Source organism: Endozoicomonas elysicola (genome assembly GCF_000710775.1).
Classification (GTDB): domain Bacteria; phylum Pseudomonadota; class Gammaproteobacteria; order Pseudomonadales; family Endozoicomonadaceae; genus Endozoicomonas; species Endozoicomonas elysicola.
The window spans coordinates 1,482,182-1,712,867 of sequence record NZ_JOJP01000001.1; the positions used below are offsets into that span (position 1 = coordinate 1,482,182).

Genomic DNA, 230,686 nt, shown 5'->3' on the forward strand with positions numbered 1-230,686 from the left:
ACCCTCATCATCTCTGATTTGTGTTGGTTAAAGGCGGCTTCCGTTTCAATAAAAACCGGTGACAGGTACAGCTTGTAGTCGGGGCCGGGAGCCAGCTTGCCAGTGAAACTGATGGAATCCCTGTTAATGCTGAACTCGCCCTCTCCCCAATGGAGCTGATCACTGTCTTTCCGATCCCTGATAAACTCACCCTGGAATCGCTGGCTCTTGCGGCTGTCTTCAATAACAGAAACTGATGGGGCATCGGGAGCAGTCAGAATAGGCAGCAGGTAAATACCGGCGGCAAAGCCTATCAGAAGGCAAAGGCAGTGAGAGACGGCTAATAACAGTAATCGAGAGACTTTCATGGTAAAGACTCGGAAGTATTTCGGGCTTTAGTACGGTTGATTATAGGTCGGCAAAGGCACACAACTATTTATACCATCGCCTTTAACGCTTATGTTGATGAGGCCTGTGGCTATTGCAGAAGGTTGTTCACCGTTAGTTTGGAGAGAAAATAGTGTAAACTGAGTCGATTGTCCTGAATGGTTTATAACGATAATGCAGTGGAAAGCTGCTCGAATTTCCATCTCGGATAACAATAAGAAAGCGCTTTGGAGCCGTCATGAGAACTATGAACTTTCGCCGCTGGTGTATTACGCTCGTTGTTTCGCTTTTGATCTTTGCCGGACTTGCCTCTTTTAAGGTACTGCAGATACGCAGTGCGATTGCCTTTGCCGAATCATTCCCTGAGCACTCTGAAACCGTTGAATATCAGGCAGTTGATCTTGTTGAGTACACGCCTGAAGTGAAGGTGATTGGTGAAGCCGTATCCCCGCAGCGTGTCGAACTGACGAATGAGCTGCCCGGGCGTATTGTTAAGGTAGGCTTTGCCTCTGGTGGAGAGGTTCAGAAAGGACAGCTTCTGCTTCAGCTGGATACCAGTGAAGAAAGGGCTCAGCTTAAGTCAGCCGTTGCCAGGGCTGAACTGGCAAGGCTGGCTTATCAGCGGATTGCCAATTTGCGCAAAACCAATGCCGCCAGTCAGTCCCAGCTGGATGAGGCCAAATCTGAACTCAGTATAGCCAATGCGGATATTGATGCACTGAAAAGCACTATTCAAAAGAAAAAGATCGTAGCGCCATTCAGTGGTCGGGTGGGAATTCACCGATTGGAAGCGGGTAACTTTCTTCAGGGAAGTACAGCCATTACCACGCTTGTTGGCAATCCCGGCTATATCTGGATTGATTTCAACCTGCCTCAGTTTTACAGCGATGTTGTGGTTGGCTCTCCCGTCAGAATCAGACTGCTTCAGAATAATGCAAATGTAGCGGATGCTGGTACTGGAGAGTTTGAGGGTAAGATCGTTGCTCTGGACACGACCATTTCCTCAAGCTCCAGAAGTCGGCGCTATCGAGCTAGAGTGGACGGTGATTTACTGTCGTTTATGCATAATGCGGTGGTTGAGGTTCATGTGCCAGTAGGGGCCAGTGAAATGGTTGAAGCAGTGCCAGCTCTGGCCATTCAGCAGGACACGCTGGGGCAGTATGTATATCGGCTTGATAAAGATCCCGATGCAGATGGGTTTCGTGCTTATCGCCAGGATATTACAACCGGTGATCGGCTGGGTGACAAGGTGGTAGTGAAGTCCGGTCTTGATCAAGGTGCTCGAATTGCCACCGTGGGGGCTTTTAAACTGAAGCCCGGCGTTCTGGTTTACGGCGGTCAGAGTGGTTCTGACCGCTCATCGACTACGTCTGTACAGTAAGTGGGGTGAATGATGGATATATTTGTCAGACGTCCTGTGCTGTCGTTGGTGATTTCTCTGGTTCTTCTGATTGCTGGAGCTGTAGCGGTGCAGAAAGTTCCAGTACTGCAGTTTCCCGAGATTGAGAGCTCCTCTCTGGTGATTACCACAGAGTATCGCGGTGCCTCAGCGGATGTGGTTCAGGGGTTTGTTACTGAGCCTATTGAGCGAATAGCTATGACCATTCCGGGAGTGGACTATGTAGACTCCAATACCACCGCGGGCATCAGCCGGGTTACGGCCTGGTTGAAACTGAATGAAAACAGTACTTCCGCCCTTGCTGAACTGACGGCCCGTTTGAATCAGATCAGTTACGAACTGCCCGATGAAGCGGATGATCCATCCATTGCAGTAGAAAGAACAGACCGTCCGGCAGCTGTCTTTTATTTGAATGTTCGAAATGAGCACTGGAGTCGTGCTCAGCTGACTGACTATCTGGAACGCCATGTAACGCCATTGCTGACGTCTATCAGCGGTGTTCAACGGGTAGGGCTGGAAGGCGGCCGCAACCCTGCCATGCGTATCTGGCTGGACCCGGTCAGGATGTCGGCAATGAACCTGGGGGCTGGTGAGGTTCTGGCAGCGCTGCGTGCCAATAATATTATTGCTTCCCTGGGCAAGACAGAAAATGACCGTCAGCAGGTGAACCTGCAGAGCAATGCAACTCTGCGTGAGGTCAGTGACTTTCAGCAGCTGGTTCTGGCCCGGCGTGATGGCGCTATTATACGTCTTGGCGATATTGCTGAAGTCGTCATGGGCGAAGACCGGGGTACGGTCTCAGCCAGAATTAATAAAACCACGACCGTTTTTATCTCTATATGGCCAATGCCGGGGGCTAACGAGATATCCATTGGTGATGAGGTTTATCGTCGGCTGGACAAAATCAACCCTACCTTACCCCAGGGTATGGAGATTGAGATCAGCTATGATGGCACGGCTTATATGCGCAAGGCTCTGAAGGAGATTGTGGTTACTCTCGCTGAAACGATCATCATTGTCGGGCTGGTTGTTCTGGCGTTGATGGGGGCCTTTCGTACGGCACTGGTGCCACTGGTGACCATTCCTATTTCGATTCTCGGTTGTATTGCCATCATGTGGCTGGTGGGCTTTTCCCTGAATCTTTTGACCATACTGGCCATCGTTTTGTCAGTCGGTCTGGTCGTGGACGACGCCATTGTCGTGGTTGAGAACGTTGCACGACATATGCGGGAGGGGAAATCGCGATTAGAGTCTGCATTACTGAGTTCAAGAGAACTGTTGAAACCGATTATTGGCATGACACTGACGCTGGCGGCTGTTTATGCCCCCATCGGTTTTGTTTCCGGCTTAACCGGCAGCCTGTTCAGAGAGTTTGCTTTTACGCTTTCTGTTGCGGTGCTGATTTCTGGCGTGGTGGCTATCACGTTGTCGCCGGTTATGAGCAGTTGGGTGTGTCCTGAAAAAGGGCGTGAGAACCGCTATACACTGAAAGTAAACCAATTCTTTGATCGTTTGCGACAGGTTTATGGGCGTGGGCTGGACTCGGTCTTTCAATGGCGAAACCAGGTGCTTTTTCTGTCGGTTTTTCTCTCATTATTAATCGCCCCGCTCTATCTGTTTTCCGCCAAAGAGCTGGCACCTGTGGAGGATCAGGGCAGTATTAATATTGTCGTTGAGTCTCCCCCGGATGCTTCCATTGTCTATACCGATCAGCACATGAATGGGGTTATCGACTCATTAGGTTTTTTACCTGGTGTTGAATTGATTTGGCAGGTCATCTCTTCTGAAGGTGGTTTTGGTGGTATTGAGTTTGTTGATTATGCACAACGATCCCAGAGTGTGCATGAGATGCTTCCTGCTGTGTTTGGAACCTTGTCAGGAGAGCCAGGCTTAAAGGTTTTCCCAATACTGTTTTCCTCTTTACCGACCGCCGGTCAGTTCGATGTGGAATTGGTGGTGCAGGCTCCTGATGATTATTCGGAGATGGAAAAATACGCGGGCCAGTTGATACAGGCTGCTTATAAGAGTGGTCAGTTTATGTTTGTGAATACCGATTTACAGATAAATTTGCCCGAGACTCGTCTGGTATTTGACCATAATCGTATTGCTGACCTTGGTATGACGGTCGCTGAGGTGATCGAACAACTGAGTGCGTTACTTTCTGAACAGGATGTGAATCGCTTTAATGCTTCTGGGAAGGCTTATCGGGTGATACCTATGGTCCTGTCAGAAGGGCGGAATAATCCTGAGCAGCTTTTGGACTTTACTCTTCGAACCTCTGCTGGAGAGCTTGTGCCTTTGAGAGCCGTAGCAAGCCTTGAAAATATCACCAGCCCGAGAGTAATGGGTAAGTTCAACCAGCAGCGCTCATTCCGGATTCTTGGTGGTGTCTTGCCTGGTACCACGAATGATCAGGCACTGGCAACACTTGAGACAGCTGCTCTGGATATTTTGCCAGAGACGTACACCGTCGACTATGCCGGTGTTTCCAGACAGCTTCGTCAGGAAGGTAACAGTATGTTTTCTGTACTGGTGATGGCTCTGGCAGTGGTTTATCTATTACTGGCAATACAGTTTAACAGCTTCCGTTCTCCTCTGGTCGTTCTGCTTGGCTCTGTACCATTAGCGCTTTTTGGCGGATTGTTGTTCAGCTTTACTGGTCTGACCACGGTGAATATTTATGCCCAGATTGGCTTTATTACACTGGTTGCACTGGTTGCCAAAAACGGGATTTTGATTACCGAGTTTGCCAATGAACTTCAGTTTAAGGGCTACCAGAAGATGGAGGCTATTCGAGAAGCAGCCAAGATTCGCCTTCGACCTGTGTTGATGACCACTGCTGCTACCGTACTGGGGCACTTTCCACTGGTATTGGTCACTGGTGCAGGGGCTGAAGCGAGAAACAGTATCGGTATTATTCTGGTAGCGGGTATGCTGATTGGTACGTTTTTCACGCTTTTTGTTTTGCCTTGCGTCTATCTCTGGCTGGGTGAAGGCTATAAACAGCATGTCAGTGACCTGGGGGCAGAGCAGCAGTCTCAAAGCCTATGAGGCTTCAGTTGTTGGTTTCTGGCAGAAATGTTTTGTATAAAATTTGATGGCGAGGGGGATGCTCAGTCTAAACGCCTCGTCCTCAAAGCTCCTTTCCATATAGTGCTTTTGGAACTCTGTAATCTTGATCTGTTTGTTTTCGAGTTGTCTTACATGTACTAGTTCGTGAGCCATAGTGATACGGACTTCACTGGGTTCAAGTCCATTGGAAAGGACTATCCGATAATTTCCATTCTTCAGTGGAAGTGTATAACCCAGCATATTGGGTTCGGGCATTCTCAAGTACAGATACTCAATACGAACATCTGGATTAATGCCTAACTCTTTCAAGTAAAAACTCTGCATATCCAGAAATGTGCACCCTGAAGAGTTAAGTTCACCACTATACATTGCTTTGACCGGTAGTGATGCAATAACCCACAAGAGCATAGGAATGTATCGGATCGTGTTCACAGTAACCTGTCTTTTATCGTTTAAAGTGCCATCATAGATAAACCGACATTTATCCTTTAATGGCTGACAGGTTTCTATCGGCATTTTTGAGTGAGGGTTTAATCATGTGGCTACAGAAGCAGGTGCAGCTCCCCACCTATCAGCGTGGTTTTCACCTTATCACTGAAGAAATTACAAGAAATTTGCCTGAGTTGGCGCAATGCAAAACAGGCTTGTGTCACGTATTTATACAGCATACTTCCGCATCACTGACATTGAATGAGAATGCTGATCCCAATGTGCGTCATGATATGGAAACATTCAGTAATCATTATATTCCTGAAAATGAAGAGTATTTTTTGCACATAATAGAAGGCAGTGATGATATGCCAGCGCACATTAAATCCAGCCTGTTTGGTGCCGATGTAATGATTCCGATTACCAACGGTTCACTGGCCCTGGGCACCTGGCAGGGGGTTTGGTTGGGAGAGCACCGTGACCGTGGAGGAAATCGAAACCTAATCATCACTTTACAAGGTGATGCATATGCGTAATTATAAATTTCAGGTATTAACAGATCATTACTTATAAGGAGGCATAAACCGAACTGGCATTTTATGAATGCTGGACTATAACTATAAAATCGGAATATGAAGTTAAATATAACATATTGGAGCAGAAGCTCCGATAACCAGTACATTAGAGGACTTAGCTATGGCACGGAGAAAGCCGAGTAAAGCTGCTGCTGGTTTTGATGGTGTTGATATCGGTTTTTTAGGAAGTCGTGATGAGCCCGCTGAAGAGCGGACGGTTGAATCGCGCAAAAAACTGAGAGCCAGTCTTGATGCCCAGATCGAAGCCTTCCTTAAAAACGGTGGAGAGATCGAAGAGGTTCAATCAAATATTACAGCAGACCCACCGAAAAAACCCTCCGGTGAGTACGGTAATCGACCTATTTAACATAAATTTAAAGCCCGGTTTCCACCGGGCTTTTTTTATACACATGGATGTGCTGTATCCTGAAAATGCAGGCGCAATTTTCAGGGAATACACAGGGACGTACTGTATCCCAGAAACGCAGGAGCGGTTTCTGGGGTGTATACATGGATGCAGGAGCTAGAGTAACGCAAGGGCAGTTACCGGGGAGTGCTTTCCGGGTATATCAAACCACCTCTACCCATTTGCCACCGTCGTATGGTGAGAGTTCTCCAATAGCTTCAAGGGATAGCCCAAACCTCTCAGCCACAGTATGAAAGGCTTCATCCATAGATGGGTCTACTGCAACCAGAAGGCCACCACTGGTTTGAGGGTCGCAAAGAATATGTTTTTGTGATTCTGTAATTTCAGCAGCCTTATGACCATAGCTGGCGAAGTTTCTTTCCGTCCCTCCTGGAACACAGCCTTGCTGACGGTACAGTTCTACATGAGGCAGGAGAGGGAGTTTATCGGTATAGAGAGTGGCCTTAACCTTACTGCCTTCACAGACCTCCAGAAGATGGCCGAGCAGGCCAAAGCCTGTAACGTCGGTGATTGCACTGATACCGTTGAGCAATGATAAATCTGCGCCCATTGTATTCAGAGTACACATTGAATCACGTGCGATATGTTGATGCTCATCTTTCAGTTGCTTCTTCTTCTGTGCGGTAGTGAGGATACCGACACCTAATGGCTTGGTAAGATAAAGCTTATGGCCTGCCTGGGCCTGGTCATTTCTTTTCAAATGTTCAAGAGGTACACGACCCGTCACTGCAAGCCCGAAGATGGGTTCAGGTGCATCAATACTGTGGCCTCCTGCTAGAGGTATGCCCGCATCAGCACAAGCCTGACGACCACCGTCTACTACTTGTGCGGCAACTTCTGCCGGCAATTTATTAACCGGCCAGCCCAGAATGGCGATAGCCATTATGGGAGTGCCACCCATTGCATAAATATCACTGATTGCATTGGTTGCAGCAATCCGGCCAAAGTCGAATGGGTCATCCACGATGGGCATAAAAAAATCAGTGGTACTGATGATCCCCTCGCCATTTCCCAAGTCGACAACGGCAGCATCGTCCTTACTTGAATGGCCGACGATAAGATTTGGGAATTCGGGAAGAGAAAGGTTTGTTTTCAGAATGCCATCAAGTACCTGTGGCGAAATTTTACATCCGCATCCTGCACCATGGCTGTATTCTGTAAGCTTCAGATCCATCATCAGTACTACCCCTGAGCTAACGCATTAAATCAGGCTACTTTAGCACTGGGAGAACTTTCGTTAAATGTTTGCGGGCTGCTACTGACGAACACTTGCAGACATGAATCAAAAAACAGAGGTTTCTAATGTTATATCTCTGTGATAAAAGGTATTGGGAGAGCTTGAAAAGTATCTCGGATCAAGTTAACCCGAAACGAAAAAATAATAGAGAAAATTGATGGATTAGGAGAATCGGATGGGAGCGCTAATTTTGCCTTGTTCTTCTATCGATGAGTTGCTGAACAGCCAGTCAGCAGCATTACAGCAGTGGTTTTCCAGTGGTGGCCATAAAATTGATGGCCTTCTGGTTCGCAAATTTCCTTCCTGGCTCGAACCTGAGCAGTTTATTAAAGCAGGTGCGGGTGTGCGATTTGATACTGCATGCTTTCGCTTGATGATGTGCAGCAAGCGGGACATCTGGCGAGTGAGTGTGGAAATGGTGTTTCATACTGAACCCAGGACAATGGAAGACGGCTCTAAAGCAGGGCCCGGAATACTGTTCTGTGTGGTAGATGACGAAGGAAAGAGTGTTCCTGTGGATTATTACGCCGTTACTGTCCCACCGTCAGTAGAATCTATTACGCCTCAACAGTGGTGCAGCTACTGGTTCCGGAAACTGGCCAAAAGTCATCATCTGAATCGCATTTTTGCGTATAAGGAATTTGAAACGGAGATTGATTAAGTGCTGTCTTCTGCGGCTTTAGAATGAAAACTGCAGAAGAAGCGGTATGGTTCTGGCCGTATGCTTAGCTTTTTGCTTTATTCAGCCAGGCCTGAGAGAAGGACTGGAGCAAAGGGACGATGACTGCCCAGATAATTGCCAGAGTTACCAGAGTTTGCCATAAGGGCTGAGCTAGAGTGACGTCCGTTAGTTTTGCTCCTGCCAGATAACTTAATGGCCCACCAAGCAGTCCAAGTATAGCCCCGTAAAACTTGTGACGCCTTGACCAGTCAAGGCTGTGCCGGAGTGTTGTAGCAAATATCAGCCAGAGGCAGGCTAACCAAAGGGGTAAGATACGTCCGTCATCGTTTAATTGAGAGCTGAATTGCAGGATTTTCAGGTTGCCGAGAAAGCTGTCAACCGCGCAGCCAAGTAAAAACGTGATGGCTAGCAGCTGCTTTTCCTTTTGCCAGCTTCCTATCCATGTGAGATGGATAAAAAGAATAATAGCTGTTGCTGCCAGAGCAATGGTATTTCCCCCAAGGACACAGGCAAACCAACCTGCCTGGAATAATAAATAGTTAATAATCAGCTTTGTTTTGTCATTGGCCATTATCAGAAAACCAGAGGGCGATAGATCGGTTCTAATTCTACGGTTAGCATATCTCGAATAGTTTCTAGTGCAAACTGAACTTCATTGTCACTGCCCGGGCTACTGATGCAGAGGCGTACGGCCTGCGGTGCGGCACTGCTGCCAACAGCAAATAGCTCTGACTGAAGTACTTTAATCTCCTTCTGTTGTAACTGTCGTACAAAGGTTTCTGCTCGCCAGGGTTCTGGAAGTTGTAGCCAGCCATGGAAGCTGTAGGATTGGCCCTGTATCTTCAGAGGTTTCAGTAACTGATGCATTAACGTCTGACGTCTGGCAATGACTTCGGTCTGCCATTGGATGAGTTGCTGGGCAATACCAGATTCAATCCACTCGCTTACAACTTCAGCCATGAGTGGTGGTGGAACCCAGCAATCACTGCGCATAGTCATAATCAGTCGTTCTTTCAGGTGAGAAGGATAACAAAGAAAACCGGTTCTGAGTCCTCCGGAGAGAGTCTTTGAAAAACTACTACTGTAGATTACCAGATCGGGGGCAAGGCTATAGAGCGAGGTAAGTCGTTTATCTGAAGTAACAAACTGCACATCATCTTCGAGAATCAAAAGGTTATATTTACGGGCTACTGCAATGATTTTCTCTCGCCTTTCAAGTGGCATGACAACAGCTGTCGGGTTTTGCAGAGAGGGCATCAGGTAGAGTAGTTTTGGGCGGTGCTGTTGGCAGCATTGCTCAAGCGCTTCCGGAATAAGACCATGCTCATCCATTGGCAGGCCAATATGATGCGTTTGCCACTGTCGAGCAGCGTTGATAAAGCCAGGGTAAGTAAGGGCCTCAGAAACTATGGTATCTCCCGGGCGTGTAGCAGCCTGCAGGGCCATCATATTAGCGTGCTGCCCACCATTGGTGATTAAAATATTGTCTGGGTTTGCCTGAATGGAAAGTGCTGAGAGCCAGTCAGATATAATACTTCGGTGTCTTGGAAGCCCGGTCTCAGGAAGATAATCCAGCAGTGAACACATCCGTGCAGAGTTGGCTGCAATGGTGTTCAACGTTTCAGCAAGGAGAGCTTCTCTTGGTGCCGGAGCCTGAAGTGTCAGACTCATATCGATCAATGATGTCTCTGATTTTTGAGGAACGTTGAATTGCGCCTGTTGCCAGACTTTTCCCGTGACAAATGTACCGCTACCTACTCTGGCGGTAATTAATCGTCGTCTTTCTGCTTCAGCGTACCCCCGGGTAATAGTACCAACAGTAACGCCCAGTGAATCTGCCAGCCAGCGGTGAGTCGGTAGTTTATCTCCGGTATTTAATGATCCCCCTTTAATTGCCTGCTCAATAGCATCAGCCAAAGCCATATATTTGGAGCCAGAGTGAACTGACAGGTTGGGGAGCCATTGTGAAGCATTTTTCTTTTTGTTCATTGTTTTTATTAGGTTTGATAAGCCGGTTAATTTGTCATGGTGACAATTTATCAATTGAACTCTTTTTTGTCATTCTATCATACTGGTATCAAGCCTTGATTGCTCGAATGATACAATTGTATGGGTTCAATTTGTGAGGCTTTAATAGAATGATGCCGAGAAAATAAAAATGAATGAGATAGAGATACTCTGGTTACCCTTGGTAACGTTTGCTTTGAGCTCCAGTATTACCCCCGGGCCGAATAACATTATGCTGGCGGCCAGTGGTGTGAACTACGGTTTTACCCGAAGTATTCCTCATATGCTGGGGGTCTCTATTGGGTTCTTTATTCTGTTTCTGGCTGTTGCTTTTGGGTTGGGTAATGTTTTTGAAATGTATCCACAGCTTCAGACTGCTTTGAAGTATGCAGGGTCTATTTATCTATTGTGGTTGGCATGGAAGATTGCTACGGCTGCCAGCGCTTCAGAGCAGGCTATCAGTAAAAGGCCGATGACTTTTCTTCAGGCCATCAGCTTTCAGTTTGTGAATGTGAAAGCCATGATGATGGCCATCAGTAGTGCTGTTGTTTTTACACTGCCTGGAGATAACTACACGGTTTCTGCTTTACTGGTAGGCGTTATATTTACTCTGATCAATCTGCCTTGCTGCTCAGCCTGGGTGGTTTTTGGCTCAGGACTGAAGCGCTTTCTGAGAAATGAGCAAAGCCTGAAAGCTTTCAATTGGTCTCTGGCTTCATTAACGGCCGCTTCGGTTGTGCTGTTTTATGTTTGAGAAATCTACTCATGAGTTTGTCTATAAACGAGGCTGTTAAACCCGATTTATAGACAAATGTCTGGTGCGATAGGTAGGCTGTGATTTTATCTGCCAATACCCCTTCCTCTTCTTTTCCTGAATGTTTCATGATTATCGTGGCCTGGCAGGGGATACATGCCGAATTCGGAAGGTGTTGTGCCAATACACTGAACATCACACTCCTCAACGGATTCTTTTCTATCGCCAATATTGACCAAGCCGGCATCTCCAATATGATCTGATTTCAAATCTTTTGTGGTGATATAGGCAGCAAGATCAGGCTCTGACAAAAGGAAGGTTTTATGCCTTAGGGTATCATTGGGTTCATAGAAAATGACCTTCATACAACCATCCTGCTTCTTCAGCCTTAAGGCCATCGAGTGTTTTTTTGTATCAAATAAGAAGTTCTTTTCTGCACCGTCAGAAATTCCCCAGTATTTACTTACCAGCCTATTAAGTGCTTCAGAAAACTTTCCTTCACGGAAATAGTATCCATCTGCAAAATGGGATTGAGTTTTATTTAGGGTATTTGATCCATCTGGATGATAGTGAGCCGATACACATGGAGTATTGGATGTATTAGCAAAAGTTGATCGTATTTTTTCGCGTGAATCTATGGTTGCGAAAGTATCTTTTCCACGACCAAAAACCTTTGTGGCATAAGCCCAGGAGAAATGTCGGCAGACTATTTTTTTTCCAGGTGCTTCAGCATCACCACTAGAGCGGCAGGCTGCTCCATTCAGGTTGGATGGGAACCAGGGATTATCGGAGAAATACATGGGTATGGCCGCAACACTACCATCCTGCTTGAAAGCAAGTTTAACCTGAAGCTTGCGACCTTCATGATCCAGTTTAGTCACCTTATCAGAAACATAGCTGCTTGAGCTCTTGCAGGCTGAGGGGATGCTGATGCTATAAGCACTTAATGGTTTATGGAGTACCTTGGAGAACCATGCATTTGGATGTTTTTCCACAAGCTTAGGCGTTGTTTTGTCAACAACGCTGACTGAATAGCCACCGAAAAAGGCCTTGATACCATTAACAAGGGTTTTTATGGCTCTGACAACCAGCCATGAGTCTGAATGTTTATGCCACGAATGTGACAGGGCGGGGAATACGCCAAGCTTGATTTGGTCCATTATGACTATCCTTAGACTGTTTTTTAATTGTGATTATTTAAATTTCATACCCACCAATACAATGAGTACAAAATGGTTAAAAAGTTCAATAGTAGTTTCGCTAGACAGGGAATTTCTTATTGCAGGTAGAATGGTGTTCAAGAAGGTGTATTTAATTGGTTGTACTGATATTTGGCTTTATAGTTGTATGTTTTAAAAGACTTTATTCTATAAGCTGGGAGAGTCGATCTCCTGATTAGAGGGTATCTAATCTGAAGACCGATTTCACCAAAATCAGTCCCCCAAAAACGCTTTATAAGCTTCATTGTCATTTTCAGACCAGTAGCGATAGCCAATGGCATCAAGGTATTCTGGAATATGCTGATGCTCTTCTTCAGGAACATCCAGGCCTACCGCAACCCGTCCATAGGCAGCTCCGTGATTACGATAGTGGAACATCGTGATATTCCAACGTTGACCCAGTTTGCTCAGGAAATTCAACAAGGCTCCAGGACGTTCCGGGAATTCAAAGCGGTAAACCTGCTCATTTTTTACGGCTTCGCTATGCCCGCCCACCATATGCCGAACATGGAGTTTGGCCATTTCATTATCGGTCAGGTCTACAACGGGGTAGCCGTGCTGCTGGAGTTCATTAACCAGCCGGTCGATTGGCATCTGATCCGGGTGAACCTGAACACCAACAAATATTCTGGCTTTTTCCGGGTTGTGGAAGCGATAGTTAAACTCGGTGATATTGCGGCGACCCAGAAGTTCACAGAATTGCTTAAAGCTGCCAGGCTTCTCGGGAATGGTAACCGCTATGATCGCTTCCCTTTTTTCCCCCAGTTCAGTCCGCTCTGAGACATAGCGCAAACGGTCAAAGTTGATGTTTGCACCGCTGTCTACTGCCAGCAGAGTTTGCCCTTGAATCTTTTCACGGGTCACATATTTCTTCATGCCTGCGATACCCAGAGCGCCAGCAGGTTCGCAGACAGAACGAGTATCATCAAAAATATCTTTGATTGCAGCACAGATTTCATCAGCTGTGACGGTGATGACTTCGTCAATGCACTCCTGACAGATCCGGAAAGTCTCTTCACCAATCTGTGCTACAGCTACACCATCTGCAAAAATACCCACATGGGGAAGAATGATTCGCTCGCCTGCCTCCAAGGCTGCTTTCAAGCAGGCGGATTCTTCAAACTCAACACCGATGGTTTTTACTTCAGGTCGCAGGTATTTGATGTAGGCACTTATACCGGCAGCCAGACCACCACCACCGACAGGAATGAAAACTGCGTCCAGAGGTCCGGTATGCTGGCGCAAGATCTCCATGCCAATAGTGCCTTGGCCGGCAATGGTATCGATATCATCATAAGGGTGAATAAAGGTATAACCATGCTCTTTAACCAGCTCAAAAGAGTGAGCCAGTGCCTGATCAAAGGCATCTCCATGGAGTACGACCTCGGCACCATAAGCCCGAACTGACCTGACCTTGATCTCGGGTGTAGTGACTGGCATGACTATAGTGGCCTTGATGCCCATCTCCCGGGAGGCAAGAGCGACTCCCTGAGCGTGATTACCGGCAGAAGCAGCAATGACTCCACGATCTTTTTCTTGTGCAGTGAGCTGGGCCAGTTTGTTGTATGCGCCCCGAATCTTGAAGGAGAACACGGGTTGCAAGTCTTCTCGCTTCAGGAGAACCTGATTATTCAGGCGCTGGCTAAGGAAGCGAGCCTCATCGATGGGGGTTTCTATGGCGACATCATAGACCCGGGCTTCCAGTATTTTTCGAATATAACGGTGTGGCATGCTGTCCTGCTGGTGTTTACGGTTAGCTTTTATTGAGTTCAGGCAGTGCTGCGAATCCCTCATTCTATAGGAATAAGCCTCAGGATGGCACTCATCCAATTTGGCTGAAAATGGTGTAGTATATTGCGCGTTTTCAGCCCGACGGCCCGTCTCTGAATTAAGTGGCTCTCAACTCAATAGCCTCGTAATTAACCGCTCAGTATTAACAGGTATACCCATGAACCAGGATCAGCTTAAGAAGGCCACTGCCGAAGCCGCACTGCAATACATCCTGCCCCATCTTGAAAAAGATATGGTAATTGGCATTGGTACTGGCTCTACTGCGCGCTTTTTTATTGATGCACTGGCTGAATACAAAGACGACTTTGATGGTTGCGTATCAAGCTCAGAGGCTTCTACGGAGCAATTGAAGAGCCACGGGATTCCTGTCTATGACCTGAACACGGTATCTGAGCTTCGCTTTTATATTGATGGTGCTGATGAAACCAATGAGCATCTGCATCTGATTAAAGGTGGTGGTGCAGCATTAACACGGGAAAAGATTATTGCAGCGGTTGCTCAGGAATTTATCTGTATAGCTGATGAAAGCAAGGCTGTTGGTGTACTGGGAGAGTTTCCTCTGCCAGTAGAAGTGATACCCATGGCTCGCAGTTATGTCGGTCGCGAGTTGGTCAAACTGGGTGGTGATCCTGCTTATCGTGAAGGTGTTGTGACTGACAATGGCAACATGATTCTGGATGTCTGGAATATGAAGATAATGAACCCGGTGGAACTGGAGCAGAAGATTAATAGTATTGTTGGTGTGGTGACCAATGGTCTATTTGCAAATCGTCCTGCTGATGTGTTGCTGCTGGGCACAAAAGATGGCGTAAAAACACTGACAGCCAAGTGATAATCGAGCCCGAAAAAAAGCTGGGTTTACCCAGCTTTTTGTCTTCATAAGTCTAATTATAAGGCATGTCCAAGCAGGAAATGCAGAGCTACCAGAACCAGACCTAAAGGCGCTATAAGAAAGATCAGTTCCGATAGTGTGAGCGGGTTTTCTTTATCATGTTCCCTTTTCATAATGGCCTCACACGTATTACCCAGCCTGATTTTTATCCCTCTAACAGACTAACGTTAGCCCTCCAGACAATGCGTAGCCTTTAGACTTTGGTAGGTGTATTGCGCTGTTTTCGTAAAAAAAGCGTAATATTTGGCTGGAATGAATAGAAAAAATCCTTAATATAGCCATTGCTAATAATAAAAATGCTTGGCGACCACCGTTGAGCTGAATCTGTGGCTCAGGCTTGAGTTTCGGGGGAGGACTTCTCCTTCCAGGCGAACGTTCTGTGAACTCAGGATTGAAAAACAACAATAAAGAGTGACTGACATGCTGAAATCATTTAATAAAAAAATGGCTGTCTTAACTGCCGCAGTGGCTCTCGGCAGTGCATCGGTAGCTTCCGCAGCCGATACCATCAAAATTGCGCTGGCTGGCCCGGTAACAGGACCTGTTGCCCAATACGGTGATATGCAGTTTGTTGGCGCCAAAATGGCGATTGAGCAGATTAATAAGGCCGGTGGTGTTAATGGCAAAGAGCTGGAAGCAGTTGTTTATGATGACGCCTGTGACCCGAAGCAAGCTGTAGCGGTTGCTAACAAAATTGTGAACGACGATATTCGTTTTGTTGTTGGTCACCTCTGTTCTTCCTCAACCCAGCCAGCTTCTGATATTTATGAAGACGAAGGTGTGCTGATGATCACTGCCGCCTCAACCAGCCCTGATATTACTACTCGAGGTTACCAGCTGATTTTCAGAACCATCGGTCTTGATAGCATGCAGGGACCTACCGCAGCGAAATACATTATTAATACTGTCAAGCCAAAGAACATGGCTGTGATTCATGATAAACAACAATATGGCGAAGGTTTGGCTTCCAGTGTGCGTGATGAGGTACAGAAAGCCGGCATTAAAGTTGCCCTGTATGAAGGTGTGACGGCTGGTGATAAAGACTTCTCGGCGCTGATTGCCAAGCTTAAGAAAGAAGATGTCGACTTTGTTTACTACGGCGGCTACCACCCTGAGCTGGGTTTGATCCTGCGGCAAAGTGCTGAAAAAGGCCTTGATGTTAAGTTTATGGGACCAGAAGGCGTTGGTAATAAAGACATTTCAGCCATTGCTGGCAAAGCATCAGAAGGCCTGCTGGTAACCCTGCCCAAGAGCTTTGATCAGGATCCAGCAAATGCAAGGTTAGTTGAAGCGTTTCAGGCCAAGAGTGAAGACCCTTCCGGCCCATTCGTATTCCCGGCTTATTCTGCTGTTCAGGTTATGGCAGATGGTATGAAGCTGGCGTCCAGTGAAGACCCTGAAAAAGTAGCCAATACTTTACGTTCCAATAACTTCAAGACTCCAACTGGAGAGCTGGGTTTTGATAACAAAGGTGATCTGAAGGACTTCAGCTTCGTTGTGTACGAATGGCATGCTGATGGTAATAAAACTGCCTTGACCAAGTGATTGGAAGAATGCTCCACCAGGATTGGGTGGAGTACAAATAATGGAAAAACCTGTGTTGTAGAACCACTACCTGACGCAGGTTTAAGAATAATAAAGCAGTAGAAGGCCTGCAGGGAGCGCAGAACGCCAAGAGCGTTATTGCAACGTGCAGGCCTTTTTTATGGATTCGATCATGCCTGAGTCAGCCTATTATTTTATCCAGCAATTGCTGAACGGCCTTACGGTTGGGAGTACTTACGCCCTCATCGCCATTGGCTACACAATGGTGTACGGCATCATTGGAATGATCAATTTTGCGCATGGCGAGATCTACATGATCGGCAGCTATGTTGCTTTTGCCGTGCTGGCTGGTCTTGCCCTGATGGGAATTGACAGTGTTGCCCTGATGTTAACTGCAGCGTTTGTCATCAGTATCATCATTACCAGTACTTATGGGTTTGCCGTTGAACGAGTTGCTTATCGACCGTTAAGAAACAGTAACCGACTGATTGCCCTGATCTCTGCAATTGGTATGTCGATTTTTCTTCAGAATTATGTCCGTATTGCCCAGGGCTCGAGAGATATCGCTATGCCCAGTTTGATTTCCGGAGGATGGACCTTTGGGCCGGTGGATGAATTCAATGTTACTTTGTCGTATATGCAGGTCGTGATATTTATTATCACTTTTGTCACCATGACCCTTCTGACACTGTTTATTTCCAAGTCCAGAATGGGGCGTGCCTGCCGAGCCTGTGCCGAAGATCTGGGCATGACTCGCCTTCTGGGTATTAACACCAATCAGGTCATCTCTTTAACCTTTGTTATCGGTGCTGCACTGGCGGCCGTTGCAGGGGTTTTATTGGGTCTTTATTACGGTGTTATTAATCCATATATTGGCTTTCTTGCTGGCTTGAAAGCCTTTACAGCAGCGGTTCTTGGAGGAATTGGCAGTATTCCCGGAGCCGTATTGGGGGGCTTGATTCTTGGTGTAACTGAAGCGTTTACGGCGGGTTATTTCAGTACTGAATATAAGGATGTTGTCGCTTTTAGCCTACTGGTACTGATTCTACTATTTCGCCCTTCAGGTATTCTGGGTAAGCCGGAGGTAGAAAAAGTATGAATAATAATCGATTCTCTTCTGGTTTTCGGTGGTTTCCAGCCTTTATGGCTGCCGGAGCATTATTACTACTTGCCGTATTAATGATGGGCGTTCAGTTATCGACAGAAAATACTGAACTGGTTGTTCACTTTGCGGCGAGTGAGCGCTGGAACCTGATTCTGGCAGGTGCTGTTCTGGTGTTTCTGGTCCAGCTATTCAGAGATTCTATTACCTCTCTCTGGCATGGGTTGAAAAAACACAACCCTTTGCCAAAAGTGAGCCTGCCATCGCTGGAAGACCATAAGCCTCTGAAGCGAATGTTGGCTTGCTTTATGGTGGCAGGGCTGATGATCTGGCCTTTTTTTGTTTCCCGTGGTGCTGTTGATCTGGCAACGCTGGCACTTATTTATGTCATGCTCGGACTGGGTTTGAATGTGGTTGTCGGTCTCGCCGGTTTATTGGACCTGGGTTACGTAGGTTTTTATGCCGTTGGAGCCTATAGCTATGCGCTGTTGAACCAGTATTTTGGTCTCGATTTTTGGAGCTGTCTTCTTATTGGCGGCATCATGGCTGCTTTTTTTGGCTTTATTCTTGGCTTCCCTGTGTTAAGACTTCGGGGGGATTACTTAGCGATTGTTACCCTGGGGTTTGGGGAAATTATTCGCATTCTGTTGAATAACTGGACTTCAATCACTGGTGGGCCCAATGGTATCAGCCAGATTCCAAAGCCAACGCTGTTTGGTCTGGAATTTACTCGTCGGGCAAAGGAAGAGGGCAATATACCGTTCCACGAATTCTTCGGTATTGATTACAGCAGCGGGTATAAAGTCATTTTCCTTTATATTCTGGCGTTGCTGTTGGTGCTGGTAACGCTCTATATCATTAACCGGCTACTCAGAATGCCGATTGGACGCGCCTGGGAAGCACTTCGGGAAGATGATATTGCCTGCCGATCCCTTGGTTTGAACCCGACCGCCATCAAGTTATCTGCGTTTACTATTGGTGCTGCTTTTGCGGGCTTTGCCGGTACATTTTTTGCGGCCCGCCAGGGATTCATAAGTCCTGAATCGTTTACCTTCATTGAGTCAGCCATCATTCTGGCAATTGTCGTGCTCGGAGGAATGGGGTCTCAGATGGGGGTTATTCTTGCTGCCATTATTATGACTGTACTGCCTGAGTTTGCTCGGGAGTTTCAGGAGTATCGAATGCTCATGTTTGGTCTGATGATGGTGTTAATGATGATATGGCGACCTGAAGGGCTTATGCCGATGAAGCGTCCTCATTTGACACTCAGGGATCGTCAGGCTGATCAAGATGATGTCACCATGAAAACTCAGCCAGCGGCTGAAAGCGTTTAATCTGGATCAGGAGTTACAAGATGAATCAGTGTTTGCTGGAAGCATCGGATCTCAGTATGCGCTTTGGTGGTCTACTGGCTGTTGACCAGATGGCACTTAAGGTGCGTAAAGGGGAAATTGTCTCCATGATTGGCCCGAATGGCGCCGGGAAAACGACGGTGTTTAACTGTTTGACCGGTTTTTATCAGCCAACCGGTGGGAAGATTGTTTTTAAGGGACAGGCGGTAGAAAAGCTACCTGGTTTTAAGATTGCCCGTCTGGGCGTCGTTCGAACCTTTCAGAATGTTCGCCTGTTCAAAGCCATGACGGTTCTTGAAAACCTGCTGGTAGCCCAGCACCGGCATTTGAATACAGGTTTGCTGGCGGGACTTTTTAAAACCCCTGCGTTTCAGAAAAGTGAAGCTCAGGCAATGGACAAAGCGGCCTACTGGCTTGATATGGTTGGTCTGACCGAGTTCGCTAACCGTGAAGCAGGGAATCTCGCTTATGGTCAGCAGCGTCGGCTTGAAATTGCCCGCTGCATGGTGACAGACCCTCAGCTACTGATGCTGGATGAGCCAGCAGCAGGCCTGAACCCTAATGAAACCCGTGAGCTGGATGATTTGATTTCAGACCTGAGAAAAAATCATGGTGTTTCAGTACTGCTGATTGAACATGATATGAAACTGGTGATGGAAATCTCGGATCGGATCTATGTTATTAACCAGGGAAGGCCACTGGCTTCCGGTACTCCGGAAGAAGTGCGTAATCACCCTGAAGTAATCAAGGCTTATTTGGGGGAGTCCTGAATAAGCCGCCAATCCGGGGCTGTTTTTTATGAAGTACAGGGTTCCACTGGAGTTAGAAACAGAAAGGTTATTTCTTCGTCAATTTCAGGAAGAAGACTGGCTTGGTCTTCATAAATATTATTCTGATGCTGAGGCGACTCGTTATACCGTTGGAAAAGCCTTTACCGAGGGGGAAACGTGGCGAATCATGTGCAGTATGATTGGCCATTGGCAGGTTCGAGGTTATGGTCCTTATGCGGTGCTGGAGAAAAGCACAGGTCAGATTCTGGGACCTGTTGGTTTCTGGTATCCCAATGACTGGCCTGCTCCGGAAGTAAAGTGGGCCTTGGCTTCGGAATATTGGGGGCAGGGCTTTGCTTCTGAAGCAGCCAGAAAGGTTCAATCTATTGGGCGAGCGTATCTGCCAGAGATATCTCTGATCAGCTTTATTCACTCTGATAACCAGCCTTCTCTCAAATTAGCAGAACGGTTAGGAGCAGTGCTGGAAAAAGAGGTGCTATTTCGTGGTGGTATCTGGAAAATTTACCGACACCCAAAAGAATAAACAGGAATGCAGTAATATGAATAATGATAAGCCACTGCTAAGTCTTGAGAATGTTTCTACTTATTATGGGCAGGTTCAGGCACTGGATTCAGTAAGTGTAGAGATTCAGCAGGGTGAGATTGTTACGTTGATTGGCGCTAATGGTGCCGGAAAAACTTCATTGTTGATGACGTTATGCGGCGACCCAAGAGCGAGCAGCGGTCAGATTTTCTATGATGGTCAGGATATCACCCATGAAGATACTGCGGATATCATGCGCTCCGGTATCGCTCTGGTACCTGAAGGTCGGCGTGTTTTCTCCCGGCTGACAGTCGAAGAGAACCTGAGTATGGGGGGCTTTTTCACTGATGAACAGGATTATCGGCAGATTTATAACCACGTTCTTGAGCTTTTTCCAAGGCTTGAGGAACGTTTGCATCAGCGAGCAGGAACTATGTCTGGTGGTGAGCAGCAGATGCTGGCTATAGCACGAGCTTTGATGAGTAAACCCAGGTTACTACTGCTAGATGAACCCTCATTGGGGTTGGCTCCTATCGTCATTCAACAGATTTTTGACATTATTGCCAAGCTGAGAGATGAAGGGATGACAATCTTTCTAGTGGAGCAAAATGCCAATCAGGCGCTGAAACTTGCTGATCGAGGCTATGTACTTGAAAATGGAAAGATTGTTCTCCATGACACCGGACAGGCTTTGTTAGTGAATGAATCTGTTCAAGAAGCTTATCTGGGAGGGTGAATACTGTATTTTTCTTTGATTACCATGGCGGGTAATCAAATCATGCCTTACGCGGCTTTCATAGAACATTTTCTGGCCGCGTATTTATCACAAATTAGCTGGGTGAATCTTTAGTCTTATTTGTATTTCGAAATTAAAATACAGATTTAAATCTTTAATAGTAATTAAAAGTGCCGTTGATTTTAATTTATTCATTTAAAATCAATGATTAAATGGCATAGCTGCTCTGATAAATAAGAGATGCTCCCAGTACTATACTTTTTCTATAGCCGAAGTAGCAGTACAGGAAATGCAGTATGAAGCCTGAATACGATAAGCTGACCACAATGGAAGTGTTGATGTTAGCCAGCTCGCTGAGTGTTTTAGCAGGGGCGCTGGTTACTCTTGGAATTCTGGTTCAGTAGTGATCCGGTAAGTTAATAAACACTAGTGTTAGACCAACGGCAACCAGAACTCGGCTGGCACTGGCCAGTGCTCCCCATGGAGTTTGCCATGCCAGAAACCATTCTCCCCCAATAACGAAGAAACCTCCAAACCAAATTCCAAAGGCCAATACCAGGCCCAAATTGGATGTTTGCCTGGCAGATATAACGCTTTCTCTATCGGTGTGACGAATAAATTGTAGAAAGCCTTTCCAGCAAAGTGCAGATGAGAGTAGCTGTAAAATGATAATAAAAAGATAGGCGATGTGGTGGAGCAGTGGAGTCTGGATGGATCGCCAATGATGGGGGGAATCCTGAGGCAATGCATCCATCGTCATTACATGTTGGATATAGCCCAGGTTGGTTGAGTAATCCGTAACGTTGTTGAAAAAAACCATGGTAATGTAGCTGGCTACCAGAGCCACCATGATCATCTTGCACATCTTAAGTATACCCACTTGCTACCTCATCTTGATTGTATCGCTTGTTGCGAACTGCCATCCTCAACACTGGATTTATCTTTGGTTCTAATAAATTGAACCCTAATTTTTTTGTGCATATCAACGATGAATAAGAGATGGCAAAACTCCAATTTCCATCCTTTGGTAAAGCACAGAGGTTAGACCATGAGTTCAGAGTCACCCAGTGAAAACAGTCAGCGAAAGACGGGTGGCCTGGCGCTCACGCTTTTTCTCTGGTTTATCGTTCTATCCATTGGTCCTGTTGTTATTGTTGGATTGAATGAGTACCAGACGGGCAAAGAGGGAATTGTGAAAGATCGCTATGATCAGCTTTCATCCGTCAATTTCCAGTTGACACAACGTGTTAATGAATATTTTGATACAGTGTTAACCAATCTATTCATTATGGCAGCACCTTCTGAAGCTTTCATTTCTGAACTTGTGAAAGCACCTGCATTTAAAAAACAGCCAGTTTCTGAATTTATTAATTCAAGGGAATACGGAGCTATTTACGAACAATACTCCATGGAGTATGTAGATTTTCTTCGATTTTATGATTACTCCGATGTAATTCTGGGCGATGTGGAAGGAAATATCCTATACACCGTAAATGAATACAGTGATTTAGGAAAAAATCTGTTTTCTCCAGAGTTCTCCGGTACTCTTTTTTCTAAGGCGGTCAAAGCCAGCCTTTATGACCAGCAGCCAAAGTATGCAGATCTGGCTGCTTACCCACCGGTAGGCAATGAGAAGGTTGTTTTTTTGATATTGCCGCTTGCTGACTCCCTTCAGAAAACGGTTGGTTTTATTGCGGTTCAGATACACCCTAAGAATATTCAGGTTATGTTTGATAAAGGTGAGTCGAATGTAGCTGGGCTTTCCTCATTTCTGGTGGGTAAGGATCGTAATATTCGCTTTGGTACTCAGATTGAGAATCAGAAACAGTTTAAATTTGAGGATGATAATCCGCTTATTAATTTGTGGCTAAGCCATCTCGAGGACGACGGAAGTTACGAGGAAGATGACACCCATTTCGGAGAATTCTCTTCAGATAATGGCCATGCTCATGAGCCTGCTGGAGCGCATGATCATGACCTGGATTCAATGTCAGAGGATCTTGACTCCCTAAGTCTGGATGATCAGAACGTATTGAACCGGGCTGCCAAAGCAAGTTTAAGCCATATTCGAAGCTACATTCATGGTGAAGAAGTTCTGGGGATTTATCTGCCAATAAATATCGCTGGAACGCCTATGGTCATGCTTTCAGAGGTAACGCATCGGCATGCTTTTGCATCCGTCCAGGATTTTCGAAAACGCCTTTTTGTTCTTATCGCTATCACTTTTGCTTTGGTCGTCGTGATTGCTCTGTTTGTTACTCGACAGCTGGTGAAACCCATACGTCTGATTACCAGGTGGGTCAATCGGGTCGCAGCGGGTGACTATGCCGAAGGAACAGTTCTGAACGGAAATAATGAGATTAGTGAACTCAGTCGCAGTTTTGCCCAGATGACCGATAGGTTGCGTACCGTCAGTACTGAAAATACGCGAAAAAACTGGCTTCAGGAAGGCATGGCGGGATTGCATAACAGTGTACGTGGTGAGCAGGCCATGGCTGAGCTGTGCCATCACATCGTGACTTATATTGCCCGCTATCTGGATATGCATTCCGGCGCGATGTTTGTGAAAGATGATAAAAATCAGCTGCAGCTGATGGGAACCTACGCCTGGCGTAAGCGCAATCAGCATGCAAATTGTTTTGAAATTGGTGAAGGGTTGATTGGTCAGGCAGCACTGGAAAGAGAACCGATAGAGATAACTAATGTACCTGAGGGTTATATTGACATTGAGTCCGGACTTGGCTTGGCCAGGCCGGCCCATCTCATCATTGTTCCTCTTTGCTATGAAAATGAGCTTAAAGGAGTATTTGAGTTTGCACGCCTGGGTCCAATGACGGATGAGCAAAATCTGTTCCTCGAGCATTCTGTTGAAAGTATTGCCATTGCGATTAACTCTGCTCAGTACCGAACTCGGGTAAATCAGCTTCTTGATACCACTACCCAGCAATCAGAGGCATTAAAGGAGCAAAAAGAAGAATTACGTTCGGTGAATGAAGAGCTGGAAAAGCGTGCCGGTATTCTGGAAGAGTCTGAGGAAGAGCTTAAAGCCCAAAGTGAGGAACTTCAGAAATCCAATGCAGAGCTGGAAGAACTCAGCGAGCAGCTGATGCTCCAGAAAGAAGAGATAGAGAGAAAGAATAAAGATATTGAGTTATCCAGTAAAAAGGTAACGGAAAAGGCGGAGGAGCTTGCCAGAGCCAGTAAATATAAGTCCGAGTTTCTGGCCAACATGTCCCATGAGCTGCGCACGCCTTTGAATTCTCTCTTGCTTCTTTCACAGATGCTCGCAGAGAACGACGAAGGTAACCTGACAGAAGATCAGGTGGAGTCTGCCCAGGTTATCTACAACGGTGGTAAAGAGTTACTGGAGCTGATCAACGACATTCTCGACCTGTCCAAGGTTGAAGCAGGCAAGATGTCCGTAAACCTTGATGACACAACTTTGAAAGAGATTAAAGGCAGTATCGAAACCATGTTTAACCCTCTGGCTGAAAGCCGGGGGCTTCAATTCCTGGTCAACATAGAAAGTGGTACGAGCAAGTCTGTTTTCACAGATAGCCAGCGCTTCATGCAGATTATTAAGAACTTCCTGTCTAATGCATTCAAGTTTACTGAGGAGGGGACTGTTCAGGTAAAAATATTTAATCAAACTCGTTCTGGCCGCTTTTCGGAAGATACATGGGTCGGCTTTGCCGTAAAAGACAGTGGCATTGGGATTCCCAAAGAGAAGCAGGCATCTATTTTTGAATCATTCCAGCAGGCAGATGGGTCGACCAGTCGAAAGTACGGAGGAACGGGCCTTGGTCTGGCGATATCCAGGGAGATGGCCGAGCTACTGGGTGGTTTTATTGAACTCGAAAGTAAAGAAGGGGAAGGAACAACGTTCACTCTGTTTTTGCCAAGTAATCCAGTTTGCTCTCTGGGGCCGGAGAAAGTTCTGGCGGATAACTATGTGTCAGATGTGTTCGACCATGCCTTGGGTAGCGCTGGACCTGAAATTACCGTTCAGAAGCCTGAACGCAACAGTGAGCCTGCGGATGAGGTCGCTGAACCTGAGGCGATGGAAGTATTTGATTATCAGTTGCTGGCTATTGAAGATGACCCTCACTTTGTTGCCATTCTCACTCAATTAGCGGGTAAGCATCACTTTGGTTGCCTGCATGCTCCAACGGGGCAGCAGGGCATTGCTCTGGCCAGAAAGCATCAACCCTCTGCCATCATCTTGGATTTAGGCTTACCGGATATGGATGGTCAGGAGGTACTTGCCCAGCTAAAAGACAATGATATGACTAGGCATATACCCGTTCACATTGTTTCGGGACGGGATCCAGGCTCGGTTTCCAGCCTTGGTGCTGTTGGTTACTTGAGAAAGCCCGTGAGTGTTACAGAAATTGATAAAGCGTTTTCTACACTTGAGCAGGCCATTAGTCAGGATATCCATGATGTATTGATTCTCGATCTAGATGAAGAGCAGAGGTCATCAGTAGGAAGTATGTTGGAGCAAAAAGGGCTTCATGTAGGGTATGCCAATTCTGCTGTTGAAGCTGAGAAGGAGCTTGCCGCCCATCATTGGCACTGTTTGATTATGGACCTGGATCTGGGAGATATCGGAGGTCTGGAGTTTTTGGAAAGAATCAAAGGTAGGCTGGGCGCTGACATGCCTTCAGTGGTTATTCACACCGCCCACCCTGTTGATAAGAAAGAGCATTCCCAGTTGCAGGAGTTTACGAATGCCATGGTGATGAAGGGAGACAAGGCTCTTGAAAGAATCACCGATGAAGTCAGTCTATTTCTGCATACCGTGAATAAGGATCAGGTGGATGATACACCCGATGAACCTGTAACCAGTGCAGAGAAAAGCCTTGATGGACATAAGATTCTGCTGGTAGATGATGACTTGAGAAATACATTTGCCCTCTCTAAAGCCCTGCAGGGAATGGGGCTGGAGGTTGTACTCGCTGATAATGGGAAGAATGCCATCAACAAGCTTGAGGAAGAAGACGGCATAGAGCTTGTGTTAATGGATATTATGATGCCCATCATGGATGGCTATGAGGCAACAGCCGCTATCCGGCAAATGAATGAGTATAAAGACCTCCCGATTATTGCCTTGACGGCTAAGGCCATGGCAGGAGATAAGGCAAAATGTCTTGAAGCGGGAACCAATGATTACATGACCAAACCGCTGGATATGGACAAGTTGACAGCAATGCTGAAGGTGTGGCTGCTTCGATGATTGAGAATTGCTCAGTAGCTGATCTGGAACAGCTGGAACTTGACTTACTCCTGGAGGCTGTCAAGACGCGTTACAGCTATGACTTTCATGACTATGCCAAGGCATCGATGATTCGTCGTGTAAGAAAGTACATGGATCAATCAGGTATTCATCATGTCAGTGAGCTAATTCCACTATTTCTACATGATAACCGTGCGTTTTACCGGTTTGTGAAAAGTCTCTCTGTCGTTGTAACTGAAATGTTTAGGGATCCAGACGTGTTTAAAGCTTTGAGAGAGGAGGTCATTCCAGTTCTCAAAACATACCCGTTTATCAAGATATGGCATGCGGGGTGTGCTTCGGGGCAGGAAGTGTATTCCATGGCGATCCTTCTGGAAGAAGAGGGGCTTCTGGATCGCTGCCAGATATACGCTACGGACTTCAATGATGATGCCCTTAAATTAGCAAAAAAGGGTATCTATCCGGCGGAAGATATTGAGCTTTATAAAAAAAACTACAGTCTTTCGGGAGGGAAGTCTGAGCTGAGTAATTATTGGGTCAGCCTTTACGACTCCATCAAGATCAACAGCCGATTGGCTGAACGAGTCACATTTGCCAATCACAATCTTGTTACTGACGGTGTTTTTGGTGAAATGAATCTGGTGATGTGTCGCAATGTGCTTATTTATTTTAACGAGCAATTGCAGGACAGGGCGTTAACTCTGATTAACGACAGTTTATGTCCGAGAGGGTTTCTCTGCATCGGACGAAGAGAGAACCTGAAGTTCAGCCAGATCAGAAACCACCTTGACGATGTCAGTAATACGCTTCGAATCTACAGGAAGGTTGGTTCGTGAGCTGGGTTTCAGTTGAGAATATGCCCAAGGCTGTTGTGCTGGGAGCATCTGCAGGGGGAATAAATGCTCTGGGTTTTCTTTTCAGCGAACTGGGAGAGGACTTCTCATTGCCCATTCTGGTCACCAAGCATGTAGGGTTGAATGATGACCGAAGCATGCTCAGGGTACTTGCCCGGCAGAGTACACTTCCAGTCAAGGTAGCGAAAGACAAACATCGAATACAGCCGGGTACCATTTATCTTGCACCGGCTGGCTACCATATGCTGGTTGAGGAGCAGGGGGTTATCAGCCTGAACCTTGAAGCCCCCGTTGCTCACTCTCGACCCTCTATTGATGTGCTGTTTCAGTCAGCCGCCAGAGTTTATGGGCAGGAGCTTGTTGCAGTTGTTTTGACTGGTGCTAATCGAGATGGTGCCGATGGTATTCGAACAGTAAAGGATTTTGGGGGAACCACGGTTGCCCAATGTCCTAGAAATGCTGAAATGGGGGTTATGCCCAAGGCATCACTGGATACAGGGTGTGTGGATTACCTGATGACGTTAGAGGAAATCCCGGCTTTTCTGGATCAGATTGGTGGTGTCTGATACCTCGAATTTACAAAGGTCAATACTGCCAGATTGTTGGGCGATTGCCTTTCAGGGATGAGACAGGGATTGTCTGGTATGGAGACAAATAGCAAAGTCAAAATTCTGGTTGTGGATGACCGGCCGGAAAACCTGCTGGCTATGGATAAGTTATTAAAGCCGTTGGGTGCAGAAGTCCACAAGGTGGACTCTGGTGAGAAGGCGCTGTCTGAAGTTTTGGCCCATCACTTTGCTGTTATCCTTCTGGATGTTCAAATGCCTGGTATGGATGGTTTCGAAACGGCCACACTACTGCACAGCAACAAGCAAACTGCCAATATCCCCATCATTTTTGTGACTGCAATTAATAAAGATCATAACTACGTTGCCAAAGGCTATCAGTCTGGTGCTGTAGATTATTTGCCTAAGCCAATTGTTCCAGAAATTCTTTTAGGTAAAGTGAAGGTATTTTTACAGCTGGAAGAGCAGCGGCTGGCGCTTGAGGATGTAACCAAGGAACTTCGTTGGATCAGTAGAAAAAATAAACTGCTGCTGGACTGTGCTGGAGAAGGCATCGTTGGATTGGACAAAGAAGGAAAGATAACCTTTATCAATCCCTATGCCTGTGAATTATTAGGAGGAGCGGAAGGCGTTTTTCTTGATACACATATTAGTCAATTCCTTTTTGATAATGCTTCTGGTGAAACAGTCATGGATCAGTGGCGGGCGTCGGGTATTTATCATGAGTGTTTTGAAAAAGGTGGGACTCTTAAGCAGTCCACTGAACTAATCAACGTGAGTCAGGGTAAATTCCCTGCAGAGTTTAATATTGCAGCCATTGTAAATAGTCGAAACTCAGTGCAGGGTGCGGTGTTTGTTTTTCAGGATATAACTGAGCGAAAGCAAATGGAAGACCAGCTATTGAGAATGGCTAAGTACGACAGCCTAACTGGTTTGGCTAACCGAACTCTGTTCAGGGAGTTTCTTCAGTCCTCAATGGATCGCAGTGATCGTTACCATAAAAATACGGCCGTCATGTTTCTGGATCTGGATCATTTTAAGGAGATCAATGACCAGCTGGGGCATGATGCTGGAGATCAACTGCTTTCCAGTGTGGCTAATCGTTTAGAAGGTTGTATTCGTAAGGTGGACCTGATTGCAAGGCTGGGTGGGGATGAGTTTGCTGTTGTCCTGGATGATGTGAAGAGTTCAGAAGATGCACGCACAGTCGCAGACAAGATCCTTCATACGCTTGAAAAGCCTCATGAGCTGGGGGATGCTTCAAAAAAAGTGGGGACCAGTATAGGGATTGCGTTTTATCCAGACAATGGAGTGGATGCTGATGGCCTGATAAAGGCAGCAGATGAGGCAATGTATGCCGCTAAGAAAGAAGGTCGGAATGATTTTCGATTTTATTCCGACCTTTAATTATTTGGGGCTGTTGAGGTTTCGTTGCGTGCTCAGCGTATCAGGGCGCTCCTATGACGAGGCGCGGCATTGCAGGAAGGCTGGTTGCCTTTCAAAATGCCGTAACGAAGACATAGGGGCGCCCTGATACGCCCGAAGGGTGGCTCAGAAAAGCGCCATCTGCTTTGTCAGACATGCTTGACGTAGAATAACTACGCGCGGCGCAAGTCTTTCGCGCATATGACGCTTTTCTGAGTCACTGAGCTCGCAACGAAACGTCAACAGGCCCTATATTTCAAAAGGAGTATTCAATTGTTTTTCAACGAATACTTTTCTCAGGCGAGCGAAACGGGGTAAGCCGTTTAGATATGCCGGATACTCTTCCCCTTCAATCAGTGGCTCCAGGTAACCCCTGCATGTGGGGGTAATGTTGAAGCCATCCTCACTGATAAAATCCAGAGGCATTTTTCGTTCAAAGTTAGCGACTTTTGCTAACGGCACCTCTTTGATCGCCCATCGGTAAGGAAGATCTGATTCCCGGATGATTGCAGGCATCACCGCATTATGACCTGTTACCGCCAGTTCTACAGCCGCCTTACCCACTGCATATGCCTGTTCTACATCAACCCGTGAGGCAATATGGCGCGCTGAGCGTTGCAGGTAGTCTGGAACTGCATAGTGGTATTTATAACCCAGCTCCTGTTTGATCATATTGCACAAGGCTGGTGCTACACCACCCAGTTGCTGATGGCCAAAAGAGTCAATAACAGTAGTGGATGCAGAAATGAAGCTACCATCGTCGTATTTGGCGCCTTCTGAAGCGACGATGACACAATAGCCTTCGTTATTTACTGTCTCGTCAACTTTGTTCAGGAATTTCTGTCGATCCAAAGGCAGTTCTGGAAAAATAATAATATGAGGGGGGTCACCGTCCTGACGGGCCGCAAGTCCTGTTGCTGCTGCAAGCCAGCCTGCGTGCCTTCCCATTACTTCCATCACAAATACCTTGGTAGAGGTGTCACACATGGAAGCAATATCGTGGCTGGCTTCTTTGATTGATACTGCAAGGTATTTGGCAGCAGAACCAAAGCCTGGGCAGTTATCGGTAACTGCCAGATCGTTATCGATGGTTTTGGGAACACCAATACAGGTAATTGGGTACCCCATTTTTTCACTTAACTGGGATACCTTCCAGGCAGTATCCATGGAGTCATTACCGCCATTATAGAAAAAGTAGCCGATGTTATGAGCCTGAAAGACTTCAATCAGCCGGCGATATTCAGCTTCGCTCTCTTCGAAGGATTTCAGTTTATAACGGCAGGAACCAAAGGCGCCTCCTGGGGTCCTTAATAAAGCACCGATGGTTTCATCGGATTCATAGGAGGTATCAATCAGCTCCTCACGTAAAGCGCCGAGGATGCCATTGTGACCCGCATAGACTTTGCCGATTTTATCCGGGTAACGACGAGCTGTTTCAATAACCGCGCACGCGCTGGCATTGATGACAGCGGTAACACCACCAGACTGTGCGTAAAAAGCGTGTTTCTTTGTCATCGGTTAAATTCCGAGTGTCACTCTGTGTTATTTTGTGTTTTAAATTGGTGCAGATGATACCCGATCACGAGCTTATTGGTAGCCTTTGCCGGGTTAGTTTTTTATGAACACAGGGCTTTTATGATCTGATGGCCCTCTGATGTCAACGTCCTTTTGCGCATAGGGCAAAAACAATGTCAAAATTCTGGTATCAGGGGCTTTTGGACATTTTCCTATTAAATTCCGCCTCCCCTTCAATCTGGAATGCCTTTTTTGGAGAAATTTGGGATGCACATACACATTCTGGGAATTTGTGGAACCTTTATGGGGAGCCTGGCCATTCTTGCCAGAGAGCTTGGGTTTCATGTATCCGGTTCTGATGAAAATGTATACCCACCGATGAGCACCCAACTGGAAAAACAGGGTATCTCTCTGTTTCAGGGGTATGACTCCGACGCTCTCTGTCCGGCTCCCGATCTTGTCATTATTGGTAATGCCATGAAACGGGGGAATCCCGCAGTAGAGTATCTGCTTGAGAAGGGGCTACCTTACGTGTCTGGCCCGGAGTTTTTTTCCCGTCATATAGCCCCGGGGCGATGGGTATTGGCAGCTTCCGGTACCCACGGTAAAACCAGTACCAGTAGTATGCTCGCATGGATATTGGAATATGCAGGAATGTCTCCTGGTTTTCTGATCGGTGGTATTCCTAAGGATTTTGGTATTTCAGCAAGGCTTGGCAGTACCTCTTTTTTTGTTATTGAAGCAGATGAGTACGATACTGCGTTTTTTGATAAGCGCTCCAAGTTTGTTCACTACCATCCCCGCACGTTGATTATCAATAATCTAGAGTTTGATCACGCCGATATTTTTGATGATCTGGCTGCTATTCAACGACAGTTTCACCATTTGGTGAGAACCATTCCTGGTAGTGGCCGAATACTCTTTCCGTCTGATACCCCTGTAATAGATGATGTTATTGCCATGGGGTGCTGGTCGGAGCAGGAAGGTCTGGGAGGGAATGAAAGCGTCTGGCAAGTTGAACCTGTCAGTGAGGACGGTAGCCACTTTCAGGTCTTATATAAAGACCGTGTGGCCGGTACAGTAAACTGGCAGCAGGAAGGTGATCACAATGTTGCCAATGCTCTGGCCTCCATTGCTGCGGCTCACCATGTTGGTGTTCTACCCGAAGTAGCCTGTGAAGCGCTTTCAGTCTTTCAGGGAGTAAAGCGACGGATGGAGCTGATTGAGGAGGTAGGAGGTGTTCGGATTTATGATGACTTTGCTCATCACCCAACGGCTATAGCCACCACTCTGGCTGGACAGCGATCCAAGTTGGGAGAAAACGCAAATATTCGGGTGATTATTGAGCCAAGGTCAAACACCATGAAAATGGGAGTCCATCAGGAAACTCTGGTCGCCTCAACCGATCAGGCATCAGAAGTTATCTGGTTTAAACCTCAGGGGCTTGACTGGCCACTCGCGGAGCTGGTGGCGAATAGTCCAGTAAAGGCATCTGTCATTGCTTCGACTGAAGCCATTGTTCGTTACCTGGTTGATACTGCTGCATCGGGTGACCATCTTCTTGTGATGAGTAATGGAGGCTTTGAGGGAATTCATGGCCGTATAGTCAGTGGTTTGAAAGAGAAGTTTAAAAAGACTGGGGCTTGATAGCCTTGGCTTAAAGCAAAATAAGGTTGGAAGTAAAGCATGAACTCATCAAATCCTGAGCGAGTAACGTTGGCCATCACTGGTGCATCTGGTGCTCAGTATGGGCTTAGGCTACTTGAATGTCTGGTGGCAGCAGATCGGCAGATATTTTTTCTGGTTTCCAGGGCAGCAAAAGTTGTTTTGGCAACAGAAATGGATATTGAACTCGGTGATACTGCTGAGGCCATTGAGCAATACCTGACTGATCGTTATAGGGCCGCGCACAAACAAATTCGAGTGTTTGGTGAAGATGACTGGATGTCTCCCGTTGCTTCAGGCAGTGGGGCTCCCAGTTCAATGGTGATCTGTCCCTGTAGCACAGGAACCTTATCAGCCATTGCCTGTGGCCTGAGTAACAATCTGACTCAGCGGGCAGCCACGGTTGTATTAAAGGAACGGCGGAAGCTGATCATTGTACCCAGGGAAGCACCGTATTCTGAAATACATCTGGAAAACATGCTGAAGTTGAGCCGAATGGGCTGTGTGATGCTTCCAGCATCTCCGGGTTTTTATAACAGGCCAGAAACTGTGGATGATATGGTTGATTTTATCGTTGCCCGAATCCTCGACCAACTGGGTATTGCTCAGGAACTAATGCCGTCCTGGGGAAGCCATAGTCTTTAATGGTGTCGTTATTAACTCATTTGGGATAAAAGGCTTAAGGTTGTGAAGCCAAAGGGCAAGCGCATCCAGGTAAATAGGCAGTGTTACTGTTGAGTCTGCCGGACCAGCCGCGAGATCAACCGAAAAGCTTCCTGACAGCTCTTGTCGTACCACTTCTTTCTGATAAATCCCATGGGGCTGATCTGAGATAACAAGAACAGTCCCCGGTGAAGGGTTTTCTTTTGCCCAGTACTTGAGGGTGTCACGGGTATTTGGCCTGTGCCAGAGTCCATTTCTCCAGTTTCTTGGGGTATCAATAAACTCAACCGGCAGGGCTCGCATGGCTTCTGGTATGGGCGCTAGCTGATGCAGCATTTTTGCTGCTTCTGTTTCGGTGAATGGATATGGGTCCAGTTTCTTGTTGCCTGGTTTATCGGTTTTACTAATCAATATTTCAAGATAATCAATCCCGGGGTTGAGAGGGCGCTGGCCAACAAGATAGATCAATCGCTTGAATCGAACCCCCTGATTCCACCAGTAAGCCAGATAATCCAGCCTTCGCTTTATACCCGGGGCCGTAGCACCCAGAAGCAGTGCGTAATCATATTGTTTACTTAAGGGTTCTGCAGGGGATGTTAGCCTGAGCTTTTCCAGCAACTCAAAAACTTTGTGTTCTTTACTTTTCGAGATACCCAGTTCCGGTAATTCCCATCGTTCTTGTCCTGGTTTTCTTCGCCAGACTTGACTGGCACTGATCATTGATTCCAGAGTGGCGTCATGGGGAATATTCAGCTCATTGAGCAGCGAATCCAGCATGATGGGGAGCGCTTCATAGCTTGGATCTTGATCAACTGCATCGGCATGGGAAAACATGGATAAATACATCAGTGTCCCTACCAGAAACCATTTGTAATTGAATCGACTAAGGTTGCCGGGCATTGTTTTTGTCCCTGATTACACAGGGACAAGCATAGCTACTTTTTATAATTGACTACGGACCATTTTTTAAAAGAGCTTAGTGCTGCGTTGATGCAGGTGCCGCAGTCTGAGCCTGTTGCTGGAGAATAAGCTGGCTCAGCTCAGGCTGTTCCCAGTTCTCTGGGTAGTGCTTGGCCATCGCTTCCATCATGACGGTATATTCATCAGCGGGTTTTTGAAGCAGATAGGTTAGAAAGGTAAAGATTCGATCAGACATTTCCTTATTGATCTGGTTCAATTGTTGATCGTTTATCTGTCCCTTTTTCTGACACTCTTCAATGGTTGATTGACGAATGCAGTTGGCAGATATGATAAGTGCCAGTTTTTTGATGTTTTGCTCTTCCATGAGAGGGCTCCATGCCTGTATTGGATAAAAGACGCTTACTTATATAAAACTAGTTGTTGTGGGGGGGGATTCAAGGGGAAGAAAATAAAAACGGGGCTGATGCCCCTGATAAAATTGTAAACAGTATTAATAACTGTAATATTCTAAAGGCTCTTGGCCTTGGAATTTCTCTCGCTTAATATACTTCCAACAATATAACCTGCCCCACCAGCTGCACCCATGGCGAGTGTAATTAATGGGCTTCCTGTGAGTATGCTGGTAAACAAACCTACCACAACACCTATACCAATGGCCTTTACAGCTCTCTCCGCGAGCGGGATGAATTTTGGACTATGCTCATTCCAGATATTTTTAAAAAAACTAAAAATCTTGGATGAAATGCTGACTATTCTCCCCCAAATCGATGAGGAGCCACCACTCTTTGGAGAGGGGCTTTGTGTTTCGAATGTGCTACTTGGGGGGGGATTAACTGCAGCTGGCGTGGTCATGCTTAATTTCCTGATATTGGATTTATTTGTAATTAGTACTTTGAACCAAATTTATAAAAAAAGGTTCAATCCGATAGAGGAAAATAATCTTAAATATCTAATGCATTGATATTTAATGGTATTAGTCTTGGCTTTACTTTACTTGTTGATGAGGCAGTTACAGGCAGCCAGTAATTGAATACCATTCGCTAACACTCGCTACCTCTTCTTCTGTTAATAGTCTGGCAATATTACTCATGGGCTGATGAGTGGTTCTCGATCCATTGCGGTAGTATTGCAGTTGTTTAACCATATATTCTTTTTTCTGGCAGGCAAGGTTAGGGTTGAATGGCGCAGTGCCAATACCTTGTGGGCCGTGACAGCCTGCGCAGAGTTGCATGGCCTTTGCCTTTGCTGCTTCAAGGTGTTTGGGTGGCGCTTGAGTTTGAAGGGCAGACTGTTGATCATTACACCCCGCTAACAAAAAGAGAGTAGCTAGGGCTATTATTCTGATATTAAAAGCTATGTTCATCAGGCTGTCAGCTTCATTTTAATTGAAGGGATCAGTAATGGCTTAAAGCGGCCTGTGGATATGTGATGTTGAAGTCCACAGACCGCTTTAAATGTGCTAGTAAATGTTAGCAGTCATTTCGCTGTTTTAATCCAGCGCTTTGCCTTCATCTGTTAGCCTAAGCCATGCATGGGAATACCAGTAGTAGTGTCTGCCGCTATTGGATGGCGCGGTACAATTGTAGCGAGTTCGGCCTACCGGCAAAGGTTTATTAGCCTGTGTTTTCAGGTGTGTCATCTCTTCGTCGAGCCAGGTTATCTTCAATTCACCCTGGCCAGAAGCGTAGCACTTGAGCTGTTTTTTCTGGTAATCACCTTTTGCCAGTGTCAGCTCCAGCTCTGGTTTAAGGTTGTCCTGAGAGATCAGAGAAGAATCAGGACTTTGGGTTGTCACAGGCAGCGCCCGGCTTTTTACTTTGATGCCAAAATCGTTCACACCATAAATACCAGCCATGGGAAAACGTGGTAGACGGGTGAAGTCAGAATATTCACCAGCGGCACCGGACTGCTGCCCAAAACCGACATAACCCATATCATCCAGTGCTGCTCTGAGTTCCGGAGTGGTTTCTCCGAAAGTCCAGGCAAACATTTTGACACTCTGGCCGGTTTTCTCCTGAATTCTAGTTTCCGTCACCTCTAGATCCTGTCTGAATCGGGAAAGCCATTGTTCTTCGGTTTCCCCAGATAGCCTTTCCACACTATGGTCATGGCTCATTGTGTGGTTGGCAAGGGTAGCCCCACCTTGGGCCATTTCCCGTAATTGCTCCCAACTGAGGAATTTCTGATAGTTTTTATCCACAGGCGTTGGCGTCACAAAAATGGTAAATGGAAAGCCATACTCCTTGAGCACCGGAAATGCATTGGTGTAAATGCTCAAGTACGCATCGTCAAACGTAATGGTAACTGTTTTTTCCGGTAATGCCTGTTTGCTGCGAAGTGCCTCAACCGCATCAACCAGAGGAATCACGTTGAACTTATTCTCAGCGAGATAGTTCATATGCTTCTTGAATGTCTCAGGGGTGACGCTGGTTATTCTCGGGGTTTTATCGCTGACATGGTGGTATTGCAATATGACTGCGGAGCTGGATGCCTGGCTCAATGCAGGAATCATAGAAAGTATCATGAAAATATAGGGCAAAGACTGCCTCAAGTGGCGTACAGCAGGCTTAAACAGGGAGAAGAGTATCACAGTATTTCCTTATGATGGTTTTTGCCACAGCTGAAGTTTTTCCACTTTCCTTGTTGCTCAATCAGATAATTGGGCTTCCTGTGGTCGGAACATTCTGCTTCAGGCTAATACGGTTTTTAGAAGAATTTTAACCTTCAATGGGTAGGATTTACTATCGTACTAATTACGACTTTCGAATATTCAAGTACTTAGACAAAAAATAACCACCAGTCAGCAAGGGCAGGGGCTGATTGGTGGTAAAGTTTCAATAGCGAACATTTAAAAGTGTATGAATGGTTGGCCAATTGTGCCTTTAGACCTTGGTCTGAGGCTTGATTGGTCTCACAAGCCCCTCCTGTATTGTCGATGCCACCAGCTCTCCGGCCTGATTGAATACCTGGCCTCTTACCAGGGCTCTGGCACCGCTGGCTGTGGTACTTTCGACACAGTGGAGTAGCCACTCATCCATTCTGAATGGGCGGTGGAACCACATGGCATGGTCCAGGCTGGCAATCTGTATGGGTTTCTGGAAGCTAGCTGCTCCATGGGGGTACAGGCATGATGATAGAAACTGGAAATCGGAGGCGTAGGCCAGCAGGTATTTATGCAGCCCCGGATTATCGGGCAGTTTTCCGTTGGTTCTTATCCATATCTTATGATTTGGAGCCCTGGTCTTTTCCGCCAGAGGATCAACAGGATCTGCAAAGCGAATTTCAATAGGGGTATCGCTGAGCAGCCGCTTCTGCAACGGTTTGGGGATTAAGTCACTATGCCTTTGAATCAGGGCTTTTTCACTCAGCGCTTCATTCGGAGGTATTACGTTTGGCATAAGGTCCTGATGTTCAAAGCCACTTTCGTTTACCTGAAAGGATGCGGAAAGGTTGAAGATGGGACGACCATTTTGCACAGCCACTACCCGACGGGTATTGAAGCTTCTGCCATCCCGGATGCAGTCAACGGTATAAACAATCGGTTTGCTGCTATCGCCTTCACGAAGGAAATAGCTATGGAAGGAATGAATATGACGCGCAGGCTCTACCGTTTGTCTAGCAGCTGACAGAGCCTGTCCCAATACCTGACCACCGAAGACCCGTCCCCAGCCAAGATCCTGACTCTGTCCCCGGAATATATTATTCTCAATAGGCTCCAGTTTTAGTAAGTTAATCAGTTCTTCCAGTACTTCATTCATCCTGTAACTCCCTGATAGCATGCCGATGTTTTGGCTGCTGATTATGGCTCTTTTGAAAAATGAGTGCCTTGAGCATATCTGCTAACAGCAGTTTATAACCATAACAAAAAATGTATTGCTTAAATTTACGGATTTGGCTGACAAACCTGACTATACCATTGTGAAGGATCAACCAATTGCCCACTGTCGTCAATTTCAGGGTAATCCAGGTTTCGTTCATCACAATATCGGGTTAACTCAGGATAACCCCAGCGGAACAGGGTCTTTCGATAGACATCATCATTGAGCCGACGGTTATCATAAAAACCTGTTACAGCTCTCTGGCGCTGAGCTTCTACCAGAATAATCGCAGCAGCGACAGAAACATTGAATGACGCTACCTGTCCCACCATGGGAATGACCATATGCTCATCCGCCAGTTCTGCAGCTTCCGGGCTGATGCCATCTTTTTCGGCGCCAAGAATGATGGCACAGGGCTGAGTGAAATCGATTTCATAAAAAGGAATGCTTTTGGCAGAGAAGTGCGCGGCAAACAGTTTGAAGCCCCTGTTTTGCAGATGAGATGCACTATCTTCTATGGAGCTATGGTCATGTATTTCGACCCAGCGGTGGCTTCCCATGGATCGCCTTCGGTATTGCCTGTGGCCTCTTTTAGGTTGGGTCATATGAAGTTCGTGAATACCAATGGCATCACAGGTTCTGATGATTGCCGAAAGATTATGGGTTTTATGAACCTGGTCAGTCAGAACAGTAAGATCGGGCTGTCTTCGGTCAAGCACCTTACAAAATTTCTGATAACGTTCCGGTGTCATGGTTATTTCCGGTACTCTATTTAGATTTAGAATGACGTTTCAGTCTAACTACTGATAGTACAACTGTACAAATTGGTTAATGATTCTTTGGCCTCCGGGGCGTAGCAAGTCATGGATAACGCTTACTTTGATGCCATTCATTTATGGTTGCAGCAAAATACCGACTGGGTTGGGCCTGTTATTGCAATGGTCGCCTGCCTGGAATCTCTGGTTGTTGTGGGCATTGTTCTGCCTGGTGTTGCCATGCTGTTTGCATTGGCTGCTATTGCCGGGGCTGCTTCCATCCCTGTTTATCCAATTCTTTTATGGGCTTTCCTGGGTGCCATTGTTGGTGATGGTGTCAGTTATTTACTTGGGTATTATTACCATGAGCGGGTTCGAAGCTGGTGGCCATTTAACAGGCATCCTCAATGGCTGGAAAGTGGTGAGGGGTTCTTCCAGAAATATGGTGCTTTAAGTGTTGTCATCGGGCGTTTTGTTGGACCTGTCCGGCCAGTTATTCCTGCTGTGGCGGGTATGATGGGCATGCTCCCCCAGTACTTTTTTACTGTTAACTTTCTTTCTGCCATTGCGTGGTCTCCTGTTTACCTGTTGCCTGGTTACCTGACAGGAGCGGCACTTCAGTGGCACGACAAAGTACCCGATCAGTTATTGCTTGTGCTGTTAGCCATCATCTGTATTGCCATCATGTTTCCTCCATTGCTGATTAGTATGCATCGCCGCTTCAAACCCTGGTTTATCTGGTACCCTGTGATTTCGTTGGCCCTCTTGGTCTTGTTTATTCTTGCCAATACCGTTGGCTTTCTGGAAAGTGTTAATCAGCGTGTCTATGAGTGGTTGATGCCAGTTCAACTGCCCTGGTTGCAAAATGTGATGCACTGGGTGACCCAAATTGGCAGCATTCCTGTGTTGAGTATTCTTTTCGCTGGCGGCTTATTCTGGCTATACCGTTCTAAAAGATTTGGTAGTCTGCTCTGTCTATTATGTGGCGGGATATCAATGGCCTGCTCTGTCTGGCTTATCAAGTGGCTGGCAGAAAATGACCGACCTGTGATGATGTCCGGGCTTGATCCTTATGCCTTTCCTTCCGGGCATACAACGGCTACCGCATTTGTGCTTTTTTCGTTTGCTGCCATGTTAGGAGAACGCCGCCCATTTCAGGTTCAGTGGTTATGGTCAAGTGTGGCTTTTGGCCTGGTTATGATTGAAGCTTTTTCCCGGTTGGTTATCCAGGTTCACTGGTTTGGCGATGTGTTGATGGGGCTGGGGCTAGGGTTATTCTGGGCTCTGATCGTCATCTGTACTGAGAAGCGGAATCAGTGCCCGGAGTAAACATATTTCTCCCGTTTGATTTGCCGAGGGGGAAATCCCATATCCCTGAGAAGAGCAACGCAATCATCAATCATGCCGGGGTTACCACAGAGGTAAACAATATCTTTCTCAGGGTTCAGATTCAGGGTGTCAAACTGCCCTTGCACATGGCCAGCGTACTCATTCTGCTTTGGGTGCAAACTGGGCTCACGGCTCAAACAGGTGCGGTATTTTATGTTTGAATGCGGGGCAAAGTCCTCTGTGTAAATGCTTTCCTGACGGTGCCTGAAACCCATTAGTACTGTGATAGGGACTCCTTTGTCTGTCAGTGTTTTCAATTGTGGAATCATGCTTCGATAAGGCGCAATACCCGTACCGGTTCCAGCCAGAATCAGCTGTCCGGGAAACGTTTCCGGAAGAGTCAATGCTCCAAAGGGCCCTGCAATATCAATCTTGATTCCGGGTTTGGTTTTTTGGAAAAATTCAGAGGCAACTCCCCCATTGACAAAGCTGAGCGCAACTTCTAATCGGCCGGTTGTTCTGAAGTCTTCAGGAGCGTTAGCAATGCTGTAGCTTCGCTTATAAAGAGTACCGTCTATTTCAATATGTAACTGTACAAATTGCCCGGCAATAAAATTGAAGCTCTCTCTTGATTCCCGATCTAACTCAAAACTCAGCTGCAGCGTGTTGGTACTGAGTTGCTCTGTTTTGCTTAGTGTTGCAGATACGAGAGAGCCAGGCATCAATAATTATCCCCATGAAATGATTTCAGAACCTAATTCTAGCTGGTAGGACTTTTTTCATAATAACTTCTGATCATTCTGGAAAGGCTTCCTCTCCATGGTTTGTTGTGAACGCCAAAAGTACTTAATATTTTTCGACAAGTCAGCGTTGCATTAGCCGGTGCTTGAATGCCATCGCGTTCATTCAATTTGTCCATTCTCAATTTCCGTATTTTCAGAGACTGATATTGCGATGCCTCAGAAATAACCGTCTCGGCAAACCGGTTTTCAGAGATGGGTTCTGCTCCGGCATAGTGATATGTACCCCATGGCTCTGCACCACAACCCAGCTGTTGAATAATCGCGACAATCACTCTGGCTGCATCTTCACTGGGGGTAGGACATCCCTGCTGATCGGACACGACAGCAACCTCTTGTTCTTTGCTGATTTGATCCAGAAGATACTTTAAAAGATTGGTGCGTTTGTAGCTGATGACCCATGAGAGACGAAGGATTATGTGCCTTGGGCAGCGCTCACTGATTTGTTGTTCAGCTTGCCACCGGCTGGTGGCCAGAACGCCAGAAGGGTTGGGGATATCCTTCTCGCTATAGGCCTCTTTTTTGATCCCATCAAAAACGCGATAGGTTGAAATATAAACCAGAGTAGCATTCTGTCGGTTGCAACAGTCAGCCAGTGTAGCCATAGCATCCCGGTTTATCCGAAAGCATTTGGATGGCTCATTTTCTGCCTTAACCGGATCGTTATAACCTGCACAGTTGATCACAATATCTGGCTGGTACTTTTTCAGGCTGGAGTCAATGGATTCAGGGTGCTCCAGATTTAACTCGTCCCTTCCCGGGGCAATACAACTAATCAGCTTCTCTTGTAATAACTGTTGAACTTCCTGACCGATGAGTCCGGTACCACCAACCAATAGTATTTTCATAAGCAATAGATCGTCATGAGTTAATGACCGGGCTAGTAGGTCAATACACGAAATGACTCTATTGAAACATGAATAAGGCAGATCTGGGAAAGAATTCTCTTTTTTGAAACCGTTAACCAGAAAGACAGATGGCAGTAAGGGCTCTGATAAAAGCCGAGGTTATAGTAAGATAAGCCACTTATTTCCGTCTATTTTTACATTGGCTGTATTTTTATCTCCACAGTCGTAAGTAACATTTTTCGATAATTGCCATGAACTGTAAGTGAAAATGCGCCGTTTTCCTGGGGGGATAGGTTAGTGGCTCAATGAAACCTGAATCTGAGCAAGATTGTTTCAGTGAGGCGTTTTCACCCAAAGGCACTTGAATGAACCTTCTGAAATCAGGGTCTGCTGACGATGTATCTGGCTGAAGCTCCTATAGAGCAGCATGAAGAAGAGCGAATTCTTCTTGTGGATGACAACCCGACGAACTTGCAGGTATTGCTTCAAACCCTTAGTGGCAGGGGCTATAAGCTTCTTATTGCCAAAAATGGTGAGAGCGCTCTGAGAATTGCCGCCAAAGCGAAACCAGCTTTGGTCTTGCTCGATATTATGATGCCCGGCATGGATGGCTATGAGGTTTGCCGCCGCTTAAAAGAAAGTTCAGAAACCCGAAATATCACGGTGATTTTTTTATCGGCTCTGGATGATACCAAAGATAAGGTCAGAGGATTGGAAACGGGAGCCGTAGATTTTATTTCCAAGCCTTTTCAGGCCGAGGAGGTGATTGCCCGTGTTCAGACCCAGCTGAAAATTCATAAGCTTGAACAAGCCCTCTCTGCCAGGAATCGCCAGCTGGAAGCAGATAAAGCTCGTATTCTGGAAAGCATGAATGAAGGGATATTTGGTCTCGATCGTCTTGGACAGATTACTTTTGCTAACCCAGCTTCTTCTGCCATGACGGGATGGTCCATTGAGCAATTGACGGGGCAAAACCTGATTCAGGTGATGCAGGGGGGGGAGAGCGAAGTCTCTAATTTAACAGGGCCTCTGGCACCTATTGAGGTTTCTCTGAATAAAGGCGTTAGCAAAACTGTTGAAAATGCCACTTTCCTGCACAGTGATGGCTCACCTTTTCCGGTTGATTATTCCTGCACACCTATCATGGAAAACAGCTCTCCCAGTGGGGCGGTTGTTGTTTTCAGGGATATCTCTGAGAAAAAGAGGCAGCAGGAAGCACTGCAAAAAGCATTGGATGAGCTGGAAAGTCAGAAAGAGCAGCTGACTCATGTTTCCCGTTTGAGCACCATGGGTGAGATGGCAGCTGGCTTTGCACATGAGGTGAATCAGCCGCTTACTGCCATTTCCAATTACGCTCAGGTGGCCAGAAGAATGTTGGCCAGGCTGGAGTTGGAAGATGACCTTGGGCTTTCTGAGGCAATGGAAAAAATTAATACCCAAGCCCGGCGGGCAGGTGAAATCATTGCTCGCATCCGTTCGTTTGTTAAAAAACCGGATCATGTCCTGGGGAGTGTTGATCCGAATCGCCTGATTCAGGACACCTACAAACTGGCCGAAGTGGATGCCCGTAATAATCACATGGAAATTCACCTTGAGCAGGAAGATGGGCTACCCAATGTCAAAGTTGACCCTGTGCAGATCCAGCAGGTAGCACTTAACCTGATCCGTAATGGTATGGAGGCTATGCGGGATATGGATACCCGGAGTATAGGAGTCTATGTCCGTACTGAACGTCAGGATGATAACTTTGTAAAAGTATCTGTCATTGACCGTGGCCATGGCCTGGCAGACGATGCTGAAGAAAAACTCTTTACTCCATTTTATACGACCAAGGCTGACGGTATGGGAATTGGGCTGACAGTATGTCACTCCATTATTCAGTCTCATGGTGGGCGGCTGACATTTCAGCGTCATCCGGAAGGTGGAACCATTTTTGAATTTACCATGCCGATTGCTGATTGATACTATGAGGCATAATTGATGGTCGTGATTGATATTGTCGGGAGAGGAAAAATTGGCTGATCAAGTGACGGAGTACATGCATGGACTGGGGCAAAGAGCCCGGCAGGCCAGTCAGGAGATGGCTGTTGCTGATACTGCGATTAAAAACAGGGCGCTTCTTGCTATCGCGGATGCGCTTGAGACGGATCGTTCACAGCTGAAATTTGTGAATACTCGTGATCTGGATGCAGGGCGCGAGCGTGGGCTTGATGCTGCCATGCTGGACCGCCTGGAACTCACTGATGACAGAATTGATGCCATGATTGAGGGGTTGCGTCAGGTAGCGGCCTTGCCAGACCCTATCGGTACTATTGATGATATGAAGTACGTGCCCAATGGTGTTCAGGTGGGAAAAATGCGTGTTCCGCTGGGCGTTATTGGCATCATCTATGAGTCTCGGCCGAATGTCACCGTCGAAGCAGCCAGTCTTTGCCTTAAGTCTGGTAATGCTGTAATTCTTCGTGGAGGCAGTGAGTCAATTCACTCAAACCAGGCCATTGCCCGTTGTATTCAGCAGGGACTTGCTCAGGCAGAGCTTCCTGAAGATGCGGTTCAGGTTGTCGAAACAGTTGATCGTGCTGCCGTAGGTGTGTTGATCACGATGCCTGAGTATGTGGATGTTATTGTGCCTCGGGGCGGTAAAGGGTTGATTGAACGAATCAGCGCTGAAGCCCGTGTGCCGGTGATCAAGCACCTGGATGGTATCTGTCATGTTTACCTTGATGACCGGGCGGATCATGCCAAGGCGGTTCGGATCGCCATAAATGCCAAAACTCACCGTTATGGTGTGTGTAATGCTATGGAAACATTGCTGGTTCATCAGAATGTTGCTCAACCACTGCTTCGTGAACTGTCAGGGCTTTACTCCCAGAAAGGCGTTGAGCTGCGAGGCTGCCCTGTGACCTGTGAAATTCTGCCAAATGCAGTAGCTGCGACGGAAGATGACTGGTCTGCTGAGTATCTTGGACCCGTACTGGCCATTAAAGTAGTACTTGATATGGATGAAGCGATTGCTCATATCAATCGCTATGGTTCTCATCATACGGATGCGATTGTTACTGAGGACTTTACCAGAGCACGCCGTTTTCTGCGTGAGGTGGATTCCAGCTCGGTTATGGTTAATGCATCAACCCGCTTTGCTGATGGCTTTGAATACGGGCTGGGTGCAGAAATTGGCATTTCTACAGACAAGATTCATGCACGAGGCCCGGTTGGCTTGGAAGGGCTGACCTCCCAGAAGTATGTAGTGCTTGGCGATGGCCATATTCGCCAGTAAGACAGAGTTACTTTTTACCTGCCATCGTTGGAAGGTGACAATGGTATAAACTATATCCTGAGTATATGAGGTGCGGTTGGCATGAAGCGGAGAAGTCCCAATCCGGCAAAGTGAAAACGCAGGTTTGGTGCTTCATGAGCTGGCTGTGCATCTCTGAAAGAGAGGTATAAACGGGTATGATGGGTGGTTAATTACACTCTGGTAGTGGATTTCCGCCTCTGGCACTCACTGGGCGTTGACATCTAGTATCAATGCTGAGAGCCTGCCCGGTTTAAATGGTCTGGATTCTGTCCAGGTCGTCAATAAGAGGTTGATTTTGCAGTCTATGCATTCTGATGAATTAAAGCAGCTTGTTGTAGAAGCTATTGAAGAAGTAAAAGGTAATGATATCACCTGCCTGAACGTTGCAGGTCAGACCAGTGTGACCGATTTCATGGTGATTGCCTGCGGTACTTCCAACCGTCATGTCAAGTCGCTGGCAGATAATATCATTGATCAGTGCAAGAAAAATGGTGTGCGTCCTCTGGGTGTTGAGGGTCAGGACAAATCTGAGTGGGTTCTGGTTGATCTCGGCGATGTTGTTGTACACCTGATGCTCCCTGCTACCCGACAGTTCTACGATCTTGAGAGGCTTTGGGATAACTCAGATCTGGTTGCCGTTGAGCCATCCTGATGCGAGTCCGGCTGATATCCGTTGGCTCAAAAATGCCTGGCTGGGTTGAAGAAGGTTACAGAGAATACAGTCGTCGTCTGGGTGCGGATGTCAAACTGGATCTGGTTGAAATAGCCCTTGGTCGACGGAGTAAAGGTGCTGATATCAACCGTCTTCAGGAGAAAGAAGCTGGCCAGATGTTAGCAGCAGTGGGCTCTGGAGACCTGGTGGTCACCATGGAAATCAAGGGTAAGCCCTGGAGTACTGAAACGCTGGCAGAAAATATGGGAGACTGGCTTCACAGTGGTCGGAATGTCAGCTTGCTGGTTGGCGGTCCGGAAGGTTTGCATGCTTCTTGCCTTGCCAAGGCTGACCTGCGCTGGTCTCTATCCCCGCTAACACTTCCTCATCCTCTAGTAAGAGTGGTTGTTGCTGAGCAGGTTTATAGAGCCTGGAGTATTCTTCACAACCATCCATATCATAAGTAAAACGGATGTAACCGTGATTGACGAAGTACTTTCACTCAAGTAAAAGTGAAGGGCGCGCTAGTGCTTTTATATTAAATGCAGTGGTTTCCTCCAGAGAAGCACTGCATTTTTTTACGTTTAATCATTAGGGCCTGTTGACGTTTCCTTGTGTGCTCAGCGCATCAGGGCGCCCCTCGGGGCGGGACGCGCAGTCTGGCTCGGAAAAGCGCCATCTGCTTTGTCAGACTTGCTTGATGTAGAATATACGCAATGCACAAGCCTTTCGTGCATATGACGTTTTTTTGAGCCACTGAGCTTTTCAACGAAACGTAACAGGTCCGATACATTAAAGGTTAATGTATCGGTTGGTGCATTGAGAACTGTTTTTTGACCATACGACTGATGACTGAGATATAACATGCCGCAGGATACCTTAAAGGACCATGGGGCAGAAAAAAGACTGGTAAATATCCGGATTTGGGTTGCCATTGGCTTTATGACACTCCTTGGCGTGGGACTGATTTCCCGCCTTTTCTATCTTCAGGTTGTTCGTTACAACGAGCTGTCGACCCAATCGGATGACAACAGAGTTCTGGTTCAGCCAATACCTCCTACCCGTGGGCTTATTTACGATACGAATGGAAAGCTTCTTGCCGTTAACAAGCCCAGCCATATTTTATCGATTGTTCGAGAGCAGACAAAAGACCTTGATGGTTTGCTGGAAAGTATTGGAACGCTTCTGCCTTTAACAGAAGGCGAATTGCAGCGTTTTCATCAACGGGTTAAGCGACGCCGACCTTTTGAAGCAGTCCCTCTGAAATTTGACCTTACCTCAGAAGAAATTGCCCAGGTTTCGGTGAATCTTTTTCGGTTTCCGGGTGTAGATATCAATGCTGAACTGATTCGTAAGTATCCCGAAGGTGAAATTTTTGCCCATAGCATCGGTTACGTGGGCAGGATCAATGATCAGGATTTGCGCCGTCTTGATCCTGCGCTTTACTCCGGCACTCATACCACTGGAAAGATTGGTGTAGAGCGCTCTTATGAATCGGTATTGCTGGGAAAACCCGGTCACCAGGAAGTGGAAACTAATGCTCGTGGCCGTGTATTACGGGTGCTGAAGAAGGTCAGTCCTGAAGCAGGGCTGGATGTGAATCTTTATCTGGATACCGAGCTACAGAAGGTTGCTATTGAAGCGATAAATGGGCGCAGGGGTGCCCTGGTTGCGATGGATCCGAAGACCGGTGGTGTATTGGCGATGGCCAGTAACCCTTCATTTGATCCAAACCTCTTTGTAACGGGCATTGATAGTAAAACATTCAATGCGCTGAACACGGATATTGAAAGGCCGCTCTACAATCGTGCATCTTTGGGCGAGTACCCCCCGGCTTCTACAGTGAAGCCCGTTATGGGGCTGGCGTTGTTAGCCAATGATGTGGTGAAACCGGAAGATAAAATTTTTGATAAGGGATGGTTTCAGTTGCAGGGGAGTGACCACCGTTTTCGGAACTGGAAACGTTCTGGTCATGGCTGGGTCGACTTACCTCGGGCGATAACAGTATCGAACGATACTTATTTTTATATTCAGGCTGGCAAGCTGGGGATTGATAATCTCTATGACTTCGCTGGCCAGTTTGGCTTTGGCCATCGAACCGGTATTGATATACGGGAAGAACGTCCCGGACTTTTGCCTTCCAGAGAGTGGAAGCGGGGAGCGTACGGCCAGCCCTGGTATCCAGGTGAGACGGTAATTGCCATCATTGGCCAGGGCTATATGTTGGCTACTCCGTTACAGCTGGTGGAGTCAACTGCACTCATTGCAAACCGTGGCAGGTATGTCCAGCCTCGACTGGTGAAGGAAGATATTCCTGAAGTTCAGGGAGAGTTCTGGGGGAAAGATATAAAAATTGGCCGTACCCCTGAGGCTGATGCTAAAAACTGGGAGCTTATTATCAATGCCATGGAAGATGTTATTCATTCGCCCAGAGGTACAGCCAACTGGCGGATTGGGCGAGGACTTAAGTATCGTATGGCGGGGAAAACAGGGACAGCCCAGGTGGTCAGTATTGCTCAGGGAGAGGAGTACGATGCTGAAAAGTTGAAAGAGTTCGAGCGTGACCACAGTCTGTTTGTTGCGTTCGCTCCAGTAGAGGACCCGCAGATTGCTGTGGCGGTCATTCTTGAAAACAGCAACGGGGCTTCCAACGTGGCCAGGAAAGTCATGGACTCTTACCTGTTGCCACGGTTAACTGCCGAAAGCAGTCGAGCGAAAGGAGAGAAATAATGGCTAACCAGGATTTTGTTCGCCAGATTGACCTCCATGGGTTCGGGCGTGGTCCGGGCCTCTCAATGCGCTGGCATATAGATTTTGTGCTTCTCGGGTTTCTACTTCTACTTTGTGGTGCGGGACTTTTTATCCTTTATAGTGCGACTGGCCGGGATATGTCTGTCGTGATTCGACAGGCGACTTACCTGGGAATCAGTCTTTTTGGAATGCTTATTGTGGCCCAGATTCCACCGAGAATGCTGATGCAGTGGGCAAAGTGGTTTTATGTTGGAGGTGTACTGCTGCTGCTGGCAGTTCTGTTTATGGGGGTCCACTCTAAAGGTGCCCAGCGTTGGATACAGCTACCAGGGTTCCGCTTTCAGCCGTCAGAAGTCATCAAACTGATTATGCCCATTACCATGGCGGCTTTTCTGGCTAAGCGCCCGCTTCCCCCATCATTTAAGGACGTTATCTTTTCGCTGGTTATTATTGCTGTGCCTGTGGTGCTTATTGCTAAACAACCTGATCTTGGAACATCGATTCTGATTGGCTCTTCAGGTATGTTCGTTCTGCTGCTGGCTGGTTTGCGAAAACGCATAATTTTTTCTGCGCTTTGTCTTGCTGTACCTGCTATTTATGTGCTCTGGCAGTTCTTTATGTACGACTACCAGAAACGCAGAGTTCTGACATTTCTGAATCCGGAAAGTGACCCTTGGGGGGCGGGCTGGAATATTATTCAGTCTACCATAGCGATTGGTTCTGGTGGGCTTTATGGTAAAGGCTGGTTACAGGGGACTCAGTCTCACTTGGACTTTCTACCTGAGAGCCACACTGACTTTATAATCGCTGTTCTTGCAGAAGAGTTTGGTTTGATGGGGTGTCTGGTTCTGCTCGCTCTGTATACCCTGATTCTGGGGCGGGGGATTTTTATAACCCTGAATGCCCAGACACTGTTTGGCCGGCTATTAGCGGGTAGTATTACTCTGACATTCTTCGTGTATATCTTCGTTAATATCGGTATGGTCAGTGGGCTTTTACCTGTGGTGGGTGTTCCTCTGCCAATGGTCAGTCGTGGTGGAACATCTTTGCTGACATTGCTGGCTGGTTTTGGACTTTTGATGTCGATACATACGCATCGCTCTTTTTTGGGAGTTTCCCGCTAGCACTCTGCTTTCATGCCTTGTTCATATGTTAAAACGGTTACTTGTATATGTGTCAGGCAGAAAGTAGATCTTTACCTTTTCATCATAGAATTCTAAACCACTGTCGATTAATGTAGAGATAGGGTTAGTCGAGTATTGTTACAGCTATTAAAGCTGTGGGAGAGCCCCGAGCTTGTTATTTTTGCAAAGGTACGGATACATGAAAAATTTTCCAGGGGTATTCCGTAATATCATTCGTAGCAGTCTGATTGCTGCTGTGGTGAGTGCGCCTGCCTCTTTCGCGGTGACTCAGGAGCAAAGTTCCAGTGATTATCTGGGTAGGCAGGACGTTGATATTTTCATAGATGAGCTTGTGGCGGAAAACCACTTTTCCCGCAAAGAGCTTGAACATATTCTGAGTAAGGCGGAACGTTCTGAACGGGCATTGGAGCTGATCAGTAGACCCGCAGAGGGAACTCTGGAGTGGAAAGACTACCGAAAAATCTTTATCACTCAGGAAAGAATTACGAAAGGTGTTGGCTTCTGGGAAGAAAATGCACAAACGCTGGCGAATGTTGAAAAAGAGCTGGGGGTTCCTGCCAATATTATTGTCGCCATTATTGGTGTAGAAACTTATTACGGCCGACAGACCGGTGGTTTTAAAGTGCTGGATGCACTGACCACTCTGGGCTTTGATTTTCCTCGAAGAGGTGCCTTCTTCCGAAAAGAACTTAAGAACTTTCTCATACTTGCCCGAGAGCAGAATCTGAATATTGATGACCTGACCGGGTCTTATGCTGGAGCTATGGGTATTCCACAGTTTATGCCTTCCAGCTACCGTGCCTATGCTGTTGATTATACTGGCGATCAGCAGGCCAATATTTGGCGAAGCGATGAGGATGCTATAGCCAGTGTTGCAAACTATCTGCAGAAACATGGCTGGAAATACGGTAATGGTGTCGCGGTTCAGGCTAAAGTTTCGGGTATTAAGCATGATCAGGTTGTGTCTTCCGGTTTGAAGCCGGATAAAAAGCTGAGCATTGTACAAAAGGCTGGTTGGGCTATCCCTAATAAAATGGTACCGCGATCTTCAAAAGTACTGGCCATGAGGCATGAGGGGAGTACCGGAGCAGAGTACTGGGTGGGACTTCATAATTTTTATGTAATTACCCGCTATAATCGTAGCCAGATGTATGCCCTTGCGGTTCATCAGTTAGCCAGAGAACTTAAGGAAAACTATAACCAGTCTCTGGCGTTACAAAAACAGGTGGCCAAAGACAAGCAGGGGTGATGAAGTCTCTTACTGCGCTTTGGTGATTTTTCAGGAGGCTCTCTGAAAAGAGGGCCTTAAAGTTGTGAATGTTGAAAGTTATGTTTGATCAACCAGGACGATCTGGTGCCTTTTTTCCAGGCTTTTCGTTAATGAATAAAAACATGGATAGTAATACCTCTATATTCAGGCTACTGACTACCGCAGTTGTGCTGTTGGCTCTGGTTGGGTGTAGTAGTTCAGCGGTTAAGGATGGCCCTCCATCCGAGTCAGTGGATGTTAGTGGTATTCCTGATGCAGTTCCTTCGCCAATACAGGTTCCCTTGAAAAATACACCGTATACCCTGGGTGGGGTTAGCTATCAGCCGATGGCATCGGCTAATGGTTATTCTGAAAATGGCCAGGCATCATGGTATGGCACCAAGTTTCATGGGAAGCAGACGGCCAATGGTGAAATCTATGATATGTTCAAGATGACCGCAGCCCATAAAACCTTACCATTACCATCCTATGTTAAAGTAACCAATGTTGAGAATGGACAATCGGTAGTGGTTCGGGTGAATGACCGTGGGCCTTTCCATGGTGATCGACTGATTGATCTCTCTTATGTAGCGGCCAAGAAGCTTGGGTTTGAGGATTCAGGGTTGGCAAATGTTGCTATAGAAGGTATTGACCCAGAGTCATTTTCTCGCTCACCTGCCCACGAGCGTGATGGTGATTTGCTCTATCTGCAGTTGGCCGCTCTTAAAAACTATCATAACGCCCAACTATTACGCCGGGATATTTTTTCCAGAGTAGGTGTTCAGGCGAAAGTTGTTAAGGGCGAAGAGGCTGAGCCTCTTTATCGAGTGAGAATTGGTCCGGTAGAAAGCCCTGATCACCTGGAAGAACTGTTAGAGGGTTTGAACGCTGCTGAGTTTACACCGCCCTACCTTGTTTATGAAAAGCCAGTTAATGAAAAGATCATTTCTGAAAAAAAAGTGATTGAGGTAGAGGCAGAGCAGTCAGAGCAGGTCGTTAAGACCCCATAAGGTGTGAGGCTTTATAGGATGGAGTTAGTTAATCTGTCCTATGCCCGATCAACCAGTATTTTCAGCATGCCTTTAATTTCCGCCAGCTCATCTTCCACGCGAGTCAGCCGGTCATCAACGCCCGTTAGCCGCCCTGACACGCTGATTAGCTTTCCCTCTACACTTGTCAGGCGGCCCTCAAAATCAGTCAAATGCTCATCTGTCTGAGCTTGCCACTGCTCCATACTGTTAATGCGTTGAATCAGTGCTTTCATCAACTCTTCAACATTGATCAGGCGCTCATTCATACCGCTGCTCTGACGGGTGAGCTCGAAAACTGTTTGCCGGATGGTAACGATATCTTCGCCGATTTCTGTCAGTTTGGCATTTTCTTTTGCTGCTGCCCGTGCTTTAGATTCATTAATGCCGAGCTCAATAAGACACTCGTACAAGTCTTCGTTTAACATTGTTTCACTCCCACTTTTCCACGTTTTTTGAATCATGGAATTATTTATTGCTGATATGATTGAACTGGTACTGCGGGTTCATAGTCGTGTATTCATAACGTAAAAATAGAGGGCGTTTTGAAACCTTGCCAAGATAATTTATTGTCCTCTTGAGGTCTTTATTTATAAGGGAGGTGGCGATGTTGAGGGAGTGTTGTTTTTCTTAGGTGTCAGGTTTTTCGGCGCTTTGAGGTACAATCGCTGTCATAGATTTCTTTGCTATTAATCCTCATGAAAATTATAAATTTGAAAGAGCTACCTTCTTGTATCGCAACAGTTGCTCAGTGGCACTATCAGGAATGGGGGGCTTTATATCCTGAGAGTGTCCTTAAAGACTTCCAGAGCGATCTGGAAGCATCGCTATTGACGGTTAGTATTCCCCAAACCTGGGTTCTGGAGGAGGGGCAATGCGCTTGGGGATCCGTCAGTATTCTCGAAAAAGATTTACCAGGTTATCAGGAGTTTTCACCATGGCTGGCTAATGTCTATGTTGAACCCTCGAAGAGAGGGCAAGGCTATGGTCAGCAGCTGGTAAAAGTGGCAATGGCGTTTGCACAGCAGCAGAACTTGTATCCGCTATTCCTGTATACTCCAGATCAGGTCAGTTTTTATGAAAAACTGGGGTGGCATACTTTTAAAGACGATACCCATCAGGGGAAAAAAATTTTTCTTATGAGTATGCAGTCTTGCTTAACACATACTCATATCTGACTTGACAGAATACATACTGTGCTAACATGCCCGCAGAATTGTTATTAGTCGTTGTAAGTCGCAGTTAACCTCTAAAGACTTGAACATTATAATGATGGAAATCCATATACTCAGAGCATTTACCTGCATGAGCAAAAGAATTTTATCTCCCCGCCGCTGGCTGGGGGCGTTGACCATGGCTGGTCTTGTTATCGCAGGCCAGGCCAGTGCTTTTGGACAGATTCCTTCTCCTCCGGAAGTTTCACTGAAGAGCTATATACTGATGGATGCCGCCAGTGGTGAAGTTCTGGCCTCCCAGAGTCCAGATGAACCAATGCATCCGGCCAGCCTTACAAAGATGATGACTGCCTATCTTGCTGAAATGGAGATGGCCGCAGGCAATATCAATCGTGATGACAAGGTACTGGTCAGCGAAAAAGCATGGAGTCTGGGTGGCTCTACCATGTTTATTGAGGTTGGGGAGCGGGTACCGGTCGAAGAGTTGTTGAAAGGGATCATTATTGTTTCCGGTAATGATGCCAGTGTCGCCATCTCTGAGCATATTGCCGGAAGCGAAGGTGCTTTTGCGCAGTTGATGACCAGTACTGCCCAGCGTCTGGGAATGAAAAATACCCTGTTCCAGAATGCTTCTGGCTGGCCTGGGGATAATCATTACTCCACAGCTCGTGATCTGGCCATTCTTGGTAAACATATTGTTCAGGACTATCCGGAATACTACGGCTGGTATGCTGAGAAATACTATCAATACGGTGTGGATAAGAAGACCGGTAAGCCATTACGCCGTCAGGCGAACCGTAACCGCTTGCTCTGGACCAATCCTTATGTGGATGGTTTGAAAACCGGGCATATTGAAGATACCGGATACCATCTGGCAGTGACCTCTGAGCGTGATGATCGTCGTCTGATTGCCGTACTGTTAGGCTCCAAAAGTGAGAAGCAGCGCGCTGACGATGCCCAAAAGCTGCTGACCTATGGTTTCCGTTTCTTTGAAAACGTCGACGTGAAGAAAGGTGGTGAGCCTCTACAAACCGTTAAAGTCTGGAAGGGCGATATCAGCGAGATTACGGCTGGTATCACAGAGGACCTGATTGTGACGGTGCCCAGGGGGACAGGTAAGAACCTGACGGCCACCCTGGCTATCGATCCAAAGCTTGAGGCTCCCATCGAGAAGGGGCAAACCATTGGTACTGTCAAAGTGATGCTGGAAGATGAAGTGGTCCGTGAAGTTCCGTTGGTTGCTCAGCAGGCGGTTGAACCGGGCGGCTTCTTTAAGCGAATCTGGGATAGTATTGTGTTGTTCTTTACCGGGCTGTTTGCATAACTCGACTGTTTTGCAGAGAAAGCGTACGGTTTAAAGGCGCTGCACTCCCAATGAATAGGGAGCAGCGCTTTTTGATATTTAACAGCTCTGAAAATGATTTAGGTAGTGGTTATGAAAGAGCCAAAAGCCCCTAAAATTGAATTCCCCTGTGAATACCCTATTCGCATTGTGGGACATGCAGCTCCGGACTACAAAGACTTTGTTCTCGGTGTTGTGGCAAAGCATGATCCGGAGTTTGACGGAAAAGCAAAGATGAAAACCAGTCGTAATGGCAAATATCTGTCTGCAACCGTCGTCATCATGGCAACCGGTGAACCTCAGCTCAAGGCACTTTTTGATGAGTTGAAGGCCAGCGGCCGTATTCAGATGGTGCTTTGATGGTTGAGGATGTTTACCCGTCTGGCCTCGAAGGTAGCGAACTTGTTGTTCGCTACCTGGGGCGCAGGGATTACGAGCCTGTTTGGCAATCAATGAAGTCGTTCACTGCCGAGCGAGATGATCAGACCCATGATGAGTTCTGGGTGGTTGAGCATAATCCGGTATTTACCCAGGGACAGGCAGGAAAGCCTGAACATATACTTTTTCCAGGGGATATACCGGTTATCCAGGTAGATCGAGGTGGGCAGGTTACCTATCATGGTCCTGGGCAACTGGTATTCTATTTCTTGATGGATGTCCGCCGAAAGCGAAGTGGGCCCAGGGCAGTAGTCTCAGCGTTAGAATATGCTGTGATTGAGATGCTCGCGGGTTTTGGTATTGAAGCCCGTAACAAGCCTGATGCTCCAGGCGTTTATGTCAATGGTGCCAAGATTGCCTCGCTGGGTTTAAGGTTCCGGAAAATGTGCTCCTATCATGGACTTAGTCTTAATGTGGACATGGACCTGGAGCCATTTAGTCGAATTAATCCCTGTGGGTATGCTGGACTGGATGTTGTTGATATGGCCTCTTTACTCGGGAAAGTCGATATTGAGGAAGTTAGCCGCCGTTTACTGGTATGCTTTCAGAAAGCGCTAAACTACATCAATATTGATGAGAAGGCTGCAAATAATGATCAGCCTGCCGGATCAGCCTGTTAATTGGTTCAGCAGCAGTAGTAGTACACAAAGACAATAGGGGGGGGAATGGCTATTCATTCAGAAAATAACCTTGAGACGCTAAAGGGTCACCCCACCGGAGAAAATCAGCGGATGAAGCCGGAACAGATAATTCCTACCGTACAGGTAGAAAGTGGTACAAAATTTGTCAATGACAAAGGTATCACAGCGATTAAAAATGGCATTAAAGCCAGTGCCGGAGGGCAGCACGCGCCGATTCAGCGGAAACCTTCCTGGCTCAGAATTAAAGCAAGCCACGGCACAAAGTACAAGGAAGTCAAAAGTACTGTTCACGAGCATAAACTCAGTACGGTTTGTGAAGAGGCTATGTGTCCGAATATCAACGAGTGCTGGAGCTCAGGGACCGCGACTATCATGCTGATGGGCGAAACCTGTACCCGTGCTTGCCGTTTCTGCGCCGTCAATACAGGTAACCCCAAGGGTTGGCTTGATCATGATGAGCCAGAGCACACCGCTAACTCCGTAAAACTGATGAATCTTAAGTACCTGGTTTTAACCTCGGTGAACCGGGATGACCTTCCTGATGGTGGAGCAGGTCACTATGCTGCGGTTGTGCAACGGGTGAAGGATGAGAATCCGGATACTGATGTAGAGGTACTGACGCCCGATTTTCTTGGTGTCATGTCCGATGTTGAAACGGTTGTCGATAGCCCTATTACTGTCTTTGCCCAGAATGTAGAAACCGTCCGCCGATTGACTCATCCGGTACGCGACCCAAGAGCCAGTTATGAGCAGACACTGGCTGTGCTGGCACATGCCAAAAAATATCGTCCTGAGGTTCTCACCAAAACCAGTTTGATGCTGGGGCTGGGGGAGACAGAAGATGAAATTCTTGAAACACTGGATGATTTAAGGGGTATTGGTGTGGATATTGTGACGTTTGGCCAGTACCTTCAGCCAACTGTTAACCATCTTCCTATTGAGCGCTATGTAACCCCGGAAGAGTTTGAAAAATATCGCCAATGGGGGCTTGATAAAGGCTTTCTGGAAGTGGTTTCCGGTGCTTTGGTACGATCCAGCTATCGTGCGGAACAGGTTTTGCAGAAAAATAATGTTGGTCTTTAGCTGTTCTTTTTAAAATACATGCCAAGCTATGTCTGCCATGTCTTTCGGTAGCATAGCTTAAAGCTACTGTTTTAGGCTTTTTATTTTCTTAAAGCCCCAAAGTCCAAAGGGCTTTGGGGGGCGCTCTTTGGGGGGCTCCGAGAGCATTCATCTGTTCTGTAGGGCTTGCTCAATCTAGAATAGCTGCCATGTTCACAAGCCATTCTCATGTTATGGGCCGCTGAGCCGTGTAACGGGCTTATTTTTCAGAAACTCTTACCGAAAGAAAGGGTCTTAAGGGTTGTAAATAACAACTGGATAAGAGGCTCTGCTCATAGATCCCCTGCTTGGTTCTTCTTTACTGCCTCAGACTGGTCAAGCTCAAGTATCAGGTACAGTTCAATCCAGCCTACGAAAAGGTCTGTTGCTATTTCAGAGCTTGACTCTATTGATCGTAGCAATATCAATCTTGTTATTCATAATCCACGGTGGCAAAAGCATGACCCTGTAAGTAATGTTTCCGGACTATTAAATAGCCTGCCTGAAGCCGTTCGGGAGAAACTGAAGGTTGTTTTGGTCACACATGAAGGTAACAGCACCCATTTCAATTATTCTAATATCTATTTGAATTCCCTCTTAATTCAGCTCTGAGCACCATCATCAATTGAGGTGATCATAAGATAACTGGTTTATCTTAACCTTTGTCTGTATTGTGGAGGGAATTATAAAGCAATCTTTCCTGCAGAATAATTTAGACAAAATCAACAAGTTCAGGTTGTTATAAGAATGTTGGCTAATAATTAAGTAGGATTTATATAACAATCAGTAAACAAAAAACTACGAATTACTGGTAGGTTTACTGTTGTCGGCTAACTTATGATATCTACCCTGAAATCGCGGCCTCCACTATCCTGTGCCCATGATGCAACAAAGTAAGGGAGATTGTACTATAGTCTTCCAGCGCTTTTGCTCTGGGGTAGGTGATTATAGCGCTCCGCTATGAGTGGCGAGAGCAGCGTAGAATATTCGCTGTTTTACCAAGGGCATTTGTCACTAATGACTGAACATCCGGTAGCCAGAACAACAAGTGCAGTCTGGCTCATGGGATGACTGCGGCAGGAATCCAGCCTTAACACTATGCTTATCGACCAATACTGTACCTCTCTGGCAGACAATCGCTTTTCGTTTACTCGCGAGCAGGCCAGCCAATTTGCGAAGCGCATTGCCAATGACTTTAACCCACTCCATGATGTGGATAACTCCCGCTTTTGTGTGCCGGGTGACCTTCTGTTCGCTAAGGTCCTGATGGCCGAAGGCTTGTATAGCGATATGCGAGTCACTTTTAATGGCATGGTTACAGATGGTGTCGAGCTGGAAATCCGCACCAATGAGAAGGGGCATAGAAGTATTTATGATCTCTCAGACAAGATGTACCTGGATATTGAGCGCCATGGTGATTGTAGCCACGACACCCCCATGATTGAGCAACTGGTTCGCAGTTACGTCGCGTTTTCTGGAGAAAACTTCCCTAACGTTTTTGTTCCCCTGATGAAGTCGCACGGTGTGATGATTAACACGATTAAGCCGCTGGTGATTTACGACAGCATGACGTTAAAACTTGAGCGTGTTGATTTGGTTAATCCTACCTTGGAAGCAGCGGGGGTTAAGCTTGAAGTCAACGGTAAGCGAGGGAAAGTTACGCTGAACTTTATCTATCGTGAAGGTGGGGACGTGGTTGGTATGGGCGAGAAAACCATGATTCTTTCTGGTCTTCGCCCCTACGACCAGGAAGCTATAGATATTATGATAGACAAGCATCTTGCTCGGCAGCGCCAGTTTATCCAGTAGTTTTTCAATCGATGGAGTCAGACAGTTTCAATAGTTTTTGATATCCTTACTGGTCGCCATTGGATGGTATGAGGAACTCTGATTAGCAAAGGAATGCTGCGGTTTGTTTTCTTCACCAAACCGCAGATAAAAGCCATTAACCAGAAAAAAGCTTTTCGCGAATTAAGTCAGTAGAGGGAATGTTTCATGCCAGCCTATCGCTCCAGAACGTCGACCCATGGCCGGAATATGGCCGGAGCCCGTGCATTATGGCGGGCAACTGGAATGAACGATGGGGATTTCAACAAGCCCATTATTGCTGTAGCCAACTCATTTACCCAGTTTGTTCCGGGCCATGTACACCTGAAAGACCTTGGACAGCTGGTCTGTCGTGAAATCGAAAAGCACGGTGGTGTAGCAAAAGAGTTCAATACTATTGCTGTGGATGATGGTATTGCCATGGGCCATGATGGCATGCTTTATTCCCTGCCAAGCCGGGATATTATTGCTGACTCTGTCGAGTATATGGTGAATGCTCATACGGCAGATGCACTTGTCTGTATTTCCAATTGTGACAAGATAACACCAGGCATGTTGATGGCTGCCATGCGCCTGAATATTCCGGTAGTTTTTGTATCCGGTGGACCGATGGAAGCAGGCAAAACCAAACTGGCCCAACATGGGCTGGATCTGGTGGATGCCATGGTCATTGCTGCATCGGATGCGGATGATGAAACGGTGGCAGAGTATGAACGTTCAGCCTGCCCAACCTGTGGTTCCTGTTCCGGGATGTTTACCGCTAATTCCATGAATTGCCTGACAGAAGCTCTGGGCCTCTCTTTACCAGGTAATGGTTCCATGCTGGCCACTCATGCTGATCGCAGGGAACTCTTCTTAGAGGCGGGTCGTCGTATTGTTAATATTACGCGGCGCTACTATGAAGAAAATGATAACAGTGTGTTACCTAGGTCCATTGCCAGCTTCAAAGCCTTTGAAAATGCCATGAGTCTGGATATCGTAATGGGAGGGTCGACCAACACCATTCTGCACTTGTTGGCGGCTGCTCAGGAAGGGGGTATCCCTTTCGACATGAAAAATATTGATGAGCTTTCCCGCCGCATTCCCCAGTTGTGTAAAGTGGCTCCCAATACCCAGAAATACCATATGGAAGATGTGCATCGTGCCGGTGGGGTCATAGGGATACTGGGTGAACTGGATCGGGCTGGCCTGTTACATAATGATATTCCCACGATTCACAGTGCTACTTTCAAAGAAGCCCTGACAACGTGGGATATTATGCAGACCACCGATGAGTCGGTGAAAACCTTCTATAAAGCCGGCCCCGCAGGTATCAGAACAACGGAAGCCTTCAGTCAGGAGTGCCGTTGGGATACGTTGGATGATGATCGGGCAGAAGGCTGTATCCGTTCAATTGATCACGCTTTCAGCCTTGAGGGTGGACTGGCAGTTCTCTATGGCAATATCGCTGAAGATGGCTGTGTTGTAAAAACATCTGGCGTTGATGAAGATAACCTTGTTTTTGAAGGGCCTGCCCATATCTGTGAGAGCCAGGAAGGAGCGGTTAGCGATATTCTGGAAGACAGAGTCATGCCAGGTGAAGTGGTTATTATTCGTTACGAAGGGCCAAAAGGTGGCCCGGGCATGCAGGAAATGCTTTATCCAACCAGTTACCTGAAGTCCAAAGGCTTGGGTAAGGCCTGTGCTCTACTGACGGATGGACGTTTCTCGGGTGGTACTTCAGGCCTATCCATCGGACATGCTTCTCCAGAGGCCGCTTCTGGTGGCGCAATTGGCTTGGTGGAAAATGGCGATACCATCCGAATTGATATTCCTAACCGAAGTATTAATGTCCAGTTGACTGAAAAAGAGCTTGCTGAGCGACGGACTGCAATGGAAGCTAAGGGGAAGGATGCCTGGAGGCCGATTAAACCCCGTCCCAGGAAAGTATCTACAGCTCTTAAAGCTTATGCACGTATGGTGACCAGTGCTGACAAGGGAGCCGTTCGGGACTTGAGCCTTTTTGACTGAGACTGTTAACCAGGAAAATAGCTGACTTCAATAACAGAAGTCAGCTGCTTAGGGGGCGTTACCTACTGGCAGGATGGCCAGTAGGTAACGCCCCCTAGCTATTTACATACACAAAATACGAAGAGCTACCAGAATCAGCAGTGTGCCACAGAGCCGGTTGATCAGTGTGGCTCTTTTTCGTAGGGCTGGCAGTACTTTTCCATGGCCAGCAACTGAAGCAATCATGCAATACCAGATACCGTCGCAGAGTGTCGCGATGGCTGCCATCAGAAGTTTTGTCATGATGGTAGACTCAGGAGTGACAAACTGGCTGAACAGCGCCAGCAAGAAGACTGCAATTTTTGGGTTCAGGAAGGAGACCAGAAACCCGTCAATGGCCGCCTGTTTCAAGCTTAACTGTTTATGCTGCTGATGGTTTTCTTGCGCCAGTGATGGTGATGTTGAAGTTATTGCCTTATAGCCCATCCAAGCCAAATAAGCAGAGCCACCATAGGTTATAAACTTGAAGAGCCAAGGGGTTTCGGTAATAACAACGGCAATACCTGCGGCAACCAGAAATGCATAGATACCTATGCCCAGTGCATGTGAGATAGATGTCACTAAGCCATGAGCCCTTGATCCCTGGACAGTACTTTTCATAACTGCGGCCAGGCTTGGGCCAGGAGAAATGGCACCGAGTGCACAGATAGCCAATAGAGATAACCAGGAAGATGCTGTCATTAGAACTCTGGAATAAATGCTTAAATCAGTGATTGAAATGAAAACGCTATCTTATACCATTTCTATCTTCTAACTATGCCTTGCTCGCTCTCTTTGTATAAAAATTAGAAATGGTGTTGTTGAGATAGCGATAAAATGTGACAAAGCAGTGGTAAAAGATAGTTGGTTTTCGTTCACGATCCATGATTCCAGAACTTAAGAATGATGAAATTTAATCACATCGGTATTCCGACAAAAGGATCCTTTCCGGGAGAAATCGATTTACCCCATCTAAAAATGACCGTTTCGGATCATGAAAATAATCCTTATGGCATTCAGTGGCAACGGTACTGGAAGGATGCACCTTACCCGGATTTGGTAAAAACAGTCCCCCATGTGGCATTTGAGGTGAAGGATCTTGCTGAGGCTATTCGGGGGCAGACAGTCATTATCCCTCCAAACTCTCCCAGTGATGGCCTGCTGGTCGCTTTTATCGAGGTGAATGGCGCACCGGTAGAATTGATGGAGTACTGCCAGTAATGCCCGTTAGTGCATTATTTACTGACTGGTCGAATAAACAGCAGGGGTTTGCCTTTCTCTAAAACATAGGGGTATGGAATTGTACGATTATTCTCTCCTGTACCAGCCTCGTTCGGAGCAATGTAAAAATAAGCCCAGCCAGGCAGTCGAGCGCTCAGCCTTTGATAGAATATGCTGGCACTGATGCTTTTGGTTCCATCACCCTCAGCCAGAATCAGGCGAGGGAAAGCAGACTTATCTCTGGCAGGGAAAAACCAGGATGCTTCTCCGGCAATATTATGAAAAGCAAAGCGGGGAGCTCGATAGGGGCCTTTGGGTTCGGTTACATAGAGGCTTAATACGCAATTCATTTTCTGTAATGAACAGGTACCATCAGCTTTACCGAGGTACCACTGTTTAAACGTTCTGCCTTCATGAATGAAGGGCTTTTTAACAGCCTGATAGTTGTAATTCATCTCATGGAGGATGGCGAGAGAAGCCCTGCTTAACATGGTTTCCATCATGTGTTTGGCACTCGCGCTATCCGGTGCCATATGAAGAGGCATCCAGGCAAAGACACGATGCTCACTGTGATGGCTGACCCCAGGAATAGTCCAGCCCCAGTAGAAGTGCTCAAAGGGGCCGTAGGGATTAATATTGACGCCAGCAATGCCGCTTGAGCTACCATAAGCTGGATGAAAAATACCACCCAATTTGTAGTCCAGTAGTTTGCCTTTCTTATCGTAAGCAGTATCCGGCAGCTCCTGATCGTAGAGCTTCTCTTCCATTCCCGCTGCATTGGCCAGATTTTTGGCCTTTGACCATTGGTTTTTATAGGGTTGGTCATACCCGGACATGCAGCCAGCCAGCAGGAGAGTAAGAAACAATGAAAATGCCCGGAAACCCATGAGCCATCCCCGTCTATTAACAAAGTGAATATCCCCTGGCTTCGAGCTCGTAAATCTGATTGATCACAGGGGCCTTGTTGGGAATATATCGGCGAGGGTGAGAAGCCCTTTATTGAGCAAGCTGTTGGTTTGAGTTCGGGGCAGCACGTGCAGATTGACTCGCGCAGCTGCCTTCCAACTTCGTGTCAACAGAGCCAGACAATCAGGCAATAGCGGATATGATTCAGGAAATACTTTTTATGGGAGGTATTCCAGCAAGATGCAGGGTCAGGGTCAGCAGCTCATCCCAGACGTTACCTTTGTCCAGGCCTTTGATACAACGATCAATTCTACCGGTAGACAAAAGCATTTGACGGAGACTTCGTTCACTGCTCCGGCGAATGGCTTTATCCAGCAATGATTTCCTGCGTTTTAACATGAAGGGGGCAAATCCAAGGACTTTCGCTGATTGATCAATGGCGATATCAGTGGATAACCCACGGGAGATTTGTCGGCTGAGGTGGCTTAACAGACGAATCTCTCTGGCGAGAGCCCAGAGGATGATAGGCGGTTCAATCCCTTCTCCTTTCAGGATGCTGAGGATTCGAACACACTGTTTAATATTGCCTTCCAGGGCGGTATCCAGTAACTGGAATACATCATATCGTGCACTATCTGAAACCGCTTCGCGAACGGTAGCTTCATCAATCGCTTTGTCTTTTGAGAGAAGTTTGAGCTTTTCCAGTTCCTGCGACGCTGCCAGAAGGTTACCTTCTACGCGCTCAGCAATAAGGTTAAGAGCCTCAGGCGTTGCCTGGTAGCCATCTGACCTGAGGCGCTGGCCCAGCCATTGTGGTAATTGCACAGATTCAATGGGCCAGATTGGGATAAATACCCCAGATTGTTCCAGAGCCTTAAACCACTTTGATTTTTGCAGTGAGTTATCAAGGCGGTCTGTCACTATCAGCAGAAGGTTGTCTGGAGATGGGTGGCCGATATATTCCAAAAGCGCTTTACTGCCAGTATCTCCCGGCTTTCCATTAGGCATGCGAAGCTCAAGAATCTGCTTCTGGGCAAACAGGGATAAGCTGTTTGCCGTGCTGAGAAAATCGCCCCAGTCAAACCCACTTTCCACATGATAAACATGACGCTCTGAGAATTCGGCTTCTCTGGCATGCTTGCGGATCTGATCACAGCACTGGGCCACTTGCAATGGCTCATCACCGCTGATGATGTAAACCGGTGCAAGCTGCTTTTTCAGCTGAGCTCCCAGCTGGTCAATACGAAGCTTCAAGGTTGTTGGTTTCCTTCCACTGTGCTTTCCATTACCGGCTGTTTCATTTGCTCTGTAGCAATGGCTTTTTCAGCTTCAGTTGCCAGCTCTGCTTCTGAGAGGCTATGGATTCTTCGCAAAGTAGTGGTAATCAGCTCCTGGCGTAATTCAGAAAGAATGATGGCTTGCTCGGATTCTGACGCATTGGGTGTATCCTGATTCTGGGTTAAGTACCGCTCACGGGTCAGTTCAACCGGCTCAAACAGTGGTAAACCAGAGGATGTTTGCAGTTGGTAAACCACGCTCATGGCTATTCTCTGCTCAAAATAACCTGCTGAAGCGACCGTCTTCTGGTCAACATCCCTTTCAACCCGGATCACATTGATTAGCCAGGGAGCCTCGATACTGATATCAATGCCACTGCGTTCCATAGCTCTGGAAAGATAGCGAATATAGACAGGATCATTGCCAGACACTGACAGTTGTTTGAGATCGCTGCCGGTACCCATTTCTCCTCTCAGATGGAAGCCACAGGCAGTTAACAGGCTGGTTAACAGCAGCAGAGTCAGCATGCTCACTGAACGAAAGGTGTAGGTCATGATCTCTCCGTGGTCCACCAATAATGCTTCAGTTCTTAAAGGAGTGGTATCCCCATCACTTTGCAGACGGGATATATGTCTGAACTTTTATGGGGAGGATAATCTATTCGACCTGTAACTCTACCATGACGAAGGTGAGCAGAAAAAAGAAAATTAGCCAAGACAAAAAAACACGCCGCAATTAATGCGGCGTGTGTATTGGATTCCAGCAGTTTACGAGATTAAGCCAGATCAAAGCGATCTGCATTCATTACTTTGGTCCAGGCTGCTACGAAGTCGCGAACGAATTTTTCCTGATTATCGTCCTGGGCGTACACTTCTGCGTAAGCTCTCAGAATCGAGTTGGAACCAAATACCAGGTCAACACGGGTAGCGGTCCACTTCACGGTATCGGTCTGGCGGTCCCTAATCTCATAGAGCCCATCAGCGGCCGGTATCCAAGTGTAATTCATGTCTACCAGGTTAACGAAGAAATCGGTCGTCAACTGACCTTCGCGATCGGTTAAGACGCCGTGTTTGGTGCCACCATAGTTAGTGTCCAGGACACGCATACCGCCAATCAGAGCTGTCATTTCGTGGGCAGAGAGTCCCATTAATTGAGCTCGATCGAGCAGCATCTCTTCAGCAGCGACCACGTAATCTTTCTTGAGCCAATTGCGGAAGCCATCATGCAGAGGTTCAAGCACTTCGAAAGACTTAACGTCCGTCTGCTCCAGCGTCGCATCGCCACGGCCGGGAGCAAATGGCACCTTAACGTCAAAGCCAGTCGCTTTAATAGAGGCTTCCAGACCAACATTACCGGCCAGAACAATCACATCTGCCACGCTGACGCCGGTTTCGGCAGCAATAGGCTCCAGTACAGCGAGTACTTTTTCCAGACGTTTGGGTTCGTTGCCCTCCCAATCCTTCTGGAAGTCGAAGCGGATACGGGAACCATTGGCACCACCACGCTTATCGGAACCTCGGAAGGTACGGGCGCTGTCCCAGGCAGTGGTGATCATTTCACTGTTGCTCAGACCACTGGCCGCAATTCTGGCCTTAACCGCATCCACATCATAATCAGTCTTGCCAGCAGGTACCGGGTCTTGCCAGATAAGCTCTTCCTGAGGTGCATCCGGACCGAGATAACGGGATTTCGGTCCCATATCCCGGTGGGTCAGCTTGAACCAGGCGCGGGCAAATACCTCTGAGAAGTACGCTTGGTCATCACGGAAGCGTTCGGAAATCTTGCGATATTCCGGATCCACCTTCAGAGCCATATCCGCATCGGTCATGATGGGGTTATAGCGAATGGATGGATCTTCCACATCAACCGGCTTATCTTCTTCAGCAATGTCAACAGGTTCGTACTGGTGTGCTCCGGCTGGACTCTTCTTCAGTTCCCAGTCGTATTTGAACAGCAGGTGGAAGTAGCCGTTATCCCACTGGGTCGGGTTGGTGGTCCAGGCGCCTTCAATACCGGAAGTCACGGTATTGCGACCAATGCCCCGGCTGGTTTTGTTAAGCCAGCCCAGGCCCTGATCTTCCAGTTCAGCACCTTCTGGAGCCTCACCCAATAATTCTGCTTTACCGTTACCATGACACTTACCCACGGTATGACCGCCGGCTGCGAGGGCAACCGTTTCTTCATCATTCATCGCCATACGCTCAAAGGTGACGCGCATATCGTGGGCGGTTTTCAGCGGGTCCGGGTTGCCATCCACACCTTCTGGGTTGACGTAAATCAGCCCCATCATAACCGCTGCCAATGGGTTTTCCAGGTCGCGCATGCCGGAGTAGCGTCCACCTTCTTCAGTACTTGGCTTCAGCCACTCTTTTTCAGAGCCCCAATAGGTATCTTTTTCAGGGTGCCAGATATCTTCTCGACCGAAAGCGAAGCCAAAGGTTTTCAGTCCCATGGATTCATAAGCGACAGTGCCTGCATAAGCCAGCAGGTCAGCCCAGCTCAGTTTATTACCGTACTTTTTCTTGATAGGCCATAACAGGCGACGGGCTTTGTCCAGGTTGGCGTTATCGGGCCAGGAGTTCAATGGCGCAAAGCGCAGGTTACCGGTACCGGCACCGCCACGGCCATCGGCAATACGATAGGTACCGGCGGCGTGCCAGGACATACGCACCATTAGTCCGCCGTAGTGTCCCCAGTCGGCAGGCCACCACTCCTGAGAGTTAGTCATCAGATCTTTAAGGTCTTGTTTAAGGCCGGCAAAGTCGAGAGTTTTCACTGCTTCGCGATAGTTAAACTCCGGAGCCATCGGGTCGGTTTTTTGATCATGCTGATGCAGAATGTCTAGATTTAGTGTTTTTGGCCACCAGTCAACATTCGACTTGCCGCTCTCGGTTACCGCGCCGTGCATAACGGGGCATTTTCCAGAGTGGGAATTATTCATCGTCCAGTTCTTCTTGTGGATTAAATCAGAATCATTATCAGTAGTCTCACTCATTTTCGTTTTGACTTATGTCAATATCTTTTCTTGTTTATCAGTAGTTTACGAAGTTTTTAGATGTCTTTCGAAATGCTGGTGATTTTTTTTAGGTAAGTATGCTGGATGTATTGTTGGTTGCTAGCCCATTGGCAGATTGTGGTTTCGATTTCAGGAAAGCGAAGTGAGCTCAGGCAGCAATTGCCATACCTTATTGAAAATGAACAGCAATCAGTATTGAGCCGCAGACGTTTACTTGAGGGAGGCTTCAACTTTGTCGGTGATGATAAAGGCAGTATCTTCAAGATAGTAAGCTGCTTCATTAATAAATACTGGGTAGCCTGGTTCGCTCGAATATCTGATTTCACCACCTTGAAATGTCATAAATATGGGGTGACTGGTTTCCAGCAGGCGATAGTCACGATCCTGAAGATCCTTATGAACCATTGCGGTCAATTCTCCTTCTTGATCCCTGGGATAAGGCACTTTTTCTCGGAACTTGAATACCGTCACTTCATCAGGAAGTTTGGGCTCCTTACGGGTTTTACTGAGCGTCAGGAACTTAACTACCAGATCGACTACTCTCTCGGTGGCTTCAAAAAGGTCATGACGAAGAACCGCATTGGGTAAGGGGCCAACTTCAATGACAATACCAAAACGTGAAATACTGTTTAAAGACTGATGCTGAACATGATCCATATCGCTGAGCAGGATCCGGGTTTCGGGCATGTTTTTCTGAACATAGGCCGCTGTTCGAAGGTTTAGCGGCTCATTGTTTCTCACGATCAGAGTAATGCCCATATTGGCGGTTGTACTGTGGAGATCAATAATGAAGTGTTGGCCCGACTCGTTCTGAGACAGTCCCTGAGAAAAGTGTCTGGAAATTTCCCTTGCCCGCTGGCACTCATGCTGGTCTTGGTTGCCAGTGAGAATATCGGAAGAAAATGATCGGTTCAGATCTTGATCAATAAAACGCCTGGCTTGGGTAAAGGCTTCCGGGTTTGCCAGAAGCGTTGACACTACTATGGGATTATCCTGATAAATGTTGGTTTGCTCTGCCTTGCGGATGAAGAAAGGTCCGATGTATTCATTACCGTGGGTTCCACCCACAATGGTAATTTGTTCAATGATCAGGTTCTTGTCACCGTTCATTATTCACCTCTCTGGCAGCAGAATTGTTTTATAGGGCTCTTTTTATTGCGGTCACATTACATTTGTAATCAGTTGATGGCAGTAAACGAATGGTTTCCCGATACCTGACCACTGGTTCAGTTATTTTAATGAGAGAACAATTCTTGCTGAGAGTAGTTATATTTTGATTATTTCGCCAAATTTCATGCAAGTTTTATAGTTAATAATATCGTTTTTTGTTTTTTTTCGACTGGATAGTCTGATGAAGGCTCTCAACAGAGTCTGGTTAGAACGATAATAATTATTAATTATGGTGATTAATCAAAATCAATACTCACTATCACCGGTACGATTATACACTCGTTGTCATATTCGTAACGCCATTGATGGCATTTGCAGCGCCCATGGAGGCGGAAAATGACAGATAACACGTACCTTACTACTGCTAATGGGGCTCCTGTTCCTGAAGACAATAACAGCATCTCAGCAGGTGAACGCGGCTCACTGACATTCGACAACTATCGTCTTTTTGAGAAGCTGGCTCATTTTAATCGAGAGCGTATTCCTGAGCGAGTGGTTCATGCCAGAGGCTATGGGGCTCACGGCACATTTACTCTGACCAAAGATCTGTCAGATCTGACTATTGCCAAATTTATGCAGGGCATTGATAAAAAAACAGATGTATTCCTGCGTTTTTCAACGGTAGCCGGTGGTCAGGACTCCGGAGACTTTGTTCGCGATGTTCGTGGCTTTGCTCTTCGTTTTTATACCGAGGAAGGTAATTATGACATCGTGGGTAACAATACGCCGGTCTTCTTCCTGAGAGATCCTGCCAAGTTTCCGGATTTTATCCACTCTCAGAAAAAAGACCCAAGAACTAACTTGCCAGATCCTGCGCACCATTTTGAATTTTGGGCCAGTAACCCTCAGTCTATGCATCAAATCACTACTCTGATGTCCGACCGTGGTATCCCAAAGTCATTACGCCATATGAATGGTTATGGCTCGCATACTCTCAGCATGTGGAATGACAAAGGTGAGCGCGTATGGGTTAAGTGGCATTTCAAGACCAATCAGGGTATTAAGACGCTGACTAATGAAGAAGCTGCGAAAATGCCTGCTGATGGAATGCAGTCTGACCTGGTGAAGTCTATTGATCGGGGTGACTTCCCAAGCTGGGCTGTGAAAATTCAGGTGATGACAGAAGAGCAGTCCAGGAATTACCAGGTTAACCCCTTTGACCTGACTAAAGTCTGGCCTCATACCGATTTTCCGCTGATGGAAATTGGCCAGCTGGAACTGAATCGCAACGTTGATAATTATTTTGCGGAAACAGAGCAGGCGGCATTCTCTCCCAGCAATATGGTGCCTGGTGTTGGTGCATCTCCAGATAAGATGCTGCAAGGTCGGCTGTTTGCGTATGCTGATGCCCATCGTTATCGTATTGGTGCCAACCATCAGCAACTGCCAGTGAACCGTCCACAGTGTCCGGTTCATAACTATCAGCGTGATGGCGCCATGACTCATGGCTCTGCCTGCCCATTCTCTGGGCATAACCAGAATGCTAATGTGAACTTCTATCCAAATGACCGGGAACAGGCGCCTAAGCCAAAGCCTGAAGTGGCCGAGCCTCCTATGCCGTTGGAAGAAAATGCATGGATTAAGGCCTATGATACCCGTGATGAAGACAACTACAGTCAGGCAGGTGATTTGTATCGTTTGATGTCAGAAGATCAGAAGCGACAGCTTATTGGTAATATTGCCGGTGGGTTGAAGCAGGCGACAGAATCTGTGCAGCAGCGGATGATTCAGCACTTCACTCTGTGTGATGCTGATTATGGGCAGCGGATTCAGGCAGCATTGGAAAGTTAATCATCTGATTGGGTAAAAGGCCGGGAGATTTTCCGGCCTTCTTGTACCAATCTTTTGCAACAATCAAATTGTCCAACCTCGTTATGAGCACTGTTAGCTGGGAAGAAAGGCCAAAGGAAGTGACGATTTGTATTGATGCTATAGCGAAAGGCTTCAACACAGGGTTTCGGTTCAAATCACCATCTCAATAGTGTATTTGGAAAATGCGATGGCTATTACATCATGATCTCAAGTAGATAAATCCTTGCAAGCTGTACTGGCATAACCACTTCTCCTCCCGCATGTAAGCTTTTTAACTGAAGCTCCTTTTCATTGAGACTATCAATAAAGCCTTCATACTGTCGCCCATTACTCAGTGTAATTTTGACTTGTCGCCGTTCATCTGCAGTCAAACTGGTCAGTTCAACCGACTTATACTCGACATGTTGGCCAACATAAATGGCTCTTTGGTCTATTTCTTCATGGAGAGAAGCTATCGTGATGTTATTGGTATTTTGGTCGACTTTTTCTGGCTGTTCAGGGTGACTCAGTATTGCCTGCAAATCTCCCACTTTTCCACTCAGACCCTCTGGAATAATGTTAAGCTCTGGGGCAATAATCTCTTTATTGTTAACAGATACATAGAGTTGACTGACAGCCGGTATTGCGTTTTTCCAGTACTGTCTGTCTAAGAGAAACGGAGATTGCAACCCCAAATTGATGGAAATGGTTTGTGGTGAATAGAGAAATTGTTGATATGCACTTCGAATGGATGCTCCCGGAATAACTCCCCATAACGCCGCATAGTAACGGTCATCCTGTGATGCTTCTCTGGTTATATACTCTTCTGTGGGAACTCCGGATCGTTGGGCACAATACTGAACTCTTCGATGTATATAGCCATCATCCTGATACAAAAAGGAGAGTTGTTTAAGTCCCAGCCTATCATTATTAATGGTTTCCCAGTCAAGATGGCTTACGTTGTCAATGGACATACCGAGAGTTATGAATCCAAGCCCTTGAATCTCGGAATCAATTGAAAGGTCAAGCGTTTGGTTAAAATCATGGAACCGGTATTGGAGTCCGAGATTCAGGAGCGTGGAGTGGGTATATCCCATTGATTTGAGTTGTGTAGGGCCAAATAAAAGGTTTTTTTCACAGGTTCCTGATAAGTGAGTCCCTAACAACTTATTTCTAGCAGCATAGTGTTCTGCAAGGTGCGGGCTATCCAGAAAAAACAGATTCATTCCCTGCAATTCTATAGCAAGAGAGTCTGGCACCAGTGAGTAATCACCTTTCAAGGCAAGCTGGTAGAAATCGTAAAGTTCCGGGAAGCGAATGGATATACGCTGTACTTTCAAGTTGGGCTGTTGGCCATACTGTGCATCTACAGTTGCATTACGGAGCTTGATGGCTCCAGCCAGATCTATATCAATGTTTTCATAGCTGACACGGGCATAAGGCGAGATATTGGCAATCCACTGATTAACCATCAATGTGATTTTGCTGGATAAAAAGTATCTCATTCCCGGCAAAATAATAGCTACCAGAATTGCGACAATAGTAAATCCTTTTAAGAAACGGAGCACGCCATTACCCTGCTTCACCCATAAAATCTAAATATGACTGAGAATTTTGCCAGCAATTCAAGGGGGGCGCCAGCTTCCTGTCGGCTCTTTGCGAAACTCGTCAGTGTTATTGGATAAATTGTTTAATCCATTGCCTTAGTTGAGACTCAGGCAGGGCTCCCGAAACTCTATCTGCTTCGCGCCCATTCTGAAAACAAATCAGGGTGGGAATGCTTCGAATGTTGAATTGCTGAGCAGGTAATGGATGCTGTTGGGTGTCAAGCTTTGCTAGTCTGACTGCAGGCTCAAGCTCATTTGCCAGCGTGTTGAAGGCAGGAGCCATGGTCTTGCAAGGGCCACACCAGGGCGCCCAGAAGTCAACAATCACAGGAATGTCAGTCTGATTGATAAACCGCTGGAATGTTCCTGCATTGAGTTCTGTTGGCTGACCGGAAAAGAGGGGCTGCCTGCATTTACCACAGATGGGTCCATCATTCAGCTTGTCCTGTGGAACCCGGTTGGTTGTATTACACTTGGGGCAAGCTATTTGCAGTACTTTTGACATGTTCAGTTCCATTCGATGATTGCATACTGCCGGTCATTGCCCGGCTACTTCAAGCTCAGACTGCCCCATCATACTGGAACTAATCAGGATTTCGACTGTCTTAACTGGATAGGGAATAATTCTAATTAGCTCAATATGATAGCAGAGTGCATTCTTTGCTTTAGTCTAGGCAGGTGGCCCCATGCTAGTAGTTGCACAGAATCCTGACTATGCACCCCAAAGTAGAAATCAATTACAAGACATAAGAAGGGAAGAGCATCACTGTTTTTCAGACTCGAATGGCAATTCCAGGCACGTAACAGTGACAAACCGCTGGCTGGTGTTGAACCTTAGAGGGATGCTTTTTACAAAATTGCTGGAGCAGAGCATATTTCAGCGTGATGTAAAGTCACAGCCACGTCCCCCCTTTAATGTGAACAATGCGTCACAGCCAGCAACACCAATGTTAACTTCTTCTCGGGTTAATACGCCATTGGTAACGAAGGCGTTACCAGATATGTCAATTGTTGTTCATTCTGCCAAACCACTGATACCAAGCACTTTTGCCTTTGCAGTCCAAAGACCTGACCTGGCTGACAATCCTATAGTGCAACTGGTAGATATGATGGTCAGAGTTGTTCAACTGGCTACTGCTGGCGTAATTGAGGGGGCTGGCCAGCCAAGTGATACTAGTGAGGTACGTTCCGATAGTCATTCGAGTTCTCAGAATGACAGTGCGAGCTTACCTCATGCACGTTTGATTAGTGAGCTATTACCGTTACCGTTACCGAATGCGATTGACCGTCTTATTCAGGAAGGTCTGGGTGAGGTTCAGAAAGTCTTGGATTTATCCAATCTGGAAAAAATGTTACTGCTTGTTGGGAAAGAAGGTTTCCTGCTGGATGCTGATTCATTGTGCTCTCTGAGTGAACTGAATAATCAGTACACTTTTGCTTCAGAGCAGCAAAGCTCACCGATTCAACAGAAATTTAATTCTGAGTCATTCAAGTCTGAAGCGAATAGCGCTCTCAACTCTCAGGCTGATAGGGACACTCTTGGCGAACACGTGAAACCTTTAGGTAAAACGGATAATCCCCATCATGAACTGAAGAATGGAGAAAGGTTTGCGGGCAGGGAAAATAGTGGCAATGAAGCAGGTCGCCCTGAGGCCGGAAATAAACCCAGTACCAATAATAATGCGATACAAATGATGCCTGGTCAGGGAGTCAGTGTGTTAAATCAGCAGCCGTCCAATATCTTAGCAAGTAACCTTTCAGTAGTTATTCAACCTCCTCCGGTAGTGGAAAGTGGTCAAAAGCAGCTGCCTCCCATTATTTTGCCAAATGCAGGTCTTGGTACAGGTAATCGCTCAGACAGAAGAAAGAGTAAAAAAGAGATTAGAGAAGAGGAAGAAAGAGAGAGAGAAGGAGGCGCTTATCTGTTGGATGATGACCCTCTTGATGAGGATCTTATGGAAGATGAGTAAGCTTATTTATTTTCTCGATTTCATTTATATTAGGTTGTAAAAAAAGGGGCAAAAGCCCCTTTATTTTTATCAGTCGAAAGCTGTTGCCTGACTGAGTTGCTTAATTAGCCACAATGTTCACCAGCTTACCGGGAATCACAATCACCTTGCGGACTGTCAGACCATCAGTGAACTTAGTGACGTTATCGTGTTCCAGAGCCAGCTTTTCAATGGCATCTTTATCCAGACCTGCTGGTACTTCCAGTTTTGCACGAACCTTACCATTGACCTGAACCACCAGAGTGATGGCATCTTTTTTCAGAGCTTCTTCGTCAGCTGCTGGCCATGAAGCATCCAGTACGGACTCAGAATGCCCCAAAGACTGCCAGATGCTGTGCATGGCGTGAGGTGCGATTGGTGCCAGCATTAGCGTGGTGGCTTCAATGGCTTCACGCATCACTGCGCGATCCTGATCAGTATTTACCGAGAATTTGTTGATCGCGTTGTTCAGCTCCATGATCGCAGCAATTGCGGTATTGAAGGTCAGGCGGCGCTCACAGTCATCCGAAACCTTATTGATGGTTTCATGCACTTTGCGTCGCAGGTCCTTTTGTTCTTTTGTCAGAGCATTCAGGTCAATAGCAACCACATCACCACTGGCAATATGCTCTGCAGCCTGTTTCCAGAAGCGGCGCAGGAAGCGATTTGCACCTTCAACAGCACTTTCGGACCATTCCAGTGTTTGCTCGGGTGGTGCAGCGAACATGGTGTACAGACGGATGGTATCTGCGCCGTACTGGTCAATCAGATCCTGAGGGTCAATACCGTTGTTTTTGGATTTGGACATTTTACTCATGCCCGCGTGCTCAACGGCTTCTCCTGTCTCTTTCAGGGTAGCTTTAGTCATGCGACCTTTGTCGTCAAACTCGGAGTCAACATCGGTAGGAGCAATCCACTGTTTAACACCTTTCTCATCTAGCTTGAAATAGGTGTCCGCCAGCACCATACCCTGACAAAGCAGGCGTTTGTAGGGCTCATCGCTCTCAACCAGCCCGGCATCGCGAAGCAGTTTGTGATAAAAGCGGGAATAAAGCAGGTGCATTACTGCATGCTCAATACCGCCGATGTACTGATCCACTGGCAGCCAGTAGTTGGCCTGCTCGGGGTTCAGCATCTGGTCATCAGACTTGGGTGAGCAGTAGCGGGCGTAGTACCAGCTGGATTCCATGAAGGTATCAAAGGTATCGGTTTCACGGGTCGCAGGCTGACCATTATGGGTGGTTTTTGCCCACTCAGGATCCGCTTTGATCGGAGACTGAACGCCGTCCATCTCCACGTCTTCAGGCAACAGTACCGGCAGGTCTTCCAGTGGGACAGTAACCTCGGTTCCATCTTCCAGGTAGCGCATGGGAATTGGAGCTCCCCAGTAACGCTGACGGCTTACACCCCAGTCACGAAGACGATAGTTAACCTGGCGCTCACCTTTGCCTTCTGAAATCAGTCGATCGGCAATGGCATTGAAGGCTTCTTCTGAGGTCAGACCGTCAAACTCACCGGAGTTAACCAGCTTGCCTTTTTCGGTAAAGGCGGCTTCGTTGATATCAATCGATTCGCCATTGGCTGGTTCAATGACCTGTTCAATTGGCAGGCCAAAGCGAGTGGCAAATTCATAGTCACGCTGGTCATGGCCAGGAACGGCCATCACTGCACCCGTACCGTAATCCATCAGTACAAAGTTGGCAGCCCAGACGGGAACTTCACGACCAGTAATTGGATGGATGGCGCGGATGCCGGTATCGACACCGACCTTTTCCATGGTCGCCATTTCTGCTTCAGTAACCGCGTTGGATTTGCAATCCTGAATGAAAGTAGCCAGAGCAGGGTTGTTAGCCGCTGCTGCTTTTGCCAATGGGTGTTCTGAGGCAATACCGACATAGGTGACACCCATCAGTGTATCCGGGCGAGTCGTATAAACCTTGAACTCTTCAGGTGCTCCATCAATAGTGTTGGCAACCTTGAAGGTCATCTGAATGCCTTCAGAGCGTCCAATCCAGTTGCGCTGCATGGCCTTAACCTGGTCAGGCCAGTGCTCCAGCTTATCGAGGTCTGCCAGCAGTTCATCCGCATAGGCCGTAATTTTTACAAACCACTGTGGCAGTTCTTTACGCTCAACCACCGTGTCGCAACGCCAGCAGCGGCCATCTTCAACCTGCTCGTTGGCCAGAACGGTTGCATCATTAGGACACCAGTTAACGGTGGCCATTTTTTTGTAAACCAGGCCTTTTTCGTAGAGCTGGGTGAAGAACCACTGCTCCCACTTGTAATAGTCTGGCTTGCAGGTGGCCAGTTCACGATTCCAGTCATAACCAAAACCGAGGCGCTTAAGCTGACCCTTCATGTAGTCGATGTTTTCGTAGGTCCAAGGTGCTGGCGCGGTTTTGTTTTTGATGGCCGCATTTTCAGCGGGCAGACCAAACGCATCCCAGCCCATAGGCTGCAGGACATTCTTGCCCTGCATACGCTGGTAGCGTGAAATCACATCACCAATCGTGTAGTTACGAACGTGCCCCATATGCAGCCGACCGCTGGGGTACGGGAACATGGAGAGACAGTAATACTTCTCTTTGCTGTTGTCTTCGGTGACAGCAAAGCTGTCATTGTCTTCCCAGAATTTCTGGGCTTCGCTCTCAATCTGATGCGGTTGGTAATGCTCTTCCATCATCGCTCAACGGGCTTAATGTAAAGGATTGCTTTGATACGTTTCTTGAAACAAATCACGAAAAACCAATCAAAGAGTCAGGGGAACTTATAACCCGCTAGGATACAACACTGCCTGCCTGAGCGCACTTTTCATGTTGATTTATACACGCAGGCTCTTCCACATTGATCTGAATCATCCGGTCAGATTGTCAGTATTTGGTAAGGTGGTGGCGCATTTTTGGTCTTTTCATGAATTTTATTTTCGGGAAATATAATGAGCGATATAGCGATATCCATATCGATCTTGTCGCTGGTGGCTGTGCTGGGCCTGTGGATAGGCAACTGGCGCATCCGCGGCATTGGTATGGGCATAGGTGGTGTTCTGTTTGGAGGCATCCTGGTGGGGCATTTTGTCTACCAGATGGATATCCATCTGGACAGCCACACCCTGGAATACATCAAAGAGTTTGGCCTGATTCTGTTTGTTTACACCATTGGGATTCAGGTGGGGCCAGGCTTCTTTTCATCGCTGAAAAGCAGTGGCTTGAAGTTGAATGCCTTTGCTGCGGGGCTGGTACTGCTGGGTGGCGTAGTCGCTACCGTACTTCATCTGATGTTTGATGTTCCTTTGCCCGTTGTGCTGGGTGTTTATTCGGGCGCTGTGACGAATACGCCTTCTCTGGCGGCAGGCACTGGCATTCTGGCAGAGCTGGGGACACCAGAAAGTATGCTGGCACTGCCAGGTTCTGCTTACGCCGTTGCTTACCCATTTGGTATCTGTGGGATTCTGCTGAGCATGTGGTTTATCCGGCGGCTATTCAAGATAGACGTTAACCAGGAAGCGGAAGAATTTGAGAAAGTATCTGGTACTGGAAAGGAAAGTCTGTACACCATTAATGTCGCCATCCGAAACCTGAATATTGATGGTCTGGCAATTCAGGATATTCCGGGTCTGAATGATGGAGAGCTGGTTTGCTCGCGACTGAAGCGGGGAGAGGAGCTGGTTGTCCCCAAAGGCGATACAACAGTGGAGCTGGGGGATATTCTCCATCTGGTTGGCAGTCGACAGAAATTACAGAATGCCCGGCTCATTCTCGGTGAAGAAGTGGATGCTTCTCTTACGACCAAAGGGACAGAGCTGAGAACCTCCCGGGTAGTAGTGACCAATGAAAAGGTTCTGGGTAAAAAACTGATCGACCTCAAATTCAAGCAACGCTACGACGTCGTGGTTTCACGCCTGAACCGTTCCGGTGTCGAACTGGTGCCCAACCGGGATGCCTCGTTGCAGTTTGGTGATATCCTGAATCTGGTTGGCCGCCCTGAGTCTATTGATGCTGTCGCCAACCAGGTGGGTAATGCTCAGCAGAAACTGCAGCAGGTTCAGATGATGCCAGTGTTTATCGGTATTGGTCTGGGTATTTTATTAGGCTCTGTGCCACTTCATATTCCTGGTTTGCCAGCGGCACTTAAACTGGGTTTGGCTGGAGGACCATTGCTCGTCGCACTGATTCTTGGTCGGATAGGCAGTATTGGACGTCTATATTGGTTTATGCCGCCCAGTGCCAACTTGGCTTTGAGGGAGATCGGTATTGTTCTGTTTCTGGCGGTGGTTGGTTTGAAGTCCGGAGAGAACTTTGTCGACATTCTTGTGAATGGGGATGGCCTTCAGTGGATGATGTACGGTGCGGTGATCACTCTGGTACCGCTGCTGATTATAGGCATTACCAGTCGCATGTTTGGTGGACTGAATTACCTGAGTATCTGTGGAATGCTGGCAGGTTCCATGACGGACCCTCCTGCGCTGGCCTTTGCCAACAGCCTGCATGAAAAGTCCGGAGCGGCTGCACTATCGTACGCTACGGTTTATCCTCTGGTTATGTGTTTGAGGATTTTGTCACCGCAGATACTGGCAGTAATGCTGTGGGGAGTTGTATAAGTGTATAAAAGGGGGGGGTACCCCCTCCCTTTTATCGTTGCTGGTAACTTCTTTGAAGGGGCTGTGGAGCAATCATCTGTCTCAGGTTCAAGTAATAGCCCAGGCTATTCAAAATAAAAATAATGAGAGGCAGAGGTAAAAGTTTTAATGGATGGCCATTATTTTTGTTAAATTGCTGTCCGGTTAGCTTGATGCTTGAGGGCTCCGAGAAATTGAGACCAACGATCAGTATCAATAAAACCATAATGCCCCGCCCCTTTCCAGATAGTCGCGGTTGAGTTGGGCAGACGGTCCGCAACCCTTTTAGGCATTTCTGGTGAGATTATATCGTCCGCATCTCCGTAAAACACATCAAAGTGCTGCGTTATATCTTCAAGCTCGAATCCCCAGTGCCATAGGGCTAAAGTCATTTCGTAAACCCCCTCAGATCCTTGCTCCATTCCGGTGGTAAAGCTTGCCTCGAACATCTCTCTCTGGGCGGGGTTAGATAGAAAAGTATCTGCATCAGAAGGGTCCCCTTCAGCGATATTCTCTACATACGAGCCTATGTCCTTTTTGGCTTTTTTTATATCCATCTTATATGCCCACTTCAAAACATTATGAAAATGATGAAGTTTGACAACCAGCTTGAGGTCTTTCATTACAAGCATTTTGGCAAATCCATCTTCGTCAAATGGCCCTGCCGGTGAGGCAAGTACACCATGAGTAACACGCTCAGGCATATGGAGGGCTATTGATAATGCATGTGGGCCTCCGCCAGAATGGCCAGCAACTGCAAATTTACCCAAATCTAAATGGTCGGCGAGCTGTTCCATGTCAGGCCCCCAGTCAACCATTCTGCGGTCTTTTTTTGGGGTAGACCCTCCGACACCGGGTTGATCTGCAGCAATCATCCAAAGGCCTAATGACTTGGCAATATTATCATCAGGGTTTCGAATTAGTCTGGAGTCGGCAAATCCATGACTGAAGATAACCGGGAAGCCATGAGGGTCACCATAAGTGTCATAAGTCAGTGTGCGACCATCAGATAGTTTGACAGTTTCCATTGAACCCTCGCTAAATAAAATAGAAGCATTTCTTCAGGTAGATGCTTATCTCCTAACTGATATAAGGCAGCTGAAGGTTAAATGTTCATAATAGCAGCTCGAATAAAAGAGGCCGTTTGGAACTGCTAGTGGAGAAACGATGCTGATTTGCGGAGCACTCTCTGCTTCCATCTGGCATCGGGTGGTGTGCTTGCCCAGCGACAAGCACAGAGCTCATGAGATGTAGATTTTTGATGGGATAGTTTTATTGCTAATTACTTTTGAGCAATGGCTTCAATTTCTACCAGAGCATCTTTTGGCAGACGTGCCACCTCTACACAGGAGCGGGCAGGGTAGCCGGCTCCCAAGCCATCAAAGAACGCCTGGTAGACTTCATTGACCGTGGCAAAGGTATTCAGGTCTTTAACAAATACCGTCATTTTAAACACGGAGTTCATGGTCAGGCCTGAGGCTTCAATAATTGCCTGAACATTTTTCAGAGACTGCAGTGCCTGGGCAGCAACATCTTCCGGCATTTCTCCGGTTACCGGGTCAATAGGGAGCTGGCCAGAGGTAAAGACCAGGGAGCCGGTATCCACTGCCTGCACATAGGGACCAATAGCCGCAGGTGCTTTTTCTGTATTGATTGCTTCAGCCATTACTTCTTCCTTCTTGTTAATGAATGGTTGTCTGATACTGGTTCAATAAAGGACTCTAGGAACAAGTATTAGACAACACGGTGGTGAATATATTCAGATCGATTTTGACGTCATGATCTTCAATATCATCCGGTCAGTTTCCCGCATACCTTGATTACCTAAAAGACCAAGGTTATCAATGGTTTCCTCAACGCATCCGGCAATAATGCCTTCCTGTCCGGAAACACGGATATTATTGATGGCCATCAGGGATGCCTTCACGGCGGCTCCGGCAGAGGTGGATACCTTCATGGAACAGCAGGCTTTGGCTCCATCACAGAAAATACCAGCAATATCGCCAACCATGTTAAAAATGGCGCATTCGACCTGTTCCCGTTCGCCACCAAGCAGCCAGGTGATTCCACAGCTGGCCCCGGTGCCTGCTGTTGTGGCACCGCACATGGCGGAGAGAGTATCAAGATGAGTCTTGATATAAATGGCAATCAGGTGGCTGAGTATCAGTGCTCTGGCCAGCTTTTCTTCACCACTGCCAAGATGATCTGCAACAGCGACTACAGGCATGGTGGCAGCAATTCCCTGGTTGCCACTGCCGGAATTACTCATTGCGGGCAGCATGGCGCCATCCATTCGAGCATCGGAAGCGGCAGATGAGCGCATCATTGCCAGCGTTATCAGGTCTTCGGATAATAGTCCCTGAGAGATGTTCTGTTTCAGTGTTTTACCGACTTTTAAGCCATAACTGCCATTCAAGCCCTCTGCTGATATGGTTTGGTTCAAACAAGCAGCATCGAGAATAAAGCGGATTCTGTCGTAGGGTGCCTGAGTGGCAAATTTGTAAATACTTGCAACGGACAGTTTACTGGTGGCGCTTTCTTTTTGAGAGTCATCGTTTTTACTCTGGGCAGAAAAGACCGCTTTACCATTTAATTCTTTCAGAACCACCTGGGTGTGATGGTCCTTAATAATAACCCGTGCAATGCTTTCCCCTTTGGAAACCAGTACTTCACTGTACAGTACCTCTGGAACATCCTTGATTTGAACACTAACCTGGCCTGAATCAATCATGGCTTTTGCCTGACAGACGTGCTCAATTGTGATGTCTTTTAATACCTCAAGTCCGGCTTCCGGGTTTCCACCAATGGCACCCACTGCTGCGGCAATCGGCAAACCCACCATGCCAGTACCGGGAACCCCAACACCCATACCGTTTTTCATCAAATTACCACTGACGTATACCTGGATCTGGTCAGGCTGTTCTCTCAGAAGCTCAACGGCTAGCGCCGTTGCATAAGCGGTAGATATAGGCTCGGTACAGCCGAGTGATGGAATGACATTGTCCTGTAAAATCTGGATGTACTTTTCCCATTCGGGGTACCACCCCTCAGAAGGCCTCATGTGAAGGATCCTTACCACGTCTGATTTACAAAAAGGCGCTCATTTTTTGGGTGTTGAAGGTGTTGTTGTTCCGCAGAAATGAGACGAGTGTAGAAATTTTGTTCTGATTGTATAGAAACAGGAGGGGCTGTTTTTTGATGTTCATCATGACAGGCTTATCTTTTAAGTCTTTTCTCTTATGTAAACAGAGCTCAGGCCTTTGCCTGATAGCTATAAGCCCCCTATTATTCGGTAGTTAATCCCCACCTCTGTTTGTGCTGCAAGTTTCTGGTCATGGAGAGTATTGAGCATGAGTTGTTTCTTCGTAAGAGCAAAGTGTGCCGTTGGGCTGGCAATATTGAGCTCAATCGTCTTGACAGGTTGTACATCCTTGGCAGAAAAACAGTCAGAGAGAATAAGTACTGAGGGCTCTGCTGCTTCAAACAGTGAGCGAAAAGCGGTGACTCTGGCCTACGACTGTGAACAAGGCTTTCACTTTATAGCTAGTATTGAGAGTGATTCTAATGGAGCAAGTGCTTGGGTATTTCTGCCTGGAGAGACGGTCAAACTACCGGTTGTAGTTTCAGCATCTGGTGCAAAATTCAGTAATGGCAAGATCACCTACTGGAGCTCAAAAGATGAGGCTCTGCTGGAGTACAATGGTAAAGAGTATAAGCAGTGCAAAGTTAATAGGAAGCAATCCATCTGGGAAGATGCAAAGCTGAGAGGTGTCGATTTCAGGGCTGTAGGTAATGAACCTGGGTGGACTCTTGAGATTAGAAACAGCGAGCAGATATTGTTTGTCACTAACTACGGTCAAGACCGTTACACTTTTACTGCCCCAGAACCTGTCAGTAATGCTGCAACAGGCTCAACTGAATACAAAGCCAGTGCCGACGGTAATACGCTTCTTGTAACACTTGAAGGAAAGCGGTGTGATGACACCATGGCTGATGATGAATCCTACCCAACCACGGTGACGATTCAGTTTGATGGTCGGCATTACATGGGGTGCGGTATGCCGTTGCATTAAAAATGGTACGCACAAAAGCTCGCAGAGTGCTTTCTGCGTGCCTTTGCGACTTTCTTATGAAAAGAAGTAACCTGAAAATTGCTTTAATCACTTCTCAGCTCTTTACTGGGGGAAATAGGTGTTGGCAATCGGAATACCACCACATAGGTGGAAATGATAAAAGTAAGGATTGCCGCACCTTCAATCAGTAATGCCGTATCTTGCTGAATACGCCCGGCAGTCATGGCTCCATAGGCCAGCAGCAGGGAGAATTCACTGCTTTGCCCAAGGCGCAAACCCATTTCTCCAGCATTATCGTTACGTTCTCCTGCCAAACGTTTCAAAAGGTATTTGAACAGGATGGGCTTGGTGATTAAAACGATGGCAGATGTTAAGAGAATAGCTAATAACAGATGACTTTTAAGAAACGGGTCAAACTGGGCGCCTACTGAAAAGAAGAAGAGAATAAGAAAGAACTCCCTTAATGGTTTCAGTCCCTCGGCAATAAATAGTGAGATGGGAGATGTGGCAATGCTGACACCGGCAATAAAGGCACCAATTTCATGGGATAAGCCAAAAGATTCTGCCAGCTGGGCTGCCGTCAGGCACCAGCCGAGGGAGACCAGGAAAATATATTCAGAGATAATGTCAAAACGGCCCATTAGAGGTAGCAGTATATAACGGACAAAACACCAGGCACCCAGTGTAAACGCACAGGTTTTCAGGGGGAGTAAAAGTGCGTCGATATGGGCACCACCATCATTGCTGCTGTAGAGAATCAGAATGGTCAGAATGGCCAGAATATCCTCAAATAGCAGGATGCTGATCATTACCTCACCGGTTCTTTTGTGGTGAAGTGTTGTTGTTGGGATCAGTTTCAGGCTGAGTACGGTGCTGGAAAACGCCAGAGCCAGACCAGCGATCACCGCTTCAATAAAAGGGAAGCCAAAGAGAAGGACAAGCACTGCCCAGATCATGACGCCGACAGTGCTCAAACAAAGAAAGGTAACCAATGCCGTCTGTTTCAACTGTTTGAGGAGATTCCTGGGATGGAGATGCAGACCAAGCAGGAACATCAATAAAATAATGCCCATGGTGGAGACCGCTTCTATATGTCCGTCGTTAATGACCACATTCAGGCCATAAGGGCCAACCAGCATACCCAGGCAGATATAAGCAAGAATAATGGGCTGTTTAAGCCAGACAAACAGGGTACCCAGTAATGAGGCGCCACCAAAGATGACAGCCATTTCCAGAACTAAATGCTCAAACGGTCCTTGCACAGTGCAAACCTTATAATTGAATCTACAGGATTGTTCAGGATAGTTGATCATGTGCATTGTGATTCTGAACATTAATGGCAGCAGGTATTTGCTCGACAAACTGGTTGAGTGTCACAATGATTGCCCAGAGAACAGGCTCTCTGGTAATGAGCTTCCAGATACGAATTTTTATATGGGTGCCCTGTATTTTTCATGTTGCTCTTTTGGCTGATCATAATGGGATTGATTTTTAAAACATGGGTTGCTTGGTTGGCACTGGTCATTCTTTATCTTTTTTCGACTCAGCCTGTTGCATCACTATTGATCAGAAGCCTTGAACGCTACACGGTATTTAATCCGAAGCAAATGTTGCCTGTTGAGCCTGAGGTTATTGTAATTCTTGGTGGTGGCTTACCCCGTAAAAGTCCGGAAATGTCAGGTTTTCGCCCTTCCATGTATACCCTTGAACGGCTTCGTTATGGAGCATGGCTGCATCACCAGACAGACCTGCCTGTCTTGGTCAGTGGTGGTGGTTACCGACCGGAAGCGACCATAATGGCAGACAGTCTTAAAAATGATTTTGGTGTAGAAACCCAGTGGTTGGAGAAGCAAAGTACTACGACTTGGGAAAACGCACGTTATGCCCGTGAAGTTTTGCCGGAAGAGATTCAGTCCATTTTACTCGTGACTCATGGCTGGCATATGGCCAGGGCTGCTCTCAGCTTCGAAAGGGCGGGATTTAATGTGGTTCCGGCACCGGGTATGCTGGCGGACTCTTCGAAAGATTCTTTTCGTATCAGTCGGTGGCTCCCCAGCGCCCGCCACCTCAGTGACAGTGAACGGGCTCTCAGAGAATACGCAGGGTATCTGTGGTACTGGTTGGCCTATCGTAACTGACGAGTTGTTTTTAACCACGAAGATCACAAAGTTCACTAAGAAAAAGACATTCTTTTCTTTCTTTGGACCCTTTGTGATCTTCGTGGTTAAAAAGGGCGCGATCACTCAGCTAAGCCACCCTTTGTTAGCAGAATGGGGTCCAGCAGTTTTTTGAGTTCTGATTCACTCAGGTTGGTCTTCTCTTTTGCTACCTCAAATACCGAGCGCTTTTCTGTATAGGCCTGCTTGGCTATTTCAGCGGCTTTCATGTATCCAATTACCGGGTTCAGTGCGGTAATCAGTATTGGGTTTTTGTAGAGCGCTTCGTCGATGTGCTCTTGTTTAACCTTAAAGTCAGCCAGTGCTTTATCCGCCAGTAATCGACAGCTATTGGACGCCAGAGTGATGCCTTTAATCAGGTTACTGCCTATCATGGGCAGCATGGTATTTAATTGAAAGTTGCTGGATTGGGCCCCGATAGTGATGGCGGTATCAAAGCCGGTAATCTGTGCCGAAGCCATCAGTACACACTCACAAATGACCGGGTTTACTTTCCCCGGCATGATGCTCGATCCGGGCTGTAGAGCCGTCATCTCTATTTCTCCCAGCCCAGCTAAAGGACCGCTGTTCATCCAGCGAAGGTCATTGGCAACCTTGGTTAAGGTGGTCGCCAGACTTTTCAGCGTAGAAGAAAGCTCAAGGGCGGCTGATGGCAGGCTCAGCGATGCAAAGAAGTTATCACTGGGCTTAAAGGTGATCCCGGTGGTTCGATGTAAGTGTTCACACACCTTTATAGCAAAGTCCCGATGAGTATTGGTGCCGGTACCCACAGCCGTGCCACCAATGGCCAGGGAATTCAGCCTTTCCATGCATTGCTGAAAACGCTGCCGATCCTGCAGAACCAGTGCTTTCCAGCCACTGATTTCCTGCTCAAAGGTCACCGGCATGGCATCCATAAGATGAGTCCTGCCGGTTTTGACGATACTGCCAAGCTCTTGCTCCCGCTGGTCAAGAATTTTCAACAAGTGATCTACTGCTGGCATCAGTTGGTGTTTTACCATTTCAGAAGCGGCAACATGTATAGCGGAAGGAATCACATCGTTACTGCTCTGTCCCATATTCACATGATCATTGGCTGAAACCTCCAGGTGATTCTTACGTTTAACCAGCTGAGTAATCACCTCGTTTACATTCATATTACTGCTGGTGCCAGAGCCAGTCTGGTAAATATCCACTGGGAACTGCTGCTCATAGTTGCCAGGAAAATTTCCCTGAATCACCTGATCACAGGCTCTGGCGATGGCGTTGGCTAACTCTTCGGAAAGAAGCCCAAGCTCATGGTTAGCTTTAGCTGCAGCCTGCTTTATCTGGGCGATGGCCCTAATAAAGGTAGGAGGAAGAGGCTGGTTGCTGATATGAAAATTGTTCACGGCACGTTGCGTCTGGGCACCATAGAGCGCCTCAGCTGGCACAGAGACTTCACCAAGGCTGTCTTTTTCGATTCGGCTTCTGTTGGGCATGGTCAGGAACCTTATAAAGGCAAAAGATTTGGGGGGGCGACGATTTATTCAGGCAACTCCTTTATCGGAGAGAAGAGAGGATAGTTAATGGTAGATTAGATATTTATGGTTGACTGGATTGTAGCTGTAAGAAACTTTTCATTAAGTAATGAGTCAAAAAGATGCGATAGCATAAACTAAGAGGTTGTTATGTCTGGAGGACTTTGTCCAGTATCTTCTTACGCCCTGCCTTCATCTTTTGATAAGCAATGTATGTCGGATGCTGTTGAAAAAATAAAACATAAGGCTTCGCAATACGTAAATGGGGCAGAGAGGTTTCTAAAATCAGGGAGTATCGGAGACTTTCTGGGGGCGGCAAAAGCAATAGCTACAGAACTCAAGGGGCCTGAAAGGCATTTAAAATCGTGGTCTCTCCCTTATAATTTGACGCCTCTACATATTGCATGCTTGGCAAGAGACGATGATCTTTTAAAGGCTGCTTTAAACGATTCGCGTTGTTTATCTTGTATTGATCAATGCACAGTCGGGCTAAGTGAGGAGAAGCTTGCTGTCACTGTTGGTGAAAAGAGCATGCCAGCGATGAATCATGATACTGCACTGCACTTTGCATTATTTACCGGATGGAATGAAGGTGCTCTTATTCTTATTGAGCAGCTCAAGGCGGCAGGTAGTTTGGATCATACTGTTAATAATACCGGAAATAGTTTGCTTAATTTGGCGGCAGGAAACTGTAGTCTTGAGGTAGTAAAGGAGCTTTGTAAGAACTTTGCTAACTGCGATGGATATAAAGACTTCTTGCTTCATACGACGCATAATCACAGCAGTATACTGCATCATGCGAGTTCACAGAAAAAACCTGATGTTTTCCATTTTCTCTTCAATGAACAGATGTTGTTTGGTTTGAACACTCTGTTTACGCCGGATAAGGGGGGCAGTACTCCTTATGGATTAATCCAGAATAAGAATTATGAGCCAGCTAGTGAGGAAGTAACATGGGATATTGTGCGAGAGGAATGTCTGCAGGAGTTCAAGAAGGAGCAGATGCAGCAGTCCTTACAATGGAGGTGCAATATAGTTTGAGTTTTTAATCCTTTCCTATTTAATGCTCTTAATTAGTTTACGCTTGCGCACTTGAGGTATGGTTTTCGGTTTTTTAGTTCTCTATGCCTCGTACAGTTCCCAGGAATGATCGGGGGTAATACGCTTTTGAGAAGATTATGGAGTGTTTGTCTAGAATAATAATGAGACTGGAGTAAAAAGTTGCACTGAGAAGCTAATTAGTCTGGCCCATCTATGGAAGACTTCCGGTATATAACCAGCAAAATCATTAGTAGGGCAATTATAAGAACAGGCCAGGATCCTAAAGCCATAAACGGAGTCTGGCCTTCCCGAATCTCAGCTGAAGATGACAGCACTCCACTGGTAAAGCGTGGAATGGTTTCTACCACATCACCCTTTTCATCAATCAGGGCAGTAATTCCATCATTGGTAGCACGGATCATATAACGACCGGTTTCCAATGCTCGCATTCGGGCAATCTGGAAGTGCTGTACTGGGCCAATGGATTTTCCAAACCAGGTATCGTTGCTGATGGTTATCAGCAGCCCGCTTTCCTGAGCCATCTGTGCGGCAAAGTCCGGATAGACCACTTCATAACAGATATAAGAAGCAATTTTTACATCTCCAGCCTGAATCAGGGCTTGTTCGGAATGTCCTTGAGAGAAATCCGACATAGGGAGATTAAAGAAATCAATCAGTCCACGAAGCATTGACTCCATTGGGACATACTCACCAAAAGGCACCAGCTTCTGTTTGTCATAGCGGCCAGAGCCGTCGCCCATGGACAGAATACTGTTGTAGTAGCGAGTTTCACTGCCTGAGTTATCGTCCACAGGCATGCCCAGAATCAGGGTGGTATTATTTTGCCGGGCTTGCCGATCCAAATGAGTCATTAAGCCTTGCGCACGGTTATAAAACAGTGGAATGGCATTTTCTGGCCATATAATCAGCTCCTGCTCCCACTGATCTTCAGTAAGGCCTATGTAGGTGCTGACGGTGGAATGAATAAAGTCAGGATCCCACTTCAGACTTTGAGGGATATTACCCTGAATAGCACTGAACGATAGCTCTCCAGTCTTTTCAGTCCACTGAATATGCGCCAGAGGCCATGCCAGACCCCAGCACCCAAGAGAGATTAATAACGCAATAATATCAGGCGTTCGTTTTTGCTTTGCAGGAATGACCAGGGCGAACAATAGGCAAGCCGTTGTTACCATTAGCAGGCTTAGGCCATAGGTCCCAATAACAGGGGCCAGTGCTGAAAAAGGAGTATCCAGCAGGGCATAGCCAGACAACAGCCATGGGAAACCGGTCAGCAGCCAGCTGCGAACCCACTCAAACAAAACCCAGATGCTGGAAAACAGAAGCGCCTGTTGCCATGGAGGAAGCCTGTTGGATTTACTCTGCTCTGCCTTTCGTTGATTCAACCAACTGTAAAGCAGGAAAGCTGGCATTATCATTAAAGCGGAAATGCCCAGCACGAAAAGTCCGGTCAGCAGTCCTGCCAGCATTGGAGAGGCTGCGCCAAACTCATGGATACTGACGTATATCCACGAAGTGCCTGCACCAAACATACCGACACCAAAAAGAAAGCCACAAAGTGTGGCTTTCTTGACCGGCAAGGTTCGGGTCAGGAGAAATACAGTGCCAACGGCCAGCATGGGAACTGGCCATAAGTCAAAGGGACTGAAGCCCAAAGGCATAGCCGAACCTGCTGCCAGAGACAGCAGATATCGCACTACTTCCACATAAGAACGGGGAGTAACGGAAGGCATTAGCAGGGGGTTACCCGCAGTAGTCGAATTCGACGACCATCGGCGTTCAATACATCAAAACGGAAACCGGAGATTTCCACCGACTCATTGCGGGTCGGCATATGGCCAAACTCCTGCATCACAATGCCTCCAATGGTGTCGAACTCATCGTCCGGGAATTTGGTGGTAAATTGTTCGTTGAAATCTTCGATGGGCGTCAATGCTTTAACAATGAAGGCATGCTCAAGATCATCGGCTGGTTTGATGAAAGTATCTTCATCAACATCGGTTTCATCTTCAATATCACCAACAATCTGTTCCAGCACATCTTCAATGGTAACCAGACCAGCAACACCACCAAACTCATCAATAACGATGGCCATGTGATTGCGGTTGGTACGAAATTCCCTGAGCAAAACGTTCAGGCGTTTGCTTTCGGGGATAAACGTTGCCGGGCGTAAATGGTTCTTGATATTGAATTTGCTGCCAGTGTTGAGGATCAGTGGTAGCAGATCTTTGGCCAGCAGGATGCCAATGACTTCGTCTTTCGTGTCGCCAATGACAGGGAAGCGGGAATGGGCAGACTCAATAACCTGGGGAAGAAATTCTTCGGGGCTCTGGTCTTCATCAACACAGACCATCTGGGAGCGGGGAATCATGATTTCGCGAACCTGCATGTCCGCAACCTGTACAGCGCCTTCAATGATGCTCAGTGCTTCATCATCCAGCATGCCGCGGCTTCCGGCATCTCTCAGTATTCCCAGAAGTGCATTCCGGTCTTTGGGGTCCTGATGAAACATACTGGTCAGTTTGTCCATCCAGGATGGTGACGGATGATCATCCGCCGAATGGTCGTCGCTCATTGCCCTCTGTCTTCATGGCTATGCCCACGCTTTAAAAGCATGGGCGGTTTACTGAATACGAAACATTGCTCTTTCATTCGGAGATTTTCAGGTTCACTCATTACCCTGATAGGGATCAGGATAGCCAAGCTGGCCAAGAATGTCCGTTTCCAGAGACTCCATTTTTTCGGCTTCATGATCTTCAATGTGATCATAGCCAAGCAGGTGAAGTGTGCCATGAACAATCATATGAGCCCAGTGGGAATTGAGACTTTTTTTCTGTTCAATGGCTTCCCGTTCAACGACCGGGACGCATATGACTAGATCGCCCAGTAATGGGAGTTCCAGTTCGGCAGGAAGGTCGGAAGGAAAGGACAGTACATTGGTTGGCCCCTCCTTCCCGCGCCATTGGCGGTTAAGCTCGGTTCCTTCTTCCTCATCCACAATGAGCAGGCTGATTTCAGCTTCTTTATAATGTTCGCCAACGGCAGCGGTAGCCCATTTCTCCAGTTCACTCTGGTCTGGGAGCTGTGAACTGGAGCTGTTGATCATTACATCAATATGAACCGTGGCCATTACTGCATACCCTTGGAAGGTGAGGAGTCAGAAGCTGACAGGGAGCCATCAGTTGAGTCTTCAGCTGCTTGAGAGTCTTTCGCTGTGGACGGTTTTTTTGCCGGTCTGGAACCTTTATTTTCAGGTTGTCGTTGGGTCAGTTTGTCATAGCGGTCATAGGCCTGAACAATGCGTTGTACCAAGGGGTGGCGTACCACATCTTTGGCAGTGAACCAGGTAAAGCCAATGCCTTCCACACCTTTAAGAACTTCAATAGCACTGGCTAAGCCAGAGCGGGTACCTCTTGGCAGGTCAACCTGAGTGATATCCCCGGTAATGACTGCAGTGGAGCCAAAGCCTATTCGGGTCAGAAACATTTTCATTTGTTCCTGAGTCGTGTTTTGTGCTTCATCAAGAATAATAAAGGAGTTATTAAGAGTTCGCCCACGCATATAGGCCAGAGGCGCCACTTCAATAACATTCTTTTCAATCAGCCGGTCAACCCGCTCGAAGCCGAGCATCTCATAAAGTGCATCGTAGAGCGGTCTTAAGTAAGGGTCGATTTTCTGGGACAGATCACCCGGTAGAAAACCCAGTTTCTCACCGGCTTCAACGGCAGGACGAACCAGCAGGATGCGACGGATTTGCTCTTCTTCCAGTGCTTGAACGGCCGCAGCGACTGCCAGATAGGTTTTACCGGTTCCTGCAGGGCCAATGCCAAAATTGATGTCGTACTGAAGAATGGACTTTATATAGTTCTGCTGGTTAGGCCCTCTCGGTGTGATCAGACCTTTGCGTGTACGTAAGGATATCAGTTTGTCAGTTGGTTCCTCATGAATCCACTCAACAGCAGATTCCTGTAGGAAAAGGTGAACGGTGTTCGGACTGAGAGGCTCGTCCTTACCTGTTTCCCTGAACAGGCGCTTTAATATTTCTCCTGCTACGTCTGCTCGATCGTTTTCACCGGTGATGGCAAAAGTGTTGCCTCGATGGCGGATTATGACATCAAGCCGTTCTTCAATCTGCTTCAAGTGCTGATTGAACTGTCCACAAAGCTCAGCGAATCTCAGTGGTTCATCGGGCTCAAGGGAGAAACGGCAGACGTTATGGTCAGTACCGTGGCTATCAGGAGTGGGCTGTCCTTGTATGTTGGTATTCAAAGTCAGTTATTTGCCTTTACTGCTTGTTCATTCAAATAGAATATTACGATGGACAATGGATGAAAACCAAAAAGGATTCTTTGTCCGAAAGCAAAGAGAGGAGCTATCAGGTAGCTCCTCTTTTCTACAGGTTGATCAGGCCACACTATCCAGTTCTGAGCCAGACAGGGTTCCGCGAAGAGAGTGGGGTAGCGCTTCAACAATTTCAACATTGGCAAAGTGCCCAATCAGTCGAGGGTCGGCACATTGGAAGTTAACGACACGGTTGCACTCGGTACGTCCGGATAGTTGCCCTGGATCTTTTTTGGAATAACCGGTGACCAGAATCTTCTGGGTGCTGCCAACCAGGCGGCGGCTGATCTGAATAACCTGTTGATTAATGCGGTCCTGCAGAATTTTCAGGCGCTGCTTTTTCACCTCCTCAGGAACATTGTCTTCCATATCAGAAGCAGGGGTGCCAGGACGTTTACTGAAAATGAAGCTGAAGGAGGCGTCAAAGCCCACTTCGGCAATCAGATTCATGGTGTCTTCAAAGTCTTGATCAGTCTCACCGGGGAAACCAACAATAAAGTCTGAAGAGAGTCTCAGATCAGGACGGATCGCCAGTAGCTGACGGATCTTTTTCAGGTAGTCGTCTGCTGTATGTTCACGTTTCATCAGCTGAAGAACCCGGTTTGAACCACTTTGTACCGGCAGGTGCAAGTGGCTGACAAGCTCCGGTACTTCGGCGTAGACGTTCACCAGGCTGTCAGAAAACTCCAATGGGTGAGAGGTAGTAAAGCGGATACGATCGATACCATCAATGGCAGCAACCAATGTGATCAGCTCAGCCAGATCACAGACCGTGCCATCATACTTTTCACCACGATAGGCGTTAACGTTCTGCCCCAGCAAGTTGATCTCTCGAACCCCTTTCTCTGCCAGTCCATAGCATTCAGCAATAACATCATCCATTGGGCGGCTGATTTCAGCGCCACGGGTATAGGGAACGATGCAGTAGGTGCAGTACTTGTCACAGCCTTCCATAATGGAAACAAAGGCAGTCGGACCGTCAACGCTGGGTTCTGGCAAGCGGTCAAACTTCTCAATTTCCGGGAAGGTCACATCCACGACAGGGATATGATTGGCCTTGCTGGTATCAATCATCTCTGGCAGACGATGCAGGGTCTGGGGGCCAAACACGACATCTACCTGGGGGGCACGCTTTCGGATCTCCTCACCTTCCTGGCTGGCAACACAGCCACCGACCCCGATAATGAGGTCTGGGTTCTTTTCCTTGAGCTTTCTCCAGCGGCCCAGCTGATGGAAGAGCTTTTCCTGGGCTTTTTCACGAACAGAACAGGTATTCACCAACAGGACATCAGCTTCTTCCGGGTTGTCTGTCAGTTCCAGGGTATGGGTTTCACCGAGCAGGTCAGCCATGCGGGCTGAATCGTACTCGTTCATCTGACAACCATGTGTCTTGATATACAGTTTTTTGCTCATTTCACACTTTACTGGCTTGTGCCTTAAAGGGCTCAAACCTGCAGCGAGGTTAAGCCTGTTCATATATAAGCAGCTAACCAGATGAAATCATATTTTCTGAGTAACTGGGCAGTCCCTCTGCTGCGTTACAACGGTAGTTACATAGCTACAGCCATGCTCCTACCGTTTCGCTTTGCATACTAACTATCCACTCACCCAGAAATATTCGATTCCATTTGCTCAACTACTTAAAGAGAATAAACCGGGCATTATAGCTACCCCGCAGCATGGAGGATAGTCAATGATATGTCCGGTTAAACAGTGATTACATCAGGTTGGTCGTGGTCAGTGCACAGTATGGTCAGGTGATCACGAATAAAAATTCCTCTCAGGTTTGTACATTTCCAGTGTATTTAAGCAAGCCAATGGCGTTTTGCTTTGTGTTATCATTCCCGCCCAGAATTCGTATTGTCAGCTCGAACCTCATAGATCGAGCCGTATTTTAGAGCGGTAATAGAACCCAATGGCGAAAACCCCCATTTTCCGTGTGATCTTCCAAAACCAGGGCGAAGTGTTTGAAGTTTACGCCCGTCAGATTTTCCAGAGTGAGCTCTGGGGCTTTATTGAGGTCGAAGAGTTTGTCTTCGGTGAGCGCAGTCAGCTTTTGGTGGATCCCAGTGAAGAAAAGCTAAAGGCTGCTTTTGAAGGGGTTAAGCGCAGTTATATTCCTCTGAATACCATTATTCGTATTGATGAGGTGGAAAAGGAAGGAACTGGGAAGGTTTCCGAAGCGAAAGGGGATAATGTCAGGCCTTTTCCGGTGATGCCACATATTCCCAGCAGGGATTAATGTGAAGGGGCGCGAAAGCCCCTTTTTAGTTTCAGCCACTGTTGAAATACATTTAGCATTAAGCGGATGCCTGGCTATTTGAATACCTGTTTTTAAAGAGCAGATAAAGCCCGCTGCTGAGCAGAAGGTTGCCAAGCCCAACCAGATACCGAAACAGATCAAGCCGAAGATAGCCTGCCAGTGTGCCTTCTGTGCCGATGATCAGTGCACCGGTAAAGTAGCTGGCAATAGAGGCAATAATCAGCCATTTTGGATTGGACTCTACAGGTGAACGCAACAGCAGGTATAAAGCTGAAACCAGCAGTACGGCCATCTGGAGGTCACGGTATATGATATCTACACCATACCAGCGACACACCTCGTAAACGATGCATATCCCCAATATTAGCCGGCCCCAGGCTGCCCGACTCCAGCTATTGACTGTTACGCCAAGACAGGTGGCAATTCCCGTCAAAGGTGGTGCCAGAAACATCGCGGCATTAACCAGCATCTCATGGGGGCCAGACCATGCAGTGGATATTCCATAGCGCAGACTGCCGGTAATGGATGCCAGTGCCATTAGCAGGAAGCCCAGCAACGCTGCTGTAGCTGACAATCGATGTACTTCTGAAAACGCCTTTTGCTGAGCCATTAGAAAAACGGCAAACAGACAGGCAAATGCCAATACGGCATCAGAAATGGCCAGAGAACTCATTGTTTGCAAGACGGCGTAACCATTAGATTATTTTCTATCTGAATATAAGCAACGGGGGTGACATCATCATTTTTAGTCATCCCCCCATTGTGTATCTGCTGTATCAGTTCAGTCGGGCAAATGCTTTTTCTGCTGCCTTCAGTGTGGCATCCAGCTCTGCCTGACCATGGGCAATGGAGATAAATCCTGCCTCGAATGCTGAGGGCGCCAAGTATACGCCATTATCCAACATGCCATGGAAGAATTTGGCATAACGGTCAGTATCACAGGCCATTACTTTGGCAAAACAGTCCACATTCTTCTGGTCAGTGAAGAATAGACCAAACATGCCGCCTACCTGCGAGGTCGTGAAAGGTATGCCCGCGACTTCGGCTTTTTCCTCCAGGCCTTTCAGCAGTTGGGCTGTTTTTTCTGTAAGCGCTTCATGGAAACCATGGGTGGAGAGGTTTTCGAGCGTTGCCAGACCTGCAGCCATGGCCAGAGGGTTACCGGAGAGTGTACCTGCCTGGTAGACAGGCCCCAGTGGTGCGAGGTGTTTCATGATATCTTTACGGCCACCAAAAGCACCTACAGGCAGACCTCCACCAATAATCTTACCCAGTGTTGTCAGGTCTGGTTTCACACCGTAATAGGCCTGGGCTCCACCAAGAGCAACACGGAATCCGGTCATTACTTCATCGAATATAAGTACGGCGTTGTATTTATCGCAGAGTGCACGTAGCCCTTCCAAAAAGCCAGGGGCTGGTGGAATACAGTTCATGTTGCCAGCAACAGGCTCAATGATAATGCAGGCAATCTCATCACCCACCTGGTTAAACGTCTCTTCTGCTTCAGCAAGATTGTTGTATGCAAGAGTAATGGTCTTTTCCGCAAGGGCTGCAGGTACACCTGGAGAATTTGGGACACCCAGGGTCAGCGCTCCGGAACCAGCCTTTACCAGCAGAGAGTCAGAGTGACCATGGTAACAGCCTTCGAATTTCACAATGCGGTCACGGCCGGTAAAACCACGAGCCAGACGAATGGCACTCATGGTCGCTTCGGTGCCAGAGTTGACCATGCGCAGAAGTTCCATGGAGGGAACCATCTCCCTTACCATCTTTGCCAGCCGGGTTTCCAGCTCAGTTGGTGCACCAAAACTCAAACCTGCCAGAGCCTGATCGCGCACAGCGGCGATGACATCTGGATGGTTGTGGCCGAGAATCATCGGGCCCCAGGAACCGATGTAATCAATGTATTCCTTACCATCTACATCATAGAGGTGCGCGCCTCGGGCTTTTTTGAAAAAGATGGGCTTGCCGCCAACACCTTTAAACGCTCGAACCGGTGAGTTTACCCCCCCGGGAATAACCGTTTGGGCATCTTCAAAAAGCTCTTCAGAACGAGACATGGTGGCAATTCCTTAATGTATGCTGTGCAGATTAAACTCGATGTTGTAGCAGCAATAATTTTTTTTTGCGATTACAGATGAGTTTTATACGGCTTTACGGCGCTTGTTAAGCTCAGGGCTGTTGTCGTTAAACAGTGTCATAAAGTTCTGGGAACGCTCCCTGATATTCTGCGCCGCAAACAGGTTGTTGACGACGGCGACCATATCTGCGCCGGCAGTAATCACGTCAGAAGCATTTTCCATTGTGATGCCACCGATGGCGATTATAGGGAGGTCAAACATTTGTCTTGCTTCTGACAGAATCGAGAGCTCAGCATTTTTGGCATCTGGCTTGGTGCGGGAAGGGAAGAATTTACCAAAGGCAATGTAGTTGGCACCTTGCTCTACGGCCGTTTTTGCTTTCTCCAGAGAGTTTTCACAGCTGATACCGATAATGGCGTAATCACCCAGACGCTCTCTGGCATAGGCAAGGCTCTCATCCTGTTGTCCAAGGTGGACACCGTCTGCTTCCACATCCAGAGCCAACTCAATATCATCATTGATGATCAGCATGGCTTGATATTGATGGCAGAGGACCTTAAGTGCTCCAGCCTGCCGTAGCCTTTTGCCGCTATCCAGGCTCTTATCGCGGTACTGAAGTACTTTCATACCGCCCATCAAAGCTTGTTCTACTGTTTCGATCAGAATTCTGTCATCAGGCTGCAGCTGACTATCGGTAACACCGTACAGGCCGTGTAATCTATGCATGCTCCATACCCAATTATTAAATAACCGGCAGAGTATACCAGTTTATTGCCCTTGTCTTTAAGGGACGTTCATTATTAGTCATGAGAGCAGTTTTTACCCCATTCCGGCTGAAAGTGATTTCTAACACAAGTCGGGCTTTCCCTGTAACGTGGCAGAATCGATAGCAACACTCTCGCTTTTTGCTGGAGTGTCTTCACTGACTTCCGGAGCAGTTTCACCAACAGAGCAGAGAATGCCGGCAACGGTATTGCCGACCACATTGGTGACAGTACAGCCTGCGTCCGTGATCCGGTCGGTGGCGAGAATAATGGCCATAGCCTCTATGGGAAGCCCCATGGTGTGCAGCAATACGCCGGTAGATACCGCTGCACCACCAGGTATACCACCGGTTGCAACCGCCAGGAGAAAGGTCGTGAACCCCATAGTGCCAAGCTCCAGCAGGGTCAGATCCACATGCCAGGCGTTGGCAACAAAAAGAGCGGCTACGGTCATGTAAATGGCAGAGCCAGACATATTAATGGTGGCTCCCAGGGGAACCGTGAAACCAGCGATATGATCAGGGACTTTGAATTTTTGAATCAGTGTCTGGTAAGTGATAGGGATAGAAGCATTGGAGCTGGCAGTGGAGAGTGCAAACATCACCTGTTCACGGGTATGGCGAATAAAGACCATCGGGGAACGCTTGATCACCAGCCCAATAAGAATTGGATAAATGACAAATAACCAGAGACACATAATAAGAAGGCAGGTCACCACATAGGACAGCACACTCAAAATGCTACTGCCGTTCAGTGTAGCGGCCAGTTTGGCGGTCAGGAAAAATACACCGTAGGGAGCGAGGCTCATGACCATGCCAATCAGTTTCATCATGACACTGTTAGCCAGTGAGAAGGCATTGCTGACACTGTGGGTTTCGTGATTTTCCAGTTTTTTGATCGCAATTCCGGTAATGATTGCCATAAAGAGAATTTGCAGGATATTGCCTTCGACTACGGCCTGAAAAGGGTTTACCGGAACCACATTAATTATCATGCCTAGCAATGAGGGAAGCTCAGACTGGCCAGACCGGACTAACTGATCAACGTGCCCCAGATTGGCTCCGGTGCCCGGTGCAATCACAAGCGTAATCACAATGGCTGAAATGATGGCAAACAGCGTGTTGCCAAGATAGATGCCAAAGGTTTTGACGCCAAGGCGACCAACCTGGGTAATATCATTAAGGCTGCATACGGCGTGGACAATGGAGACAAAAATCAGGGGGACAACCAGCATTTTTATCATCGCCACAAACATCACGCCGGCGGCGTGAAAGAGGCCACTGACCAGGTATTCCTGAATGATACCTTCGGGGGAGGACGCTAGCTGGATTGTTATACCAGTGACCATTCCCAAAATCAGGGCTATCAGTATCTGGGGGGCAAGACTTTTCTGCATCATACGCTCTGCTCTCCACTCAAGTTAAAGTGAAATGGCTCTGCTGACTAATGCCCCCATTACTTACTTGGAACGTTTTATCAGGAACAAGTTCCCGCTTAGGATTAAAAATTGGTGTTTTTTTATGCTAAAGCATTATTTTAGATGAAATTTGTCGATTTTCCTGAATATGTTCTGGAGTCAATGTGAGGGTAAGTTACAAGGAAGCCTGAAGGGCTTACTGCAGTGGCGCAAAGACGCAAAGAAGGTTCCCTGATGGCTATCGTTTTGTAGCTATTGCCTGTTCAGTGCCAAGAAGATAGAAGCAGTGGCTCAGGCAAATTATCGCAGGATATAAAAGTTCAAAGAGAAGACTTCTGTGATTTCTTGGTTCATCACACAGACTTTCCAGTGGCTGGAAAGGCATTGCAGAAATCATTCACTACGCTTGTTGTCGAATCATACTTTTGGAGACCGCCATGTCGTTACAATGCCTTGATATCAGCCCTGAAGTTTCGAAAGCTCTGGCCAGAGGCCAGCCGGTTGTCGCACTGGAGACAACCATTCTGAGTCATGGCATGCCCTGGCCTGAAAATGTGAAAACGGCTCATGCAGTGGAGAAAATCATCCGGGATGCGGGTGCTGTACCTGCAATGACGGCCATTCTGAATGGTCGTCTGAAAGCAGGCCTCTCAGAAGCAGAAATTGACTATATCGGAAGCCACAGTCAGGCGATGCATAAAGTCAGTCGAAGGGATTTACCCTGGCTGATGGCCAAGGGAGAGAATGGAACAACCACGGTTGCATCCACAATGATCATTGCCGCGAAGGCCGGTATACGCATTTTTGCGACAGGAGGGATTGGTGGTGTTCACCGGGGTGCTAAGGAAACCTTTGATATTTCTGCAGACCTGCAGGAGCTGGCCAGAACACCGGTAGCGGTGGTTTGTTCGGGCCCTAAAATCATTCTGGACCTTGGGCTGACGTTGGAGTACCTGGAAACGATGGGCGTTACTGTTGTTGGTTACGGTACTGACAAACTACCTGGCTTCTACGTCAGAGAAACTCAATGGAATGTGGATTGTCGTGCTGATAGCCCTGTGGATATAGCCAATATTCTTCGTACCCGCTGGTCTCTTGGGCTGGATGGTGGCGTTTTAATTACCAACCCGGTCGATAAGTCATTGTCACTTACTTTAGAAGAAGTGGAGAGCATTCTGGAACACTCTTTTAAGGAAATGACTGTTGAAGGCGTTGCTGGCAAAGCTATTACTCCTTGGCTGATTAAACGATTGCATTACGCTACTAAAGGTCGATCATTGGCAACCAATATTGAGTTACTGAAAAGTAATGTTCGGCTGGCGGCTCAAATTGCCTGTGATTATTGTTAGGAGCTTGTCGGACTTTTTCTCACTACGGTCGGTTAAGTCCGACAGGCTCCTGGAGAAAAAAGGCAGCCTGCTGAGCACCCTTGACCGGTGATTACCAGATTTCGGGCTTATTCATCGCCTGAACGCATCGTGGTTTGCCATCAATTGGCTCAATTTCCTTACTAACCAGTGACTGGCCTAACCAACCTTCCGGGTGGGACAAAGGCAGTGGCGCCTTGATCACGGTTTCACTGACAGGTCCAAATCCTGTGTGGGAGTAATAATTAGGGTCACCGTAAGTGAATACCAACTTTGTGCCATTGTCTTTTAATGTACTCAGACCAAAATTGATCAACGCCTGCCCAGTACCCTTACCCTGGTAATCGGTGCTGACAGCAACTGGAGACAGTAGAAAGGCATCGATACGGCTGTCAAAGGTTAACCGGGAAAAGATAATGCAGCCTGCAATCTGCTCTCCATGGTGCCGACTATGATCCCGGGCAACAAAAACGAAGAGGTCATTGCTGTCCGTTGTATTCATTACCTCATAGGCCAGGTTACCGACCATGGTTCCTTCCGCTTCGTTTTCTGAGTCAGTAAACGTCCTGGTAAATAGGTTTCTGATCTCGTCAATTTCGCCTGGGTTATAAACTGAAAACTCCACGTTTCCATACCTCCAAATCAATTACATCGTTTCTGAGCGCTGTAGCACAAACATTTGATAGCCATACTGCCCAAGGTAGTTGTGGTAAATGTTCAGCTCGGTCTGTATATCTCTCAATGCGGCGGAGTCAGCCATTTCGGCTTTCAAGTCATTGACCCGCATCTCAAGAGGTTCGTAGTAGGCTTGCCAGGCCTGCCTGCTTAAGGCAAAGCTGTCAATTACCCGGTAGCCTGCTTCCATTGCCTGTTGTGAACGTTCTTCTGCCGTTACCAGGTCTGGGTACTCTTTTTCCCAGAAAGCTCTGACATCTTCTTTTGGCGTCGGTGTTTGCCAGACCAGGTCACTGATGACGAGTACCCCTTCTTGTTTTAGCAGTTTGCGCCACTGCTTCAGAGCATTGGTGACTCCGATTACATAGGCGCTGCTCTCGGCCCAGATAAGGTCAAAGCTCTCTGGTTCAAAAGGCAGATCCGTCATACTGGCACAACGGGTAGTGATGCGTTCGGCCACACCAGTCGCTCTGGCTCGATCCATCAGGCGGTTTAATGCCGGTTCATCATTATCAACGGCCGTGATATGCGCATTACAGTTCTGAGCCAGTACTGTTGTGGCGATACCTCTACCACAGCCCAGTTCAAGAATGGCTTTTGGGGATACGGGTACTTGTGCCAGGGCTTTCAGGGTTTCTGCTTCTGAGCCAGGCCCCCATCGGTCCAGCGTGTCAAAAACACGCATGAAATCGGCCATATACGCTTGATGACTGTTCATATCTTTTGATAACCACTTCAATCGCAGGGCATTTTTCTCATCAAAGCCCTGTTTTATTAACCAATCCAGATGGGCGTCAGGTGCAATTTTATCGACCTGCTCATGCCATGCAGTAAGCTCACCTTCACCCAGCAGGGCAGCCAGTAACTGTCGTGACTGCTGCTTTTGTGCAATCTCTTCATCAAGCTGATGGAGTCGGTTGAACAGTACTTGTCGTTCAACTTTTGCATCGAGGCAGGCCTGACACTCTTTCAGCGTCAATCCGCCCGCCTGTAACTGTTGGATCAGGTGGAGCCGCTGGACATCTCGATCACTGTATATGCGATAGCCATTAGCCTGCCGCCTGCCTTTGATCAGTCCAATCTTCTCGTAATAGAGGAGTGTGGCTCGAGACAAACCTATCTGTTCAGCCAGTTCTGATATTCGATACATTCATGTGCGCCTGACTCATTCTGGATGGCAGGCAAGATAAACTATGAAGCTATAGTCAGGTCAAGTGATGTGTTGAAGAAAAACAATTCAGGTGAGTACCAGTGAACTGGCAATGGTTAGCATGGTCAGGCCCACAAAGAATTCCAGAAACTTCCATGACTTCGGGTTTTGAAACAGAGGGCTGAGAAGCCTTGCGCCGTAGCCAAGACTAAAGAAGAACACGAAGGAGGCGGTGATGGCTCCCAGCGTAAACTCCAGTTGCTGACCTTCATACTGGGTTGAGATGGAACCCAGAAGTACTACGGTATCCAGATAAACATGAGGATTCAGCCAGGTAAAAGCGAGACAGACAGCCATGGTCTTCCATATCGACCGGGGAACACTGGCATTCTCATCAAGGGCATGGGTTTCCGTAAAGGCTGAGCGAAAGCTCAACAGGGCATAGACAATAAGAAAAACAGCGCCCCCATAGCGGGCAAAAACCTCAATTTCCGGGAACTGCTCAACGACCACACCAAAGCCAGCAACGCCCAGGGAGATCAGCAGTGCGTCGGAAAATGCACATAGCAGACAGACCAGAAAGACATAGTGTTTTTTTATTCCCTGCTTCAGAACAAAGGCATTTTGAGAGCCAATTGCCAGGATTAGTGACAAGCTGAGAGAGAAACCGGAAAGATATGCAGACAACGTAACAACCTGTTAGTGATTATTATTGAACCAGCGAACGTATTATCGCAGGCAAGCATACCAGACTGTATGCAGATGGCTGAAATGAAATACTGTGACTATTCTTGAGCCTTTCTCAGTGAGAGAGGGGTTGTCATGCGATTTGATAATAAAGTTGCAATTGTTACTGGTGGCTCTTCGGGGATTGGTTTTGAAACAGGGCAAAGGCTGTCCAGTGAGGGAGCCAGAGTTTATAACCTGGATATAGCTGAGTCAGAAGCCGTAGCCTCAAAATTTATTCACTGTGATGTGTCCAGCTTTGAGCAGATTCAGAATGCTGTGCAAAGTGTCATAGCTGCTGAAGGAAAAATTGATGCTCTCTTTGCCAATGCCGGCATTCATAAATTTGGAACGATTGAAGAGACTGCTATTGAAGATATGGAGAAAGTCATCAGTATTAATTGTTTCGGTATCTTTTACCTGTTAAAAGCAGTGCTTCCAGTAATGAGAAAGCAGGAGAGTGGATCCATTCTGCTTATGGGTTCGGACCAGTCTTTTGTTGGTAAGGGTAGCAGTTCTGTCTATGGTATGAGTAAGGGAGCCGTTGCTCAGCTCACTAAAAGTACTGCTATTGATTATGCGCCATTCAATATCAGGGTGAATTGTATTTGCCCAGGAACGTGTGAAACAGGAATTTTGAAAAGGGCGGTTGGGGAGTTCAATCAATTGACTGGTGTAAGCGAGCTTGAAATTCTCCAAATGTTGGAAAATGCTCAGCCAATTAAAAGAATTGCCAAGCCATCGGAAATTGCCAGCCTCGCTTGTTATCTGCTGTCTTCAGAAAACAGCTTTATGACTGGCGCATTGGTTCCTGTCGATGGGGGGTATACTTGTCAGTAGAGTCATTTTGATCAAGTATCATGGCGTCGCGGGAGATCGAAATACCACTCAGTTCCCGCTTCTCTCGGTTGCTCATAGGTATAAGAATTTCTGCCCTGTTGTTGAATAGACAGTCGGAATATATTCCATAGACTTCCCAGGCCATTGGGCTGGAAGGGGCTTAATTGATATTCCATTCACTACAGATCCAAGGCTGGTAAATCAATGATCTTATCGAGTGTACCTGTTTCAGTCACCAGCAAAGTATTACATGGTTTTCTATTGACCCGTCTAAAAGTACAGGGCGCATGATGTTTCTTCATTAGCCTGTCTGGCAGGCTGAAGACTGTGTGATAGGGGGATAAGGGTGAAACATCAAATTTCAGCAGATGATCAGCGATTTAAAAAGTGTGTTGAAGAGTGCAGCATTCCGGTTACAGAGTTTAATCACCTTGCTCATGTGAGACTCGCCTACATTTATCTGGCTGAAAGTGACGTGGATGAGGCAAATCGGCAGCTACGCGAGGTTCTTATCCGGTTATTGAAGCACAATAATATAAATCCGGTCGATAAGTACCATGAGACATTAACCAGAGGCTGGCTACTGGCAGTTTATTATTTTATGAAAAAAACAAAAGATGCTGATTCTGCAGAGGCTTTTATTAATGCAAACGACATTCTGTTGGACAGTCAGATCATGATGACACATTACTCATCAGAGCGGCTGTTTTCTGGTGAAGCTCGCCAGTTATTTGTAGAGCCAGATCTTGAGGCTTTTCCCCTTTAAAAGTGAGTATTGATATAGTTGTCCTGCAAAGGCTCTGAGTATTTTCAGAGCCTTTCTTTTCAAGAACACTCAATTATGGCTTAGCAACGGATAACACAATCTTCCCGGTATGCTTCTTCTGAAGAAACACTTCCTGAGCCTCTACAATTTGCTCCAGCGGAAAAGTATGTGCGACCACCGGTTTGATATCACCTGCTTCAATATGGTGAACCAAGTTGGCAAAAACCTCCGGCTCAAGCACGGTGCAACCAAAGAAGCTTAAGTCTTTTAAATACAGTGTTCGCAGGTCAAGCTCAACAAGAGGGCCTGCAATAGCACCGGCTACTGAATAGCGGCCACCGGGCTTCAATACCTCAAGAAGCTCTCCCCACTGGTTGCCTCCCACCAGGTCGATCACCACGTCCACACTGTTGATACCCAGGGCATCGATCACACTGTCAGAGCGTGAAATGGTTTTTGAGGCGCCAATCTTCAGAAGTTCTTCGGATTTCTCCGGGCTGGTAATGGCGATAACACGAGCCCCTCGGGCTTTGGCAAGCTGAATTGCAGCGGAGCCAACGCCACCGGACGCACCGGTTACCAGAACGGTATCTCCCGTCTTAACGTTGGGTTTGGTCAACAGATTTTCTGCAGTTGAGTAAGAGCAGGGAAAGGAGGCAAGTTCAACAGCCGTTAAGGCGCTGGAAATCTTATAAGCGTGTCTGGATGCTACGGTTGTGTACTCTGCAAACCCACCATCACACTCGGCGCCAAAGTACCAGGGATTGGCCAATGCCTTACCGTCTTTCTCACGCAGGCAGGGTTCAATTAACACTCTTTCGCCGATACGGGCAGCACTGACGCCCGGACCGACAGCTACGATCACGCCACAGACATCGGCACCCTGTATTCTGGGAAAGTAGAATGCTTCACCGGTCCAGCCTGCGTCCTCTTCATGATCCCCGGACTTGGAATACCAGCCGGTTCTGATATTGATATCGGTATTGTTGACACCTGTCGCATAAACCTGGATCAGTACTTCTCTATCACCTGGTACTGGCATTGGAAGGTCGTTCCGATATTCCAGCTGTTCAGGTCCGCCATGCCCAGTGAGAACAACGCCACTCATTTTTTCGGGTAACTGAGACATCTTACTTCCCGTTAATTATTCAGTTTTGACTATAAATTGGGGCAAATATCATTTTATAAAGATGCAATATTGCGTACTGCTTTCACATTGTGTTGTGAAAACATACACTGTTCCCTGATTGGCTTGGCCTCCAAAGCAGCTAAGCAAAATAGAATAATAAGAAAAAAAGGTGATTGGATGAAACCCAGTACGATCCGAATCGGGCGCCGTTATCGCAGTAATCGGCTGGAAGGACCTTATGACACGATTGTGATTGGCTCAGGCCCTGGTGGTATGGCCGCTGCCGTCTGTCTTTCCAAGGCTGGGCAGAAAGTACTGGTGCTTGAGCAGCATTACACCGCTGGTGGCTTCAGTCACAGTTATAGTCGCAATGGCTATGAGTGGGATGTGGGGGTTCACTATGTTGGGGATGTGGGTAACTCGAAGACCATGGCAGGAACGCTGTTTGGTTACCTGACCGATGGAGAGCTCCAGTGGTCACCCATGGCTGATAACTATGATCGGTTTTATCTGGGGGATGATCAGTATGACCTGATCCGAGGTAAAGACGCCTTCCGAAAGCAAATGGTTCAATACTTTCCGGATGAAACTGACGCCATCGATCAGTACCTTAATCTGCTCAAAGAAGTGTCCAATGCCATGCCCGCCTTTTCGGCACAGAAACTGTTGCCGGGCTGGCTCAATAAAGCCATGCGCTTGGTGGGAAAAGGAAAGCTGCCGTCGTTTTTTAATGAACCGACGATTGATGTACTCAGTCGCTTGACCAGCAATAAAAAATTGATTGCGGTACTCACTGGGCAGTGGGGGGATAATGGTCTGCCACCGGAGCAGTCCAGCTTTATGGTGCATGCCCTGATTGCCAGACATTACATGTTTGGTGGTTACTACCCGGTTGGTGGAGCTTCACGCATAGCCGAAACCATGATTCCCCAGATTCAGGCCAGTGGTGGAGAGCTGTTCACCTATGCAGAGGTTACCGAAATTCTGATTGAGAATGGTCGGGCAGTGGGTGTCAAAATGAAAGATGGCACCGATATACGCGCACAGCGGGTCATCAGTAATGCGGGTGTTTTTAATACGTTTGGGCGCCTGCTGCCTGCATCCACGGCAAGAGCGACCGGTTATTTGGATAAGCTGAGCCAGGTAACACCTTCCATGACCCACCTGGGTATGTATATCGGTATTGCCGATACGGCAGAAAACCTCGATTTACCCAAGACCAACTTCTGGATCTATCAGGATGAGCACCATGGCCAGAATGTTGATGTCTTTTTAAAAGACAGTAGTCAACCATTTCCGGTTGTTTATATCTCGTTCCCATCGGCCAAGGATGCCAGCTGGGATGAGCGTTACCCCAATCGCGCCACTATTGAAATTGTGGCCCCAGCAAAATATGAATGGTTTGAACAGTGGAAAGACGAAACCTGGGGGAAACGTGGTGAAGATTATGATGCATTGAAAGAAGGCTTTTCTATACGTCTGCTTGAAGTGCTCTATGAAAAGCTGCCGCAGCTGCGTGGCAAGATTGATTACTATGAACTCTCCACACCACTCTCCACTGACTTCTTCTGTTTCTATAAAAAAGGAGAAATCTATGGGCTGAGTCATGATCCAGACCGATTCACCCAGGACTGGCTGAAACCCAAAACCGATATTCCAGGCCTCTATCTGACTGGACAGGATGTAATGACCGCTGGAGTTGTGGGTGCTGCGATGTCAGGGTTGATGACTGCCGGTTCTGTTTTGGGACTGGTGGGTGGCTGGAAGATGCTTAAGCAGTTACGGAGCTGGAAGCCTGCCCCACGGAAACAGCCTGCACATGTTTCCGGAAATAGGGAGGAAGATGCAGAAGCGGCGGTTTGAATACACACTATTCAGAGAGGCAAAGCTGTTCTTAACCACAAAGGTACAGAGACACAAGAAGGATTTTTTTTGTGTGTCTTTGTGGTGAAAAATATGAATTAGCAGATAACACTCTTTTGCCTAATTCGGTGTCAGTACTTACTTGCCTCAATGAAAAGAGCCTGTCGTGTCAGGCCACTGAGATCATCACCAAAAACGGCTTGTAGCTCCTCAGTCATCTCCTTGATTATCTGACTGTGACTCAGGCCTTTTTCCTGAAACTCGAAAAATACCGGTGTCCCCGTGATGATGCTTGTAGCGGCTTCATTGGCTGAGCAGTTAGCCGTCTTTTTTTGTACGACCGAAATCTGAATGCCCATAAAGCCAGCTGCTTCCAGCTCTGTTTTTAGATAGTCCAGGCTGGCACAATTATGAGGAAGCTTGTGAAATTGAGGTAAATTGCCATCAAAGTAGCGGGCAGCTTTATTATAAAAATGAAAACTGAGTGTGTTCTTTTCAAGTGTGTCCCAGACACTGAACAGCAGTTTGCCATTGGGTTTAAGAACTCTGTGGGCTTCCCTGAGTGCAGTCTGTTTATCGTCGAAATACATCAAGCCGAACAGGCTGACCACAGCATCAAAGGCCTCATTGTCGTAAGGCAGGATGCAGGCATCCGCCAGATCAAAATGAACCCCGGTTATACTACCCAGCTTTTCCCGGGCCATGCTTAGCATATCCTCACTGATATCTGAAACTGTATATAACGAGCCTGACTCCAGATTCTGCTGCAAGATCTGTGAACCGGCACCAGTGCCAGCTGCCGTTTCAAGAATATCTCTGGGAACAGTTCTTTTCAGCCGAATGGCCATCTCTTCTGCGAAGGGCTGAAGAAATCTTGGAAAAATCAGCTTGTCGTAGTTTTCAGGCACACTACCTGAAAAGGATTGGGCAAGTCCTGACATTGGGATATGGCCTTTGTTCTTTCGATTTACAGAGCCTGAACGGTAGAAAGAACAAAGGTAGCAGATTGAATGATTTTTGCCCTTTTGTGGTCTATTGCATCAATTTGGGCGAATGGTGTCAGATGTGATCTGATAGTAGTTTCGCTCAATGATGGTGTTGTAGCTTTTATAACTGAATCCACACTTTTCCAGAACCCGAATGGATGCCTGATTCTCAGGGCGGGCAAAGGCCCCGATAACATCAAGTTTCAACTGTCGAAAGCCATAGTCAATTGATGCTTTAACCAGTTCTGTGCCCAAACCTTTTCCCCAGTAACCTTTGTTGAAAAAATAGGCGACTTCAGGGCCGTAGCCTGGGTCGAAAGGGTCTTCCATCAAGCCACCCCAGCCAATCACGGTTTTGTCCTCTTTAAGGCAAACCGTCCAGGGCGCGAAGCCTACAATATCCCTCTGTTCAGCATGAGTGGTGAGATAATGCTCGGATTCTTCCATATTTTGCACGTTAAATGTGAATTGCATTGCTTCCTGGTCCCGCTGAATCTGGAATAGAGGTTCGACATCAGCCTTTTGGAATGGGCGAAGAAGAAGCTGTTGAGTTATCAATTCCATAGAAACCATTGGTTTGATCGAGCTTGCAAAGAAAGGGTGGCTAAATTGCTCCGATTCCTTGCGGCAGCTGGTGGATATAATAAGATGAAAGAAATGGAGTAAATCATTATCCAATGGATCAACAGGAGCAAGCTTGATCGTCAACTTACTGGATAAACTACTGTTTGGGGGCATACTGCTGATCGTATTGCAGGTGCCCGTGTTGTCTGACCACTATGTGCAGTATCTGAGTGGTTACTACGAAGCGACAAAACATCAGGTTGAGGGTTTCAGAAGCAATGCTGTCAGGCATGGATACCCCGATGAGTACGCCATGATTAATGATCTTTTGCAAAACCCGAATGCAGTGATAAAAGACGATGCCCGGCAGAAGAAGCAGACATTAATGGAGTTTGATAAGCTTAATCAGACCCTGTCTACCTTGATTCATGGTAATTACTTTGAGCGGGCCTGGTTCATCAGCTCTCCGACGCAATGGAAAACGCTGGAAAAAGTACTGGTTAATTTTAAGCCGGGTATTCCACTTTCAATAAATGATCTGGTGTACAGTGTATTGATTGCATTGTTGCTGAGTACCCTGCTGACACTTCCCTTAAGGGTTGCATTTATCAGCAGGGCCAGAGCCTGACTAAGACTATCGGGTTGCAAGCATAAAGTGATTACTTTCGGGCTTATCCTCTATCGCCTGATCCAGAATCATGATCATTGGTTGAACAGTACGCCCAAAGCTGTCTGTCAGATTTAGTCTGTAAGCATTTTCGAGAGAGTGTATGCCCAGTTGAGGTTTTCCTTTTTTATCCACGGCAAGTAGAGTTTTACCGAACCGATTAATGACCATCATAGGCCTTTCGATAATCTGGGCTGCAAAGGAAATATCATCAACATTAGCGAAATAGCCTTCCTTACTAATATCTTGCAGTTCATTACCTTCACCCAGCCTGTAGTAAAGTCCAGCTTCAAATTCAGAACCGATGGAGTAGCGATAGTGTGAATGGAATGCTTTCGCTCTTTGTGCAGTACCAAGTCTCATGTCATACGCAAGCTCTCTTCTCACTGAATCTGGAATTCTTGCAAGTGTTTCGGGAGATATATTGTGAGTACATAGAGCATGGTAAAAGCAGTTTCCATCCCGGGGTACATCCTGGAAGCGATAACCGAATTCGGCAAGCATGTTGGCCACGGCCGATTTCTGACGTGCTATAGCCTGCTGTTCCATAAGGTATTGCTGATTGCTTTGTTGCAGCGCTTTAGCCAGGGAACAGTTACCTGAATTGAGGATTGCTGCTTGAGATGCTGACCTGGCATTTTCAGCCTGCAGTGTTTTTTGGCTTGCCTCAATGGCAATAGCAATATCCCGTTGCAGCTGCGGGTTTAATGCATCTGCTCTGGCCTGAGCGTCGGCGGCCCGCTTTCTCTCTTCCTGCGCATGAGTTCTTATACTTTCCTGGATCACAGAATCTGGAATTGGGGCATCCATCAGATGGTTATTTCGGGCAGATATATTCTGGTTGGCTACGGCCTGCTGTAACGGTCTTGGGGTTGGAGCCGCAGGGCCAGACGTTGGGTTGCCAGAAGCGATCACAGATGAAGTGCCACCGAATAAACCCTGATTTCTATTTCGAATACCAGGCTGGACACTCGCTGATACAGGCATGATGGCCTGAGCAATACCAGTCTGAGAGGTCAAGCGGTTACGCTCAAAACTGGCAGGGGGGGATACCAGTTGAGCGGTATAGCGCTGTCTGGCAGCAAACTGGCTCACTGGTCGCTGATTAAAATATGAGTTTGAAACCCCTTTTTTCGGCAGTTGGCGAGCGAGCCCTGAGACTTTTGGTAAAAAGGTTTTCACACTATTCAACATAGGCTCTCCCTGCAACCAGCTATCCTTGGTAATCAGCAGTGGGATTTGCCTGCTATGCAGGCATTCCACTGATGTTATGACCAACATTATTCACGTAATGGACTCTTTTAAAATTATACGTTAGTACTATTTTTTGAGTGTTTGTGGTTTTTTTCTTTAAAAATCAATTGATTGTATTTATTTTGCTGACTGAGGACAGTGTTCTTTCGGAGAAGCACAGGGTCGTATGACGCAAATAATGGCAGGCCCTTTGGACCCTGCGTCGCTCTATGTTATGTCCTGGAGAAGTGTAATGGGAACTACCTGCTGGCAGGGCGGCCAGCAAGATAGTGGTGTCAGGGCTGATGGTGATACTAACCAGACATAAAGCGGCCCAGGCGCTGCTTAAGGTGGCGGTTCTCTTGCCGAAGTTGATCCAGTTTTTCCAGTAACTCAATAGCCAGTGCTATGCCCGGCCAGTCCACATCAAGGTCATCGTGCAGGCGTACCGCTTTTCTGGTCAGTAGCACCATGGCCGGACTGAATCGCCATTCGCCGCGCGAAGTACCCACAGGCTCGACAATCCCCTGCTCAATAATTTCGATGATCGTCTCTTCTGCTACACCGGTTTGCAGACAGACTTCAGTGAAACTCAGGTAGGTGGTCTGTATATCGTTCATGAGGCTTCACTCCACTCGGCTCGCGGATCGAAGGGAGCCTGTTCTGCGAGCTGTTGCCACTGCTCCTTTAGGGAATCGTTGCTTTTTGGCATAACGACTTTTAACACCGCATAAAGATCGCCCTGTACCTGTTTCCCGGGCAGGCCTTTGCCTTTCACACGCAGGCGCTGACCGCTCTGACTGTTGGCAGGAATGGTTAAGTTGATTTTGCCCGACAGTGTTGGCAGCGTCACCTTAGCACCAAGCGCTGCCTCCCAGGGAGCGAGGGGAAGGGTAATGATCAGGTTATGCCCTTCCACATCAAAGAGTGGGTGAGGTACCAGCCTGATTCGCAAATACAGGTCACCGCTGCCACCATCACCAACACCCGGTGCTCCCTGACCTTTCAATCGGATAAGCTCACCATCGGTTACGCCAGGGGGGATTTTTACCTTGAGGGTTTTACTCACCTCGGTAACGTGTCCATGCTCATCATAATGGGGCAGGCTGTAGGAGATGGTTTTGGACTCTTCCGAGAGGGTGTCTTCAAGAAAAATGGGCATCTCGGTTTCAATATCCTGTCCTCGCTGGCTATAAGCCCTTCGCTGTCCAAAATCACTGGCTCGGGAGTCAGAGCCTGTGCCAAAAATAGACGAAAAGAAGTCTGAAAAGTCCCCCTGGAAATGGCGACCACTGTTGTCCCAGGACCCGGAAGGTTCCCAGCCGGGAGGTGGACGAAAACCTTGCTGAGACCCTCCGTACTGACGAATTTCATCGTACTCTGCACGTTTCGCGTCGTCTTTCAGTACTTCATAGGCTTCAGCAACCTCCTTGAACTGGTTTTCAGCATCATGGTGGTCACTGACATCCGGGTGGTACTTCCTGGCCAGTTTTCGATAGGCGTTCTTTATCGTTTTCTTATCAGCATCAGAATCAACACCCAGAATCTTGTAATAGTCTTTGAATTCCATAATGCATCCGGTATCGCTTCAGGGTAGGGATAAACAGAAGAGTTGGAACGTTTGTGGGTTTAATATAGACCATATGAATCAGGGCTGTGACGATAGGCAGATATTCAGGTTACGCCTTCTAATTGCCTGTTGCTGGATGGTTGGGCTGTAAGCATAAAGCCAGATTTATTATTTAATTATGAGTGGGCATAAAATAAACCTGACTTGAAACTTTTTTAAGATAAATAAGTCTTATTTCCAGTTTTACAAAAAACATGGAAACAAAGCTCTCTTTAAATACGAACATGGATTTTCTCTTATTAAAGGTCTTCTTATGGTTGAAATAAATAAGAGTTTTTCTGTTCCTACGGCTTCTCATAACAACCAGTCTGATCCCAGTAGAGCAGAGCTATCAGATGGTCGCTTGAGGCATCGTAATGTTCATGGGTGTAATGGACGTAAAAGAATGTACTCTTCTTGTGAGAGTCCCAAATGGGCTCAGCAGTTAACTCGATTCGTGATACTCACGGCGCCTGTTGCCTTTGCAAACAATGGGACAAATTTGCGGATTCCAGCCTTAGCACCAAATTTTGAGCAAACGATCTACTGTGAGCAAGATTTGAAACTTATCTCGAACTGCTACAGTGCATTGACTGCCTGTCAAGCTGAGGTAGTAGCTAATTCTGAAAAAGCGGCCTACCTGCAAGGCAGGTTTGATGGAAGGGTGGACGTGTCCTGTAAGAATCACATTGATGAAAAAAGATACTTGAATGTGACTTTGCAGCAATTACAGAATACCTCTTCCCAGCTAAAGGCAGATAATAAAGTACTTCAATCAAAGCTCACGACTCTCAGAACCGAACTGAAAAATACTGCAAATAATGAAGCTTCTCTGCGCACAGAGCTGGAAAATGCCCTTGAACAAATTGCACAGAATGAAGCTGATCAATCACTGGTCGCTACCCTTAGCGCGGAGCTGGAAAATACCATTACCCAGGAGCAAGCTGCAGCGGGCGGGTCTCTTTTGGGATTTTTGAGTATTTTTGGTACTGCTGGATTTTTTAAAAGAGAGCAGATATGTAGAATGATCTCATCATGCTGTTCATGGCTCTGCTCTGGAAGGCAACAGGACTCGACTGAATCAGTAGCGAATCAGCAGGCGATAGAGGAAGGTGTTCCGCTGCAAGCTGTAGGTACTGTGGATGAGTCTGGTAGCCGTAGTTATTCGGAAGTTACAAGACCTCACCGCTCTACAATGAGCAGGGCTTAAAGGTGAAGAAACAATCGCGCTAATAAGCGTAATTAACCATAAATAATCTGACTCAGGCTTTTTTATCCATGAAGCTGCTTCTTTAACGCATTGACTTTTTTCATCAGCCTGAACGACTGAAACGCGCAGAAAATAGCTACGGGAATGGCAACAGCCAGCGAAGAGTCAACAATCAGAGTGTTACCAAGCCATGGGTGCAGCGACTCAGGGGACTCTCCGAATTTGGCAAACATGCCTAATCCGATAACAATCATGGCCGGAGCATCCGCTAGCTGCGTCAACATTAACTTTTTTTCTACGGCTTTCAGCTGTTCTTCGATGTTTGTTTTTTCAGAGTCCATTAAAACATTTCCTGAGTGTTTTTACTTGTCTGGGACAAAAAGATCACATGCCCGGTAGGATTGGGTCAAGGCCTTTCCTTTCTTGGATGTGGATTGACGGCCTGGTCTTGATTCTAATACCCTCGTGGTCTCAGGAAGCTATGAAAGCCATTGGCTTGAAGCATTGATCCATTCGTACTTCAGCAATGTCACTCAGTGCTTTCTGAACTTCGGTAATGGGCACTGAAGTCTTCTGGTCTATCTGATGGCCCTGAATCATTTCTGGCTTATCCAGTACCCATGCTTTTTCCGGCTTAAAACAATACAGACGTTCGGGCGCATCGAACAGGAAATCCCCGCCGCTCAGCTGGCTGTGTTCATTGATGCGTTGAAAGTGTCGGGTGACGACCTCAGAGAGGCATGCATCGATGAACTGACCTGCTTTGCCAAGCAGATATAATCCTGTTGCTGTTCTGGGGGGACAGGTGGAGTCAAAAATTGAGATGAATGTTCTGGGGTTGGCTGCAATAAGGTTTGAGTGAGTTGAGGTAACGCTGGAAGCCCAGAATATGTCAGCACTCTCGTTGAGAGAGTAATAAACCGGGCTTACCCATGGAGAACCGTCCAGCGATGATGTTCCCAGTGCACAATAGATATTCTCCAGTAATAATTCAGCGGCCTGCTTTGAGTGGGCTTTCATTCTGATTGCCGGTGGTTATGAGTCCGACTATCAGGATAGGTTTCCCCCTGCCACTGTAGAGCTACATAAAGTGGTTTTGTTGATTAGCGGGCTGGTTCAGGCAGAAATAACGTTATCCGAACTTTTTCAGCGCTTTCATAAAATCGGCGAAATGAGGAGCCAGCGTTGAAAACAGTTCCGAGTTTCGGTGCTGTAACAGGACGCCACCAAACAGTTTGATACCTAGCCCTAACTGTTCAGCAGTCCCTGGTTCGATATCTGGCCGTTGTTTCAACTTTTTCAGTATGCCGAATATTTCATCGTGGCTGATAAAATTAAACTCAACGGGCTGATCGTATAGTGATGACCTTTTTTCATGTTCAAGCCTAAACTACGTAAGTCTGGTAAGGATAGCTGCTGCCGACTGAGGCTGGTTGATGCAGGTATGCAAAAAGGAGGGCTGAAAGGGGGCACTGTTAAGCCGGTACTCACTCTCCCGAACGCCCCCGGACATACCATAACTAGCCTGCGTTGTGTTTACGGAGTTGAGCTTCTTTTATGGCCTGCTCTTTTGAATAATGGTGAGTATCGCAGGGAATGTTAAAGCGTTCGGCCAGAATCTGACAGGTCTGCTCTGCAATCGCGTAATGAGCCTCAGCACTTGGGTGTACGCTGTCGCTGTAAAATGCGGTTTTACCCGGAGTTACCTGAGAGAAATGGTCGCGGATGGGTTGCCAGCTGTCATCAAATGCCGCATTACTTAGCAGTTCCTGAGTCACAATGTTGTGCTGCTGTTCAGCCTCTTTACGTTTTTCTGCGATGCGGGCCTGGCGCTCTTTTTCAACCTCTTCAGCATCGTCCATACCGGGTATCGGAATATTCAGAATAGGGTGCTCGAAATCCCATTGCGGATCGTTTCGCAGCGTTCCAAACACTTCTTCGCCATCGATTTTCATGACACGATAGCCAGAGTGCTGTGGAAAGGTTTCCCTTAACAGGTTAATTCTCATACTGAGGCTGGCATTATATACCCGCCACTTTTCATGCAACTCCTGTCGTTCCGGGGAGTTAAGAAACCTGGGGGCGGCCGTGATATCGGGCAGTACAAAGACAATAACCCGCTGGGCTCCCGCCTGTAGCACATTGTAAATATCCTGTGCCTGTTCCTGGGCAATATCGTCAGGGTCGTGCCAGTTATTCAGGAAATCATTACCCCCATTAAAAAAGACAACCAGTGTGTCTGGCGAGATCAGCGGGTCAGATGTGTGTTTATTGACCTTGCTCCTGCGCTCACCCAGGTAAGACTGAACAATCAGACCCTCGCAGGGGGGGATAAGGCTGCCCTGAAAGAGTGTGACGGCGGCATCCATGACTCCCTCCACAGAACGGAGGAAGGCACCAGGTCTGCCCAGCTTACCTTCAGCGCAAAGTATCCAGCTTCCAGCCATGGCCCGGTTATCAAGGTTGACTGTGTGCTGTTCCGGGAATGACATCATCTTTACCAGCACCTCTGGCCACATCAAATCCATATCCCGGCCAGTGGTCCATTTCCCTTTTTCGTAGTGCTCGATGTCGGGTAACAGGGGTATCTGGTCTGCAAACCGTGTAGTAGTCGAGAGTAAGGTATCTTCAGCCACGGCTGGCATCATAGAGACCAGATCTGCATTAATGATCTCTCCCAGGGCTTCGGTCTTATTGGCCAGAAGCCTGCTGATTGTTTTGATTGAGGGCATCAGGCTGGCAATATGGGAGTGCTGAACCTTTCGGAGAAAACGGGTAGTGCGTTTCACCGCAACCAGCAGATGGCTGTCCAGCCTCTGCTCTATGAATTTAAGGCTGGTCAGCATGTTCGTCAGCAGTGCTTCCAGCTGATTTACTACACGTTCTTCCAGCCCTGTCACTAGCCGTCCAATAAAGCTTTGTTCGCGTTTTTCTGCCTGAAGCTCTATACGATAAAGTTCGAATGTTTGTTCAATATTCCGGATGCTGCTGGCACGGGAGAAAAACTGGCTTAGATCAATAGGTGGCTCTTCGAGCAGCAGGTTGAAATCGCCTCTCAGGGTTTTCAGCAGATTGAACGTAGAGAGTGCTGAGTCCGGCGAATGAAAGTCATCTCCATGACTGTCTGAGAGGCTATCTCCAAACACAAGTAACGTATTGGGAGTCCATGGCTCAGGCTTCATGAGTGTAGGAGTGCTGATGTCTAGCTCATGACCAGCACTGGTTTGCAGAAAACACAAAACGAAAAAACAGGTGATCAGTGTATACAAGCAGTTTTTCATGGCTGGACTCTGATGGCATTGCTTACACATGTTCTAGCTGGAACTGACCGTGAGGCTAGATTAATTGGAGATCAGAGCCCGCTTTTCTTTTCTATGTCATTCCTTATGGTTTGGCTTTTCGGAGTCTTAAGTACGCTTTTTTGCTTCGTGGTGGGCTTTGTAGATTTCTTTGGCCATTGTTCCGGGAGCTTCCAGCATGGGTAAATGGCCTATCTTCTCAAATTCAACCAGCTTGATGTGTTCGACCTCCCGCTTCAGCACCCGGCCACCATCCACATGCAGAATCTTATCTTCAGTTCCCCAGCACACCACGGTAGGGCCAGGGTAGGTTTTCAGCACCTGTTCCAGCGGGCCTTCAAAAATAAGGTTGTCGCCTGACCGTTCATGGGTTGCAAAAAAAATCTTCTCCTTCAACGACGGGTTGCTGGTGGCTTCTCGGGTTAACTGCTCAATGGCAAAGTCTGGCAGGTAGGGCACTTTATAAAAACACTTCTGCAATAAAAACGCATATTCTTCCTGATTACCCGGCAGCAATACATTATGGCCACCGGCAGCAATGTAGTTAAACACCTCACTGTGTTTTGCACTTGCTACGCCCAGTGGATTTAACAGCAGCAGAGTTCTGATCCGCTCAGGGTGTTGTGCGGCAAAATTAGCCGCCAGATAGCCACCGTAAGAGTTACCCGCCAGCATAACGTTCGTTAACTGTTTGTGCTGAACAAAGGTCAGCAACCGCGTGAGCTGGTCTGCTAATCCGTAACTGGCTTCTGGATCATGATGACTGTGTCCAAACCCCGGCAGATCAATGGCAATCACATGGAAGTCACGGGTCAGGTATTTGGCCAGTTTGTTCCAGTTGTCTTTATTGGCGCCAAATCCATGCAGCAGAAGAATGGTTTGACCTTTACCGCCTTCCAGGTAAGCAAATGTACCGTCGGATGTGACCAACTGTTTGGGGCTAAGGCCGGCCAGTTTTCGCTCGCACCAGAGATACCCATCAAATAAGAATTTATTGATTGTTGTTTTCATTGTTGTTTTCATTGTTATTTCATGTGATTTCTGCTTTTTGAGAAAAGCCTTTTATCTATTATGAGTCTGCTTTATGTTGTGCCAGCGCTTCTTTTACATAGGAACTGACATTCTTGGTTTGTATATCCTGGTAGGACATAATCTTAATATGCCTGCGTAGTTTACCCTTTCCTTCCAACACCGAATCTGGATCCGATAAGCTGGCGCCTTCACTGAATTCAATAGAGGCGTGGGATTGATAGAAGAACAGGCCTCCTATCAACTTCTGGCCTTTGGAAAAGACAAGACCGCCATACTTAATGTCTTCAATGACATCTGGGTCAACATTGAAATACATATCTCTAATCTTCAGCGCCATGTCGTAACGTTCGGCCTCTGTCGATTGAAGATCCATCATAAAAACAGCAATTCTTTGAGTGCTGAAATCCTTCATCGTCGACAATGTCCCCTAACTTGAAAGTCCTTGCTTCTCTTTTGCCTTATCATTTGGTGGATTGCTTATTTAGGCTGTACAGGTTGGCGTTTACTCCCTTGATGGTGATTGCTTTGGAGAAGCGCTGACCAATACGCTCAGAAACGTTAATAGACGCCGTATTTTCGGGAATGATAAGGCTGATCAGTGCGTCCGCACCGGTATTCTCAAACCCCCATTGAACCGAACGGTGTGCCGCTTCCGTCGCATAACCTTTACCCCAGTACTCCCTTGCCAATGCCCAGCCAACCTCAATGCCCGGCCATCCCTCTGGATTATAAAGCCCGACTCTGCCGACAAACTGGCCCGATAATTTCTCCTCAACGGCCCACATACCAAACCTGCGGAGTTCCCAGTGGCCGATCAGCATCGCTAATCCTCTCCAGGACTCTTCGCTGGACAGTGTTTGGCCCGTGCCTATGTATTTCATGACTTCCGGGTCAGCACACATCTGTGCGTAGGGTTCAACGTCCTGTTCATTGAAGCCTCTGAGAATCAAGCGGTCAGTTTCGAGGGTGGGTATTATCATTTTAATATTTCATCCACTATCAATTCACAAAGGCTATGCCGGAAGTTGAAGCAAAGGCTGAGGGTAATTGACCCAAGAATAAATGTGAATAGGTTGGATATATTTCTAGTGGTTAGTTTTTTCATAAGCCGCAATTTTTATCAGCTTTTTATTTTCTCCGAAAAGATAGCTAAGTATGATTTCTTGCGGGGTGTCATAAATGTAGACAAAGCGGCCATCGGGGTTATAGTCCTCATGCTGTGGTTTGCCCATGCATGAAACAACATCTTCTGACGTTGTTTCCCCAACGGGGAATTTGGCAACATTGTCAGGGCATTGAGTATCACTGAGCGCGTTATCCGTTGTAGCTATTTCAAAATCAGCGGCATCTAAACCCGCTTCTTTAAATGTCAGTAAAAACTGGGTTGTGCTGTCCGATGTTTTCATAATCCACATTTCCCGCCATGTACGAGAACCAATGTCTCCAACAGGCTGTTGAATAACGAACTTTAATACATCGGCGCTTTTGACTGGAGCTCCGGTGATTTCTTGTAAGCCTGCCGTAGCGTCCGAGATCAGTTGTTGATTCGCTAGAGAGCCTTCCCTGGAAAACCCGGCCTTTATTTCAGAAACAGGCTTCAGTTCTTGAGTCGTTTTACAGCCTGTTAACAACGCTAAAGCAATGGCCAGCACAGTAATATATTTCATGTACAGCTCCTTCATATAGTACGTATTATTGTTGGAATATAACGTTAAACACGTGGATTTTGCTTTGGTACAGTTTCTATGAAACTGATCCGAAGGGATGAGCTACAGCGGATTATTTATTGGTGGTTAATCTAAACCACGCTCAAATATTTTTGAGAATATTGTGATCATGCCTTTTTCAGGAGTGTCCACTGAAACGGGCGGGAGATAACGGGTGGAGAGGAGAAGCCCCGGAACGAACTGGAACCATTTGTTAGCTGATTCGCCTCATTTGTTGCAGTTTACAGTTTAATAACTCTTTGCTTGGCTCTTTGATAAGCCCCTGAAGAATCAGGTACATTTTGTGCGATTTCTAAAAGTTCCCCAAGTTTTTTTGAGACCGCATTTTTCCCCGAGACTTCACTTCGGTCGCGAAGCTCTCCAGTATTAATCAGGAATGCTCCCAAACGCCCCCGTCTTTCTATAGCATCTCCTGAGGTCATCGGGCCAGATAAGTATACATTATCTACAGTTTCTCCATTCTCGGAAATCATTCTTCCGAAACTATCCACTTTCACCCCCCCCAGAAAGTGACTTGAAGCATATTTATTCTTAAGCAGATTCACCCATAGCTCCTGTACTAGTTCTGGCTTGTAAGTCTGATTATCACCCGTAGCATTAATCAGTACCGCACACTTCTTTGAAGTTCCTCCAAACGACTCAAGTTCATAAGTAACTCCGTCAGAATCACATTCAACCCTAACAAAATTATCTTTAAGAAATTCACACTGACCAGAATCTTGCTGACCCTGTACAAAATCATATACCTTCGGAATAACCCCAACTCGATGAGTTCCAATAGCACTTTTATGGGTTTGAAGTAAGTACTTGGATGTTTCCGGATTCAGCTTGGCAACGAGTTCAGAAACGAACGGTTCAGCTCCTTTCATAAGATTTTCGAGATGTACGCCTTGATTTACATCAGGTGCAAGCAGTGTACGATCCCTCAATTCTCTTTTAATGTATTCAATCACCCACTCTTCAATTTCTGATGCCTTAGTTTCCTTATTGACCAGATCAAGAAAATCGGGACGTTTAGCTTTACCTACCTTATGGGAATGTTCTTTATCATAGCGGTAGTGAATATTACACTCCCTTGAAATACAGTAAATTTTCCCTTTAAAGCCCTGAAAGCGAAGGGCAATTACTGCGTCAAATGCGCTTAAACCTGTACCAATAACGACTGCATCGCCATGAGGCTGCCTGGTTTCTGATAGGCTCTTGATTTGCTCGTAGGATTGAGGGTTGTAAATGGAATGGATGTATCTCTCAGACGTTGACTTAATAAAACCCAAAGGTTTTTTCGTCAGTTGAATGCCTGTGGCAACTATAGCTGAATGGTACCCACTCTCTTTTTCTCTGTTGCTGGTTTTAATAAGAACACGACCTTCGTCTGGCTTAAGATTTACAACTTGCTCCTGTTTCCAATCAATAACCGATCCAGGTGGAGCATGCACCAAAGCTTTATTGAGATAATGACTGATATACTTTTGATATTCATGACGAGAGATGTCATTTTGTTTGTTAACACACTCTACAGAGCAACTTCGGAGTTTGCTAAGATATTCCACACAGTCTTCAGGATGTTGGCGGTCTATCGTTAGGCGATGGGGCTGTATATTGAGATAATGTCCTTTCAGAGCACTGTCTCGCCCATAAGCCAGACCACCACACCTTTGTGCAGCAGCTTCACGCTCATATATTGTGACTTTTGTCGGTACACCGTATTGAGAGGATGCCTTTAAACTATTAGCAGCACTGATTGTACCGGAATAACCTCCACCAATCACAACAATTTGGTGAACTGCCATATATTTAAAATTACTTCCACCTACTTTGATATCATCTTGGGCAACTCTATGACTAACAGCATATTTGAGGGGATTGCCACCTATTTTGATATCATCTTGGGTAGTTCCTCTCTGTAAGAATAAAGATGGTGATTGTAGCAATGTACTATCCGTATTCATGGTTTTACTTCCTCCTTGATGCAAACTGTTTACATTGCGACCATATAAAGCAAAATAGATAAAAACCTAATAAATCAAACAAACGACCAAGTAATATCTCGCTTAAATCGATTATCCTCTTTGACTTAAATTAATTGGAATAGTTCCTAGCGGAGGTAGTGTTGACAACAACATCAACCTAAACTACTGCATATCAAATGCTTCTGCACACTATTCTCTTTATGCTTCCAGCTTAATAGCCATGATGCGAAAAGCATTGGTAAATGTGCGATGTTTTTCTTTAATTCGAATCATTGAATTACTTTGCTTTGGGTTAAGCAAGGTGTCCGTTTTATCGGGGCAAGATCATGCGAAGCAGCGTGAAATTTGTCCTGCCAGCGCGCTGGCGAACTGGCTTGGCTTGTTAGCTATTAATACTTAGCATTTGATATACAAAGTAACTAGGAATACACAAGATTGTAAAAGTAATAACAAATGGCATGCATTTAGCGATTACCCGCCTCTTTCTACATAGAGTCACGATATCGTCATCACCAATTCTTGCGATAGTTTCAAGATCAAATGGTAACTCAGAAATACCGCTCATGCATCCCTCCCGAGCATCATAATAGGAAGATATATTTAAAAGCGTACTTGGTGTCTTAAAAAATTCTTTATCCGTAGGTGGCTGTAAATACTTGTAATGCCTAATTTGCATTAGAAACGTAAGCTTGTGCATATACTGTGCAGACAAAACAATCGTAATTATCAAAGGTGAAATTAGAATTAAGTAGATCATTATTAGTAGCTAACATTGTATTAGAACTCAAACGAGTAATATTGGATATTGGACTCACATGAGATATACCCCCGATTCACCTTTCTTATGGACTCAGGTGAGATATATTACCCTTCATGCAGGCTTAGTAACTGTCTGATAAATAAGCCTTTTTATAATATATCTCCAATATCTCGGAGTAATACTCCAGGTAAGTCTTTTGTCCCTGACTGAAAATCACAAGAGCCACTGTGATAGACACCATGAATCAACAGACAATGATGTTCCTGTGTTGTTCAGGGCATCGGTAAGTAACTCACAAATCTTGACTAACTGCAAAGACGCTACCGCCCGTAGATTTGCCCTGATCATATAATCATCAGGGGGAGCAGGGTTCCTGATAGCTCAGAGTGTCTTGATAAAGCTGAACTATTGTACAGATCAACTCTTTAAAACGACTATAGTCTTATATCAATAAAACCGGATTACCCAATAGAAAACGCCCGCAGAAGCGGGCGTTTGCGGTTTAGCAGAGCGTTAGCCGTTAGCTTTTAGAAATCATAACGGATATTGGCCAGCCAGGTATCGGCACTGAAGTTGGAGTTCCAGTTCCTGTCGTAGTTGGCAGACAGACTGACGTTGTTGTTTAACCAGTACTGCACACCCAGGCCCGCCTGATAGTTGGTCTGTTCCGGCTTGGCACCGGTGGTAACAAAGCTGTTACCGGCACCGGTCAGGAAGCGGGCAGCGGTATCACCCCGGTCGGCAGCAAAGTCGTGCCAGGCCATTAGGTTCACTTCTGGAATCAACAGGCCGCGTTTGGTATCGATTGCAGTCATTGCCCGCAGGCCGGCACCCAGTTCCACCGTTTCAATACGCTGATCCAGCACTTCCATATTCAGTGGCTGTAGGGTGTAGTTGTTGGTATCCACACGGCTGTAGTTAAAGGCCACCTGTGGCTCAACAATGGTGTCATTGTCGTTAAAGGCGAAGGTTCGGCCAGTGACCAGACGCAGGGCTACCTGGGCGGCATCGCTGTCGGCGGTGGACTTCACGTTGGCGGTGTATTGCTCAATATCGGAACGGCTGACACCGAAGGCGATACTGCTGTCCATAAAGTAGTCCTGCTGACGCCAGCTGCCGTACGCGGTGAGCAGGTAACTGTCGGTTTCACTGCGGTTGGCGCTGCCTTCCACATCGGACTTGGTGACACCGTAGGTCACCGCCAGGCCTGCAGTGAGGGTGTCGCTCAGGTCGGCATCAGCACCAATGGTAAAGCCACGGGTGCGGTAGCTGTAACCGTCGAAGTCATTGCCCTGATACTGAACCGCATCCTGGTCACCATCAGACGCAAGGGCCTGCATCCAGAGTGAGCCGGGCTCGATGTTGTCACCAGAGCTGACCCCGCTGACGCTGCTGCGGAAACCGGCAATACGCTTGAACACGGCACCCAGGGTTTCGCTCTGGGCGGCCTGACTGGCACCGACAACGCCGGAGGAGTCTGGCACCATCTCTTCAGCAATGGCGGCCAGTTCTTCCGCGGTTTCTGCCTGTTCAATGGCCTGACAGATGGCATTACATTCACCACCAGAGCTGGCGATGTATTCCTGCATGTAGGCATCGATAACCTCAACTTCGTTACCGGTGGCGCCAACACTTTCAATAACCTGACCAAAGTCGTTGGTAGCGACAGTAACGCTGAGGCTGTCTTCCGTTACTTCTGCCAGCTCGGCTGTAATAATTGCAGAGCCGGACTCTACGGTTACACCGTTGTTATAAAGCGCACTACCAGACAGTGCCAGATAATCAACAGGGTCCAGATTTACCTCAAGGTTTTGCGATGCGGTGATAATCAGGCGGCTGTCGCTGCTCAGGTAGATTTCACCTTCTGTGCTCAACATGGCTTCTTCAGGTTTTGTATCATTGCTGATATTCAGGCTGAGAGCACCTCCATACAGGTTAAGATAGCCTTCAAAACTGCGGGCTTCACCGGAGACTGTCAGGTTGCCACTGGATTCAATATTGATGAAATCGGCACCATAAATATTGCCATCCAGCGTGGTAACACCGTCGACATAAATCCCCTCGATATCGTGCAGATCTCCGGTGATGTTGCCTCCATCGATATACGCGCTGTCGCCACTATCTTCGGAGCTACCCCAAATATTACCGATGATCTGTCCGGCTTTCTGTACCAGAGTCAATGGTGCAAAGGCATTTCTGTAATCGATAGCAGTGACCGTTTCACCGTCATTACCACCCGAAATTGAGCCATAGTTTTCAACAGAACCATCATGATCAACACCAAAGCTGGTGTAGATCGCTGCACCCTGATCCGAGCTGATGGTGCCGGTATTGAGGATGTCCCCACTCAGCTTGCCGTTGATGTGGATGCCCTGGTAGTCGCCATTGATTGAGCCTTCGTTAAGAATATTGCCATTAACCTGGCTGTTCTCAACGGCAATACCCGTGTCGCTTGCACTGATGGTTCCGGTGTTGACGATGTCATCAGTCAGAATACTTTCATAAACATTCAGGCCATAGCTGGCATTGATAATACCGGCATTACCCAGGCCCACCACCTCAACAAACTCAAGGCCGATACCGTAGGAATCTTCAGCGGTTGCGTTAATCACACCGTCCTCGTCATTGACAACAGAGCCAATGGATAAAGGGGCGGTTTCCTCCAGTGGTACTGGACCCGGAGGGGGAGGAGGTGGGGGAAGGTCTTCTGCCGCGCGCACTGGGCCAAAGTCTGGATAGCCGGAAGCTAGAATGCCTTCACTAGCATTGAGGGTACCGTTGTTGTAAACGCCTGTGGTCAACTTGCTACCACGGATGTCAATAGCAGCTCCGTAGTCGGCAGAGACATTTATGGTTCCCTGATTGGCAACTGTACCGGCTTGTGTGGTATCAAGCTGAATACCCACCCAATCAGCATTGATCGTGCCTGTATTGACAACCCCATCGGTCAGAGTACTGAGCATGGCCACGATTCCGGATTCTGCATTGATCGTTCCGGTGTTGGCCAGGCTTTCCCCAATCACTGCAAAGGCACCAATGCCAGGCCCGTAATCTGCCGTAATGACACCATTTTCATCGTTGGCGATGAAGCCGACTTGAACCGTTTCTTCGGGTGAGTAGCTCACGGCAATAATACCGGGGCCATCCGACGTAATCTGACCATCATTGTAGATGCCATCGGTGAGGTTACTGCCTGAGGAATATATACCTAAGCCATTATGAGCAGTAATGGAGCCAAGGTTAACGATACCGGTTGCCTCAACTCCCATTAACGAGATGCCATCTCCATCAGCTTCAATCAGGCCACTGTTAGTTATATTGCCTTCAATGGTGCCGTTTTCGGCATAAATGCCTACCCGGTCAGCAACGATTTTACCCAGGTTCGATATGCTGCCGATGACTGAATGGTCGATATCAATGCCTGCTTCGGTGGCATTAATAACGCCATTTTCACCATTGATGATACTGCCTACATAGGATGGGGTAATGGGGCAGTCATCGTATTCTTCGTCACACTCGCCATAAGCCGAGACAAAAATACCACTGCCATCGAGATACTCTGATGCGGGCTCATAGTCACCCACGGGGTATTCAATGTAGGCCCCATTGGCAGTTATCTGACCATCGTTGCGTATGGTGCCTTCTACCACGGCAGCATCGAGATAAATGCCCGAACCTGCGGTGGTTGTGATAGAACCACTGTTACTGATGCTAGCCGCAGAGGAGGAGTCTACGTAGATACCATCCCAGAATTCAGTGACGGTAATGGTACCCTCGTTGACGATATCGCCAACATCGGAGCCATCCACAACAATGATGCCTTCTCTTGATGTGGTAATGAGGCTGTCGATACCTATATTACCAACCGTCCCATCGACAATGGCGTTTTCAATCAGAATACCGAAAGTTTCTCCTCTATCGGTATTGGTTACAGAAACGTCGATAGTCCCTGTGTTGATGACATTGCCTTTGACGTGAGCGGCAACACTATCATCTTCTTTTCCACGCCACTCGCTACCAATATAGATACCACCGAACCGGTCATCCTGAAGCTGTGGCTCTTCCGGGGCTCCATCTGTGACTGTGATGTTTCCAGTGTTTATAACACTGCCACTGATAATTGAGGTCGCTATCTCCTGATCTTCGCTCCCTCCGGGTGCATCAAGAGGCATGGCGTTGGTGATCTGGATACCGAACATGCCCCGTCCAGCATACTCTTTACCACCGGTGCCCAGGTTAATGTCACCATTGTTGACTACTGCGCCCAGAACTCCTTCAATCTCCTGTGTGCCGGTAATTTCACTTTTGGAAATCAATATTCCGGAGTTCTCCCCTGTAATGGTGCCATTATTAATGACTCCTTCCTTAATGACGGCATCATTTAGCAGAATGGCGTCGTAGACTGAGTTTTCAGCACTGCCAATCGTACCGCTTTCGGTGTTGATGACGCTTCCATAGACAATGGTGTCGTCAACCAGCAGGAAGTCATCAGTGAGTTGACCACTGTTAATGATATCTCCGCCGATATCGGCATGTTCAACCTGCATGTAAGTGGCGCTGCCTGCATTGAGTACATCGCCATCCACGGTCAGCAGCTCTTTAGGACCCGATAAACTAAATGAGGCTTTGTGCACATCATGATGGCTGATATCACCCTGATTGATAACGCTTCCCTGTATCCAGCCTTCTCCGACGTCACCCGCTTCTATTTTCAGAAAACTCAGGTCAGTGGCATTGGTGATATCACCGGTGACAATACCTTCAACTTCGATATGGTTAACGTTATCGGGAGTGGTTATCGAAATGTCACCACAGTCGGTGCCATCATCAACGATAATTGTATTAACACCATCAACATTTTCTGGGATACAGGCTGCTGCTGCGCCCATGGAATAGGTGTGTAAAACGGCCACAACCGCTGTGCTTAGCAGCGATTTCCGGAAGAGATCGTTCCTGTTCATTATTGTACTCTTTGATTAGACGTCCATAGTCTCAGCGCCACACTACGCTTGGATTTACTGCCTATCCTGGGCAAACGACAACGGCGGGGGGTTAAGCGATGCGGAACATTTTACTGAATGCTTACGATAAAGCCATAGAAATATGATGTATTTTGATATTTTTTGGTAAGTATTGTTTGTGTTGGCTATCTGACTTAGTTAAAAGCTGGGAAGAGGGGCTGATTATATAGCGAAAACGGCCGAATTTCTCCGGCCCTTTCTTGTGATCAGATAGCTTCCAGTGCTTCCGATAATTTTTTCACCGCAATCACTGTCAGACCTGGAATCGGCTTTCTTGGCTGATTGGCTGCTGGAACAATGGCCCGGCTGAAGCCATGTTTGGCCGCTTCGATCAGACGCTCCTGACCATTGGCCACTGGACGAATCTCTCCTGCCAGCCCAACCTCACCAAAGGCGATCAGATCCTGTGGTAAAGGGGTATCCCGAAGGCTGGATACCACCGCCAGCAGGCTGGCCAGGTCAGCACTAGTCTCTGTGATCTTTACACCGCCCACCACATTAAGAAACACATCCTGGTCACTGGTAAAAATGCCACCATGGCGGGTCAGGATGGCCAGCAGCATGGCTAAACGGTTTTGATCAACACCCACCGTCACACGACGGGGGTTTCCTAGTTGAGAGTCCACCACCAGACCCTGTATTTCGACCAGTAATGGGCGGGTACCTTCCCACAGTACTGAAATGATACTGCCCGAGGTTGCTTCCTGGGTTCTGGACAGGAAGATGGCTGACGGATTTTTCACTTCTTTCATGCCCGTTTCGGTCATGGCGAAAATACCCAGCTCGTTCACCTGACCAAAACGGTTTTTGGTGGCCCGCATCATTCGGAAGCGGGAATCATCAGTATTGCCCAGCATGATCTGGGTATCGATGATGTGGGACAAGGTCATTGGACCAGCCAGCGAGTTGTCTTTGGTGACATGGCCAACAATCAACAATACGGTGCCGCTCTGTTTAGCATAACGTGTCAGAAATGCCGCAGACTCTTTCACCTGACCAACGCCACCGGGAACGGAGTCCACCCCGTTCATATACATCACCTGAATGGAGTCAATAACGATAATGCCAGGTTTTTCCTGCTCGGCTACCGCTACGATATTTTCTGCCGAGGTTTCCGCCAGCATTTTCAGGTTATCAGTGGGCAATCCCAAACGCTGGGCACGGGCGGCAATCTGCTGCAGTGACTCCTCACCAGAGACATAAAGGGCATTCATGGACTGGGCAACATGACAGAGCACCTGTAGCAGGATGGTACTTTTACCGGCACCCGGGTGACCACCAATCAGCACGGCACTGCCTTTGACAAAACCACCACCGAGCACCCGGTCAAACTCTGTCATGCCACTGGAAAAGCGAGGTGCTTCTTCAACATCCACTTCGCTGAGGGTTTTCAGCTCAGAGAGGGTACCGGCAAAACCGGCCTTGTTGCTGGCGGCAATGGATGGAGAGGCTGCTGGACCGAGGTTAACCTCTTTGTAGGTATTCCATGCCTTGCAGTCTGGGCACTGCCCCTGCCATTTGGCCGCTTCGCTGCCGCATTCGGTACAGACGTATGCTTTTCTGGATTTTGCTTTTGCCATGAAGAGTCTATGCGTAAATAGAGTCAGTCTAACTGCTCAGCCAGCTGCCTGACAAACCTTCTGTTTTGAACCACGGAGATCACAAAGTTCACGAAGAAAAGACTTTCTTTTTTCATGAGGCCTTGAGCCTTAATGATTCAAAGATACTGTCTGTAAGGAGAACCAAAAAGTTATTCTTTTCTTATTGGGCTTTGTGCTCTTTGTGGTTCCAGCCTTCAGCAGGCTAAATTTCAGATTTCTGCGATACTTTACGGTCAGGTAGTAAAAGGGTTTGCGAACATGAGTCATTTCTTCACGCCTGATGATTACGCCATTGCGGTGGCTGAGTCACCCGTTGCCAAATATATTTACACCCCTTATGTAAAAAGTGTGTTCATGAAGCACCCGGTGAATTCCGTATTGGATCTGCGTTGCAGTGAAGGTTTCTTTTCCCGCCTTGCCCTAGTAGCAGGGGCAGAGTATGTGGTGGGCGTCGATCAGTGTCCGGCGATGCTGGATCGGGCGATACAGTTGAATGAGTCTGGTGGCCTTGGTATTGAGTTCAAGCAGGCGGATCCAACGTCATTGCGACTGGATCGATCATTCTCTACCGTTTTTGCCTTCTGGCTGACTTGTCGGCTGGCCAGCCTTAGTCATTTAAGGGAACTGGCAGAAACGCTCTCTTATCATACGTCACCGGGCGGTTACAGTTATCTGCTGGCCATGGATTCTGAGCGTCATGCTCGAGTACAGGAGAATTCATTGTCACCGGATGACTGCTATGGAAAAAAAGTAGACTCTGTGGAAAACCTTCAGGATGGTGATCCCTTCGAATTGACCATTCAGGTGGGTGAGACTGAAGTACATTTTACTGATTATTGCTGGTCTACTGAAACCATTGCACAATGCCTTGAAGAGGCAGGTTTTGCCAAAGTGAATGTGCTTTATCTACCGGTTTCCGAAGAAGGGATTAAGGCAAAAGGTGAAGACTACTGGACTGGTTATCAGGCTGACCCTTTTGTGGTTGCTATCGAGGCGTTCCGGGAGTAATTGTTCATACTCGCTGAACCTTTTCGGTATTACTCCATATACTCAAGAAAACAGCTCACCACTATAGTGGTATCCATACGTTCTATATTCAGGAAGCGCTGAGTTGTCTGCTGTTGCCGTTCTGCCCAGAATGCTGGGAACCCTGTTTTACTATTCGCCAAACTCTGAGGAAGCAAAGGGGGTCATCTCTCAGCTTTCTGATCTGCCAGATCTTCTGGACTGGCAGAATCCATCGTTGATTGAGGATGCTGCAGATCATATGGGCTCTGTTGAATCTGTCAATCTGTTGTATCAATTCTCACTGCTGTTTGAAGGCCAGGGTGCCATGGCTGCACCACCCTGGGGGTCTGTGTACCTGGACAGAGAAAACCTGCTGCTCGGTGAAACCGCTCAAGCTTATCGCAAGTTTCTGATCTCACACCAGGTTGAGTTGGATACGGATTTGAATGAGCCGGAAGATCAGTTTGGCCTTATGATTCTGGCCATGGCTTACTTTATGGAAACGGAAAATGACGATGCGGTGGTAGAACTGCTGGGCACTCATCTGCTGCCATGGTCAGGTCGTTATCTGGAGTTGCTGGCTGAAGCGGATGAAAGTGGTTTTTATCGTGCACTGGCGGTGGTGGCTGATGAGTTCCTGAAGGAAGTCTCTGAAGCATACGAAGTGACAGCAGAGACTCGTCAGTTATACCGATAAGCCTTTTGTTTGAAGCACAAAGACAACTCTTTGTGTTCTTTGATTTAAAACCTCGCTCCCATGCCCAGCGTGGGAGCGTAGCTGGGGGACTTTCCGTACCTTAACGGCATGGATTCCCACGCAGAGCATGGGAACCAGAAAAGCTTTTTTCTTTTCTCCGTGCCTTTTTGGTGAAAGGCTCTTAAACCGCTGATTGCTGTTTCATCACTTGCAGAAGGGCCTGTACCGGGTGTGGAATCTTGCCATCCCCATAACGCTTCACCTGGCTCCGGCAGGAATAACCAGTGGCAACCAGTCTGCCGCTGTTTTCAGGATTCTGGACAACATCTTTCCAGCTCATATCATAAAGCTTTCGAGCCGTTTCCTGATTACGGGTTTCATGGCCATAAATACCTGCCATGCCACAGCAGCCAGTAGCCTTATACGTAAGCTGCAGGCCCAGGTCTTTGTATAACTGCTGCCACTGAGAAGGGGCTGCAGGTACATTAGAGGTTTCTGTACAGTGCCCCAGCAGAATAAACTCTTCTTCGGCTATGCCTGAAAGATCCATTTGCAACTGACGTAATGTTTCTGACTGCTGAGCGAACCATTCGGACAGCAGAAGCACTTCAGGAGACTCTTCTCCCATCACTTCTTTGTACTCATCCCGATACGTCAGCGTGACAGCCGCATCAATACCCATCAGGCTGATACCGCTATCAGCCAGTACCTTCAGCTCCTGCCCATTGGTTTGGGTGATTTTTTCAAATCGGCCAAGGAATCCATAGACATGGAGCACCTTACCATTGGGTTTATAAGGTGCGATCAAGGGGCGATAACCCAGGCGGATCAGCAGCTCCACCAGATCCGTAAGCAGTGGTGTTTCAAAGAAACTGGTGAATGCGTCCTGAATAATGATGACGGTTTTATCCCGCTCACTGTCGGGTATCGCATCCAGCAATGTACGGTTAGCGATGGCAGCACCCGCACGACAACAGTCGCTGGTTGGCGATGAGCTGGTAATCGCGGGAATATCCTGCAGGCCAATGGTTTTACCGGCAATGGTGTTTGCCACTGACCAGCCCATGACCAGATTGTAAGCAGGCTTGAATTTTGCCAGTACGGGCAGCATGGGTTCCAGCAGGCCCGCTATGTGGTGCTTGACTGGCCTTGGGTAGCGACCATGATACAGTTCAAAGTAGCGTGAGCGAAGATCCGGAATATTCACCTGAATCGGGCATTGGCCTGCACAGGATTTACAGCTCATACAGTTATCCAGTGCACCGTAAACCTGATGGCTGAAGTCTTCTTCACCCCGCCATTTGTTCACCAGGTTAATCAGCTTCTGACCGCCGTTATGCAACGGGCCTGCCTGACGAATGGTCTGGCTTTCACTGGCAATATCTGCACCAGCGGCAGTCTGTAACCGCAGCCATTCCCGCACAAGGCCAGATCGGCCTTTCGGGGATTGAATCCGGTCATAGGTGGCCTTCCAGGTGGGACACATAGCGCTGTTGGGATTGTAGTTAAAACAGGCGCCGTTACCGTTACAGTAAAGGCTGCTGGTGAAGGCTTCAAAGGCATTACGGTCGATGTCGCGGTCTTGTTGACCCCGGGTAGCCACTTCATCAATTTTAAGTAGCTGAACAGGTTCAGGCAGGGTAGCGGGTGTCGCAATCTTGCCGGGGTTTAACTGATTGTACGGGTCAAATACCCCTTTGATTTCCTGAAGCACTGGATATAGGTCCGCAAAAAAGTCCGGTGCGTATTCAGAGCGAACGCCTTTGCCGTGTTCCCCCCAGAGCACACCGCCATGGCTTCTGGCCAGTGCTGCAACTTCATCACTGATTATACGAACCAGTTTCTCCTGCTCCGGATCTTTCATGTCAATGGCAGGACGAACGTGTAGAACACCGGCATCCACATGGCCAAACATGCCATAAGTGAGTTGATAGCGATCCAGCAGTGCACGGAATGCGAGGATAAAGTCAGCGAGATTTTCCGGAGGTACGGCAACATCCTCTACAAAAGGTATGGGTCGTGCGTCGCCTTTCATATTGCCCAGCAGCCCAACGGCCTGCTTACGCATATTCCAGATCTTTTTGACGTTGCCAGTCCCCATAACCACACTGTGGCCAGCACGCCAGATACTGACTGGCTTTTCTAACTCTGCTTTCAGGCGATCGATACACTGCTGAATTTCCGCTTCATCGTCGCCGGTAAATTCAACAAAGTTAATGCCGTCGATATCGTCGCTTTGTTCGGGGAAAAAATCTTTGACGCTTTCCCAGACACTGTCAGACTTTGCTAGCCCAAGTACACGGGAATCAATGGTTTCAATGGAGCCGGGCTCTGCTGCCATCAGTGCCTGGGCATCTTGCAGGGAGTCCTGAAAACTTTTGTAGAAAACCAGAACCAGGGCAGACTGCTTGGGAATAGACAGCAGATTAACTTTAATTTCACTGATTATGGCCAGAGTGCCTTCTGAGCCACAGAGGATCGCGTTCAGGTCGTGCTGATTATCTTTATTTACAATATTGGCCAGATCATAGCCCGTCAGATTGCGATTCAGGTGTGGAAATACTTCAGACACTCGTTGTTTATGTTGGCTGTGTGTCTTTTTCAGCGTGTTATAAATCTCACCAATACGGTCTGGTCGCTGACACAATTGTTCAAGTTGATCGTTATCGACAGGTGAGGAGTTCCATACCGTGCCATCAGCAAGTACTGAGGTCAGCTCAAGTACATGGTGACGGGTTTTGCCATACACCACAGAACCCTGGCCACTGGCATCGGTATTGACCATGCCACCAACGGTTGCCCGGTTGCTGGTGGAGAGTTCTGGTGCAAAGAAGAGCCCTTCCTTAGCAGCTAACTCGTTGAGATAGTCTTTTATTGCTCCGGATTGAACCCTGGCCCAGCGCTCTTTGGTATTGATCTCCAGTACCCGATTCATATAGCGGCTGGTATCGACCATAAAACCTGAAGTGAGTGACTGCCCGTTGGTACCGGTGCCACCACCACGGGGAGAGATGACGATCGAGTGAAAGTCAGACTTATTGGCAAGGGTGAGAATCTTGCTGATGTCTTCCGTTGAGCGAGGGAAGAGTACTCCCTCTGGAAGTACTTGATAGATGGAGTTATCCGTTGCCAGAACGGTCCGGTCGGCATAGCCCAGTTCGATATCACCGGTAAAGCCTGCAGAGGCTAATTCCCGGGCAAAGTGACTATATAAGGTATTTGTTGTTTTCTGATCCAGCCTGCTGATCACAGCTTTACTCCCCATCAATCCCGGCAGCTATTGTACGTAAAGCAGGAGAGGTAGGGAATAAAAGGTCATTATCCGTTGCCCGCCACCCGTTGCCAGTAAAGCGTATGTCTTATTTTTCGGGCTGCGGGAAGCGGTCAACGGGTGGCGAAGTGTTAACGCCCCCTAATTACCCGCCAATGCTTCTTGAAGAATTTTCAGGTCAGGCTCTGAAAATGGCAATTCCAATGCTTTCTGCTGAGCCTGTTCAGACATTTTTTTCCAGGTTTTCTGGACAATGGATATCACCTTGTCTTTGGGGTATTTTGTGGCAAAGGCCGAAAAGTCCCGGGTTAAAAAGACCAGGCAGGCGCAATCTTCCAGAGTCTGGGCATCTGCATTACGCTTGATGCCCTGCTTGCGGATGATTGCCGACGTTTGTGCACAGCTTTCTTCTGAATAACCGTTACTGGCCATGATTTTACTGGCTTTTCGAGCATGCAGTTTACCCAGCTCGGTGCGCCATTTCAGGTAGCCGGTGCGTCCTTCAGGATATTCTGAGCGGGGGATCTCCCAGCGGCAGAGGTGTTGACTGCGAACGGCGATCTGCAACTCTTCAGAAGCATCTGGAGCCAGCTGTTGTAACCAGTGCGTCATTTGCAGGGCATAGCTTAACTCTGCCGGGGTACCGTCAATGATCTTTGGGTCCATCCCATGAAGCTGGTCAATGGCGGTTAATGTTTCTGCAAGCCTGGTCATAAACTGCGATCCTGTTCTTATGAAAGTTGTTATGAAAATCGTTATGACGCACTTTTTACTTGATTTGCCTGACGATTTCGACTGGTATTTGTGATTCCATAGGTTGTTCTTCTGGTTGATTTACTGAAGAGTCGGGTGAGAAAAATGAGTAAAGAAAAGCCCCCAAAGATTGCCATGGTGGTTGGTGCAACCGGAGCCACCGGGCAGGTGTTGATGAAATATCTGCTGGAGTGTGATCGCTATTCTAAGGTTATCGTTCTGCATTATCGAACAACACCATGGTTGGACCACCCAAAGGTCAGAGAGATTGTGCTGAGTCTGGGTCAGTTAAAGGAACTGGAAACCAGCTCAACCGTCGATGCCCTGTTTTGCTGCCTTGGAACTACTATCAAAAAGGCTGGTTCCAAATATGAGTTTGCCAGAGTTGATCGTGATTATGTTCTGGCACTTGGGCAGTGGGCCGCAAATCATGGACAGCCATCATTTCATTTGATCAGTGCCTATGGGGCTGATGGAGGGTCAATGGCCTTTTATATGAAAGTCAAAGGTGAGACAGAGCATGGTTTGAAGCAGATGGGGTTACGCTCTCTTTCTATCTACCAACCTTCGCTTTTGCATGGGGAGCGTGATGAGTTCCGGTTAATGGAATCTGTCGGTTATTATGTGATGTCTCTGTTAGGCAGTCTGCCTGTTTCCGGATTGAAAGTACTTCGCCCTACCCGGATAGAAGCTCTGGCGAAGTTGATGTACCAGCAGTCGTTACTGGATGTGTCCGGCTTGCAGGTGCTCCGTCCTTCAGATATTGCTGCCTGTGAATAGAGAGGCTCCGTTGCAGGCACCGGTTGTATTACCTGAAGACTATTACCTGACCAATTTTCAGAAGCTGCTTGGTTTTGTTGAGCAGCGATATGCTGATCTGTTGAATTGCAGCGAAACTGATTTTTTAAACACGTTCCAGCTACTTGAGGAAGATGCCCAGAAGCTCTATGTGCGATTGGCGAGTCGGAAAGGCCCGGTGTTTCGAGCGGATAAACTGAATTATCCGGAAATTACATCGATTGAGCTGGCAGTTAATGAGTTGGTTGGTGCTGGTTTTATACAGGTTAACCCACCGCTGGACATTGTCTTGCTGTCAGATCTTATTACCAAAAGTGAGTTGTTACTCTGTTTTCCTGACCAGCTTGAGCCTTACCGAAGAGAACGTAAGCAGACTCTGGTAAACCGACTTGTTGATAGTGGTGAAGCCTGCCTTGATCTTCCATTTACCACACTTCAACCTCTGTATATGGAAGAACTGAGAACCTTATTGTTCCTGTTCTTTGGTAACCTCAGTCAGGATTTGACGGAGTTCGTACTTCAGGACTTAGGATTGACTCGCTTCGAAAATTACCCGCTAAAATCCCGGCTGTTCAATCGCCGCGAGGAGCTGGAGCAGGGGTTGAGTCTGTCACAGCTCTGGCAGGAAGTTGCCTATGACAATAAGAAACTTGATCTTGATGAGCTGCAAACTCTGGTCACTAAATTACCTTCATCGTCTGATTTCATCCATCCAACACTGAAGCGTCGTTATGCTCGGTTGGTGAATGCCATTGCCCGTGACTTGGAAAGACAGGGTGCATTGCGGGAGGCAATAGCTTGTTTTCAGCAATCCTATTTGCCACCGTCCCGGGAACGGCGGACTCGCATTATGGCCAAGCTTAATGATACTGATGGGGCTCTGTCTCTTTGTGAAGAGATAGAGGCTTCACCGGCCAGTAGTCTGGAGCTGGCTTTTGCCCATCGGTTTTCCAAAACCCTGATGGGGGAAAAACGCAGGCGGCAAAGTGCGCGTTTTAATGAACGGACTCTAGAGCTTAACGACAACGGGCAGCGGGTTGAGTTTCAGGTTCAGGAGTATTTCAGAAACCAGGGGTGGCAGGTGTTTTATGTGGAAAATGCCCTGATAAACGGACTCGCTGGCCTGTGGTTCTGGGACATTATTTTCGCCGATAGGGATGGGGCTTTTTTTCACCCGTTTCAAAGTGGGCCGGCAGACCTGATGACCCCTGATTTTTATCGGAGTGGTAAGGGGGCGATTCATCACAGGCTGTCATCAATGTCGGAAAGCCATCTTCTGGATACCCTGCTGACAACCTATAATGAGAAGCACGGAATCAATAATCGGCTGGTTATCTGGCCTGCACTCAGTCCGGAGCTGATTACCCTTGCCGTATCGTTGATACCGTTAGAGCAACTGCGTGCCATGTTTCAACGGCTGATGTTTGATATTGCCCATAACCGAACCGGGTTTCCGGATCTGATCCTGTTTGATGTGGAAAATAAAAAGTACCAGTGGGTTGAAGTGAAGGGCCCGGGAGATCGGTTGCAGGAAAACCAGAAGCTCTGGCTGGCGTTTTTTTTGGAGAATGGAGTTCCGGCTGAGGTTGTTTATGTGAGCTGGTCATAGCAGTACTGCTTGTTTTTTCTTCGAAATGTTTCTCTTCTTGACTACGCTTTGAATACCGTTAGGGTGAACGGTTAGCTATATCAGATAGCTCTTGGAATACAGAGGTAAATATGGGCACAGCACCCGATAATAAAAATAAGCTCTTGCTGCAAAATGGCCTGCTGATCGATGGCACAGGCACCCCGGCTAGAAAAGCGAATGTATTGATGGAGCAGGGACGGTTGTGGGTGCTTCATCCCGGAGAGAAGGTCGCTGATGCCGCCACAATTGATTGCACAGACAAGGTGATCGCTCCCGGCTTCATTGATGTTCATAGCCATATGGATTACTTCGCCATTGAAAATGCGCCGGAACATTTTGACCCATTTATTGCCCAGGGCATCACAACAATGGTGGTGGGGAACTGTGGCTTCAGCCCATTTGGTTTTAAGTGCAATACCCCTCATCAGCACCTGATAGAAAACTCGTTGTTTAAAGAAGGTCATGGAGAGATAACCTGGCACAGCTTTCAGGGCTATCAACAGCGTATTCAGGGGCATGGCTGTGGTCCTAACCTGGTCAGTCTGGTTGGCCATGGCGTCTGTAGAACTTCACTCAATGGTTTCAGTGCAGATCCACTGTCTTCCTGTCAGTCGCATGAAATGCTGGTGATGCTGGATGAAGCCTTGTCTCAGGGGGCGGCAGGGATATCTCTGGGGCTTCAATACAAGCCGGGTGTCTTTTCCAGTAAGGAAGAGTTACGGGCTGTTGCCCAGTTGGTAAAAAAACACGACAAAGTGCTTACGGTTCACGCCAAGGCTTATTCCAGCCTGTCCGGCACCTACCCAATGAACCCGTTTGGCAAGGCTCATAACCTGCGGGCCATTGATGAAATGCTGGATCTGGCCAGGGAAACCGACGTTCGGCTACAGTTTTCTCATCTGATCTTTGTAGGGGAAACAACCTGGGGTACGCTGGATGAAGCTATCGCGAGGTTCGATAAAGCTATTGCCGATGGGGTTGATGTAAAGTTTGATATGTTTCCCTATCCTTTTGGCGCCACCCTGCTCAACACGCTCTTGCCGGAGTGGGTGATGGCCAACATGCCCGGAATATTAAAAAAGCCCCTGCCCATGTTACGGTTGCGGTTGGAAGCCTGGTTGGCATTCAGAACACTGGGGCTTGGTTATGACTGTATACAGATCAGTGATGCCAGTTGCCTTGCTTATGAAAAGTATAATGGGTTGTTTATTACCGAGATTGCCAGCAGGGTAGGGAAATCACCCTTTGAGGTGATGGTGGATATTCTTGACCAGTCCAATGCGGAAGCCAGGATGATTATGCATAAATATTACGGCCCGCAGATTGTGGAAAAGCTGATGACACATCCAGCCGCCATGTTTATGACGGACTCCTGGCCGGAGCCATCCGGTGTTGAAAACGCCGCTACGTTTGGCGCCTTTCCCCGTTTTCTGCAGATTGCACGGGAGACGGGCAATATATCGCTGGAAACACTGATACATCGCATGACAGCACAGGCAGCTGAACGGTTTGGTATTGCCGAGCGCGGTTGTATTCGAGATGGTTTTGTTGCCGATGTAGTGGTACTGGACTGGCAGCAGGTAAGGGATAATACAACTCGTGACTTATGTGATGCGCCACCCAGTGGTATTGAACATGTCTTTATTAATGGTGTACCCGCCAGACTGGATGGAAAGAAATATACATCAGCTCAGACAGGCGAATGCCTTGCTATGTCATTGTAAGAAAAGGAGTACTGGTGATAGTTGGAGCCAGTCAGCAGACGGCTCCGTATGCCAAGAAACTATTCTTTGTCTTGGGCGATAACTTCGTTATTTTCATCCGTTGTCAGCGTCAGGTCTTTCATAAATAAAACCATGGGTGAACGCTGATCCAGTTCTAGAGTGATCTTGCAGTTATCTGAACAGTTACCGGGTACGATTTCAAAGGTATCCATTGCGGGGCTGTTCCAGGCATGCCCGTGAACTTCATGACCTGAAGCGATGGGCTGATCATTGAAGTAGATATTAACCAGTGTCTCGGCACCCCATCCAGCCCAGGTGAATTTCGCGTAGACTTTTTCATGCCCATCCAGCTTTACCGGAAAGCTGACTTTTCCGCCTGCAGACGTCAGTCTCCAGGAGTTATAAGCAAAGTCATAAGCAAACTCAGAGCTGTATTCCGGCTGACCGGTAAACGCGCCTGATACCTCATAAGCATTCAATTGGTTATTGGAAATACTGGCTGAGATTTTGCCGATTTCTTCAGCGAATGCAGATGACAGGTTGCAGATGAATAGCAAAGATAAAACCCGATACAACTTCATAAAATACTCCCAACATTACGGTTAGTGATGGTGAAGTGGGATTTCCGTATACAACGCACAGCTTTCAGGTGCTAACTAACTGTCCATTCAATAATGGAGTCGGGTTTGAATATAAAGTTCATTGGGAAGGAGAAAAGAAAGGAGTGACTACCCGGGAAGGGTAGTCACTGATTAGCTACATCATGCATCAATACGCTTGTACTTAATACGGTGAGGGCCAGCGGCTTCTTCACCCAGGCGGGCAACGCGGTCTGCTTCGTACTCGGTGTAGTTACCTTCAAAGAAGGTGACTTTGGAGTCGCCTTCGTACGCCAGAATGTGAGTGGCGACACGATCCAGGAACCAACGGTCATGTGATATCACCATGGCACATCCCGGGAAAGCCAGCAGGGCTTCTTCCAGGGCTCGCAGGGTTTCTACGTCCAGATCGTTGGACGGTTCGTCCAGCAACAGTACGTTACCACCGTCTTTTAATGTAGCGGCCAGTTGGAGACGGCCACGCTCACCACCGGAGAGTTCACCGACACGCTTCTGCTGGTCACCACCTTTGAAGTTGAAGCGTCCAATGTATGCACGGGACGGTACTTCATAGTTGTTGATTTTCAACATATCCTGACCATCGGAAATCGCTTCCCAGACGGTTTTCTTGTCGTCCAGCTCATCACGCAGCTGTTGAACGTTGGAGATCTTGACGGTATCACCCAGTTCAACGGTTCCGGAATCCGGTTGCTCCTGACCAGTGATCATCTTGAACAGGGTGGACTTACCTGCACCGTTACCACCGATAATGCCGACGATGGCACCCTTCGGAATGCTGAAACTGAGGTTGTCGATCAGCAGGCGGTCACCAAAGCCTTTGGACAGGTTATTGACTTCAATAACCTTGTCGCCCAGACGTGGACCGGGTGGAATGTAGATCTCATTGGTTTCGTTACGGGTCTGGAAGTCCTGGGACTGCATTTCTTCAAAACGTGCCAGACGAGCCTTGGATTTTGACTGACGGCCTTTGGCATTAGAGCGAACCCATTCCAGTTCATGCTCCATCGCCTTGCGGCGGGCATCTTGTTGCTTCTGTTCCTGCTCAAGTCGCTGTTCTTTCTGTTCCAGCCAGGAACTGTAGTTGCCCTGGTAAGGAATACCTTCACCACGGTCCAGTTCCAGAATCCAGCCGGCGGCATTATCAAGGAAGTAGCGGTCGTGGGTAATCGCTACGACGGTTCCGGGATACTCAACCAGGAAACGTTCCAGCCAGGCAACGGACTCGGCATCCAGGTGGTTGGTGGGTTCGTCCAGTAGCAGCATTTCAGGGCTGGAGAGCAGCAGGCGGCAGAGTGCAACACGACGGCGCTCACCTCCGGAAAGGTTTTCAATTTTTGCATCCCACTCTGGCAGACGCAGGGCGTCCGCTGCGACTTCCAGCTTGCGCTCCATATTATGAGCATCAGCAGCTTGAATGATATTTTCCAGTTTGGCCTGTTCTGCAGCCAGTGCATCAAAATCCGCATCCGGTTCCGCATAAGCGGCATAGACTTCGTCCAGACGTTGCTGGGCAGCCTTCAGCTCACCCAAAGCCTCTTCAACCACTTCGCGAACGGTTTTATCCAGGTCCAGCAGAGGCTCCTGGGGTAAATAACCAACATTCAGATCTGGTTGAGGGCGGGCTTCACCGTCAAACTCTTTATCCACTCCGGCCATGATTCGCAGAAGGGTGGATTTACCCGCGCCATTCAAACCCAGGACACCGATTTTTGCACCTGGGAAAAAGGAGAGGGAGATATCTTTTAAAATCTGACGTTTCGGGGGAACGATTTTGCTCACCCGGTTCATGGTGTATACGTACTGAGCCATGTCTCTGGGTCTCTGATTCTATAAAGGTTAATCGATGGAAGATACTGGATGCCCATAGCCTTGGCAATGGTTTACAAGCTGTGCTGCTACCAAGATAGCTTCTACTGTAGGGTTTGGTGCTGTTGAAATAATTTTTATAGCCTTTTGCTTTTAATAAGCATCTTTGTATGTTTTTTATATCATGAGAGTGTTAGCTGATGGCATTTTGCACAGAGCATGAAATGCTCAAGACAGGCTTGTATCGGAGTATGGCCATTTTAACTCAGGCCGGTATTCTTTGAGTTTCTGTGAACTGACTGTTTAAAAAGCATTGGTATAACCCTCAAGGTTTTTTTGATTAAGTCGCTGGAAAACTGTTGGGGCAGAATAAAATGAGGCAAGGGAATGTCTGGGATTGTTGAGAGATATAAGGGGTTTGTAGAGGCCTATAGGCAGAGGCACGATAATTGTAACCCTGGCTTTTTCAAGTGTGCAAAATATGCGCTGAAGGCATTTTTTGGCTACTCAGTCAAAGTGCATGATGCTGGAAAACATATTATCAAAGGCCCCGGTAATAGTAATACTCCAGCTGCAAAAGGTTTGGATTCAAGGATGGTTGCGGGTATGAATGAACACTCGGTTTGTCGGGACCCCATTGAGGCACCGGAAGGTTATCATCGTGTAGGCGTCCCTGATGATAAAGTGAGCTGGAATAGCCCCTTTGAAGACTATAAACCTTCAGAATATAACGCTGTCTCTGTTCTTAGACAGCCTGTCTGGGCGGACCCTCTAAAGCCCAAAGATGTTAATTGGAAAGACAAGGCTCATCAAAGTCATCTTGGTGAAATAAAATTTGATCAAACCGGGATGCCTTTGAACCCCAAAGGACGAACTGGCACTGAAGGGCGAGGCCAACTTGGAAAGTGGGGGCCAAATCATGCGGCTGATCCGATTATTACCCGTGATGGTCCGGATGGTTCCTACGAACTGCTGCTGATTAAACGAGGGGATAATGGCCAGTGGGCTTTGCCAGGAGGTATGGTTGATCCAACGGATGAGAGCTTTTCAGCCGCAGCTATTCGGGAGCTGGCCGAAGAAGCGTTGAATTCTCCTGAAGTACTGGATGATGATATCAAAAGCCAGCTTGCCTCGCTGGAAGATCAACTAAAACGAAAGGGTAAGACAGATAAAGAGATAGAGACCAGGATTACTGGGCTCAGGAATAAACTGGTCTTTGAGAAATTAAAAGATTCCCCCGGCTTTCAACAACCAGAAGAGGTATATAAAGGTTATGTGGATGACCGGCGCAATACGGATAATGCCTGGATAGAAACGGCGGCCTATCATACACATATCGAAGGGAGTAACCCTTACCTTAATAAGCCGGAAGCCGGTGATGATGCGGAACATGCCCAATGGGTCGAAGTGACCCCGGAGTTGGTCAATAGCTTGTACGCTAGTCATCCTGACATTGTGAAGAATGTTCCACGTATTAAAGAGATCTGTGCCTAGACTGGATGGCATAGGTTGGTTTCGCTGGGATGAGTTGATGGCTTCATCCCGTTTTTTCTAATCTGGATGCAAATACCTTCCGTATATGCTTATAAAGCTATTCAGCCACCGCTCATAATGACTATGAAGGATTTTCACTGCAGATTTACTTAAAGCTGTATTAGAATAGCGCCTCACCACCGACATCCAGGCATTTTACAGGCAACAACCCAGAGGTAATGAATGTTCACAAAGGACATGACCATCGCTGAATTTGATCCGGAGCTGAAGGCGGCTATTGACGCGGAAACCCTGCGTCAGGAAGAGCACATTGAGCTGATCGCTTCCGAGAACTATGCCAGTCCACGAGTTATGGAAGCTCAGGGCAGCGCACTGACTAACAAATATGCAGAAGGCTATCCGGGCAAGCGTTATTACGGTGGCTGTGAACACGTTGATGTAGCCGAACAGCTGGCAATTGATCGTGCCAAGGCTCTGTTTGGTGCAGGCTACGCCAACGTTCAGCCTCATTCCGGGTCTCAGGCCAATGCCGCTGTTTACATGGCTCTGTTGAAGCCGGGCGATGTGGTTCTGGGTATGAGCCTGGCCCATGGCGGACACCTGACCCATGGAGCCAAGGTTAGCTTTTCCGGTCGTATCTACGACGCAGTTCAGTATGGTCTGAATACTGAAACCGGCGAAATTGATTACGACGAAGTTGAGCGTCTGGCGCTCGAGCATAAGCCCAAAATGGTTGTCGCTGGCTTCTCAGCCTATTCCCGTGTGGTTGACTGGCAGCGTTTCCGTGATATCGCCGATAAAGTAGGCGCTTACTTGCTGGTGGATATGGCTCATATTGCCGGTCTTGTGGCTGCTGGCGTTTATCCTTCTCCCGTAGGTATTGCTGATGTCGTGACCACGACCACTCACAAGACGCTGGGAGGACCACGGGGTGGTCTGATCCTTGCCGATGAAAATGAAGAGCTGAACAAAAAGCTTAACTTTGCTGTCTTTCCAGAGTCTCAGGGTGGTCCTCTGTGCCATGTGATTGCTGCCAAGGCTGTCTGCTTTAAAGAGGCGATGTCTGATGAGTTCAAAACTTATCAGGCTCAAGTGGTAAAGAATGCTCAAGCAATGACCCGTGTAATGATGGAGCGTGGCATTAATATCGTTTCCGGTGGCACCGATGATCACCTGTTCCTGATGGATCTGATCGGCAAGGAGTACACCGGTAAAGATGCTGAGGCAGCCCTGGGTCGTGCCAATATCACCGTGAACAAGAACGCGGTTCCTAATGACCCACGTTCACCTTTCGTGACCAGCGGCCTGCGTATCGGTACCCCGGCGATTACCCGCCGAGGCTTTAACGAAGAAGATTCCGCTGCACTGGCTGGCTGGATCTGTGATGTTCTGGATGCACTGGGTGATGGTTCCGGTGACGAACAGGCTGAAGCAGAAGTGAAAGGCAAGGTTCTGGAAATCTGCTCACGTTTGCCAGTTTACAAGTAAGTTCACACTCTAATACGCCCTGATAAAGTACTATCGGGGCGGCCTTAAACTTCCCACCGTCTTTACTTTTTTCTCACCATAAGCTGACTTTTTGACAATATTCAGTTGTCTACACGCTATGATGTTCTACCCTGAAATTCCTGCTGGAAAAACAATAATGCTTCAACTTATCAAACTTACCAAGAGAGGTTGATTCATATGATTGATCCGCAACTGGGAAGGGTAGGGCAGGTGCAGCCTGTTGATATGGCCTTATCTGATGATCGTATTTATGACCGACAGAACCGCAACCAGGCAAGCTCTGGCAGGTTAGGTCGTTATGATGTAAAAAAAGCTATAGTAGCTGCATACATACTCGTAGGCCTTCCTGCTGGTGTGTATGTGCACAGGGCTGTGTTCAATGCTTTAATCAATCACGTTAGCGGACTTATTGCTGGTCCGGTAGGTGGTATTGTGGGTGGGGCTGTTTCTTATTTTGCAGGTGATCTTGCGGCACGAACCCTTACGTGCATTGCTAATAAAGTGTTTCAGAATCGACAGGTTTCAGCTAGAGAGCCTTTAGCCAGCAATCTGGTTTATATGGGTAGAGGTGGCCGAACCAATTGAACAGTTAGTCGTCATAGAATATAAGGCTGCTTGACAGAGGTAATATCTCCGGTAAAAAGTTCATTGCTTTAAGCATTTGCCCTGTTTCTATTTTTGGGAAAAAGATGACGACTTGTTAGGTAATTAACAGTTATTTTTTGCACTAAGGCTGGCTGGGAAACTAATACCAGATCACTTAATGCATTATCTTGTAATAAAATTGCATCTCGTTATCATTGCTTAATCCCCCTCAAAAAACTGAAGGATTAACTTGCTCAATGCATTGTCCATTCTGTGGTGCTGCTGAAACAAAAGTGATCGACTCGCGTCTGGTTGCAGAAGGCAGTCAGGTGCGCAGGCGTCGTGAATGCCTGTCCTGCATTGAACGTTTCACCAGTTATGAAACAGCAGAACTGCTGATGCCAAGACTGGTTAAACGGGATGGTACCCGTGAACCTTTTAATGAAGATAAGCTGCGAGCGGGCATGTCCCGAGCCCTGGAAAAAAGACCCGTAGGCGTTGAGCAGCTGGAAGAAGCGTTAAGCCGTATTATTCATCGCCTTCGGGCTATGGGTGAGCGGGAAGTCAGTTCCCGCATTCTGGGTGAAGAAGTTATGCGGGAGCTAAAGCAGCTGGATGAAGTGGCCTATATCCGTTTTGCTTCCGTTTATCGCCATTTCAAGGATCTGAATGAGTTCCGGGAAGAGATTGACCGACTGGAGACCGAGGATCGGGAATAAATGCCCCTGATTCTTTTATTGCTGGCGATTCTGGTTCTGGTTTTTGGACCTCAGTTCTGGGTCAGGCAAACGCTTCGTAAATATGGCAGAGACCGACCGGATCTTCAGGGAACCGGCGGCGAGCTTGCTCAGCACCTGGTTGAGAGGTTCCAACTGGATGGTGTGTCCGTTCGTGAAGGCCGGGAGGGTGAGGACTATTATGACCCGGAAAACCGGGTGGTTTCACTCTCCTCTTCCCACTATCAGGGGAAGACTGTTGCAGCGGTAGCTGTTGCTACCCATGAAGTCAGCCATGCCCTGCAACATCAGGAAGAGCATCCCGGGTTTATGCGCCGCCAGAAACGGATAAAAATGGCCATGATGATTGAACGATTCAGCGTCATGGCCTTGATGGTTACTCCTTTTATTTTCTTATTAACCCGTTTGCCCCAGAGTACCTTGATTACTTTATTATTGGGTGCGTCGGGCATGATTGCGTCACTCTGGGTGCAATTGATGAACCTGCCAGTTGAGATGGATGCCAGTTTTAATAAGGCGCTGCCGATTCTGGAGGAAGGGTATCTTTCCAGAGATGATATTCCGGGGGCGAGAAAAGTCCTTAAAGCGGCTGCAATGACCTATGTTGCTGCTGCGCTTGCCAGCCTGCTAAATATCGGACGATGGATAGCTATTCTGAGGCGATAGGTATTCAATAGTGGGTGCCAGAGGATGGTCATATATCTAAATATGAATACCCCTGGTCATAATTTTTAAATGTTTTAACCATTTTCTGGAATTGAGTTGATATGGTCAGTTCATCTCTGCTGGCTCTGTTTGTTCCCACATTTTTCTTTGTTTCTGCAACACCTGGCATGTGTATGACACTGGCCATGACGTTAGGTATGACCATAGGAGTTCGTCGAGCATTGTGGATGATGCTGGGTGAGCTTCTAGGTGTTGGGCTGATCTCTGTTCTTGCCGTTGTCGGTGTGGCTGCCGTGATGTTGAACTACCCAACGGTATTCACGGTGTTCAAATGGGTGGGCGGTGTCTATCTGTTTTACCTGGGATTTCAGATGTGGCTTTCCAAAGGGAAAATGGCCATTCCGCAGGAGGGGCTTCAGCCAAAGGAGACAGGGGCCAGAGAATTGATGGTTCAGGGGTTTGTAACTGCTGTTGCTAACCCTAAAGGATGGGCATTCTGTATCTCATTGCTACCGCCCTTTATTTCTGCCGATCTGCCAGTTATTCCACAGCTGATAATTCTGGTTTCCATTATTCTGATTATTGAGTTTATCTGTCTGAATATTTATGCGGCAGGAGGAAGAACGCTGCGACACTTTCTGCAGAAAAGCGGTAATGTTCGGGTGATGAATCGAATTGCCGGCTCTTTGATGATGGGGGTGGGTATCTGGTTGGCGTTTGGATAAGAAGCAATCTCTGGGTCATAGCTGAGGCTATGACTTATCATCTTTTTCATAGAATATGGAACAAAATACTCTTTAAAGAGTCAAAGAAAGCAGGAAGAAAAGATTAACAATAAGTAATTGATCAGGGAATGAAAAGAATGGCTACTCCCGACTTAATTCAGCTCAGCTGGGCCAGGAATATACAATACCACTACAATAAAATTGGTTTTCGTGCTGCAGTGGGGGCAATTTTCAGCTTCTCAGGCAAGATGAGAAGAATTTCTTTAACGGATGCACAGAATTATATCAATAAGCATCCGAACTCCTCATTAGTTCCTGTTTTACAAAAAAAGTTAAGCAAAAGAAAGATAGACTTGATGTCGTCTGAGGTAACCTCAGTTTCCATCTCCAATCCGCAAGGCCAACTAAAGCGGCTAAAGCTTGAACCCTTCTGTATGGACTATAAACAGCTGAGTTCAAGGGATCAGGCGGGAAAAATTCTTTTCAGGGCAGATGAAATACTGAAATCCCACCCTGAACTACCCGGTATAGCCGTTACCTATTCCGCCAACCATGGTCAGACTATGGCCGTCATTAATTGCTATAACAACAAACAATGGAAAACTGGTATCAGTGGTTCTAATCAGGCTGAGGTTATGAAAGAGATGGAGTGGTTGCAACGTGATGGTGGACGATTCCAGCATCTCCAGCACAGAGTGCGAATTGCACCGCTATCCACGATGAAATACACAAGTTTTAATATGAAGAAGGCAGTAACTGATCAGGAGCTGAAAGTCAGTTTGGACTATCTCGACAAGCTGATCGCTGATGGCTGGCAGGTTTTAGGATGGCAGACTCCTGTATCCTTGAAAAACAAAGATGCTCCATTTGCCGTTGGTGGCGGTGTATCAAGTAAAGTAATGCCAGAAGCGCACAAGCAATTAATTCAAGGCAAGTTAATTGGGTATCAGGGAAATAACGTGAGACGGCCTTCAGATCGAGGTTAATCCCTGCTGTGAATGTCATATCAACAGGTATTAGCGAGTGCAGGCCATTATTGTCAGGGGGCGTTACCGTTATCTTTGGGTTCGCTCTTGCTGATGATGAGCCATTCGAATAACCCGCTGGTTGCTGCTGCCCCGCCAGGGCAGTGACAGATCCCTTTTGTCCAGTTCAAAACGCCCATCAACCAGCACATCGATGTATTGCACAACGGCTTGTTGGGCTTTGCTGAGTTCTTCCAGTGTGTAACCGGTCCAGAGCCAGATATTTTTTTCCGGGTACTCGGCTTTTACCCGCTTCACCAGTTTCAGCATGCCGGTCAGGTTGCCTGGAAAAAGTGGGTCTCCACCAGACAGTGACAGTCCATCCCGTTTGATACGGGAATCTCCCAGGTCTTCAATAATCCGGTCTTCCATGGTCTGGTCAAAAGGGGTGCCTTTGGTGGCATCCCAGGTGGTGGCGTTATGGCAGCCTTTGCAGAAGTGCTCACAACCACTGACAAATAAAGTACAGCGGGTGCCTTCACCATTGACCACATCGATTGGGTAGTACTGGAGGTAGTTCATGCTCTTGTCATTTCCATGGTGCCTGTTGGAGCGACGAACAGGTGGTTATGAAGTCTCATGAGATGATTTTTTCGTACCACAATACCCTTAGGGCACAAGAGGCACAGAGTTAAAGATAACGCTTTATTCCTCGTTCCCATGCTCTGCGTGGGAACGAGGTTCGCTTTGTGTCTTTGTGGTGAAGTCTTTTACACTGGTATTAGAGATGTTTAACCCGACGAACTACTTCTTCCTGCTTACCTTTGATAAAAGGTCGGCTGTTAGGTTGACCCAGGTAACCACAGACACGACGGGTTACTGACATCTTATCAGAGTCCCTGTTCTTACACTGCGGACACTCAAAACCACGGCTGGTGGCGTTGAACTCACCTTCGTAACCACAGCTGTAACAGGAGTCGTTCGGTGTATTTGTGCCGTAGTAGGGAACCTTGTCGTAGGTGTAGTCCCAAACGTTTTCCAGTGCCTTCAGGTTGTTGACCATGTTCGGGTATTCGCCGTAGCAGATGAAGCCACCACTGGCATGCTTGGGGTATACCTGCTCAAAGTCGACCTTGTCGTATGGGTTTACCTTCTTTTCCACATCCAGATGGAAAGAGTTGGTGTAGTACCCTTTTTCGGTCACACCTTCAATGACGCCAAACCTCTTTCTGTCTAGTCGGCAGAAACGGTCACACAGACTTTCACTTGGGGTTGAGTAAAGGCTGAAGCCGTAACCAGTTTCTTCTTTCCACTCATTGACTGCTGCGCGCAGGGTTTCAACGATGGCAACCCCTTTCTGACGGAGCTCTTCGTTGTCATAGAGATCACCTGAACCAGTCTTGTTGCCGTATAGCGCATTAATGGTTTCGTGAATCCCAATGTAGCCCAGGGAGATGGAGGCACGACCATTTTTAAAGATCTCGCTGACCTTGTCATCCGGCTTCAGGCGAACACCACAGGCACCTTCTACATAGAGAATAGGGGCTACCCGGGCATGAACATTATCCAGGCGCTGGATGCGGGTCATCAGTGCTTCTCTGGCCAGCTTCAGTCGTTTTTCCAGTAGTTTATAGAAGGTTTCTTCACAACCCTCACTTTCAATGGCAATACGAGGCAGGTTGAGAGAGACGACGCCCAGGTTATTTCGGCCATCATGAATCAGCTTGCCATCTTCTTCATAAGCGCCCAGGAATGAACGACATCCCATGGGGGTTTTAAAGCTGCCAGTCACTTCAACCAGCTTGTCATAATTGAGAATATCCGGATACATGCGCTTACTGGCACACTCAAGCGCCAGTTGCTTGATGTCGTAGTTCGGATCTTCAGCGCTGAAGTTCACCCCTTTTTTTATGGCGAATACCAGCTTTGGAAAGACAGGTGTCTTGCAGTTTCTACCCAGGCCACGAATCCGGTTTTTCAGAATGGACTTCTGCACCAGGCGCTCTTCCCAGCTGGTTCCCAGGCCAAAACCAAAGGTGACAAACGGTGTCTGACCATTGGCAGTATGCAGGGTATTCACCTCATACTCTAAAGCCTGGTAAGCGTCGTAGCAGTCCTTCTCAGTCATCTCCATGGCGTATTCACGGGCTTTGTCTTCATCGCCAATCCAGCGTATGCCCTGCTTTAGATGCTTGTCGAAGGTCTTGCGAACATAAGGTGAGTGAATACGGTCAATCTCGTTGATACTGGTGCCACCATAGATATGGCTGGACACCTGGGCAATGATTTGGGCGGTGATGGCTGCAGCCGTGGTGATCGACTTTGGTTTTTCAATCTCCGCATTACCCATACGAAAACCGTTGTTCATCATCCCTTCAATATCGATCAACATACAGTTGAACATGGGGAAAAATGGTGCATAGTCCAGGTCGTGGTAGTGAATCTCACCCCGCTCATGAGCTGCAGTAATATGGGCTGGCAGAATATGTTGTTTGGCGTAGTGTTTGGCGACAACGCCAGCCAGTAAATCCCGCTGTGTCGGGATAACCTGACTGTCTTTGTTCGCGTTTTCGTTCATGATCTCTTCATTATCCTGATTGATAATGCTGAGAATATCCCTACCCATGGCATTACGGGACTCCCGCTCGATATCACGGGTCTGCCTGAACTCAATGTATTTGCGAGCCGCGTTGTGGTACTCGCTGCTCATCAGCAGGTCTTCCACCTGATTCTGAATGTCGTAGATGTCCACCGTTTCCTGACCAGCCACCGTATTGGCCACTTTTTTAGCGACATACTCAGCAAAGTCATTGTCTTTGATCTGAGCATCATTCAGGGCGCTGGCAACGGCTTTTACGATGCGCGGCGCATCAAAAGGCTGGCGTGAGCCATCGCGTTTGATGATCTCAGTCATGGTGGGTCTCCGGACAAATAGAATAATTAGATATAGAACCTTTATGGGCAAAATATCTACAGGTAGTGGTTTGCTTGTTTGGTGAGCACTATATATAGTGTTTGTTGGCAGCTATGATCCACTAAAGTGAAGTGTTCTGCAATATTGACAAAACGTAAATCTTCACGGGAAATCACGGTTTTCATCTGCAAGTCAGGAGTTACTGACATGGAAAGTCCCACATACTGTATGGTTAAACAGAGCGAACCCGCTGAGAAATTGTTTTATAGGTATATACCGATGGGTTTTGATAGCTGGGCATATTGATGGACACTGATGATGATGAGATGATCTGCGCCTTTTTTAGTATCTGTCCAGAAATGGAGAGAGGAGATTGAGTTGAGCGATAGTTCCACAAAAGCATCCCTGGCCAATTGTGCATTTGATCAGCAGCAGGAAAAAGTGTTATCTGCCTATCTGGCGTCATGCCCTGTCGGGAAAAGTGGTCAGGTTATGACACTAACGGCCATCAAAGGTCTGATGTTTGCCATTGCCAACTCTCCTGTGAATGTACCACCGGATCGTTGGATGACTTTGGCCCTGGCGACCAAGACACCAACTTTCGAGTCAGTTCAGCAGGAAAATGATATCCGTCACATCCTCTTTAACCTGCTGGATAAGACCCGTAAAACCATTAGTGGCGGTTTTGAAGTACTTCCTGAAGAGTGCCGGGCTGAGGATGTGTACTCCTCGGAATTTTCCCGCCTTCAGGAGTGGGCTATGGGCTATGGGCAGGGCAGTGAGCTGCTGATGGACGTTTGGACGCAGGTATTGAAGCATCCGAGAGTTCAGCCAATGGAAGAGTCCTGGTCCAGCTGTATGTTACTACTGAACGTCTGGAGTCGTGCAGATAGTCTGCTGGAAAAGGCTAAGAAAAAAGACGGCCCCGATGTCAATAAGATGCTCCAGGCTATGCCTGCGGTCGCCAGAGAAATGGCGGTGATGTGCCATGATATTCGTGGAATCTGGCAGAAGGCCATTGAAAAGCCTGCGACGGTGAGGGTTACCAAGATTGGTCGTAATGACCTGTGCCCATGCGGTAGCGGTAAAAAACACAAGAAGTGCTGTGAAAATAAGTAAGACTTTTGGAATCACGGAGCTTACAGAGTTTGTGAAAAAGGCTTTCTTGGTACTTCCACTATGGATGGTGGAAGTACCGATTTTGCACGACTGAATGGATTCAGAAGTCGGGATAAAGCAGGGAGTGGTTACTGAGGAACATTAATCGGCTCTTTTGTACTCTTCGTGGTTCTAAGGCATCTTCAGGCGCGCCCGTCTTCTCCTTCGCCCACTGTACGCAGTCCAATATCCGAACGTTGAATCGTTACCCGCTCACCCGGCAGTTCTGCTGGTGCTTTGGTATAAAAGTGAAGTTCCCGTTGTGGAAATGGAATGGTAATACCTTCTCGATCAAACCGGACTTTTACTTCACGGGTGATGTCCCAGTATACATCCCAGTAGTCGTCTGTTTTAACCCAGGGACGAACAACAAAGTCTACGGATGACTCGTTGAGAACATGCAGACGAATAATGTGCTCTGGTGTTTTCAGTATTTTCGGGTGGTTGGAAACAATCTCTTCAAGAATTCTCTCCACCAGTTCAACATTGTCTCCATAAGCAACCCCAAAGACCATATCGACCCGGCGGATACGTTCCGAGGTGATGTTCTTGATAGTTTCTCCCCAGATTTTGGCATTGGGCACCATAAAGACCTGGTTGTCGAAAGTGCGAATTGTGGTGTTTACCAGGCTCATCTTGCCAACTTTACCGGCAACACCGCCGGCCTCCACAAAGTCACCCACATCAAAGGGACGGTAAATCAGGATCATCATTCCTGATGCAAAGTTGGACAGGGTATCCTGCAGGGCAAAACCGATAACGATACCTGCGACACCCAGACCGGTTAGTACTGGCGTTAAGTCCAACCCTACCTGTGCCAGGGCAAACAGAAAGCCGAATATTATGACCAGGTTTCCACCGACATTAATAAAGAACTCCTGAACCAGTGTGCTGAAGCGAGCTTTTTTATGAGTGACTGCCCGGGAGATGCCTCGGCGAACCAGACGAGCTAACAATATAGCTCCAGCCATCAAGGCGGCAAAGAGGAAAAGGCGTGAAAGCATGCCTCCCATATTGGACTTGAACCATCGAATGAGGTCATCCCAGAGTCCGACAATGACTGTACGCAATGTGTCGAAGTTAACGACTGCTTCTGCCAGATTTCCTGTGGTTTTAAAGATTAATTCATTGTACTGCTCTACCGGCAGCCCCTGCTCTTCCATCATGATCACGATCTGTTTCAAGTTGGCGACGGCACTGCGTACCAGGCGATCCTGAGTGGCAATCTTGCTTTCCAGAGAGCTTCGGGCATCCGCAGGAAGGGACTTCAGCTCTGTCTGTAACAACTCTTTCTGGCGGGTATTATTGCGCAGATAAGTCGCCATGAACTCGGCATAGAGAGTTATCTCCTGATCAAGCTCCTGTTGCGCGGCGGCAGTATCAACCTTCCAGCTTTTCAGTAAATTCAGGTTGTCCAGCCGTTCATTCTGCAGCCAGTTTATATAGGCGTAGAAGTCATTGATGTTGAACAACACCAGTAACTGCTCATCGGCACTGGCCTTCTCATATTGTTCAAACAGCTTACGAAGGTCAGATGAGGCGGGAGTAAGCCGGGCTTCAAAAAAGCGGTTTTCCGCATTCACCACCTCCTCACCTAGCTTAATAGCTTCAGGGGTATTAATAACCTTCACCTGATCCAGAAAATGATTAACCAGTCGGGTCGTGGTGCGAATATCAGAAACGACCTGTTGCTGAATTAAGTCACGGGTCATTTCAGAGGTGGTTTTCTCCCAGGTGGCTTCCATCTGAACCACCCGTTTACTGGTAGCTTCAATATCGTTGATTACCGCAGTCTGTGAAGCAACCAGTTCCGTAGGTGACGGTGGTTGAGTAACAGCATTTTCTGCCAGACAGTGAAAGGAAATAAACAACAATACCCAGAAGGCGTTTCTGAACATTGGGTGACTCCGAAAAAAACATCAATCACTGCTTCAGTTTAGGCGCTGAAGTGCAAAAAAGAGCAGTAGATTGATGCTGTTGGATAAAAATGATTAGTGAGCGTTGATTGTCCGAATGACGCGGCAGGGGTTGCCGACGGCAACACTATTGGCAGGAATGTCTTTGTTGACCACACTGCCCGCGCCAATCACACAGTTATCCCCAATGGTGACACCGGGCAGAATGGATGCATTACCGCCAATCCAGACATTGTTACCAATGGTGATGGGGGAGCCGTACTCGGTTATCTGGCGTTCAACAGGGTCTATTGGGTGGGTGCCGGTTGAGATCATGACATGGGGAGCTATCAGAACATTATCCCCGATAGTGACTTTACAGACGTCAACAATCGTCAGGTTGTGGTTGGAGTAAAAGTTGCAGCCTATCTCAATGTTGTAACCGTAATCACAAAAGAAGTTCGGCTCCATATGGGCAGTATCCTTGAAGGATAACAGATCTCTGAGAATGGCCATTCTGCCATCGAGGTCTGTAGGGTCAGCCATATTGAATCGGGCGCACAGACTTTTTGCCCGCATGCGGTCTGCCAGCAGTTCTGACTCCCAGGCATCATAAGGCATACCTGCCAGCATTTTTTCTTTCTCAGACGTATACAGCATCGTTAGCCCGCGTTTAGTTGTAACTCAGTTGATGGTTTTTCTGCAGAGCCTTCCGCCAGGCTTTGAACATTCAGAAGGAATATCCTTTCTGGCTCGAGTCCACCCTCATCAATCAGATAATCCTTGATCTCCCGGGCTCTATCTATAGCCAGTTGTCGCATGGCATGTTCGTTAAATGGCCATTGTGTCAGCAGTTGTCTGGTTACCACATCTGTTGTTGAGTCCTGAACATCAATATCCAGAGTTTCAGTGGAGCTCATGTTCTCTACTATTTGCTGCAGCAAACGTAAGCGGGTCTCGTCATCCATAGTGGATAAGACCAGTTTCTCGGGAACCGGCTTTTTCTGTTCATGGAGCTCTCTTGCCCATTGGCGAGTGAGTTCTTTATCCAACAGTGATTTTGCCACCATAGGCCAGTCTGAATCCTTTGCGGTTTTACCGGATACTTCCAGTTGCAAACCCGGTCTATCCCGCAGAGCTTTCGCCAGCTTATCCAGAGACTCAATTTGTTCTGAGCGGTTGATATTGAAATTTCCCGGTTCAAAGTTCACAAACTTCATCTCTTCAGCATCACCACCAACCAGAGAAGCCAGTAGATCAAATGGTGCAGAAATAATGTTGGTAATCAGGTTAAACAGGGCTGTGCGGATGACTGGGCCTAATTCAAACTCCGGATTGTCAAGATCACCGGAAACCGGCAGGGTGATATCAATTTGTCCATTTCTGTCTTTAAGCAGTGCCAGGGCAAGGCGAATGGGAAGATCTACTGCTTCATTGCTGTTTACCCGGCTACCGAGCAGTAATTTGTCCAGCAGCATCTGGTTAGTGGCAAAAAGCTGGTGATCTTTGATCTGGTAGTTCAGATCCAGATGCAGTCGTCCCTTGCGAATGGTATAGCCAGCAAAACGACCGGAGTACGGTGTTAATGTTGTCAGTTCTACATTGGTAAACGACATTGCCAGATCAGCCATATCCATAGGCGAAGATGGGTTGATGGCACCTCTTATGGTGACTGGTGCGTAACGATCAACACGTCCATCGATTTTGATGGTTGCCGGTTTCTGGCTTTGGGTGTCAAAGCCATCGACTTCACCGTTCAGGTTTACAATCGGTGTGGCAAATCCTGGTTGGAAAGAGCGGTCCGAGAAGTCCATCGCTCCGTTTTCAATCGTCAGCCTGTTGATCGCAAGGCTGAACTCAGGGACTGTATTTTCAGAAAGTGCGTTATTGGTTGTCTCTTTTTTATTGTTCTCCTCGCTCTCGTTTACCGATTTAATCAGGCTGGCCAGATTGACTTGCAGTTTCTCATCCACGGCAACGACTGCTGTCGGGGCAGCTAGCTGTAGCTGATCGATGTTTAGACGGTTACTCTGTTGTTGATAGCTGAGCTGGTTTAGCTGCAGTTGCAGCCAACTCGCAAAGGTGTCTCCAGTACGAACATCGTCGAGTTGCAGCTGGTCGATGGTGATATCACTAATGACCTGTAATCCGGATTCTTGTTGCCAGTTAACGGTCGCCTGAGTATTGAAGGTGCCACTCATCAGATCTATATAGGTAAAGCGGTTAACAATGGGTTGGAAATCGGTCAGATTTATTTGGTTTAGTTGAATGGATGCAGAGGCAGTAGTTTCAGAGAGGTGTTCTGACAAATCTAATGTAATCTGACTGTGTATTTCAGCGCCTTTATTTAACCGGGTGCTGAAATTGATCTCTGAATGAGCTGCAGGCCAGCCGAGTGCTGTCCCATATATATTGAGCTGGTCAATATTTAAAAAGAGTGGAAGGCCGTCATTAGTAAACTGATGATCGGTGAATCGGAACTTGCCATGTTCAATAGCAACCTGATTAACAGTAAATTGCAAAGAGGTTTCTGAAGATGGTTCCAAAGTCTCTTTTGATGTCTCTTCTTCGTCAGAGTCTTTCAGTAGCCTCGCAAAACTATGTTGTCCATCCTCATTAAGCGCGAACTGACTTTCCGGGCTTTCGATCAGAATTTTATCCAGCCTTACTTCACGAATATTTCCTTCAGGAACTATAGCTCGCTTCAAGTCTTTCCAGGAGAGGTCTACCGAAGTGGAAGCCAGTTTTAATGTGTCCTGAATATCAACGGCAATCAGGGTCAGGTTCAGTGTCAGGGGATTGAAATAAACCGCTCCGAGTTTCACCTCTTTAGTGAGCAGCTGATTTCCAAACAGAATAATGCCAGTGTGTAGAAGTGGAGGCACAGCAACAAAGCCGACGATGGTGTATGCGGCCACTGTTTTAAGAATGTATGAAACCAGCTTCCTGATCATGGTGTGTGTCGACTATAAAAATTACAGGTTGGGTAGGTCTGTTGACGTTTCGTTGCGTGCTCAGTGCACCCTCGGCTCTCTTAAGGTGAGGCAGAGGGCTGAAAGTACCTGAAGTGGTTGGACGATGAGTCAAACCTGCCTGATGATATCAGGCAGGAGAAGGGATTGGTATTCAGAAGTCAGGAGTTTTTCTGGCTAAAGGCTACTTCCGGTCAAGCTTGAACACGTGCTCTGTAATGACTTTCAAGCCTTGGGCTTGCTTACGCGGCGAGGGTTTTGTATCCCGTGTTTCAAGCAGGTCAATCTCGAAATATTCACCATAGAGCTCCTTGACACGAGCAGGTGGAATACTGAATGGAGGAGGTGCTGCTGCGGTATCGTCATACTCAACAGTGATCAGCAGGATTTGCTCAATATCCGGTGCAATGTGCAGCAGCTGCTCTATGTAAGGTTTTTGCATGTCTGGTGGGAGTGCAATCAGAGCGGCCCGGTCATAAACAAATCTGGCAGGTACACTGTCTTCTGCAAGAGTGAAATAATCGCCCTGAATGATAGCGAGTCGATCGCCGGACCAGTATTCATGCTCTCCAGCATTATGCCTGGTATGATCAAGATTCTGTTCTGTAAAAAAAGCATCCACAGCAATTTCGCTCAACTCGGAACCGAGAACAAAGTGTCCCTGTTTATGGAGCTCAGCCATATCAAGGCTTTTACCGCACAGTGGAACGAACACCATATCCTTTGGCATTGCCCTTATTTTTGGCCAGTGTTTGATGAGCATGGGGTTGGCCTGATCAAGATGGAAGCCAATGTTATTGCTCTCCCAGTGAGACCGCCAGTTAATATCGTCCATTGCTATTGATATCCCGTTATCATGGTAGGACACTGAGTCAGATGCTTTTGTATTACAAATAACAACAATACCGGCTGTCAGCAGGAAGATAAATAGCTGAGTCTATTTCATGGTCAGCTCTCCACGCTGAAGTCGTGCATACAAGGTAGCAGAATGCAACTGATTCTGATTGAAGGGACTCACGGAACCGGTAAATCAACGTTGGGTAAGGCTCTGGCTAAGAAGCTGGAGTCTATAGGTAAGTTGGTTTCACTGTACGATGAATATGACCGGTCAAATCCCATCGAGACCTGGGCGATCAATATGATGCGCAAGAGCCTTTTCGAGCAAAGGGCTTACCTTTCCGGTGAAAATATATTTCAGCAGCACTTGAGTGACCCAACCGTAGATACTTCCGGGCAGTGGATGACGTTGAGTGAACAGTTGATTGAAGCGCCTGAGCGGATTGTTATTTTTGTGGGGAAATTCTGGCAGAACTGTATGATGCCCTGGTTTTTTCACGATGTTCCGATCGATCAAATCCTGACGCATCATCAGAAACTCTGTGAGTCAGTCATATCAGCTAAACCTCTACTGGTTTTTCTTTCCTGCAGCGATATGACAGAGGGGCATAAACCACTGGTTGATCGTGGTGAACTATTATCGCCCATGCTGTTAAGCCTATATGGCTCATCTTTCTGGTCTCGCGAACACATGTCTGAGGGCTCAATGCAGGGTAAGGGAGAATATTACCTGCAGCAGTGGCAGGGGGTTCTAAAGCAGCTCTATCGGGATGTTCCTTTTTCCCGACTGGAGTATCCTGATGCATGGAAGCAGTGGTCAGATGACAGTAGGTTTCAGGATAAAATATTTGCTGAAATAACCAAGATGATCCGGGAATAAAAACAAACCGGCTTAAGCTGCCGGTTGGTATATGATGGTGTTCTGTAATTGAGCTTCAAACTCATCCCAGTCCATGGGTGCATTGCTGATGATCTCCAGCCGACTGTCCGGGCTTTCTTCAATTTCAATAATACTGACAACCCCATCCTGCATATTAAATCCTCTTACGCCCTGATCGGTTTTTGCTACCGCCTTCAGCCGCTGGGCAGTTTGAGCGTGGATCAATGAGAACAGACGGTCAAATGAGAATGATGCACTTTCAGAAAACAGCCAGCCGCAGCTGAAATGATTCTGGCCTTTGTTCTCCTTGCGGAGAAACAGCTGACCTTCAGGCAGTTTGAGTTCCACGGGTTCAGTGGGGTCTTGATGAGGGCTTTTGTGAGCATGATGAGCTTTAGGATTAACGGCTACACGATCACTGTGGGGAAGATTCAGCCATTCCACTGATAACTCACCCTGCTTGACCCAGGCAGTGACAGGCTTAGGCTGTGGCAATTGGTCTGCAAACAGCTCAAAATGTTTTCGGTCATCTTCGCAGGACAAGTCTGTTTTATTGGCTACTAAAACATCGGCCAGATGAATCTGATCCCGGAAATTGTCATTTTCAAGGTGTCGGGCATCGTCAAGGTTTCGCGGATCCACAAGGCAGATACTGGCTTCCAGGCTTAAAATCTCCTGATAATATTCCCCTTGAAGTGTGTTGATAATTTCCTGTGGATGTCCCAGCCCTGTTGGCTCAATCAACAGGCGGTCCGGCTTGCTGCGGGCAATCAGCATATTGAGACCAATCTGCATGGGTAGCCCTGCCACACAGCACATACAGCCACCGGGCACTTCTCGCACTACAACATCATTGCGCGCAGAGGATCCCTGTAGAAGAGCGCCATCGATACCGATTTCACCAAACTCGTTAACCAGTACAGCCCAAGTCTCATTTTCGGGTTTCTGCTTGAGAAGGTGGAGAATGGCAGTGGTTTTTCCGGAGCCCAGAAACCCCGTGATCAAATTGGTTGGAATTTTTTTCTGCATTGTAATAACAGCCCTGCAATTTTCTGGAATAGTACTGTGAATTATAAAGGTAAGTTAAAGAATATGTTTTTTACATTTACAACGTCGGCCCTTAAATAAGTGCTTTCCTGACCTGAGGCCGTGCTATCTTGATTGCTCAGAAGCGTAGCTATCAGTCTTGTATGCCGGGTCAGGGCTCCTGAGTATCAAATAGGATTTCTAATAATGAGTACTCCCAGTGTAGCGTCTGAAGGCTGTTGTCTCAGAAACCGCTTTTCATTCTCGGGCAGTGGGTGGAAAGATACAGGAGGGTATTTATCGAAAACAGTAACCGTTAAGACCGATACTGAAGGAAAGCTTTCTAAAGAAAAGGAGATTGAGGTTCAAAATAATGTGGAAATAGAGCTTTTCTCCAAGAAACTTATTTTTAGAACTATTAATAAATTGATCAATGCAGACATTACTTCAGAATTAAGAAGTGATCTGAAAGAATTGAAAAAATACATGGGTAAATTTGATGATAATTTGGCTGACTTGGTCGGAATTAAGCTTAGACCATACCAGGTTGCCCTAGCACCAGGTGAGGAAAATGGAAAAGAATACCAAAGATTCATGATACAGGCAGTTGATGAAGTAGCGAATGATATTGAGGGTTTTTATGAGAGGGCGAAGGTTGTTGTAGTTAAAAAGACTTCCTCTCTTCTTGGGGCAATGCCTCCATTTTTCTTTGATCTACTGTCTCAGCATCGTTATGAGGCTCAGCAGAACTTACCCGATGAAGACAGTTTTTTTGTTAACCCTACCCTGATTGAAAAGTATCCAGAAAAGTACCAAATTCAGCGGCTTGGCATGCAAGTTGCACAATGGGGATTTGGTATTGGTTTGGTTGTTGTAGGGTCATACAGCGTGGCTTCTACAGTTGTCATTATGCTGAACAAAGGGGACACGGCAGCGCTTTTTAATTTATTGGTGAGTACCGCAATGAACCAGCATAACATGACGAAAGCGGAAGCTGTTGACAGAATACAGTCAGACCCTGATTTTGTGACCACCCTTGGCAACGGCTCTGAACCTAAAATGGATGGCTCACTTTTAGGTAATTTTGGGGGGGCTGAGAAAGCGATGATTATGTCAGCTCTTGCTCTGGCAAATCAGTTTCACCTTACAGAATATGTTGGCCAGGCAGGGGCAATGACTTTGGTAAAATTGAAAAGGACCGCTGTTACTGTTCTGGGCTCTGCTTTCGATGCATGCTGTCGTCGTGCCTTAAGATGAGTGGGTGGGGATTGCCATTATACTGGCACTGAATATTGCTCTGGGTAAAAAGGAAAAGGCCTAATACAAACTTAACTCAGGCCAAAAAAACTCTATTAGCGCTTTCTTCTTGCATCCCTGATGATGAATCCGGCAACACCACCCGCAACAATGACTGTTGCTACAACTACTAGGACCCCTGCAATGACGACTGTGTCGAGATACATAACCTATTCCTTTTTATTGGTTGTTTTATAAAAGATCTGTATCTCGTTAGGTTAAGGGGTAGTCAGAAAAAATGATTGATGCAGATCAATCAGGTTGGCTTCAGGAAGCCTGCCTGACAATCTCAGCTGCTGCATTGGCGAGCACTTCACACCCGATGATCAAATCCTCTTCGCTGGTGTCTTCATCAAAACTGTGGCTGATCCCCCCAATACTGGGAACCAGCAGCATCCCTGACGGCATGACATGAGAAAAAATTCCGGTGTCGTGTATTGCGCCGCTGGACATGACCTGCCAGTTGTTTGGGCAGTGCTGCTGGGCTATATGACAAAGTACTTCCTGCACTTTTCCATCCAGACGAACAGGCGCGATATCCGTTTCTTTTTCAATCTGTATTTCAACTTTCAAATCTTTCTGCAGGGCTTTTGCCATTTGCCATAATGCCTGTTCCATCCGGTCCAGCTGAGCTGGTGAAGGGTCTCTGAACTGGAGCGTCATAATGGCTTTACCGGGAATAACCGAGACAGCTCCGGGATCAAATTCAGCATGCCCAATGGTCCAGACTGATTGTTTCGTCCCAGTCTGGCGGAATCGGCGATTGAGAATGGTGGCAAACTCCATCATGGCCATACCGGCATCCCTTCGCATGGCCATTGGAGTTGAACCTGCGTGGTTACTTTCGCCGAAGAATGAAATTTCAAACTCACGACAACCGGATATCTGGTTAACGATCCCTACCTGCTTTTGTGAGATATCAAGTCTGGGGCCTTGTTCAATATGAATACTGAGGTAGGCAAGGTAGCGTTCAGGGTCATATTGCTCACTGTTGCCATCCAGACTGACTGCCTTTAAAGCATCTTCCAGACGGAAACCATCAGCTCGAATTGCGGTATTGATCACCTGCGGCTGTAATTGCCCCAGAAACCCTTTGCAGCCAAGAAAATCATGGAAGGTATTCTCTTCATCAGCCCAGGATGCAATATCTATTGACAAGTGTGCGGTATCCGGGTTCTCCGCGAGAGCGCTGTAGACCTCAAGTGCACAGATAACGCCATAGGCACCATCCAGCCAGCCTCCAATGGGCTGAGTGTCGGTGTGGGAACCTATTAATAAGGTTCGGGCAGACTTTTTTGAATAACCAATAACGTTTCCAAGGCCATCAATCTGGGCACTCAGGCCAGCACTGGTCATTTTCTCCCGCAACCAGTATCTGGAGTCCATGTCAGCCTTGGAGTACATCTGTCGAACGACTCCGGTTTTGTATTGTCCGAACTTTCTAAGCTCGTAAAGGTTATTGAGCAGGCGGTCTGGATTTATAGACACTGACTTCATCGTTCTTATACCGCCCTACTGAAAGGGACACAGAGATAATTTATTGTTTTTAACGTAGGCTTTACGTGCCACTGAGTGCGACAAGCTTATGTCAACAGGCCTTATACAACGTCATTTTATGCAGAAGTGATGCAAGAGCGTTGAGTTGGATCAATGGAGATAAACGAGGCCAGAAAAAGTTCTGGCCAGAGGTTAGAGGGTTTAAATAGCAGGTTTTAGAGAGCTGAACCTGCTGGACTGGCAGGAATTATAAGTTGCCGGAAATTGTCTGCTGACTGCACCCAAAGATATTTCGGTAAAGTACTCCGAAGGCAATCGTAGACATAGGGATTGTCCAGATCAGGCCGAGACCCAGTGGAATCATTGCGACTAAATTAATAAGCATAATCACCAGTGTCAGACCGAAAATGGTAAACCAGCGTTTGTTGATGGCTTTTCGAGAGGTCTCAAGCGCTTCCCAAATGCCCAGGTTCCTATCCACCATGAGAGGAATTGCCAACATATAGGCCACTGACAGATAGATCCCAGGGATGATCAGTAATAAAAAGCCAACCAATATCAGAATAAGCATCAGCAGGTAAAGACCGAATAGCGGCAGCGTTTTACTGAAGTAGTCAAGCGTCTGTCCAGCTCTAATGGGAGCACTGACGGCTCGCCGGACCCCAATCATGTAAATACCAGCCCACAGAGGCATAGTGATGGCCAGCATGGTTAACTCAATAATAATTTCCAGTACACCACTTTCTGGCAAGACAAGAGCGGCCATGGCGACGGCAAGTATTAACAGTATATAAATACCAAAGTAGATTCCCATGGCTAAATGGATAGTCCATTTGGCTCCATGGGTTTTTTCCCAGGACTCGCTGAGCAGATTACTGATAGAGAGCTGGTAGTCTCCAGCAAGGCCTTTCTCTAATGATCCATAGCCTTCCATGGCTGGCTCAGAAGGTTGGTTGTCAGGCTTTGATGACATGTGCATTCCTTTTGCAATGGATATCTGGCAGTAATAAACAATAGTGTAGTCTATATAAGACAGTGAAATGCGCTCTTATTCAACATGGTTGCTACTCTTTTTTCTGGCAGCAATGATAACGACCTCTGATTATTTTAATAAAGCCTGCGATGGCCAGAGTGGCATTGATTATGCTTAAACAGCTCTATCCCTTTTGCATTCTCTCAGGCTTGGAGCTCGGTTAGCTTGTGATAGTTTGATGTATTGGTTGTCGGGGGCGTTCTCATAGCTATGCGACCACTTGATAACACAAACACTCATGCAAGGTGAACGGCGCCGGACCCACAGGGCCTAAAGGCATGGTGGTCACATTTCTAATTGGGAGCGACCCTGAATAATGAGTGAACAGCCGTGACATCAAATGGAGGTGATGCACAAAGAGGGAACATTTTTTCTAATCAGCTGTCAGGAAGGAGATAAAAAGGTGCATTCGGTTCAACTTTCACAGTCAACTATTGAGCAACTTCTGGCAGTAAAGCGGCGGATTAAAAAAGAGTTTGGTGAAATCATTAACCTGTCTGATGATTCGCTGGTTTTCCATTTAAAAGCGTATTGGCAGAAAACCGCCGTTCAAGAGACCAAAATGTTGCTCCAGCAATGTGTTAATAATCTGGGAGAGGAAGTGACTGCGCAGGTTGACCCAGTATGGCAGCCTGCAAAAAGGATTTATCGGGGGCAGGTGGTTAGTGGTTGAAAACAAAACAGGCTTCGGGGTAAGAAGCCTGTTCATTAAAGCCGTGAAACCTCTTGGTAAAGAGGCAATGGCTTTATTACTGCTTGAAAAATTCGCCCAGCTTGGAAGCCAGCATCATGTTGCCTTCAGTACGCAGTTTACCAGTCATGAATGCCTGCATACCGTCCAGTTCTCCGCTCATCAGGCCAACAAAGGTTTCGCTGTCCATGATCAGGGTAACATGAGCGTCATCTTTGGTGCCTTCGGCAATTTCCAGAACGCCGTCTTCAATGGCAGCGTAGTAAGCCTTGTCATCAGTTAGGTCGAACTGGAAAGTCAGAGTCTGACCGGCCGCAGCAGACTCGTCAAAACGGCCTTTGATATTTTCGAGAACTTCCTGAACAGTAGCCATGGTTTACTCCTTTCTCTTCTAAGGAAAGCGGACACCTGCTTCTGACAACCAGAGGTGTCTGTTTATTTTATTGTTAGTAGCACGCTATTTAATCACGGCGGATTAGATTGCACGGTGGTATTGTTAACAGCATCACCAAGATGAGCATCGTCCATTCTGCCTATGCTTTGGCTGAGGTTATTAAAAGCTATGAAAAGCTTATATAGGCGGCAGATTATTATCAGGCAGCTTTCTAAATCCGGTCATTTTATTCGAGACGAAGCATTATTTTTTTGTGGGTGTTTGATAAATGCAATACAGGATTATTTTATTAATTACCGTAGACTATGCTCAGAAATGCTTAACCACTGTCTTCTTGGATTAAGGGTATTTCTATGTCTGTTGTTGCGGAACGGTTAGCTGAACAGTCAAGTTTATTGGTCCGTTTGTTATGGTGTGACAATGCGAACTTGATTCGAGCCAAATCATTTCATCGTGACTCACTCGGAACGTTTCAGAATATGGGGATCGGCATTACTGCAGCCTGTCAGGCACTGTCAGTGATCAGTGATGCGCTTTGTGCTGATACAGGGCTTTCAGGGACTGGTGAAAACTGGCTGCAACCGGACTGGAATACCTTGAAAATATCAGATTCTTCACAAGGGCATGCTGCGGTTATTGCTGATATCGTTCAGTCAGATGGTGAACCTTGGTCGTTATGCCCAAGAAATTTTCTGAAGCGAATGATTGGCAAATTAAGTGATGAGTTTGGCTTGTCTATTAAAGTGGGCTTTGAATATGAATTCTACCTGATGGAGGAAAAAGAGGACGAGTGGGTACCTGCGGAGGATTTTACCTATGCATCCGACCACGGGTTTTCAGTTTTACAGCCTCTGGTTGATGACATTATCCAAAGCCTTGATAAGCAGACTATCAAGGTTAGAACCGCCCATGCGGAAAGTGGACCCGGGCAGCTGGAGATGTCCCTGGACTACGGCGATGCTCTGAAGACTGCCGATGATCAGCTTTTCTTTCGTAAAACCGTGCATGCCATGGCTCGTCAGCATGGCTATGCAGCTTCTTTCCTGCCGAAAATTTTTGCGGACCAGTGTGGCTCAGGTATGCATCTGCACCTGAGTTTATGGCAAGAAGGAAGCAATATTCTTGCTGATGGTCACTCCCGAAAACTCTCCCCGGAAGCCGAGCATTTTGTCGCCGGTATTCTTCATCACCTGCCCGCATTGACAGCGGTGACTACACCAACCTGTAACTCATTCCGCCGCATTACTCCGCACTGCTGGAGTGGAGCTTTTACGGCCTGGGGGTGGGATAACCGGGAAGCAGCGATAAGAATTCCGAGTCAGCCAGGGCAGGTAGCTCCGTCAAATATTGAATTGAAAACCATGGATGCCAGTGCAAACCCTTACCTGGCCCTGGGTAGTATCATTGCTTCAGGGATCGATGGGTTGAGAAATAAGATGGGGTTGAATGAGGAGTGCAGTATCGACCCTGGGTGTATGTCGGAGCAAGAACGTGAAAAAGCAGCTATCAGAGCTTTACCGGAAGATCTGTCTACAGCATTAGACTGTTTCCGGGAAAATAATGTGCTGCTCAAGGCCATGGGAGACGGATTGGCAAAATCCTATCTGGGGGTTAAGCAGACAGAGAATAATCATTTCTCGGAACTGTCTCTGGAGGATGAGGTAAATATGCTGCTTCAGCGTTATTAAGACAGTTCAAACTAAACCCCTGGGTGGTTTTACAGTTCTCAATCTGTGCAGAGCCTTGAGACTTGTTTCGACAAATGAATGTTGCTGGCTAAGCTGTTATAAATCGTAGTCAGCATAATCATTGGCAGCATGGATCAAACCGATATTAACTATAAAACCATTCGGGTCACTCCTAATTCTGGTGCACTGGGTGCCTGGGTAGAAGGGATTGATGCAAATAGACCCCTTTTATCTGAAACGTTCAGAGAGTTACAGAGCGCGTTTATCCGATACAAGGTACTCTTTTTTCCTAACCAGAATTTAGCCACAGAGGCGTTTCTTGAGTTTTCCAGTCAATGGGGGAAAGTGCTGCAAAACCCTTACTTTGAACCACTGGGTAATTCGTCTGAGATTACAGAAATCATTAAGCGACCTGATGACTCAAGAAATATTGGGCGTTCATGGCATATGGATTTTGCCTTTGATTCAGAGCCTACCAACGTCAATTTGCTGATGGCGAAAAAGCTCCCAAGGCAGGGAGGTGATACTCTCTTCTGCGATTTGAATAAGGCTTTTAAAGCACTCTCTCCCGGATTACAGCAAACGCTGAAAAGCCTGAAGGTGGTGAACAGTAATCGAAATATTCTTCATGCTGCCCAGCATGAAGAGGAGTTCAAAGGGAGACTCCCTAAAAACAATACAGAAGTGATAAATATTCATCCTGCGGTGATCCATAACCCTGATAATGGTGAAGACTCTTTGTTTATCAGTGCTACTGCTACGGAGTGTTTTAACCAGTGGTCGGTTGAAGAATCAAAGCTATTGCTGGACTACCTTTTTGCCCACGTTGGCAGACCTGATTTTTGCTGCCGGTTTTCCTGGGAAGAGGGTATGGTTGCATTGTGGAATAATCTATACACCCTGCACTATGCAGTTAATGACTATCCTGGTGAAGAACGAATAATGCATAGGATTGCACTGGCAGGAAAGCCACTGATTGCAGCATGCTGAAATTCACCTCAGGTATGGTTCTATTGTATATTTTTGAACCATACCCATGATGGAAATATAAAAAAATCAGAGGCTTGGGGCGATGTAGTGAGGACTGATTCCTGTATCGGCAATGACTTTCATTATGTCTTCATTCTGGTAAACCCCACATTGCAGCAGTAATGTTTTAAACCCCATGGCATTACCTCCAAGAATATCCGTGTAGAGGGTATCACCGACCATCAATACTCTGGATGGATCTGTAATCTGATGCTGCTTAATCACCATTGAAAAAATCGAACTGTCTGGTTTGCCGAACAGTATTGGCTTGGCTTTCTGAGCTGTTTGCTCAACCAGGTCTGCCAGAAAGTAGCCGGGTGTTGCGGTGACATGGTCGCCATGAGGTGCACCGATATCAGGATTGCCCACCACTAAGTTGAACTGACGGCCATTGGCACTGTTTGCCAGATTCTCCTGCATTTTAGCCGTCCAGCCTGCTCCGGTCAGGAACAACAAGGTATCGACTTCGCCCGGAATCTCACCGTTGCAACCATTGAGTCGAATCATGCCTTCCAGCAGATGATTCGACGGATGCTCAAGAGGGGCTATGACACCAATATTGCCCTTATTCGTCAGCGTATTGAGGTACTGCTCGGTAATATCAAGGCTGGTCAGTACTTCATCTCCTGAGAAGTCAAAGCCACGGGCTTGATACTTTTCTGCAGCAACAGAATGGTTGGTCAGCGTATCGTTTGAAACCACACAAAATGGGATGTTGCTTTCTCTGAGTTGCTGTATTGCTTCGGCTGCCCCGTCGATGGGCGTGCTACCACGACACAAGACGCCATAGGAGTCCAGCAGAATCAGGTCAAACTGTTTCATGATGTCTTTCAGACCATCAACAAATTCAGGAGGAGACTGTGGGTTGGCAATGGCTGGATACCAGTCAAGGTGACGGGCATATATCTCGTTCAGAGAGTCAGGGGAAAGAACAATCATGCTTGGCAGCCTGGTACTTTGAATGAAGGTAATTTACCAGGCTGATTATACCAGAAGTCAGTTTGGTAAACGCCCAAAAGCCTGTGATGCCTGTTGCCTCAGCAAAGCAGGATATTTTTTTTGTGCTAGTTTGAAGGGTTCTTTCTCTAGCCGTTGAGGTAGTTGGTTGTGAGACCAAATTGCATTGTCAAAGCAGTCTGTTTTCTTTTTCTGGCAGTCTCGATATGTGGGTATACTGCGGAGCGAGTGACTACCGACTTACAACAAGTGTATTCGGAAGATCAGGGGGTTAGGGATTCGATCATTAAAATCTATGCCTCATTCAATCAATATGACCATCAGAATCCATGGACCAACCTTGGGCCAAGGCAGAAATACGGCTCCGGAGCAATTATTCAGCTGCCAGACAGTGATCAGAGAGTGGTGTTAACCAACAGTCATGTCATCAGTGCTCATACTTATATTGAAGGCAGGAAAAATGGTCAGACGGATCGCTACAAGCTAAAGCCTTTATGGGTATCACACGAATTGGACCTGGCATTGCTCGTTCCCTTCCATGACCATGAGGAGGCTGCCTTTTTCAGTGGCACCACCCCAATTCCTCTTGGCAAGGTACCGCCTCTGCAGACAGATTTGATGCTTCTTGGTTATCCCATCGGCGGTGATACGATCAGTGCAACAAAAGGTGTTTTATCCCGACTGGAGTATCAGCCATACAGTAATTCCGGTTTCGCATTTCTGGCTGGGCAGATTGATGCAGCCAGTAACCCGGGCAATAGTGGTGGGCCTGCAGTAGTGAATGGGGAAATTATTGGTGTGTTGATGCAGGGCTTCAGCCCTTTTGAAGCCAGCAATATCGCTCATATTGTGCCTGTAAACATCATACGCCACTTTCTACAGGACGTTTCTGATGGACAGTACAGTGGTATTCCCAGTCTGGGTATCGAAACGGAAGAGCTTGAGAACGGCTTCTTTAAAAAGCTCTATGGTGTGAAAGAAAACAAAGGGGTTCTGGTTCGCCATGTCATTCCGGGTTCTGCGGCTGACGGTATCTTACAGCCGGATGATGTCATTCTGGAACTGGACGGGCATGCGGTTGGTCATGATAAAACCATTGTTTTTCGTGGCAGTGAACGGGTGTCCATGGACTATGTCGTTCATTCCAGGCAGGTTGGAGAGGCACTCGATATCCGTGTTATTCGCGACAAGCAGGAGCAGGATCTGACCGTTATTCTCTCCCAGCCTGTGAATAATGATTTGTTACTGGGTGTCGATGGTGCGTCTGCACCTTCCTACTTTATTTATCAGGGGCTGGTGTTTACTAAAGTGACCAGAGAGCTGCTGATGGGGGCTGGGCATGACCTGATTTCCTTTGCAGGCCTTACGCCGGTGCTGCTCAATAATTTCCGGTTTGCTGATGAAGATGAAATTGTTGTAATCCTGAAGGTCCTACCCCACGAGGCAAATCGGGGTTACCACAATATGTTTCTGAGAAGAGTCGACAGTGTTGGTTCTGAAAAGGTCAGAAACCTCAAACAGCTGGTAAATTTGATCGAGTCTGAAGAGCAGGATTTTCTGGAACTGAATACTGGCTATAAGGGCTTGGAGAAAATTGTCCTGAATACTCATCTGGCAGAGATCGTAAATGCTGAAGTTATGTGGCTTAACGGTATTCAGCATGATCGCTCTAAAAACTTCCGAGTAAAGGAATGTAAGTTTGTTGATGACAATATTCAAAAACGGGATGAGGTTGATATGAATGAGCCTCTCTTGCAGCAGTATAGAGAGATGATTGCTGCTGGAGGTTAAAGTAATTTTCTGATGTTGAGGGATTTTAAGATTTTTTAGTGTTGTTGAATGGCCAGTTTTATGATTTTGGCAGACTGGCCATTTTGTCTGCTAAAAATAATGTTTCAGTGATCTGGAGCGATAAAAAAGGGTATGTCCTCCCTGACGCTGAGATCATTAATGTCTATTCAGTTTAAATATGCTGTTCCAGCTTGTGCTCTGATCTTCTTTGCAAGCATTTCCGGTTTAAGCTTGGCTGCTTCCAACAATGTAGAAGAATCTATCAGAAAGGAAATGGAAAGTTGGCAGACGGTAAAGGTGCGAGAGAAAGAGAGCCTTGCTCTCAGAACCGTATTTAGTTGCACCTTTTACACCGCTAAACCACACACCAGCTATCCCGATGGCACCACGATGTCAGGCGGTGGAGTACTGTTTTATGAGAATGGCAGGGTAATCAAAAGTCTTTTCAGGCCTTCTGCATTTGCTTCATCAAATGATGAGCCAATGCCTGAGTTGCGGGCTTGCCTGAATGAAAACTTTCTTATTACCAACCCGGAAGAAGCCGGTGTATTGGCTGAAGCGCTGGAAAAGCTGTTTGCACAGAACTCATCTTTTCCGGAAGACGCTGAAATCAAACGGTTTCAAAATGGCTGGGTCATTATCAACGATGAGTTTTTTGGGAAAAGGCAAGGCTATATTATTACCACTAACTCCGAAGGTGCTATTTTGCGTGTTGGATACTCTGTAAACATTGATGGTTACTAGGAGGCGTTCTCATTCAAAACAGGACTCATGAAGAGTCCTGTTTTATTTTGGAACTTAATACTTTACGCGGTAAAACAGTGAATAAAGCACGGGCACCAGACCCAGTGTCAAAATGGTTGAGAACAGCAAGCCGGCAATAATAGCCACGGCCATAGGTTCCCACATCTCACCACCTCCCAGGTAAAGAGGAATCATCCCAAGCACGGTGGTGGCCGTTGTTAGCAGGATCGGGCGCAGACGACGCTGAGCCGCAACAATAATCGCTTCCTGAGCTGAAAGCCCATTGTCATCAATCTCATATTTGATCCGTTCCAGCAGAACAATGGCATTGTTGATCACAATACCGGCCAGAGAGATGACACCCAGTAACGTCATAAACCCAAAGAAGGATTGAGCTGTCAGTAGCCCGATAATAACGCCAATCATACCCAATGGAATCGTGGCTAGAATAATGGCGGGTTTACGCAGAGAGTTAAACTGTGCCACCAACAGGATCAAGATGAGAAATGCAGCCATAGGCAGCTTTTCACCAATGGACTGGTTGGCTTTACCCGAACTCTCAGCTTCTCCACCCAGCTCATATCGGTAGCCTGCTGGCCAACGATGGGAATGCTCATCCAGCCAGGGCTGAAGCTGTGCAAAACCTTCTGCTGCCGTCATACCCGGTGTCAGCTGAGCTCCCACCGATACGGTTTTCAAACCATCACGGCGAAGGATTTGTGCCGGCTCCCACACTACCTCGATATCAGCAACCTGTTTGAGGGTGACCGATTCACCAGTGGACTGGATATAAACAGAAAGTGTTTCCAGTTTGTCGATATCCTGCCTGTCAGCCTCCACAGACCTCAGGAGCACTGGAATAGCATCTTCACCTTCCCGGTACTGAGTTAACTCAAGCCCGCTCAGACCACTTTGCAGAGAAATAGCGATGTCCTGACTGGTGGCTCCCACCCTCAATGCTCGTGACTGATTAATCACCACTTTCAACTTCTTGATTCGTTGCCCCCAGTCATCGCTGATATTTTTCAGTCCGTTGATTTGGGCCATTTCAGCTTTTAACTGTTCGACCAGCGAGAACAACTGATCAGTCTCTTTACCATAGAGTCTGATCTCTACCGGGTTAGTAATGGATACGCCACTCTCTATACGGCGACTGGTGATCTGAAGATCCGGAAAGTTGTCAAAGGCGTAACTGTCCAGCTTATCAATCATGCCACCAATCGCGTCCGAAGAAGTGGTATTAATGACCATCATTGCATAATTAGGGCTGGCCGGCTCCGGGCTATGCTGGAGAACAAATCGTGGCCCTCCGGTTCCAATATGACTGATCCAGCTGATAACGCCTTCAGTGCGGGCGCCATTTATCTTCATCTCCTCTGTTATAAAGGCTTCGAGCTCTTTAATAATCGCTTCAGTCCGCTCTATTGCAGTTCCCAGGGGAAGTTCGAGTTCGGTTTTAAAGTAGAGCCGATCTGAAGGAGGGAAAAAGATTTTGGGCACGTACTTAAAGCCACTCATCACCACTGCGAACAACACAGCCGTAGCGGCAAGTGAAATCACCCTGTGTTTTAAAACCCAGGTCAGCAGTTCCCTATATCTCTGGTAAAAACCACGGTTGTAGTCCGTGCTCTCCTTCTTGGGTTTCAGGAATTGAACACAGAGTAGCGGTATCAGCGTCATGGACAGCAACCATGAGCAGAGAAGAGTGATAGTCACGACCAGAAACAGAGAGGCGGTGAACTCACCAACTGCTGATTCTGCTAAGTAAATGGGTAAAAAAGCGGCGGCGGTCGTTAAGGAAGAAGTAAGCAGTGGAACGCGAAGCTCACTGGCAGAATCAATGGCAGCTTCTACCGGCTTCTTACCATTGTTCATCTGAACCATGATGCTCTCGGCCATAACAATGCCATTATCCACCAACATGCCCAGTGCGATAATTAATGCAGCCAGCGAGATCTGATCCAGGCCAATATCGAAGAACGACATCACCAGCATTGCTGAAATCATGCTCATCGGGATCAGTGATGCAACAATCAGCCCGGTGCGTGGCCCCAAGGCAACCAGCATAACCGCTGCAACCACCAGAACAGCCTGAATCAGGTTGCTGACAAAGTCATTGACCTTATCCTCTACCTCTTTTGGGGAAAAGTTAATAACGTTGAAATCAATCCCGATGGGGTAGGTTTGATTAAGGTAGTTGAGTACCTCCTGAACCTGTTCACCCATCCGGATATTGTTGCCTCCTTCCCGCATGGAAAGGCCAAGCCCAAGAGCCTGTTGGCCAGAGGAGTGAACTTTGGAAGAGGCTGGATCAACGTAGCCACGCTTAACAGTCGCAATGTCTTCCAGGTAAACAACGTTGTTGCTACCGGGAATGGAGACAATGGTGTGACGAATATCATCTACAGATTCAAAGTTACCGCTTGGTTCCAGCTCAATGCGCTCCATATCCAGCGTAATTGCCCCACCGGGAACCACAATATTGCGGTTCTCAAGCATTTGCATCAGCTGGGTGGGAGAGAGCCCAAGTTCTGAAAGGCGTGCATTGTTGTATTCAATAAAAATACGCTCTTCCTGGGCGCCATAGATTTCTACCTTGGCGACTTCCGGAACCCTGAGAAACTCATCCCTGGCCTGATCGGCAATATCTTTCAGTTCGGCATAGGTAAACTCAGGTCCAGTGAGTGTTACGACAATGCCAAACACATCACCAAACTCGTCATTGACCTCTGGTCCAATGACGCCATCGGGCATATCTTTAGCTGCACTCTCTATTTTGCGCCTCAGGTTATCCCAGATCGGGCGCATATTGGTGTAGCTTTCCTGAATACTGACTGTGATGATGGATATACCGGTTCGAGAGGTGCTTTTCACAAAATCCAGTTCGGGAATTTCCTGAATCACCTTTTCCAGCTTGTCGGTAATCAGTTGTTCAACCCGTTCCGGACTGGCTCCAGGAAAGTGAGTGATGACTTTGGCAACTCGAATGACAAATCCGGGGTCGTAGGCTCTTGGCAGATTCTTGTAAGCCTGTAGGCCTGCAATGATCAGCACGATGACTAGCACCAGGGCCGTGCGGTTATTGTTTATCGTCGCTCGGGTAATATTCATCGCGCAGCCCCTTCCTGGAGCCGAACTTTCATACCCTCACTCATCTGACTCATGCCAGCGGTAACGACCCGATCGCCAATTGTCAGCCCGGTTTCAACAATAATCCCCTGTTTCGAAAGGCTTCCAGTGGTGACTGCTTTGCGCAAAATGGTTCCGGTTTCATCTTTTTCATCATTCACCACGTAGACGAAACGGCCATTTTTATCCTCCATGACGGCATAAGCCGGGATTAGAATAATGTCGCTGTTCGGTGTTTTCTGCTCGGCCCTTACGACGACAGACATCCCTGGCAGCACAAGATGGTTTTCAATAGCGGGCATGGCAAATGTCATGGTGTAGGTTTGGGTGCTTTCATCTGCCTGTGTTGAGGTTTCTCTCAGAGTTAACGGAAACAGCCGTTCAGGGATCGAGCTGAAGCGTGCATGGAAGGTATAGTCCCCTTTGTGGTTTCTGGAGCGTACCAGCACACTTTCAGGCAGTTCCATTTCTACCAGAAGGGCAGAGGTATCCTGCAGGGATACAATTTCCTGCTTGGCAGAAACCTCTTCGTAATTATCGATATAGCGTCGTGCAATCCGGCCATTAAAGGGAGCCCTGAGAACGGTGTAATCCAGTTCTTGCTGAGCTGCCTGAAGCTGTGAGCTGGCTGTGCTGACTTTGGCTTTCAGGTTGTCCAGTTCAGCCCGGGCAATGGCTCCTGTCTCAATCAGTTTTTTTGCCCGTTCATAGTCAGCCTTGGCAACATCGTAGGAGGCCTGGCGGTCTTTTAATTTAATTTCAAAGTCCACTTGATCCAGTCGGGCTATTTCATCCCCTTCCTGAACAAATTCACCTTCCTTTACCAGAATGTCCTCAAGCTTGCCGGAAACCCTGAAGCTGAGATTGGCTTTTTGAACCGCATCAACAACGGCGGGAAACTCTTTTATCCAGCCTGATTCAGGAGGGGTGACAATAATGGAGCGAACCGGGCGAAGTACTTCTTCCTGTTCAGGTTGCTCCTGATTGCATCCTGAAATCAAACTGATGGTCAGAGCGGTTAGTATTATTTTTCCCCAAGACTTTTCTTTAAGCTTCATCCCTACTCCGTGCATGGCGTTTCTGGTCATTATTAGGTATATGGTATCAAAAAAATGTCATGGGAATGTTCTCCCATTGGTGCGGGTTTTACGTGGAATGAATTGTGATGACTGATGTCAATGTTTGCCCCAGGTGTGGTCAGCCGAATCAGTGTGCCTCATCCGGGGGGGAATCGCTTGAAAATTGCTGGTGTATGAAAGCCCTGCGACCTGAGAGCGAGGTGGAGGTTCCGGTATTGCTCCCTGTTCCAAAAGAGATAACCAGTTGTTACTGTGAGCGCTGTCTGGAAAAAATAAAAAAGGAATCAAGTCGTGCTCAAAGTTCTGATGGTGAGTCTGTTAACGTTTAATTTAATAGCCTGTGCCAGCTTGCCATCAGACTCTCTGGCAAAGCCATCCAATGCTCTGGAAACTGTCTCGGCCAAAGCGACGCGTATTGGCCTGTGGGTAGAAAATGATAATACCAATCAACCGGGGTTAAGTGGTTTTCATCCACTCTCAGATGGTCTGGATGCCCTTGTTGCTCGACTGGCGTTGATTGAAGCGGCGGATAAAACCATCGATGCCCAATATTACCTTTATCATGATGACCTGGTAGGTCAGCTGTTTCTGCAGTATTTGCTGAGAGCGGCCGACCGTGGTGTTCGGGTTCGTCTGTTGTTGGATGACTTATCCATCGCTAGCCTTGATAAGACGGTAGCTATTGCCAATGAGCACCCCTTCTTTGAAATCAGGCTGTTCAATCCATTGGCTACCCGTGGCTGGGGACGCTCTTTTCAGTTGCTGGCTCAGTTTGACCGAGCCAATCGGCGAATGCACAACAAAAGCTTTATTGTTGATAACCAGCTGGCGATTCTGGGTGGGCGTAATATTGGCAATGAATACTATCGAAACAGTGCCGTTGAGTTTGCAGATCTGGATATGATCCATCGTGGCGTTGTTGTGCCACAAATTTCTAATGAGTTTGATCGCTATTGGAATAGTTCGTCAAGTTACCCAGCTGAGTCATTAATTAACCGGAGCGTAACTACTGATGATAAACAACGGCTTAATGATAAACTTGCCGATGCAGCTAACTCAGCGTCGGGACAAAAATATATTAAACGACTGAAACAGGCCTCACTGGTTGAGCATATTGCCAGTGGAGAGATGCGCTGGTATTGGGGGGATGTTTCTGTTTATGCGGATGCACCTGAAAAAATACTGGCACCAGTTTCAGATCGTTCGACACACTTAACCCCTCAACTATTCCCTTATATTGACAGTGCAGCCAGAGAACTGGTGATGTTTTCCCCCTATCTGGTACCGGGAAAAGAAGGCGTAACATTCTTCTCTGACCTGGTAAAAAGGGGCGTTAAGGTTGTACTGATTACCAACAGTCTGGCTTCAACAGACGTTGCTGTGGTCCATGCGGGATACAGTAAATATAGAAAAGATTTATTAGAAGCGGGTGTCCGGCTGATCGAAGTGAAACCCCATGCAGCAAAGGGCGAAATCCATAAAACCATCACTGGTTCCAGCAGGGCCAGCCTGCATGCCAAAACTTTTATTATTGATCGGCGCTATCTATTTGTGGGCTCTTTGAATCTTGACCCAAGGTCAGCACTGTTGAATACAGAAATTGGGGCCATCTATGACACGCCTGAGATGGCCGAAGACTTTATCTCTGGTCTGAGCCGGCTGGATCGGGGAGGATTTTGGGAGTTGAAACTGACGGAGAATGGCATTCAATGGTTTGACTGTAATCCGGAATGCAGGGTTGTCAGCAATAAAGACCCTGAAAGTTCACTGTTTACCCGGGTGGGGATTTTTATTCTCTCTTTGCTGCCAATTGAGCAGCAGCTGTAATACAGTATGGACGACAGAATAATGACAATAGAGTTTCAGGGAGTTAGACCCATGTCAGATCAGAATCACATTCTGGTTGAGAAGCAGGATGATATCCTGACGATCCGTTTCAACCGTTCAGATAAAAAGAATGCGCTGACCACAGCCATGTACGCTTCGATTCTTGAAGCGCTGGTCGCGGCTGATCAGGATGAGACTGTTAAGGTTATTCTCTTTGCTGCCCAGCCCGATATGTTCACTGCGGGTAATGACCTTAAGGACTTTCTGGCTCAGGATGCCGCTGAAGAACCAGAAGCGATGAAAATGCTACGCCAGCTTGCGGTACAGAAAAAGCCGATTGTGGCAGCAGCCAGCGGTATTGCGGTGGGTATTGGCGTGACCCTGCTGCTTCATTGTGACCTGGTTTATGTGGGCGAAAAAACTCGATTACGCTTACCCTTTGTGAATCTTGCGGTAGTACCAGAAGCTGCTTCAAGTTTGCTGTTGCCAGATATTATGGGACGGCAGCGGGCATCTGAGCTGCTGATGCTGGGTGATTTTTTTGATGCTCAGCGCGCCCGTGAATATGGCATAGCTAATGCCGTAATTGCCAATGAAGAAGTCTTTGAATATGCCCTGGCAAAGGCCAAAGAACTGGCAGCAAAGCCTCGTGAAGCGCTGTTGCTGACCAAGCAGCTTATCACCAAGACCCGCCGTCGCGATGTTCAACAGCGTATTGATGATGAAGGAGTCATCTTTGGTGAGCGAATGGTTTCCGAAGAAGCCCGACAGGTAATGGGCGCCTTTTTTTCAGGTAAGTCTTAACCCGGTTTTCTGAACATGACTGGCCATGGAGAGGTTCTGAAAGGGGTTCTGTTTGCCATCGTATCATCACTGGTAGCCAGCACGGCCGGGGCTGCCAGTAAGATGATTGCTGATGTTGTCCCGGTTACCACTATTGTTTTGTTCCAGTATGGGCTTTGTCTGCTGCTTCTGGTGCCCATGTTGTTGCGTTATCCATTTAGCCACTGGTCTACCCGGCGCCCAGGCGCACATTTGTTAAGAGGGTGTGCTGGCTGGCTCTGCTTTTATGCTTATTATCTGGCTATCAAGCATATTCCGCTGGTGGATGCCGCACTGTTAAGAAATACAGCGCCTCTATTTGTTCCACTGCTGGTTTGGGGGTGGATGAAGGTGGTGGTTTCAAAGAGCCATTGGCAGCCGTTGATACTTGGCTTTGTAGGCGTTGTTCTGATTTTGAAGCCGGAACTGGAAGGTGTTGAGACATGGCATCTGATTGGTCTGATTTCCGGATTATCCCTGGCATTATCGATGGTTGGAACTCGAGTACTGTCAAACACTGAACCAGCCAGTGTGATTCTGTTTTATTATTTTCTGATTGCTTTTCTCTGCAGTTTGCCTTTGGCGATTATGGAATGGCGGTCGATTCCTCTCTGGACATTACCCTTTTTGCTATACATTGGTATCTCTATATCCCTGACCATGTGGTGCTATACACAGGCATACACACTGGCTAAAGCTTCAATTGTTGCACCGATTAACTATTCTGGTGTTGTGTTTGCCGGGATGCTGGGGTGGCTTATCTGGGGGCATGTTCCTGATGTTATTGCACTTGTCGGTATTGTGCTGGTAGTTGGCGCAGGCTTGTTATCTTCATGGATTGGTTTTAGTTCTGGCAAGCCTGACAGGTCTATGAATGCTTTATCCAACGCATCATTAAAATGAATTTACAAGTGACGGATGATTTTATTAAAAGGAACTAAAGTGTAAATGACTTCTCTAAACTCTCGCGTAATTGATAGGGTTTTTCAGGAGTTATAGTATTTTGCCGGTGGAATTATCTATTCAGCCAATGACGGACTTGGAAAGGTCTGTTCTGGCAGATGAAACGTGCTTGTATAAACATATTGGTAAATTTTCTTCCCGCTATGTATCCGATGGTTTGTTATATTCCGAATTAAGGTTGCCTGATAATATACGTGATTCATTATTGCCGCCACTCCCTTTTTTGCAATTGACTCAGCGCTGTTGTGTTGGACGAATTAATTATTTTGATAGAGATGAATCCCATCAATGGACGATTGATCAAGTTATGATTGCTGCCTTGGGTCAGAAAAAAAAACCGGATGAGTTAAGAGTTCACCTGGCACCAGCTTCGGGTATAAATCCTGACTTGAAAGACAAGGATGACTCTCTATTTATAAGAGAAAGTGATGCCAAATCAGGACTTCCAAATGTAAAGGTATTTGAATGCTTAATAAACTCGGCATCAAAGGTGGGTAGCTATCTTGGGGTTTACAATCCGTATAACCAAACCCATAAGAGTGCAAGTATTGAGTACCAAACTGGCCAGTACATGATATTAGCGTGTGGCGATGGAGTCGTATTGAAAAACGTGATATCTGATGAGGGGGAGCAGTATTGGGAGCGTGTAGCCAAGTATTCTCACGTAACCAAAAGCGTACAGATGAATCCCTTGCTACAGGAAAATCTGGATAGTGCCCATAAAACTGTCAGTAATGGTGCGTATTATCTTCCTGTCAGAGCTGTTTTGGATTTATCTGAAGTAAAGAGAAAGTCAAGAAAGTCTCCACCGCTCTTTATTTGTGGGACAGGGAAAGATGAAAACTCTTTGAAGTCTTTTAAAGAAACAGTGTCAAAATCTCTCTCAGATCCTGGTGCAAAGGTAGGCCTTAGCATGCTTTTTATGAACTCCAGGGCTTCGCACATGACTATGGTCAGGCTTATTCAGATGGAAGGTAAAATTGTTGTTTATTTGCATGAAACGATACTTCCTGAATGCCCTGTAGCAACGGAGATAAGACATTTTGTAATTAATGGGGTGTCACAGGCGATAAAGTCTGTGCGTAATCATCATCCTCTTTGTTTTTTAACTACGCCGGCTTCTGAGTATCTTCAGGCAGACTATAAGAGCTGTACGACAATTGCCATTAAAGTATTGGTGGCTTTTGATAAGCCCAGAAATAATCTTGATTCATCTCTTGTTAGCTTAGCAACTAACGACCAGTCCACTCCTGTTGCCGTTAATTATCATGCCTTTGATGCGGTGAATTCAGAGGAAAAACCAAGGAAAGGATGGCTGCTTGATAAAGATGTAAGAGTAGGAGGGGTTTTATTGACATCATTACCTGCTGTTCTTTTGAAAATGTATCAAGGGCGTCAGGATAAACTTTCTAATAGTCAAAAACGAACTGTTGTCAGTTATGCCAAGAATTTAACATTGGAACAATATTATAAAAAACACAGTTTTAAAGGTTCCGACAGCGAGCAATTATTAAATGTCGCTGCCTCTGGGAAGGCGGATAAGTATTTTGTGCTATGGAAAGATATGCTCAGGAATTTCACGCCGTTATTTCGGAAGGCTCTTGATGATAATTTTGACAGGATTTCTAAAGATGTGATTAATCGTTGGTTAGCAAAGTCGATGTGTGGTCATGTTGAAATTAGTGCAAAAGATTTAAAAATGCTGAAGCTATATAGAAACTTTATGACTAAAGAAGCAGATATACACTTATGGCCTGAGGATATGGTGCGGCAGTGGTGGTTTGAAAAAAAAGATCTTAAAGTTTGGTTGGTTAAAATAACATCAGATAAAGAAACTAGTGATTTAAATAAGTTATTAAGGCTCTGGTGTCAGTACATTAACGATAACTTGGACCCTAAGTCTGAAGTCGGAATGCTTTGGGTTGGTAAAGATGTTGAGTTTGTTGTTGATCGTCTTGAAGGCAGGTTGTCACTATTTCCAGGCAGGTGGAAGTCTGATTACAGTTTTCATTATGGCGAAAAAATTTATAGAGAGCCGAGTTGTCCTTTAGAGTACACAGTGGATAAGAACGTTGAAGCTGGGTATACAAACAGTTTTGTTGTGAGAACTGCTATAAAGGAGTCTAAAACTGAATCTCAGCGTTTTAATCGAATTGTCATGTCATTTCCCAGATTCTTAGTAAATGAGAAGCCTTTTTATGATTCTGGCTCTGAGACATCAGAAGCAATATTAGAGTCGGTGCCAGCATTGGCGTATTCAAGTGAGGCAGAGTCCATCAATGGCTCCTGGTCAGATACTTCGGTCGCGAAAGTAAAATCGGAGGGGAGCATAGCAAGCGAGAAGTCACTTTATGATGTTAGTTCTGACACGTGTGAAGCAATATTGGATCCCGTGTCAGTATTGCCGTATTCAAGTGAGGAAGAACCCACCAACGGTCCTTGGTCAGATACTTCGACAGTGATGTCTGCACCGGTTGGTGTCCAGGATCGTTCATTCCCCTTTGACGTAGCTGAAGAACCATCAAGGTTAGAATTGAAATCAAGTGCTTCACAGCAGGGAGTGGGCGACTGGTTATCAATGTCAGAAAGATCAGAATTGATCGATATTGAAGGAAGTTCTGAGGGGAATAATTCAGATATTTCAGGGTTTCTTCAGTACTCTAGTCAGGTCAAACCTTCAACTCCAGATAAACCAGAGCCCATCGACTTGGAAACCATACTTCTGGAGCCAGAAACCAGTGCAAGCTATTCTAGTGCAACAGCTGAGTCAGTGGCCAGTTGTCAGGCTGGCCGAGAGACATTGGGTGATATTGTCAGGGAGAAAACCTTACCTATTATTCTATTCCATAAATCAACTAGAGAAATATTAAGAGCACGGGAGTATATGGAGAAGCGTTCGCAGGCTTATCAGAAACAGTTTCCAGCAGAACATGAGGAGTTTCTGAAGAGTTTGAGAGCTCAAGCCATGCAGCCAGTCAAAAGGGAGCGGTCTGAACCGGAAGGAGATTCATCCTGTTCTGTACAAAAGAAACAATGTCTTACTCCGAATGTACATAATGCGCGCCAGTCTTTTGAGGCAGTTCTAAAAAGAGCAGCTGAAAAGCATCAAGTTATGGGTAACTGTTATCGGCCCTTACCAACTAAGCAGTCAGGAAAAAACGATATTTATCTCCAGGGTTTAACTCAAGTCCATGATGCCCCCCCTCCTATGATGAAAATCTTGGAAACTGGTACCTCCATGGCCGCTGGAGAAGGTGTGCCATCTGATCTTGCAATGCGGGCAAATTCATTAAGGAAAAAAATAGAAAAGAGTGAATGGAAGCTGGAGTTTAAGACTCTTTCCATGACCCTTAACGGTCAATGGAAGCTGGATGGTACATCTACGGCCAAAGCAAGCAATAAGTCAAAGATTCTCAAACAGGCGGTACAGAAAATCTGTGATATTTCTAATAGGACAAATGAGCTCGATAATTTTTTGGGACTTCAGAACGTGTTTGCTTTTCCTGATTTAAATAGAACACAGAAGGCAAACCTTAAAATTTCTTATACACTCGATTATCTTTTTCAAATTTTGAACTCTGTTGGTGCTCCGGTTAATAATGAACCTTTAGACATTATTAAAGCTGCAAAGATCTTTATTGTTCAGAATTATCATAAGATTGGTTATGAGCCTATGCAATAACCTGATTTGGGGTTTGGGCTGGGAGAGGCTTGCGCTATTAGGCGTTTCATAGAATGACCTGATTTCTAATGGGCCTGAGCCAGATTTTTCCATGAAGCAATGATGATATTACAGATAATGCAGCAGGCATGATGACCAGGCTGTTTGTGCGCCCAGCATTCCAGTCATTTTCTGGAAGCTTGTGAGCATACTGAATCGCATATACAGCGGGCTATTTTTCGTTGATTTAAACGGCAGTAACAAAGAGATGGTTATCATCCCAATCTTTCATCATCTGGATGATTTTGTGTTTCAACCGTTACATTAAGTATTACTTTCGCCATGGCCATGTAAAAAGCCATTGTAAAAAATTTATAATGCCAGAAAAAAAACTTTTAATTCCGCTTAGAAACCAGGCCAATAATGAATTTTTTGATCCTGTTGCCTTTGTGGTTAATGTTGAAGTCTGCTCCACATATGGACGCGAAAGCATGTTTGTGAAAACAGCATCAACTGCTCTATTAATACTCTCATTGGTGGACTTATTATCTAAACGGTTGGTAAGTTCGACAAAAGCTGATGCTTCAAAAGTGGTTTTCTGTGTGTTGGGCATTGCTTTGAGCGTTGCATGAAGCTCGCTACTTTGAGACTCAAAGTCATGAACGATAACCCCGACATTTTCTTTTCCTAGAATTCTTGCTGCAACTGGTAAAAATTTATTGTATAGGGCATCCGGAACATCTGTAATAGCAAAACGACGGTTAAAAATGCTATGACACAATATTAATTGCATATCAGGGTTTTCCTTTTTTACATTTCTAATGATTTTTTCACCATTCGCATCAAGATCATTATAAGGTAGTGAAAGAAAAAGAGTGCGGCAGCCTCTATCTCTTAAAGCTTTTATGAATCCTTCCATGTTTTCTTCGTAAGCACTGCTTGCAACGATAATTGTTCTGGTGATGGCTCTGTCTTTTGGTGGGTGGTTTACACGCTGGCCTGTTGATAGTTGTCCATTGTAAGAATCTTCCAAATTTCGAACTGCCCAATTGATTTCACTAACCGGAATGGGCTGAGCCCTACTATTTATTAGTTGAGATGTGTCAGGCATAACTAAAACTCACGATTTTCTGGCGTTGTTTCAAACTGATATCGGTGATTTTCAAAAAACGAGATTGAAGAAGCTGGTGTTAAGAGATTCATGATTTTTCTTATTTTGAACTTTAGTGCTATTTATTGTTAAAAATCAATAACAGTATAGTCAGTGATTCTGACAACTCATTTACTGGCTTCCAGTGCTTTTGTTAAAGTGATGATCTCGGCAGTTTAGATTTGCTGATGATCGATGCATGATTATTAGTCCTTCCCTAAAGGATTTTTTCGGTCTCAGCTTTCCCTTTGCGGTGTTTAGCATACTCCCTTGTATATCCAGTAAGGGTATTAGCCTAAAGTCTAAGATGCTCGTATCCATACTTTTGCTACTGTTTAAGACGCGCACAGCTCTGAACGGCTGATTATAAAAAAACAATAATAATTTCAGGAGCGTCTTTCATGTCTGCTGGTCCTTCTCAGGATAATCAAAGTGCAGCTGCCGCCTACTGGCGGGAGAATATACGGATATTACTTTCCTTACTGGCGATTTGGTTCGCTGTTTCATTTGGCTGCGGCATCCTCTTTGTGGACCAGCTGGACCAATTTAGCTTTTTCGGCTTTCCACTGGGGTTCTGGTTTGCTCAGCAGGGGGCAGTCTATACCTTTCTGATTCTGATTTTTGTCTATATCGGGATGATGAATCGTCTGGATCGAAAATATAACGTTCAGGAGGATGAGTGAGATGGCGACTCAAACACTGATCTTTCTCTTTGTGGGCTTATCGTTTGCGCTGTATATCGGTATTGCCATCTGGTCCAGGGCGGGTTCAACCAAAGACTATTACGTGGCGGGTGGAGGCGTTCATCCTGTTGCCAATGGTATGGCAACAGCAGCGGATTGGATGTCCGCAGCGTCCTTTATCTCTATGGCGGGTATCATTTCCTTCATGGGGCGTGATGGTGCCATGTACCTGATGGGCTGGACCGGTGGTTATGTGCTGTTGGCCATGTGCCTCGCCCCCTATCTGCGCAAGTTTGGCCAGTTCACCGTACCGGATTTTGTGGCAGAACGTTATTACAGCCAGCTGGCACGGGTTGTGGCGGTTATCTGCGTTATCTTCATCTCATTTACCTATGTGGCCGGACAGATGCGTGGCGTGGGAATCGTCTTTTCCCGTTATCTGGAAGTGGATATTAATGTCGGTGTTGTGCTTGGTATGGGGATTGTGTTTGTCTATGCCGTACTGGGCGGGATGAAAGGCATTACCTACACTCAGGTTGCACAATACTGTGTGATGATCTTTGCCTATCTGGTACCTGCCATTTTTATCTCTATGATGATCACTGGTAATCCAATCCCGCAGCTGGGTTTTGGGAGTAATGTTGAGGGCTCTGAACTCTCGGTGCTTGAGAAACTGAATGGGCTATCCCAGGAGTTGGGTTTTGCCCAGTATACGGATGGCTCGAAATCCACGATTGATGTGTTCTTTATCACCATGGCGCTGATGGTGGGTACTGCTGGCCTGCCTCATGTTATTGTTCGTTTCTTTACCACCCCTACGGTGCGTGATGCCCGTAAATCTGCAGGTTATGCCCTGTTGTTTATCGCTGTGCTTTATACCACGGCTCCAGCGGTTGCCAGCTTTGCTCGTATCAATTTGCTGCAGACAGTGTCTGAGGCAGAATATGAGCAATTGCCTGAATGGTTTTCCAGCTGGGAAAACGCTGGCCTGATGGCGTGGGTTGATAAAAACAACGACGGTAATATCCAATACCATCCGGGTGCTCCGATGGAAGGAAAGCCATCTTTTATTGATGGCAGAGGTCATAGTGGCGAGCGACTGGTCAGTAACAATCAGACGGACAATGCCAATGAACTGTACGTTGACCGTGATATTATGGTACTGGCCAATCCCGAGATCGCTAACCTGCCTGGCTGGGTGATTGCCTTGATGGCAGCCGGTGGGCTCGCGGCAGCGCTTTCAACAGCGGCGGGTCTGTTGCTGGTTATTTCCACATCCATTTCCCATGATCTGCTGAAGCGGAACCTGATGCCAGGCATTACCGATAAACAGGAACTGCTGGCTGCACGTATTGCGGCGGCAGCCGCCATCGGTGTTGCAGGTCTGGCAGGTATCTATCCTCCAGGTTTTGTCGCTTCAGTCGTGGCTTTTGCCTTTGGCCTGGCGGCTTCATCATTCTTTCCGGCGATTCTATTGGGTATCTTCTATAAGAGAATGAACCGTGAAGGTGCCATTGCCGGTATGGTGACAGGTCTGCTGTTTACTGCTTCTTATATCATCTACTTCAAATTCCTGGGCGGTACCTCGGATCAGTGGTGGTTTGGTGTTTCACCGGAAGGGATCGGAACACTGGGTATGATCATCAACTTTACTGTATCCATGGTCGTTTGCCATGTGACAGAAGCACCACCGAAGTCTGTTCAGGATATGGTTGAGGATATTCGCATTCCACGCCGGGGAGGCACAGCATCAGAGCCCGCTGAAGAAGGGGAAGTTGCCCAGGCATGATGTAGAGTTTTTATTGTAAATAACCATAAGCCGCTTTCGTATTGAAAGCGGCTTTTTTATCTGTCTATTGACGCCAGAGGGCTCTGTCACGGTGATTGTGATATTAAAATCGTCCAGTTAATTTTTATTGTGGACGTTTTTAAAAAGAGTGCCGTTATGAGTGAAGAAATCAGTTTCCAGGACTTTCAGAAGCTGGATATCTGCGTAGGGCGTATCGTAGAAGTAGAACGCCTGCCTGATGCAGAAAAGTTGTATAAGGTGCAGGTGGATATCGGTCGTGACCGGCTCTATCAGACCGTAACCAGTCTGGTTCCTTTCTATACCGAGCAAGAGCTGCAGGATAAAGAAGTGATTGTTCTAACTAACCTGAAGCCGGCCAAAATGCGTGGGGAAATCTCCGAGGTCATGCTGCTGTGTGCTGAAACCAGCGATAGCAGTGTTTGTAAGCTACTTAAATCAGAGGTTACCTTGGCCCCGGGAACTCCAGTTTGTTGATGGGCTGAGTTGATTTTAAAGTCGTATCTGTAACGTCTACATGATGCGGCTTTATATATATGGTTGATTGACTGTTTAGATATTTATAGTCAGTATAAGCAAGCAATTTTTACTGTATTAATGAATGGCTTTGAATTTCAATTTGTTATTAATTTAATCTCTGCGAATTATTGAGTTTTTAAAAAACAACCATATCATATGTTGAATAATAGTTGGTTGGTTGTTTTTGATAAAAATAATTATTGGGATTGTTATTTCCCGATTTTGATTTTTTGACGGATGTGAAGTGATATCTCTTTAACGTTTCTGGTGATTTTGATGGAAGCTTCATTTTCGGGTAGCTCCCGTACTGCATTCGATTCTTATTTGGATTGCTCTGGTGATATCGATACAGGCCAAAAAAGAAGAAGCCCCAAAAAAGGAAGTCCATATAAAAAAAATGTGAGTCCGAAAAAGAACATTACTAATGATGAGAATAGCCCTGTTAAAAGTAAGTCATTAGACAGTCGTCAAATGCAAACGGTTTCTCCTAAAAAACTGGTCTTTTCGAAAAGCACTGCTCAGCCTGTATCTGAGGGCGTGAACCCAATTGACAGATTCAGCTCTATGTCCAGGTTTGCTATGAGTGCAGAGGTGGCGTCTGATGCAGCCTTGCCAGTTATGGGGCTTAAACCGGGAAATCAACCTATATCCCCTGAGACAAGGGTTGAAGAGTTACCTGGCCCAAGCCAAAGGCCGAGGAAAAAAAGTCATCAGAGCAGACTACTGATGAAAGAGAAAGAGTGTACTGGCCCTTGGGTAAAGAGTGCCATGAGGCGAAGTGCTGACTCTAGTGGGGCGAGCTTTCATGAAATGTTGAGTTTGAGGCCCAAGACTGGAGCTAAGAGACAGTTGGATTTTGGTGGTTCATTAACCAATCAGACAGAACCAATCGTTAAACGCCCTGCAACAGACAGTAGTCCATATAAAGGGACAGAAGCAAAAATTGTCAAATTATTTAATCTTGAAAGTGTTTTCGAGAAGAACTACAGCAAGATAAATGATCTTGATATTGAGTTGCAATCCACAATGTATGATAAGCAAACAACAAGAAAGCTAAAACTATCGGATATTAATGCTTCCTTTGACTCTGACCATGATATCAGCAGAATTAAGTTATTATCGTCGGGTGAAGCCATTGATTTTCCATTTTTTAGTATCGTGGATACACCTGGTAAAACGAGAAGTCATATTATTTCAACATTTCCTCGCGAAATGTATTCGATAGATTATCACGAAATTATCAATACAATTAACTTGGGCGAAAGCCAACCTGTGCCTTGTGAGTGTATTAAGTATACTGATGGCCGGCATCTTATTGGGCAGCCGGCAAAAAGAAGCTGCGTAGCCTCCTGTGAAGCAATGGTCCTGATGGATCTTGGTAAAGGCGGGTTGGTTGATGTAGACAAAATACGTCAAACAAATATTTCAACAATAGATGCACTCAAACAAGACCTGGAGCAGGCTGGTTTACACTGTGTCATGCTCAACTTACCCAAAGATAGGTACGCTGATACTTCGGAAAGGGAAAAGCTGGTACGAAGAGCCCTTGAAATGCTAGCGGGTAGTGGGGATGCCGTCGTATCTGTTTGTGCAGAAATAGGTTCTCATGTGGTCATGCTTGATGGCTTATCTGAGGCTGATGATTCAGGGGTGGGTAGCCGTAAACCCTTTGTTCATATCAGAGACCCTTTTAATAAACTCAGATTAAAAGTGGATGCCGACTATTTTTTCAAAATTTCATCTTCTGCTCTGGTTATTCATCGTCCAGCTTCCTAGAACTTAAGAGCTTCATCTTTGTCTAATCTGCCAGCAGGAATAAACTACTTTTGGAGTAAGTAACGTGGTTTTGAGAAACGTTTGTCTATGTCTTTTTATACTGTCCTCATTTGCTAGTGCGTCTGATGATCGTCATAAGTTATTGTTAAATCTTAAATATTATCGTGGTGATGATGTTGTTAAAGAGGTTAATTTCTATGGAACTGAGATTGATCCTAATGTTACTTCAAATGAATATGGGCAGTTCAAAATGACTGTTGATGGCATTGAAGTCGAAGATTTGAGCGATGCTACTTTCTGGCGTTTGAATAAACTCAGGCGTTCATTCAGCTATGATACTTTTTCTCAGGGTATACAAAAACTTGAGCCAGGCAAGGCTATGTGTAAGCTTGGTGGTCCGGCTATGGGAATCACGCTTGAAACCCGCTATCTGACTTATCAGAATCACCGAATTGTTCATGATGAGATGAGACCTGTTTATGACCGGTCATTGAATTGTCTTTACCAGCGGAGGTACCAGCCTGTTAACGAAAATGCGAGAGAGGCTGCTCGTGGTGTCGTGGAAACCTTGAGAACCATTGGCGAGATGTATTCGCCAATAGAGCAAGATTAAGTGCTGTCTTTAACTTTCTATTTTCAAAGTCGTGGGATGGAAAGTCGCAGGCCATCACCCCTGTAGATTTAAATTGGAGTGGAAGGAGCCACTGATATATAACGTGTAACAGAGGCGACAACATCGCCTCTGTTAATATGCCCCCCCCTTGGTTATTTATGGCCGATAATGACTGCCATTTCATCACCATCAATCCATGCTCTACCGCGTAAATCACTGTAGGTTGCCTGAATTTCCAAATCATGCTGATCAAGTTCGCTGCTTAGCATGTCATGGGTAAAGTGCTGTAGCCAGTTATAGACGGTCCACTCTCTCTGTTCTTCACAGATGACATATTTGTCCAGAGTGACCAGCTCAGTTCTATATAAGAAGGATGACTGAATGCACCAGTAGTCCTGTGCACTCCAGAAACCATTCATAGCGTTTCTGACAAGGGTTATAGACTCTGCCTGTTTCTCAAGCCGGGTAGAGGTATAGACATCCAAGGCAATAACCCCATTTGGTTTCAGCATTGACTTAAACTTACTCAGTAACTTGGAACGCTGTGATGGGTTCAGGGCGCAAAGGTCACACATCACTAATGTTATCAAATCAAACTGCCGTGAATCGTGGTAGTCCAGGTAGTTGCCGAGATGGTATTCGATGTCCAGATTCGATTGTGCTGCTTGCTTAGTGGCGTACTCAAGGGAGTTTTGTGAGAAATCGAGACCGACGACAGTGCCTATGCCCTGTTTTTTCAGACGCTGGGTGTAAAGTCCGGGACCGCAGCCAAAGTCGATGGTTGCTGAAGATTGGTTAAGGCCAAACGCTGAAATGAGCCAGTCGACCGATTCGTCGATAAAATCAAAGGATCTTGAGGCAGCGTTAATATCAGGGTTCAGGTGATATGCCAGCATTTGTCTGGCAATATGACTATCTGTCCACAAGACTTCCGCAGTGTAAGCCGACCACACAACAGGCTGAGCCGTTGCTTCATTAAGTTGTTTAAACATGTTTGTAATTACGACAATAAGTGAATGTGCCGTCCTTACATTTTATAGAGCTGTTAATTAGCCTGAAATGATGTAGGGACGCTGATAAGATTCTGATTGATAACAATGAAGATGATTCATTCTAAGTACCTCCTTATAAACAGAGTTTGAGATGCGCGGAAACTACCAGCGAATGGATAGGCGATCAAGTGTGTGATCTTTTTTTGCCACACTCTCACTTCGTAGCGTGACAAGGAAGGAAATCGTAAATAGGGAAGTCAAAAAGGGAGTCAAATGACTCCCTTTTTGATCAGGCGCTACGGACGGGCCTCAGCCGGAATGAGTAACGATAGGGCTGTGCCGGAAGCTGGTAAGCTTTCGGCGGCAGTGACCCCCAGGAATTCTGACCGCCGGTACCCATCTGGGCCAGGTCGATATTCCAGGTGGTCAGGTTGCCGGGCTGAACATCAATACCGTGTTTACGGGTCATGGGGGTTAAGCCTGAGGCTCCCATGCCGCCGACATCGGCAACAAAATCCAGCTCTTCTGCAGCGAATGGCCAGGCGCTGGTGTTCAGCAGCTGGTCCTCGGCCATGGCTTCCAAACCAAATCCATCACGATCCATCAAGCGAACCCAGCGGACATCGGTTTTATTACCGCTTTCCTGAGGCCTTGGATAAGCATGGAACTGCTCCCAGGTTGTGCCACCGTAAATACCGGCTTTGGCGCCCTTGCGATCCGCGTAAGTTTCAACAAGGCCACGGCCGAACCACTGCATATACTGGAATTCTGCTGGCAGCGTAAGCTGAGTGCCAACCCGCATCATCATCGGCAGTTCACGATTGCCCGGTGTGAATTTGGCTTCAACCTTGATCTCACCATCGGCAAAAATGGTGTAATTCAGGGTGTACTCACAGGCAACCGTAGGTAGGTTGAAGTGGGTAGATACTTTCACTTCGTGAGTAGAAGGTGCGGTGATCTCAATGATAGACAATTGACGTTCGTTTGCCGCATTTCTCCAGATATCGGCCCATTCAAAGGCTTTTGCACCCAGGTCGTTATCGGTCAGTCCACGCCAGAAGTTGGGTTCAAGGCCTGTGCAGATCATATTACGATCGGCTACTGAGAACTCGGTCATCTGGCCATTCTGACGATCAAAATGCACCGTAAAATCGGCACCTTTGACTTCAATGGTTGCGTCAGTCTGATGAAGCTCCAGCGTCTGGTGATCGTCAATAGTGGGCTGCTGATATGCAGGACGATCAGTGATATTGAACTGATCCCAGGCGTATTCATAGCCAGAACCAACAAAGGCCTCTTCATTCCTGCTGACTGCGCTCAGGGTAACCAGATACTCTCTCTTATCATTCAGCGTCAGGTTTTCCAGAGATACCGTCAGTGTTTCGCGCTGATCAGGAGCGACGGACACAGTGCCCAGGCTGCCTTTTGCTACTTCATCACCATCAGCGGTAATCTGGTAACGGATTTCCAGGTGATCAAGGCCAATAAAGTCGTAGCGGTTTTCTACCTCAAACTGACCAGCTGTTGCGTCAACCGCATGAAAGCGTACAGGCTGATACACTTTCTTCACTTCGGCCATATGAGGGTGTGGTGTCCGATCCGGTGCCACCAGACCATCATTCATAAAGTTACCATCGGTTGGCATATCCGGATGGTAATCCTTGCCGTAGCCCCAGTACTTCTGACCTTTTTCGTTGGTCAGCTCCAGGGCATGGTCCATCCACTCCCAGATAAAACCGCCCTGCAGACAGTGGCTGTGATCAATGATCTTCCAGTAGTCGTTGAGGATACCGACTGAATTACCCATGGCATGGGCATACTCAATCATGATCATTGGGCGACCGTCGTTCTGCTGGGCAAACTCTTCCAGACGCTCGAGCGTTGGGTACATCGGGCAGACAATGTCGGTATAAGGTGCTTCACCGGCTGGCTCATATTGCACAGGACGGCTGCTGTCTTTCTCTTTCACCCAGTTGTACAGGGTTTCAAAGACACAGCCTTTGCCTGCCTCATTACCCATGGACCAGATGATCACACAGGCGTGGTTCTTGTCCCGCTCTACCATGGCCTGCATACGATCCAGGTGTGCAGGAATCCAGGACCCGGTATCACCAATCTGGGTTTCCGGTTTCAGGGCCAGCGGATGGGATTCGATATTGGCTTCATCGACAACATAGAGACCATGCTCATCACAGAGCTGATACCAGCGGGAATGACAGGGGAAGTGGCTGGTACGCACCGCGTTGATGTTGTGCTCTTTCATCAACCGGATATCGGTGAGCATATGCTCTTCGGTTGGGACGTGACCCAGTGTCGGATGCAGCTCGTGGCGGTTCACCCCTTTGATCTTGATGGCTTTGCCATTAACGGTCAGCTGACCATCGATGATCTCTACATGACGGAAACCGATCTTGTGGCTGGTGGTTTCGATAATCTCACCCTGCTCATTGGTCAGGGTCATCAGCAGGGTATAAAGGTTGGGTGCCTCTGCACTCCACAGGCGTGGGTTGGCCACTTCTCCGGTAAAGTTAAGGTTCTGTTCAGTGCCTTCCCGGGTGAATGACTCGGTGCATGCAATGATCGGATCAAAGCCTCTGGCATCATCCAGCAGCTGTGCCTTGAGAGTGAGCTGTGCAGCATCGCTTTCGTAGTGTTTGATATCAACGCTAAGGTTGAATGCCCCCTGGGTAAAGGTTGCATCCAGTTCAGGTTTGCAGTGGAAATCATAGATACGGCTCTTGCCTGTGGAATAGATAAAGACTTCCCGCTCAAGCCCGGACATATCCAGCATGTCCTGCTTTTCCAGGTAGCTGGCGTTGGACCAGCGGAAGATCTCCAGGGCAATGGTGTTTTCACCCTCACGGACATAGGCTCTGATGTTGAACTCGGCCGGGTTCTTGGCATTCTGGCTGTAACCGACTCGCTGACCATTAATCCAGATGAAGGTGGCTGTTCGGGCTCCCGCCAGTTGCAGGAAGATTTCGCGGCCAGACCAGCTCTGATCCAGAGTAAACGTACGACGATAAGAACCTACAGGGTTGTAGTCTCTGGGCACTTCCGGCCATTCGGTGGTAAAGGGAAAGCGTTCATCCAGATAGATGGCCTTATCAAAGCCCTGGGCTTCCCAGTTACCGGGAACCTGAATACTGTCCCAGCCGTCAACATCAAAGCTTTCCTGATGGAAACCTCGTGGACGGGACTCTGGATTGATGGCGCAGTTAAACTGCCACAGGCCATTCAGTGAGAGATAGTTGCCGGCTTTTTCGGGTTGATTATTGATCGCCAGGGATTCATGACTGAATGGAAAGGCGTGAGGTCTTGGTGCTTCTTTATTGATGCCATTGATACGGTGATCTTCCATAACCGCCGGCACATGATTGATCTCTTCGTACAGATCGATGATCTTTTGTTTGTCACCTTTGCTGGAAAAAACGACTGCGCTCATACAAAAATTCCGGGTCAGTGAAGCCACCCGCCAGCTCTGCTAGCTGATGGCTTCATACAAATGGTTGAAAAGGTTGTCTGTTATCAGGAGAAAGCGGCGGCAGTAGTGCGAACCCGACTATCAGGCTGCTGACGCTTCAGGTAACGGCTGTACCAGAGGTTGGCGGCACCCAGGAAGATCACTACACCAGAGACGTTGTAAAGCAGCACCTGCATGATGTTGCTGCCGGTTGGGAAGGTGGCGGCCAGGAAGCCAATGGTGAAAATGGTCAGCAGCATGACGGTAATCACCACACCCACTTTGGCAGAGCCCATGCGGAAGTCACGTTCGATATGGTCATGCTTCAGGCGCAGCATGATATAAGACGCCATGATGAAGATCGGTGGCAGCATCGCAGTAGCTGCCGTCATATTGATGGTGGTATTCATCAGTTCCTGGGCGGTTTCACTGCCCAGTGCAGGGATGAACATCAGCGGAATCACAATAAAGAACTGGGCCCAGGCTGCACGTTCAGGCACGCCGTGCTGGTTCAGTTCAGTCGTTTTCTCACCGTAAATACCTTTGGGGATTTCAGAGAAGTGAATTTTTACCGGAGTGGCAGACCACATCAGCAGGCTGCCAAACATGGCGATAAACAGAACCACACCAACAATACGGCCGGTAATAACGGTTGAGAAACCATAGTGATTGGCCAGTCCGGTAAATACTTCCACCATACCACCAGTGAATGAGAGTTCAGCGCGTGGTACGAACACGTTGATCAGCAGGGAACCGGCTGCGTACATCACGCCAATGAACAGGCCTGCAGCAACAATGACCTTAACAAAAGTTTTAGCACCACCTTTCACATCGTTCAGGTAAACCGCAACACTTTCTGCACCACCGGCCGCCTGAAAAATCCAGCACATAATGCCCAGGGTTGCCCAGTTGATGGTCGGGCTCAGAGCTTCCATGGTGATTGGGTCTGCTGGCTCAAGTCCACCAACCAGCGCACCACCGGCCAGGAAGATATAACCCAGCGTCAGAGCCAGTACGACAGAGGCAACCACAGACGTGATCTTGCCCAGCCAGCTGGCACCTCGGGTAGAGACGAAGGTTGCCAGAGCAAACAGTGCAGTAGAGAGAATCGCTGTTGCCATCGGTGAGAAGGTTTGCTCGTAACCCAGCAGTGCATAAGATGCATAGGCAATAACGTTGGGCAGGAGCGAAGTAAACCAGAACAGGTTTACAAAGAAGTAGGTGAATGAGCCCAGGTAAGCCGCACGGTCACCCAGAGGCGTCTTCAGCCAGTCGTACATGCCGGACTCGGAGTTTTTATTGGCGGAAACAAATTCGGCAACGATGAAGACAAACGGAATGAAATAGAAAATTGTCGCAAAAAGAAAGATAGGGGCAGAACTGAGGCCCAGCTCAATATTGTTGTTTACAATATTACGGACGTTGAATACTGCGGTAAACGTCAGGGCCAGCAGGGCAAATTTGCCTATGGTCCCGCGGTTGTTTTCACTCATGGTCGCTCCGCCTGGTATTTTTATCGAACAGTGTGTTTGCTTATATTTTTGCGTTTATTTTTACGCAAATTTTTACTTGGCGTGATCCTAGCGTTGTTGTGTTTGTTTTTGTTTGATCGAGATCAAGTTTTGTTGGAGGGATGGTAGGAAAAGTTGCTCTTCTGCTGGAGGTATTCAGAGGTTAACAAATGATCACTTGAGAGGAAGTGTGAGGCTCAGGTACGAGCCTCTGACAGGAAAGGGGTGAGATGTGTCAGGTTGTTCCACGATGTTTGAGCGTTGCTGGTATGGTCATGCATAAAGGTATACGACGCTCATCGCGAATCTGGTCTGAAAGCAGGTTTACCGCCTGAATACCCATCAACTCAGATTCCAGCCGGAAGGTAGAGAGGGGGGGGAAGGTAAAGCGGGCTGTAGGAATATCATTGATGCTGATCATCGAGAGATCCTCAGGAATGCGGATATTGCTTTCATGAAGTGCTCTTAACACCCCAATGGCAATGGAGTCTGAGGCGACCAGAAACGCTTTAGGGTATTCTTCCTCCAGCATCTGCTTGGCCAGGCGGTACCCTGAAGCGCTGGAAAAGTCACCACGATAAATATCTCCGGCATTAACCACTTTCCGGGAACGGCCATACTCCAGAAATGCGGACTCCCTGACATCTATAGTTTTACCGGCATCCTGCCCGCCAATAAAGCCAATGCGCTGATGGCCCTGTTGCATAAAGTAATCAATGGCGTGTTGACAGATCCGGGCAAGGTCGGTGTAAACGCAGTCAAACTCATCGTGTTGATAATCGACACAGACGATTGGCAAGGTATTTTTTTTGCCGGTAATTTTCAGCGCACTGTCGTTTTCCGGACGAACTCCCACCAGAATGACACCATCAATCCCGTCAGGTACCGGTTGCTCAAATGCATCGTATTGGCGTGTTAACTGAATGTTCACCTTCTTGCACTGCAGCTCAATCCCGTACCGGATGGAGAGATAATAAGGATCATTGATTTCCACCGCTTCGGGGTAGCCAAACCGGGCAAGAAACTGATAGCTGGTCGCTGGTGTTTCTTTGCGGCTGCGAGTAGTGCGGTACTGCAGTTTTTCAGCGATTTCAAAGATGGCGTGGCGGGTTTCTGCTTTTACGCTGATGGAAGGGTCGTCATTCAACACCCTGGATACTGTGGATAAAGAGACCCCGGCCTGTTGGGCGATCTCCTTTAACGTGGCCATGTTTACTCCGGCATAAATAATGTGCTGAATATTCTGGAGAGGAATGTATCACAGAATTTTGAAGTCAGGTAAAAAATAGTAAAATTTTACCTGGCTGATGGAAAAGATATCGATTATTGAAACCGATGTCAGCTGCTCAGGGCTTCTTGAAGAAAGTGGAGTATATGGAACTGATAATGCAGGTTGCCGCTGCCAGCAGGTAGATTGAGAAAATCACCACCATCCACTCGGCCATATTCAGGGTCAGGAAAGTCCAGTCATCGGCACCGCAGATTCCTGTGGGCATAAACATGGAGGGCCACCATTCATAAAGCGGCAGGTCGAAAGGGAAGATCGGGCGGAAGCTGCAGCTGGACGTAAACGGATTAAACTCGGCGTAGTCTGCAGTTTGCGCAATGGCTTCCTTCAATCCATACAGTGCACCAGCGATCCAGAGACCGTAGCCAGTGATTCTCAGCAGCGGGTTGGTTGGTGAAACGGCGATAACCAACGGAGCAAACATCAATATCAGTACTGCAAGCCGTTGATAGACACAGCGCTCACAGGGATCCATATGCAGAATATACTGAAAACCCAGGGCGCACAGTTCCAGAAAGAGCGCTGTGGCAAACATAATGAGCCAGGTGACTCGTAAATTCTGCCAGCCATGAATGGTTTGCAGGGGGCTCTCTTTCAAGTGTTGAAAGAGGCTATTGGAATTCTGTTCAGCAGCCAACGGTCGGATCCCTCTCGTATTGAAGGGCTTTCCGGTAACCCGGAAAGCCGGAAGGCTTGTTATTTTTTCTCTTCCACAGGAAGTTTGGTCAGGTAGGTGATCAGCGCATTCAGATCGTCATGAGACTTTAAGCTGCCCATGTTGATCAGGTAACGGTTGTTCACCATAAAGCTCGGTACTGCATGAACATATTCACCATAACGATTCCAGTCCAGTACAGTTTTCATGACTAACAGGCTGTTCTGATTGGCTTCAAAGTCTGACTGCTTCAATCCAGCCTTTTCCATAGTCTGAAAGAAGTCTTTATCATTCTGCCAGTCACCCTTACGCTCAACATGAATGCGGTTAAACAGCGCCTGTTTCACCGAATTATGGCGAGGTGTGCCCTGAGTCATCGCCAGTGCCATAGTGGCCTGTTTGGCATAGGCTCCCATAAAGGTCATGTGTGCCTGTTTGAACTCAATGTTTTGTTGGCCAAGCCATGTCTTCAGGGGAGTTAACGGTCCTTTTTCCCACTGGTAGCATCCACCGCAGTAGATGGAAAACAACTCTGTGACTGTTGGTTTAGTAAAAGAGGGAAGCCCCTTAACCACTTCGTAGTGAGTTCCTTCCTGAAACCTTCCTGCATCTTGAGTGCTGTCCGTTGCTTTGGCAAAAGCCATCATCGGAAAAACAAACATAAGTACCAATAACAACTTTTTCATCGGTATTATTTTCCTGTAGTCCTGTAAACAGTGTGATTATAGAAAGGTTAACATTGTCTACCAGACACTAACCTCAGTGTCTGGTAAAGATGTTGGTTATTTTTTAGCCTTGCCTGCTTCCCTGGCGGCTTTGCTTTCTTCCATAGCCTTTAACTGAGTCTCAATCATTTCCGGTGTCTCCAGGGTAATACGTCCCAGTTGACCATCGCGAAACTCATTAATCAGAATCTCTGCCACCTTATGGGTATCAGCAATCCCCCCACGACGCATGCAGCCCCGGCGTTGACCAATCATATCAAACAGCTCAATACCGCTTTCGGGTATTTCCTTGAGCTGATATCGCTGACGCAGTGCGTCCGGATAGTGCGCCATCATGAATTCAGCCAGATACATGGCAACATCTTCAAACTCAATGACGGTATTTTTGATGGCACCGCTGATGGCCAGCCGGTAGCCACAGTCTTCCGGCTCCAGCTTGGGCCAGAGGAAGCCGGGTGTATCCAGCAGGACTATGTTGTTTGGCAGTTTAATCCGCTGTTGCTGCTTGGTTACCGCAGGCTCATTACCCGTTTTGGCCACGGTTCGGCTGGCCAGAATATTAATTGTGGTGGATTTTCCCACATTGGGAATGCCAAGAATGATGGCTTTCAATTGGCTGACATCCAGATTTCGCTCAGGCACCATAGCCGGTGCCATATCCAGAATACTGCGAATCTTATCCGGCTGCTTCAGGTTAACCGCAATGGCCTTCATACCGGAAGTGCTGTTGATATGGTCAACCCATCGCTGGGTTACCACCGGGTCTGCCAGATCGCTTTTGTTGAGAATCTTGATGCAGGGGGTGTCCCTGCGAAGAGACGCAACCATCGGATTCTCACTGCTGAAAGGCAGGCGGGCATCCAGCACCTCAATGATAAGATCCATCTTTGGTATCACTTCGCGGATCTCTTTTTTGGCCTTGTGCATATGGCCGGGATACCAGTTTATTGCCATCGTTGGATCTATCTTTGCTTAACGGGGAACCGTGCATTTTACTATGTATCGTGCGCGCCAAAAACCACCAATTTTAAAACAATAAGTTATATGGAATAGTCATTGTCTGCAGAGAAAGGGCTGTTTGGCGTCCATAGCACAGGATGTGTCGGAGAGGATTCTCCGGCGAAAAGATGACTTCACTTATAATTGGCTATGTGTATTTTCCAATGAGGGATAAAAGATCTTCTACGTTGCGGGCAACGTAATCAGGCTTGTGTTGCCAGTTGTCTGGCTCTGCATGGCTATATGCTGCAGCGACTGAAATAACTCTGGCATTATTCCCAAGTGCTGATTGTAGGTTACGTGCAAATAGGGTATCCGCCTCATGGTCACCAATGTACATAAGCAGCTGGCTGTTCGTATGGCCAAAGATAGTTTCAAGACATTTTATGCCGCCGAATGGCGCTGGCTTTTGATTGCCATTTGATACATCATCATAGCCAACAACTGCTTTGAATGGGCGGTCTATACCATTAACTTTGAGTACGTTGCGTATATTCAGCTGGGCATTCTGGGAACATATTCCGTGGGATATATGTGAAAACTGCCTGATAACGCTTGTGATACCATCAAAAAGAGTAACGGGTGTCTGATTTTTCTCCTGATGTTCTGCCCACATACTACCTGCTTGAAGCATCTCTTCCCGTGTCATTCCATAGTAATTAACGTATAAATCCTGCCAGTTCTCTGCAGCATGATTCGCTGCATGATATGAGCTTTCACTTTGTAAGTGCACTGGTAAGTTATCACCAGTCAAGTGAGGAGCGACAATGGATAAAATCGCTTTTGTAATATTAATATTTTTGGGGACCGAATTGACCAGAGTTCCATCGTAATCCCACAGTACTGCATCTAGCTTCATAATCTGCTTCAGATTTCCAAATATTAATGGGCATCTTAAGCGTTGTACTCTGGAGTAAACCAGAATACAACGTGGACTTTATGCTACTGATAATATGCAGACATTACCCTTTGGCAGTATCTCGAAGCATCTGTAAATAATTTAAAGACAGGCGTTGTGCTTTTTTGCGTACTGTAAGTACAGGGCTGCGAATTTCAAGGTAGAGTTTTACCGCATACTCCGTTGCATCCAGCAATGATTCTTTTTCTGGAATGGCGACTGTTTTTTTTAGTTTTTCAGCAAAGTCAGGAAGCAGTCGCTCAATTTTACGGACACCTCTTGCCTCATAACCTGCCTCTTGCAATGCCAGAGATCCCAAAACCTGACTGCGAAGAAAGCTCAAAAAGTCTAGGGCTTCAAAATATTCACCACGGCCTATTTTGGTGCCGGCATAATGGATCCATACCCAGAAACGATCTTCAATCCACTGGGCATTGGCCTCAGGGTACGCCCCCTTACCCTGGCTCAGAGCCTCTTTTAATCTGGAGTCCCTTGCCCACAGGATAACCGGTTCATCAACCCGGGTAGCTGCATCTTCTACTTTGACAAACTTGAAATCCACATGGAGCAGTTCAGGGCCGAAAAGGGTAATCAAAACCCGTGGTTCACCGACGTGTTCGCCGGTAAATCCAGCGACCATATCACCCAGTGCAGAAGTTATGAGAATCCGGTCATTCATGATGGAATCAAATGCCTTAGGCTCCACTGCGATGACGATATCCAGATCGCTGAAGGTATCGAGCGTGTTGTCCGCATAGGATCCGGAGGCTGCGACGCCGACAATCCTGGGATCGCTGATCAGTTTTGGTAATGCCTGCTCAATAAACGCCTGGTGGAGGCTGGGGAGAGAGCTTGGAAATTGCATGTTTTATCACTTAACTCTTACTGCTTTATATTCATCATCCACAAGATGATGTCTGTAAGAATTTCAAACAGCATTACAGGTTAACTTTTTAGTGGGCAGAGGTGTAGCTCGAACTAATACCTACTCAGCTTTTCTAGTGACGGCAAGACTAACCGTTATCATTTGATATTGATCACCTTATGGTGAGATACATTAACCGAAGAATAGTTGATACAAATAACGCCCGGGTGCAAAAGCCCCAATACCGGCACCAACCAGGCCAACATAGGCACCAATTGAATAAGCCTTATGTTGCTTAATTTTATGGCTTCGAGCAGCAGATAAAGAGATCACTACACAGATAATGATCCAGACAGAGAGCAGATGGATGGGGCCAAAACTATTCCAGATAGGAAAGAAACTGCTGATCCAGAACGAGGAAATGGCTGTAATCAGCATGGCCACCATCCAGGTACGCCCAAGATACCGGTGCAGGGGTGTCCCTTTTTTCATCATCAACTGAAGTGTTCCAGTCAGCAGGCTATAGGCTGCTGCTGCCAGATGAATCTCTATAGGTGTCGTCATTACTCTCATCTAAACCATCTTCGGGTATTGTTTTAACGGGGCTCTGTGGCAATGCTTAATAGATAACACCGACACTCTGGATCCCCTTGCTGTCTCTTAAATAATAGGCGATCCATTTCAGACCTCTTTTTTGCAGGGGCTTCACCGGACGGCCTGCAATTTCTTCCGCTTCCTCAATCACCTCAAGATAGCTTTTACCCAGGAACTGCATCTGGTATGTGCCAATGACCATACCTGTCCGGTCGCTGCCAGCCTGACAGTGAACAAAGAGCGCCATGGGTCTGCTTCGTTCCTGATTGAGCCAGCGTCTGAGCTTGTCAACCAGACTGTATACATCGCCAATGAAGGGAAGGTTGAGCATAATGTGGAGTATTGATCTGGGGTAATAGTCAGGGCTGGATACTGCACCATAGACCGGGTAATGGATCAGGTACATCAGATCAGGGTTGGTGTGAGTAAACACTTGCTCGTGTTTTAGCAGGTGACTCTCGTTCAGTTTGCTGATCAATGATATATCAAGAATATAGGTGTCTTCAGGCAGCGGTGTTTCAAGCTTCTCTATACTTCTCTGGTTCATGGTATTTATCAGTTCATCATAAGCGAAGCGGCCATTGGCAATGGGCATGTTGCCCCGGAACAGATAGTTACCGGACAGCGGGTCGTAGTCCACCAGCCGTAATTTTCGGGGGGTGAATACCACTTCTTTTTTAGGCTTGGTAACTGCTGGTGGAGGACCGTTAGGGATTGATGGTTGCTGGGCGGAGTAGCCTGCGGTCACAAAAGAGAGTAGCAACAGCGTCGGTATGAGTCGCCTGAAAATAGTCATGATCGATTACATATTGAATGGGCACAGGTTTCTGACTGTTTTCTACGCTGAGAGTTTCAAACAGTGCTGGAAACAGGGGAGGGAGCCAGAGGGTGGCCTGTTCTTGGACTGGCTCTATATATCACCGATGGTTGGAAGCCTTTCAACTTCCCGCAGATAGTAGGCATACCACTGCAGGCCATGTTTACTGAAGGCACTGATGTTTCGTCCTGCGACTTCTACTGCATTCTGATAGGCCTGATTATAGCTGTTGCCTTGATAGCGCAATTGATAGGCAGCGATCACTTCACCGGTACGGTCAAAACCAGCTTCACAGTGCACATAAACGATCACGGGGGTGTCAGCATCTTTATTCAGCAAGATATTGAGGCTATTGACCAGATTCTCCAGTTTGTCCCTGCCCCATTTTTTGGAAAAATGTTTCCGCCACTTGCGGTGAGTATGTTTGACGCTGATAGGAATGCCGTAGATCGGGCGGTTGATGACTTCCCCTAGTCCTGGGTTCTGGTCAAAGAAGTGTCGCTCTTTTTCCAGGTGTTTTTTCTCCCCTTTTTCAATGGAATTTACCAGGGATATATTGATGATCCTGACGGTTTCCGGTAGTGAGGTACCCAGTTTTTCAAGTGTGTGGCTATTTATAACGCCAAGCAGCTCATCATAGGCAAAGGTTTCACTGTTAAGAGGCATATTTCCCCGAAAGAGGTAGTTTCCTGTTTGTTCATTGTATGCAACCAAATGCACCCGCTCTGGTTTGAAATTACCACCAGTTTCATTCTGGTAAGTGGTTGCCAAGCCTTCTGTGCTGAGGAAGGTTTCTTCATCCGTGGAGAACTCCTGATATGATAAAGCAGCAGGGATAGGGCTGAAGGCCAATAGCAGTGTAATCAGTACAGAGGTGTGCATGGGCAAACCTTTATTTTTGATAGATCATTCCCTGTTATCTGCTGATAGTAGCAAAGGCATTAGTCACCAGCTTCTGGCAGGCCAGTGGGTGGGGCAGGTTTTCCTTGGCAAGTCAGTTGCAGAGACGTTTTCCCAGGCTGATGACATGGTCAGTCTTGTAACCGAGGGATCGATAAAACGCCACAACCTGCTGATTCGTACTGCGAACCTGCAGGTTGATCTTTGGACAGCCCAAACTTGATAGCTTCTCTTCCAGATTCTCCATCAGTATTTTTCCCAGCTCGTTTTTTTGCCATTGGGGACTAACGGCCAGATAGTTCACCCAGCCTCGGTGTCCTTCATAACCACCCATGACCGATGCGATAACTTCATTTTTGACCAGCCCCACCAGAAAGAGACCATCATCCATAGCGACTTTTCGATGAATATCACTCTGTGGGTTGTTTTGTGGTGTAGTCAGGCCACATTGCTGCCAGAGGGAGATAACGGCTTCCATATCCTCAGGCTTGAAAGCACGTACTGTCATCGCAGGTGGTGTTTTCCTGGTTGCGTAGGCTTTTGCTTCTAGCGAAGTGAATGGTATCCGGATTCTGGACATTCGGTAGCTGTTGACTAGCTGCCCGTCGCGAAATGCATCACACTTGCTTTCACCCTCTATTTCAAAATCAAAACGCTGGTAGAGAGCAATGGCTTGAGTGTTGTCGGTATAGACGTCCAGCTCTATCCTAACCAGATTCAGCCAGTTATCCGCCAGATCAATCATGGCTTTCATCAACTGTTTGCCAATACCTTTGCCCTGAGCTTCCGGATGAACAGTAATACCAAAGCTCGCGCAGTGCTTGCGGCGCGGATTTTCCTGTGTGTGTAACCCCAGATGTCCAAGGATTTGTCCCGATACTTCAGCCACCAGTTGTATGTGGTTTTTGTCGTCCATATTGAACAGGTTGTTCCAATACTCCTGAGAGCGATAGGGGATCTGGCTGGTCTGGCGGGTAACTTCAGGATCGCGGAAAAACTCGCCAATGGCTTTCAGGTCCGAAACTTCAGCATGCCTGATCACTGCATCCATGACATATTCTCTATTGTGTTTGTTTTTTAGGATTATATGAGAAAGCCGTTAGTTTTTTACAGTGAAGCTGATGGCTAAATGAGAGACAAAATAAAGAGGTGAGGATAATGTGTGCAGAAAACTAAAATATGCATTCAACTAGGTTGATTCCACTTTTGGTTTCTGGCGTGGTACTTATAAGGATTCAGGTATATGCATGTTTTAGCGTGATAACCCATGATTAAATGAGCTTTCACTCTTCTCTAGAATTCTGCATTCATACTCTATTTCAGGAACCTGTCCATGGGTGCAGTCTGTTTTACACTCTTTGATCCTTTCTTTTTGTTTGTAGCTGTGATTGCCATTTCACTCGGTTACTCCAAAAAATACATCATCCCATTAACGGCACTCTTTGTTGGTTTGCTAGCAGAAACTCTGGCAGCAGAGGCCAATCAGTTCCGGCAGTGGGGAGAAAGTGTCCACGTTTTTCTGGGCGCTGGAATAATTCAGGCCATTCTTGCCTATTTTGCTGTTGGCTACTGGCGTCGGAAAAAACTCTGTTCCAGGGACGCTTCATGTGGCTGAGTTATGGTGCTTTTCTTTCTGCCTGATCAATGCTCTGGTATCCCGACCAAACTCTGAGCGTAGCCGTTAACATACAGATGGCCGCAAAGCCAAGGGCAAGCTCCGGAAAAAAGTCGGGCAACAGGCAGAAAAGGATAAACAAAAGAATGGTTTCCGTACCCTCTGCCAGCCCTCCCAGGTAATAAAGGGATTTATGTTTGAAGTGCGGATCAGATAGTTGATGTTTCTCAGCCATGATGGCATAGGCAAGAAAGCTGGCTCCGGTGCCCATAAACGAGAAAATAAGTACGCATGCCGCAACAGCATTCGCTGCTGGTGAAGCGAGAGCAAACCCCATAACAATGCCTGAATAGAAAATGAAGTCCAGAGTGATATCCAGAAAACCACCGGCATCCGAAGGAGTGCTCAGCCTTGCCAAGGCTCCATCAAGTCCATCAAAAACCCTGTTTCCAATAATAAGTATCAAGGCCAGGATGTAATACTCAAAAGCCAGTAATGGGATAGCGATCATGCCAATCACAAAGCCGGTAACGGTGACCTGATCAGGCGTTATGCCATAGTTCTTCAGCCACGTGGCTGCTTTTCTCAGTGGCGGCTGAATTAGGGGGGCTGTCCATTTATCAAGCATGTAACGTAGGAGGTATAGTTGTTGGCATGTGTGGGACCATAATACCTCTGGTTTTTTTCTGTGCCAAACAGCTTCTGCAACGGAGTTATTGTGAACACTTTCCTGAGGATGTGAAAATTTTACTGGCCTGTTTGTTATGTTTTTTTGGCTTGTGTATAGTCCCGCTGTTAAAGTTTTCAGTATAAGTCTCGCCTTAGAAATTAAGGCAGTGATAGTCTTGGTGAAACAGTGGCTTGCTATTAAGCCATGGTCTGGAAAAGGTGGATATCTTTGCATCCCGACAGTGGCAAACTCAGGGTTATACGTCATGACCCGAAACGCGATCAGTTAATTCGAATTCTTCTATTGATCACTATTGCTTTGCTGGGTGGTTTTGCCTATTGGTATGGTGGTAACCATGCAGGGCATAATCTAGATCAGGCTAAGCAACAGAATATGAGCCTGGAAAGTAAAGCCCGAGTTTTACAGGAAGAAAATAATGAGCTCCGACAGCGGCTGGCCATTCTGGAAAGTGCCAGCAAAATGGATCGTGAAGCGGTAAATAATGTTCGCTTGCTGGTAAAGCAGCTTGAGGAAGAGAAAGAACAGCTGCATAAAGAACTGACCTTTTTCAAGAGCATTCTGGCTCCGGAAGATATGTCTACCGGTGTGCGGGTCGCTGGCTTCAGTTTGCTTAAGGGCGACGAGCCCCGTCAGTATCGCCTGCGGCTAGTGATCTCCCAGGTAGCGAGAAGCAACCCGTTTTTAAAGGGGACATTATCCGTATCGCTACTGGGAGAAACTGATGGAAAAGCACAGGCTATACCGCTGCAGCAGTTGGCAGGGCCTGATCAGGTGTTAACACGTCTGGGCTTTCGTTATTTTCAGGCTTTGCCTGGTGACAGAGAGTATCTTGATTTCAATTTGCCAAAAGGCTTCGAGCCTGCAGGGATCAAGATTGTGGTACAGATCACAAGTGGTATCAGGCAGAGTTTTGAACAAATTTATCAATGGGATAAGGAGCTGGTAGCGGATGTTCGGCAAGAGCAAAGCAGCGGGTAATGCAAGTAATAAGCATGGCAGCACCACCCTCATATCGTCAGAAACCACCATTAACGGCGATATTCACTTTACCGGTGCAGTCCATATAGAGGGGCGCGTTAAAGGTAATATCTCTGCGGACCATGGTTTATTGACCATTGCGCATAGCGGTAGTGTCGAAGGAGATGTTCGTGCCCAGCGTGTGGTGGTAGATGGCCATGTTCGTGGCAATGTTTTTGCTGAGGAACATCTGGAGCTTGCTTCCAGGGCGGTGATTACCGGTAATGTCTTTTACAATGTGATTGAGATGACTAAAGGCTCTCAGGTCAATGGCAGCCTTGAGCACCACCCTAATGGTGTGCCTGCCGGGCAGCAACCTTTGCTGGAGCGCTCTGAGGCCTCTGACGCTGAAATGCCGGTAGGTGAAGTTATTGAAGCAGGGAATAATTGACTATAACAGTCGGTTACTCGGATAATAGCTGACTGATGAGTAAATGACGGGTCGCTGCCTTAACTGGTTATAAGTAGATGACAGCGGCACGGGAGGGTCAATGAGCGTAGTAGAAACAGTGATACCCGAGCCAATCAGTGTTACGGAAACTGCTGCCCGCAGGGTATGTGAATTGCTGGCAGATGAGACCGAAGAAAATCAAAGGCTGCGTGTATATGTAACGGGTGGGGGCTGTTCCGGCTTTCAGTATGGCTTCACCTTTGACAGTAATCTGGCCGACGATGATACGCTGATTATCAAAGAGGGTGCGTCAGTTGTTGTCGACTCCCTGAGCTACCAGTACCTGGTGGGTGCAGAGATTGATTATGAAGAGGGGCTGGAAGGCTCTCGTTTTCTGGTCAAAAATCCTAATGCCAAGTCTACCTGTGGTTGTGGTTCTTCGTTCTCAATATGAACGGATGGTCTGAAGTGTTCTGTGGGACTTTTTTGGAACCACAATGATTACGAAGAGCACAAAGAAGAGATTTTTTCTTTTCCTTTGTGCTCTTCGTGGTTTTCAGGCTTTAAAAAAGCGAACCTAAACCAACTGATCCATGGATGCTTTAAGGGTGCTGGCAGAGTGTTGGATACCCGCTAGCTCCTCTTCATCCAGCCTGGGGGCAATAATACTTTCCACCCCATCACTACCGATAATGGTTGGCAGGCTCAGGCAGATATCACTGATACCGTATTCCCCATTTAATCTGACGGTCACTGGCAGAACACTCCGTTGGTTGTTTCGTACTGTGCGAATGATGTAGGCAATGACCAGACCAATAGCCCAGTTGGTGTAGCCTTTAGTGGCAATAATCTCGTAAGCGGCTTTTCTAACCCGGGTTACAATGCCTGCCAGTGCTTTTTGGTCGTATTCACGACCATTAACGGTATTGCCCTTAATGCCGAGGCCGGCAATGGAAGCAGAGCTCCAGACCGGGACTTCAGAGTCACCATGCTCTCCGAGGATATAAGCATGAATGGACTGAGGAGAGACATCATAGTGGCTGGCCAGAAGGGTTCGAAAACGGGATGTATCCAGCAGGGTACCGGTGCCAATCACCAGATTGTTGGGGCGCTGGCTCAAGCTTTGCATGGCATGAGTAAGAATATCCACCGGGTTGCTGGCAATCAGTAACATGGCTTCCGGAGCATGATGATCCAGCTCTCTGGCAATCGCCTCAAACACTTTGATGTTGCGCTGTAGCAGGTGCAACCGGCTTTCATCCGGGCTGGACTGACTGACACCGGCGCAGATAACAATAATTCCAGCTCCTGTCAGGCTGGAAAAGTCGCCGGCAGACACCTCGCAACGCCCGACCAGTGGCTGGCCGTGCATCAGGTCAAGCGCTTCTCCATGAGCCCTGTCATGATTTTTATCCACAAGAACAATCTGATTAGCCAGCTTTTGCTGAAACAGTGAGTACGCTGCTGCCATCCCGACAAAGCCGGTACCGATGATGCCAATTTTATTCATATTCATGGGAGAGTGCCTGAGCTTTGAGGTATGTGTTGAACAACCATAATCTGAAGGGCTACGTACCTCAAGAATGTGACGGGAGGAGGACAGTAAATAAGACTCTAGGTGAAGAAGGCTTTCTTTGTTCGCAGGGAGCTGCTTGAGGAGAAAAGTCTATAGCAATAATTTAGTCTCATTTTGTCGTATTGGGTAGTAACCATTCGATTGTCAAACCAGTGAATTACCCGAAATATGCAAAATAAAACATATTATCGCTGGGTAGAACGCACAATGAATGTTTGAGTCAATAGTTTTACAGTCTGCTTAAAAACCAATTGAGACGTCAGAAGTGGTGATTAACGATGGATGTAAAGGCTTTAGCTAAACTTCTTTTTGTTAATAATTAAATTACCCTTAATTACTTTTTTCTTTAAGCAGGCCTGTAAGTCAATTATATCTGGAGTATTTGTCCGGTTAGAGTGGAGCTTTGATGGCCGATTTTCAATTTTTCGGTATATGTTATTTCTGCGGCTTAATGTCTGTTTTACCTGAAAAAAAACTAACTGTAATTTCAGTTCTGCGGTTTCGTTGTTGCTGGTAATTACTTGATTCTGAACTAGCATTCAGATAGCTCTTTCTCCCATGTTTCTTGCCTGAAATATTCAGTTTGGCTCTGTTCGTTACGAGAGATCAACCTTCATGACGGTTGATCTCTTATATTAGAGGAAATTTGTATGCAAGACTCTGATCATTTACAAGGCTCTCCCCAGGATGACTCTGAGGTTAAATATAAACACGACAGTGATCATTTGGAATATCGTCAGCATGAAAAAAGCCATCCGCACACCCAGCACGGTGGCAACCCAGAGGGGCATAAACACCCTCATCAGACCCATGAAGAGCGACACGAACACAATGAGCATGGCCACCATAAGGTGAAGAAGCATGATCACAAGGAACATACCCGAGAGCACCATAAAACAGGACATTAAGAACAGGCATTCTTTTCAGGCTGGATAAATTCCACCCAGTATTCGTAAACCGGATGCCCCGGTGACTGCAGGAAGGTTGCCGGGCAGTTTCAAAATGTTTTGTCTTGCCAACCACGCAAAGGCGATAGCTTCAACCCACTGAGGGTTAACACCCAGCTCGGAAGTTGATTCCAAGCGTCTGCCGGCCATCTCTTCTTTTAGCATTGCCATCAGGGACTTGTTATTGGCGCCACCACCACAGGCAAAAACTTCATCAGTTTCTGGTGCATGCTGCTTTATGGCATCTGCAATACAACGAGCCGTTAAACGACAAAGAGTTGCTTGTATGGTTGTTGGGGATAATCCACGAAACCCTTCAAGCATTGAGCTCAGCCAGGCAGGGTTGAACAGTTCCCGGCCGGTACTCTTGGGAGCTGCCAGCCGAAAAAATGGTTCGCTCAACATGGTTTCCAATAGAATTGGGTCATGAGGTTCCTGGGAAGCATGAAAGCCATCTTTATCGAAAGGCTGATGCCACTGCTGCTGACACCAATAGTCCATTAACAGGTTGCCAGGGCCTGTATCAAAGCCAGTTACAAGGGTTTGTCCACTTTTAGCCGCCGGCAAGATAGAAATATTGCTGATTCCACCAATATTGACGACCACCCGGTGGGAAGTTTCACTGGTAAAAACGGCATGGTGAAAGGCGGGTACCAGAGGCGCTCCCTGACCACCGGCTGCCATGTCCCGTCGTCTGAAATCAGCAACAACGGTAATGCCGGTTTGTTCTGCCAGTATATTGGGATCACCAATCTGAAGGGTATAGCCCAGCTCTGGTATATGCCTGATAGTCTGACCGTGGCTGCCAATGGCTCTGATCTGTTTTGCAGTCAGCCCTCCTTTTTCCAGAAGTGACTTGACGGTTTCAGTGGCAATATGAGCAATTGCCGAATCAACCTCAGCCATTAAACGAATTTCATCATTGCCTGGCTGGCAAAGCTGCTGAATTTTTTCCTTCAGTTTTAACGGCCACTCCGTGGTATGGCTGGCAACGAGAACGGGGTGATTGCCATCAAAGCGAACGGCAGCAGCATCCATAGCATCCAGGCTGGTGCCTGACATAAGGCCTATATAGATATCCGACATGGTTCACCCTTGGAAGGAAAGTTTGAGTGGCCCTTTGGGTTGGCCATACAATCACTCATGCCGTATTGAACGTCTTGAACAAACCACCATGTCCTGCGCCGTTCGCCTTGCCTGAGAGCTTGTATGACCAACTGGCTAAATGGCCAGTGGTAACGCCCCCTAGGGTACTGAGACACAAAGAAACATTGATCATTACTTTGTGTCTTAGTGCCTCTTATGCCCTATGGGTATTGTGGCTAACTAATTATTGCGACTGATTACTGTGTGGCCAGCAGTGTATCGCTCTGCTTTTCAAGCCTGGCAATCATCAGTTCTGACTGCTTTTTGAAGTTAGCCATTTCTTTTTTGGCAATGGGCGCTGCATCAGGGAGCTTAACCGTCATCGGGTTTCTATGGACGCCATTGACACGGAACTCATAATGCAGGTGGGGGCCGGTTGCCCAGCCTGTTTTGCCCACGTAAGCAATGATTTGTCCCTGACGAACTCTCTGACCTTTTTTAAGCCCAGTCAGCTTATTAGCATGAGCATAAATGGTGACAATGTTGTTGGGGTGCTCAATGAAAACCACATTACCATAGCCGTTTTGCCAGCCAGAAAACTGGACACGGCCATCACCAGCGGCTTTTATGGGGGTGTTCATGGGGGCCGCATAGTCCACTGCTCGATGGGGACGCTTTGTCTTGAAGATTGGGTGAAGTCGGTCAGGGTTGTAACGGGAGCTGATACGGGTAAAGTCGACCGGAGTACGGAGAAAGGCTTTTTTCATGCTCTTTCCATCCGGCGTATAGTAGTCAGTATCCCCCTGACTATCGGTGTAACGAACCGCTGTAAAGGTTTGTCCCTGGTTGGTAAAACTGGCTACCAGAATGTCTCCATCACCCAGTTTTTCTCCTTCCAGATACTTTTCTTCGTAAAGTACATTGAAGGTATCACCACTGCGAATATCCTGTACGAAATCGATATCCCAGCCAAAAATACCAGCTAGCTCCATGGTGAGGTTTTGAGAGAGGCCTGCTTTCTGGCTGGCCAGAAAGAGCGAGCTTTCAATAGTGCCGCTGGCGTATGTTGGACGAATTTCCGGTGACAGGGTAACCAGCTCTGCCAGATAGCCATCATCTGCTTTGGTAAAGAAGATACTTTCGAGCTTGGACTTCTCGTAGCGTAACTGGGTAAGGGTGCCTTCCTGATTAATCCGGAACTCCAGAGACTCACCCGGGCGTATACGAGCGAGAGTGTCGCCATACTTGGGAGTACTGGCAACCTGGTAAACAACACTGGCACTTAGCCCTTGAGCATTAAATAACGCCGATAAGTTATCGCCGGATTTAATGGTGATGTTATGCCACTTGCCAAGCTGTTGCTCCAGATCGTAAGCGGCTTTTGCCAGTGCTTTTGCATCTGATTCCTGCTCGAGTTCTTTAATGGATGCTTCTGCTTTATCTGTACTCTGGCTGCTGATAAAGGGCTCAGGCTGGGAAGTTGTGATACTGCTGGTCAACTCAGGGGCTGATTCCTGAGGCTGGAGAGCATCGATAGTCATCGGAATTTCGTTGCGTTTGGCTTCTACGTCGCCAGAGGGCAGAAGAGCCATCACTCCCATGATGCTGGCAGCGATGGTAGTTGCCAGCAGCAAGTGTCGCTTGGGAAACTGTTTCAGGCGCTGGTTGATTCGTGTTGCGCCTCTCGGGATGGCTTTATTCATTAAGGTTGTTAACGCTGTCTGCAATGTGCTGATAAGTAAATTATAACGGTAAAAAACACCGTAAGTCATATCTGTCAGAAAAGGTACGTCAATACAGAGTCAATTATGATTTTTTCTGATAAGTGTCTTGATTATCACGAATTGTTTTATTGCCTTGCCGCGCTAGGCAAGTGTGATGCAGAAAGCACTGAGAGAAAGATGGTGAACAATAATGGGCAGTGGTTGTTGTTCATTGCCTGGGTCAAGACACAATATAAGGTACTAAACGAGATACGTTCTGATTTATGCTGTTCCATAGAGGGCTGGAGTTTTCAGGAGTTGACTGGGTTGGTTGGGTACTTATGACAGGTTGTGACGTTGTTGGTGTATATGAGACTTGTTGGCCATCAGCTGGCATAGGGTGTGTATGGAGAGATGATTGGTAGATGGTGGGCTGTTGAGCAGCTGGTTGAACCTGAGGCGCGGTATTTTGTGGATAATTCGGGGTAATTATTGGAATTGTGGTTGTGGCTGATTGGTGGGGCATTTGTGGTAAGGGTTGTGGGGCTATGGTATTGACTTGAGCATAAGGCACAGTTGATTCTTGTGGTTGCTGGAAAGTAATGGGTATTTGTTGTAACGAGGTTTGCTGAGAGATTGGAATTGAATAGTTTTGCACTGCGGTTGACCCCTCTGTCACCGATATAGAAGGCTGGACGTTTAGAACCGTCCCGGGTTGCTGATTGGTTGAGCTATCTTGTTGAGAAGTTACTGGCAGGGTGGGCATTTGTTGTGATTCATCTGATAGTGCCTCGAAAACTGTATATGGCTTTACTCCAAAAATTCGGGGGATGAAGAAAATCAGACCCAGAGGGCCTAAAAAAAAATAGGGCGTGAATAAAGCGCAAGCCAGGCCCCCAATAGTCCCAAGTATCTGAATAGACTTTGGAATAGAGTTGAGGGTATCTGTTGCATCTACTCTTACGTATTCTTCCAAGGGCATTTTTCCTGAAACACCAGTGTCTGGTGTCTGGCCACTCGTAGTGCTCTGAACAGTTTCACTTTGTCCGGTCTGGTTTGGCTCGACCTGGCTTTGTCCGGCTGGATTTGATCCAGAATGGCTCTGCACTGTCATGGGGAGAGCAGGCTGCACAGTTCTATTGTTCAAGCTCTCGCTCTCATGGGTATACCTGAGTACCCCTTTGATCCCCCCAGCAATCAACGCTCCAACCTTTATTGCATATATTGAGATTGTTCTGCCAAAAAAGTCGAGAGTTGCATTAACGGTGGCCAGTCCCCTGCATACAACATTGGCAGCATCAGAAGCAGAAAAATTTGAGGAAGCATCGCGAGTGGGTGGCGTTGAGATTGGACCTTGATAAGAATGTGTAGATGATTGAGGTGATACAGGTAGTTGGGAGTGTACTTGCGGATTTGCGGAAGAATAAACAGTAGGTGGAGGTGAAGGCTGTAGCTGAGCATCCACAGATATCTCCTTTCTATTTGAACTAAGGCAGTAAAACGGTAAGCAGAAGAAATATGAAACAGAACGAACTTTGGCAAACAAATTCGACAGGAAGTATTCAATGTTCAACCTGTCAGAAGTTCGCAACTTCTTTGGACTGATTCGACAGTTAGGGTTTAACGTTAGTTCCAGTCGTTTGAGGTAAAGGCTTGGTAAGGCAAATATACGAAAATTTACTTTATTTAGAGTTCAGGCATTTGTTCCAGCAGCATTTTGTTGTATTTTGAGCGGCTCGATTTTTTATTAGATAGTTAGCCCTCCATCTTCAGGGGTGGTCAATATCTTCTTGATTTGGTGTGCGTGCCTCGAGCATCCACCGCACTATTCCGGTTGTATCATCGAATCGTCGCAGGAAAAGGTAAATGTCCGATAGTCAAAACCCGTTGCTGAAAGATCTTCAGGCCCGCCAGCTCATCGCGCAGACTACTGCTGTTGAGGAACTGGACGCTCATTTGAGCGAACAGCCTCGGGTGCTCTATTGTGGCTTTGACCCCACTGCAGACAGCCTGCACCTTGGCCACCTGGTTCCGTTGCTGGTTCTCAAACGCTTCCAGGAAGCTGGTCACAAACCGATTGCCTTGGTCGGCGGAGCCACTGGCCTGATTGGTGACCCAAGTTTCAAAGCTGCTGAGCGTCAATTGAATACTCCTGACGTAGTAGCTGGCTGGGTTGAAAAGATCAAAGGGCAGGTGAGCCAGTTCATAGACTTCGATTGTGGAGAAAACTCGGCTGTTGTCGCGAATAACCTGGACTGGACCGGTAACCTGAATGTTCTCGATTTCCTGAGAGATATTGGCAAACACTTCTCTGTGAATGCCATGATTAACAAGGAGTCTGTTCAGCAGCGGTTGAATCGTGAAGGTGCGGGTATCTCCTTTACCGAGTTCTCTTATGCCTTGCTGCAAGGCATGGATTTTGCCGAGCTGAACCGTCGTTATGACTGTACTCTGCAGATTGGTGGTAGTGACCAGTGGGGCAATATTGTCGGTGGTATTGATCTGGCCCGTCGTCAGAATAAGTCCCGTGCATTTGGTTTAACGGTACCTCTGATCACCAAGTCTGATGGTACCAAGTTTGGTAAGACCGAGGGTGGCGCAGTATGGCTGGATTCCAGAAAAACCTCCCAGTATGCGTTTTATCAGTTCTGGATGAACACCGCTGATGCAGATGTTTATCGTTTCTTGAGCTTCTTTACCTTCCTGAGCATGGAAGAGATTGGTGCTATTGAGAAAGCAGATGCTGAGCGTCAGGGCAGACCAGAGGCGCAAAAGATTCTTGCTCGTGAAGCGACTCGCCTTGTGCATGGTGAAGAGGGACTGCAGGCCGCCGAGCGCATTACAGAAGCACTGTTTTCTGGCGATATTACTCAGCTTTCTGAGACTGATATGGAACAGCTGAAGCAGGATGGTCTGCCAAGTGCAACCATTGAACGGGCTGTACTGGAAGGTCAGGCCATGACTCAACTTTTTGCTGAAGTCGGAATGGTGAAGTCTGGCAAGCAGGTTAAAGATGCGCTGGGTAATAACGCGGTGTTCTTTAATGGAGAAGCTCGTGGTGCAGCGGATAACATGAATCTGCCTGAATGCTTTGCTGCTGATAAAGCCATGTACGGTCGATTCTTTCTGGTGAAGTTGGGTAAGAAGAATCACTTCCTGTTTGAAGTGGTTTGATCGAACCTTTGATTGATTGCTGAAAGCTCGTAGTCATCGGGCAGTCCTGTCCCGGTGACTTAATTGAATTATTACCCCCTCCTTTCTTCAAACTTAACACACTGATAGCGGAAGCACTCCATATCTTCAGGCCAAGAGCCGGGAGCCATGCCTGCTTTATTCTTCAAGTGAGCCAGAAACTGCCTTGGATTAGGAAGCTGTTTCCATACCTGGGGCAAGAACGTTGCGGAATATTGAGGGTTTCGGATTAATAACCCATCAATACCAGGGCGCAGTTTTTTAAGCAGATCCCTCTCATCAGAAATTTCCATTTGCTGCTGAGGGGTCAGTATGGATATTTCTACCTTTATTTCGGTTAGCTCATTTTCCGTCACGGGTGGAAACCGTGGGTCACGGAATGCACTGGCGAAGGCATTGTGGATTACATCATCCAGCAGTGCTCGGTGAGCCTGGGTTGAGCCAATGCAACCACGAAGAACGCCTCGTTTTTGGAGGGTGACAAAGCTGGCGGCTTTTTGCAGGAAAAAATCGGGTTGGTCTTCCTTTTCTTGTATTTGTTCTGGTGGCAGGCCCCGTGTACACCCCTCACTGATCGTCTTGCGGGCAAGGCGCAGTAATTCTCTTTTCTGGTTTTCTGTGGGTTCGATTTGCACTGTAGAAATTCCCGTTTTCCTTCATTAGAAGCATGGACTGCCCCTTTCTGGTTTTTATCGTCACCCAACAGCGCCTCTGAATAATGGCTTTTCTATCTATAGTGGTTGAGAACCTGCTTCAGGTTGTCTCTGGATACTTGGCGTAATAACCCTTACTGAATAACAAAGGCGCCGTAACCCACTACTCGATTTTTATCGCCAGCTGTATCTCCAGAGTTGCGAACATCCAGGGTAATGACATCCATTCCCCGACGCTGAGCAACCTTCAACATGCCATTAAGAGGATAGCAGCCACAGGCTTGTCCACCGGTTAAATTGCTACTGAGCTGCTCTATCTGTTTTACTGTCTGGTTATCCCGGTAACAGGCCTCTTCGTAATTGTGATAATGACTGAGATCGGAGCTGATAATGATCAGGGTTTCTTCTCCACCCCAGAGATGTTCGATCACTTCAGCAACTGCCAGAGGGCTGGCATCACCAACAACAATGGGGATCAATTTGAAGTCATCCAGGCAGGTTTGAAGAAATGGACATTGAACTTCAAGGCTGTGTTCATAAGCATGGGCTTTGTCGAGTATTTGCATCTGGCTGAAGGCTTTAATTTCCTCCATGACTTCTGTGTCCAGTGGAATGGTGCTCAGCGGGGTTGAGAAAGCTTCGCAGGCCGGAAGGGCCATGCCTTGTAATGGAACCCTGTGAGAAGGTCCCAGCAGCACAACTCGCCGGATGTTCTCTTTCATGGAGTCCAGCAAACGATAGGCGCTGGCGGCTACAGGGCCTGAGTAAATAAAGCCCGCATGGGGGACAATCAGTGCTTTGGGTGAGAAATCTCTGGATTTTGCATCGCTGACCAGTTCTTTGACGATGTGATCCAGTGCGCTGGGTGAGTCAGGATAAAACGTCCCGGCAACGGCGGGTTGGCGAATAATCATTATGGGTTCTCCCCCGAGAGTGGCTGGATCTGCCTGCACATTTTAAGCGAAAAGGGCTCCTTCTTTTTTCTATCGCTCAATAAATGCTGGTACAGCCTATAATTATAGTCCTGCTTCTTAATCTCAGGATGATGATCAGGCAACGAACCTGATCCGGAGAGGGAACATGCTTAGGGAAAAAACACCTGGCGGAAATGTGCCGACAAACTATTGGCACACGCTTGATGATGGACGTATTCAGTGTGATCTATGCCCCAGAGCCTGCAAGCTTCGAGAAGGGCAACAGGGGCTTTGTTTTGTCCGGGCCTGTGAGGGGGGGCAAATTGTCCTGACCAGCTATGGCCGTTCCAGTGGCTTTTGCATCGACCCTATTGAGAAAAAACCACTGAATCACTTTCTTCCGGGAACCCCAATTCTTTCATTTGGCACAGCTGGCTGTAATCTTGCCTGCAAGTTCTGTCAGAACTGGGATATGAGCAAATCCAGAGAGATGGATACCCTGGCAGCACAGGCCATGCCCGAACATCTGGCTGCTGCTGCGGAGCAGACGGGCTGCCGTTCACTGGCGTATACCTATAATGATCCGATCATTTTTATGGAATATGCCATTGATGTTGCCCAGGCTGCAGCGGAGAAGGGAATTAAATCAGTGGCGGTTTCAGCGGGGTATATTTGTGATCAGCCAAGAGAAGAGTTCTTCCGCAATATGGATGCAGCCAATATCGACCTGAAAGCATTCAGTGAGAGCTTCTATCGGAAGATCTGTGGAGGTGCTCTGCAGCCTGTTCTGGAAACACTGAAATATTTGAAGCATGAAACCTCTGTCTGGTTTGAAATTACGACTCTGCTTATTCCTGGTGAAAATGATTCTGACCATGAACTGAACGATATGTGTCAGTGGATAGTTGAGCATTTGGGGACTGATGTTCCCATTCACTTCACAGCATTTCATCCCGACTGGAAAATGAGAGATCATCCCAGTACTCCTGCCGCTACGCTTACCAGAGCCAGACAAATCGCGCTTAATCACGGTATCCGTTACGCCTACACTGGTAATGTCCATGACTCGGATGGTGGCAGCACACGTTGTCATCAATGCAATAGTATGCTGATTGAGCGGGACTGGTATGTTTTGGGTGAATGGGGCGTTAGCGCTTCAGAAGGCAAGGGCAGCTGTCAGAAATGCGGAGCGGCTGTTGCCGGTGTTTTTGAAGGGCAGCCCGGAGTCTGGGGAAGTCGTCGGGTTCCCGTTAAGATTGTGACCTAAAATTGCCAAACGACACCTGTTCTGATTTGTTGTGCTAATTTATCTGATGAATGTCGTTCATAAAGAATGAACAGGCCCTAAGTAAACTTTGTTTTTTACTATTTAAGCTGGGTGAAAGTAACGTAGCCTTGCATTGTTACATCGTTGAGTCTCAGGGAATCTATTGTCTTGCATCTTCAGCACCCAATAGATATTGATTTCCCATTTGATCTATTTCTGAGCATTTTTCCATGATTAAGAAGCTCATCATCAGAGCCCTATTATTAACTGTAATGATTTTTCATTATCCATTAGAGGCGGGAAATGTTGCTGCTAATGCGGAAATAACACACGTAGAAAATCCATATATTAATTTTCTGAATATATGGGGAGGAAATTCGCTAAAAATTACTTTTAATTACACAACGATGAAGATAGAGGCTGATGCTGAATCCGGTAACTTTGGGGATTCTGAAAATAACTTTACCTTTATGACCATCAGCAAGAGCACAGGAGAAGCTCTATTAAATGAAAGTGCCAATAGCAAGTATGTCTCTCAGTTTACTCAAAAGATTAATGATACAGGCTTCAGCTTTGGTGACATTATGGCATTAAACATTAACCCATCATCAGGGCTGAGGAACCCAACCCTCTACAGCAGTGGAAGCACGTCAACAACAAATTGTATTGGTAAAATCCAGTATTTTGCCATCACGCCCAACGGTCTGGAGAGTTATACCCCGCATATCAATGTGGAGCCTCTGCAGATACTTGGAGAAGGCTTGGTGACAGAAGCAACAGTGAAAGGCACAACGTTGGCTGGCAATACAGTTTCTGTTTCTGTCAATGGTCAGACATTCTCTGCAGTCGCTGGTGCTGATGGTCAATACACCATTTCTGTCAGTGATAAAGCCGGCTTTACCGTAGCTACACCACTTATTGTCAGTGTTGGAGAGTTCAAGGTTGAGCAATACCCGGAATTATTACCAAAAATCAACCTGCCCCAGGAAACCATCACTGGGTATCGGTATATGCTGAATGCCGGGCTCAATTATTTAACGTCGCCGTTTCCGGATGAAATTCTCTACGCCACAACCCTATTGAGCCCTGAGGCTGTGAAAGCCTGGGATCTGGTTTACAGGGCATTATTAAACTATGACAACACTGCAAACAGTTACCCCAGAGACTCAGGTGGGAATGTAATTCTTTATGTCGATTATGAATCCCATGGCATCAAAATTACCGACAATGATGCACAAATGATCCAGAAGTATCTGGTGCGAAATTGTCCCAGAATGTTCCTGCTTAAGGATTGGGGCGCATCACCGGTTTATGATGGCCCGGTTGTCATTGGGCAAAACTTTCATATTGGAAACAGTGCACAGGATGGCAATGACTTCCAGCAGCAGTTACTGCAGACCGAAGCATCGGTTACCAGATTATTGAGCCTGGTTCAGCCTGACATGAGTATCTATCAGATTATTCAGGTTATACAGGTTAATTATGAAAGCATGGTGACGTACAGTGATCTGAATGATAGCAGTGATATCAGGGGAGCATTTATCACTCATACAGCAATATGCGGAGGATACGCGAAAGGCTATGAATATTTGCTCCAGAGACTGGGTATAGAAAATATCTGGGTAGAGGGGCATGCTGGAGGTGGGTTACATGCCTGGAATTTTGTCAATCTTTATAGTAACTGGTATTTGAGTGACACCACCTGGGGTGGAAAAAACTGGTTTCTGGATGGTGCAGACAGCCCGTTTACCCAGAACCATGAGGTCATGAATATTTACGAAAAAATGCCAGCCCTGGCGAAAGAGAGTGTACCCTGGGGGATTGGCGACCCTGATCAGGCGATTGCCAATTTAACAGGCATCGTAGACTACGGGGTTAACCCCGAAGGTACATTGACCATAACCTATGAAGACAGACTGAATATCAACAGTTCAGTTCAGGTTAACTTAAGCACTGATGGATACAATCCAATTGACATGAGCAATGATGGGCATGGACTTTGGAGTGTAACGTTGCCTTCTCCCCCAAGCCTGAATTCAATGGCTGAATTTGTGTCCACAGAGCCTGCGAGTTTATGCAAGGCAATATCGGCAGCAGGTTCTACCGGCCGGCCGGCCACCGAAACGCCACCTGCCTATTTCTACTTCACTATTAATAATCAGTACTACACATCCGGTGATATTAAAACCAACCATCTTCAACATGAAATTATGCCAAACGGGATGAATAATGCGGTTCTCAGGTTAACAGCAGGCTGATATTGGTTATCAAATTCTACTTTACAACCTACAGGCTCCTAGAATCGCCAGACAATATCAGCACTGATTTGTTGTGATAATATATGTGATGAGTGTCGTGCATTGTAGCGCAGGTTACTATCGATTAGGCCGCTGGCAATCTGCAGACCAACACCTAATTCCGTGCTGCTTTTGTCCATTTCAGGTGTTGAGAGTGAAACAGACATATCCGGGTTATTTTTCAGTGATACTTCTGTATACAGTTGCCTATCTCCCCATGTGGGGATAAAACGGATATCAAACTGAGGAATTAAACGAATCTTGTCATGTGTACCCAGCATCAGGTTGGGGCCTTGGGCCGTGATGCTCAATGGTAACTGCCTGAAGTATTGGTTTGCTTTGGCGCGAACGTAGGTATTGTTACCATCACCTGTGATTTCATTGCCTGGCTGGTGGGTATGCCAGAACTCGAGATGGGCTGCCGGTGTTATCAACCAGTTCCCATAATAATCAGGCCATGCCATTCTGGCCTGAATACCCGCTACATCAATTTCTGAATCAGACTTTAGATGATGATTATTGTTGTATTGACGAAGGCGGTGTTTTGAATGCAGGTAAGTAACCCCGAGATTCACAATAAATGGGTTTGCTTTGACTGCGCCATGAATAAGGCCTCCAAGGTAGTCCACATCACTACGAATCGGGATATTAAGTTCCGTTGAGTTAATATCACCTTTACCACTGAATAATCCTCCTCCCCAGTTACCCCAATGAGTTTCCCGAGCCAGCTGCAGGCCAAGCCCTCTGATATTGGCTTTAAAGCCAATATTCTCAATGGCTACATTCAGGTCTTTAGCGGCTATATGGTCATACAATGGCAGTGCCCATAACGAGAATGGTTCATCGGTTGGATCGAGGCACTGTCCAATCCAAATAGGGTTGCCTGTTTTTTTGCAGAATGACGTTGAGAGTGTGCTGTGTAAGAGTTTTGAGGCCAGCATCTGATCCACCATATTGACCGGAAGCTGTTGGCTGAATGAGCTGTTCTGAGCAATCGTTGCTGATGAGGGGGTTGAAGAAGAAGGTGCCAGAGGAGTCCAGGGTATTGCTTTATGGCTCGGATCTGGAGGTGCTGGGTCTTCAGGTTTGGCCAATGTGGCGTAGAGATAACCCGCATTCGCTTCATTGTGCTGCTCAAGTGTGAGCGTGTAACCAGGCCTGTCCGTTTGAGTTGATAGGGTAGACAGATCCAGGTTCAAACCACCATTGTCTGCAAAGGTCTTTTTAACCAGAACAAATTTCTGCTCCTCACCTGCCTGTAATTCGGTTTGTACATTACCCAGAACGGTTCCTTGGCCTCTGACCACGAACTCCCCTCCCTGCTCAATAATCAGGGGGGCGACTGCAGCAGAATTAGTCGCTTGGTTCGCTGAGGATAAAGGCACCTGCCATGTTCCTTCGCTGATAAAATTGATGATCAGGTTGCCCTGACTGCCAATGATTGAACCTGGAATTGTAATCCACTTTGCACTGGGGCTGTGAAACTGCCAGCTGACATTTCCCTGGGCAATTTCAAGCTGGCTGTTGATCAGGGAGTCTGCTGCCAGATCGAGCATCATCTGATTGAAACCATTCGACAGGTGTATTTTGCCCTGGAGCAGAATTTTTTGAGGGTTCGGTTCTTGTGGTGCAGAAGGACTGTTCGTGGTCAGCAGGCTACCAAATGTTGGGTTGGTTGCCATCATGTTAATGGTACTGGCACCATTGCTGGTGGATGCATTGAGGGTGTTATTGACATAAACACTTCCTCCTAAAATAGTCAGTGAGCTAGTATCCTGCCCACTGGCATGGATGTTAGTGGCTCCGTTAAGGTGAATGGCTGCTGGTGTATCCATCATGGGAAACAGGTATATTCCAGAGCTATAAGATCCCGAAATATCTATTTTTAGAGAGTCATCAAATGTGATTTCTCCCGGCATTGAAGCAACGCCAAAGGAGCTTATGCCCTGGAGGCTGATGTCTACCGGGCCAGTAAAATGCATTCCCTGGTCCAACCCCGTCCACATCCCGTGATTTTGCTCTAAACCACGGCTGTTGGTTATGGATATAGGGCCATTAAGGTCGATTTTTGCCCCCTGCTGGCTTTCAATTCCGTTCAGACGAGAGCTTAGCAAATTGATCTTCAGGCTATCGACAGTACCTGACATTTGCCCGTTTTGAGCAGCAAATACAGCCCCGGTTCCTGGGGCACTTGTGCTGAGATTGACCGTTATATTTCCGGAAAGTGTTGAGTCCTCTGCATTTGCAGCCAAGCTTTGGGTATATGTCCCTGAGCCATACTCAGTCGAGTATGTGACAGGAGTGATAAATATGAGATAAAGAGTTAGAAAAAGACGGCGAGTTTTCAGAGTGGTAAAGGGGGATAAAGAAGCGCCGTAGAACAAGGTCAACATCGGCACGCACCTATAAACAAAAGTACTAAATATTATAGTTGTCGTTTAATTAGTGTGCGTACCAAATTGGTTGGTCAGTCAAAATAGGAGACGGCACTCCCCATTTGAGACCATTTGGAATCATTTTTCAGCTTTTTGGCGGCTTCTGCTCTTTCCAGTAACTCTGATAGATTTGTGCTTTGAAGGGGGGGCTCTTCAATAGCTTTACTCGGGTGAGGGGTTGCTCCCAGAGATGATAGGCAGGCATCCAGTATGGTCTGGGTTTCGGGAATGCTGCTGAGCTGGCGGTAATGGTGTAACTGCTGCTCAAGGTTTTCATCTGAAAGGTGCAACGTTTCATTAAATTCTGAACGTATCTGACGTCGTGCCGCCAGAAGCTGCTCAAGAGTCGACTTGGAGAGATTGAGTGTGGACACGATAATAAGCCCTCATTTCATTGTTATCGTAAGGGGGTTGAAACGCTTATTTTATTTCAAGCTTCTGACTGTGCATGATCTTCGAAGACATCATGAAGTTTTGAGTAGAGCGTATATTGGGAACTTCAGGCTTTACTGTTTGGTCTAACCGATCAATTCAATGTATTCAGAAAATGAAAGTACCACTAAATTTTGAGAAATTATTTTACAGGCAGAGGTTCGCAGGAAATTTGCCTTGGAGCAATTATACGTTTATTAAAAAGGCTTAAAGGTGACTGCAACATTGGACAATAGAATAATTCTTACAATAACAGGAAATAGTAATCATCGTGTCAGATATGGTTAACCGGATCGAAACCAGAGATATTACTTCTTCCAGCAAATGCGATCAGTGTACTTCGCTTTGCTGCTCTTATATTACTCAAGAGCTGGATACTCCTCGCAGCATGCAGGCATTTGATGTGCTGCTCTGGCAGGTTGCCCATAAGGGTGTTCACATTTTCAAGGATGGCAATGGCTGGTATTTGCTCTGTCAGACCCAGTGCGAATTTCTATTGCCCCATAATCGCTGTGGTATCTATGAACGCCGGCCCATTATCTGCCGGGAACACAGTAACGAAGCCTGTGAGATTGATGCGCCCATCAATGACGGTTGCGAGCTGTATTTTCAGACTTATGAAGAGTTAGATGCTTATTGTCGTCAGCGTTTTAAAACCTGGGACAAACGGCTGGAAAAGTTTGAAGCTGAGCAGGCCAGAAAGCACTGATAGGTCGGTTCCCCGTTCAGAGGAGCCGACATGGTATTGGCTGGGGATACTGTCGGCTTCCCGCGGAAACCGACCTAGGCTGGATTAAAACCAGATTTCCATCTGGGCGCCGTATGTCCAGCCATCAGATTTGCTGCCGAACGCGTTGGTAATCTGTTCTGGGGTAGTGTAAGTATCGAAGTATTCAAGTCCTAATGCACTGCAAACCTCTGGAGCGTCGCATTGACCCGCTGTTGGAGGAGTAGTCGGTTCAGTGGAATTTGCAATATAACCGCTTGCTTCGTTCCAGTTCGCATAAGTAGCAAAAATACGAATTTGTGGTCTTACCCAGTTGCCAAACTGAGGGTGGAATTGTTGGGCGAGAGTAAATTTCCAGAGTTTGCTTTTAAATAAATTGCTTCTAACTAAGGTATCTCCTTCGGCAACAGAAGAATGAGCATTTTTGACTTGGTCGTAACCAATCTCAACAGTGGTACTAGTCAGATCATTCCAATTCCATGAAGGGCGAACACCAGCGGTGTACCAGGTGGTTTTTTTACCGTAATTGGGATAGATATTCTTATCATATTTGACTTCAGTCATCCCCAAAACATACATCATATCCAGTTTAGGCGTTATTGATATGGCACCATGATCAAGTACCCGCCAGAGCTTATTCCCTTTATACCAGTCGGTAGTTTGAAGATAGCTGCCCGCAGTTCCGGTACCTGGGCCTGTCATGGCATCGGTAGCGTATTGAACGATGAATTTATTAAAACCACCCAGTACATCCCATGTCAGTTCACCGGTGAACATCCAGCCATTTTTGTCAAAATAGCCTTTTTCATACTTAGCATTATTTGGTAAAGCAGTGCCATCAGGGTATTCATCAATAAGTAGCTTGTCAGGAGGGCTGCCCACACCATAATCAATACCAAGTTCTAAATTCAGGTTATGCATCAATGGTATTTCGTTCCAACGGAAATCAATAATATTGGTGGTGATCTTTTCTGTCAGATATCCTGGTCCGCCACTAGCTCCAACACTTCCATTATTCCATTCACTATATTTCATTCCATTCTGATTCCTAACCCAGGCAACATCCAGTTTACCCATACCCACATCAATATTCTCAATACCTACACCTGGGCCAGAAACATTCCAGTAGTAGTAATCAATCATATGAACATCATGACGATTATAGAAACGCTTGCCGACCCATAGGGTCGAACCTGGCAGAGCATCCCCAAAGACACCTTTGGCTTTCAGGTTCATCTCCCGAACGGCGGGCTCAGTTGTCTCATAATCATCCTGCTGCGCTACTTTGTAGGCGATGTTGGTGTCCAGATAAAACTGCACTCCATCCTGATCAAACAGATTCGCACCAAACTTCAATTCGGCGTAAGTCTCACACTCATTGCCCAAGCGGTACTTTGAAGGAGCACCGGCAGCTTTGAAGCACAGTTGTTGCCCCCCCTTATCGGTGCTGCCTATGCCTGAACGGGCATAAGCGGTGAAGTCAATATCATCACCGGTTACCGCCATTGCGCAGGTTGAAGCCGAAGCAATAGCAACTGCTCCGCAGTACTGGCATGAGCGGCGGGATACCGATGAAACCATTTCGGATAACGCTTTCAACCCGGTGTCTGGAGTTGAAGGGGATTGATGCCTGGAAAGCATGTTTAGCCTACCTTGTGTGTTTCTCTGGCTCCGGCCTTCTTTATCATCCTGCTGCTTAATGACGGCAGGATGTTGTTGAAATAGCCGCTTCACTCTTGATGAATGGGCGTAAAAGCAGGTAGCCGTCGGTTAATGTGTGTTGAAAAAGCAAGGCCTGCTTTCCGTGCAGGAAAAGGAGTAATAGGCGCGTCGTATAAATCAGGCTGTATTGAATGGCTTAACACAGCTTCGACGAAAGGTTGTTGGGTATCCCGATTTTTTATCTCTGGCTAAGAACCAGCTAGCCAGAGTCTCTTAAGAATTTAGTTCAGGGTTTAGATATGGGCAAAAAAATGTTTACTTTATGGACTACTTTTCTGAATTTACCAAGCCATATAGGCATTGCTGAGTAGTTTTTCCAAGCGATCAATCAAGATGAGTTTATCCTGCCTGTTCAGAAAGGAGCCCAGCTCCAGTTCCTTACCGTGAGAGCGAATGTGAACGGAAGGTGCTTTCCATGGGTGGGGCGCCTCACGAATGATCAACTGGCACCACAGACGGTGATAATGGTAAGTGGATAGTGGCTTATAAAAGCCCTTTTGAATAGTGACCTGATGTTCCTGAAAGGTAATCAATTCCTTCCGTTGACGCTGCCATGCACAGTAATAAATACCTGCAGATAATGCAGTCACTTCCAGTATAGAAAAAGGTAAGATGACTTTAGCGCCTGCAAGGTAGAAGCCGATAGCAATGGCCAGTGACAATGTAGCTATCAGCCCCAGTAGTAGCAGGTTTTGCCGCCAGCTCATTGAGTTATTGGGCTGCAGAAGTATGCTGCACTCCCTCCTTTCAGAAGGGAAGTTTATTGTTACCATTACTCCCAGTTATATATTCATTAACTACCGCGGCGGAAGTTGTAGAAACAATATCGCTTGTTTATTACCTGAATATTTGATGCACGCAAAGTAAGGTGTTCAATCTTAGTGTCCCTGTGACTTTGTGGTGAGTAGTCTCCTCAGGCTTTTCGGGTCAGCCCAAGATTTCTAAAGAATAGCCGGTTTTCTTCACTGGCAAATATCTCGCTGATATTACGGGTCAGCTTGCGGCTCCAGTTACGATACTCACTGCTGGTGCCTGGGACATTCACTGGGGTATCCAGCTCCAGCACATCTTCCAGCTGGATTACCACAATCTTTGATGCTGTTTTACCAAGATAATAATGCACTTTCTCCATCACCTCCCGGCTGTAGCCCATGGAATGTATATCATTGGGGTTAAGGCCATAGGGCAATTCACCAAGACGCTGGAGAGTATTCAACAACGCCAGTTTATCTTCATGACGTGCCGCTTTTTCCTGCTCGGTTCTGGCTGCATCATAGATACCAAGCTCCTGTCGTAAATCAAGATCATTACAGTTCCACCAGGCTCTGAGTGTTGGAATATCATGATTGGAAATGCAGGTCAGGGCTCGAGGCTTATATTTTTCTGGAGCAAGAAAGTGGTCTTCGGTTCTGGAAAAAAGAACAACTTCATTTGAGTAGAAGTAGGCGGGTGGTAAAGCCGCTTCAATTTCCGGAGGTACCGTGCCTAAGTCTTCTCCAAAAATCAGGCATTGCTGGCGTTGGCTTTCCAGTTTAATGATGCCCAGAAGATCCTGGAGTGGGTAGCTGACATAGACTCCATAATCCGCCGTTTTATCCGGTGGGCACCACCATAGCCGGAGGATAGCCATGACATGGTCAATACGCAGTGCTGCGCAGTGTTGCATATTGGCATAGACCATTTCGATGAATGGTTGATAGGCCAGCTCATGCAGCTGGTTGGGATCAAATGGAGGAAGCCCCCAATTTTGTCCCTGCGGGGCAACGGTATCCGGTGGCGCTCCAACACTGGCGTTGAGAACGTAGTTATCTCGATGGGCCCAGACATCGGCACCTCCACGGTCAACACCAACGGCCAGGTCGCGATAGATACCTACCCGCATTCCTGCATCAAGAGCTGCTTGTTGAGCATCCGCCAACTGCTGTTCCGCCAGCCACTGCAAATACATGTAAAACCGGATTCGGTCTTTTGACTGAACGACAAATTCCTGCACACTTGAGCTATCAGGGTCCTGATACTCGGTTGGCCAGCAGTTCCATCCCCAGCTGTTAAGATCCTGTGCCTTAAAGTGCTCAAACAATGCCTCGTAAGTGGCTTGCAACTCAAGGTTCTGGCCTTTTTCCTCACAGTAATGACCAAAGTCTGCTGATCTGTATGACTGATGAGCTTGGTCGTGTTTCTCAAAGTGGATAAAGGCCATTTCCAGAATAGAGAATTTCAGTGAAGCAACCCGGTCATACTCAACATGTGAACTATTTCTGGCCTTCTGTAACTGTTTTTGGAAATCATCGCTGGCCACATATGCCTGTATTTCCGCTGAGTCTTGATACTCTTTAAGGGCGGTGGCATCAATATAGAGTGGGTTAATAAAATTCCGACTGGATGGGCTGTAGGGGCTGCAGTGAAGTGGGTTGGCCGGGTAAAGCGAATGGATCGGATTCAAGCCAACAATATCTGCACCCTGTGGACCCAGTTCTGTAACCAGTTGCTTCAGGTCGCTAAAGTCTCCCATGCCCCAGTTGTTTTCTGAGCGCAGAGTGTAAAGTTGCACGCTGACCCCCCAGATTTTCTCGGTGGGACCCGGTCGCTCAAAACTTAATATATTAGGCTCGTAGCAGGTTGCGGGAGCCACAATCAAGCGACATTGTTCTCGATGTGTCTCATTATAGAAGTCATGGGTCAACGTTAGCTGATGGTAGCCTTCAGGGAGGTCGTTTGGTAGAGAAAAGAGGAGGCGAATACGCTCTTTCTGGTCCACAGATAGTCTGTCCTCTTCTGACAACTCCGACAGATCAATATTCAGTGGAATTGTCCGGCTGTCCTCCAGAATAATTTCGCCGCTTATCGCATCTTTCCGATGGGCCTCATCAACTTGAATGGGAACAGTAAAAGACTCTCCGTAATGAACGACGTGAACTACTGGAACCAGTGATGACCGTTGTTTTCGGAGGATGCTATCGATTGAGGCCTGGATTTCAAGCTCATTACCAGTAGCAATTCCCATCGCTTTTAAAGCATTGATTTTATAGTCGGTTTCAATTGTTACCGGTTTGCCCGCAGCATCAATGTAGTGGGCTGGAATACCACAGAGCTCTGCCAGAGCATTAATCTGCTTGATCTCGTGCATGGTGGACTCTCTTTGAAAAGTTAGTGATCAATCTCTGGGGCTCTTGTCCTTCGAAAGGCTACACCGTTGGCATCAAAGAGGTAGCAATGCTCTGGTGGCAGTTCGACACGGATTCTGGAGTTTTCTTCACGCCGGAGAGAGTCCTCTACCCGAACAATAAAATGCTCACGAATCGTATCGTGACTCATGTAAATAAATGACTCTGCACCAAGGCGTTCAAGGGCCTCTATTCGACCATCAACAGCATTCCCATTATCGGTTTCTGCCAGGGTATGCTCTGGTCGAATACCCAATACAACCCGTACACCAATATCGGCTTTGCTGGTATTCACATAGGCTTTGAGCGACTCACCGGTAGTAAGGCGGATTCGGCTTTCTTCTTCCCCGTTTTGTTCAATGACACCATCAAAAAAGTTCATCTTTGGGGAGCCTATAAATCCGGCGACAAAGAGATTGGCTGGATGGTGATAGAGCTCAAGAGGCCTGCCAACCTGTTCGAGATTAGTGGTGGCTTCCTGTGCAAGAGGGCTGAGAACGACGATGTGATCAGCCAGAGTCATGGCCTCAACCTGATCATGAGTGACATAAATAGAGGTGGTTTTCAGCCGCCGGTGGAGTCTTGCTATTTCCTGCCGCATCTGTACCCGAAGTGAAACGTCAAGATTGGACAGCGGCTCATCGAATAGAAAGACTCTGGGCTGCTGGACAATAGAGCGGCCAATAGCCACCCTTTGTCGTTGGCCTCCTGACATCGCCTTGGGTTTTCGCTCCAGTAATGCTTGTAATTGTAGAATTCTTGCTGCCTCATCCACCCTTTCATCAATGACATTCTTCTTCGCTTTTGCCAGCTTCAGTCCAAACGCCATATTTTCAGCCACAGACATATGGGGATAAAGTGCGTAGGACTGAAATACCATACCAACTCTTCGTTCATTGGGGGGCCAGTCATTCACTCTTTCTCCATTAATGCTTAGCTCACCACTGGTGATGTCTTCAAGGCCACAGATCATCCTCAATAAGGTGGACTTGCCGCATCCGGATGGACCAATGAAAGCAATGAATTCTCCGTTATCAATATTCAGGTTGATATCTTTCAGAGTCCAGGTTTGTCCCTGGTCATAACTTTTTGAAATGTTGACGAGTTTGACTTCTGCCATTGGTGCTACCGTCTGTGGACAGATAAATTGTTGGCCGCCAAGGGGAGGTTTTCGGATTTGAAAAACTCCGTATCTCTGTGCCTTTGTGGTGAAACCGCGTTACCCTTTAACGCCCCCTGATGTCAGGCCTCCGACAATCCAACGCTGGCAGGCGAGGAAGATAACCGTAATCGGAAGTCCTGAAAGGACGGCTGCAGCGGCAAAATCACCCCAGAGATAATTCTGTGGGTTCAGGTACTGTCTTGAACCGACTGCGAGCGTGAGGTTGTCCATACTTTGCAGCAGGACGGATGCAACGGGGTATTCTGCGATACTGGCAATAAAGGCAAGGATGAAAACCACGGCTAGAATGGGTACTGACAGTGGCAGGAGAACGAAACGAAATGCCTGCCAGGGGGTTGCACCATCAATAGCTGCAGCTTCTTCCAGTGAGTTATCAATGGTTTCAAAATACCCCTTAATCAACCAGATATGCAGTGCCATTCCTCCAAGGTAAGCAAGCGTTACTGAGCCCAGACTGTCGAGGCCAAGCCAGGGAATATAGTCACCGATCTGGTCGAACAGGGAATAGATGGCCACGAGTGCGAGAACCGCTGGAAACATCTGAAGAATCATCATGGCGGTGAGCATCTGCTGCTTAAATCGAAAGCGAAGCCTGGCAAAAGCATAGGCTCCAGTTGTCGCCAATATCAAAATCATCGCTGAGCTGGTGATGGCTACCTTGATGGAATTCCATAGCCAGGTAAGGACTGGGAAGGGAGGCTGAGTAATTGAACCGTCGGCGTTTTCCCAAGGTATTCCGAGAGCCAGATACCAATGCTCAAGGCTAGGGTTTTCTGGAATCAGTGAACCTGTAGCAAAGTTGCCGGTGCGTAATGAAACAGAGATGATCATAAAAAAAGGAAACAGGATTACCAGCAAAAAAAGCCACATCACAATGCGTGCGGTCCAAACCCGGTACTTCAGATTCCTCGGTTGCACCATAGCCATGACTAAGTCTCCTGTATGGCTCTGTAAAGGCTTTACCACAAAAACACAAAGGCACGAAGAAGAGCTTCGACCTCATTCCCACGCTTTTAGACCCAGTGGGGCCTGCGTGGGAATGCATACCCATTCTGGCAAGGCGTAATCAACTGGCTTTCGTATGCATTCACACCGATAAAAAACTTTGTGTCTTTGTGGTTCAAAAAAATCACTGTAGTTGTCGTGTAGCCTTGAGGTTTACCCAGGCAATAAAGCCCACCATAAGAAAGATCACCGTCGCGATTGCTGATGCCAGACCATAATCCTGACCATAGGAGCCAAATGCGATACGGAAGGTATAGCTCACCAGAATGTCAGTTGCACCAGCCGGAGTGGTGGCATGGAGCATATCCGGGGCTCCATCAGTCAATAGAGCAATCAGAACCAGGTTGTTAAAGTTGAAGGCAAAACTGGCAATAAGCAGGGGGATTAATGGTTTGATGATCATGGGAATAGTGATATGAAATAGGTTCTGTACTGGTGTCGCCCCATCAATAGCTGAGGCTTCATAAAGGTCATCCGGAATACTTTTCAAAAGGCCAATACTGAGAATCATCATATAGGGATAGCCAAGCCAGGTATTCACAATGACAACCATGGATTTAGCCAGTAGCTCATTACTGAACCACTCAGGCTTAACACCAAACAATAAGTCCAGTAGCAGATTGATTTCACCAAAGTTCTGATTGAACAGCCCTCGGAAAATTAAGATGGAAATAAAAGCAGGTACTGCGTAGGGAAGAATCAGCAGTAAACGATAGACGCCATTCCCTTTAAGTGGTTCCCACTGGACCAGACAGGCCATCAATAAACCGATGATCAACGTAAAGGCCACGGAGAGGGCTGAAAAAATGATCGTCCAGGCAAATATTTTCAGGAAGGGGCCCTGAATACCAGGGTCTGTGAATACGCGAGTAAAGTTATCCCAACCCGTGTAAATGGTAAAACCGGGTCCAATCTGCTCAGAGCCATCCGAATTGGTGTAATAACCTGTTGCCATATCCGGATAGATGGTTTCCCCGGTACGGTTATCGATTAAAGCATAACTTTGCTCAGGGTATTGGCGATCAATATGATCATCTGGCCGGTAAACCTTCGCAATAGCACCAAACTTTCTTAGGCTGGTCATAGCCAGCCCTGTATCATTGGGTAGAACGATGTTTAGTTGCTTCAGGGTCGATCGCTTTTTTATAACCTCTCGTAACGGAAGCTCTGCCCCAGTGGGGGCATGGGTTGAAATATAGGCTTTCAGCTTCAGTGGTTCACTGGTTTCTGGAAAGGGTTCGGTAAGGTAGTGTTCATCAGTGGCTGTACTGGTTTTTGAAAGCATCAGCCGGAAGTTAGGGCCTTCCTGGTACATTTTGAAGGAAAAGGATTCGCCACCGGTTCTCCAGGTTTTAGCCAGATGAATTGCCCGAACACGCTCCAGAGAGAGAAGATGGTTGGAACTGTAGTTAGTAAAGGCGACGTTAACCGTGTAGACCAATGGGAAGACAATGAAGGTGACTACGCCGAGTAAACTGGGATAGACATAGCGATAGTTGTACCCTTTTTTACTGATAAAAACCCATGAACCCACTGCAACAAGGATTAAGACCAGAATAGCAAAGGCCAGTTCTCCCTGGGCATACATCAAGGTAACGCCATACAAAAGCACCAGATCAATAAGAGCGACAATAGCTATCACCAGATAGGCGCTGGGACTTTTAATAGAGGTTCTTGAAGAACTCATAGAGTACTGGCCTTTCTGCTAG

General features: G+C 47.1%; 198 protein-coding genes and 1 pseudogene (2 of these 199 cut by a window edge). 90 read left to right on the forward strand and 109 right to left on the reverse strand.

The window, feature by feature from the left end; translation table 11 throughout:
• On the reverse strand, positions 1 to 347 hold the 5' portion of the coding sequence (locus GV64_RS06255) for a DM13 domain-containing protein (protein ID WP_020580977.1). It extends 133 nt beyond the left edge of the window; 347 of the gene's 480 nt are visible here — the first part of the coding sequence; the start codon lies at positions 345 to 347; its stop codon lies beyond the left edge, outside the window.
• 257 nt (positions 348 to 604) lie between these two features.
• Between GV64_RS06255 and GV64_RS06260 the strand changes: the two genes are divergently transcribed.
• Positions 605 to 1,747, forward strand: a complete 1,143-nt coding sequence (locus GV64_RS06260) for an efflux RND transporter periplasmic adaptor subunit (protein ID WP_081622023.1) — start codon at positions 605 to 607, stop codon at positions 1,745 to 1,747.
• 9 nt (positions 1,748 to 1,756) lie between these two features.
• Positions 1,757 to 4,816 (forward strand): efflux RND transporter permease subunit, encoded by a 3,060-nt coding sequence (locus GV64_RS06265; RefSeq protein ID WP_236632922.1) that lies wholly within the window; start codon positions 1,757 to 1,759, stop codon positions 4,814 to 4,816.
• Here the strand turns inward: GV64_RS06265 and GV64_RS06270 are convergent.
• Positions 4,811 to 5,245, reverse strand: a complete 435-nt coding sequence (locus GV64_RS06270; protein ID WP_020580974.1) for an ImmA/IrrE family metallo-endopeptidase — start codon at positions 5,243 to 5,245, stop codon at positions 4,811 to 4,813. The two genes, GV64_RS06265 and GV64_RS06270, sit on opposite strands and share 6 nt — an antisense overlap.
• Positions 5,246 to 5,373: 128 nt before the next feature.
• On the opposite strand from GV64_RS06270, the gene GV64_RS06275 reads away from it, so the two are divergent.
• Both GV64_RS06275 and GV64_RS06280 read left to right on the forward strand, forming a co-directional pair.
• Positions 5,374 to 5,802, forward strand: a complete 429-nt coding sequence (locus GV64_RS06275; RefSeq protein WP_020580973.1) for a secondary thiamine-phosphate synthase enzyme YjbQ — start codon at positions 5,374 to 5,376, stop codon at positions 5,800 to 5,802.
• 160 nt (positions 5,803 to 5,962) lie between these two features.
• Complete coding sequence (locus GV64_RS06280; RefSeq protein WP_020580972.1) at positions 5,963 to 6,208, forward strand: hypothetical protein; 246 nt, start codon at positions 5,963 to 5,965, stop codon at positions 6,206 to 6,208.
• A gap of 202 nt (positions 6,209 to 6,410) precedes the next feature.
• Here GV64_RS06280 and selD read toward each other — a convergent pair whose 3' ends face one another.
• A complete protein-coding gene (gene selD / locus GV64_RS06285) occupies positions 6,411 to 7,448 on the reverse strand; it encodes a selenide, water dikinase SelD (RefSeq protein ID WP_248630885.1) in 1,038 nt (345 codons plus the stop codon).
• 232 nt (positions 7,449 to 7,680) lie between these two features.
• Here selD and GV64_RS06290 point away from each other — a divergent pair, with 232 nt between their 5' ends.
• A complete protein-coding gene (locus GV64_RS06290; protein WP_020580970.1) occupies positions 7,681 to 8,166 on the forward strand; it encodes a hypothetical protein in 486 nt (161 codons plus the stop codon).
• A 64-nt stretch (positions 8,167 to 8,230) separates the two neighbouring features.
• On the opposite strand, the gene GV64_RS06295 is transcribed toward GV64_RS06290, so the two are convergent.
• Together GV64_RS06295 and GV64_RS06300 are read right to left on the reverse strand one after the other, a co-directional pair.
• On the reverse strand, positions 8,231 to 8,758 hold the full coding sequence (locus GV64_RS06295) for a DUF2878 domain-containing protein (RefSeq protein ID WP_020580969.1): 528 nt from the start codon (positions 8,756 to 8,758) through the stop codon (positions 8,231 to 8,233).
• Between the two features lie 2 nt (positions 8,759 to 8,760).
• Positions 8,761 to 10,176 (reverse strand): aminotransferase-like domain-containing protein, encoded by a 1,416-nt coding sequence (locus GV64_RS06300; protein ID WP_020580968.1) that lies wholly within the window; start codon positions 10,174 to 10,176, stop codon positions 8,761 to 8,763.
• A 169-nt stretch (positions 10,177 to 10,345) separates the two neighbouring features.
• Here GV64_RS06300 and GV64_RS06305 point away from each other — a divergent pair, with 169 nt between their 5' ends.
• On the forward strand, positions 10,346 to 10,948 hold the full coding sequence (locus GV64_RS06305) for a LysE family translocator (protein ID WP_020580967.1): 603 nt from the start codon (positions 10,346 to 10,348) through the stop codon (positions 10,946 to 10,948).
• An 86-nt stretch (positions 10,949 to 11,034) separates the two neighbouring features.
• On the opposite strand, the gene GV64_RS06310 is transcribed toward GV64_RS06305, so the two are convergent.
• Positions 11,035 to 12,108 (reverse strand): ShET2/EspL2 family type III secretion system effector toxin, encoded by a 1,074-nt coding sequence (locus GV64_RS06310; protein WP_020580966.1) that lies wholly within the window; start codon positions 12,106 to 12,108, stop codon positions 11,035 to 11,037.
• Positions 12,109 to 12,381: 273 nt separating this feature from the next.
• The gene (gene ilvA, locus GV64_RS06315) at positions 12,382 to 13,962 is read right to left on the reverse strand and encodes a threonine ammonia-lyase, biosynthetic (protein WP_020580965.1); all 1,581 of its coding nucleotides are present in this window, start codon (positions 13,960 to 13,962) and stop codon (positions 12,382 to 12,384) included.
• A 154-nt stretch (positions 13,963 to 14,116) separates the two neighbouring features.
• On the opposite strand from ilvA, the gene rpiA reads away from it, so the two are divergent.
• The 7 genes from rpiA to GV64_RS06350 all read left to right on the forward strand — a co-directional run bounded on the left by rpiA (position 14,117) and on the right by GV64_RS06350 (position 20,900).
• Positions 14,117 to 14,791, forward strand: coding sequence for a ribose-5-phosphate isomerase RpiA (rpiA, locus tag GV64_RS06320; RefSeq protein WP_020580964.1), 675 nt, complete (start codon positions 14,117 to 14,119; stop codon positions 14,789 to 14,791).
• A gap of 480 nt (positions 14,792 to 15,271) precedes the next feature.
• Complete coding sequence (locus tag GV64_RS06325) at positions 15,272 to 16,396, forward strand: branched-chain amino acid ABC transporter substrate-binding protein (RefSeq protein WP_020580962.1); 1,125 nt, start codon at positions 15,272 to 15,274, stop codon at positions 16,394 to 16,396.
• Positions 16,397 to 16,568: 172 nt separating this feature from the next.
• The gene (gene livH, locus GV64_RS06330; RefSeq protein ID WP_026258034.1) at positions 16,569 to 17,495 is read left to right on the forward strand and encodes a high-affinity branched-chain amino acid ABC transporter permease LivH; all 927 of its coding nucleotides are present in this window, start codon (positions 16,569 to 16,571) and stop codon (positions 17,493 to 17,495) included.
• Positions 17,492 to 18,832 carry a high-affinity branched-chain amino acid ABC transporter permease LivM gene (locus GV64_RS06335; RefSeq protein WP_020580960.1) on the forward strand — a complete coding sequence of 447 codons (1,341 nt, stop codon included), beginning with the start codon at positions 17,492 to 17,494 and terminating at the stop codon, positions 18,830 to 18,832. Before livH ends, GV64_RS06335 begins: the two co-directional genes overlap by 4 nt.
• A gap of 56 nt (positions 18,833 to 18,888) precedes the next feature.
• On the forward strand, positions 18,889 to 19,620 hold the full coding sequence (gene livG / locus GV64_RS06340; RefSeq protein WP_456236245.1) for a high-affinity branched-chain amino acid ABC transporter ATP-binding protein LivG: 732 nt from the start codon (positions 18,889 to 18,891) through the stop codon (positions 19,618 to 19,620).
• 28 nt (positions 19,621 to 19,648) lie between these two features.
• On the forward strand, positions 19,649 to 20,164 hold the full coding sequence (locus GV64_RS06345; RefSeq protein ID WP_020580958.1) for a GNAT family N-acetyltransferase: 516 nt from the start codon (positions 19,649 to 19,651) through the stop codon (positions 20,162 to 20,164).
• Positions 20,165 to 20,180: 16 nt separating this feature from the next.
• On the forward strand, positions 20,181 to 20,900 hold the full coding sequence (locus GV64_RS06350; protein WP_020580957.1) for an ABC transporter ATP-binding protein: 720 nt from the start codon (positions 20,181 to 20,183) through the stop codon (positions 20,898 to 20,900).
• A gap of 397 nt (positions 20,901 to 21,297) precedes the next feature.
• Here the strand turns inward: GV64_RS06350 and GV64_RS06355 are convergent, their stop codons facing one another.
• Positions 21,298 to 21,780, reverse strand: a complete 483-nt coding sequence (locus tag GV64_RS06355) for a DUF2165 family protein (protein ID WP_026258032.1) — start codon at positions 21,778 to 21,780, stop codon at positions 21,298 to 21,300.
• Positions 21,781 to 21,948: 168 nt separating this feature from the next.
• Between GV64_RS06355 and GV64_RS06360 the strand changes: the two genes are divergently transcribed.
• The 4 genes from GV64_RS06360 to GV64_RS06375 all read left to right on the forward strand — a co-directional run bounded on the left by GV64_RS06360 (position 21,949) and on the right by GV64_RS06375 (position 28,963).
• A complete protein-coding gene (locus GV64_RS06360; protein ID WP_020580954.1) occupies positions 21,949 to 26,136 on the forward strand; it encodes a response regulator in 4,188 nt (1,395 codons plus the stop codon).
• Positions 26,133 to 26,972 (forward strand): CheR family methyltransferase, encoded by an 840-nt coding sequence (locus GV64_RS06365; protein ID WP_020580953.1) that lies wholly within the window; start codon positions 26,133 to 26,135, stop codon positions 26,970 to 26,972. The genes GV64_RS06360 and GV64_RS06365 overlap by 4 nt, the downstream gene beginning before the upstream one ends.
• Positions 26,969 to 27,556, forward strand: a complete 588-nt coding sequence (locus GV64_RS06370; protein WP_020580952.1) for a chemotaxis protein CheB — start codon at positions 26,969 to 26,971, stop codon at positions 27,554 to 27,556. Before GV64_RS06365 ends, GV64_RS06370 begins: the two co-directional genes overlap by 4 nt.
• 78 nt (positions 27,557 to 27,634) lie before the next feature.
• Complete coding sequence (locus tag GV64_RS06375) at positions 27,635 to 28,963, forward strand: GGDEF domain-containing response regulator (protein WP_020580951.1); 1,329 nt, start codon at positions 27,635 to 27,637, stop codon at positions 28,961 to 28,963.
• 267 nt (positions 28,964 to 29,230) lie between these two features.
• Here GV64_RS06375 and GV64_RS06380 read toward each other — a convergent pair whose 3' ends face one another.
• Complete coding sequence (locus GV64_RS06380) at positions 29,231 to 30,496, reverse strand: 6-phosphofructokinase (protein WP_020580950.1); 1,266 nt, start codon at positions 30,494 to 30,496, stop codon at positions 29,231 to 29,233.
• A 267-nt stretch (positions 30,497 to 30,763) separates the two neighbouring features.
• On the opposite strand from GV64_RS06380, the gene mpl reads away from it, so the two are divergent.
• Positions 30,764 to 32,143: a UDP-N-acetylmuramate:L-alanyl-gamma-D-glutamyl-meso-diaminopimelate ligase gene (gene mpl, locus GV64_RS06385; RefSeq protein WP_026258031.1), complete on the forward strand. Its 1,380-nt coding sequence runs from the start codon at positions 30,764 to 30,766 to the stop codon at positions 32,141 to 32,143.
• A 39-nt stretch (positions 32,144 to 32,182) separates the two neighbouring features.
• The gene (locus GV64_RS06390) at positions 32,183 to 32,806 is read left to right on the forward strand and encodes a flavin prenyltransferase UbiX (RefSeq protein ID WP_020580948.1); all 624 of its coding nucleotides are present in this window, start codon (positions 32,183 to 32,185) and stop codon (positions 32,804 to 32,806) included.
• On the opposite strand, the gene GV64_RS06395 is transcribed toward GV64_RS06390, so the two are convergent.
• Together GV64_RS06395 and GV64_RS06400 are read right to left on the reverse strand one after the other, a co-directional pair.
• Complete coding sequence (locus GV64_RS06395; RefSeq protein WP_020580947.1) at positions 32,774 to 33,724, reverse strand: hypothetical protein; 951 nt, start codon at positions 33,722 to 33,724, stop codon at positions 32,774 to 32,776. The genes GV64_RS06390 and GV64_RS06395 overlap by 33 nt on opposite strands.
• A gap of 76 nt (positions 33,725 to 33,800) precedes the next feature.
• Positions 33,801 to 34,109, reverse strand: a complete 309-nt coding sequence (locus tag GV64_RS06400) for a hypothetical protein (RefSeq protein ID WP_020580946.1) — start codon at positions 34,107 to 34,109, stop codon at positions 33,801 to 33,803.
• 219 nt (positions 34,110 to 34,328) lie between these two features.
• On the opposite strand from GV64_RS06400, the gene GV64_RS06405 reads away from it, so the two are divergent.
• Positions 34,329 to 34,706: a hypothetical protein gene (locus tag GV64_RS06405; protein WP_020580945.1), complete on the forward strand. Its 378-nt coding sequence runs from the start codon at positions 34,329 to 34,331 to the stop codon at positions 34,704 to 34,706.
• A gap of 48 nt (positions 34,707 to 34,754) precedes the next feature.
• On the opposite strand, the gene GV64_RS06410 is transcribed toward GV64_RS06405, so the two are convergent.
• The 4 genes from GV64_RS06410 to trmH form a co-directional block, all read right to left on the reverse strand.
• Positions 34,755 to 35,108, reverse strand: a complete 354-nt coding sequence (locus GV64_RS06410) for a c-type cytochrome (protein WP_020580944.1) — start codon at positions 35,106 to 35,108, stop codon at positions 34,755 to 34,757.
• Between the two features lie 126 nt (positions 35,109 to 35,234).
• A complete protein-coding gene (locus GV64_RS06415) occupies positions 35,235 to 36,257 on the reverse strand; it encodes a polysaccharide deacetylase family protein (protein ID WP_157236899.1) in 1,023 nt (340 codons plus the stop codon).
• Positions 36,258 to 36,627: 370 nt separating this feature from the next.
• Positions 36,628 to 37,503: an acyl-CoA thioesterase II gene (gene tesB, locus GV64_RS06420; RefSeq protein ID WP_020580942.1), complete on the reverse strand. Its 876-nt coding sequence runs from the start codon at positions 37,501 to 37,503 to the stop codon at positions 36,628 to 36,630.
• A 125-nt stretch (positions 37,504 to 37,628) separates the two neighbouring features.
• A complete protein-coding gene (trmH, locus tag GV64_RS06425) occupies positions 37,629 to 38,315 on the reverse strand; it encodes a tRNA (guanosine(18)-2'-O)-methyltransferase TrmH (protein ID WP_020580941.1) in 687 nt (228 codons plus the stop codon).
• Positions 38,316 to 38,426: 111 nt separating this feature from the next.
• Here trmH and GV64_RS06430 point away from each other — a divergent pair, with 111 nt between their 5' ends.
• A complete protein-coding gene (locus tag GV64_RS06430; RefSeq protein ID WP_020580940.1) occupies positions 38,427 to 39,647 on the forward strand; it encodes a bifunctional DedA family/phosphatase PAP2 family protein in 1,221 nt (406 codons plus the stop codon).
• On the opposite strand, the gene GV64_RS06435 is transcribed toward GV64_RS06430, so the two are convergent.
• Together GV64_RS06435 and GV64_RS06440 are read right to left on the reverse strand one after the other, a co-directional pair.
• Entirely contained in the window at positions 39,632 to 40,369 is a 738-nt protein-coding gene (locus GV64_RS06435) for an FAD-binding oxidoreductase (protein WP_020580939.1), read from the reverse strand. The genes GV64_RS06430 and GV64_RS06435 overlap by 16 nt on opposite strands.
• 38 nt (positions 40,370 to 40,407) lie before the next feature.
• Complete coding sequence (locus tag GV64_RS06440; protein ID WP_020580938.1) at positions 40,408 to 41,295, reverse strand: SDR family oxidoreductase; 888 nt, start codon at positions 41,293 to 41,295, stop codon at positions 40,408 to 40,410.
• A 396-nt stretch (positions 41,296 to 41,691) separates the two neighbouring features.
• Here GV64_RS06440 and GV64_RS06445 point away from each other — a divergent pair, with 396 nt between their 5' ends.
• From GV64_RS06445 to GV64_RS26185, 8 genes are all read left to right on the forward strand, one after another.
• Positions 41,692 to 43,257: an ATP-binding response regulator gene (locus tag GV64_RS06445; protein ID WP_020580937.1), complete on the forward strand. Its 1,566-nt coding sequence runs from the start codon at positions 41,692 to 41,694 to the stop codon at positions 43,255 to 43,257.
• A 76-nt stretch (positions 43,258 to 43,333) separates the two neighbouring features.
• Entirely contained in the window at positions 43,334 to 44,572 is a 1,239-nt protein-coding gene (locus GV64_RS06450) for a glutamate-5-semialdehyde dehydrogenase (RefSeq protein ID WP_020580936.1), read from the forward strand.
• Between the two features lie 325 nt (positions 44,573 to 44,897).
• Positions 44,898 to 45,245 carry a ribosome silencing factor gene (gene rsfS / locus GV64_RS06455; RefSeq protein WP_026258027.1) on the forward strand — a complete coding sequence of 116 codons (348 nt, stop codon included), beginning with the start codon at positions 44,898 to 44,900 and terminating at the stop codon, positions 45,243 to 45,245.
• On the forward strand, positions 45,245 to 45,712 hold the full coding sequence (rlmH, locus tag GV64_RS06460; protein ID WP_020580934.1) for a 23S rRNA (pseudouridine(1915)-N(3))-methyltransferase RlmH: 468 nt from the start codon (positions 45,245 to 45,247) through the stop codon (positions 45,710 to 45,712). Before rsfS ends, rlmH begins: the two co-directional genes overlap by 1 nt.
• A 397-nt stretch (positions 45,713 to 46,109) precedes the next feature.
• On the forward strand, positions 46,110 to 47,975 hold the full coding sequence (gene mrdA, locus GV64_RS06465; RefSeq protein ID WP_020580933.1) for a penicillin-binding protein 2: 1,866 nt from the start codon (positions 46,110 to 46,112) through the stop codon (positions 47,973 to 47,975).
• Entirely contained in the window at positions 47,975 to 49,120 is a 1,146-nt protein-coding gene (rodA, locus tag GV64_RS06470; protein ID WP_020580932.1) for a rod shape-determining protein RodA, read from the forward strand. Before mrdA ends, rodA begins: the two co-directional genes overlap by 1 nt.
• A gap of 199 nt (positions 49,121 to 49,319) precedes the next feature.
• Positions 49,320 to 50,390: a lytic murein transglycosylase B gene (gene mltB, locus GV64_RS06475; protein WP_020580931.1), complete on the forward strand. Its 1,071-nt coding sequence runs from the start codon at positions 49,320 to 49,322 to the stop codon at positions 50,388 to 50,390.
• A 131-nt stretch (positions 50,391 to 50,521) separates the two neighbouring features.
• Entirely contained in the window at positions 50,522 to 51,400 is an 879-nt protein-coding gene (locus GV64_RS26185) for a septal ring lytic transglycosylase RlpA family protein (protein ID WP_157236897.1), read from the forward strand.
• 38 nt (positions 51,401 to 51,438) lie between these two features.
• Here GV64_RS26185 and GV64_RS06485 read toward each other — a convergent pair whose 3' ends face one another.
• Positions 51,439 to 51,846 (reverse strand): hypothetical protein, encoded by a 408-nt coding sequence (locus tag GV64_RS06485; protein ID WP_152553942.1) that lies wholly within the window; start codon positions 51,844 to 51,846, stop codon positions 51,439 to 51,441.
• Positions 51,847 to 52,116: 270 nt separating this feature from the next.
• Here GV64_RS06485 and GV64_RS06490 point away from each other — a divergent pair, with 270 nt between their 5' ends.
• The 7 genes from GV64_RS06490 to ilvD all read left to right on the forward strand — a co-directional run bounded on the left by GV64_RS06490 (position 52,117) and on the right by ilvD (position 59,952).
• Complete coding sequence (locus tag GV64_RS06490) at positions 52,117 to 52,596, forward strand: GNAT family N-acetyltransferase (protein WP_026258026.1); 480 nt, start codon at positions 52,117 to 52,119, stop codon at positions 52,594 to 52,596.
• Positions 52,597 to 52,723: 127 nt separating this feature from the next.
• Complete coding sequence (locus tag GV64_RS06495) at positions 52,724 to 53,917, forward strand: D-alanyl-D-alanine carboxypeptidase family protein (protein ID WP_152553943.1); 1,194 nt, start codon at positions 52,724 to 52,726, stop codon at positions 53,915 to 53,917.
• Positions 53,918 to 54,028: 111 nt separating this feature from the next.
• Entirely contained in the window at positions 54,029 to 54,295 is a 267-nt protein-coding gene (locus tag GV64_RS06500) for an HP0495 family protein (protein ID WP_020580926.1), read from the forward strand.
• Entirely contained in the window at positions 54,295 to 54,993 is a 699-nt protein-coding gene (lipB, locus tag GV64_RS06505) for a lipoyl(octanoyl) transferase LipB (protein WP_020580925.1), read from the forward strand. Before GV64_RS06500 ends, lipB begins: the two co-directional genes overlap by 1 nt.
• A gap of 111 nt (positions 54,994 to 55,104) precedes the next feature.
• Complete coding sequence (gene lipA, locus GV64_RS06510; RefSeq protein WP_026258024.1) at positions 55,105 to 56,097, forward strand: lipoyl synthase; 993 nt, start codon at positions 55,105 to 55,107, stop codon at positions 56,095 to 56,097.
• 1,116 nt (positions 56,098 to 57,213) lie between these two features.
• Positions 57,214 to 57,924, forward strand: coding sequence for a DUF3581 family protein (locus GV64_RS06520; RefSeq protein WP_020580922.1), 711 nt, complete (start codon positions 57,214 to 57,216; stop codon positions 57,922 to 57,924).
• A gap of 186 nt (positions 57,925 to 58,110) precedes the next feature.
• Positions 58,111 to 59,952, forward strand: a complete 1,842-nt coding sequence (ilvD, locus tag GV64_RS06525) for a dihydroxy-acid dehydratase (RefSeq protein WP_020580921.1) — start codon at positions 58,111 to 58,113, stop codon at positions 59,950 to 59,952.
• Positions 59,953 to 60,054: 102 nt separating this feature from the next.
• Here ilvD and GV64_RS06530 read toward each other — a convergent pair whose 3' ends face one another.
• Entirely contained in the window at positions 60,055 to 60,672 is a 618-nt protein-coding gene (locus tag GV64_RS06530; RefSeq protein WP_020580920.1) for a LysE family translocator, read from the reverse strand.
• A gap of 201 nt (positions 60,673 to 60,873) precedes the next feature.
• Between GV64_RS06530 and GV64_RS06535 the strand changes: the two genes are divergently transcribed.
• Entirely contained in the window at positions 60,874 to 61,191 is a 318-nt protein-coding gene (locus tag GV64_RS06535; RefSeq protein ID WP_020580919.1) for a VOC family protein, read from the forward strand.
• A gap of 14 nt (positions 61,192 to 61,205) precedes the next feature.
• Here the strand turns inward: GV64_RS06535 and GV64_RS06540 are convergent, their stop codons facing one another.
• The 5 genes from GV64_RS06540 to GV64_RS06560 all read right to left on the reverse strand — a co-directional run bounded on the left by GV64_RS06540 (position 61,206) and on the right by GV64_RS06560 (position 67,501).
• Positions 61,206 to 62,057 carry a hypothetical protein gene (locus tag GV64_RS06540; protein ID WP_152553944.1) on the reverse strand — a complete coding sequence of 284 codons (852 nt, stop codon included), beginning with the start codon at positions 62,055 to 62,057 and terminating at the stop codon, positions 61,206 to 61,208.
• A gap of 244 nt (positions 62,058 to 62,301) precedes the next feature.
• Positions 62,302 to 63,351 (reverse strand): DNA polymerase III subunit delta, encoded by a 1,050-nt coding sequence (gene holA, locus GV64_RS06545; protein WP_020580917.1) that lies wholly within the window; start codon positions 63,349 to 63,351, stop codon positions 62,302 to 62,304.
• The gene (locus tag GV64_RS06550) at positions 63,348 to 63,929 is read right to left on the reverse strand and encodes an LPS-assembly lipoprotein LptE (protein WP_020580916.1); all 582 of its coding nucleotides are present in this window, start codon (positions 63,927 to 63,929) and stop codon (positions 63,348 to 63,350) included. The genes holA and GV64_RS06550 overlap by 4 nt, the downstream gene beginning before the upstream one ends.
• A gap of 221 nt (positions 63,930 to 64,150) precedes the next feature.
• Entirely contained in the window at positions 64,151 to 66,316 is a 2,166-nt protein-coding gene (katG, locus tag GV64_RS06555; protein ID WP_026258022.1) for a catalase/peroxidase HPI, read from the reverse strand.
• Between the two features lie 285 nt (positions 66,317 to 66,601).
• A complete protein-coding gene (locus GV64_RS06560) occupies positions 66,602 to 67,501 on the reverse strand; it encodes an aspartoacylase (RefSeq protein WP_020580914.1) in 900 nt (299 codons plus the stop codon).
• Between the two features lie 396 nt (positions 67,502 to 67,897).
• Between GV64_RS06560 and GV64_RS06565 the strand changes: the two genes are divergently transcribed.
• Positions 67,898 to 69,352: a catalase gene (locus tag GV64_RS06565; protein WP_020580913.1), complete on the forward strand. Its 1,455-nt coding sequence runs from the start codon at positions 67,898 to 67,900 to the stop codon at positions 69,350 to 69,352.
• Between the two features lie 215 nt (positions 69,353 to 69,567).
• Here the strand turns inward: GV64_RS06565 and GV64_RS06570 are convergent, their stop codons facing one another.
• A complete protein-coding gene (locus GV64_RS06570) occupies positions 69,568 to 70,920 on the reverse strand; it encodes a hypothetical protein (RefSeq protein WP_020580912.1) in 1,353 nt (450 codons plus the stop codon).
• Between the two features lie 106 nt (positions 70,921 to 71,026).
• On the reverse strand, positions 71,027 to 71,464 hold the full coding sequence (gene trxC / locus GV64_RS06575; protein ID WP_020580911.1) for a thioredoxin TrxC: 438 nt from the start codon (positions 71,462 to 71,464) through the stop codon (positions 71,027 to 71,029).
• A 496-nt stretch (positions 71,465 to 71,960) separates the two neighbouring features.
• Between trxC and GV64_RS06580 the strand changes: the two genes are divergently transcribed.
• Entirely contained in the window at positions 71,961 to 72,929 is a 969-nt protein-coding gene (locus tag GV64_RS06580) for a hypothetical protein (protein ID WP_152553945.1), read from the forward strand.
• A 100-nt stretch (positions 72,930 to 73,029) separates the two neighbouring features.
• Here GV64_RS06580 and leuS read toward each other — a convergent pair whose 3' ends face one another.
• Positions 73,030 to 75,627, reverse strand: coding sequence for a leucine--tRNA ligase (leuS, locus tag GV64_RS06585; RefSeq protein WP_020580909.1), 2,598 nt, complete (start codon positions 75,625 to 75,627; stop codon positions 73,030 to 73,032).
• Positions 75,628 to 75,882: 255 nt separating this feature from the next.
• Between leuS and GV64_RS06590 the strand changes: the two genes are divergently transcribed.
• Positions 75,883 to 77,544 carry a putative transporter gene (locus tag GV64_RS06590; protein ID WP_020580908.1) on the forward strand — a complete coding sequence of 554 codons (1,662 nt, stop codon included), beginning with the start codon at positions 75,883 to 75,885 and terminating at the stop codon, positions 77,542 to 77,544.
• A 167-nt stretch (positions 77,545 to 77,711) separates the two neighbouring features.
• Here GV64_RS06590 and GV64_RS06595 read toward each other — a convergent pair whose 3' ends face one another.
• The 3 genes from GV64_RS06595 to GV64_RS06605 form a co-directional block, all read right to left on the reverse strand.
• The gene (locus GV64_RS06595; RefSeq protein WP_020580907.1) at positions 77,712 to 78,590 is read right to left on the reverse strand and encodes an alpha/beta fold hydrolase; all 879 of its coding nucleotides are present in this window, start codon (positions 78,588 to 78,590) and stop codon (positions 77,712 to 77,714) included.
• Between the two features lie 254 nt (positions 78,591 to 78,844).
• Positions 78,845 to 79,228, reverse strand: coding sequence for a RidA family protein (locus tag GV64_RS06600; RefSeq protein WP_020580906.1), 384 nt, complete (start codon positions 79,226 to 79,228; stop codon positions 78,845 to 78,847).
• 93 nt (positions 79,229 to 79,321) lie between these two features.
• On the reverse strand, positions 79,322 to 80,623 hold the full coding sequence (locus tag GV64_RS06605) for an L-cysteine desulfidase family protein (RefSeq protein WP_020580905.1): 1,302 nt from the start codon (positions 80,621 to 80,623) through the stop codon (positions 79,322 to 79,324).
• Positions 80,624 to 80,912: 289 nt separating this feature from the next.
• On the opposite strand from GV64_RS06605, the gene GV64_RS23650 reads away from it, so the two are divergent.
• Positions 80,913 to 81,635, forward strand: coding sequence for an MliC family protein (locus tag GV64_RS23650; protein ID WP_081622021.1), 723 nt, complete (start codon positions 80,913 to 80,915; stop codon positions 81,633 to 81,635).
• A gap of 83 nt (positions 81,636 to 81,718) precedes the next feature.
• On the opposite strand, the gene GV64_RS06615 is transcribed toward GV64_RS23650, so the two are convergent.
• Complete coding sequence (locus GV64_RS06615) at positions 81,719 to 82,897, reverse strand: cation:proton antiporter (protein ID WP_157236893.1); 1,179 nt, start codon at positions 82,895 to 82,897, stop codon at positions 81,719 to 81,721.
• 216 nt (positions 82,898 to 83,113) lie between these two features.
• Between GV64_RS06615 and GV64_RS06620 the strand changes: the two genes are divergently transcribed.
• Entirely contained in the window at positions 83,114 to 83,773 is a 660-nt protein-coding gene (locus tag GV64_RS06620) for a YdcF family protein (RefSeq protein WP_157236891.1), read from the forward strand.
• A 101-nt stretch (positions 83,774 to 83,874) separates the two neighbouring features.
• Here GV64_RS06620 and GV64_RS06625 read toward each other — a convergent pair whose 3' ends face one another.
• On the reverse strand, positions 83,875 to 85,272 hold the full coding sequence (locus GV64_RS06625) for a class II fumarate hydratase (RefSeq protein WP_020580900.1): 1,398 nt from the start codon (positions 85,270 to 85,272) through the stop codon (positions 83,875 to 83,877).
• A 189-nt stretch (positions 85,273 to 85,461) separates the two neighbouring features.
• Here GV64_RS06625 and GV64_RS06630 point away from each other — a divergent pair, with 189 nt between their 5' ends.
• A complete protein-coding gene (locus GV64_RS06630; RefSeq protein WP_152553946.1) occupies positions 85,462 to 86,352 on the forward strand; it encodes an ankyrin repeat domain-containing protein in 891 nt (296 codons plus the stop codon).
• Positions 86,353 to 86,549: 197 nt separating this feature from the next.
• Here GV64_RS06630 and lnt read toward each other — a convergent pair whose 3' ends face one another.
• From lnt to miaB, 5 genes are all read right to left on the reverse strand, one after another.
• Entirely contained in the window at positions 86,550 to 88,106 is a 1,557-nt protein-coding gene (gene lnt / locus GV64_RS06635; protein WP_020580898.1) for an apolipoprotein N-acyltransferase, read from the reverse strand.
• Positions 88,106 to 88,948, reverse strand: a complete 843-nt coding sequence (locus GV64_RS06640; RefSeq protein WP_020580897.1) for an HlyC/CorC family transporter — start codon at positions 88,946 to 88,948, stop codon at positions 88,106 to 88,108. Before GV64_RS06640 ends, lnt begins: the two co-directional genes overlap by 1 nt.
• 93 nt (positions 88,949 to 89,041) lie before the next feature.
• Positions 89,042 to 89,503 (reverse strand): rRNA maturation RNase YbeY, encoded by a 462-nt coding sequence (gene ybeY / locus GV64_RS06645; protein WP_020580896.1) that lies wholly within the window; start codon positions 89,501 to 89,503, stop codon positions 89,042 to 89,044.
• The gene (locus GV64_RS06650) at positions 89,503 to 90,642 is read right to left on the reverse strand and encodes a PhoH family protein (RefSeq protein WP_020580895.1); all 1,140 of its coding nucleotides are present in this window, start codon (positions 90,640 to 90,642) and stop codon (positions 89,503 to 89,505) included. Before GV64_RS06650 ends, ybeY begins: the two co-directional genes overlap by 1 nt.
• A gap of 135 nt (positions 90,643 to 90,777) precedes the next feature.
• Positions 90,778 to 92,127: a tRNA (N6-isopentenyl adenosine(37)-C2)-methylthiotransferase MiaB gene (gene miaB, locus GV64_RS06655; protein WP_020580894.1), complete on the reverse strand. Its 1,350-nt coding sequence runs from the start codon at positions 92,125 to 92,127 to the stop codon at positions 90,778 to 90,780.
• A 502-nt stretch (positions 92,128 to 92,629) separates the two neighbouring features.
• Between miaB and GV64_RS06660 the strand changes: the two genes are divergently transcribed.
• Positions 92,630 to 92,956: a DUF1820 family protein gene (locus GV64_RS06660; RefSeq protein ID WP_020580893.1), complete on the forward strand. Its 327-nt coding sequence runs from the start codon at positions 92,630 to 92,632 to the stop codon at positions 92,954 to 92,956.
• A 58-nt stretch (positions 92,957 to 93,014) separates the two neighbouring features.
• Here the strand turns inward: GV64_RS06660 and GV64_RS06665 are convergent, their stop codons facing one another.
• The 4 genes from GV64_RS06665 to GV64_RS06680 all read right to left on the reverse strand — a co-directional run bounded on the left by GV64_RS06665 (position 93,015) and on the right by GV64_RS06680 (position 97,221).
• Entirely contained in the window at positions 93,015 to 93,659 is a 645-nt protein-coding gene (locus GV64_RS06665; protein WP_152553947.1) for a hypothetical protein, read from the reverse strand.
• Positions 93,660 to 93,753: 94 nt separating this feature from the next.
• Entirely contained in the window at positions 93,754 to 95,037 is a 1,284-nt protein-coding gene (gene hemL, locus GV64_RS06670) for a glutamate-1-semialdehyde 2,1-aminomutase (protein ID WP_020580891.1), read from the reverse strand.
• Positions 95,038 to 95,121: 84 nt separating this feature from the next.
• Complete coding sequence (gene thiE / locus GV64_RS06675; protein WP_020580890.1) at positions 95,122 to 95,784, reverse strand: thiamine phosphate synthase; 663 nt, start codon at positions 95,782 to 95,784, stop codon at positions 95,122 to 95,124.
• A gap of 120 nt (positions 95,785 to 95,904) precedes the next feature.
• Positions 95,905 to 97,221 (reverse strand): dicarboxylate/amino acid:cation symporter, encoded by a 1,317-nt coding sequence (locus GV64_RS06680; RefSeq protein ID WP_152553948.1) that lies wholly within the window; start codon positions 97,219 to 97,221, stop codon positions 95,905 to 95,907.
• Between the two features lie 455 nt (positions 97,222 to 97,676).
• Here GV64_RS06680 and GV64_RS06685 point away from each other — a divergent pair, with 455 nt between their 5' ends.
• The gene (locus tag GV64_RS06685) at positions 97,677 to 98,588 is read left to right on the forward strand and encodes a pseudouridine-5'-phosphate glycosidase (protein WP_020580888.1); all 912 of its coding nucleotides are present in this window, start codon (positions 97,677 to 97,679) and stop codon (positions 98,586 to 98,588) included.
• Positions 98,589 to 98,679: 91 nt separating this feature from the next.
• On the opposite strand, the gene GV64_RS06690 is transcribed toward GV64_RS06685, so the two are convergent.
• The 3 genes from GV64_RS06690 to GV64_RS06700 all read right to left on the reverse strand — a co-directional run bounded on the left by GV64_RS06690 (position 98,680) and on the right by GV64_RS06700 (position 101,118).
• Positions 98,680 to 99,231 carry a GNAT family N-acetyltransferase gene (locus tag GV64_RS06690; RefSeq protein WP_020580887.1) on the reverse strand — a complete coding sequence of 184 codons (552 nt, stop codon included), beginning with the start codon at positions 99,229 to 99,231 and terminating at the stop codon, positions 98,680 to 98,682.
• Positions 99,232 to 99,252: 21 nt separating this feature from the next.
• Positions 99,253 to 100,431 (reverse strand): MerR family transcriptional regulator, encoded by a 1,179-nt coding sequence (locus GV64_RS06695; protein ID WP_020580886.1) that lies wholly within the window; start codon positions 100,429 to 100,431, stop codon positions 99,253 to 99,255.
• A gap of 87 nt (positions 100,432 to 100,518) precedes the next feature.
• On the reverse strand, positions 100,519 to 101,118 hold the full coding sequence (locus tag GV64_RS06700; protein WP_020580885.1) for a LysE/ArgO family amino acid transporter: 600 nt from the start codon (positions 101,116 to 101,118) through the stop codon (positions 100,519 to 100,521).
• Between the two features lie 135 nt (positions 101,119 to 101,253).
• On the opposite strand from GV64_RS06700, the gene GV64_RS06705 reads away from it, so the two are divergent.
• Positions 101,254 to 101,997 carry an SDR family NAD(P)-dependent oxidoreductase gene (locus GV64_RS06705; RefSeq protein WP_020580884.1) on the forward strand — a complete coding sequence of 248 codons (744 nt, stop codon included), beginning with the start codon at positions 101,254 to 101,256 and terminating at the stop codon, positions 101,995 to 101,997.
• Between the two features lie 346 nt (positions 101,998 to 102,343).
• Entirely contained in the window at positions 102,344 to 102,763 is a 420-nt protein-coding gene (locus GV64_RS06710; protein ID WP_020580883.1) for a hypothetical protein, read from the forward strand.
• A 73-nt stretch (positions 102,764 to 102,836) separates the two neighbouring features.
• Here GV64_RS06710 and GV64_RS06715 read toward each other — a convergent pair whose 3' ends face one another.
• Entirely contained in the window at positions 102,837 to 103,892 is a 1,056-nt protein-coding gene (locus GV64_RS06715) for an alcohol dehydrogenase family protein (RefSeq protein ID WP_020580882.1), read from the reverse strand.
• 177 nt (positions 103,893 to 104,069) lie between these two features.
• Between GV64_RS06715 and GV64_RS06720 the strand changes: the two genes are divergently transcribed.
• Positions 104,070 to 105,755 (forward strand): phytoene desaturase family protein, encoded by a 1,686-nt coding sequence (locus GV64_RS06720; protein WP_020580881.1) that lies wholly within the window; start codon positions 104,070 to 104,072, stop codon positions 105,753 to 105,755.
• A 131-nt stretch (positions 105,756 to 105,886) separates the two neighbouring features.
• Here the strand turns inward: GV64_RS06720 and GV64_RS06725 are convergent, their stop codons facing one another.
• Both GV64_RS06725 and GV64_RS06730 read right to left on the reverse strand, forming a co-directional pair.
• Positions 105,887 to 106,696 carry a class I SAM-dependent methyltransferase gene (locus GV64_RS06725; RefSeq protein ID WP_020580880.1) on the reverse strand — a complete coding sequence of 270 codons (810 nt, stop codon included), beginning with the start codon at positions 106,694 to 106,696 and terminating at the stop codon, positions 105,887 to 105,889.
• Positions 106,697 to 106,795: 99 nt separating this feature from the next.
• Complete coding sequence (locus GV64_RS06730) at positions 106,796 to 107,479, reverse strand: GNAT family N-acetyltransferase (protein ID WP_081622019.1); 684 nt, start codon at positions 107,477 to 107,479, stop codon at positions 106,796 to 106,798.
• Between GV64_RS06730 and GV64_RS06735 the strand changes: the two genes are divergently transcribed.
• A complete protein-coding gene (locus GV64_RS06735; protein WP_020580878.1) occupies positions 107,439 to 107,933 on the forward strand; it encodes a DUF2937 family protein in 495 nt (164 codons plus the stop codon). The two genes, GV64_RS06730 and GV64_RS06735, sit on opposite strands and share 41 nt — an antisense overlap.
• A 6-nt stretch (positions 107,934 to 107,939) precedes the next feature.
• Here the strand turns inward: GV64_RS06735 and GV64_RS06740 are convergent, their stop codons facing one another.
• Positions 107,940 to 109,166 carry an OTU domain-containing protein gene (locus GV64_RS06740; protein ID WP_020580877.1) on the reverse strand — a complete coding sequence of 409 codons (1,227 nt, stop codon included), beginning with the start codon at positions 109,164 to 109,166 and terminating at the stop codon, positions 107,940 to 107,942.
• Positions 109,167 to 109,392: 226 nt separating this feature from the next.
• On the opposite strand from GV64_RS06740, the gene GV64_RS25205 reads away from it, so the two are divergent.
• On the forward strand, positions 109,393 to 109,533 hold the full coding sequence (locus GV64_RS25205; protein WP_157236889.1) for a hypothetical protein: 141 nt from the start codon (positions 109,393 to 109,395) through the stop codon (positions 109,531 to 109,533).
• On the opposite strand, the gene GV64_RS06745 is transcribed toward GV64_RS25205, so the two are convergent.
• Together GV64_RS06745 and cbpA are read right to left on the reverse strand one after the other, a co-directional pair.
• Positions 109,520 to 109,825 (reverse strand): chaperone modulator CbpM, encoded by a 306-nt coding sequence (locus GV64_RS06745; RefSeq protein WP_020580875.1) that lies wholly within the window; start codon positions 109,823 to 109,825, stop codon positions 109,520 to 109,522. The genes GV64_RS25205 and GV64_RS06745 overlap by 14 nt on opposite strands.
• Positions 109,822 to 110,775, reverse strand: a complete 954-nt coding sequence (gene cbpA, locus GV64_RS06750; RefSeq protein ID WP_020580874.1) for a curved DNA-binding protein — start codon at positions 110,773 to 110,775, stop codon at positions 109,822 to 109,824. The genes GV64_RS06745 and cbpA overlap by 4 nt, the downstream gene beginning before the upstream one ends.
• 709 nt (positions 110,776 to 111,484) lie before the next feature.
• Between cbpA and GV64_RS24635 the strand changes: the two genes are divergently transcribed.
• Positions 111,485 to 112,024 carry a hypothetical protein gene (locus GV64_RS24635; RefSeq protein WP_152553949.1) on the forward strand — a complete coding sequence of 180 codons (540 nt, stop codon included), beginning with the start codon at positions 111,485 to 111,487 and terminating at the stop codon, positions 112,022 to 112,024.
• Positions 112,025 to 112,086: 62 nt separating this feature from the next.
• On the opposite strand, the gene GV64_RS06760 is transcribed toward GV64_RS24635, so the two are convergent.
• The 11 genes and pseudogenes from GV64_RS06760 to radA all read right to left on the reverse strand — a co-directional run bounded on the left by GV64_RS06760 (position 112,087) and on the right by radA (position 127,413).
• Positions 112,087 to 112,365: a hypothetical protein gene (locus GV64_RS06760; RefSeq protein WP_020580871.1), complete on the reverse strand. Its 279-nt coding sequence runs from the start codon at positions 112,363 to 112,365 to the stop codon at positions 112,087 to 112,089.
• A gap of 130 nt (positions 112,366 to 112,495) precedes the next feature.
• The gene (locus tag GV64_RS23655) at positions 112,496 to 113,044 is read right to left on the reverse strand and encodes a pyridoxamine 5'-phosphate oxidase family protein (RefSeq protein ID WP_020580870.1); all 549 of its coding nucleotides are present in this window, start codon (positions 113,042 to 113,044) and stop codon (positions 112,496 to 112,498) included.
• A gap of 112 nt (positions 113,045 to 113,156) precedes the next feature.
• Positions 113,157 to 113,396: pseudogene (locus tag GV64_RS26230) on the reverse strand (DUF3861 family protein); the annotation flags it as partial.
• A gap of 148 nt (positions 113,397 to 113,544) precedes the next feature.
• Entirely contained in the window at positions 113,545 to 115,305 is a 1,761-nt protein-coding gene (locus GV64_RS06775) for an SGNH/GDSL hydrolase family protein (protein ID WP_020580868.1), read from the reverse strand.
• Positions 115,306 to 115,431: 126 nt separating this feature from the next.
• Positions 115,432 to 116,334 (reverse strand): alpha/beta fold hydrolase, encoded by a 903-nt coding sequence (locus GV64_RS06780; RefSeq protein ID WP_157236887.1) that lies wholly within the window; start codon positions 116,332 to 116,334, stop codon positions 115,432 to 115,434.
• A 58-nt stretch (positions 116,335 to 116,392) separates the two neighbouring features.
• A complete protein-coding gene (locus tag GV64_RS06785; protein WP_020580866.1) occupies positions 116,393 to 116,767 on the reverse strand; it encodes a DUF1801 domain-containing protein in 375 nt (124 codons plus the stop codon).
• Positions 116,768 to 116,816: 49 nt separating this feature from the next.
• Positions 116,817 to 117,335 carry a GNAT family N-acetyltransferase gene (locus GV64_RS06790; protein ID WP_020580865.1) on the reverse strand — a complete coding sequence of 173 codons (519 nt, stop codon included), beginning with the start codon at positions 117,333 to 117,335 and terminating at the stop codon, positions 116,817 to 116,819.
• A gap of 105 nt (positions 117,336 to 117,440) precedes the next feature.
• The gene (locus tag GV64_RS23660) at positions 117,441 to 118,022 is read right to left on the reverse strand and encodes a hypothetical protein (protein WP_020580864.1); all 582 of its coding nucleotides are present in this window, start codon (positions 118,020 to 118,022) and stop codon (positions 117,441 to 117,443) included.
• Positions 118,023 to 118,303: 281 nt separating this feature from the next.
• Complete coding sequence (locus GV64_RS06800) at positions 118,304 to 120,031, reverse strand: FAD/NAD(P)-binding protein (RefSeq protein WP_020580863.1); 1,728 nt, start codon at positions 120,029 to 120,031, stop codon at positions 118,304 to 118,306.
• A 1,308-nt stretch (positions 120,032 to 121,339) separates the two neighbouring features.
• Positions 121,340 to 125,773, reverse strand: coding sequence for an autotransporter outer membrane beta-barrel domain-containing protein (locus GV64_RS06805; protein WP_020580862.1), 4,434 nt, complete (start codon positions 125,771 to 125,773; stop codon positions 121,340 to 121,342).
• Positions 125,774 to 126,039: 266 nt separating this feature from the next.
• Positions 126,040 to 127,413 carry a DNA repair protein RadA gene (gene radA / locus GV64_RS06810; protein WP_020580861.1) on the reverse strand — a complete coding sequence of 458 codons (1,374 nt, stop codon included), beginning with the start codon at positions 127,411 to 127,413 and terminating at the stop codon, positions 126,040 to 126,042.
• Positions 127,414 to 127,692: 279 nt separating this feature from the next.
• Here radA and GV64_RS06815 point away from each other — a divergent pair, with 279 nt between their 5' ends.
• Positions 127,693 to 128,442: a class I SAM-dependent methyltransferase gene (locus tag GV64_RS06815; RefSeq protein ID WP_020580858.1), complete on the forward strand. Its 750-nt coding sequence runs from the start codon at positions 127,693 to 127,695 to the stop codon at positions 128,440 to 128,442.
• 103 nt (positions 128,443 to 128,545) lie between these two features.
• Positions 128,546 to 129,139 carry a molecular chaperone TorD family protein gene (locus tag GV64_RS06820; RefSeq protein WP_020580857.1) on the forward strand — a complete coding sequence of 198 codons (594 nt, stop codon included), beginning with the start codon at positions 128,546 to 128,548 and terminating at the stop codon, positions 129,137 to 129,139.
• Positions 129,140 to 129,320: 181 nt separating this feature from the next.
• On the opposite strand, the gene ydiJ is transcribed toward GV64_RS06820, so the two are convergent.
• Together ydiJ and GV64_RS06830 are read right to left on the reverse strand one after the other, a co-directional pair.
• On the reverse strand, positions 129,321 to 132,389 hold the full coding sequence (ydiJ, locus tag GV64_RS06825) for a D-2-hydroxyglutarate dehydrogenase YdiJ (RefSeq protein WP_034844562.1): 3,069 nt from the start codon (positions 132,387 to 132,389) through the stop codon (positions 129,321 to 129,323).
• Between the two features lie 162 nt (positions 132,390 to 132,551).
• Positions 132,552 to 133,124 (reverse strand): DUF4202 domain-containing protein, encoded by a 573-nt coding sequence (locus GV64_RS06830; RefSeq protein WP_020580855.1) that lies wholly within the window; start codon positions 133,122 to 133,124, stop codon positions 132,552 to 132,554.
• A 144-nt stretch (positions 133,125 to 133,268) separates the two neighbouring features.
• On the opposite strand from GV64_RS06830, the gene GV64_RS06835 reads away from it, so the two are divergent.
• The 3 genes from GV64_RS06835 (at position 133,269) to GV64_RS06845 (ending at position 137,315) form a co-directional block, all read left to right on the forward strand.
• A complete protein-coding gene (locus GV64_RS06835) occupies positions 133,269 to 133,943 on the forward strand; it encodes a Rossmann-fold NAD(P)-binding domain-containing protein (protein ID WP_020580854.1) in 675 nt (224 codons plus the stop codon).
• The gene (locus GV64_RS06840) at positions 133,936 to 135,570 is read left to right on the forward strand and encodes a VRR-NUC domain-containing protein (protein WP_157236885.1); all 1,635 of its coding nucleotides are present in this window, start codon (positions 133,936 to 133,938) and stop codon (positions 135,568 to 135,570) included. Before GV64_RS06835 ends, GV64_RS06840 begins: the two co-directional genes overlap by 8 nt.
• 110 nt (positions 135,571 to 135,680) lie before the next feature.
• Positions 135,681 to 137,315 (forward strand): N-acyl-D-amino-acid deacylase family protein, encoded by a 1,635-nt coding sequence (locus tag GV64_RS06845; protein ID WP_034844106.1) that lies wholly within the window; start codon positions 135,681 to 135,683, stop codon positions 137,313 to 137,315.
• A gap of 59 nt (positions 137,316 to 137,374) precedes the next feature.
• On the opposite strand, the gene GV64_RS06850 is transcribed toward GV64_RS06845, so the two are convergent.
• Positions 137,375 to 137,896, reverse strand: a complete 522-nt coding sequence (locus GV64_RS06850; RefSeq protein ID WP_020580851.1) for a hypothetical protein — start codon at positions 137,894 to 137,896, stop codon at positions 137,375 to 137,377.
• A gap of 180 nt (positions 137,897 to 138,076) precedes the next feature.
• Complete coding sequence (ettA, locus tag GV64_RS06855) at positions 138,077 to 139,744, reverse strand: energy-dependent translational throttle protein EttA (RefSeq protein ID WP_020580850.1); 1,668 nt, start codon at positions 139,742 to 139,744, stop codon at positions 138,077 to 138,079.
• Between the two features lie 384 nt (positions 139,745 to 140,128).
• Here ettA and GV64_RS23665 point away from each other — a divergent pair, with 384 nt between their 5' ends.
• From GV64_RS23665 to GV64_RS06890, 7 genes are all read left to right on the forward strand, one after another.
• Entirely contained in the window at positions 140,129 to 141,235 is a 1,107-nt protein-coding gene (locus GV64_RS23665) for an ADP-ribose pyrophosphatase (RefSeq protein ID WP_020580849.1), read from the forward strand.
• Between the two features lie 222 nt (positions 141,236 to 141,457).
• Positions 141,458 to 142,723, forward strand: coding sequence for a serine hydroxymethyltransferase (gene glyA / locus GV64_RS06865; RefSeq protein WP_020580848.1), 1,266 nt, complete (start codon positions 141,458 to 141,460; stop codon positions 142,721 to 142,723).
• 198 nt (positions 142,724 to 142,921) lie between these two features.
• Entirely contained in the window at positions 142,922 to 143,329 is a 408-nt protein-coding gene (locus GV64_RS06870; protein ID WP_020580847.1) for a hypothetical protein, read from the forward strand.
• Positions 143,330 to 143,586: 257 nt separating this feature from the next.
• Positions 143,587 to 144,048: a transcriptional regulator NrdR gene (nrdR, locus tag GV64_RS06875; protein WP_020580846.1), complete on the forward strand. Its 462-nt coding sequence runs from the start codon at positions 143,587 to 143,589 to the stop codon at positions 144,046 to 144,048.
• A complete protein-coding gene (locus GV64_RS06880) occupies positions 144,049 to 144,732 on the forward strand; it encodes a zinc metallopeptidase (RefSeq protein ID WP_020580845.1) in 684 nt (227 codons plus the stop codon).
• Between the two features lie 101 nt (positions 144,733 to 144,833).
• The gene (locus tag GV64_RS06885) at positions 144,834 to 145,457 is read left to right on the forward strand and encodes a LysE family translocator (RefSeq protein ID WP_020580844.1); all 624 of its coding nucleotides are present in this window, start codon (positions 144,834 to 144,836) and stop codon (positions 145,455 to 145,457) included.
• Positions 145,458 to 145,813: 356 nt separating this feature from the next.
• A complete protein-coding gene (locus GV64_RS06890) occupies positions 145,814 to 146,443 on the forward strand; it encodes a hypothetical protein (RefSeq protein WP_152553951.1) in 630 nt (209 codons plus the stop codon).
• A 69-nt stretch (positions 146,444 to 146,512) separates the two neighbouring features.
• Here the strand turns inward: GV64_RS06890 and nrdG are convergent, their stop codons facing one another.
• Positions 146,513 to 147,004, reverse strand: coding sequence for an anaerobic ribonucleoside-triphosphate reductase-activating protein (gene nrdG, locus GV64_RS06895; RefSeq protein WP_020580842.1), 492 nt, complete (start codon positions 147,002 to 147,004; stop codon positions 146,513 to 146,515).
• A 199-nt stretch (positions 147,005 to 147,203) separates the two neighbouring features.
• Positions 147,204 to 149,336, reverse strand: coding sequence for an anaerobic ribonucleoside-triphosphate reductase (nrdD, locus tag GV64_RS06900; RefSeq protein ID WP_020580841.1), 2,133 nt, complete (start codon positions 149,334 to 149,336; stop codon positions 147,204 to 147,206).
• Between the two features lie 378 nt (positions 149,337 to 149,714).
• Here nrdD and GV64_RS25850 point away from each other — a divergent pair, with 378 nt between their 5' ends.
• Positions 149,715 to 150,455 carry a UPF0149 family protein gene (locus tag GV64_RS25850; protein ID WP_020580840.1) on the forward strand — a complete coding sequence of 247 codons (741 nt, stop codon included), beginning with the start codon at positions 149,715 to 149,717 and terminating at the stop codon, positions 150,453 to 150,455.
• A 182-nt stretch (positions 150,456 to 150,637) separates the two neighbouring features.
• Here the strand turns inward: GV64_RS25850 and GV64_RS06910 are convergent, their stop codons facing one another.
• The 4 genes from GV64_RS06910 to GV64_RS06925 form a co-directional block, all read right to left on the reverse strand.
• Positions 150,638 to 152,392, reverse strand: coding sequence for a mechanosensitive ion channel family protein (locus GV64_RS06910; RefSeq protein WP_020580839.1), 1,755 nt, complete (start codon positions 152,390 to 152,392; stop codon positions 150,638 to 150,640).
• Positions 152,393 to 152,485: 93 nt separating this feature from the next.
• Positions 152,486 to 153,049, reverse strand: coding sequence for a sugar O-acetyltransferase (locus GV64_RS06915; RefSeq protein WP_020580838.1), 564 nt, complete (start codon positions 153,047 to 153,049; stop codon positions 152,486 to 152,488).
• Between the two features lie 2 nt (positions 153,050 to 153,051).
• Positions 153,052 to 155,343 (reverse strand): DUF748 domain-containing protein, encoded by a 2,292-nt coding sequence (locus GV64_RS06920; protein ID WP_020580837.1) that lies wholly within the window; start codon positions 155,341 to 155,343, stop codon positions 153,052 to 153,054.
• A 202-nt stretch (positions 155,344 to 155,545) separates the two neighbouring features.
• Entirely contained in the window at positions 155,546 to 156,196 is a 651-nt protein-coding gene (locus GV64_RS06925; RefSeq protein WP_020580836.1) for a thiopurine S-methyltransferase, read from the reverse strand.
• A gap of 153 nt (positions 156,197 to 156,349) precedes the next feature.
• Between GV64_RS06925 and GV64_RS06930 the strand changes: the two genes are divergently transcribed.
• On the forward strand, positions 156,350 to 157,078 hold the full coding sequence (locus tag GV64_RS06930) for an AAA family ATPase (RefSeq protein ID WP_020580835.1): 729 nt from the start codon (positions 156,350 to 156,352) through the stop codon (positions 157,076 to 157,078).
• Positions 157,079 to 157,090: 12 nt separating this feature from the next.
• On the opposite strand, the gene GV64_RS06935 is transcribed toward GV64_RS06930, so the two are convergent.
• Complete coding sequence (locus GV64_RS06935; protein WP_020580834.1) at positions 157,091 to 158,107, reverse strand: CobW family GTP-binding protein; 1,017 nt, start codon at positions 158,105 to 158,107, stop codon at positions 157,091 to 157,093.
• 204 nt (positions 158,108 to 158,311) lie between these two features.
• On the opposite strand from GV64_RS06935, the gene GV64_RS06940 reads away from it, so the two are divergent.
• Complete coding sequence (locus tag GV64_RS06940) at positions 158,312 to 159,361, forward strand: hypothetical protein (RefSeq protein WP_020580833.1); 1,050 nt, start codon at positions 158,312 to 158,314, stop codon at positions 159,359 to 159,361.
• A gap of 95 nt (positions 159,362 to 159,456) precedes the next feature.
• Here the strand turns inward: GV64_RS06940 and ccoM are convergent, their stop codons facing one another.
• From ccoM to GV64_RS06950, 3 genes are all read right to left on the reverse strand, one after another.
• On the reverse strand, positions 159,457 to 159,567 hold the full coding sequence (gene ccoM, locus GV64_RS26190) for a cytochrome c oxidase subunit CcoM (RefSeq protein ID WP_020580832.1): 111 nt from the start codon (positions 159,565 to 159,567) through the stop codon (positions 159,457 to 159,459).
• A gap of 100 nt (positions 159,568 to 159,667) precedes the next feature.
• Complete coding sequence (locus GV64_RS06945) at positions 159,668 to 160,897, reverse strand: hydantoinase/carbamoylase family amidase (RefSeq protein ID WP_033402527.1); 1,230 nt, start codon at positions 160,895 to 160,897, stop codon at positions 159,668 to 159,670.
• A gap of 247 nt (positions 160,898 to 161,144) precedes the next feature.
• Positions 161,145 to 161,870: a DUF2189 domain-containing protein gene (locus GV64_RS06950; protein WP_020580830.1), complete on the reverse strand. Its 726-nt coding sequence runs from the start codon at positions 161,868 to 161,870 to the stop codon at positions 161,145 to 161,147.
• 463 nt (positions 161,871 to 162,333) lie between these two features.
• Between GV64_RS06950 and GV64_RS06955 the strand changes: the two genes are divergently transcribed.
• Positions 162,334 to 162,603 carry a hypothetical protein gene (locus tag GV64_RS06955; RefSeq protein WP_152553952.1) on the forward strand — a complete coding sequence of 90 codons (270 nt, stop codon included), beginning with the start codon at positions 162,334 to 162,336 and terminating at the stop codon, positions 162,601 to 162,603.
• Positions 162,604 to 162,679: 76 nt separating this feature from the next.
• On the opposite strand, the gene GV64_RS06960 is transcribed toward GV64_RS06955, so the two are convergent.
• Positions 162,680 to 162,994 carry an SCP2 sterol-binding domain-containing protein gene (locus GV64_RS06960; RefSeq protein ID WP_020580828.1) on the reverse strand — a complete coding sequence of 105 codons (315 nt, stop codon included), beginning with the start codon at positions 162,992 to 162,994 and terminating at the stop codon, positions 162,680 to 162,682.
• 374 nt (positions 162,995 to 163,368) lie between these two features.
• Here GV64_RS06960 and GV64_RS06965 point away from each other — a divergent pair, with 374 nt between their 5' ends.
• Together GV64_RS06965 and GV64_RS06970 are read left to right on the forward strand one after the other, a co-directional pair.
• Positions 163,369 to 164,703 carry a glutamine synthetase family protein gene (locus tag GV64_RS06965; protein WP_020580827.1) on the forward strand — a complete coding sequence of 445 codons (1,335 nt, stop codon included), beginning with the start codon at positions 163,369 to 163,371 and terminating at the stop codon, positions 164,701 to 164,703.
• A gap of 129 nt (positions 164,704 to 164,832) precedes the next feature.
• Positions 164,833 to 165,693 carry a TauD/TfdA dioxygenase family protein gene (locus GV64_RS06970; RefSeq protein ID WP_020580826.1) on the forward strand — a complete coding sequence of 287 codons (861 nt, stop codon included), beginning with the start codon at positions 164,833 to 164,835 and terminating at the stop codon, positions 165,691 to 165,693.
• A gap of 66 nt (positions 165,694 to 165,759) precedes the next feature.
• Here the strand turns inward: GV64_RS06970 and GV64_RS06975 are convergent, their stop codons facing one another.
• Positions 165,760 to 166,671, reverse strand: a complete 912-nt coding sequence (locus tag GV64_RS06975) for an HAD-IIA family hydrolase (RefSeq protein ID WP_020580825.1) — start codon at positions 166,669 to 166,671, stop codon at positions 165,760 to 165,762.
• Positions 166,672 to 166,917: 246 nt separating this feature from the next.
• Here GV64_RS06975 and GV64_RS06980 point away from each other — a divergent pair, with 246 nt between their 5' ends.
• Together GV64_RS06980 and GV64_RS06985 are read left to right on the forward strand one after the other, a co-directional pair.
• Positions 166,918 to 168,480, forward strand: a complete 1,563-nt coding sequence (locus tag GV64_RS06980; RefSeq protein WP_160171772.1) for a S1C family serine protease — start codon at positions 166,918 to 166,920, stop codon at positions 168,478 to 168,480.
• A 159-nt stretch (positions 168,481 to 168,639) separates the two neighbouring features.
• Positions 168,640 to 169,224, forward strand: coding sequence for a hypothetical protein (locus GV64_RS06985; protein WP_020580822.1), 585 nt, complete (start codon positions 168,640 to 168,642; stop codon positions 169,222 to 169,224).
• Positions 169,225 to 169,278: 54 nt separating this feature from the next.
• On the opposite strand, the gene GV64_RS06990 is transcribed toward GV64_RS06985, so the two are convergent.
• Entirely contained in the window at positions 169,279 to 172,335 is a 3,057-nt protein-coding gene (locus GV64_RS06990) for an efflux RND transporter permease subunit (RefSeq protein ID WP_020580821.1), read from the reverse strand.
• Positions 172,332 to 173,411 carry an efflux RND transporter periplasmic adaptor subunit gene (locus GV64_RS06995; protein ID WP_020580820.1) on the reverse strand — a complete coding sequence of 360 codons (1,080 nt, stop codon included), beginning with the start codon at positions 173,409 to 173,411 and terminating at the stop codon, positions 172,332 to 172,334. The genes GV64_RS06990 and GV64_RS06995 overlap by 4 nt, the downstream gene beginning before the upstream one ends.
• 107 nt (positions 173,412 to 173,518) lie before the next feature.
• Between GV64_RS06995 and GV64_RS26235 the strand changes: the two genes are divergently transcribed.
• The 5 genes from GV64_RS26235 to GV64_RS07020 all read left to right on the forward strand — a co-directional run bounded on the left by GV64_RS26235 (position 173,519) and on the right by GV64_RS07020 (position 180,726).
• Entirely contained in the window at positions 173,519 to 173,761 is a 243-nt protein-coding gene (locus GV64_RS26235) for a cysteine-rich CWC family protein (RefSeq protein ID WP_034844110.1), read from the forward strand.
• Positions 173,724 to 175,259 carry a phospholipase D family protein gene (locus GV64_RS07005; protein ID WP_020580819.1) on the forward strand — a complete coding sequence of 512 codons (1,536 nt, stop codon included), beginning with the start codon at positions 173,724 to 173,726 and terminating at the stop codon, positions 175,257 to 175,259. Before GV64_RS26235 ends, GV64_RS07005 begins: the two co-directional genes overlap by 38 nt.
• A 51-nt stretch (positions 175,260 to 175,310) precedes the next feature.
• Positions 175,311 to 176,063 carry an enoyl-CoA hydratase-related protein gene (locus tag GV64_RS07010; RefSeq protein ID WP_020580818.1) on the forward strand — a complete coding sequence of 251 codons (753 nt, stop codon included), beginning with the start codon at positions 175,311 to 175,313 and terminating at the stop codon, positions 176,061 to 176,063.
• 15 nt (positions 176,064 to 176,078) lie between these two features.
• Complete coding sequence (locus tag GV64_RS07015) at positions 176,079 to 176,984, forward strand: DMT family transporter (RefSeq protein ID WP_020580817.1); 906 nt, start codon at positions 176,079 to 176,081, stop codon at positions 176,982 to 176,984.
• Between the two features lie 100 nt (positions 176,985 to 177,084).
• Positions 177,085 to 180,726 carry a hypothetical protein gene (locus tag GV64_RS07020; RefSeq protein ID WP_020580816.1) on the forward strand — a complete coding sequence of 1,214 codons (3,642 nt, stop codon included), beginning with the start codon at positions 177,085 to 177,087 and terminating at the stop codon, positions 180,724 to 180,726.
• 310 nt (positions 180,727 to 181,036) lie between these two features.
• Here the strand turns inward: GV64_RS07020 and GV64_RS07025 are convergent, their stop codons facing one another.
• On the reverse strand, positions 181,037 to 181,816 hold the full coding sequence (locus GV64_RS07025) for a hypothetical protein (protein ID WP_020580815.1): 780 nt from the start codon (positions 181,814 to 181,816) through the stop codon (positions 181,037 to 181,039).
• 440 nt (positions 181,817 to 182,256) lie between these two features.
• Here GV64_RS07025 and GV64_RS07030 point away from each other — a divergent pair, with 440 nt between their 5' ends.
• The 5 genes from GV64_RS07030 to GV64_RS07050 all read left to right on the forward strand — a co-directional run bounded on the left by GV64_RS07030 (position 182,257) and on the right by GV64_RS07050 (position 187,253).
• Positions 182,257 to 182,538 carry a DUF4212 domain-containing protein gene (locus tag GV64_RS07030; protein ID WP_020580814.1) on the forward strand — a complete coding sequence of 94 codons (282 nt, stop codon included), beginning with the start codon at positions 182,257 to 182,259 and terminating at the stop codon, positions 182,536 to 182,538.
• Between the two features lies 1 nt (position 182,539).
• Positions 182,540 to 184,327, forward strand: a complete 1,788-nt coding sequence (locus GV64_RS07035) for a sodium:solute symporter family protein (protein WP_033402526.1) — start codon at positions 182,540 to 182,542, stop codon at positions 184,325 to 184,327.
• 156 nt (positions 184,328 to 184,483) lie between these two features.
• Positions 184,484 to 184,822, forward strand: a complete 339-nt coding sequence (locus GV64_RS07040; protein WP_020580812.1) for a tRNA-binding protein — start codon at positions 184,484 to 184,486, stop codon at positions 184,820 to 184,822.
• Between the two features lie 318 nt (positions 184,823 to 185,140).
• Positions 185,141 to 186,640 carry a hypothetical protein gene (locus tag GV64_RS07045; protein WP_020580811.1) on the forward strand — a complete coding sequence of 500 codons (1,500 nt, stop codon included), beginning with the start codon at positions 185,141 to 185,143 and terminating at the stop codon, positions 186,638 to 186,640.
• Between the two features lie 142 nt (positions 186,641 to 186,782).
• A complete protein-coding gene (locus GV64_RS07050; RefSeq protein ID WP_020580810.1) occupies positions 186,783 to 187,253 on the forward strand; it encodes a hypothetical protein in 471 nt (156 codons plus the stop codon).
• Between the two features lie 152 nt (positions 187,254 to 187,405).
• Here GV64_RS07050 and GV64_RS07055 read toward each other — a convergent pair whose 3' ends face one another.
• The 13 genes from GV64_RS07055 to GV64_RS25855 form a co-directional block, all read right to left on the reverse strand.
• Positions 187,406 to 188,245, reverse strand: coding sequence for a class I SAM-dependent methyltransferase (locus GV64_RS07055; protein ID WP_020580809.1), 840 nt, complete (start codon positions 188,243 to 188,245; stop codon positions 187,406 to 187,408).
• A 289-nt stretch (positions 188,246 to 188,534) separates the two neighbouring features.
• Positions 188,535 to 191,690 carry a glycoside hydrolase family 2 TIM barrel-domain containing protein gene (locus GV64_RS07060; RefSeq protein ID WP_020580808.1) on the reverse strand — a complete coding sequence of 1,052 codons (3,156 nt, stop codon included), beginning with the start codon at positions 191,688 to 191,690 and terminating at the stop codon, positions 188,535 to 188,537.
• Positions 191,691 to 191,773: 83 nt separating this feature from the next.
• Entirely contained in the window at positions 191,774 to 193,201 is a 1,428-nt protein-coding gene (locus GV64_RS07065) for an amino acid permease (RefSeq protein WP_020580807.1), read from the reverse strand.
• Between the two features lie 253 nt (positions 193,202 to 193,454).
• Positions 193,455 to 194,429, reverse strand: a complete 975-nt coding sequence (gene ebgR / locus GV64_RS07070; protein ID WP_020580806.1) for a transcriptional regulator EbgR — start codon at positions 194,427 to 194,429, stop codon at positions 193,455 to 193,457.
• A gap of 136 nt (positions 194,430 to 194,565) precedes the next feature.
• Positions 194,566 to 195,144 carry a disulfide bond formation protein B gene (locus GV64_RS07075; RefSeq protein WP_020580805.1) on the reverse strand — a complete coding sequence of 193 codons (579 nt, stop codon included), beginning with the start codon at positions 195,142 to 195,144 and terminating at the stop codon, positions 194,566 to 194,568.
• A gap of 59 nt (positions 195,145 to 195,203) precedes the next feature.
• On the reverse strand, positions 195,204 to 195,848 hold the full coding sequence (locus tag GV64_RS07080; RefSeq protein WP_020580804.1) for a thioredoxin domain-containing protein: 645 nt from the start codon (positions 195,846 to 195,848) through the stop codon (positions 195,204 to 195,206).
• Positions 195,849 to 195,944: 96 nt separating this feature from the next.
• Complete coding sequence (gene ylqF / locus GV64_RS07085; RefSeq protein WP_026258005.1) at positions 195,945 to 196,841, reverse strand: ribosome biogenesis GTPase YlqF; 897 nt, start codon at positions 196,839 to 196,841, stop codon at positions 195,945 to 195,947.
• Positions 196,842 to 197,034: 193 nt separating this feature from the next.
• Positions 197,035 to 197,745, reverse strand: a complete 711-nt coding sequence (locus tag GV64_RS07090; protein ID WP_020580802.1) for an HAD family hydrolase — start codon at positions 197,743 to 197,745, stop codon at positions 197,035 to 197,037.
• Positions 197,746 to 197,848: 103 nt separating this feature from the next.
• A complete protein-coding gene (locus tag GV64_RS07095) occupies positions 197,849 to 198,649 on the reverse strand; it encodes a hypothetical protein (protein ID WP_020580801.1) in 801 nt (266 codons plus the stop codon).
• 192 nt (positions 198,650 to 198,841) lie between these two features.
• A complete protein-coding gene (locus GV64_RS07100) occupies positions 198,842 to 199,222 on the reverse strand; it encodes a DUF2306 domain-containing protein (RefSeq protein ID WP_034844113.1) in 381 nt (126 codons plus the stop codon).
• 46 nt (positions 199,223 to 199,268) lie between these two features.
• Positions 199,269 to 200,039, reverse strand: a complete 771-nt coding sequence (locus tag GV64_RS07105; protein WP_152553953.1) for a protein-tyrosine phosphatase family protein — start codon at positions 200,037 to 200,039, stop codon at positions 199,269 to 199,271.
• A gap of 114 nt (positions 200,040 to 200,153) precedes the next feature.
• Positions 200,154 to 200,942, reverse strand: coding sequence for a dual specificity protein phosphatase family protein (locus GV64_RS07110; RefSeq protein ID WP_020580798.1), 789 nt, complete (start codon positions 200,940 to 200,942; stop codon positions 200,154 to 200,156).
• Between the two features lie 112 nt (positions 200,943 to 201,054).
• A complete protein-coding gene (locus tag GV64_RS25855) occupies positions 201,055 to 202,011 on the reverse strand; it encodes a GNAT family acetyltransferase (RefSeq protein ID WP_020580797.1) in 957 nt (318 codons plus the stop codon).
• A gap of 282 nt (positions 202,012 to 202,293) precedes the next feature.
• On the opposite strand from GV64_RS25855, the gene GV64_RS07125 reads away from it, so the two are divergent.
• A complete protein-coding gene (locus GV64_RS07125; protein ID WP_020580796.1) occupies positions 202,294 to 202,575 on the forward strand; it encodes a hypothetical protein in 282 nt (93 codons plus the stop codon).
• Between the two features lies 1 nt (position 202,576).
• Here GV64_RS07125 and GV64_RS07130 read toward each other — a convergent pair whose 3' ends face one another.
• Positions 202,577 to 203,203 carry a CDP-alcohol phosphatidyltransferase family protein gene (locus GV64_RS07130; protein ID WP_020580795.1) on the reverse strand — a complete coding sequence of 209 codons (627 nt, stop codon included), beginning with the start codon at positions 203,201 to 203,203 and terminating at the stop codon, positions 202,577 to 202,579.
• A gap of 270 nt (positions 203,204 to 203,473) precedes the next feature.
• On the opposite strand from GV64_RS07130, the gene GV64_RS07135 reads away from it, so the two are divergent.
• From GV64_RS07135 to erpA, 3 genes are all read left to right on the forward strand, one after another.
• On the forward strand, positions 203,474 to 204,244 hold the full coding sequence (locus GV64_RS07135; RefSeq protein ID WP_020580794.1) for a DUF6776 family protein: 771 nt from the start codon (positions 203,474 to 203,476) through the stop codon (positions 204,242 to 204,244).
• Positions 204,216 to 204,674: a bactofilin family protein gene (locus tag GV64_RS07140; RefSeq protein WP_020580793.1), complete on the forward strand. Its 459-nt coding sequence runs from the start codon at positions 204,216 to 204,218 to the stop codon at positions 204,672 to 204,674. Before GV64_RS07135 ends, GV64_RS07140 begins: the two co-directional genes overlap by 29 nt.
• Positions 204,675 to 204,774: 100 nt before the next feature.
• Positions 204,775 to 205,128, forward strand: a complete 354-nt coding sequence (gene erpA / locus GV64_RS07145; RefSeq protein WP_020580792.1) for an iron-sulfur cluster insertion protein ErpA — start codon at positions 204,775 to 204,777, stop codon at positions 205,126 to 205,128.
• 123 nt (positions 205,129 to 205,251) lie between these two features.
• On the opposite strand, the gene GV64_RS07150 is transcribed toward erpA, so the two are convergent.
• Positions 205,252 to 206,190 (reverse strand): L-lactate dehydrogenase, encoded by a 939-nt coding sequence (locus tag GV64_RS07150; protein WP_020580791.1) that lies wholly within the window; start codon positions 206,188 to 206,190, stop codon positions 205,252 to 205,254.
• Between the two features lie 710 nt (positions 206,191 to 206,900).
• Between GV64_RS07150 and GV64_RS24185 the strand changes: the two genes are divergently transcribed.
• On the forward strand, positions 206,901 to 207,158 hold the full coding sequence (locus GV64_RS24185; RefSeq protein ID WP_081622015.1) for a hypothetical protein: 258 nt from the start codon (positions 206,901 to 206,903) through the stop codon (positions 207,156 to 207,158).
• 15 nt (positions 207,159 to 207,173) lie between these two features.
• Here GV64_RS24185 and GV64_RS07165 read toward each other — a convergent pair whose 3' ends face one another.
• The 3 genes from GV64_RS07165 to GV64_RS24645 all read right to left on the reverse strand — a co-directional run bounded on the left by GV64_RS07165 (position 207,174) and on the right by GV64_RS24645 (position 211,559).
• Positions 207,174 to 208,283, reverse strand: coding sequence for an anhydro-N-acetylmuramic acid kinase (locus GV64_RS07165; RefSeq protein ID WP_020580788.1), 1,110 nt, complete (start codon positions 208,281 to 208,283; stop codon positions 207,174 to 207,176).
• Positions 208,284 to 208,540: 257 nt separating this feature from the next.
• A complete protein-coding gene (locus GV64_RS07170) occupies positions 208,541 to 209,986 on the reverse strand; it encodes an OapA family protein (protein WP_020580787.1) in 1,446 nt (481 codons plus the stop codon).
• A 241-nt stretch (positions 209,987 to 210,227) separates the two neighbouring features.
• On the reverse strand, positions 210,228 to 211,559 hold the full coding sequence (locus GV64_RS24645) for a hypothetical protein (RefSeq protein ID WP_152553955.1): 1,332 nt from the start codon (positions 211,557 to 211,559) through the stop codon (positions 210,228 to 210,230).
• Between the two features lie 293 nt (positions 211,560 to 211,852).
• On the opposite strand from GV64_RS24645, the gene tyrS reads away from it, so the two are divergent.
• Complete coding sequence (gene tyrS, locus GV64_RS07185) at positions 211,853 to 213,160, forward strand: tyrosine--tRNA ligase (RefSeq protein WP_020580784.1); 1,308 nt, start codon at positions 211,853 to 211,855, stop codon at positions 213,158 to 213,160.
• A gap of 71 nt (positions 213,161 to 213,231) precedes the next feature.
• Here tyrS and amrA read toward each other — a convergent pair whose 3' ends face one another.
• Positions 213,232 to 213,813, reverse strand: coding sequence for an AmmeMemoRadiSam system protein A (gene amrA, locus GV64_RS07190; RefSeq protein WP_020580783.1), 582 nt, complete (start codon positions 213,811 to 213,813; stop codon positions 213,232 to 213,234).
• A 152-nt stretch (positions 213,814 to 213,965) separates the two neighbouring features.
• Positions 213,966 to 214,745, reverse strand: coding sequence for an AmmeMemoRadiSam system protein B (amrB, locus tag GV64_RS07195; protein WP_020580782.1), 780 nt, complete (start codon positions 214,743 to 214,745; stop codon positions 213,966 to 213,968).
• A gap of 166 nt (positions 214,746 to 214,911) precedes the next feature.
• Here amrB and amrS point away from each other — a divergent pair, with 166 nt between their 5' ends.
• A complete protein-coding gene (gene amrS, locus GV64_RS07200; protein WP_020580781.1) occupies positions 214,912 to 216,012 on the forward strand; it encodes an AmmeMemoRadiSam system radical SAM enzyme in 1,101 nt (366 codons plus the stop codon).
• Positions 216,013 to 216,242: 230 nt separating this feature from the next.
• Positions 216,243 to 218,270 carry a hypothetical protein gene (locus tag GV64_RS07205; RefSeq protein ID WP_020580780.1) on the forward strand — a complete coding sequence of 676 codons (2,028 nt, stop codon included), beginning with the start codon at positions 216,243 to 216,245 and terminating at the stop codon, positions 218,268 to 218,270.
• Positions 218,271 to 218,308: 38 nt separating this feature from the next.
• On the opposite strand, the gene GV64_RS07210 is transcribed toward GV64_RS07205, so the two are convergent.
• Both GV64_RS07210 and GV64_RS07215 read right to left on the reverse strand, forming a co-directional pair.
• On the reverse strand, positions 218,309 to 220,561 hold the full coding sequence (locus GV64_RS07210) for an autotransporter outer membrane beta-barrel domain-containing protein (RefSeq protein WP_020580779.1): 2,253 nt from the start codon (positions 220,559 to 220,561) through the stop codon (positions 218,309 to 218,311).
• 215 nt (positions 220,562 to 220,776) lie between these two features.
• The gene (locus tag GV64_RS07215; RefSeq protein WP_020580778.1) at positions 220,777 to 221,118 is read right to left on the reverse strand and encodes a hypothetical protein; all 342 of its coding nucleotides are present in this window, start codon (positions 221,116 to 221,118) and stop codon (positions 220,777 to 220,779) included.
• Positions 221,119 to 221,456: 338 nt separating this feature from the next.
• On the opposite strand from GV64_RS07215, the gene GV64_RS07220 reads away from it, so the two are divergent.
• On the forward strand, positions 221,457 to 221,885 hold the full coding sequence (locus GV64_RS07220) for a YkgJ family cysteine cluster protein (RefSeq protein WP_020580777.1): 429 nt from the start codon (positions 221,457 to 221,459) through the stop codon (positions 221,883 to 221,885).
• A gap of 84 nt (positions 221,886 to 221,969) precedes the next feature.
• Here GV64_RS07220 and lamB read toward each other — a convergent pair whose 3' ends face one another.
• From lamB to malE, 7 genes are all read right to left on the reverse strand, one after another.
• Positions 221,970 to 223,544 (reverse strand): maltoporin LamB, encoded by a 1,575-nt coding sequence (lamB, locus tag GV64_RS07225; RefSeq protein ID WP_020580776.1) that lies wholly within the window; start codon positions 223,542 to 223,544, stop codon positions 221,970 to 221,972.
• Between the two features lie 362 nt (positions 223,545 to 223,906).
• Positions 223,907 to 224,398, reverse strand: a complete 492-nt coding sequence (locus tag GV64_RS07230) for a DUF2244 domain-containing protein (protein WP_033402524.1) — start codon at positions 224,396 to 224,398, stop codon at positions 223,907 to 223,909.
• Between the two features lie 140 nt (positions 224,399 to 224,538).
• Complete coding sequence (gene malQ, locus GV64_RS07235) at positions 224,539 to 226,752, reverse strand: 4-alpha-glucanotransferase (protein WP_020580774.1); 2,214 nt, start codon at positions 226,750 to 226,752, stop codon at positions 224,539 to 224,541.
• A 20-nt stretch (positions 226,753 to 226,772) separates the two neighbouring features.
• On the reverse strand, positions 226,773 to 227,909 hold the full coding sequence (locus GV64_RS07240) for an ABC transporter ATP-binding protein (RefSeq protein ID WP_020580773.1): 1,137 nt from the start codon (positions 227,907 to 227,909) through the stop codon (positions 226,773 to 226,775).
• A 99-nt stretch (positions 227,910 to 228,008) separates the two neighbouring features.
• Entirely contained in the window at positions 228,009 to 228,899 is an 891-nt protein-coding gene (malG, locus tag GV64_RS07245; RefSeq protein WP_020580772.1) for a maltose ABC transporter permease MalG, read from the reverse strand.
• Between the two features lie 202 nt (positions 228,900 to 229,101).
• Complete coding sequence (gene malF, locus GV64_RS07250) at positions 229,102 to 230,664, reverse strand: maltose ABC transporter permease MalF (protein ID WP_020580771.1); 1,563 nt, start codon at positions 230,662 to 230,664, stop codon at positions 229,102 to 229,104.
• Positions 230,665 to 230,682: 18 nt separating this feature from the next.
• Positions 230,683 to 230,686, reverse strand: the end of a protein-coding gene (gene malE, locus GV64_RS07255) for a maltose/maltodextrin ABC transporter substrate-binding protein MalE (protein ID WP_085931358.1). It continues 1,214 nt past the right edge of the window; the window shows 4 of its 1,218 coding nt (coding positions 1,215-1,218); its start codon lies off the right edge, out of view; it ends in the stop codon at positions 230,683 to 230,685.

Excerpts from the sequence above, each read along its gene's own strand:
- GV64_RS06260 (WP_081622023.1), top strand. The coding sequence starts at position 605 with ATGAGAACTATGAACTTTCGCCGCTGGTGTATTACGCTCGTTGTTTCG.
- GV64_RS06265 (WP_236632922.1), top strand. The coding sequence starts at position 1,757 with ATGATGGATATATTTGTCAGACGTCCTGTGCTGTCGTTGGTGATTTCT.
- GV64_RS06270 (WP_020580974.1), bottom strand. The coding sequence starts at position 5,245 with ATGCTCTTGTGGGTTATTGCATCACTACCGGTCAAAGCAATGTATAGT.
- GV64_RS06275 (WP_020580973.1), top strand. The coding sequence starts at position 5,374 with ATGTGGCTACAGAAGCAGGTGCAGCTCCCCACCTATCAGCGTGGTTTT.
- GV64_RS06280 (WP_020580972.1), top strand. The coding sequence starts at position 5,963 with ATGGCACGGAGAAAGCCGAGTAAAGCTGCTGCTGGTTTTGATGGTGTT.
- GV64_RS06290 (WP_020580970.1), top strand. The coding sequence starts at position 7,681 with ATGGGAGCGCTAATTTTGCCTTGTTCTTCTATCGATGAGTTGCTGAAC.
- GV64_RS06295 (WP_020580969.1), bottom strand. The coding sequence starts at position 8,758 with ATGGCCAATGACAAAACAAAGCTGATTATTAACTATTTATTATTCCAG.
- GV64_RS06300 (WP_020580968.1), bottom strand. The coding sequence starts at position 10,176 with ATGAACAAAAAGAAAAATGCTTCACAATGGCTCCCCAACCTGTCAGTT.
- GV64_RS06305 (WP_020580967.1), top strand. The coding sequence starts at position 10,346 with ATGAATGAGATAGAGATACTCTGGTTACCCTTGGTAACGTTTGCTTTG.
- GV64_RS06310 (WP_020580966.1), bottom strand. The coding sequence starts at position 12,108 with ATGGACCAAATCAAGCTTGGCGTATTCCCCGCCCTGTCACATTCGTGG.
- ilvA (WP_020580965.1), bottom strand. The coding sequence starts at position 13,962 with ATGAGGGATTCGCAGCACTGCCTGAACTCAATAAAAGCTAACCGTAAA.
- rpiA (WP_020580964.1), top strand. The coding sequence starts at position 14,117 with ATGAACCAGGATCAGCTTAAGAAGGCCACTGCCGAAGCCGCACTGCAA.
- GV64_RS06325 (WP_020580962.1), top strand. The coding sequence starts at position 15,272 with ATGCTGAAATCATTTAATAAAAAAATGGCTGTCTTAACTGCCGCAGTG.
- livH (WP_026258034.1), top strand. The coding sequence starts at position 16,569 with ATGCCTGAGTCAGCCTATTATTTTATCCAGCAATTGCTGAACGGCCTT.
- GV64_RS06335 (WP_020580960.1), top strand. The coding sequence starts at position 17,492 with ATGAATAATAATCGATTCTCTTCTGGTTTTCGGTGGTTTCCAGCCTTT.
- livG (WP_456236245.1), top strand. The coding sequence starts at position 18,889 with ATGCGCTTTGGTGGTCTACTGGCTGTTGACCAGATGGCACTTAAGGTG.
- GV64_RS06345 (WP_020580958.1), top strand. The coding sequence starts at position 19,649 with ATGAAGTACAGGGTTCCACTGGAGTTAGAAACAGAAAGGTTATTTCTT.
- GV64_RS06350 (WP_020580957.1), top strand. The coding sequence starts at position 20,181 with ATGAATAATGATAAGCCACTGCTAAGTCTTGAGAATGTTTCTACTTAT.
- GV64_RS06360 (WP_020580954.1), top strand. The coding sequence starts at position 21,949 with ATGAGTTCAGAGTCACCCAGTGAAAACAGTCAGCGAAAGACGGGTGGC.
- GV64_RS06365 (WP_020580953.1), top strand. The coding sequence starts at position 26,133 with ATGATTGAGAATTGCTCAGTAGCTGATCTGGAACAGCTGGAACTTGAC.
- GV64_RS06375 (WP_020580951.1), top strand. The coding sequence starts at position 27,635 with ATGGAGACAAATAGCAAAGTCAAAATTCTGGTTGTGGATGACCGGCCG.
- GV64_RS06380 (WP_020580950.1), bottom strand. The coding sequence starts at position 30,496 with ATGACAAAGAAACACGCTTTTTACGCACAGTCTGGTGGTGTTACCGCT.
- mpl (WP_026258031.1), top strand. The coding sequence starts at position 30,764 with ATGCACATACACATTCTGGGAATTTGTGGAACCTTTATGGGGAGCCTG.
- GV64_RS06390 (WP_020580948.1), top strand. The coding sequence starts at position 32,183 with ATGAACTCATCAAATCCTGAGCGAGTAACGTTGGCCATCACTGGTGCA.
- GV64_RS06395 (WP_020580947.1), bottom strand. The coding sequence starts at position 33,724 with ATGCCCGGCAACCTTAGTCGATTCAATTACAAATGGTTTCTGGTAGGG.
- GV64_RS06400 (WP_020580946.1), bottom strand. The coding sequence starts at position 34,109 with ATGGAAGAGCAAAACATCAAAAAACTGGCACTTATCATATCTGCCAAC.
- GV64_RS06405 (WP_020580945.1), top strand. The coding sequence starts at position 34,329 with ATGGCGAGTGTAATTAATGGGCTTCCTGTGAGTATGCTGGTAAACAAA.
- GV64_RS06410 (WP_020580944.1), bottom strand. The coding sequence starts at position 35,108 with ATGAACATAGCTTTTAATATCAGAATAATAGCCCTAGCTACTCTCTTT.
- GV64_RS06415 (WP_157236899.1), bottom strand. The coding sequence starts at position 36,257 with ATGATTCCTGCATTGAGCCAGGCATCCAGCTCCGCAGTCATATTGCAA.
- tesB (WP_020580942.1), bottom strand. The coding sequence starts at position 37,503 with ATGAATGAAGTACTGGAAGAACTGATTAACTTACTAAAACTGGAGCCT.
- trmH (WP_020580941.1), bottom strand. The coding sequence starts at position 38,315 with ATGACACCGGAACGTTATCAGAAATTTTGTAAGGTGCTTGACCGAAGA.
- GV64_RS06430 (WP_020580940.1), top strand. The coding sequence starts at position 38,427 with ATGGATAACGCTTACTTTGATGCCATTCATTTATGGTTGCAGCAAAAT.
- GV64_RS06435 (WP_020580939.1), bottom strand. The coding sequence starts at position 40,369 with ATGCCTGGCTCTCTCGTATCTGCAACACTAAGCAAAACAGAGCAACTC.
- GV64_RS06440 (WP_020580938.1), bottom strand. The coding sequence starts at position 41,295 with ATGAAAATACTATTGGTTGGTGGTACCGGACTCATCGGTCAGGAAGTT.
- GV64_RS06445 (WP_020580937.1), top strand. The coding sequence starts at position 41,692 with ATGTATCTGGCTGAAGCTCCTATAGAGCAGCATGAAGAAGAGCGAATT.
- GV64_RS06450 (WP_020580936.1), top strand. The coding sequence starts at position 43,334 with ATGCATGGACTGGGGCAAAGAGCCCGGCAGGCCAGTCAGGAGATGGCT.
- rsfS (WP_026258027.1), top strand. The coding sequence starts at position 44,898 with ATGCATTCTGATGAATTAAAGCAGCTTGTTGTAGAAGCTATTGAAGAA.
- rlmH (WP_020580934.1), top strand. The coding sequence starts at position 45,245 with ATGCGAGTCCGGCTGATATCCGTTGGCTCAAAAATGCCTGGCTGGGTT.
- mrdA (WP_020580933.1), top strand. The coding sequence starts at position 46,110 with ATGCCGCAGGATACCTTAAAGGACCATGGGGCAGAAAAAAGACTGGTA.
- rodA (WP_020580932.1), top strand. The coding sequence starts at position 47,975 with ATGGCTAACCAGGATTTTGTTCGCCAGATTGACCTCCATGGGTTCGGG.
- mltB (WP_020580931.1), top strand. The coding sequence starts at position 49,320 with ATGAAAAATTTTCCAGGGGTATTCCGTAATATCATTCGTAGCAGTCTG.
- GV64_RS26185 (WP_157236897.1), top strand. The coding sequence starts at position 50,522 with ATGAATAAAAACATGGATAGTAATACCTCTATATTCAGGCTACTGACT.
- GV64_RS06485 (WP_152553942.1), bottom strand. The coding sequence starts at position 51,846 with ATGTTAAACGAAGACTTGTACGAGTGTCTTATTGAGCTCGGCATTAAT.
- GV64_RS06490 (WP_026258026.1), top strand. The coding sequence starts at position 52,117 with ATGAAAATTATAAATTTGAAAGAGCTACCTTCTTGTATCGCAACAGTT.
- GV64_RS06495 (WP_152553943.1), top strand. The coding sequence starts at position 52,724 with ATGAGCAAAAGAATTTTATCTCCCCGCCGCTGGCTGGGGGCGTTGACC.
- GV64_RS06500 (WP_020580926.1), top strand. The coding sequence starts at position 54,029 with ATGAAAGAGCCAAAAGCCCCTAAAATTGAATTCCCCTGTGAATACCCT.
- lipB (WP_020580925.1), top strand. The coding sequence starts at position 54,295 with ATGGTTGAGGATGTTTACCCGTCTGGCCTCGAAGGTAGCGAACTTGTT.
- lipA (WP_026258024.1), top strand. The coding sequence starts at position 55,105 with ATGAAGCCGGAACAGATAATTCCTACCGTACAGGTAGAAAGTGGTACA.
- GV64_RS06520 (WP_020580922.1), top strand. The coding sequence starts at position 57,214 with ATGCTTATCGACCAATACTGTACCTCTCTGGCAGACAATCGCTTTTCG.
- ilvD (WP_020580921.1), top strand. The coding sequence starts at position 58,111 with ATGCCAGCCTATCGCTCCAGAACGTCGACCCATGGCCGGAATATGGCC.
- GV64_RS06530 (WP_020580920.1), bottom strand. The coding sequence starts at position 60,672 with ATGACAGCATCTTCCTGGTTATCTCTATTGGCTATCTGTGCACTCGGT.
- GV64_RS06535 (WP_020580919.1), top strand. The coding sequence starts at position 60,874 with ATGATGAAATTTAATCACATCGGTATTCCGACAAAAGGATCCTTTCCG.
- GV64_RS06550 (WP_020580916.1), bottom strand. The coding sequence starts at position 63,929 with ATGACCTACACCTTTCGTTCAGTGAGCATGCTGACTCTGCTGCTGTTA.
- katG (WP_026258022.1), bottom strand. The coding sequence starts at position 66,316 with ATGAATAATTCCCACTCTGGAAAATGCCCCGTTATGCACGGCGCGGTA.
- GV64_RS06560 (WP_020580914.1), bottom strand. The coding sequence starts at position 67,501 with ATGAACGGTGACAAGAACCTGATCATTGAACAAATTACCATTGTGGGT.
- GV64_RS06565 (WP_020580913.1), top strand. The coding sequence starts at position 67,898 with ATGACAGATAACACGTACCTTACTACTGCTAATGGGGCTCCTGTTCCT.
- trxC (WP_020580911.1), bottom strand. The coding sequence starts at position 71,464 with ATGTCAAAAGTACTGCAAATAGCTTGCCCCAAGTGTAATACAACCAAC.
- GV64_RS06580 (WP_152553945.1), top strand. The coding sequence starts at position 71,961 with ATGTCAATTGTTGTTCATTCTGCCAAACCACTGATACCAAGCACTTTT.
- leuS (WP_020580909.1), bottom strand. The coding sequence starts at position 75,627 with ATGGAAGAGCATTACCAACCGCATCAGATTGAGAGCGAAGCCCAGAAA.
- GV64_RS06590 (WP_020580908.1), top strand. The coding sequence starts at position 75,883 with ATGAGCGATATAGCGATATCCATATCGATCTTGTCGCTGGTGGCTGTG.
- GV64_RS06595 (WP_020580907.1), bottom strand. The coding sequence starts at position 78,590 with ATGGAAACTGTCAAACTATCTGATGGTCGCACACTGACTTATGACACT.
- GV64_RS06600 (WP_020580906.1), bottom strand. The coding sequence starts at position 79,228 with ATGGCTGAAGCAATCAATACAGAAAAAGCACCTGCGGCTATTGGTCCC.
- GV64_RS06605 (WP_020580905.1), bottom strand. The coding sequence starts at position 80,623 with ATGAGGCCTTCTGAGGGGTGGTACCCCGAATGGGAAAAGTACATCCAG.
- GV64_RS23650 (WP_081622021.1), top strand. The coding sequence starts at position 80,913 with ATGAGTTGTTTCTTCGTAAGAGCAAAGTGTGCCGTTGGGCTGGCAATA.
- GV64_RS06620 (WP_157236891.1), top strand. The coding sequence starts at position 83,114 with ATGGGATTGATTTTTAAAACATGGGTTGCTTGGTTGGCACTGGTCATT.
- GV64_RS06625 (WP_020580900.1), bottom strand. The coding sequence starts at position 85,272 with ATGCCCAACAGAAGCCGAATCGAAAAAGACAGCCTTGGTGAAGTCTCT.
- GV64_RS06630 (WP_152553946.1), top strand. The coding sequence starts at position 85,462 with ATGTCTGGAGGACTTTGTCCAGTATCTTCTTACGCCCTGCCTTCATCT.
- lnt (WP_020580898.1), bottom strand. The coding sequence starts at position 88,106 with ATGCCTTCCGTTACTCCCCGTTCTTATGTGGAAGTAGTGCGATATCTG.
- GV64_RS06640 (WP_020580897.1), bottom strand. The coding sequence starts at position 88,948 with ATGAGCGACGACCATTCGGCGGATGATCATCCGTCACCATCCTGGATG.
- ybeY (WP_020580896.1), bottom strand. The coding sequence starts at position 89,503 with ATGGCCACGGTTCATATTGATGTAATGATCAACAGCTCCAGTTCACAG.
- miaB (WP_020580894.1), bottom strand. The coding sequence starts at position 92,127 with ATGAGCAAAAAACTGTATATCAAGACACATGGTTGTCAGATGAACGAG.
- GV64_RS06660 (WP_020580893.1), top strand. The coding sequence starts at position 92,630 with ATGGCGAAAACCCCCATTTTCCGTGTGATCTTCCAAAACCAGGGCGAA.
- hemL (WP_020580891.1), bottom strand. The coding sequence starts at position 95,037 with ATGTCTCGTTCTGAAGAGCTTTTTGAAGATGCCCAAACGGTTATTCCC.
- thiE (WP_020580890.1), bottom strand. The coding sequence starts at position 95,784 with ATGCATAGATTACACGGCCTGTACGGTGTTACCGATAGTCAGCTGCAG.
- GV64_RS06680 (WP_152553948.1), bottom strand. The coding sequence starts at position 97,221 with ATGATGCAGAAAAGTCTTGCCCCCCAGATACTGATAGCCCTGATTTTG.
- GV64_RS06685 (WP_020580888.1), top strand. The coding sequence starts at position 97,677 with ATGTCGTTACAATGCCTTGATATCAGCCCTGAAGTTTCGAAAGCTCTG.
- GV64_RS06695 (WP_020580886.1), bottom strand. The coding sequence starts at position 100,431 with ATGTATCGAATATCAGAACTGGCTGAACAGATAGGTTTGTCTCGAGCC.
- GV64_RS06705 (WP_020580884.1), top strand. The coding sequence starts at position 101,254 with ATGCGATTTGATAATAAAGTTGCAATTGTTACTGGTGGCTCTTCGGGG.
- GV64_RS06715 (WP_020580882.1), bottom strand. The coding sequence starts at position 103,892 with ATGTCTCAGTTACCCGAAAAAATGAGTGGCGTTGTTCTCACTGGGCAT.
- GV64_RS06720 (WP_020580881.1), top strand. The coding sequence starts at position 104,070 with ATGAAACCCAGTACGATCCGAATCGGGCGCCGTTATCGCAGTAATCGG.
- GV64_RS06725 (WP_020580880.1), bottom strand. The coding sequence starts at position 106,696 with ATGTCAGGACTTGCCCAATCCTTTTCAGGTAGTGTGCCTGAAAACTAC.
- GV64_RS06730 (WP_081622019.1), bottom strand. The coding sequence starts at position 107,479 with ATGCCCCCAAACAGTAGTTTATCCAGTAAGTTGACGATCAAGCTTGCT.
- GV64_RS06740 (WP_020580877.1), bottom strand. The coding sequence starts at position 109,166 with ATGTTGAATAGTGTGAAAACCTTTTTACCAAAAGTCTCAGGGCTCGCT.
- GV64_RS25205 (WP_157236889.1), top strand. The coding sequence starts at position 109,393 with ATGACGCAAATAATGGCAGGCCCTTTGGACCCTGCGTCGCTCTATGTT.
- GV64_RS06745 (WP_020580875.1), bottom strand. The coding sequence starts at position 109,825 with ATGAACGATATACAGACCACCTACCTGAGTTTCACTGAAGTCTGTCTG.
- cbpA (WP_020580874.1), bottom strand. The coding sequence starts at position 110,775 with ATGGAATTCAAAGACTATTACAAGATTCTGGGTGTTGATTCTGATGCT.
- GV64_RS06760 (WP_020580871.1), bottom strand. The coding sequence starts at position 112,365 with ATGGACTCTGAAAAAACAAACATCGAAGAACAGCTGAAAGCCGTAGAA.
- GV64_RS23655 (WP_020580870.1), bottom strand. The coding sequence starts at position 113,044 with ATGAAAGCCCACTCAAAGCAGGCCGCTGAATTATTACTGGAGAATATC.
- GV64_RS06775 (WP_020580868.1), bottom strand. The coding sequence starts at position 115,305 with ATGAAAAACTGCTTGTATACACTGATCACCTGTTTTTTCGTTTTGTGT.
- GV64_RS06780 (WP_157236887.1), bottom strand. The coding sequence starts at position 116,334 with ATGAAAACAACAATCAATAAATTCTTATTTGATGGGTATCTCTGGTGC.
- GV64_RS06785 (WP_020580866.1), bottom strand. The coding sequence starts at position 116,767 with ATGAAGGATTTCAGCACTCAAAGAATTGCTGTTTTTATGATGGATCTT.
- GV64_RS06790 (WP_020580865.1), bottom strand. The coding sequence starts at position 117,335 with ATGATAATACCCACCCTCGAAACTGACCGCTTGATTCTCAGAGGCTTC.
- GV64_RS23660 (WP_020580864.1), bottom strand. The coding sequence starts at position 118,022 with ATGAAATATATTACTGTGCTGGCCATTGCTTTAGCGTTGTTAACAGGC.
- GV64_RS06800 (WP_020580863.1), bottom strand. The coding sequence starts at position 120,031 with ATGAATACGGATAGTACATTGCTACAATCACCATCTTTATTCTTACAG.
- GV64_RS06805 (WP_020580862.1), bottom strand. The coding sequence starts at position 125,773 with ATGAACAGGAACGATCTCTTCCGGAAATCGCTGCTAAGCACAGCGGTT.
- radA (WP_020580861.1), bottom strand. The coding sequence starts at position 127,413 with ATGGCAAAAGCAAAATCCAGAAAAGCATACGTCTGTACCGAATGCGGC.
- GV64_RS06815 (WP_020580858.1), top strand. The coding sequence starts at position 127,693 with ATGAGTCATTTCTTCACGCCTGATGATTACGCCATTGCGGTGGCTGAG.
- GV64_RS06830 (WP_020580855.1), bottom strand. The coding sequence starts at position 133,124 with ATGACCAGGCTTGCAGAAACATTAACCGCCATTGACCAGCTTCATGGG.
- GV64_RS06835 (WP_020580854.1), top strand. The coding sequence starts at position 133,269 with ATGAGTAAAGAAAAGCCCCCAAAGATTGCCATGGTGGTTGGTGCAACC.
- GV64_RS06845 (WP_034844106.1), top strand. The coding sequence starts at position 135,681 with ATGGGCACAGCACCCGATAATAAAAATAAGCTCTTGCTGCAAAATGGC.
- GV64_RS06850 (WP_020580851.1), bottom strand. The coding sequence starts at position 137,896 with ATGAAGTTGTATCGGGTTTTATCTTTGCTATTCATCTGCAACCTGTCA.
- ettA (WP_020580850.1), bottom strand. The coding sequence starts at position 139,744 with ATGGCTCAGTACGTATACACCATGAACCGGGTGAGCAAAATCGTTCCC.
- GV64_RS23665 (WP_020580849.1), top strand. The coding sequence starts at position 140,129 with ATGTCTGGGATTGTTGAGAGATATAAGGGGTTTGTAGAGGCCTATAGG.
- glyA (WP_020580848.1), top strand. The coding sequence starts at position 141,458 with ATGTTCACAAAGGACATGACCATCGCTGAATTTGATCCGGAGCTGAAG.
- GV64_RS06870 (WP_020580847.1), top strand. The coding sequence starts at position 142,922 with ATGATTGATCCGCAACTGGGAAGGGTAGGGCAGGTGCAGCCTGTTGAT.
- nrdR (WP_020580846.1), top strand. The coding sequence starts at position 143,587 with ATGCATTGTCCATTCTGTGGTGCTGCTGAAACAAAAGTGATCGACTCG.
- GV64_RS06880 (WP_020580845.1), top strand. The coding sequence starts at position 144,049 with ATGCCCCTGATTCTTTTATTGCTGGCGATTCTGGTTCTGGTTTTTGGA.
- GV64_RS06885 (WP_020580844.1), top strand. The coding sequence starts at position 144,834 with ATGGTCAGTTCATCTCTGCTGGCTCTGTTTGTTCCCACATTTTTCTTT.
- GV64_RS06890 (WP_152553951.1), top strand. The coding sequence starts at position 145,814 with ATGTCGTCTGAGGTAACCTCAGTTTCCATCTCCAATCCGCAAGGCCAA.
- nrdG (WP_020580842.1), bottom strand. The coding sequence starts at position 147,004 with ATGAACTACCTCCAGTACTACCCAATCGATGTGGTCAATGGTGAAGGC.
- nrdD (WP_020580841.1), bottom strand. The coding sequence starts at position 149,336 with ATGACTGAGATCATCAAACGCGATGGCTCACGCCAGCCTTTTGATGCG.
- GV64_RS06910 (WP_020580839.1), bottom strand. The coding sequence starts at position 152,392 with ATGTTCAGAAACGCCTTCTGGGTATTGTTGTTTATTTCCTTTCACTGT.
- GV64_RS06915 (WP_020580838.1), bottom strand. The coding sequence starts at position 153,049 with ATGCTGTATACGTCTGAGAAAGAAAAAATGCTGGCAGGTATGCCTTAT.
- GV64_RS06920 (WP_020580837.1), bottom strand. The coding sequence starts at position 155,343 with ATGATCAGGAAGCTGGTTTCATACATTCTTAAAACAGTGGCCGCATAC.
- GV64_RS06925 (WP_020580836.1), bottom strand. The coding sequence starts at position 156,196 with ATGGACGATATTAACTGGCGGTCTCACTGGGAGAGCAATAACATTGGC.
- GV64_RS06930 (WP_020580835.1), top strand. The coding sequence starts at position 156,350 with ATGCAACTGATTCTGATTGAAGGGACTCACGGAACCGGTAAATCAACG.
- GV64_RS06935 (WP_020580834.1), bottom strand. The coding sequence starts at position 158,107 with ATGCAGAAAAAAATTCCAACCAATTTGATCACGGGGTTTCTGGGCTCC.
- GV64_RS06940 (WP_020580833.1), top strand. The coding sequence starts at position 158,312 with ATGAGTACTCCCAGTGTAGCGTCTGAAGGCTGTTGTCTCAGAAACCGC.
- ccoM (WP_020580832.1), bottom strand. The coding sequence starts at position 159,567 with ATGTATCTCGACACAGTCGTCATTGCAGGGGTCCTAGTAGTTGTAGCA.
- GV64_RS06945 (WP_033402527.1), bottom strand. The coding sequence starts at position 160,897 with ATGAAGTCAGTGTCTATAAATCCAGACCGCCTGCTCAATAACCTTTAC.
- GV64_RS06950 (WP_020580830.1), bottom strand. The coding sequence starts at position 161,870 with ATGTCATCAAAGCCTGACAACCAACCTTCTGAGCCAGCCATGGAAGGC.
- GV64_RS06960 (WP_020580828.1), bottom strand. The coding sequence starts at position 162,994 with ATGGCTACTGTTCAGGAAGTTCTCGAAAATATCAAAGGCCGTTTTGAC.
- GV64_RS06965 (WP_020580827.1), top strand. The coding sequence starts at position 163,369 with ATGTCTGTTGTTGCGGAACGGTTAGCTGAACAGTCAAGTTTATTGGTC.
- GV64_RS06970 (WP_020580826.1), top strand. The coding sequence starts at position 164,833 with ATGGATCAAACCGATATTAACTATAAAACCATTCGGGTCACTCCTAAT.
- GV64_RS06975 (WP_020580825.1), bottom strand. The coding sequence starts at position 166,671 with ATGATTGTTCTTTCCCCTGACTCTCTGAACGAGATATATGCCCGTCAC.
- GV64_RS06985 (WP_020580822.1), top strand. The coding sequence starts at position 168,640 with ATGTCTATTCAGTTTAAATATGCTGTTCCAGCTTGTGCTCTGATCTTC.
- GV64_RS06990 (WP_020580821.1), bottom strand. The coding sequence starts at position 172,335 with ATGAATATTACCCGAGCGACGATAAACAATAACCGCACGGCCCTGGTG.
- GV64_RS06995 (WP_020580820.1), bottom strand. The coding sequence starts at position 173,411 with ATGAAGCTTAAAGAAAAGTCTTGGGGAAAAATAATACTAACCGCTCTG.
- GV64_RS26235 (WP_034844110.1), top strand. The coding sequence starts at position 173,519 with ATGACTGATGTCAATGTTTGCCCCAGGTGTGGTCAGCCGAATCAGTGT.
- GV64_RS07010 (WP_020580818.1), top strand. The coding sequence starts at position 175,311 with ATGTCAGATCAGAATCACATTCTGGTTGAGAAGCAGGATGATATCCTG.
- GV64_RS07015 (WP_020580817.1), top strand. The coding sequence starts at position 176,079 with ATGACTGGCCATGGAGAGGTTCTGAAAGGGGTTCTGTTTGCCATCGTA.
- GV64_RS07025 (WP_020580815.1), bottom strand. The coding sequence starts at position 181,816 with ATGCCTGACACATCTCAACTAATAAATAGTAGGGCTCAGCCCATTCCG.
- GV64_RS07030 (WP_020580814.1), top strand. The coding sequence starts at position 182,257 with ATGTCTGCTGGTCCTTCTCAGGATAATCAAAGTGCAGCTGCCGCCTAC.
- GV64_RS07035 (WP_033402526.1), top strand. The coding sequence starts at position 182,540 with ATGGCGACTCAAACACTGATCTTTCTCTTTGTGGGCTTATCGTTTGCG.
- GV64_RS07040 (WP_020580812.1), top strand. The coding sequence starts at position 184,484 with ATGAGTGAAGAAATCAGTTTCCAGGACTTTCAGAAGCTGGATATCTGC.
- GV64_RS07045 (WP_020580811.1), top strand. The coding sequence starts at position 185,141 with ATGGAAGCTTCATTTTCGGGTAGCTCCCGTACTGCATTCGATTCTTAT.
- GV64_RS07055 (WP_020580809.1), bottom strand. The coding sequence starts at position 188,245 with ATGTTTAAACAACTTAATGAAGCAACGGCTCAGCCTGTTGTGTGGTCG.
- GV64_RS07060 (WP_020580808.1), bottom strand. The coding sequence starts at position 191,690 with ATGAGCGCAGTCGTTTTTTCCAGCAAAGGTGACAAACAAAAGATCATC.
- GV64_RS07065 (WP_020580807.1), bottom strand. The coding sequence starts at position 193,201 with ATGAGTGAAAACAACCGCGGGACCATAGGCAAATTTGCCCTGCTGGCC.
- ebgR (WP_020580806.1), bottom strand. The coding sequence starts at position 194,429 with ATGGCCACGTTAAAGGAGATCGCCCAACAGGCCGGGGTCTCTTTATCC.
- GV64_RS07080 (WP_020580804.1), bottom strand. The coding sequence starts at position 195,848 with ATGAAAAAGTTGTTATTGGTACTTATGTTTGTTTTTCCGATGATGGCT.
- ylqF (WP_026258005.1), bottom strand. The coding sequence starts at position 196,841 with ATGGCAATAAACTGGTATCCCGGCCATATGCACAAGGCCAAAAAAGAG.
- GV64_RS07090 (WP_020580802.1), bottom strand. The coding sequence starts at position 197,745 with ATGAAGCTAGATGCAGTACTGTGGGATTACGATGGAACTCTGGTCAAT.
- GV64_RS07095 (WP_020580801.1), bottom strand. The coding sequence starts at position 198,649 with ATGCAATTTCCAAGCTCTCTCCCCAGCCTCCACCAGGCGTTTATTGAG.
- GV64_RS07100 (WP_034844113.1), bottom strand. The coding sequence starts at position 199,222 with ATGAGAGTAATGACGACACCTATAGAGATTCATCTGGCAGCAGCAGCC.
- GV64_RS07105 (WP_152553953.1), bottom strand. The coding sequence starts at position 200,039 with ATGACTATTTTCAGGCGACTCATACCGACGCTGTTGCTACTCTCTTTT.
- GV64_RS07110 (WP_020580798.1), bottom strand. The coding sequence starts at position 200,942 with ATGCACACCTCTGTACTGATTACACTGCTATTGGCCTTCAGCCCTATC.
- GV64_RS25855 (WP_020580797.1), bottom strand. The coding sequence starts at position 202,011 with ATGGATGCAGTGATCAGGCATGCTGAAGTTTCGGACCTGAAAGCCATT.
- GV64_RS07125 (WP_020580796.1), top strand. The coding sequence starts at position 202,294 with ATGGGTGCAGTCTGTTTTACACTCTTTGATCCTTTCTTTTTGTTTGTA.
- GV64_RS07130 (WP_020580795.1), bottom strand. The coding sequence starts at position 203,203 with ATGCTTGATAAATGGACAGCCCCCCTAATTCAGCCGCCACTGAGAAAA.
- GV64_RS07140 (WP_020580793.1), top strand. The coding sequence starts at position 204,216 with ATGTTCGGCAAGAGCAAAGCAGCGGGTAATGCAAGTAATAAGCATGGC.
- erpA (WP_020580792.1), top strand. The coding sequence starts at position 204,775 with ATGAGCGTAGTAGAAACAGTGATACCCGAGCCAATCAGTGTTACGGAA.
- GV64_RS07150 (WP_020580791.1), bottom strand. The coding sequence starts at position 206,190 with ATGAATATGAATAAAATTGGCATCATCGGTACCGGCTTTGTCGGGATG.
- GV64_RS24185 (WP_081622015.1), top strand. The coding sequence starts at position 206,901 with ATGCAAGACTCTGATCATTTACAAGGCTCTCCCCAGGATGACTCTGAG.
- GV64_RS07165 (WP_020580788.1), bottom strand. The coding sequence starts at position 208,283 with ATGTCGGATATCTATATAGGCCTTATGTCAGGCACCAGCCTGGATGCT.
- GV64_RS07170 (WP_020580787.1), bottom strand. The coding sequence starts at position 209,986 with ATGAATAAAGCCATCCCGAGAGGCGCAACACGAATCAACCAGCGCCTG.
- tyrS (WP_020580784.1), top strand. The coding sequence starts at position 211,853 with ATGTCCGATAGTCAAAACCCGTTGCTGAAAGATCTTCAGGCCCGCCAG.
- amrB (WP_020580782.1), bottom strand. The coding sequence starts at position 214,745 with ATGATTATTCGCCAACCCGCCGTTGCCGGGACGTTTTATCCTGACTCA.
- amrS (WP_020580781.1), top strand. The coding sequence starts at position 214,912 with ATGCTTAGGGAAAAAACACCTGGCGGAAATGTGCCGACAAACTATTGG.
- GV64_RS07205 (WP_020580780.1), top strand. The coding sequence starts at position 216,243 with ATGATTAAGAAGCTCATCATCAGAGCCCTATTATTAACTGTAATGATT.
- GV64_RS07220 (WP_020580777.1), top strand. The coding sequence starts at position 221,457 with ATGGTTAACCGGATCGAAACCAGAGATATTACTTCTTCCAGCAAATGC.
- lamB (WP_020580776.1), bottom strand. The coding sequence starts at position 223,544 with ATGCTTTCCAGGCATCAATCCCCTTCAACTCCAGACACCGGGTTGAAA.
- GV64_RS07230 (WP_033402524.1), bottom strand. The coding sequence starts at position 224,398 with ATGGTAACAATAAACTTCCCTTCTGAAAGGAGGGAGTGCAGCATACTT.
- malQ (WP_020580774.1), bottom strand. The coding sequence starts at position 226,752 with ATGCACGAGATCAAGCAGATTAATGCTCTGGCAGAGCTCTGTGGTATT.
- GV64_RS07240 (WP_020580773.1), bottom strand. The coding sequence starts at position 227,909 with ATGGCAGAAGTCAAACTCGTCAACATTTCAAAAAGTTATGACCAGGGA.
- malG (WP_020580772.1), bottom strand. The coding sequence starts at position 228,899 with ATGGCTATGGTGCAACCGAGGAATCTGAAGTACCGGGTTTGGACCGCA.
- malF (WP_020580771.1), bottom strand. The coding sequence starts at position 230,664 with ATGAGTTCTTCAAGAACCTCTATTAAAAGTCCCAGCGCCTATCTGGTG.